We start from the raw sequence: 230,686 nt of genomic DNA on the forward strand, positions 1-230,686 counted from the left end.
TTTGATCTCCGTTCCTGAAAACACCCGCCATTATTTCACGCTTCAGGAAGACCGGAAAGTCGTGGCTGTCAGAATCTTTGTGACGACAGAGGGCTGGGTGCCGATTTATGAGAAAGAGAGTGTGAACCGGCCATAAAGAAAGCGTCCACTTGGACGCTTTCTTTATTTGTTTCTGTCATAAAGGGCCTTGATGTGGCCTTCATGAAATGAGAGATGCGGTTTTTCATTTTGATAGTATTGAAGACGGTCAAATACAGAGCCGGTGTGAAGCTCGAACTTATGGCCGTCTGGATCTGAGAAATAAATTGAATCTTTGTCGCCTTCATGCCGTTTTCTGCCCTTTAGCACGTTTACACCTAAATCGTGTAATTTCTTTTCCCAGAACGGCAAATCTTCCTGTTGAATCGAAAACGCGATATGGGTGTAAGAGTCGTGAATTTCCTGTCTCTTAATGTCTTTCTCTTCGTTTAATGCGAGCCAGATGCCGTTCAGGTCAAAATAAGCGGTTTTCTCGGCTTTTACGAGCCACTTGGCATCAAACACCTTTTCATAGAATGAAATAGAGACGGACAGGTCAGAGACCGAAAACAAGAGATGATTGATGCCGAGAATTTTATTGTTTGCCATTGCCGTTTATTCCTCCCATTAGATGTGTTTCAAATCCGTCCAGCTCTTTGGTTATCTGTCTGAACAGAAAAGCGAGTACAGCCGCATCATCAAGCCAGCCGATGCCTGCGAGAACATCGGGAATCAAATCGATCGGAGACAGCACATAAATAAATGCCAGCGCGGCCAGTAAAATCGTTTTTTTCGGGAATAAGGGGTAGTCTCCCTTTCTCCAGGCTCTAAATGCTCTGAAAAACAATAAGAGGCCTGAATACGCTTCTTTCACGGCAAAGACGGTTCGGAGCCTTGAAACTGGTTTTTTCATCATTTGGCGCATCATAAAACCTCCTTCTATCCGCATGAACTCTTGTAAAGATGTTTACCATATTTCATCGATGGGTATTACACCTTTAATTCCACAAATCTATTATACTCGATTTCAAAATATTTTTTTGGAAAATAGGTTTACAAAATAAGTATAATCTGTAATAATGCTCAAGTACGCAAAATCTGGATGGTTCTAAGAAACGATATGTCGGTAAGGGGTGAAGCGTATGCAAAGGTATGTTGAAAAAGAAGCATTGCTCGTTTCCATCAGCAAGAAGCGGCAAATGATGGTTGAAGCCGCTGAAATCTATGGATATACAGGGGATGAAACGATCAGACGGAGCCAGGAGCTGGATCAATTAATCTATGAATATCAAAAATTGTCTATGAATGAAAACGCGCCGGACAATCTGCTGCAAGATTTTTTAGGCTGCATCGACTGTCTGAGCGTTGAAAAATATACGGCATAGTGGATGAACGAAAAAGAGCTGCCGTAAGGAAGGCAGGCTCTTTACAGGAAACGGGGAAGCCTCAGTCATCCTGTTCCTTTGAAGTCGGCAGCATTATCGTCACAGTCGTTCCTTTATGCCGTTCGCTTTCGATTTGAATGGTTCCCCCGTACATGGAAATGATGCGCTTGCACACGACAAGGCCGAGTCCTGTTCCTTTTTCCTTTGACGTGACAAAAGGCTGGAAAATACTCTCCATCATTTCTTTTGGAATACCTTCTCCGATATCCTTCACAATGATTTGCGCCTTCTCTTGATCATGTTCGATTTGAATGAGCAGCTTTCCGCCGTTTTTCATCGATTCAAGAGCATTTTTGGCGACGTTCAAGACAACCTGCTTAATATGATCCTTTTTACAATATACATAAGCCGGATCTTCTCCGCAGTCTTGAACTTCCACTTCCACATTATATAAATTTGCCTCAGAATGAATAATCGGCATGATCTCGTCAATCATTTCATTCATGGCGTTGAGCTGCCACTGCTCTGCCGTCGGCTTTCCGAGCACGAGAAACTCGCTGACAATCTGGTTGATCCTCCGGATTTCCTGGTCGATGATAGAGAAATACATTTGATCTTCTTTTGATTGATATTTTTTTTGAAGGAGCTGGATAAAGCCGCTGATACCTGTCAGCGGGTTTCTGATTTCATGGGCGGTGCTCGCCGCCAGGGTGCCGATTAATTCGAGCTTCTGCGCTTCATTTTGGGCGCGCTCCTGCTTTGTCCGCCGCTTCAGCAGCACATACTGGAGCAGGAGGAACATAATATTCAGCAGAATGAAAATACTTAAAAATGACAGCAGAAGACTGTGAACAATTTCATCAAGCTGGACCGGTTCCGGATAAACTTCAAGCTTCCAGTCGATCTGGTCCAAAAAAGCGTCGACGGTACCGCCGTCCGGCTTCTCAGGAGGAGAATGGCCTGCCGTAAAGACAATCTGATTCTTCTGATTGAGAATTTTGATGTAAAGCTCAGGGCTTAAGACGTTCATGATATTTTTCAGATAATCGACGCGGATCGAAGCCAGCAGAAAATTTGTCGTTCTGCCTTCGCTGTCAAAGACAGGAGTAAATATATTCAGCTCCAGCCTGTCCGACACTGTATGTATATCGTCTGTGATCACGGATTTCTTTGATTTTTCCGCTTTTTGCAGAATATTCTTGTACGAAAGCGCCTTTTTTTCTTTGACGGGAGACGTGCTCACCATAACATCGCCGTCTTTATTTAAAAGGTATAAAGCTGAAAAACGCGGTTCTTTTTTATACGTTTCCGTCAGGATTCGTTTGATATGCTGCTCATTAACAGGGTGGTTGAGGGCCGTGGCAAGGGAGCTGAGCCTTGCTTCAGTTTCGCCGATCAGGTAGTTGATTTGGTTGCGGTGAATATTGAGCATGAGAGTCGCAGTCTGACGGTGCTTTTCAGTGATATTTTCTCGTTCTTGTTCGTATACAAAAAAGCTTATAATGAAGGCGGGGATCATCACCAAGATCAAATAAAGCCTGATTTTCTTCCATATATTTTTAAAATTGCGCATGTTTTTACTCTCTCCCAATCGATACAGGAATAGAGGTATTATATCACTAGTCAGAGCCGATTTATAGAAAAGATAACCAATACCGTGAAAATAGGACACAATACCGGGGAATTTCCGGATATATCTATTTGATGTTCAATTCCTACTCATCATAACATGGTTTGAATGTTAACAGTTGACATTTTCCTCATAGTTTATTAATGTTTTCCTGTAGTTGTTTCTTTGGAGATGAGAGATATGAGTAATAGAGAACAGGAACAGTCCTTGAAATTATTTATTGTATTATCTCGAGCGTACAGATCCATTAATGATCATATGAATAAACATATTCATCATCATGGTCTGAACCCAACCGAGTTTGCCGTTTTAGAACTCCTCTATCATAAAGGGGATCAGCCCCTTCAGCAAATAGGGGATAAGATTCTTCTGGCGAGCGGGAGTATTACATATGTGGTTGACAAGCTTGAGCAAAAGCAGCTTATCGCGAGAAGAGCCTGTACGACCGACCGCAGGGTGACCTATGCGCAAATTACAGATAAAGGCACCGAGCTTTTGGAGAAGATTTTTCCAGGTCATGCAGAAGAGCTTCACCACATGATCAGCGTGTTGAGCGATGAGGAGAAAGAAGCCTGCATCGAAATGCTGAAAAAAGTCGGACTGAACGCAAGAAATATTTATAAGGGCAAAGACTAAGGAAGCTGCCAAAAGGCAGCTTCCTATTCTTTTTTATTCAGATTTTCCTGGCCGATCGGCAGGATGAGGATTTCAACACGTCTGTTTTTTCTTCTTCCTTCTTCGGTGTCATTTGAAGCGATCGGTTTAAATTCCCCGTAGCCTTTCGCGCTGAATATCTTGGCGTCAAGCTTTGGATTTTCGATTAAAAGCCCCATGAAATTGACAGCCCGCATGACGCTTAAATGCCAATTTGATTTAAATTGAGAATTTCGAATCGGCACATTGTCCGTATGTCCGCTGATTACGATATTGCGGGGCGGGTTCAATACGAGAAGGTCGGATACTTCCTTGGCGAGCGGAATGTCCTGCTGGCGGATCTCCGCTTTTCCGGAATCGAAAAAGATATTATCCTCGATGGAAAGGAGGAGGCCCTCGTCTGTCAGCTTCGTATTGACCTGTTTTTGAAGCTTCTTCTCTTTAATAAACCGGTTGACCTGCTCCTGAATTTTTTTCAGCGACTGCTTGTCTTTTTCTTTTTGATCTTGAGAGAGATCTTTTGCTTGGTCAGGGCTTTTTCCGTCTTCGGTTGTACTCGTTTTCGGCTCGGTGAAGCTGGAATAATCCATCATTCCTGTTCCCCCGGTAAATACGGCATTGAATGATTTTGACAGCATATCGAACTTCTTGGCGTCGATCGAGCTCATGGCAAACAGTACGATGAACAGGGCCAAAAGCAGTGTCAGCAAGTCGGCATATGGGATGAGCCAAGACTCATCCACGTGTTCTTCATGGTCTTTTTTGTGCTTCTTTTTTCTAGCCATTGCTGCTGTCTCCTTTGTCTCCTTCTGGGATGACGATGCTGGAGCGTTCGCTTGGAGAGACGTACATCAAAAGCTTTTGTTCAATGACTTTTGGCGCCTGGCCTTCCAAGATCGAAAGGATGCCTTCAATCATGACTTCGCGGACTTTGACTTCCTGTTTGGATTTCCGCTTTAATTTATTGGCAAAAGGATGCCATAGCACGTATCCGGTGAAGATCCCGAGAAGGGTGGCGACAAACGCGGCGCTGATCGCGTGTCCAAGCGCTTCAGTGTCGCTCATATCCGCAAGCGCGGCGATCAGTCCGACAACAGCGCCCAAAACGCCGAGTGTCGGCGCGTATGTGCCCGCCTGGGTAAAAATACCCGCTCCGACTTGATGTCTTTCTTCCATTGCTTCAACTTCTTCAGTTAAAACGTCCCTGATAAATTCGGCACTTTGGCCGTCTACCGCCATGCTCATGCCGTTTTTCAAAAATTCATCATCGATCTCATTCAAATTTGCTTCCAAAGCGAGAAGTCCTTCGCGTCTTGCGATTTGCGCCCACTCGGAAAACATCGGGATCAGTTCGTTGATTTCGATCATCTTCTTCTCTTTGAACAAGATGCCGAAGAGTTTGGGAACCTTTTTGATCTCGCGGATTGGAAAAGCGATCACAACTGCTGCGATTGTCCCGACAAGGATGATCAGCCATGCCGCGGGATTGACGAGAACGGAAGGGCTGACACCTTTCATGACCATGCCGACACCTACTCCGATGATAGCTAAGATGATTCCAATTAACGATGTTTTGTCCATTTTTTCACCAATTCCTTTAACTAACTTTTCTATCGTTATTATCGGTGTTGCGTGATAGGAACTTTAGGGTGTTTCTTAAATTGTTGCAAAATCATGGTGAAAAGGGACTTTAGGGTTATTTAATGTAAAAAAATAGAACTTTTGTGATTCTTACGTTGTATGTAAAGCGGCCTCCAATTGCGGAGGCCGTTGTGTTTGTGTTATGCGGTGGTTTTCACCAGGATTTCATCGTTTTCAACGATAACCGCAAAACCTTTGATGTGTTCTTCTTCAAGCAGCAGATCGGTCATTTGATCTTCGACTGCTGTTTGAATGGTTCTTCTTAATGGGCGGGCGCCAAAGGCCGGATGGTATCCGATTTCAGCAATTTTTTCTTTTGCTTCATCTGAAACCTCAAGCGTCATGTTTTGCTCTTTTAACGTTTCTTCAAGCTCTTGCAGCAAGAGGTCGACGATCTTGACCAAATCTTCTTTTTCGAGCGGCTGGAATTCGATGATGCTGTCAAATCTATTCAGGAATTCCGGTTTAAAGTAGCCGCTTAGGGAATCGATCATTGATTGTTCGCCCATTACTTGTTCTTCTCGGTTAAAACCGACGGTTGTCCGCTTTTCAGATACTCCGGCATTGCTAGTCATAATGATGACGGTATCTTTGAAGCTGACCGTCCGCCCCTGGCTGTCTGTCAGACGTCCGTCTTCCATGATTTGCAGGAACATGTGCTGGACATCAGGATGGGCTTTTTCGATTTCATCGAGTAAAACGATGCTGTACGGGTTCCTCCGGACTTTTTCAGTGAGCTGTCCGGCTTCTTCGTGGCCGACGTATCCAGGAGGTGAACCGATCAGCTTTGATACGGCATGTTTTTCCATGTATTCGCTCATATCGAGGCGGATGATGGCATCCTTCGTGCCAAACAGTTCTTCCGCAAGCCTTTTAGAAAGTTCTGTTTTTCCGACGCCGGTCGGGCCGACGAACAGGAATGAACCAACAGGCCTGTTTTTGGATTTTAGTCCGGCGCGGCTTCTTCTGACGGCTTTTGCAACTTTCTTCACCGCCTCTTGTTGACCGATCACGCGGCTTGAAAGGTTTGCTTCAAGCTCTTTCATTTTCTTCTGATCATCGTGCTGAAGCTTGCCGACCGGAATGCCGGTTTTTTGTTCGATGATTGCTTGAATGTCTTCAGCTTCAACAGTTGCCCGTTTTTCTTCCGCCTGGTTTTCCATTTTTTTGTGCAGCGCTTCTTCTTCGTCGCGGAGCTTTGCTGCAAGCTCGTAGTTTTCTTCCTGGAGCGCTTTGGCTTTTTCCGCTTCGATTTCATTCAGGCGTTGCGAAGCTTGTTCACCGCTGACCGTGTCGATTTTCAAGTTCGCTTTTGAACCGGCTTCATCCAAAAGGTCGATTGCCTTATCGGGAAGATGGCGGTCCTGAATATAGCGGCTTGACAGAACGACACAGGCTTTGATCGCTTCATCCGTGTAAGTCACATCGTGATATGCTTCGTATTTTTCTTTAAGCCCGTTTAAAATCGCTGTGGCCTGCTCAATTGTCGGTTCGTGCACCATGATCGGCTGGAAGCGGCGCTCTAACGCTGCATCTTTTTCAATTTGGCGATATTCTTTCAATGTTGTAGCGCCGATGACTTGCAGTTCGCCTCTGGCAAGCGCAGGTTTTAAAATGTTGCCCGCGTCCATCGAGCCTTCTGCAGAGCCGGCTCCGACAAGAAGATGAATTTCGTCAATAAACAAGATCGCGTTTTTGCGTTCTTTCAGCTCTTTCATCAGCTGTTTCATTCTTTCTTCAAACTGTCCTCTGATGCCGGTGTTTGCCACGAGGGAAGCGACATCAAGCAGGTAGAGCTCTTTGTTTTTCAATTTATTTGGAACATCGCCTTCGGCGATTTTGAGAGCGAGTCCTTCAGCGACGGCTGTTTTACCGACGCCCGGTTCACCGATTAAGACCGGATTGTTTTTATTTCTGCGGTTTAAGATCTCGATCACACGGGCCACTTCATCATCGCGGCCGATCACCGGATCGATTAAGCCTGTCTTTGCGGCATTCGTTAAATTGACGGCAAGTTCATCGAGCAAACCTTTTTTGGCAGCGGTTTGCGTCTGCGCTTGTGATGGTTGGCTGAAGAAAGAACCTCCGCCGCCAAAAAAGTGATTTCCTGAAAACATAGAAGGCTGAGTCAGCTCTTTATAGCAGTCTTCACATAAATCCATTTGTTTTTTTGTAAAGTTGATTTGCATGTTTAGGCGAATCGTCGCCTCATTTTTTTGACAATGTTGACAACGCATTTGCCAAAACCCCCTTTATTTAATTTGACCTTTTTTGACCAATTGACTTTGAAAAAATGGTCTGCAGTTTGACCATTTCTGACTATTAGTATACATTGACCTTCTTTGACTTTCAAGTTCTATGCTTTTTCCTTTTTGTTCCTTGATGAGAAGTTGTCCTTCTTTTTAAAGGACATGGCTCATATGGTGTAGAAAGGGAATTCGTTAACGGAGGAGTCGTATGAGTCAATCACAAGGATCAGCCTTTCAGCTGGCATTTGTTTATGTAGGAACGGTCGTCGGAGCCGGATTTGCAACTGGAAGAGAAATCGTCGAGTTTTTTTTAAGATTCGGCTGGCCGGGATTGGCCGGAATTTTGATCAGCGGACTGATGTTTACGTTTCTCGGTGCAAAAATGATGCTGATTGCAGTCAGAATCAATGCCAAATCTTATCAGGAGCTGAATAAATATTTATTCGGCAATACGTTTGGAAAATTTGTGAATGTCTTCATGCTTGTGATTTTGCTCGGGGTGACGTCTGTCATGCTGTCTGGAGCGGGGGCGATATTTGAGGAACAGCTCGGCTTTTCAAACCAAGCGGGGATGATTGCGACGATTGCCTTGAGTCTGTTTGTCATGATGAAGGGCGTCAAAGGGATATTCGGCGTCAATGTCATTGTCGTTCCGCTGCTGCTCCTGTTCACAGTCATCGTCCTGTTTGATTCGTTTATTTTCAGAGGGCCGGAGATACACAATTTGGCGGCATTTTCGGCAAACCCCGATTGGATTTTATCCGCCGTTTCGTACGGCGCTTTTAATTTGTCGCTCGCACAGGCTGTTCTCGTGCCGATCGCTTCTGAACTGAAATCTGAACGGCTGATTATAAAAGGAGCATTAATCGGTGGGTGTCTGCTTACCCTTGTGTTGATCGCGAGCTTTCTGTCTCTTTCAACATTGCCTGATGTCCTTTTATACGAAGTCCCGATGGCACAGGTCGTATTCATTGTCCAGCACTCTGTCCATATCATCTATCTGTTTATCATTTTCGGGGAAGTCTTCACATCAGTCATCGGCAATTTATACGGTCTTGAAAAGCAGATTAATGAATATATTCATATGAAAAGTCTTTATGTATTCATGTTCATCCTGCTGACAATCTACTTGACGGGGCAAATCGGCTACGGAAAGCTGATATCGACCATTTATCCTTTGTTCGGCCAGCTGAGCCTCATCTTTATTTTCTTTCTGATCGTCAAAAGGGTGCCTGCCCGTTGAATGGCAGGCATTGCACTTGGCGAAACGTGCGATTTGTGATAAGATGGCGAAGGAAAATTGAAACAAAATCCGCTTGAAACTGCGGGAGAGGTTCTAGCAAAACCCTCTATAAAAAACTAAGGAAAGCTGTATCCTTGGGGTATGGCCTTTTTTATTGTTTTTTTGCTAGAGCACCTTTCTCACAGAGAAAGGTGTTTTTTCGTTTAAATATCATTGAATCTCTTCTTTTATGAAATGTGACGAAAAGCGGAGAAGGAGGAATTATGAAACAGGAAAAAGCGATCGTCGTATTCAGCGGCGGTCAGGACAGTACGACTTGCCTTTTGTGGGCGCTTCGGCAATTTCAGGAGGTGGAGGCGGTCACCTTTCAATATAATCAGCGGCACAAGCAGGAAATCGAAGTCGCGAAAAAGATCGCTGAAAAGCTTGGCGTCAAGCATCACCTTCTTGATATGGAACTGTTAAATCAGCTCGCGCCGAATGCTTTGACAAGGGATGATATCGAGATTGAGGCGAAAGAAGGCGAGCTTCCGTCCACTTTTGTTCCAGGACGCAACCTCGTGTTTTTATCGTTTGCTTCGATCCTGGCCTACCAGGTCGGCGCGCGGCACATCATAACAGGCGTATGCGAGACGGATTTCAGCGGCTATCCGGATTGCCGGGATGAGTTCGTCAAATCCTGCAATGTCACTGTCAACTTGGCGATGGAGCGCCCGTTTGTCATCCACACGCCGCTGATGTGGCTGAACAAGGCGGAAACGTGGGAGCTCGCCGATGAGCTTGATGCGCTTGATTTCGTGAAAAACGAGACGCTGACGTGCTACAACGGAATCATTGCCGACGGCTGCGGCGAATGCCCGGCCTGCAAGCTTCGGGCGAACGGCTACAATGAATATATGAAAATGAAAAAGGAGCGAGCTTAACAGTGCTTACACAAATTTATCCGCAACCAAGCCATCCTTACTCTTTTGAATTAAATAAAGATATGCAGATGTCAGCCGCGCATTTTATTCCGAGAGAGGATGCAGGCGCATGCAGCAGAGTCCACGGCCATACGTATACAATCAATATCACGATTGCCGGGGATGAGTTGAATGAATCAGGCTTCCTTGTCAACTTCAGCACCATTAAAAAATTGATTCACGGAGAATACGATCATACGCTTTTAAATGATCATCAGGAATTTTCGGGTGAAAGTGCGGATCGGATCCCTTCGACAGAAGTGGTGGCGAAAACGATTTACGATAAAGTAGAGGCTTATTTGAAAGATCTCAAAAACCGTCCGCATTGCGTCCAGGTGTTTGTCAGGGAAACGCCGACAAGCTATGTTGTGTACCGTCCGAAACCGGGTGTTCAGCATGGCTAAGCCGATTCCCGTACTTGAAATTTTCGGTCCGACGGTTCAGGGAGAGGGGATGGTCATCGGGCAAAAGACGATGTTTGTCAGAACAGCCGGCTGTGACTATTCGTGCAGCTGGTGCGATTCAGCTTTTACCTGGGACGGTTCGGCGAAAAAAGACATCAAATGGATGACCGCGGAAGAAGTATATGATTCTCTTAAAGACATCGGCGGAAACGCCTTCTCGCACGTTACGATTTCAGGAGGCAACCCGGCGCTTTTAAAACAGCTGGACGGACTGATTTCCCTTTTAAAAGAAAACGGTATACGGACAGCGCTTGAGACGCAAGGGACGTTTTATCAAGACTGGTTTACCGGAATCGATGATTTAACAATTTCGCCAAAGCCGCCGAGCTCCAATATGAAAACCGATTTTAACAAGCTTGATCATATTGTTGAAAAACTGAAAGAACACGGCCGGGCGGCAGCGGCAAGTTTGAAGGTCGTCATTTTTACGGCGGACGACCTTCAATTTGCAAAGCAAGTTCACCAGCGTTATCCCGATATCCCGTTTTTTCTCCAGGTCGGAAATGATGACGTTCATACAGAAGACCAAGAGCGGCTCGTCGAACGGCTGCTTCAAAAATATGAACAGCTGGTAGAAGCGGTCACGCGCGACCCTGAATTGAACCGCGTCCGCGTTCTCCCGCAGCTCCACACCCTGATCTGGGGAAACAAACGGGGCGTTTGATTTAAGAAAGGAAGATGAATGATGACGACAAGAAAAGATTCAGAACTCGAAGGCGTGACCCTTCTTGGAAATCAAGGCACCAATTATTTGTTTGACTATTCTCCGGAAGTGCTTGAGTCTTTCCCGAATAAACACGAAAACAGGGACTACTTCGTGAAATTCAACTGTCCGGAATTCACATCGCTGTGCCCGAAAACCGGACAGCCCGATTTTGCCACGATCTATATCAGCTACATCCCTGATAAAAAAATGGTAGAAAGCAAGTCTTTGAAACTGTATCTCTTCAGTTTCCGAAACCACGGCGATTTTCACGAAGACTGCATGAACATCATCATGAACGATTTAATTGAGCTGATGGACCCGCGCTACATCGAAGTCTGGGGCAAATTCACGCCGAGAGGCGGAATCTCAATCGACCCGTACACCAACTACGGCAAGCCCGGCACAAAGTATGAAAAAATGGCCGAGTATCGGATGATGAATCATGATCTGTACCCGGAGACGATTGATAATCGGTAAGAGGTGCATCGATGTGTGACCGAGACGCGTACTGTTACGCGTCTTTTTTGTTCGAAATTTCCACGAACAATTACAGCGCATTGGTCGAATGCTAGTCCGGGTATATGAAATACGATTCGAATTGTTAATTGAAAGGTAAAGAGGAGGAAACTTCGTCGTCACTCGCCTCGTTAACGTCTCCGCTTGTCAGTTCGTCGTTAACTGCGAATGCTCTAGCGTTCGGTATTTATCTGTTTTTAGTCTTGTTTGTTCATTTATTCGTGAAAAAATATAGCTTTGTCCGCCTGTTAAAAAGGATGTTTTCTGTTTTTTTCTTTAAACATAAAAATTTAGTTATTCTGACTTTGAGGAGGGGATGGGAGGTATATACAGGAGAGACGAAGAGCGGCGATTAAAACATAGTGTCAAGAGCATGTCTCATTCTGACGTTTACACACAAATATGTAACGTGAAGATGTTAGAGGGCTTACGAAAGAAATAATCAATCGTTATAGACGGGAGGAGCGTTGAAGAATTTGTGGAGGTTTTTAAAGGAAGGTTGGCACTGAGTCGGAATGGTATACGTTAATCTTACCGTATTTTATCGACAGCTGATAAGAAGTTTATTACGATGTTTAACGTTAAGAAACTGTAGACATGAAAAAGCGCCCCAATGCGGGGCGTTTCTTACGTTTGCTTACGGGTAGCGATTTGATATACGCCGTCAGACTGGTCGGTTGCTGAAACAGCGCTAATACCCATCGTTAATATCGCGGCGGCTAAAATGGGAATAACGAGCTTTTTAATACTCATAGAGACACTCCCCTTTTTTAATTTGTGTTTGCGCATACATCATTTTTTGAAGGAACTCGATTGAGTTTCTGTGGTCTTTTCTTTCAAGGTATTGGTTGGAGACTTCAAGCGAAAGCTCTTCTATGTATGCAAATATTTTATTCTCTTCCAAGTATTTAAATACCTCTAAAATCTCTTCTTTATTCACAGAATAGATATATAACGCCTCGAGATATTCAAATAGTGAAGTGAATAGGGTATCATTGAATTTTTGAGCTGTTTGTCTACCAATACGAAATATCTCGATTGCGCGCCCGTAGTTTTTCTGTTTAAAAAGAAGTTGAGTAAAGTAATATAATGATTGTGGTAGGTTATTATATTCTTCTTTTAGGTTAATCTCTACGGCTTTTTCAGCATATTCAACTGCTGCATCAATGTCCCCCATACATTCATGACAGTCGGCTATATTAAAATAGGCAGAACTAATGAGCCTTTTATTGTCGATCTCTATCGCTAATTGAAGTGCGTTTTCCAAGTGAGGCAAGGCTTTGTCGTGGCACATTAAATCGTCATAGTTACCCGCGATAACAAATAAACATTGGATTTTACGGACTGTGTAGAGTTCATGATTATTGTATATTTTAAAGGCCCTCAATATATGATACATGGATACATGAGTCTGTTTCATGATGTAGTATGCTTCAGCCATTTTAAAGTGAAACTCGGCTTGTTCTATAACATCCGTAATGAGAGACAACTGTTTTTCTGCGTTTCGATAAAACTCTATCGCTTTGATGTACTGTTTTTTCTCAAATTCATACATGCCCCTAAAGAAAAATGAGTAGTAACTAAGGAGGTCATTTAAATCTCCTCGAGGCTCCTCGATTTGTTTCAACAATTCATGGATTGATCGTCCCTGTTTTCTTTTGTTAGTAGGTTCTAAATATTCTAACATTAATTGATGTCTAAAACACATCAACTGATAGTAAAGGAGTAAGTCCTGATCCTCTTCCATTTGATTAATTTCCTTCTCTACTTCTTCTTTTAACTCCTCTGCATCCGGTACACTAAACTCTCTTATCATTTTATACCATTCGTGGATTTTCACTCCGACTTTTGACGAGGGTATTAACTGTTTCACTTCCACCTCTCCCTTTTTATTTCCTTTTTGTAAATATATTACTATACTAGGGAGATAATAGGTTGAAAAATGAAAAAATTTTCGGCATACCGCAATTAAAGCAATACAAAAAGACGCCTGTTAAGGCGCCTGATATCTAAAGGAGTAATTCGATATGTGAATGATCAGCTTAAAGAAAATTTTTTATTGATGTCTGCAACAGGTCCCATAGCTCTTTGATACCCGTTAAAATAAGTTATAAAAATTGACCGGCATCCACTCTAGTGGAATCTTTCTCCTTAACCAGTTTTAACGTGGCTACGATTAGAAAGCTGACAATCACTAATAAGAGCCATGAACTCACCTTTCCTAGATGAACGAGATTCCACGCACTGGTTTGGTTTGGATATGTCCAGGCTCCAAAAAACGTTGCGATATTTTCGGCTATCCATATAAAAAATCCGATGAGCACAAAAGAAAGTGCGAGCGGCATACGGTAACGAATGCCATTAACCTCGTATGTGACCCATGATTTCCAAAAGACAATCATCACAAGCCCAGATAACCAATAGCGGACGTCAATCCAATAATGATGGAGGAAAAAATTCAAATAGATCGCAGCGGCAAGAGGTACAACGACCAAAAACGGCGGCCACTTAACCAGTTCAACCTTAAGCCTCCTCCACGCTTGGCAAAGATAACTGGCTACACTTGCGTACATAAAGCCGCTATACAAAGGCACTCCAAAGATTTTGGAGTAACCTTCCTCCGGATAAGACCAGGAACCCATTTGCACCTTGAAAAGTTCAAGAGCTAGTCCAATAAGGTGGAACAATGTGATCACCTTTAGTTCATCCCGTGTTTCTAGACCGGAACGCACCATCCACCATTGCATGAGAACACAGATGATGAGCAGCCAGTCATACCGCGGCAGGAAGGGAAGAGAGATGATTTGTGTAATAGCCAAAGAGGCAAAAATAACGACAGGAAATAAACATGACAGGGACTGCTCCCAACCAAAACGAACGAGTTGTTTTAGTGCTCTCATGATGTGTGCCTCCGAAGTTTTTTTCTGCATATATGCAAGGCCAGCTTAGTATAGCAGCTAAACAGACTTACGGGTATGCGCATAGGATCACCGCCGAATATCTTGTTTCTTTCCATATTAAATAATTTTTTAATCCTGGGTGTCTTCATCACTTCGGTATTCCAAAATATCTCCGGGTTGACATTCTAAAGCCTTACAAATCGCCTCTAAAGTTGATAATCGAATGGCCTTTGCCTTTCCATTTTTCAATATAGAAAGATTCGCCATTGTGATTCCAACCCTCTCAGATAGTTCTGTTACGCTCATTTTCCTTTTAGCCAGCATCACGTCAATATTGATGATAATTGCCATTGTTTTCACCTCAGACTGTTAAATCATTTTCTGATTTTATATCGATCGCTTCTTGCAATAGCCTTTGGAGAACAGCAGCAAAGACTGCGATAACCATTGAAGCAAAAATAAGGACCAATCCGATGAGTATGATGCCTGGCGCGTCGTCCATCTCCGCGATGAGATAGAAGAGTGGCATGCCTGCCGCAAATAAAATACTGATGGTGATTGCACAGTATTTTATATTCTTTAAAGCCCGGACAGATAATTCTGAGAAAGCTTTATTCTGGTCAATATAGCTTAAAAGTTTAAAGGCTTGATACAGAGCAAAGTAAAAAGGTATCGCCGCTGCATACAAATCGATATAAACGAGATATTTCAGATAAGAAATATCTGGATACAATTCGGCTGTAAAATTCGCTATTCCCGGCACAAAAAATATGCACAAAGCAAGAACTGGAATTCCAATAAGAATAACAGCTATCTTTAAAAATAGTGTTGATCCTCGTTTCATAAAAAAGCACCTCACTTATTTTTGTCGATTTGAATTTAACACACTATTTATCGTTTTACAATAAAAATATATTGAAATTGATGATTTTATTATTGTTATGAAATTTTAGACAAGATGGCGTTACTTGCGGAAACAAAGCCGTTTATAACAACACGTCAGCGGATTACACACACCTCTTGCCGGCCTTTACGGCTTCCGCCGAACCCAAACAATCAAGCTCAAATCGGTTTAGAACGATAACTTATATGCGCAGGTTCGGGATAAGTCAAAAATCACGATCGAATTACGCGGTTGTTAAGCCGGGACTCGGCAAAACCATTCCGCCTATTTGCAAATAAAAGCCCTAAATATGTTAAGCGCGTACTGAATCCTACAGATCGTCGAGGAGTGAAAAAGAATCGATTTTTCCCAAACATATTTTGAATTTATAATAGAATAGCTTTAAAGGAATATGTATCAACAAGTCGACTGGCATATGTTGTGTTATAAAATAAAACAGCTGGCGATTGGCGTGTCTTTCCTTTTAACGTGAAGAGTCGAGGAGTTATTTGAGGTGAAGTAGAAGACGCTGACGCATGATCGACGTCTTTTTATTGTGGTAAACACAGAGCAGAGAGTGTAGATTTAAATTAAAATAAGACGCCAATTAAGGCGCCTTCATCTTGTCTTGAATCCATTCACAAAACTTTCTCCGTCTTTCTCCGTATTAATAAGCTGCTGGGCGCTTTGGCTGATTCGCTGAGCGAGCGCCTGCTGCGCTTTTCCTTCGAAACTGTAGAGAAGTGCTGAATAGACGCTGTTCATTTCTTTTTGCATATCGTCTACTTTAAACTTCGGTCTTAGTGTAGTTTTAATGCCTTCAAGCTTAGTTGCGGCTGTTCCTCTCATGCCCGTTTTCAGCATTTGAAGCTGGTTGCGCCGTATGAGGAGCGAATCTTCTTGATCTCCGTTTAAGTTGTTGAGTGAAGCCAGTTTATTGAAATTTTCCATTGTTTCATCTCCTAAAGCTTAAGCCAATTTGCCAGCATTTTGTCTTTCGATTTAAAATCTTTTGCCATCTGTGCCAGGTATCCGCTGATGTCTTCTAAATCTGAAATCGTGTCCTTTAATGAAGCAATATACGCTTTTTCGGCATGAACATCGTAAAAGAGCGGATTGCCTTTTTTGTCAAAAGACTGCGCCAGGTTATTCAGCGTATTGTTTACATCGTCAAGCGTCAGCTTGTCGTATAAACCGTGACCGACTTGACGGTAGGTATCATGTTTCAGGTCGTTGATCTCGGCGTCGTGTTCCTGATAAGCGTTTTCGGCTTCCCGTTTCATCGTCCGCAGATCGTTGATAATCGCATTTACTTTTTGCGCGAGCTGTTTGGCGACTTCCGGGGTGATTTTAATCGTGCCGCTGGCGGAAGCAACTTCCGGTGGAAGCATCGCTTTTAAATTTTTGTCATAAACGAGTTCATCGCCCTCTATATTTTGAACGTTGCCGTTTTCGTCGAAAGAGAAATTCGACTTATTTATCCCATGTGTATCCGGATTTTGAAAGATTAGTGTATTAGCGAAATACAGAAGGTTTCTTCCGACCTGTTGAAGTTTATTGCCGTCAAGTCTTTCTTCGCGATTAGCTGTTGCAATAGAAGGGTCTTTTGTGTATATGGTAGTCCCGTTGTGGCGATCAAATTCGTCCCACCAACCGGCACCGACCATATCATCCGGATTAATGATCGATTTTACATAAGAGTTATAATCTCCGTTATTAATTTCCTTCTGTTTTTCATCAGAATGCAGGTGAACGATTGAAGGGCTGTTAAACGCGACGGCATAGATATCATTGTTGACCGCGCTATATTCAGCCTCTGCGCCGCCGAGAGAATGTCCGGTTGTTGAAATAACTGTCGAGGTGCCTTTATACTTTTGTTTAACTTCTTTAACTAGCCGATCGGCTTGATCGATTTGTGTAGTCTTAGTAATTACTTTATAGTTTCCAGACTCCATCATCTGAAGCTGTTGCATTGATCGAGTATACACACCAAGTGTTTTAGATGTATCTTTTGCGTCTTTTTCTACAATATATTCAGTCTCTTGTTTGGGATCTAGTCCAATGACCACATTTTCAATGTCTGCCTTTGCGCCATCTGCTTCAAAATCCTTTCCGAGATCAGTACCTGCAAAAGCTACAACGACGTTTTTCGGGTTATTGGATTTTACCCACTTGCCGTTTTTATTTTCGGCCTGGGATAGAACGGCCGCATCTAACCCGGTGTCTTCGTCTGTTTTAATTTTATCAACATACCAGTAGGTGGCTCCGGAAACAGATGAATTAATCCTTATGTACTCTTTGTTTTTTAATTTCTTTCTGAGATAATCATAGTTGTAAGATCGTTGGCTTATACGATAATAAGTCTCATCAGTAAGATTTGACTTTTTTATTTTGTTACTCACGATACACAACACCTTCCGTGTAATGTAAAATAATAATAGGAAAGGAATGAATTTCATTTGAAAAAATACATTATTATCCTACTATTGTTAATTATAGCAGGTGGAGGGTTGTTTATGAAGCACCAATATGATCTCAAAAAAGAAGAGGCTGCCCTTTTTGAGAAGGCGAAAACTAAGATGACTGAATATCTACATAATGAGTACAAAGGTATAGAAAAGATTACTTATTATGACGATTACTTTATTGATCCAACCGGAGCTATCACCGTTGAAGGATATTTGAACGGTGATAAATCTAAAGAGTTCGATGGTTTATATGATCCGACGAGTGATAAAATAGGAAGCTCGTCTGTAGACGCAGAAGAAAAATAGAAATAGCCCGCTCAACGGAGCCGGGCTATTTCTATTTTTCTTTATATACTCTTTTTCATGCCGCACCGCGACTATATTGGTCTTTAATCTCCTCAACATAAAATAAGTCCTCTACAGGTACGTTTAATCCCTCTACTAATAATAAATAATGTTGTGATGTCGTATCTGGTATTCATTTTAAATCTGCTTATCGTAGCCTCTGTAGTACCCACCAACTCAGCTAATTCCTTTTGACTTTGAATTCCCTTTTCTTTCAGAACTTCATTTAGCCTAGATCGAACTATTAGCTTTTTCTTTTATTGGGCTACAGACAGAAGCCGGTCATGATTGAGGCGAAGTTGTTTGAGATGGGGATGGAGAATGGATACGCATGTTATCCTTTGTTTTCCGATAAATTTCTCGGTTTCTTCCCGAAAAACGGTTATTTACCTAAAGCGAATAGAAGCCCTGCAATCAAGACGCTTGAAGGGTGGTACGAAGTCGAAGTTGTAAACATCGTTACAGGCGTAAAGGGTGAGCCGTACCCGGTGGAAAAAGAGATTTTCGAAGAGAGTTACGAGAAAGTTAGCGAATGACTGAGGTGCCAAATAAACGTCAAAAAATGAAAATAACAAATTTGATGGTATATACGATCCGTCTAATCATAAGATAATGAGTCATAGTGTTGATGCTGTTATGAAAAAAGAGTGTAGAGATAAAGATTGCGGATATTAAAGGCCCCGCTTAACAATGAGCAAACCCTTTTTTGCTTACTTCTATAACGTTCCCAAAAATTCCCGACCTTCAAACAATAAATAGCCGGAACGATTTAGTTCAACTCAATCTGTGGGAGGAAGGGTATACTTTAGAAAAAAGCTTATTATTTTGAGGTGGATATTGAAATTATGGATTCGACAATGAATAATTTAATCATCAGTTGTCATTACGCTTTATTGGGGGCAATCCCATACAAATTAAGGGGACTCGCAGTAAAGTTAGAAAATGAAACGTTATACTGGAAAGGTTATTTTAACGGGGAGCCTACAGACGATGAAAAAGAAATGCTGAGCGTAGCTTGTACAGAGGTACTTGCTGACTTTCCAGTCATTAAGGACTGCGAAGAAGAGTATATCAATCATCAGTTTCCATTAAAAATGGATAAATTGCAGTTTTGGGCATTTTTAAGATGGGAAGATAACTTGCATGCGGAAATAGGATAAGCTGTAAAACAACGAAAATTTGATTTATAATAATTTGTTTCATAGATATGGTGTGACGTGTAATAACCGAAAGGTGAATCCATTTTCTGATTATATGGCTTAAAGCTTTAATATGCATAGTTGGTTATCGGGAAACCACATTCAAAATCGTCCAAGTTCATAATAATAAAAAGATATTCGTGTTGAGTAGGCGTGCATCGTTGCACGCCTATTCCTTTTGAAAGGAATTTTTCCTCTAGAACTAAAGAACTTAATAATTCATATTTTATTAGTTCTATTATCCCGTTTTATATGTTTAACTCCAAAAATACACTTCATATGATTTATAATGAAACAGACCTAAGAATTAGCAAACATGGAATGGGATTCAATAAAATCGTATAGTAGGGATGCAGTATGAATTGGAGGATACATTTTTGAAATATAAAAAAGCAGCAGCACTTGGAATTGGTTTACTTTTGTTTATAGGCGGATGTCAGAACAGAGAGGATTCTGAAATTAGCGTCCAAGATTACACAGGACAAGACTTCCATATTCATAGTAATGGTTATCAAGCAGAAACCGCTGAGATTGCAGAAGCGCATCGAGATGAGGTTGAAAAAACTGTAAAAGATTATTTCTTGGATCAATATAGAACGAAGGTAAAAATCCATAACATTGTCGGAGGGCATGGATTTGTTACTGTGTATGCTGAATCAGTCGGAAAATTGCATTTCTATACAAGCGCAAAAATTAAAATTGATTTGGACAAGAAAGAGGTGCAGACTGACGCGATCAGCTCATCGGAGTTGGACGTGAAAGATTCGATTACAAGCGCGATATACGCACTGGCTTTTGAAGACGAATTTGCCGCGCTAGATTACTATTTAGAGAAGCTGACAGAAGATGAACCGGTTGTAGGTAAAACGCAGGCAGCCGTTGATAACACAAGCGGTAAGGGATATCAGACACCCTATTATGCTGTTTCCTTAAATACGGATTGGAAGGATGACCTTTATTCAGCATATTTAGAAAATCCGAAAAGAAGTAAACAAGATTGGCAAGAGAAATTAGAGGATGAAGAAATCACCCCAAAATCATGTGATATCATTATACAGTTATATATGAAAAAAGCACATACAAGGCCAAGCGAACGCATTTATAATCAAGTTGTGCAGGATATCGAAGACATGGAAGAGCTGGCCCCAGGGACTTACAGCATTTACTTGAATGACAATAGAATCGATAAAAACTTAGGATATAATCCAAGAAAAAGCACGCTTGGACGATAATGTCTTCCTAAACTGATAATTTGAAAAGGAGAACGATCAAATTTTCTGTATTGATATGGGCCGGAAAGATAAAGTCATCTATTTTAAAATAATGTTTAAGGGAGCCGGAAAGCGGTCGGGTATTCATTTCATTCCGCACGGTCGCCGGCTTTTTCAGTTGTTCAATCAAAAAGCGACATCCATTACGGCACTGCGCGATGCTTGAAATATCAAACTTCTTCGGGACGATGTGGGAACAGAGGAAAAAAACCGCCGGACCCGGGTGGCAGGCGGTTTTTCCTTTTGTAGAAAAACTTGTGGAAATAAAGCTGCGTGGAAATCGTGAATTTTTGCTGTAAAGGGCGGCTGATTAATGCAGGGAGTCTTTAATAATTTTATAGTTTTTATGATTGACGACGGTTAAGGAGTCCAGTTCCAAGTCTCTGTAGTTTTCCATAATCGTGACATCGACGATCACAGAGTTTTCGTTTACTTTCTCTACGATTCCGGTGAGTCCGTTTTTAAATTCGATGACGTTCCCGACTTTTGCAATTTTCAAGTGACTTCCTCTCCTTTAAAGTAAATTAACCTATTGAAAGTATTTTGCAATATTTTCTTGGAGAAGTAAAGCGATTTGGGAAGCGGCATCACTATTGTTGTACCCGGTGTGACTTAATGATATAGTTAATTAGTTAAAGATGATGAGAGAAAAGGGGAGAGAATAGGTGACAGAGCAAAATGCCATCGATCAGATCGAGCAATTAAGATCAGGGAGCATTCATGAGCTCCATGTGAAAAAAGAAGATTTTCTTTCTTTCAGGGCCATCTTAACAAAGCAGGAAGATTTTAAGCATTTTCGCGGCATTGCCCAGCATGGCGGAGATATTATATTTCAATATATGAAAGAGGCAAGAAGCTGAAAAAAGCTTTCTCAGACCGGCTGAGAAAGCTTTTTTTATTTGTGTGAAGGCATATGTTTCTGGAGATTTTGGTGTTTTCTGCATGAAACCGTCCGGCTGTCTGCAATAATGTGACAACCGGACGGTTTGATGGAAGTCATGCCAACATTTTGGCAATGAAATCAGCAATTCGTCTTGTTACTGTAAAACATATGTTTTTTTCGATGAAGATTTGACAAGGAGGAAGGAAATGAAATCGAAGTTTGCTGCGCTAGCTGCGTTTTTAATCTGCATGCTGCCGGCGGCAAGAATCGAGCATGCTCAAGCTGTCATGTTGTTCTCGAAAAAAGATAAACAGGAAATGGAACGGCTGATGGAAAGCCTTAAACAAGAAGAAAATCCTGCTTTTTCTCAATTGACAGATGAAAAAAGCTTCATTGAAGCTGCCTATCTGCCAGCTGAAGAGGAGGAGGAAATAGAAGAAGTTGAAGAAGAGACGACAGATCTTACACAAAAAGAAAAAGATCTTTTATCAAGGCTTGTACATGCCGAAGCAAAAGGCGAGTCATTTGAAGGAAAAGTGGCTGTCGCCAATGTCGTCCTGAATCGGGTGGAAGACGGCCGATTTCCTGACAGCGTAAAAAGCGTGATCTATCAAAGAAACGCTTTTGAGCCCGTTCTAAACGGCAGCATCGAGAAAAAAGCAGACCGCGAATCAGTTGAAGCTGTGGAAGAAGCGGTAGATCAAAATAAAAAAGAAACAGAGGCTTTATTTTTCTATAATCCCGACATCGCTTCTGATGACTGGATTAAAACGAGAAAAGTCGTGAAGCGCATCGGCAATCATGTCTTTGCGATCTAAACAGCAGTCAGGGCCATCCGCCTTGGCTGCTTTTTATGTGCGATTCTTTCTCACTATACAGCCCAAGAAAAAATTTGTTTTTGATACTTTATGAAAATCAATTTTCATTAAAAAGAAAATAATTTTTAGACTTGTCTCATATGATGGGATAAACCCGTGAGACAAGGAGAGACCTCATGAACCGTTTTGTAAAAGGAATCGTTCTTCTTTCGCTAGCTGCTTTTTTTGCAGAATGTCTTGAATTCGTCATCAACATGATTCTTGCACGGGAGCTTGGCGAGCATGGCATGGGGCTCTACATGAGTGTTTTGCCTTCCATTTTTTTAGTCGTGGTGATTGCGAGCCTTGAGCTGCCTGTATCGATATCGAAGTTTATCGCCGAGTCCAGCCCGAAGCTGCACGAAAGCATGCTGAAACATGCATTGCGGATGACTGCGGTCTGCACGGTTTTCTCCACGGCGGCTGCAGTGATCATACTTCCATTTATTCCGGTTTTTGATTCTTATCACCCTCTGATCAGAGGACTTGTGATCGGGATGATCCCTACGGTTGCATTCACATCGATCGCGAGAGGCTACTTCATGGGCGTTCAGCAAATGGGTAAAATCGCAACGGCGAATGCACTGAAAAAAATCTTTCAGCTCATCGGCTTGTTTTTATTTTTTCAATGGTATTCCTTTGATTTGGATACTTCTCTTCTGATCTCATTGTTTGTCCTCGTTGCAAGTGAAGTGGTCGTGTTTGTTTATTTGTTTTCGCAGTTTGTTTTGGTCAGGCGCGCCGCTCAAAAGGGGCAGCAGATCCACTTGCGGAGAAACGATGTTTTAAAGCGCCTGCTCACTGTTTCGATCCCGACGACGGGGCTGCGCGTATTTCACGCTGTGACAAATGCCGTTGAACCTTTTTTGGTGAAGGGGACGCTGCTTGCCGCTGGCGTATCGAGATCATCGGCCATCGACCAGTTCGGCATGCTTTCGGGTGTGGCGATGACAATCGGCTTTTTTCCGGCTTTTATCGCCCATTCACTGATGGTCGTCATGATCCCGAGCATTTCTGAAAGCTACGCTTACGGACAATACGAAAGAGTGATCAAACGGATTAAACAGGCGATCTTCATCACGCTGTTTTACGGCATACCGTCCGTCATGGTGATGTATCACTTTGCAGAGCCGCTGACCCATTTATTTTTCGATTCGGTCAAGGCGTCTTTTTACCTTAAAATGTTGTGGCCGTATTTTTTATTCCACTTTTTTGCCATGCCGTTTCAGGCCTGTTTAATCGGAATGGGGTTGGCCAAAGATGCCTTTTACCATAACGTTTGGGCCAGTGTCTTGTCGTTTTTGATGATGTATGTTCTCGGGTCCATGCAGACTTTGCAGATGACGGGGATCATTCTTGCGATGAATACCGGTATGATTTTGCTGACGGCGCTGCATTATGTGACGATTTGCAAAGAGCTGGGTGTCACACTTTTGTTAACAAACAAATCCCGCTCTCCGAGAATTGAAAGCCGTTAATTGACTCTCTTCATAGTTTTGGTTTTTGCGGGGAAGCTAATACTAAAAAGAAGGGGAGTTCACATGCGAAGAATCAGTCTTATTTATCCGCTCATTCTGCTGCTTTTTATCGGGGCATTCGTATTTCAGCCGCAGGCCTCTGCAAAACATGCTTCGCCGGCAGTCATGCAGATGAACACGGTGGAGGGGCAGCGCGTCGTCATTCCCGCCGAAGGCCAGAAGACGATCGTTCATTTTTGGACGACCTGGTGCCCGCCGTGCCGTGAAGAGCTTCCGCGATTCCAATCCTACTATGAAAGCAAGCAATCCGGCGTAAAGCTCGTGACCGTGAATTTATTGAATGCTGAAAAAAACGAACAGAAGGTGAAACAGTTTATTAAAGCAAACAAGCTGACATTTCCGATCGTTTTTGACAAAAAGGGCGAAATGATGAAAGCTTACAATGTCATGACGATTCCAACAACTTTTTTCTTTAATGAAAAAGGAGAGCTGGAGAAATCGGTTGTCGGACCCATTACTGTAGAACAGATGAAGGAATGGGCAGGGAAAAGCTGAGCCGGGAGTTCAGCTTTTTTTTGGAATGTAAATGATAATTAATATCATAAGGAAATTATAATAATTATTATTTGAAAACGTAGAATGCCGTGCTATAATGAGAAATAGAAAAGGGTGTGTTCAATGGACAAGAAGCAGTCATACCCTTATATAAATAAAATACTTAATGTTTATGCTGCCGATGAGGCGGCAATTTGTTTTTTAAGAAGGAAATTGACGATGAATTACATTCTCAATTAGGGAGGATATTGGAGATGCAATTAGAGATCGGGAAGCAATCGCAGCAAAACCGTCACACGTTTCACTTTGAAAATTGGAGGCAGCACGGGGAATTGATTGCTGCGCTTTTGTCGGGCTTGTTGATTCTTGCCGGCTGGCTGTTGTCCGGCAATGAAACATTGTCCGTTGTTCTGTTTATTTTAGCTTTTTGTATCGGCGGCTTTGCCAAAGCGAAAGAAGGTATACAAGAAACGCTGTCGGAAAAAACGCTGAATGTTGAACTCCTGATGATTTTTGCGGCAGTCGGGTCTGCGCTGATCGGCTACTGGGCTGAAGGGGCCGTCTTAATTTTTATCTTTTCTCTCAGCGGAGCGCTTGAAACGTATACATTAAATAAAAGCAAACGCGATTTGACATCGCTGATGAAATTGGAGCCGGAGGAAGCCGCTTTGCTTGAAGAAGAAGGGACAAGAACCGTGGCGGCAGCCGATCTTCAAGCGGGCGACCTCATTCTTGTTAAACCTGGAGAACGCATTGCGGCAGACGGGGAAATCGAAACCGGAAAAACGAGTATCGACGAATCGGCTCTAACTGGCGAATCAATCCCCGCGGAAAAAACACTCGGAGACGCGGTTTTTGCGGGGACTGTCAATTTAAGCGGATCACTCACGGTCCGTGTCACAAAGGCAAATGAAGATTCGTTGTTCAAAAAGATCATCCGGCTTGTTGAGTCTGCGCAAAACAGCGTTTCGCCGTCACAGGCGTTCATTGAGCGATTTGAAAATATTTACGTTAAAGGGGTTTTGCTTGCTGTCGGACTGCTGCTCTTTCTGCCGCATTTTTTGCTTGGCTGGAGCTGGAGCGAGACATTTTACAGAGCGATGGTGTTCATGGTCGTCGCTTCGCCGTGTGCCCTTGTCGCTTCGATCATGCCTGCCGCGCTGTCGCTGATCTCGAATGGCGCAAGAAACGGCCTGCTTGTCAAAGGCAGCGTCTTCCTTGAAAAGCTCGGCAACAGCAAAATTGTTGCATTGGATAAAACGGGAACGATTACGAACGGAAAGCCTGGCGTGGAAGACATGCTTCTAGCTGCTGATATCGGGGAGTGCGAATGCTTGGAGGCTGCTGCTGCAATTGAGAAGCAGTCAGGTCATCCGCTTGCCAAAGCCATTGTCGAGTATGCAGAAGCAAAAGGCATCGAGCCTGCCGCGAATGTGTCGATCGAGGAGACGTCAGGGTTTGGCGTTCAGGCTCAATACCGTGGAGAGACATGGCTGATCGGCAAAGCCGGATTTGTCGGGGAAGAGGCAGCCGGGCAGTTTCTCACGGCGGCTGTTCAGAAGCTTGCCAAGCAAGGAAAAACAATTGTGTTTATGAAAAAAGGCGAAAAAATCGCGGGGTGTTTTGCATTAAAAGACCAAATCAGACCGGAAGCAAAAGCGGTGATCGAAGAGCTGAACGCGCTTGGTGTTCAGACGGCGATGCTGACAGGGGATCAGCCTGAAACCGCAGCGGCTATCGCACGCGAAGCGGGCTTAAAAATCGTCGTTTCAGAATGTCTTCCTGACAGAAAAGTAGAGGAAGCGAAAAAGCTGAAAAAAACATACGGAACAATCGTTATGGTGGGAGACGGAATCAATGATGCACCGGCCCTAGCCGCCGCTGATGTGGGGATCGCAATGGGGGAAGGAACAGATGTTGCACTGGAAACAGCTGATGTCGTTTTAATGAAAAACGAATTGACAGGACTGACCAAAATGATTCGGCTCTCCCGGAAAATGAATACGATCATTAAACAAAACGTCATTTTCTCGCTTGCTGTGATCTGTCTTTTAATCTGCAGCAACTTCCTTCAAATTCTTGATCTGCCGCTCGGTGTCATCGGGCATGAAGGAAGCACACTGCTTGTTATTTTAAACGGCCTCAGGTTGTTGAAATCCTAAAAAAAACGGCTGCACGTTAACGGCAGCCGTTTTTCTTTTTGAGAAAGAGGCGACGCATACATAACCGGTGAGCAAGAGACGGGAAAAACTGATACAATGGATGTGATGCTTTTACATGTTAAATGTATGGTACGGAAACTGTCTCAAGGAGTGAACAGAGCATGGAAAGAATCGAACAAATCTCTTCCTGGCTGAAAGAAAAAAACATATCTTCGGCTTTTATTCATTCAAAAGAAAATGTATTTTATCTCACCGGCTTTTATACAGAACCGCACGAACGGCTGATGGGCGTTTTTATTTTTCAAGATGAAGAGCCGTTTTTTGTTTGTCCGCAAATGGAGGCCGGCCAGGCAAGAGCAGCCGGCTGGGCGTATGAAATCATCGGATACGGGGATCATGAAAACCCTTGGGAACTCATATCCTCAGGGCTTCAAAAGCGGAACGGCCAATATTCAAAAGTAGCGGTTGAAAAAGAAACGCTTGCTCTGTCGCGCGCCGAAATGCTGCAGGGAGTCACTAACGGTGCGGAACTTGTCTCTGCAGAGGAAAGGCTGAACCAAATCCGCGTCATCAAAGACGAAAAAGAAATCAGCATACTCCGCGAAGCGGCCAAGCTTGCCGATTACGGAGTTGAAGCAGGCGCCGCCGCATTAAAAGAGGGCATAGCGGAAATCGATGTCGTCGCTAAAATCGAATATGAACTGAAGAAAAAAGGAGTCCAGGGGATGTCGTTTTCCACAATGGTCCTTTTCGGAGAAAAGTCGGGACAGCCGCACGGAAACCCGGGCAGCCGCACCCTTAAGCCGGGCGATTTCGTCCTCTTTGATTTAGGCGTGATCATTGACGGATACTGCTCTGATATTACAAGAACGCTCGTCTATCAAAATGTGAGCGAAAAACAAAAAGAAATATATGATACGGTGCTTCAGGCCGAAACGGAGGCACTTAAGATGAGCAAACCCGGTGTCAGAATCGGCGATCTTGATTTGAAAGCGCGCGGCATCATCGAAAAAGCGGGCTATGGTGATTACTTTCCTCACCGTCTCGGGCACGGGCTCGGGATTTCACCTCATGAATACCCGTCCATGAGCCATAACAATGACGAGCTTTTAAAACAGGGCATGGTATACACGATTGAACCCGGCATTTATGTGCCGGAAATCGGAGGCGTTCGCATCGAGGATGATGTACTAGTCACAGCCGATGGAGCAGAAGCGCTGACAAAGTATCCAAAACAGCTGACTGTCATTTCATAAAAAATGGAACCCGCCTGCGCGGGTTCTTTTTTATTCCGGACGTGAATGGTTTGTCTTTTCATCTCGCCGTCAATCCTTTGAAATAAAAAAATCGTCAAAGGAACGGAATGGTTTGATCTCGTGTTTTTCTTTGAGCGGTTTCATCGCTGCTTTTGAAGACAGCACGATAACGATACATAAGAGGATCAGAATGAAGATACCCATTTTTCTTCTCCTTTCTGGAATGAAAACGTGTTCAGCACCGGTGCTGCCTTCATTCTAAATTATGAAATGCTTTCCATAGCAAGCCCTAAATCAATAAAGAAAACCCCCTGATGTCAGGGGGTTCAGGAATTCAGCTTCATATTATTGACACTGATGCTGCCAAAAAAGTCCTATGATGATCGTTTGATGAATGAATCGATGACGCTTACCTGCTTTCGTTTTGGTGATTTAGATTGATCAAAAGATAATCGGTTTGCATCATTATTCTCATGTGAAAAATTTGTATACTAAGCTCAGAAGGAAAGGGGGGATTAAACGGGAAAACCGCTGACAAATTAAATCTGTTTTAGGCAAAATCTTCTCATCTCGCATCCAGATATTTCAGTCTCCGCAACGATTGCGGATTCACCCCCACAACAAATAAGCATGAAGGATTTTTCTAATGATTTGAAGTTTATTACCTCTCTGAAAGGAAGCTAGCAAAGAGTGAAAAAATTAGGATATGTACTGTTTTTGTCGATGTTTGCTTTTTTCAGTATCGTACCGGCAGCTGACGCGAAAGTCATTGATCATGACAAAGTGCAAGGTTTCAGCGAAGTAACCCCTGTGACGCTTTCTCAAAAAGCGGCCAAACGTTTTCAGCCTTTTTTGAAGGTCGCGAGCGGCTGCGTCCCTTTTCCCGCAGTTGACGCGCAAGGCAACACAAGCGGAGGCCTGGAGCCTACAGGAGCGCCCGAAGGCCACTGCAGCAAAAGCGTGGGACAAGTTTACTCCCGTTCTGCATGGTATAATGGAGTTTGGGCGATTATGTATGCATGGTATTTTCCTAAAGATTCACCTCTGCCTTTAAAAGCATTCGGCCATCGACATGATTGGGAAGGAATCGTCGTATGGATCGATAATCCGGCAAATCAAAATCCAAAAATGCTTTCCATCGCTTATTCTCAACACGGTAAATTTCAAAAAACAGCTCCAAACAACAATATTATGGAAGGCGATCATCCAAAGATCCGCTATGATGCTCCGCAACCACCGATCAACCACAGCCTATATGTGGACAGTGCAAAGGGCGGCACCCAGCCTCTCATCGGATGGGAAGATTTGACGCCTGCCGCAAGAAACGCATTGAACACAACGGATTTCGGAAGCGCAAACGTTCCTTTCAATGATCACAATTTCACGAATAACCTAGGAAAAGCATGGTTTAGATAAAAAATATTTCGTGTATCCGGCTGATTGGTGAAATGTTTTCATATCAGCCGATTTTTTTTGCCGCCTGTACCTCCTCCAAACATCTTCTTCGCTTATCAATAGAACCCCGAAAAAAATTCCCGAAAAAGATCAAAATCTATGGCTACAAGCGATATAATTTCTTTATGATGATGAAATGATCCGGCACGTACGAAAAGATTTGAATGAAAGAAGGGAAACGAATGGCAAATATCAGGAAAATAGCTGAAGCCGCAGGGGTTTCCATCACGACTGTTTCAAGGGTTCTCAACGGCCACCCGTATGTCAAAGAAGAAAAGCGCCAAAAAGTTCTTGAGACGATTGAACGGCTCGAATATGCAAGGAATATGCATGCCGTTCATTTATCGAAAGGCTTTTCCAATATGATAGGGGTTGTGCTGCCGACCATCAGCCTTCCTTATTTCGGCGAGCTGCTGGAAGGAATCGCTGAAGAAGCTGCGAAGGAAGGCGTTCACTTTTCGCTTTATCAAACAAATTATCAATTGGAAAAAGAAGTTTTTGCATTGGAGCAGCTGAAACAAAGACAGGTGGACGGCCTGATTTTCTGTTCAAAAGCGATGTCTGATGAAGCGCTTTTGGACTGGCGTGAGACCGGTCCGTTCATCCTGTGCCAGGACTCAAGCGAGCAGCATTTTTCAACGGTCAGCATTCCGCATAAAGAAGCGTTCCAGCTTGGACTGGATTTTTTGATTGAAAAAGGGCACACAAAAATCGCGATTGGTTTGGCAAGGAAAAACGGTATGAACAGCCACTTTCGCCTCAAGGCATACAAGGAAGCTTTGGCCGCAATCGGGGAGCCTTACCGGGAAGAGTGGGTATTTGAGCGGTCGCTGACGATTACCGACGGGCAAAAACTGTTCTCCGAATGGAGAGGGATGGAGGAGAAGCCGACAGCTGTATTTGTCGCCAACGACCAAGTATCAGCCGGTATGTTTCTTGAAGCGCAGCGTCATCAGGTAGATATTCCCGGAAGCCTCGCCATTTTAAGCTGTGACAACCAGCCGATCAGCGAAGTGCTAGGCATTTCAACGATCAAAATCAATATAAAGGAAATGGGGAAGCATGCGTTTCGCCTTTTGCAAAAAAGAATCAGCGGTGCCGACCCGGAAAAACAAACCGTTCCTTACAAGCTGGTCAAAAGGGCGACTGTGTAATTAAAACATCAATCATTTTCCAGACAGTGATCAAAATTCGACATTTTTCATCAAAAACGTCAAAATAAATTGACGCGCTTTCATGAGTTTTGTACGATATGAGAGATTGATGACAAAAAGGAGCTGAGGATCGTGAACAGATCCTTTACCGTTGAAAAGGTACTCAACAACAACGTTTTAATCGCTCTCCATGATGATTACAGAGAAGTTGTCTTGATTGGCAAAGGAATCGGTTTTGGTAAAAAGCGCGGAGATCTTATCGAACATGAGAACTATGAAAAAATGTTTATCCTGGAAAATGATAAGGAACAATCGCAGTATAAGAAGCTCCTCACTTATGTCGATGAAAAAATGGTTGATATCGCCAATGATGTCATCTACCATATCGCGCAAAAAATCGGCCAGCCGCTGAACGAACACATTCATGTCGCCCTGACGGACCATATCGCATTTGCGGTTAAGCGCTTAGAAAAGGGATTTGATATGAAGAATCCGTTTTTGCTTGAGACGGAATCGCTTTATCCGAAGGAATACGAAGTCGCCAAAGAAGCCGTCGATATGATTAATGAACAATCCGACATTCAGCTGCCTGAAGGAGAAATCGGGTTTATCGCACTTCATATCCACAGTGCGATGACGAACCGCCCGCTTTCTGAAGTCAATCAGCATTCACAACTGATCTCCAGGCTTGTCCAGGTCATCGAAGATTCGTTCCAGATGCAAGTTAACAGGGAAAGCGTGAACTATTTGCGGTTGATCAGGCACTTGCGCTTTACGATTGACAGGATAAAACGGGACGAGCCGATTCAGGAACCGGAAAAATTAATGTTGTTGTTGAAAACGGAATATCCGCTGTGTTACAATACTGCTTGGAAGATGATCAAGATCTTGCAGCAAGCGCTCAAGAAACCAGTTCATGAGGCAGAAGCCGTTTATTTGACATTGCATTTGTACCGTTTAACTAATAAAATTTCATAACGCCTTTATAACGTGTTACTGATTCGATCAGGCATGAGTGAAAAAAGGGAAGAAATGAAGACGCTGTCTTTTGTTTCTTAGTGTACCCGCTTTCACCATGCCTTTTTTGTCGTTCTAAAGGCGAAATGTAAACGGTTTATTTGGATGAAAAAGCAGTCTTTTGAACGAAGTTGTCATGAATTTTTGCTGTAAGGTCAAACTATCCTTAGAGGGGGTTAAAAAATGTTTAAATCGCTATTTGGCGTTCTGCAAAAAATTGGACGAGCGCTGATGCTTCCTGTTGCCATCCTGCCGGCTGCAGGGATTCTGCTCGCGCTTGGTAATGCCATGCAAAATCCGCAGATGACAAAAGTCGCACCATTCTTAACGAACAGCACCGTTCAGCTTGTTGCGAAAGTGATGGAAAGTTCAGGTGACGTCGTGTTCACCAACTTGGCGCTCCTTTTCGCAGTCGGGGTTGCCATCGGTTTGGCTAACGGCGACGGTGTTGCCGGAATCGCCGCTATTATCGGATATCTTGTTATGAATGTCACGATGAGTGCAGTGCTTCTTCAAAACGGTTCGATTCCAAGCGACGCAGTTGAAAGAGCACAGTTCTTTACTCAAAACCATCCGGAATATACGACAATGCTCGGGATACCGACATTGGCAACAGGGGTATTCGGGGGTATTATTGTCGGTGTCCTGGCCGCTGCCATGTACAACCGTTTCTACACAATCGAGCTTCCGCAATATTTAGGATTCTTTGCAGGAAAGCGCTTTGTTCCGATCATTACATCTATTTGCGCATTGCTGCTGGGTCTCGTCATGCTGTTTATCTGGCCGCCGATCCAAGGGGCACTGAACAGCTTTTCGACGAACCTGCTTGCAGCCAATGAAGCGGTCGCAGCTCTCATCTTCGGAATGATTGAGCGGGCTCTGATTCCGTTCGGTCTTCACCACATTTTCTACTCGCCGTTCTGGTATGAGTTCTTCAGCTATACAAACCAGGCGGGAGAAATTGTCCGCGGTGACCAAAGAATTTTCATGGCGCAAATCAAAGACGGCGTCGAATTGACAGCGGGTACATTTATGACCGGTAAGTATCCGTTCATGATGTTCGGTCTTCCTGCGGCAGCGCTTGCCATTTATCATGAAGCAAAACCGCAGAACAAAAAGCTTATTGCCGGTATTATGGGGTCAGCAGCTTTAACAGCATTCTTAACAGGGATCACTGAGCCGATCGAATTCTCATTCCTGTTCGTCGCTCCGATTCTGTTTGCGATTCACTGTGTGTTTGCCGGCCTGTCATTCATGATGATGGACATTTTGAATGTTAAGATCGGGATGACGTTCTCCGGCGGTTTGATCGACTACTTCCTGTTCGGAATTCTGCCGAACCGTACTGCTTGGTGGCTTGTTATTCCTGTCGGTTTAGTCCTGGCTGTCATCTACTACTTCGGATTTAGATTTGCCATCCGCAAGTTCAACTTGAAAACGCCTGGACGCGAAGATGCAGCTGCAGAATCCGCTGATGAAGGCAAAGAAGCAGCAGGAGATCTTCCTTATCAAATTCTTGAAGCAATGGGTGACCAGGAAAACATCAAGCACCTTGACGCTTGTATCACAAGACTTCGCGTAACAGTCAACGATCAGAAAAAAGTTGACAAAGAGCGCTTGAAAAAACTCGGCGCATCAGGTGTACTGGAAGTCGGCAATAACATCCAAGCGATCTTTGGACCAAGATCCGACAATTTAAAATCGCAAATGCAAGACATTATGTCAGGCCGGACACCTCGCCCTGAAAAAGCGCCGAACGCTGCCGAGGAAGTGGAGCAGCAAATCGAAGAAGCTATGGTCGAGCCTCTTCAAAACGAATCCGGTGAAGAAGTATTCGTTTCACCGCTTGTGGGTGAACTTCATCCGATTACAGATGTTCCGGACCAAGTATTCTCCGGAAAAATGATGGGCGACGGATTCGCGATTCTTCCTGCAGAAGGCACAGTTGTCTCACCTGTAAGAGGTAAAGTGCTGAACGTATTCCCGACAAAGCATGCGATCGGTCTGCAGTCTGACGGCGGCAGAGAAATTCTGATCCACTTTGGAATCGATACGGTCAGCCTGAAAGGCGAAGGCTTCACTGCATTTGTTTCTGAAGGTGACCGTGTTGAGCCTGGCCAGAAACTGCTTGAAGTCGACATTGAAAAAGTGAAGGCCAACGTACCTTCTCTGATGACGCCGGTCGTGTTCACGAACCTTCAAGAAGGCGAAAGCGTGAGCTTGCAGGCAGAAGGCAATGTCAGTCTGACACAGGACGAGATCGTCCGCATCGAAAAATAAATTCACAAAATGGCCGTACTTGTCAGATGACATGTACGGCTGTATGATATAATATTGTGAATGTACTAAAAGCTTTAAATTAAAAGGAGATTGATAAAAAATGGCACAAAAAACGTTTAAAGTAACTGCAGATTCTGGAATCCACGCTCGTCCAGCGACTGTTCTTGTACAAACAGCAAGCAAATATGATGCAGATATCAATTTGGAATATAACGGAAAAACCGTTAACCTTAAATCAATTATGGGTGTTATGTCACTAGGTATTGCCAAAGGTGCTGAAATTACGATTTCTGCTTCCGGCGCTGATGAAAATGATGCTCTTTCCGCACTTGAAGAAACAATGAAAAGCGAAGGTTTAGGCGAATAATGCTTGAATTAAAAGGAATAGGCGCTTCAGCCGGTATTGCGATCGCAAAAGCATATCGGCTTGAGGAGCCTGATCTAACGGTTGAAAAGAAAAACATCTCTGATTCTGATGCGGAAGTAAATCGTTTTGAAGACGCCATCGAGCGTTCTAAGAAAGAGCTTGAAACTATTAAAAACCATGCTTTGAAAGAGCTTGGCGAAGATAAAGCGGAAATCTTTTCTGCACATTTGCTAGTATTAAGCGATCCGGAACTGTTGAACCCGATTAAAGACAAAATCAAATCGGACTCTGTCAACGCGGAATTCGCTTTAAAAGAAACGGCTGACATGTTCGTCACAATGTTCGAGTCGATGGATAACGAATATATGAAAGAACGCGCTGCAGACATCCGCGATGTCACCAAGCGTGTCACAGGGCATCTTCTCGGCGTGGAAATTCCGAACCCGAGCCTGATCTCTGAAGAGGTCATCATCGTAGCCGAAGACTTGACACCGTCTGATACTGCACAATTAAACCGCAACTTTGTTAAAGGGTTTACAACAGATATCGGCGGACGGACGTCTCACTCTGCCATCATGGCGCGCTCGCTTGAAATTCCGGCTGTTGTCGGCACAAAAGCGGCAACGAAAGGCATTCAAAACGGCGTAACGGTTATCGTTGACGGCATCAATGGCGATGTCATCGTTGATCCTTCCCAGGATATAATCAGCGAATACGAAGAAAAGCATCAAGCCTTCCTGGCGCAAAAAGCCGAATGGGCGAAGCTTGTCAACGAACCGACTGTAACGAGTGACGGCCATCACGTGGAACTTGCCGCAAATATCGGCACACCTGATGATGTAAAAGGCGTTCTGGAAAATGGAGGAGAAGCAGTCGGCCTTTACCGGACTGAATTCCTTTACATGGGCAGAGACCAGCTTCCGACAGAAGAGGAGCAATTTGATGCCTATAAAACCGTTCTTGAACGTATGGAAGGCAAATCCGTTGTCGTTCGTACTCTTGATATCGGCGGAGACAAAGAGCTTCCATATTTAGAACTGCCAAAAGAAATGAATCCTTTCTTAGGATACAGAGCGATCCGTCTTTGCCTTGATGAGCAAGAGATTTTCAGAACGCAGCTTCGTGCGCTGCTTCGGGCAAGTACATATGGAAACTTAAAAATTATGTTCCCTATGATCGCGACTGTAAACGAATTTAAAGAAGCGAAAGCGATTCTTTTAGAAGAAAAAGAAAAGCTGCAAGCTGAAGGCCAACAAGTTTCCGACGACATTGAAGTCGGTATGATGGTTGAAATCCCTTCAACAGCGGTGATCGCTGATCAATTCGCTAAAGAAGTCGATTTCTTCAGCATCGGAACGAATGACCTGATTCAATATACGATGGCTGCTGACCGGATGAATGAGCGGGTATCTTACCTTTACCAGCCATACAATCCTGCGATTCTCCGCCTGATCACGCTTGTCATTGAAGCGGCTCATAAAGAAGGAAAATGGGTCGGCATGTGCGGCGAAATGGCGGGAGATGAAATTGCGATCCCGATCCTGCTCGGTCTTGGACTGGACGAGTTCTCAATGAGTGCGACGTCAATCCTTCCGGCAAGAACGCAAATCAGCAAGCTTTCTAAAAAAGAAACAGAATCGTTCAAAGAGCAAATTCTGTCCATGAGCACAACAGAAGAGGTTGTACAATTCGTAAAAGAAACCTTCAATATGGCATAAGCAATTGAAAATCCGGACCGGCATAACCAATGCCCGTCCGGGTTTTTTTGGTTATCTGAATGATCCCGGCCGCGGAGGAGATAATACATGTGACCATTTGTTAGAAAGGGGGATTCTGATATGCCGAGGCAGCCATTCAAACCGGGAGATGAGGTCTATGTCATTTACCGGAACCCGCATGCCGTCAATGTGGCGCATATAAAGGAAGCTGAAGTCGTTGATCATCCGCTTCACGAAGGTGAACTGGCATTGTTTATGTATGATACATATCACGCCTTTGCCGAAGATGATGCCGTTTTTTCTTCATATGAAGAAGCGGAACAGCTTTACCGTGAATTATTTGATGTGACATGAAGACATTACCGGTATATCACATCCTCTAAATGCAAAAAGTAACGAAAATAAGCAAAGGATGTGTCTAATTCCAATGGTAAAACCGTTTGTTCCCCAGCTCGTCTATATTGAACCGAGAGCGCTCGAATATCCGCTTGGAAAAGAGCTGAGGGATAAGTTTTCAAGCATGGGGCTTGAGATCAGGGAAACGACTTCACACAACCAGGTGAGGAATATCCCGGGGGAAGGCCACCTGCAAAAATACAGAAATGCGAAATCCACTTTGGTGATCGGCGTCAGAAAAACATTGAAGTTCGATTCGTCAAAACCGTCCGCAGAATACGCGATTCCGTTTGCAACAGGGTGTATGGGTCACTGTCATTATTGCTATCTGCAGACGACAATGGGCAGCAAGCCGTACATCAGAACGTACGTCAATGTGGAGGAAATACTTGATCAGGCGGATCAATATATGAAAGAACGCGCTCCCGAAGATACGCGCTTTGAAGCTTCTTGTACATCTGATATCGTTGGAATTGACCATTTGACACACACATTAAAACGAGCAATTGAGCATTTTGGTCAATCCGACCACGGAAAACTGCGTTTCGTGACAAAATTCCATCATGTCGACCATTTGCTTGATGCCAAGCACAACGGAAAAACGCGATTCCGCTTTAGCGTGAATGCCGCCTATGTCATCAAAAGCTTTGAACCCGGCACATCTCCGTTGGATAAACGGATTGAAGCCGCTGTGAAAGTAGCGGAGGCGGGCTATCCGCTCGGTTTTATCATTGCTCCGATTTATATTCATGACGGCTGGCAGGAAGGCTACAGAGTGTTGCTCGAAAAGCTCGATCGTGCGCTGCCGCAGCATGCGAGGCGCGACATTACCTTTGAAATGATCCAGCATAGATTCACGAAGCCTGCAAAAAGAGTCATTGAAAAAAACTATCCAAAGACAAAGCTCGAACTGGATGAAGAAAAACGGCGCTATAAATGGGGCAGATACGGGATTGGCAAATATATCTACCAGAAGGATGAAGAAGCAGAGCTTCGCAGCGCCCTTGAATCGTATATCGACAACTATTTTCCCGAAGCAAAAATCGAATATTTCACATAACAGAGCTTTAGTTAGAAAAGCTCTGTTTTTTGTTTTGAAAACATTATCTTAAAAAAGGATTTTTCCACTCCATTAAGACCGCATAATCAAGCGATTCCTCATCTTCAATGTAGCCGGGAATCACGCAAACTGGCGAGCGTCCGCAATGAAGCAGGAATGAGAGCACGGGATCGCGCTTTTCCCCGTCCAATACAGCCTGAACATATTGTTCGGGCGTCATTTCTGCAGCCGACTTGTGATAATGGGGAATCCGCCCGCCGCCAATGAGCCGCTTGAGCCCTTTAAAAACCGTCAGTTCATACATGGATTGCATCAGCCGCTTTCCGATGCCGAGTTTTCGATAGTCCGGGGACACGGAAATATCGACGACATAAAGGGAATTTCCATCGTTTTGATGTGTGCCGATATACCCGTTGTCTGTCACTTCATCCCATCTGTGATGTGGATGATGCGGATCAAAATCAGTCATGAGCGCCGTCATCGAACCGATGATTCGGCCTTCGGAAGCCGCGCAAAGCGCTCCATCGGGAAATCGTTCAATATGGGAATAGAGCTGCTCTTCATTCCACAAAAGGTCTTCCGGAAACGGAGGCGGAAAGCATTCTCTTTGAAGAGCAATCAAATCGGGAATATCTTTTTTGCTGTAATTGCGGATGTCCACCTGCTGATAAGAAGTGCCGTTATCGACGTAGAACTGTTTATAGATCGCCCATCACTCCTTTTCATATTTCCTTCATTATATCGTTATTTTAGCAGGCTATCTTAATTTTGCGAAATTTTAGCCGATAAAAAGAATATGAAGGTGCATGTAAAGGAGGGTTTCATTTGTTTAAAAAACTGCATGTCAAAATTGCTGGATTTGTTGCCGTCCTGTTGGTTTTGACGGTTATCGTCCTACAGTTCTCGACAACATATTTGTTGAAATCGATGCTTGAAGATGAAGCGAAAGAATCGACGTCCAGCCTCCTCGGTTCAATTAAAAGAAATATTGAGCTTCAATTAGAAAACTACGAGATTTCTTTGAATCGTATAAGTGATGGAGAAATGGCTCACTCATTCTTAAAAGACGGGGATAAAAAAATTATAAAAATCGTCAATGATGAATTAAAACAATTAAAAGAAAAAAATGAGTATGTCAATTTAGCCTATATCGGCACAAAGAAAAAGGAAATGTTTACATTTCCGAAAACGACCTTTGATCATGATTATAATCCGGCTGAAAGGCCATGGTATACGTCAGCTGCAAAAACACCCGACAAAGTCGTTTGGACGGAACCTTACAAAGATGCGGTTTCCGGAGATATGACAGTTACTGCGGCAAAAGCCATCGTCGTCAATAATCAAGTTGAAGGCGTTGTCAGTATGGACTTGTCATTGAATTCATTGAACAAAATTATCGAAAATCAAAAGATGCCTTATGACGGCTACGCATTTATTTTGGACCAAAACGGGACAATGCTCGCCCACCCGTCAAAACAAGGTGACGATATATCGAAAGACAAAACATATCGGGACATCCCGTCATCTAAAGACGGAATCAAAGTGGGCAAAGATACGGTGATCGCTTATCAGACCGTCGGCGGTACGGGCTGGAAAGTCGGTACGCAATTCGACACGGCGAAGCTGATGTGGGTGGCACAGGAAATGAACAAAATAGTCATGATCGTTTCAATCATTGCGTTGGCAGCGGCGATCATTTTAAGCTATTTCCTTGCCAAAACGATCACAGGCCCGATTAAGCAGCTGATTGCCAAAACAAAGGCAGTTGCTGGCGGTGATTTGACGGTCCAAACAGCCTCTGCCTCAAAAGACGAAATCGGTATATTGACAAAAGACTTTAACAAGATGGTCGAACACATGAAAGAAATGATTGTGCAAGTCAGATCATCGTCCGGAAAGGTATCGGATACGACCGATCAATTAAGCGCTGTTTCAGAAGAAACGGTTTCTGCGAGCGATGAGATCGCCAAAGCGATCGAAGAAGTGGCAACAGGCGCGACAGAACAAGCGGCAGAGGTCGAAAATGTAAATGAACAATCCGAACGGCTGTCAGTCAAAATTAAGGAAATTGAACATCATGCCGACAGCATCAAACAGCTTTCGAGAACATCAGAAGAAGCAAGCTACACAGGAATCGATGCCCTCGGGCAGCTGCTTGCAAAGTCAAATGAAGCAAACTCGGAAACGAAGAAAGTGGAGCATATGCTTTTGCAGCTTGAAGAAAAAACAAAAAACATCGAAGACGTTGTTACAGCCATCTCGGCGATCTCTGATCAAACAAACCTGCTTGCTCTGAACGCCAGCATTGAAGCGGCCCGTGCCGGCGAAAGCGGACGCGGTTTTGCGGTAGTTGCAGAAGAGGTGAGAAAGCTGGCTGAACAATCGGCGGTTTCTTCGCAGCACATCAGCGAAACGGTCAAGCAAATACAGCTGGAAACGAAAGAAGCCGTTTCAGCGATGACGGAAGCAAGCAAGATGAATGAAGAGCAAAATGGAATGATTCACGAGACAGGAGAGGCGCTCAGCAAAATTACTGCAGAAATGCAGGCGCTCGTCAACTCAATTGACCACATTTATTCTGAAATCTCGGATATGAGCGGAGAGCAGCAAAAAATGACCGACTCGATTCAGAGCATTTCAGCCATTTCCCAGCAGTCCGCCGCGGCTGCGGAAGAAGTCAGCGCTTCGACAAACGAGCAGCTGACAGCGCTGGAAAGCATCGCAAAATCGGCTGAAGCGCTGAGCGAGGCCAACCAAGAATTATTAAATGCGATCAATAAGTTTAATGTGTAATAAAGAGGTCCCTCTTGTTGAAAGAGGGACTTCTCTTTTTTCAACGCTCACAATCCCAATTTTCAGAATATACGTGTTACACTATAAGAAGGAAGGGAGTGATGATTGTGGACTTAAAGATGAATGGCAAAACAGCGCTTGTGGCTGCAAGCAGCAAAGGACTCGGCAATGCGATCGCCAAAGCCATTGCGAAAGAAGGGGCAAATGTCATGCTGTCCGGGAGACACGAAGCGGACTTGAAAAAAGCTGCGGAAGAGCTGAACGGACTCGGCGGCGGCACCGTCTCTTATCAAGTATGCGATCTTGCAGACGCCGACGGGATCAAAGCGCTCGCTCAAAAGACAGCTGACACATTTGGAGCGATCGATATGCTTGTCAACAATGTCGGAGGACCGAAGGGCGGCAGCCTGCTGGATCTGACAGACGATGACTGGACCTCATCATTTGAATTGCATCTGCTCAGCTATGTCCGTTTAATCCGCGAAGCTTTTCCATATCTCAAAAAGGATGGAGGACGCATCGTTAATATCGCTTCATCATCAGTCAAACAACCGATTCCGGGATTGCTGCTTTCCAATACGTTTCGAATGGGAATCGTCGGTCTGACAAAATCGATTGCTGAAGAGTTGGCCGAATACCGCATTTTGATCAACACGCTCGCCCCGGGGAGAATCGCGACAGACCGCGTGGCAGAGCTTGACCGGCTGAAAGCCGAACAAACAGGCCTTTCCGAGCAGCAGGTGAAAGAAAGCTATGAGAAAGAGATTCCGCTCGGCTCCTACGGAAAACCTGACGACTTTGCACAGTATGCAAGCTTTCTTTTATCAGAGTGCAATACATATATGACTGGACAAACGCTGCTGATAGACGGCGGAATGGTAAAAGCAATTTAAGGGGGATGACACCATGAAAAAAACGGTCGGATTTATCGGACTCGGTGTAATGGGAAACAGCATGGCTTCGCATATTTTGGCTGCAGGCTATCCTGTCAACGCCTATACGAGAACGAAACAGAAAGCGGACAGCCTCGTGGAAAAAGGGGCGGAATGGAAATCGTCCGTCAAAGCACTGGCGCAGTCGTCTGATGTGATCATCACAATGGTCGGCTATCCAAAAGACGTTGAAGAGGTTTACTTTGGAAGCGAAGGCATTATTGAAAATGCCAAAAAAGGTTCTTACCTCATCGATATGACGACTTCCAAGCCTTCGCTCGCCAAACAAATCGAGGCTGGTGCAAAAGAGAGAGGACTTTACGCTTTGGATGCCCCGGTTTCAGGCGGGGACGTCGGCGCGAAGAACGGCACGCTCGCCATCATGGTTGGAGGAGAACGGAAAGCTTATGATGAATGTTACCCGATCTTTTCGATCATGGGTGAAAACATCCAATATCAGGGGCCGGCCGGAAGCGGCCAGCATACGAAAATGTGCAATCAGATTGCGATTGCTGCAGGTATGATCGGTGTCGCTGAAGCGATGGCCTACGCCAAAAAATCCGGACTCGATCCTGACAACGTGTTGAAAAGCATTACGACCGGAGCTGCGGGAAGCTGGTCGCTCTCAAATCTCGCGCCTAGAATGCTGAAAGGCGACTTTGAACCGGGCTTTTACGTCAAACATTTTGTTAAAGACATGGGCATCGCCCTTGAAGAAGCGGAGTTGATGGGCGAGAAAATGCCGGGGGTCGAGCTTGCTAAAAGCCTTTACGACACCCTTGTTGAAAAAGGTGAAGAAAACAGCGGCACCCAAAGTCTTTACAAGCTTTGGACAGAATACAAATAACGAAAAAACCACTTGCTGCATGCAAGTGGTTTTTTGTTGGTTCTTATTTTCCGATGAACTGCTGAGTCCAGTAGTTGCCGTCTTTCACATATCCAACACCGATATGCGTGAAGTTAGGGTTCATGATGTTTTTTCTGTGGCCTTCACTGTTCATCCAAGCTTTGACAACTTCCTGAGGCGTTTTTTGGCCTTTCGCGATGTTTTCTCCGGCAGTGCGGTATGTGATGCCGAATTTTTTCATCATGTCAAATGGAGAACCGTAGGTCGGGCTGTTGTGATCAAAATAATTGTTATCTTTCATATCTTGAGATTTTGTACGGGCAACCTTGCTCAGTTTTTCATCCAATGTAAGAGGTTTTAGCCCTTGTTTCTTTCTTTCTGCATTCGTCAGTTCAACAACTTCTTTTTCATACGCGCTTATAGAAGAAGATGCAGGCGCTGTATCTTGCTTTTGCTGTGAAGTTTGCTCTTTTGAAGCCGCAGGCTTTGAAGCTTCCTGTTTTTGAGTCTGCTTGCTTTCAGGCTTTGAAGCTTTAGGTGCAGAAGACTTCGGTGCAGAAGCTTTAGGCTGTTGAGTTGCTTGTTTCATATAAGAATGAAGCAGGGACTGAATTTTTTCCTGGTCAGCTTTTGAAAGCTGGTCCATGTTTTGGATATTCAGTTTGCCGGCGAGATCAGTTACATTTATGGAATGAACGGTTTTGACTTGTACTTGCTGCTGCTCCTTAGCGTCTGCGTGTTGAACGCCGCTGAATGTGAAGAGCGTTGCAGCAGCTGCTGCTGATAAAAGAAAAGCTTTTTTCATAAACAGTAATCCTCCTAAATGTTGTAGTTGTTGTTTCGTACACTAGAATCATAACACGGCTTTTTTGAAATAATAGATCCATATATTCCCTTCGAAAAGGCATTTTTGTTAATTTTGACATAAAAAAAGAAAAACCCTTTGCTGCCAATATGCAACCAGATCGCTCTTTTACACGTCTTGTTACAAACGTGGTAAAATTTAAATGTGTTAGTTAAATTTTAATATAAAAAGAGATTGACAGCTTTTTTAAGAACTTTAGATTGTAACAACCATTACAAAAGTGTTACAATATATCTCAGTTAATTAATGTAAAAATTGAATATTGTGAGAGGAGAGAGAGTTTCAGTGACAGAATCTCAACATGATCCGGCTGAAATCAAAAAGAGCAGGCGTTCGCGTATATGGCGGATCAACCTGTACTTCTTTGCGGTGTTCACTTTGTTCGCTGCGCTGATTGTCAAGCTGGGCCTCGTGCAAATCGTCAATGGAGAGGCGTATGAGCAGGAAGCCTCGAAAACAGAGGCGAAAATTGCGTCATACCCGGCACCGCGGGGTAAAATGTATGACAGATACGGGCGGGTGGTTGTCGACAACCAAAGCGTTCCCGCGATCACATATACGGTGATGACTAGCACAAAAACGGAGGAAAAAATCAGCACAGCCAAAAAACTCGCAGAATTAATCGATATCGATACATCGTTTCTGAAAGAGAGAGATTTGAAAGATTACTGGCTTGCAAGACATCCGAAAAAAGCTGCTGCACTTCTGAAAGACGGCGAGAAAACCCTCAAGTCTGATCAAACATACAAGCTGCAGGTAGACCGCGTTCCGGCGGAAGAGATCAAAGCGCTGGAAAAAGACAAAGACGAGCTTAAAGTCGCCGCGATTTTCAGAAGGTTTTCAGGCGGCTATGCGTATGAGCCGCAAATCGTCAAAGCGATGAGCCCGAAAACCGCGGGGAAAAACCATGCACAGCTCCTTGATGAGAAGGCTTCGAAACAGATGCCGGCCAATGATTTGACGTATGAGGAAGTCTCTCGCGTTTCCGAGCATCTTGAGGAACTGCCCGGCGTTGACGTCATCATGGACTGGACCCGCAAATATCCTTATGAAAAAACGCTCTACTCCATTTTCGGAGGCGTCACAACGCCTGAGCAAGGGCTTATCAAGGACCGGGAAGACTTCTACCTGACAAGGGGATATGCCCGGAATGACAGAGTGGGAAAAAGCTATCTCGAGTATCAATATGAAGAATATTTAAATCCGAAAAAAGCGAAAGTGCAATATACAGAAAACCGCTCAGGCAAGGTTATCAGCCAGGAAACGGTTGATGAAGGAAGGCGCGGCTACGATCTGCAGCTGACATTCGACATGGAGCTCCAAAAGAAAGTCGAAGAAGCTATCGAAGAGGAGCTTAATAAATTCCGCGGCTCAAACTACATGCTGGACAGAGCGTTCGTCGTCATGATGGACCCGAATAACGGAGACATTCTGTCCATGGCCGGAAAGCGAATCATCGACGGCAAAATCACCGACTATTCAATCGGCGCGTTTACGACCCAGTACGAAATGGGATCGGCGGTCAAAGGCGCGACCGTGCTGGCCGGCTATCAGGACGGCATGCCGCACGGGCAGAGTTATTTTGATAGTGGTAAACTGAAATTCGCAGGTCCTGTTGAAAAAGGCTCCTACACAACCTCTATCGGCTGGGCTGATGAGGTTAGAGCGCTGGAAAAAAGTTCAAACGTTTATATGTTTTATGTGGCAATGAGAATGGCAGGGATCACGTATAAACCGGGCGGCTCCCTTCCCGCAAACCTCGAAGACTTAAATAAAATGAGGTATTATTTCAATCAATTTGGCCTTGGGGTAAAAACAGGCATCGACTTGCCGCAGGAGTCGGCCGGGATGCAGACAAACCCAAAAATAGTCGGGGGTCTTCTTCTTGATGAAGCGATCGGCCAGTTTGACACGTATACGCCTTTGCAGCTCGCCCAATATGTTTCAACGATTGCCAACGGTGGATACAGGGTGCAGCCGAGAGTCGTGAAAAGCATTCACCAGCCTGAAAGCGAAAAACTCGGTCCGGTCATTGAAGAGCGCTCTGCCAATGTTCTGAATCGTATCAACAATTCCCAAAGCGACATCGCTATCGTTAAGCAAGGATTTAAAAGAGTAACCCAGACGGGAACTGCAGCCGGCGCATTCGGTTCGCTTGACGTATCAGGCAAAACCGGAACGGCAGAGACGCACTACTACGGCACAAACCGAAACTGGTGGGGAAAAGATACTTATAATATCACCTTTGCCGGCTATTACCCGTCAGAAAATCCGCAGGTCGCCTTCAGCGTTGTCGTCCCGTCTGTTGACGACAAAACGAAGATGAACAAAAACATCGCCGCCAAAATCGTCAAAGCCTATGTCGATCTACAAAAAAAATACAGCAAGGATTAGACAAAAAAGAACACGGATTTTTTTCCGGGTTCTTTTTTTGTTATCAAAATTTGACGAATGCTAGAAGTTTAGAAGGAGATTTCTCGTATTTTAGCGAATCCTTTTAAGCAAAATAGTTTTAAAGAATGCTGGTCATGAATAGGGTATAAAGGAGGGATATGATGGAACAAAAAACAAAACGTTTTGAGCAATATAAGCCTCATATGAATTTACAGGCAGTCCTGTCAGCTAACGGCCGTTTTATATACATATCAGCAAATTGCAAAGAGCTTTTAAGCTACGAGCAGAATGAACTGATCGGTACGTATTTGAAGGACTATTTACACGAAGACGATCTTTTTCTGGTAGAAAGCTATTTTTACAATGAGCATCATTTGCTGCCCTGCACCTTCAGATTTGTGAAAAAAGACTACACGATGGTCTGGATCGAAGCATCAATCGATTTCGTGACGACCCATGTTGGAGAAAAAGAACGCGAAATTGTACTCAAAATGAAAGTGTTTGAAGACCGTCCCTCTAAGAAAAAAAGCTCCATAAAAGAGGAAGACACTCCGGAAGAAGCCGCCAGGCTGCCGGCAAAAGAGGAATTCGAAGCGATGGTGGAAGGCTTGCCAAACCCTCTGTGCATCAGCGTTCAAGGGGAAATAGTCTACGTCAATGACGCCATGGTCAACCTGCTCGGCGCCGAGCATAAACGGCAAATTATCGGAAAGTATTCCTACGATTTTATCGAGAAAGAGTACCATGACATCGTTAAAAACCGTATCAAGCGGATGCAGCAGGGACTTGATGTCGGAATGATCGAGCAAACGTGGCATAAGCTCGACGGCACGCAGATTCACCTTGAAGTCAAGGCGGCGCCGACCATTTATCAAAACAAGAAAGCGGAGCTTCTCTTGCTCATTGACATTTCATCGAGGAAGAAATTTCAGACCATTCTACAAAAAAGCAGGGAGCGCTATCAGCTCTTGATTCAAAACTCAATCGATACGATAGCCGTTATTCATAAAGGAAGATGGGTCTTTATGAATGAATCGGGCATTCGTCTGTTTGAAGCAAAGACGTATGAGGATTTAATCGGCAAAGATATTTACGAGCATCTGCACCCATGCGATCATGAAGATGTCAAAGCGAGGCTGAAACGGATCACAGACCGCCAATCCGAATCTGAAATTATAAAGCAGACGTGGTATACATTTGAAAAAAGGCTCATCTATACAGAAATGGTTTGCATCCCTACGACATTTTTCGGGGAAACGGCCGTTCAGGTGATTTTAAGGGATATTTCTGAACGCAAGCAGACCGAAGAGCTGATGGTGCGTTCGGAAAAACTGTCGATCGCCGGACAGCTTGCAGCCGGGATCGCCCACGAAATCCGCAATCCGCTCACCGCGATCAAAGGATTTTTACAGCTGATGAAGCCCACGATGGAAGAAAATGAACATTATTTTAATATTATCTTTTCCGAATTAAGCAGAATCGAACTGATCTTGAGCGAGCTTCTTATGCTGGCAAAGCCGCAGCAAAACGCATTGAAAGAAAAACTTGATCTGATCAGGCTGATCCGCGAAGTGACGGCGCTTTTAGAGACGCAGGCCAACTTAAACGGGATTTTGATCAATCCGATCCTCACAGACGACAAAATCTATATAAAAGGGGATCAAAATCAATTAAAGCAAGTGTTTATCAACCTGATCAAAAACGCCGTCGAATCCATGCCAAACGGCGGGACAGTTCATTTGAGCGTCAGAGAAACCGACGATTCGGTCATCGTCGAGGTGGAGGACGAAGGAGAAGGGATACCTGAACATGTCCTGAAGCGAATCGGAGAGCCTTTCTTGACGACGAAGGAAAAAGGAACAGGCCTCGGTTTGATGGTTACATTCAATATCATCGAAAATCACAACGGAACAATCGAAGTCGACAGCAAAGCAGAAAAAGGCACGACATTTAAGATTTCATTTCCAAAATAAAAAACAACGGCGTAAAAGCCGTTGTTTACGTAGTCTGTATCGACTGCCTCTTATTGAAAACAAAGGACTCCAGCCGGTCAAGACCTTCCCTTAGCGTATCAGGAGAATATGCGTAAGAGATCCTCACATAGCCTTCCCCGTATTCAGAAAACGAGCTGCCCGGCACGATCGCAAGCCCCTCTTCCTCAAGAAGCGACATGCAGAAATCAAAGGAAGACATTCCAAACGATTTGATGGACGGGAAAATGTAGAATGCTCCCGACGGTTTAATCACATCGAGGCCCATTGTCACAAGTCTGTCGTACACGTAGTCAAGCCGTTTTTTATATTGCTCGCGCATAATCAGCGCGTCATCAAACCCGTTAGTGACGGCTTCCAGAGCCGCTTTTTGGGAGATCGATGAAGCGCATGATACGTTGTATTGATGGACTTTTAAAATATGCTTGGCGATTTCCTTCGGTGCAAATAAAAATCCGATTCTCCAGCCTGTCATGCTGTGGGATTTGGAAAGCCCGCCGATGACGATCGTCTGGTCCCTTAACACAGATGCGATGGAGTGGTGCGGTCTGTCAAAAGTGAGTTCGCTGTATATTTCATCTGAGAGCACAAAAACGTTCCGGCCTTTTAAAAGGGAGGCGATGTCTTTCAGCTCTTCTTCAGACAGCGTCATTCCCGTCGGATTTGACGGATAAGGAAGAACAACACATTTTGTCTTCGGCGTCAGCGCTTCCTCGATCAATTTTGCTGTCAGCTTAAAGCCGTGGGATGTGGTGTCAATAATCAATGGAGACGCTCCGCACATTTTGATGATCGGCTCATATCCGGGGTATACCGGCCCCGGAAGAATGACTTCATCGCCGGGTGATAAAATCGTGCGGAATGCCGAATCGATGGCCTGGCTGGCTCCCGTCGTCACAATGATCTCGCTTTCCGCTTCATAATTTAAATCGGCTTTCTTCTTCATATAAAGCTGTACAGCCTGCCTCAGCTCAGGATATCCGGCGTTGTGAGTGTAGGACGTTTGATTCTCATCTATCGCTTTTTTGGCGGCCTGTTTGACATGGTGGGGGGTGAAGAAATCAGGCTGGCCGATTGTTAAAGAGATTACGTTTTCGTACTGGGATACAAGGTTTGAGAACTTGCGGATCCCTGAGATTTCGATTTCTTTTACATTTGGATTAAGCAAATGTTCCATTTAGCATCACCTTAAAAATGTTATGGTTTATCTTATTTTACCATCATCAGACCAATTGTCATCTTTTAATCAATCAATTTTATAAAAACTCGTAACAAGTATATGCAAAACAATGCAAGGTATGCGGACATGCGGATGGCGGCAGATAGAAAAATAAGACAATCAAACGATTGCCTTACGTTATGTTCCGTTTAGTAGCCGTAATCGGAGTCAACATCTTCTTTCCACGAAATATATATTTGTTCTTCACTGTCTGAAGCATCCTTGAGCATTTCTGTGTAAACGGCCCGGCTGACCCCTTCTAAAATGGTCATTTCATGATTTTTAATCGTTACAATTGTTCCCATCATAAACACCTTTCCTGAAAAATCCTTGACCATTGTAACACGATAAATGTCAAAGTCAATGAAAAACTTGTGATCCGTACTTTAATTTAACTTTAAAAAAACGTAATACGTATTGATAATGTTCAGCGAGTCTTAGTAGTATATAGAAGTCAAGATGTTAGGAGGAAAAGCACATTGGAATTGGAATTAGACAAACACGAAACTGCTCCTGAAAGGAGCGAGTATGCCGGAATCGGCGCGCGTTTTGTAGCTTCCCTGCTCGACGGATTGATTCTCGGGATTCCCGCATATATTTTCACGTACGTTTTAACAGCGACGTTGATGTTGGGAAATTCGGATATCATGCTCATGATGGAGACTGATCCCGAGTATTTGAGCGATCAGGAAATCTTTACGTTTTTCGTCAGCATGTTCAAAACCATAGCGATCGTTGGGAGTATTACTTTTATTGTGTATTTTCTTTATTACACGCTGATGGAATCATCCAAATGGCAAGGGACGCTCGGCAAGAAAATCATGAACGTTCAGGTGGCGAAAGCAGAAGGCGGAAGAATCTCTTTTGGCCGTGCGGCCGGAAGGTTTCTAGCCAAAAGCTTTCTATCTCCGATTTTGATGATCGGCTACATTATGGCCTTTTTCACAGAAAGGCGCCAGGCGCTTCATGATATGTTGGCAGGAACCATTGTCGTAAAAAAATAACGGGCAAAAGACAGCACGCTTTCAGCTTGAATGCGTGCTGTCTTGTTCAGGAAAATGTTTCACGGCAGGAATAAAAATAAGGAGGCATCAATCCAGATGGATACTCAGCCGGAACGTGAACAAGCTGTAAAGCGGGCGCAAAGAACGGGAATCAAGCTCTTTTTGACGCTGCCGATTCTTTCTTGGGCGTTATACGATTTTGCAAACACGATTTTTTCATCAAATATTGTGACGATCTTTTTTCCTTTTTATTTGCAGGAGGCAGTCGGCGAAAATGCCAGCATGAATCAGGTGGCAAGCACTTTTATTTCCTATTCGAACGCAGCCGCAAGCTTTCTGCTCGTCATTTTCACGCCTTTATTCGGAGTGCTGATCGACCGAACGGGCAGAAAGAAAAAATACATCGGTCTGTTTACGATGATTTGTGTTTTGTGCACCATCTTGATGGGGGTTTTTGCCGGTGCTTCGTTTCAAAAGGACATATATGGTCTTCCGTTATCCTTGATCCTTGTCGTCATCATGTTTGTGACCGCAAAGTTTTTCTATCATTCAAGCTTGGTGTTCTATGATACGATTTTGGCTGACTTGGGGACAAAAGAAGAAATCCCGCTCTTATCAGGATTCGGGATTGCGATCGGGTATATCGGCACTTTAGCCGGCTTAACGGTATACCTTCTTGTCGGCAATCAGGATTTTCACCGCGCATTCATCCCGTCGGCTCTTTTGTTTCTGCTTTTTTCTCTTCCATATCTGCTCTTCACGAAAGAGAAAAGAAAACCGGAACCGAAAGAAAAGAAATCGTTTTTCAGCGGATACAGGGAAATCGTGCAGACGTTTAAGGACATTCGTCTGTACAAACCGGTCTTCTTATTCATGATCGCCTACTTTTTCCTGAATGATGCGCTTGCGACAGCAATAGCCATGATGGCGGTTTATTCAAAAACGGTCATCGGTTTTACGACCGGACAATTCGTTTTGCTTTACCTCGTTTCGACGGTATCAAGCATCATCGGTTCATTTCTGCTCGGCTTTGTGACGAAAAAAATCGGCGCCAAGCACGCGGTCAGCCTTGTCGCCGCCATTATGATCACCGCTTTGACGATCGGAGCATGCACAACGTCAACAGTCTTGTTCTGGATTGCGGGAAGCTTGTTCGGCATCTCGCTTGGAGGCACATGGGTCGCATCAAGGACACTGATTATCGAGCTGACACCCGAACATAAAAGAGGCGAATTTTTCGGATTGTTTGCTTTGTCGGGGAAAATCTCTTCCATTTTCGGTCCGGTCCTCTACGGATCGATTACTTTGCTGTTCAGAGATCTCGGGAACATGGCCAGCAGAATGGCTTTCGGATCTTTAGTGTTATTGGCAGCGATCGGCCTGATCATTCATCAAAATGTTAAGGCAAAAGCTTAATCTAGAGCATCAACTTTTAATAAAAGACGCCGATATAAAAAGTAAACACAAAGTAGGATAGAGAGGGATATCAGTGTCTTCAAACCAACAGGAAATTTTATTAAGTTCGGGAACCAATGAATTAGAAATCGTGAAGTTCGAAGTTGGTCTCAACATTTTCGGCATAAATGTCATGAAAGTCAGAGAAATCATTCAGCCGGTTGAAATTACGAAGGTGCCTCATTCGCACAAGCATATGGAGGGCATGATCACATTGCGCGGGGAAATTCTTCCCGTCATTGATTTATTCTCTTTCTTCGGCGTCGAGCACGGTGAAGACGAGCATCAAGAAAAATACATTGTGACGGAATTTAACAAGCGGAAAATCGTCTTTCACACAGGAGCGGTTTCGCAGATTCATCGAGTGTCATGGGAAGAAATTGAGAAGCCGACTGCTTTAAATCAAGGGATGGACCGTCACCTTACCGGCATCATTAAGCTCGACGGCACAATGATTTTCTTGCCTGATTACGAAAAAATCATTTTTGATCTTGAGTCTGAGTCAGGTATGGACCCTTATCAAATGAAAAATGAAAAATTTGATCAGAGACGGACTGATAAAAAGCTGATGATTGTTGAGGACTCTCCGCTCCTCTTGCGGCTTTTAGTGGAAAAGCTGAATGAAGCGGGATACAACAATATCGTGTCTTTTGAAAACGGAAAAGACGCTTACGAACATGCGCTTCAATTGATGGAAGACGGCACAGCTCTTCACGAAAAAGTCGATCTGATGATCACGGATATTGAAATGCCGCAGATGGATGGACACCGGCTCACAAAGCTGTTAAAAGATAACCCGCTGAGTACAGAGCTGCCGATCTTGATTTTCTCTTCTTTGATCACAGACGATCTTCGCCATAAAGGGGAACAAGTCGGAGCTGATGAACAAATCAGCAAGCCTGAGCTCAACGAACTGATCGAAAAGCTTGATAAATATATTTTCAAAAACTAAAAAAAGCCTCTTTTCGAGGCTTTTTTATATTAGAAATAGCTTTCGCCAAGCTTCTTGAAGACGGGTTTTGTGGCTGGGCGCTTCCGGTTTGTGACGAGCGGTTTTTCCTTTATTCCCGTGTAGTTTTGAAGAAGCTGTTTCGCTATATTCAAGGACATATGAGCTTTAGGGTTCCGATACGAATGATTTAATGTACCTAAGTGTGGAAGGTTTGCGAAGTCTTCTTTTGTTGGAGGCATGTGAAAAAAGTAGTCTCCGAGAGAAATCAGCACATCAGACTGCTGCTGGCTGAATCTTGGATTTTTCGAAAAGTGAAGGCCTACCTTTTTACCTTTTCCTTCATTGAGCAGCTTTTGCAAAGCTTTCTTTTTTAGAAGATACAGGTATTTGGGATTAGTCGCGGTTTTCGCATGGCGATTAACTGTATAAATCGCTTTTGAAAGGTTTTCAACTGTCGGTTTTAATTCTTTCGTATGATTATGGTCGTCCATTTTTTCTCTCCTATCCATTCGTTTCTAGATCACCTCCTAAAGATGCAAGGCTTATGTCTAAATTATACGAAATAGAACAGAAAATGCAAATATCTCATAGAAAAAACGCGCGATTTTTTAAGGAATCGCGCGTTTTCATCTTTATAAAACAGAGTTCATTTTTGCTTTTGTACTTTTTTGTCTCTTCAGCGCTGCTTGAACGTCGATTTCCGCACTCTCGGCGCTTAATTTAGGCAAGGCGATAAAGTAGTACAACGCCGCCAGCAGAATAATTCCTGCCAAACCGTAATATATATAATCCACATCGGCGATAATTCCCGGGAATAGGACAGCGATCATGCCAAGCGCTGAGGATTGCGCCAGCATTGTCAGCGGATCGGTCCACCCGCTGACCCTTCCCATCAGCCTTGGATGAACGATTTTAGGAATCCAGCCGCCAAGAGCTGTGTTGATCGGCCCGATGCATATTCCGGCAAGAAACGCAGCCGAGTAATATACGGGCAATTGATCTGTAAAGCCAAGCAGGATGATAAAGGCACCTGCGATAAAAATCGGGACTGACATCATGTATGCCGGCTTCACTTTTTTTTCAAGCAGAGCGGCGACGGCAATCCCTGTCAAAAGTCCGATACCGAGTACGATGGTAAAGAGGGAAGTATGCCACTCATAACTGTCAGGGGACAGCTCATACTTCATTTTAAACATCGGCAGAACCGAAAGTCCGCCGCTTACAAGCCCGAAGACAAAATATCCGAATACAAGAGAGGCAAGCAATTTGTTTTTTAATATATAAACGATGCCTTCCTTAAAATCGTGCATCGAATCTTTAATAGTCATATTTTTCCATCCTTTTTTTCCGTTCGGCTGCCGCGCTTCAAGCGGAATATCGCAGGAACGGATTAAAAAGCCGGATACGATAAAGCTCACAAAATCAAGAGCGATTGCTCCATGCAGGCCGATCGTCTTGTACATAAAAGCTCCAATTCCTACGCCGAACAATAGAAACAGGCTGAAAAGCATCTGGTTCAGTCCGGCTGCTTTTGCATACTGATCCTTTCTTAAAATGGCCTGGACCAAACTTGCTTCGGCCGGGTAGAAAAATTTTGTAACCGCGCTTCTGATAAATAGGACTAAAAACACAAGCGGTATCATCTGAAGATACAATACAAAGAAAAGAACGACAGTCAGTCCCGCTCTAATCCAATCACAGTTTTCCGCGACTTTCTTGCGGTCAAAACGGTCAGCGACCACCCCGACGATAAAGAATACGAAAACCGTCGGCAAGGAATACATCAGCTCGGCGATTGTCGTATAGGCCGGCTGGCTGCTGAACCGGTCGAGCAAGAAAAAAGCGAAAGCCATATTTCCGACTGTCGTTCCCATTTGAGAAGCGAAAGCTGCGAAAAAAAGTCGGACGAAATTACGATTTTTAAAAAGATCCATATATACGCTCCTTACCCTAAAGGTCCCATTATATCTTAATACAAGATGTTGGATTGTTCAAATTGCATTTGTCTGGAAATGTACTAGCCTAAGGTGTAATGGACACTCGGGTTCCGTTAGGTACGATAGAAGCAAGTTCCAGAACATCCCGATTGTGCATGCGGATACATCCCCTTGAAACAGCTTTGCCAATTGACGCAGGGTTATTCGTTCCATGGATGCCGTAGTGCTGTTTTGACAGGCTCAGCCAGTAGGCACCGAACGGGCCGCCCGGGTTTGGCTGCCGGTTGACGATGACAAATTCGCCTCTCGGCGTCTGTGTGAGGATTTTTCCGACGGCAATCGGATATGTTTTTACAAGTCTGGCTTGCTCATACAATCTGAGCGTTCTCCCTCGAAGAGACACGACAATCCGGTAAGGGATTGTGTCCGGGTTTCTAATGCCGGGAATGATAATCGATTGGCCTGCGGACACTTGGCCGCCGTTTAAGCCCGGATTCGCCTGCAGCAAAGCCTGCCGGGTCGTTCTAAAATCGGCGGCGATGCTTTCCAGGGTTTCTCCAGGTTTTACTTGGTACATCAGCAATAATCAGCACATCTCCTTTTCAAAAACGAAAAGAGAGCCTTTTCCGCTGCTAATATATAGACGGAAAGAGGCTGGGGAAGTTTCGTTTTTTTGATAAAGATTGGATGAAAGGAGCGGGAAGGTTTTTACTTAATGTATGCAGATGCCTTGCGTTTTGAGCCAAAGGGCCGGTCAAGATTAAATGGATTCAAGCTGGAACACGGTGATTTCAGGCTTTGACAGAAAGCGGAGCGGCAGCCTGGTCGTGCCGATTCCTCGATTGACATAAATTTCCATTCCGGCTGTTTCATACATCCCTTCCGTATAAATTTCTCCGTACGGAGGCGTGATTAAAGGACCGAATACGGGAATCTGAATTTGTCCGCCGTGGGTGTGTCCGGATATTTGCAAATTGACGGGGAATTGTTTTGCCGTTAAAGCAGCATCAGGCTCATGGACGAGCAAAATCGAGAAGGCTTTTTCGCTCAGCTTTGACAGGATGCCTTCATAGTCCGGGCTGCCGAGCATCAAATCATCGAGCGAAGCGATCTCAATCACGCTTCCGTCTATCAATTCAAGCTTCATCAAGTCGTTTCGCAGCACCCGAAAACCGGCCGATGTCATGAGCGTCTGATAGACTTTTGTTCCATAGCCTCCGTGATCATGGTTTCCGAATATTGCTAGCTTTCCATAGGGGGCTGAAAGCTTTTTTAAGGCATTTACAGCACGCTCGTGTTCCCGGTAGCGATGCGGTTTATCTATTAAATCCCCGCTGAATACGATAAGGTCCGGGGAGAGGGCGTTCACTTGGCTGACAACATTTGAAAGCTCGTCTGCTGTAAAGTATTCGCTTAAGTGGGTGTCGCTGAACTGAACGATCCGAAATTGATCAAACCCTTTAGGAATGAGCCGATGCCGAATGGGAATCAAGTTCGTTTCAAGCATGTGCGGTTCGAGATAGCGCGCATAGCCCAAGCCGCCGGCAGCGGTAAAGAGCCCTGCTGCGGCAAGGCCTAAGATGCCTTTTAAAAATTGTCTTCTGGACGGATTTTTCATAATCAACCAACCTTTAATAGAATCTCTACATTATATCATCCAGAAAAGACATTTTAGGACAGGCCGCATGTTTTGTTAATTTTTTTTAACTTATATGATAAACTATGAATTGAATGAATACTCATTCATAACGAGGGGGATGGATATGGACAGAAAAGTTGTAATCGTGACCGGCGGGTCGAACGGAATGGGAAAAGCGATCGCCAAAAAGCAGGCTGAAGAAGGCTGGAATGTAATGATTACGGGCAGAACACAAGAAACACTTGAAGCGGCCAAAGAAGAAATTGAAACATTTGCGGGACAGGTGGCCATATGCCGGATGGATGTCCGGTCTGTTGAAGATGTGGAACAGATGATCACAGAGACGGCAGGACGCTTTGGCACGATCGACGCTTTGGTTAACAATGCCGCAGGCAATTTTATCTGCCCGGCTGAAAAAATGTCGGTTAACGGCTGGAAGGCGGTCATCGATATCGTGCTGAACGGCACATTTTATTGCAGCCAGGCGGCCGGCCGCTACTGGATCAAGGAAAAGAAACGCGGCCAGATTTTAAATATGGTCGCGACATATGCATGGGGCGCTGGTGCCGGTGTCGTTCATTCCGCGGCGGCAAAAGCAGGTGTGCTGTCGCTGACAAGGACGCTTGCCGTTGAGTGGGGAAGTGCATACGGGATTAGGTGCAATGCCATCGCGCCCGGTCCGATCGAGAGGACGGGCGGAGCCGAAAAATTGTTTGAATCAGAAGAAGCCGCGCGCGCGACAATTAAAAGCGTTCCGCTCAAAAGGCTGGGCACCCCTGAAGAAATTGCGGGACTCGCCGCATTTTTGCTTTCTGAACAGGCGGGATATGTCAATGGGGAGTGTGTGACGATGGATGGCGGTCAGTGGCTGAATCCCCGTCCGTTTTAAGATTTCAAATTCAAAGGTGTGAGCCGGTATGGTATAATCAGACAAAGATTAGAAGCAGGTGATATGCCATGTTGGATCCACTCGATATTTTAACGAACATTGAAGATGTCATTCCTTACTATCAGCCGATCTTCAGTGCTGAAGAACAAAAGGTGATCGGCTATGAAGTGTTGGGGCGTATCAAGGTAGAATCTGAAGTGAAGAGTCTCGGGCCGTTTTTTTCTGATCCGACAATTCCGGAAGAATACAAGAAAGAGGTTGACCTCAAGGTGATCCACCAGGCACTTGATCATTTTCTGGACAGCGGGCGCGACCTGCTCATCTTCGTCAATCAAGATGCAAATGTGCTGATGATGGATCACGGTGAATCGTTCCTCGACCTGTTGATGGAATATCAGGATAAAGGGCTCGAGCTCAGCCGTTTCGTTATCGAAATCACGGAGCAAAAGTTTGAAGGGGATATTGAACAGCTGCATCATTTGCTGACCTATTACCGTACATACGGAATTAAAGTCGCTGTTGATAATATTGGAAAGGAAAGCAGCAATCTCGACAGAATCGCTCTTCTTTCCCCGGATTTGTTAAAGATTGACCTTCAGCCGCTCAAGCTGTCTTCTCCTTCGCCTTCCTATGAATATGTGCTGTACAGCATATCGCTCCTTGCCAGAAAAATTGGAGCCGCTTTGCTTTACGAAGATATTGAGGCGAGCTTTCAGCTGCAATACGCATGGAGAAACGGAGGCCGATATTTTCAGGGGCAGTATCTTGAGCTGCCTAAGGATGAATTTATCGAACGGGATGTAATAAAGGACCGGCTGCAGGCCGAGTTTCACCAGTTTATCACGCATGAGAAGAAGAAGCTAACCATTCTGTACGACCACTCTGAGCAGTTTTACAAACGGATTCATCAGCTTGTCACATCGCTAAAGAAAACAGCTCATTCAGACGATGAGTTTCTCTTCAATCTCGGAAAAGAACTGACAGATTGCAGCTTTAGAATTTACATGTGCGATGAAGACGGTATTCAGCTGACGAAAAACGTATTTAAACATGACGGAGCATGGATATTTCAGCCTGAATACATCGGGAAAAACTGGAGCTGGCGCCCTTATTTTCTCGAGAATATCATGAGGATGAGAACGATGAGAAAAGGGTTTTTCAGCGATTTGTACAGCGATATCGAAACGGGGGAAATGATCAGAACGTTTTCCTATCCGATGGATGAAGAATTGTATCTGTTCATTGACCTGTCCTATTCATATTTATACGAACAAGACGGATTAATTTAAGCGGCGGCCATTCGCCGCTTTTTCTTTTGGAAAAAATGAATCCCGAGAGGTTTGTTTCGCGTATATAAAGGAAAATGTGAAAATATATATGCTAAAAAGGGGCGGATCATATGAAGAACGTTCGGTCATCCTTACTGTGCACGGTTTTGACTGTGACTTTTGTATTCCTCTGTGCGGATTTTGCCGAAGCCGGAGAAAAACCGACAAGAGCGTCGTTATTTGAGACCCTTCAATCCGTATCAGACGTCCATCTTCAGCTGACCGAAAAGGAAAGAACAAAAACAGACATGATATCCCTCTTGGAGCCTTATATGGAACACGCCATGGCAGCGAAGTATGTAGAGGCGAACGCCTTTCCCGAACAAGCGGGGTGGATTTTTTACGGAACAGACGCGCCTGAAATTGCAATCCCTTTCTTCAGCTATGATGAAGACACAAAAGTGGCGGAAAAAGACGGGAGCTATACCGTATATGAATGTGTTGGAGATCAAAACGGCGGTCCTGTTTCATATCAAAAAAATTATCAGACGGTGACGCTGAAGAATATCGGAGGCAGCTTCAAAGTAACGGATATCGGTCAATCTGATACAAAACCGGCTGGAAAAGAAATGATGTTCGAACAACCGGATGAGAAAGAAACAAGCTCGAGTTTTGCGGATAACAAGGAAGCAGACCAGGCTGTATTCCCGCTTTTTGTCATCGATGTTAACTGGACATTGGCCGGATTTTTCAGCTAAAAAAAGAATTTAAAGAAAACCATTGACAATGATACTGATAATCATTATCATTTAATTATAGAGAGATGAACCTCTCTGTTCCCCAACCCCTCTATCAGATCAAGATTTTAAAAAACTTGGCGCTGCCCCCGCCAAGTTTTTTATTTGCATGGAATCCCGCACTTCAAATAGCCGCGGGATTTTTGGGCTTTAGGCACGGGAAAAGGAATAAGACAATCTTGTTGCTCCATAAATCTAAATTGGTGGTTAAAATAGGCTCCTCTGCAGTCAAAAAAATATTTTTCATGTATGACATGAAAAAAGAAAACTCAAACTATGAAAAAGCGGTTTTTCTTTTTCATGATCAAAAAGGAAAAATGTCATCGGCTGATACTTTGTGGTATGATGCATTGTAGAACTTGTATTATAATTAATACTTGTTGATCCTGAAGTTGTTTTTTTGAAAGGAGTCTTTTTTAGAATGTCACAATTAATGGGTATCATCACGAGACTGCAGAGCCTGCAAGAGACTGCGGAGGCTGCCGGAGAACCGACGCAGCGCAATTTTGAAGTAAACGGAGAAAAAATTTGCAGCGTAAAATATTTTGAAAAAAACCAAACATTTGAGCTGACAGTTTTTCAAAAAGGTGATAAGCCTACTACATTTCCGTTTGATAACATCGATATGATTTCAATCGAAATCTTTGAACTGCTTCAGCAATAGGAGGATATGGCATGAAAGCTTTTCCAAGCGTTATTTGTCCGCATTGCAAAACAACCGAGCATATGGATCAAGTTCTGACAGCCCAGTCCAATCAGAATGTAATTTACAGATGTGGGAGCTGCGGGTTCAGCTTGAAAAATATACCGACTAAAAAAGGATAGCAGACAGACGAATCGTTCCATCTTCGGTGCGGATCAAAAATGAAAAGGGGCATTCCAATGGCTGATTCTTTTCTTTTTTACAATCTTTCTGAAGATCAAATGACATTTCCTGAAGTGATCGGGAGACTGAAGGCGTTCATACGCCAAGATCCGCGGGCAAGCTACCTGCTGTCCGTCGGAACAGACTCGCAGATCCATCAGAACTGCACAAAGTTTATCACCGCTATCCATTTGCACCGCAAAGGCAAAGGAGCGTGGGGCTGTCTGAAAAACACGGTTGTCAACAGACCGATACATAGCCTCAGGGAGAAAATATCGCTTGAAACAGCTTACAGCCAAGAGATTGCCGCATATCTTTTAAATGATTATTTTAATGAAATCATGGATCTGCTTCTTCCGTTTACAGACGAGGGAGCAGATTTAACCCTTGAAGTTCACTTGGATATCGGAAAAAAAGGAATGACAAAGGATTTAATCCAGGAAATGACGGGCCGGATCACTTCGATGGGGATCTGCGCCAAAATTAAACCTGACTCCTATACAGCTTCAAGCTATGCAAACCGGTATACAAAATAATTGTTTGAAAGAAAATCGAACAGATGTCGAAATGTGCGGTTGACGTTTGATTTGCAATTTCATATTCTAGCCCTATAGAAACTAGAGAGAACATATCGTTTCTGACTCTAGCTAAATCAATTAGGGGGCTGGTTAAGAATGGAACGCTTTTCAGAAGAAGAGAGAAAACTGTTGCTGAACGTACTTTTGGACCATGAGTATGCCGTAGAGCTACTAAGCAGTGAGATCAATGATATAGAAACGGGTACAAAAAATGTGGATAGCCTGACATATAAGAAACTGGTTACCTTATACGACCGTGTCCGGTCTGAAAATTAGGTCAGATTATATCAATTGATACTCATTAGAGTATCTTTTTTGTTTCCTAAAAGGATATTGAATGATAAACTGACCTTGAAAGAAAGGAAAGTTTTCGACAAATATTGATACTGTTTATATTATTGTAGTATAGGGAAATTATGCGTTGATGGATTAAAGCTGAAAAGGAGTCGAAAAATCATGATTAGTTTGCAATCAGATGAACTTCTTGAAACGACAGTAGGTCAGTTTATGATCGATGCTGATAAAGTAGCTCATGTTCAAGTCGGAAACAATCTGGAACATGCCCTTCTCGTTTTGACAAAAACCGGATATACCGCGATCCCTGTACTTGACGCTTCTTTCCGTTTGCACGGATTAATCGGAACGAATATGATCATGGATAAAATCTTCGGCTTGGAACGAATCGAATTTGAGAAGCTTGACAAAATTCATGTTGAAGAAGTTATGTTGACAGACATCCCCCGCTTGAAAATTGACGACCCGATCTTGAAAGGGTTCGGACTGGTCATTAACAACGCATTTGTATGTGTCGAAAATGAAGAGCAGGTTTTCGAAGGCATTTTTACAAGGCGTGTCGTATTAAAACAGCTGAATAAGCATTTAAGGACGTTGAATAAATAGGCGCGGCAGCGGCCTATTTTTTATTTGCAGCGCTACATCCAACCCTCCGCACATACCCCGAAGCCTGACTTCCCGCTTGATTAAAAAACAGCCGTTTGATTAAATGTATGATAAGAAAAACTTATTGGAATGAGGAATGTCCATGCAGCTTCAAGAGCTTCACATGCTTGTCGTTCTGGCGGAAGAATTAAATATGCGGAAAGCGGCTGAACGCCTGTTTGTTTCCCAGCCGGCTTTGTCCCAGCGGCTGCAAACCATTGAGAAATCATGGGGAACGAAAATTTTTTTAAGATCGCAAAAAGGGCTGACTGTAACGTCTGCCGGAGAAAAAATCATCCAGTTTGCAAAAGATGTGACATTGGAACAGGAAAAAGTGAGAGAGAATATAGATGAGCTGGAGGGCGAGATTCACGGTACGCTCAAATTGGCGGCGGCTTCGATCATCGGGCAGCATTGGCTTCCGAACGTTTTGAAAACCTACGTCAAACAATATCCAAACGTGAAAATTTCCCTCATCACCGGCTGGAGCAGCGAAATGCTGAAAAGCCTCTACGAAGACCATGTTCATATCGGCATTATCAGAGGAAACCCGGAATGGAAAGGGCCGAAGCACTACTTGATGCGGGACGAATTGTACCTTGTCGATACAGAGATCCGAAACATTGAGGACATTGCCAAAACGGAACGGCCGTTCATCCAGTTCAAAAGCGACAGCACGTACTATCAGGAAATTCAGCACTGGTGGCACCAAAAGTTCAAAACATCGCCGAAACAAACCATTATTGTCGACCAAATTGAAACATGCAAACAGATGGCTTTCCACGGGATCGGTTATGCGATCCTTCCATCGGTAACGCTTCACGGAAGCGCGAGCCATGTTCATCAAATCCCTTTGCTTGACGCTAAAGGAAAAGCAATCGGCAGAGATACGTGGCTGCTTGGTTATGAGCCGGCTTTCCAGCTGAAGCAAGTACAGGCGTTTGTAGAGGTTGTGAAAGAATGTACGGCAATGGAATAAACACTAGAAAGGCAGGACTCCAAAAAGGAGACTGCTTTTTTTGTATGATTTATTGACATTGATAATCATTATCATTTAAAGTGTATCTATATAATAATGAAAATCATTATCAATTATAGAGGTGATTCTGTTGTCTAAAGCATTGATTGCATATGCCAGCATGTCAGGCAATACGGAGGATATCGCGATGATCATCAAAGATACATTGCGAGAGAACGGTTTTGATGTCGCAATTCAGGAAATGGATGATGTCGATACCGACTCATTGGCTGAATATGATCTTTTTTTAATCGGCACCTACACATGGGGGGACGGGGATCTTCCTTATGAAGCGGAATCGTTTTACGAAGAGGTCTCTTCAATTGACCTTAAAGGAAAGAAAGCGGCATGCTTCGGATCCGGCGATTATGCGTACCCCCGGTTTTGCGAAGCGGTCAACACGTTTTACAGCATGCTTGAACGAACCGGCGCTGATCTTTATCGAGAGACCCTGAAAATAGAGCTTGCCCCTGAAACGGATGAAGATGCCGAATGCTGCAAGGAATTTGCCGAAGGCTTTATAAGATGGGCAGAGCAGCAAAAACGGCAGGCTGAGACCCATGTTTCATAAAGGTGCAACGGCCGTTGCTTCGGCAAAGCATTCCGGTTACTTTGTCGCCATCAAGCGGGAAGGTATTTTTCACTATTCACTTGAGCAAGGCTGGAAAAAGCTCTTTCAATTAAAAAGCAAAATCTGTTCCATCACCTATATCGGCGATTATTTGTTCGGCGTAGGGGAGAGGGGAACGATTATCAGATCGTCAGACCAAGGTGCAACCTGGTCAATCTCAAGCTTTCCGACAAACGCCACGATTTGGTCGATCACAGGGAGAACGGACGGCTTCGTATGTGCACATGGGAAGCATTGCATTTACATATCGGAGGATTTCGGCGTTTCATGGAAAATCGTCAAGCCGTTTTCCGGTTTGAGTCATCCGCCCGTTATTCGCTCTCTGTGCCTCCATGAAGAGCGCCTTTACATCGGGACGCAGATTCATGAAGTGCACGGCGGTGTTTGGGCATACGATTATGCATCAGAGTCGGCTTTTATGATCAAAAAAGAAACCGGCCGCATGACCGCCTCGATGATCGCATTTGAAGGCGAATGGCTGGTATGTGCGATGGGGTCCAAAAAGGGAAATCACGGTGCCGTCGATTTGGTCAACATTCACACAAATGATGAAATACAAATCAGGCAGGGCCTTGTTGAGCATGAAGAATCTTTCCTGGATGTGTCCGAAGACAACGGAATCATCTATGTCACATCGGCGCAAGACCGAGACGGCTTTTCAAGAATTTATCAGCTTGATTTCTATGAAAGGGAGCTGAAATGGTTTGACACGATTAAAGGGCATGGGTTCAGAGTGGCCAATCAAAAGGAGAACTTCTTTTGCGCAGGTCTTTATGAATGCAAATTTGTCAGACCTTATGAACAGCCTGCTGCAGCCCACTGATTTTATAGCGTTTTATAGGAGGAATAACGATGGGGAAAGTTTTGCTGGTTTATGCAAGCATGTCTGGAAATACAGAGGCGATGGCCGATTTAATTGAGAAAGGCCTTCTTGAGGGCGGGGCTGAAGTGGACCGCCATGAAGCGATGGATGTAGATGCGGCGCTCTTTAACGATTATCAGCACATGATATTTGGCGCCTATACATGGGGCGACGGGGAACTTCCAGATGAGTTTTTAGATATTTACGATGATATGGAAGGGATGGATTTCACAGGCAAGACGTTTGCCGTTTTCGGATCCGGAGATACTTCTTACGAGCATTTTTGCGGTGCCGTCGACATTCTTGAGGACAAAATCACAGAGCTTGGCGGAGACGTGTTGCTTCCGTCCGTTAAAATCGAAATGAATCCGGAGGATGAAGAAGAAGATATGCTGCTTGCATTCGGCAGGGATTTTGCAAAGAAATGTGAAGTTCCGGCATGACATTTGATAAAAAAGGAAACGGGACGCCCCTTTCCTTTTTTTCTTGTTTTTAAATCTTTCCTTTGATACAGTAATGAGGAGAAAAAGAGAAGGAGGACTTACATAATGAAAATGATGGATGCAAATGAGATTATCTCATTTATTCAAAATAGTAAGAAATCAACACCTGTTAAAGTGTATGTGAAAGGCGACCTTGAAGGAATTGACTTCGGCGCTTCAGCCAAGCCTTTTATTACAGGCAATACAGGGGTTGTATTCGGAGAATGGGCGGAGATTCAAGCTGCGCTCGAAGCAAACAAAGGCAAAATTGAAGACTATGTCATCGAAAACGACCGCCGCAATTCGGCGATCCCAACGCTCGATTTGAAAAATATTAAAGCGCGCATCGAGCCGGGGGCGATCATCCGCGATCAAGTGGAAATCGGCGATAACGCCGTCATCATGATGGGAGCTTCCATCAACATCGGCTCTGTGATCGGAGAAGGAACGATGATCGATATGAATGTCGTGCTGGGCGGACGAGCTACCGTCGGCAAAAACTGCCACATCGGAGCCGGTTCCGTGCTTGCCGGTGTCATTGAGCCTCCTTCAGCAAAACCTGTCGTTATTGAAGACGATGTCGTTATCGGTGCAAACGCCGTCGTACTTGAAGGCGTGACTGTCGGAAAAGGAGCCGTTGTTGCTGCCGGCGCGATCGTTGTGGAAGATGTTGAGCCTTACACAGTAGTCGCGGGAACGCCTGCGAAAAAAATCAAAGACATCGATGAAAAAACAAAAGGCAAAACAGAAATCAAACAGGAATTGCGCCAGCTTTAAGAAGCGGCAGCGAAAAGTGCGTGGATGTGACAATCCACGCATTTTCATATCGCCGGGGAGGTTAGAAAGATGAAATTGGACGAATTAGCAGCGATTCGCAGAGAGCTGCACCAAATTCCTGAACTCGGTTTTCAGGAATATAAGACACAGGCTTATCTTTTGAACCACTTAGCAAAGCATCCGGAAGACCGGATTGAAATTGAAAAGTGGAGAACCGGACTGTTTGTAAAGGTTAAAGGGACAGCCCCTGAAAAGATTTTGGCGTACAGGGCAGATATGGACGGGCTCTCTATTCGGGAAGATACCGGATACCCTTTTTCTTCCGTTCATCAGGACAGGATGCATGCGTGCGGGCATGATTTCCACATGACGATCGCCCTCGGCATCATCGATCATTTCGTCAGCCACCCGGTTAAACAAGATCTGCTGTTTTTGTTCCAGCCGGCTGAAGAAGGACCGGGCGGCGCTGAGCCGATGCTTGAAAGTGACTTGTTTAAAAAGTGGGAGCCGAGCATGATCACAGCGCTGCACATCGCACCTGAGCTCCCGGTCGGAACGATCGGAACGAAAAGCGGGCTGCTCTTTGCCAATACGTCAGAGCTCGTAATCGAACTTGAAGGAAAGGGCGGGCATGCAGCATATCCCCACCTTGCAGAAGATATGGTGGTCGCCGCCAGTTCGCTCGTTACGCAAATGCAGTCGATCGTAGCCAGGAATGTCGATCCGCTGGACAGTGCTGTCATTACCATCGGGACGATTACAGGCGGATCGGCACAAAACATTATCGCTCAGGAAGCAAGGCTTGAAGGGACGATCAGGACGCTGTCCCCAGCGTCAATGGAACAGGTAAAGAAAAGGATCGAGGCCATGGTGAGAGGCCTGGAAACGGCTTATCAATGCAGCGGTAAAGTCAGCTATCCTGCAGCATATTATCAGGTCTACAATTCAAGCGGTTTAGTCGAAGACTTTATGCAGTTCGTTTCTGAAAACGGCCTTGCAGAGGTCGTCCGTTCAAAAGAAGCGATGACAGGGGAGGACTTCGGCTATATGCTGAAAAAGTATCCGGGCTTCATGTTTTGGCTTGGCGTCGATTCACCTTACGGACTTCACCATGCCAAACTGCAGCCGAAAGAGGAAGCGCTTGAGACGGCAGTCCGTGTCATGACCGCTTATTTTTCTTCCAAAGCCAATTAGATCAAGCGGCTGGTATAAAAAATCGGCAAAAGTGGCATCTTAATTGGTGGAGGTGTTTCTTCATGTCGAAAAAAATCGGAATCGAACAATCTCTTTCTGATGTCGAGGCTGCTTTGAAGGAAAAAGGGTATGAGGTTGTAACGATGAAAACCGAAGACGATGCAAAAGGATGCGACTGCTGCGTTGTCACCGGTCTGGACACTGACATGCTCGGTATTTCAGATACGATGACCGGAGCATCTGTCATCCAGGCGACTGGTTTAACTGCCGATGAAATCTGTCAGCAGGTTGAGCAAAAACTTCAGTAATAGACATAAAACCGAAGTTCCAGCTTCGGTTTTAACTTGTTTTTCCAAAAAAACGTCTACTGCGTGTTAAACGGTTGTTTCCTCATCCGACGGCATGTTACACTTTTTTAAAGGCTTATAAAAGAACAGCCGCTAATTTAAATTTATTATCAATTAATATTGACTAAAAATATGGTAAGTATTATAATGAATTATGTATGTGATGTTATTAACTAAATGAGAATTTAATATTTAAATTCTCATTTTGATATGGGTAACAGAACCCAAAAATCACAATTGGAGGGATACATAAAATGGCAGAACGCATGGTAGGTAAACAAGCGCCGCGCTTTGAAATGGAAGCGGTTCTTGCAAACAAAGAATTCGGAAAAGTAAGCCTTGAAGAAAACATGAAAAATGATAAATGGACAGTTCTATTCTTCTATCCAATGGACTTCACTTTCGTGTGTCCGACAGAAATTACAGCAATGTCTGACCGCTATGACGAGTTTGAAGACCTTGATGCAGAAGTTATCGGCGTTTCAACTGACACCATCCACACTCACTTGGCATGGATTAACACAGACCGCAAAGATAACGGTCTCGGCCAGCTGAAATACCCGCTTGCTGCCGACACAAACCATGAAGTATCCCGTGAATACGGCGTACTGATTGAAGAAGAAGGTGTTGCGCTTCGCGGATTGTTCATCATTAATCCAGAAGGCGAACTTCAATATCAAACAGTGTTCCATAACAACATCGGCCGTGATGTAGACGAAACATTGCGCGTGCTCCAAGCGCTGCAAACAGGCGGTCTTTGCCCTGCAAACTGGAAACCGGGACAAGCAACCCTTTAATTTTTATTCTTAGATAAGAAATCAGATTGGAAAGGTCTAACATTTGTTAGACCTTTTTAATCGACAAAAATGACAATGGAGGAAAAAACATGAAATTACGTCAGCCGATGCCGGAACTGACCGGCGCAAAAGAGTGGTTAAACGGAGAAGTGACAAAAGAGCAGCTTATCGGAGAAAAGCCGACATTAATTCATTTTTGGTCCATCAGCTGCCACTTGTGCAAAGAGGCGATGCCGCAAGTCAATGAATTCCGCGACCGCTACAGTGATAAACTAAACGTGGTGGCCGTGCATATGCCGCGTTCAGAAGACGATTTAGACCTGAACAAAATCAAAGAGGTTGCCGCTGAACATGATATCACTCAACCTATTTTTGTTGACAGCGACCATAAGCTGACTGACGCTTTCGAAAATGAATATGTCCCTGCTTATTACGTATTTGATAAAACAGGCCAGCTTCGCCATTTTCAAGCTGGAGGCAGCGGAATGAAAATGCTCGAAAAACGTGTGAACCGCGTTCTTGCCGAAACAGAACAGTCTGCTGACTAAAGATGAAAAGCCCCGTTTTCATGGGGTTTTTTATTTGTTCAGTCTCCCAATCACAAAAAAACAAAAAAAATTTCCTCTATCCGCCCCTTTTGACAAATAGATCATTTGACACTGTTTATTTCATTTGATGAGTCTTATAGCCTGTTTTTGTTTCAGGAGCATTTCTGGCTATCCCCGTGCATGAAAGATTGCAAATTCGACAAGTGAAATCTGGCAATTTTGAATATTCTGGATTTATAAGCCGGAATAATCATTGATATCTCACACTTTCCATCATGATTAAACAGTGGATTCTATTCCTAAATTATGTTTCAGTGAAAAGTAATTTTCTAGGTTCCTTCATTATTTACCATTTTTCGACAATGTCTTTAGAGTAGGCCGAAATGCTTCAAAAACTCCTCAGGCTTCAAGTTTTTCGGAAATTTAGTTCTATTTTCTTAACGGAAATCAACAGTAGAAAAACGAAAAAATAGTTGATAAAATTAGTTTGGTAATCTAATATTTTTATTGGAAGGTTTATTTATCTGATAGGAGGGTATAAACGGTATGTTTAACGAGAGGGAAGCATTGCGTTTAAGATTAGAGCAGCTGAATGAGGCTGAAGTTAAGGTGATTAGGGAGTATCAAATTGAGCGGGATAACATATATGCAAAGCTGCGTGAATTGGATCGTCCATCCAGCTTTAATGATACAAAAAAAGATTTTCGCCCAGAGCGTAAAACTGAATCTCTTCCTGTTTTAGCTGAATTAGCTGCGCAGGAGATGAAGAGCTACCAGCAGCAGCAACAGCAGCCGCAAGCATCTCAAAAAAACCAGCAGCAGACTTCTCCGCAAACCTCCTCACTGCCTGCCGGAATTCCAGATGGAACGACAAGGCGCAGAAGGGGTACAGCACGTCCAGGCTCAAAAGCTGCAAAACTGCGTGAAGCGGCGATTAAAACATTAAAACGCCATAATGCGGCCATTAAAAGCTCCGAACTTCAAAAGGAAATCGAAAAAGAGAGCGGACTTGAGATCCCTAATATGACAACCTTTATGCAAAGCCTGATTAAAATGTACCCGGAAGTCAAAAAACCATACCGCGGTCAATATATATTAGAGGGTGAGATTTCTACTGAGACAGAGCAGCAATAGGTCAAACCCTTGCTTTTCCAGATAGCGTTTCCATTTTGCGGAAACATAAAGGCGGCCGCTTTAAACGAGCCGCCCAATCAACTGCTTGAGACAATCGACTCAAGCGGTTTTTTATAAAATCCAAATTATTCCTTAAAGTGGTATTCAATTTAAAGGTTTTGTTTCTTTTTCTTTCCGTTTGATTTGATAGACCCATTTTTGTGGGGTTGTTTCTTCTTTCGTCTGTTTTTTCCACTCTGTTATTTTCTGATCCATTTTCGTATCATTTTGTTTGATGGCGCTCAATTGTTGTTGGAGCTGATCGACTTGCTCTGTAACAGTTTGAAGCACCGCTTCGATCTGTTCTGACCGTTCAAAGACCTCCTCGTTTTGTTCAAGCGTTTTCTCCGTCTGCTGAAATGTATCAATATCGGCAAAATGAGAAGCGATCCACTTATCACTTTCATCGAGTTGCCTTTTATAAGATAGAATCGTTTCGTAAAACAGCGCCTCTTTCGTTTTTTCAGCTTCTAAAAGGCGGCTTTTCGTTTCTGTCACCCGCTCTTTTAATACCGCGACATCTGTTTCGATTTGTTTGAGCTGAAGACTTTTAGCGTGAAGTTCGTCTTTCAGGCGGGCATTTTCATGGGCAGCGTTTTTGAGCTCCTGCTCCTTTTTTTCCCTCAGCGTTTTTTCTCTTTCTGCATGAAGCTTTTCGTATTCTATCTGGCTATGTAAGCTTTTCTTCTCCTCTTCGGCTTTTACATTTGTTAAATGAAGGCGGTGCTTTTCTTCTATCTCTTGTTTTCTTGCATAGGTTTCTTTTTGAAGGAGCTCCTGAAGGACAACGATTTTACCCAGCAGTTCGCTTTTTATCCGGTTGAGCGTTTCGGCCGACTCGTCTTCCTTGTTTGCCGAGACCCGCTCCAGTTCGATTGACAGCTGCTGAAGCTGCTGTTTCATGGTTGCGTTTTCCCGGCTGAGCTTATGATTTTTCTGATGAAAATAGCTTGCTTCAAGCTCGTGTATCAATTGATGTGATCTTGCCAGCTCCGCCTTTAAAAAAAGGTTTTCCTGTGATAAATCATGAAAATAAGGCAGCGAACCCGATGTTTTTTTCATGGTGACCAGCCCCCTATACATGTTACAACTACAATATGCATAAATGAAACCCGCCATGCCTCTTGAAAAAGAGATTTTACAGACTTGTTCGGATTTCTAAAGTTTTGCTATGATGTTCGCAGACAGGAACACGTGAAGGAAGGTTGAGCTGCATGAAAGAAATACATGTCATATTATCAGGGGGATTTTCGCGCCGTTTTGGGGAACCGAAGGCGTTTGCCCGCTGGAAAGGTAAGCCGCTTTATCAATGGTGCAAACAGGCGCTGGGAGACGACGTCCTGATATTGAGCCGTCCGGGCCTGACGGAGCGGTTTATAGAACTCGGGGAAAAAGCGGTGCTGGAAGATCTCGAACCGTTCAGAGGGAAAGGGCCGCTTGCCGGTATGTACACAGCCATGGAGCGGACGGAAGGGGAATGCTATATTTTTTCGGCTTGTGATACCCCGCTTGTCCGGAAGGAGACCATCTCGGCTTTAAAACGGCAGATGACACCGGCGGATGACGCCGTCGTGCCGGTTGCAGACGGAAGGACGCAGCCGCTTATTGCCGTCTACCACAGAAGGGTGAAATCCGTCCTCCTCGAACAGCTTCAGCAGAACGAACTGAAGATCAGCAGTTTTCTCGACCGCATTCGCGTCAAGTACATTGAAGCAGAAGCGGTCGGGGCAGAGCCGCGGGAATTTATAAATGTCAATAAAAAGTCGGATTTAGATAAAATAGAACCGTTCTTTCCGGGATGAAATATTTTATCATAGATTGCAAGGGTTTTTCGGAAGGTGTTTTTCAAAAGACAGCAGACTGAAAAATGGTATGATATAGAAAAGGAAGTAAAGGGGATCATCCTGATGCATGAACGGTATTCAAGACAAATCAGATATCAAAACATCGGAGAGGCGGGTCAGGACAGAATCAGGCAGAGCCATGTTTTGATCGTCGGAGCCGGGGCGCTTGGCACGTCAGCTGCTGAAGGGCTTGTGCGCGCAGGCATCGGTACACTGTCTATTATAGACCGCGATTATGTGGAATGGAGCAACTTGCAAAGGCAGCAGCTCTATACAGAGAAAGACGCGGAGGAAAGGCTTCCGAAAGCGGCAGCTGCAAAAGACCGTCTTTCCCAGATCAATCGCGATGTTGAGCTTCGTACATATGTTGCAGACGGCACCGTTGAAACACTCAGACCGCTAATCGAAGAGGCGGATGCTGTCATCGATGCAACGGATAACTTTGAGACCCGCATGATCATCAATGACCTTGCGCAGGAGACGGGCACTCCGTGGGTTTATGGCGCTTGTGTCAGCAGTCAGGGCATGTATATGACGATTATTCCTAAAAAAACGCCGTGCCTTGCCTGCCTGTTTGAAGATGTTCCGATTGGCGGGGCTACATGCGACACGTCGGGGATTATTTCGCCGGCCGTTCAAATGGTGTCGGCTTATCAGCAAGCTGAAATTTTAAAAATCTTAACGGGCCAGCAAGAAGCGCTGCAAACCGCTTTTGTCACCTTTGATTTATGGGCTAATACCCACTATCGAATGCAGATCGGCCGCAATGAGAAATGCCCTTCGTGCGGAGAAACGCCGGTTTATCCTTTTCTCAGCGACATGAGCCAAAAGAAAGCCGACGTGCTGTGCGGAAGAGAGACCGTCCAAATTCGCAGCGATATGTTAAAACGGCTGCCTAAAGAGGAGCTCATGAAAAAGCTTTCGGGCATCGGAAAAGTGGATGCCAATGATTATTTGCTGCATGTACAATATGAGACATTCAGAATCGTTATATTTAACGATGGAAGAGCCCTTGTACACGGCACAAATGATATAAAAGAAGCCAACTCCATATTGGCGAGAGTCATCGGAATGTAACAACAGGAGGTTTTTTTAATGATTGAAAAAAGAACGCCCATTCCAGTTTTTGAAGCCGCTGCGCGTGTTTCTCGGCACCAGAAGCAGGGAGATACAGAGTGGATTCATCTTGAGGAGAGTCTCCATAGATTTTTAGCCGAAGATGTCAAGGCTGATCATGATGTACCCGCTTTTGACCGTTCGCCCTACGACGGCTTTGCTGTCCGAGCCTGCGATACCGCCGGTGCTTCGCGGGAAAATCCGCTGCAATTTGAGGTGGTTGATCACATTGGAGCCGGAGCCGTATCGGGTAAAAAGCTCGGCCCTTTTCAAGCCGTCAGAATTATGACGGGAGCGCAGATTCCGGAGGGCGCTGATGCGGTAGTCATGCTTGAGCTGACAAAAACCTTCTCAGAAGACGGTAAAAACTATATGGTGTTGAAGCGCACACTGCAGCCGGGAGAAAATATATCAAAAACCGGAGAAGATGCGAGAAAAGGATCGGTTCTTGTGAAGAAAGGAACCCGGATAACGCCGGGTGTTGTCGCTTTGCTTGCAACATTCGGATATGCAGCGGTTCCTGCAGTCAAAAAGCCTGTGGTAGGCATCATTGCCACCGGGACGGAGCTTCTGAATGTCAGCGATCCTCTCGTTCCCGGAAAAATCCGCAACAGCAATGCAGGCATGGCGGCCGCTCAGGTTGAAGAGGCAGGCGGAAAACCCCTTTATTTAGGAAAGATTTCTGATCAATTTGACGAAAGCTTTGCAGCGGTGGAAAAAGCTTTGGACAAGGTGGATTTTCTGATTACGACCGGAGGGGTATCCGTAGGGGACTTTGATTTTCTGCCGGCAATTTACGAAAAGCTGGGTGCCGAGGTTCTGTTTAATAAAGTGGCGATGCGTCCGGGAAGTGTAACGACTGTCGCTCAATTAAACGGCAAATTGCTGTTTGGGCTGTCAGGGAACCCGTCAGCCTGCTTCGTTGGATTCGAGCTATTCGTCAAGCCGTCCCTGCGCACCTGGCTGCAACATCCGAAGCCGTATTCTTTATGTGCAGAAGCGGTTTTAACCAAGGATTTTCCAAAACCTAATCCGTTTACAAGGTTTGTCCGCTCGTTTGTATCGATTAAAGACGGCACGCTTCATGCGGAGCCTGTCGGTCTGGATAAATCGAGCGCCGTAACGTCTCTGGCAGATGCCAATGCCCTGATGGTTTTGCCGGGCGGAACGAGAGGCTATGAAGCCGGGGCAAGAGTGCATGTTCTTTTATACCGGGATGAGAACGGAAGTGAACAGCTGTGGCCGCACATTTTCCAATCCTCCAGATCGTAGGGTACCAAAACAGCGGCAAAACGACGTTCGTTGAAAAACTGGCGGAAAAGCTCGATCAGCTCGGCGTCAAGGTTGGCTGCCTGAAACATCACGGACATGGAGGAGAACCGGATGCTTTTGCCGAAGGAAAGGATTCCGACCGCTTTTTTCGGGCTGGGGCGGCTGCGTCCGGTGTCGAAGGAGCGGGCGTTTTTCAGCTGACGGCGCGCGGCGAGTGGACGCTTGACCAACTGATTGCCGCTTACGGTGTTTTAGCAGTTGAATGTCTTCTCATCGAAGGATTTAAACATGCGCCGTATCAAAAAGTTGTCATGATCAGAAACGAAGCGGACTGCCAGCTCTTAAAGGAATTGGATGGCATCATCGCCGTCATTTATCAGCAGAGCGAGCCGAAAACGGATGTTCCATCCTTTCATATTGAAGACCCGAGTGCCGTGGCTTTTATTCTGAAACATCTAAAGGAGGAAGGCATTTGTCTGAACGATTTGTCATAACAAAAGAGCCGATTGTCATCGAAGATGTCGTCAAAAAAGTTGAAAGAAGGGAAGCCGGTGCCATTACGACGTTTATCGGAACAGTGAGAGAATGGACCAATGGAAAAAAGACCCTCTATCTCGAATATGAAGCCTATGTTCCGATGGCGGTCAGCATGCTCGCTCAGATCGGGAAAGAAATCAATGAAAAATGGCCTGGTACAGCTGCAGCGATTACCCATCGCATCGGCAGGCTGGACATTTCTGATGCGGCCGTTGTCATCGCCGTGTCGTCGCCTCACCGGAAAGCGGCGTATGAAGCGAACGAATATGCGATCGAAAGGATAAAGCAAATCGTCCCGATTTGGAAAAAAGAACATTGGGAGGACGGCGAGACTTGGATCGGCGACCAGCTTGAGACAACTGAATACCCGGAAGGGAAACCAGATATGGAAGCAGCGGCTTCCGGCAGAAAAAGAGGTGCTGACCATTGATTAAAATTTTGCTGTTTGCCCAGCTTGCGGAACAAGCGGGGACGCAGAGCATCGATATAGATGAAGAAAAGACGACAACAGACGATATCAGACAGTTTTTAAAAGAAACTTACAATCTTCAGGGGACGGACCGGGCGATGATCGCTGTGAACGAAGTGTACAGAAGAGGAAACAGTGAGGTCAAGTCGGGAGATACGGTTGCTCTTATTCCCCCGGTCAGCGGAGGATGAGAACGGTCGGTCGGTTCAGGCATAGAGCCTGTCACCGACCGACGTTTTTTTTAGAACCGTTTTCAAGATAAAGAAAACAGCCGCGCCGTTCTTTCGAAATGTTTGGTTCTAATTTTTGAATCAGGTCATAAAGCTCACTAATACGGTGAACGTTAAAATTGGTTCTTTCTTTCAGTTTCATTTTCAGTTCTTTTGTCGTTACAATTTTTCCTTTTTGCTGTTTAATAATGTCTACGCAATGTGCTGCATAATACTCTTTATTGGAACGTCTATGTCGCTGGATTTGTCTGTCAAGTTCTCCTAACCTTGCATAAATCCCTTCGCGTTCTTTCCGGAAGTCCTTCCAGATTTTTTGTTCCAATTCACCTAAGAGGAGAAGCTGTTTTTTTAAAGCCTCTCTTTTCGACATTGCAATCAACTCCGTCATTCATAATTTGATAACATTTTCTATTATTTTACATCATCTTCCTTCATTCATCAAAAAATTTCCTTTGACATTGAAAAACTATTTTTTATCGGCTGTCACATTTTAAACAGGCTTTATTTCAAACGGAAGAAGGGGGAAAACTCCATAATAAGTCTGAATTTTTTAAAATCGGTGGAATTTTATTTCGTAAACCGATATATTAGATGATGTGTCCTTGTTTTACATGAATTGGAAAGGTGCTGGTGCAAATGGAGTCCCTTAAAAAACTAAAAGATTTTTATTGGCCTTATAAAAAAATGTTCTTGTGGTCGCTTGTGTCGATGCTTCTTATGACGGCGATCACCGTTGTTTACCCGATTATTCTGCAATTGACAATTGATGATGTGATTCTCGGCGGAAGGTACGGTATGGTCATATGGATCAGCCTTGGGTTCATCGCTGTCATGGCGGCGAAGGGTGCAGCCACTTTTTTTCATCAGTATCTTGGAGATATGTTCGGAATCCGCTCTGTCTACCGGTTAAGAAAAGAGCTGTATGCGAAATTGCAGCGTCTGCCGTTCAAGTATTATGACAGCGCTAAAACGGGAGATTTAATGTCGAGACTTACGGCTGACGTCGAAGGCATCAGATTCTTTTTATCTTTCGGTTTTGCTGAGGCGATTCGATTTATCCTGCTTGTCACCTTCAGTCTGTCTGTCATGTTTTCGTATTCTGTGCCGCTGACTCTAGTTACGATTGCTTCTCTGCCGTTTTTAGGAGCGGCTGTCTACAGGTTTGACAAAAAAGTGCATCCCGCTTTTCGGAGCATAAGAAAATCTTTCGCCCGTTTAAATACGAAAGTTCAGGAAAATATCAGCGGCATGAATACCGTTAAATCTTTATCAAAAGAAGAATTTGAGATTCAAAACTTTACTCATTCAAATGACCATTTTCGAACTAAAAATTTAAACGCTTCGTTTATCATGTCGAAATTCTTTCCGCTGATGGAGTTTATCGGCAATATCTGCCTCGTTGCCCTGCTGTCGTTCGGCGGCTGGCTCGTGATGCAGAACAGCTTAAAACCGGGTGAGCTTGTCGCTTTTTTCAGTCTCGTCAATTACTTGATGTGGCCGATCATGAACCTGGGTTATGTCATCAACCTGTTTTCACAGGCGAAAGCATCAGGAGAGAGGCTGCTGGAAATTCTTGATGCCGAGGAGGAAATCACCGACAGCGGACATGCGGTAAAAAACGGCAGGCTGAACGGTGATGTCGTATTCAGCGATGTTTCCCTTCAATATACAGAAGAAAATGCAGAAGCGCTGCATGGGGTGTCTTTTCAGGCCGAGCGCGGCAAAACGATTGGGTTAATCGGTGCTACGGGGTCAGGCAAGAGCAGCATCATTCAACTGCTGAGCCGCTTTTATGAGCCGACATCCGGCCGGATCACGATCGACGGCAAGCCGCTTGAACACTACTCATTAAAGATGCTGCGCTCCAATATCGGCGTTGTCCCGCAGGAATCGTTTTTATTTTCATCAACGATCAGGTCAAATATATCTTATGGAAAGCCTGATGCATCAATGGATGAGATCATCGAAAGCGCGAAAAGAGCCCAGGCGCACGATTTTATCATGGAGCTTCCGAACCAATACGATACGATGCTCGGCGAGAGGGGGCTCGGGCTTTCCGGTGGCCAAAAACAGCGGATTGCGATAGCGAGAGCAATTTGTCTGAACCCGGGCATTCTCATTCTGGATGATTCAACGAGTGCCGTTGACATGGAAACGGAGCACCGCATTCAGCTTGCATTGCGGGAAGTCATGCGGGATCGGACGACTTTCATCATCGCTCACAGAATCTCATCCTTAAAGCATGCTGACGAAATCCTTGTTCTCGATAAGGGTGTTGTTAAGGAAAGGGGAACACACGAACAATTAATGGAAGAAAACGGTTTATACAAACGGATTTTTGATTTGCAGTATAAAGATCAAAATGTGTTGAATGAGCCGCATTTTGCAGGATAGGAGGCTCTTGCTATGGAAAATCAGGCGAAAAAACAAACGTTGATGAACCGGTTTTTTTATACTTCAGACCAAATCATTGAAAAGCCTTTTAACTGGGCGCAGATGTGGAGGCTGCTCAAATATTTAAAGCCTTACCGAAAGAATTTGCTGCCGCTGTCGTTTTTAACGGTCATGATCTCGGCGGCGATCCGGCTGGCGGTGCCGATTTTGATCGGCGTCTATGCGCTCGACCAGGCAATCGCAGGCCGGGATATGAATCTTCTTGTGATTCTGATCTCCGTCATCAGCGGATTATATCTTGTCAATTATGTTAGCAATGTGCTAAGAATTCGCTGGATGAACAAGCTTGGCCAACATGTCATTTATGATCTTAGACAGCATTTGTTTACGCATGTTCAGCGGCTGTCACACCGCTTTTTCGACGAGCGTTCGGCAGGCTCCATCCTTGTCCGGATCATGAATGACATCAATTCCTTGCAGGAACTGTTTACGAGCGGAGTCATCAATCTATTGATGGATGTCCTGCTTCTCTTTGGAATTATCGTCATTCTGTTTTCGCTCAGTCCTGAGCTGACCATCGCCATCATGGTGACGCTGCCTGTTATGTTCTTCATTTCTACCAATCTCAGAAGGAAAATTCGGCGATCTTGGCAAAAGGTGCGCTTAAAGCAGTCCAAGCTGAATTCCCATTTGAACGAAAGCATTCAAGGCATCCGGGTCACTCAGGCATTTACGCAGGAGAAAGAGAATATGATGTATTTTGAAGGCGTCAACAGTGAGAACTTTGAAGCCTGGCGGGAAGCGACGAAAAAAAATGCGACATTCCGCCCGCTTGTAGAAATGACAAATGCTGTCGGGACGGCCATTTTAATCTGGTACGGCTCAAGCTTGATTATCAATGAAACGATTACGATCGGTGTATTTGTATCGTTCGCCTTCTATCTCGGAATGTTCTGGGAGCCGATTTCAAGGCTCGGCCAAGTATACAACCAGCTGTTGATGGGGATGGCTTCGTCGGAGAGGATATTTGAATTTCTGGATGAAAAGCCGAGTGTTGCAGACAAGGAAGATGCGGTCAAAATAAAAGAATTAAAAGGCCGGATCGAATTTGAACAGGTGGAATTTTCTTATGACGGAAATCGAAAGGCGCTGCACAGCATTTCATTTGAGATACCGGCGGGATCATCGCTCGCGCTTGTCGGACATACAGGATCAGGGAAGACGACGATCGCAAATCTGATCAGCAGGTTTTACGATGCAACAGGCGGGACTGTCAAAGTGGACGGAATACCGATTACCGATATCTCGCTTTCCGATCTTCGTTCGCAAATCAGCATCGTACTGCAGGATACGTTTATTTTTTCCGGAACGATTATGGATAATATTCGTTTTGGCCGTCCAAACGCCGCCGATGAAGAAGTGATCGAAGCGGCAAAAGCTGTCGGAGCCGATTCGTTTATTTCAGCGCTTCCGCATGCATATGCCACAGAAGTGGAAGAACGCGGCAATGTATTATCTGCAGGTGAGCGGCAGCTCATTTCATTTGCGAGGGCTCTTTTGGCAGATCCCCGGATTCTGATCCTTGATGAAGCAACCGCAAGCATTGACACAGAAACGGAAGTCAAGATACAGGCTGCATTGAAAACCCTGCTCAATGGCAGAACGGCTATTATGATCGCTCACAGGCTTTCAACGATAAGGGATGCGGATAAAATCCTGGTTCTTGACCACGGCCGGAAAATAGAAGAAGGAAATCACCAGGATTTGATCGAAAAACGTGGAATGTATTATGAGCTGGTGAAAGCGCAGTATCAAATGTTTCAGCGAAAATGAAACCGTCCGCGGCCGCACGTTTTGAGAATGCGGCCGGGGCGTTTTTTTGAGAACAGTTGTGAAACATTTTAGGCCATTCTGCGTATAAACTGGTAATTCATTTTTTAAGGGGGATACATATGGAAACGAATTTAGAAACTGAAAAAGTGAAAAATCCGTCATTGCTCGGAATGATTACCCGTCCCGGAGAACAATTCGAGAGAATGAGAGAAAAGCCAGCTTTCTGGTTTCCGCTTGTCATTGTTTTAATCTTGTCGGTTACCGGAGGGTATATGCTGAGCGAAAAAACGGTGTTATCTTCCGATTTGTCGGAAATGCCGGTGGATGCTGAAACATTTCAAGCAGCTATGAAGGGAATCGGCATCGTCGGCGGGATCTTCGGCTTTGTGATTGCCTTGCTGATCAGCGCTTTAATCTATTGGCTGATTGTCAAAATCGGAAGAGGAACAACCAATTTTGTTCACATGTTTTCGCTGTCTGTTTTTACATATTTTATTGCGGCTATCGGGCAATTCATAGGCGGGCTTGTGATCTATTATTCAAATATTGATCCCACGATCATCGTCACGTCTTTAAACGGCATCATCCCGGCAGACGAGCCGCTCAAATCGGTATTAGGTGTATTTGATATTTTCACCATCTGGTCGCTCGCATTAGTTGCCCTGGGTCTCCAAAAGGTTGGGGGCATATCCAAAAAAGCGGCTTGGACCGGTGTGATCATTTTATTTGTGATCTCCATTCTGCTCGCTTTAACAGCCGGAATGGCGATCAATTTCTTCGATTCATTTGAAGGAGCAATGTAAATGAAAAAAATATGGATCGGCATCGTCATTGTTGGGGCTGCTGTGCTTTTTATCGGACTCAACCTCTACCGCTCGGTTCAAACGAGCGGAGGGGCTGAAACAGCGGTCCAAACCGTGCAATTGGAAGAAAAAGAGATTTCTTCTGAAGTCATGGTTCCGGGTACCCTTAAGTTTGCAAACGAACAATACAATTATTTTGAACCTGAAAAAGGAGAAATTGCAGACATCAAAGTAAAAGAAGGCGACAAGGTGAAAAAAGGAGATGTGCTTTTCACCTATACGAATGAAGAAATTCGCCTGGAAAAAGAGCAGAACGCCTTATCCATTCAATCGAAGGAGCTTCAGCTTGAACAGGTTAAGCGAAAAATCAGCAGCCTAAAAAACAAGGAAGACGAGCTGAAGGCTGAGCTCGGAGCGGAAAAAGCCAAGAGGCAAATGGATGACGAACGGTCACAGCTTGAAATGGAAGAAAAATCGCTCCAGCTAGAACTGAAACAAGCCGATCTGCAAAAGGAAACGCTCGAGAAGAAATCGGCAGCTCTGCAAGTGAAAAGCGGCATTGACGGGACGGTTATCACCGTTGACAAACAAGCCGCCGCAAAGCAATCGGATATTCAAAAGCCGGTTATACATATAGGCAACGAGGACAAGCTTGTCGTTAAAGGGGTGCTATCAGAGTATGACACATTGAAAGTGAAAAAGGGACAGAACGTGACCATCACTTCGGATGTCATCCAAAATAAAGAGTGGCGGGGCAGGATCTCACAAGTCGGATTGGTTCCCGAAGAAGAGGCGTCTGCAGGTGCCGCAGGAGGAAAGGAACAAGCTGTTCAATACCCATTTGAAGTCAAAATAAAAGGGGAGCGTCCTAAAGCAAAGCCCGGCTTTAACATGATTCTCAAAATCCAGACGGACAAAAGAATCATTCAGGCTCTTCCTGAAGATGCCGTCAAGCAGGATGATGATCAATCATACGTGTATGTCGTCAGAGACGGCAAGGCAAAACGGATCAATGTCAAAACCGGTGAGAAAGCAGATGGCGTCGTTGAAATTACCGATGGTCTGACGAACAAGGACCGGGTTATCGCAAACCCGGCCGAGGACATGAAAAGCGGAACGGAAGTGAAGCTTCAATGATTGAGCTTTCCCAAGTGAAAAAAAGCTACCAAATCGGAGGGGAAACCATTGATGTTCTCAGAGAGATCAATATGAAAATTGAAACGGGAGAATATCTGTCCATCATGGGGCCTTCCGGTTCGGGAAAATCGACGATCATGAACATTATCGGCTGTCTTGACCGCCCGACATCGGGTATTTACAGGCTGGACGGCGAGGATATTTCATCATATGGGGAAAGGGAGCTTGCCGGCGTCAGAAACCGTTTAATCGGTTTTGTTTTTCAGCAGTTTCAGCTTCTGCCGCGCCTGAATGCCATAAAGAATGTGGAGCTTCCGATGATTTACTCCGGCATTCCAAGAAAAGAGCGGCGGGAGCGGGCTGAACGGGCGCTTGAAAAAGTCGGGCTCAAGGACAGAATGCGCCATATGCCGAACGAGCTTTCCGGCGGCCAAAAACAGCGTGTAGCCATCGCAAGAGCGATCGTCAATGAACCTAAGCTGATATTGGCTGATGAACCGACCGGAGCGCTCGATACGAAAACAAGCCGGGACATCATGGAGCAATTCACCGAATTGAATGAGGAAGGTACGACGGTGGTGCTCGTGACCCACGAACCGGAGATTGCAGATTATACAAGCCGGATCATCATGGTGAGGGACGGTGTGATCGTCTCGCCGGAAACAGAGCGGAGGGGGACGGTGCAATGAATCTCATCGAAAACTTGAGAATGGCGTTAAGTTCCATCCTTTCCCATAAGCTGCGATCGATTTTAACAATGCTCGGAATCATTATCGGTGTCGGCTCTGTTATTGTCGTTGTCGCAGCGGGGCAAGGAGGAGAGCAGATGCTCAAGCAGACGATCAGCGGACCCGGCAACACGGTCGAAATCTATTATCAGCCCAGCAATGAAGAATTAACGGCCAATCCCAACGCCTATTTAGACGCCGGCTTCACCGAAGAAGACATCAGAAGTTTAAAGTCACTCGAAGGCGTGAAACATGTCGTTGCGAAAACAACCGAGTCCATGAATGTCCGCTTCCGGGATGAAAAAACGGATGCCGCTGTAAACGGCATTAATGACGGATATATCGGCATCAATTCGATGGAAGTCGAAAAGGGAAGAGAATTTTCAGAAGAGGACTACCATGCTGGAAGCAGGGTCGCCATCGTCTCGCCGAAGCTTGCGGAAGAACTGTTTTCTCAGCAGTCCCCGCTCGGCCGTGTCGTATGGATAAATGGCCAGCCTGTTGAAATCATCGGCGTATTGAAAGAAGAAACCGGGCTGCTTGCGTTGGGGATGAATGAGATGTATGTTCCGTATTCAATGTTAAAATCGTCATTCGGCATCAGTGATTATGACTCTGTCTCCGTTCAAGCTGAGTCTGCCGACCATCTGCAAGCCGTCGGAAAGCAGGCTGCAGCGGCCGTCAACAAGAATCACGGCACTACGGACTCTTATGAAGTGATGAACATGGAGGCCATAGCGACCGGAATCAGCCAGATCACAACGATTATGACGATGTTCATCGGCTCAATTGCAGGCATTTCTTTACTCGTTGGCGGGATCGGTGTCATGAATATTATGCTGGTGTCGGTCACTGAACGGACGAGGGAAATCGGGATTCGAAAATCGCTTGGTGCAACAAGAGGCCAGATTCTGATGCAATTTTTAATAGAATCGTCTTTGATCACGCTGATCGGCGGGGTGTTTGGCATCGGCCTCGGATACGGCGGAGCAGCCCTCGTATCGATTTTTGCCGGTTGGCCGTCGCTCGTTTCCTGGCAGGTGGTCCTCGGAGGCGTCCTGTTCAGCATGGCGATCGGGATTATCTTTGGCCTCATCCCGGCCAATAAAGCGGCCCGCCTTCATCCGATTGATGCACTGAGGTATGAGTAAAGCGTTAAGGGGCTAGCGGCAGCAGAGAAATATCCAAATGAAAGAGTGACCACATGCCGGTGCGTCAGACTATCGCAAGATCGAAACCGCCTCCCAAGGCGGTTTCTTATATGGGAAAATGAACTTTTCACTTCATAATGATAGACTTGAAAGTGCTGTGAAATGATCTTTATATGAAAAGGTATGTCAGAGGAATTTTAAAGTGGATGCAAATGTAGAAACAACATCGCAAGTAAAAAAACCGTCACTGCTCGGCATCATGACGAGTCCTGTCCGGCAGTTTGAAAGAATGAGAGAGAGACCTGCGATTTGGCTGCCGATGTTCATCGTGCTGGCGTTATCCGCCTTTTCAGTTTACTTGGTCTACCGGGAATTGAGTCAATCTCTTGGTTTGAATATCAATCCTGGTATGGCAGCGACCAGCAAGGTTTTTCAAACGCTCATATTTTTTGTTCTCAGCGCTTTAGTATTATGGCTGATCTCTAAAATAGGAAATGGAGAAACCAGTTTCATCTGCATGGTGTCTCTGTCTGTATTTGCTACTTTTGTAACTGCAATCAGAGATGTTCATTACTAGTTTAGTTTTTTACTTTTCGAATTCTCCAGTCGTGTTTCCGTTTGCATCGCTTGCTGGGTATATTCCGGCCGAAGAGCTCCTCTTGAGTGTCCTTGGGATGTTTGATTTGTTTACAATCTGGTCGTATGCATTAGTAGCTGTCGGCCTGCAAAAAGCTGCCGGCGCTTCAAAACGGGCATCATGGATCGGCGTTTCCGTTTTATTTGTATTCATGTTGGTGTTGTCTTATTTATCTGGCCTGTATCAAGTATTTATAGAAAATATTCAGTAAACGGGAACAGAATGCAGATTGTAAAACCTCATGCGCTGAGCATGAGGTTTTATCGTTGGTATCTGAATGATGTTTGAAAGAATAGATAATAATAATGTCACATATTTTTGCGGATTTTTATAGTTTATACAGTTTACAAACGGTACATATCACGTTAATATGTTGAAATGTGAAAGATTTTGATGGTTATTGAATGAATTTGAAAGATTTTTGTTGAGTTATGTCGAAAAAGCGTTTACAATGAAATTGTAAGCTAAATGAAGGCGTTTCCAAAAGGGGTGATAATGTGTTGACTCCCGAACGGCATCAGCTGATTATTGACGAGATTGAAAAGCACGATGTCGTGAAAATCCAGTACTTAATGAATTTAACGAATGCATCTGAGTCAACGATCAGAAGAGATTTGTCGACGCTGGAAGCCCGCGGATATTTAAAGCGTGTTCATGGAGGGGCATCAAGGCTTTCCGATATTCGTACCGAGCCTGACATGCTAGAGAAATCATCCAAAAACCTTCATGAAAAGAGAAAAATCGCTCAAGAAGCGGCCTCACTTCTTGAAGAAGGCGATTGTATCTACCTTGATGCCGGAACGACCACATTGCAAATGATCGATTTTATCGATCCAGAGATGGATATTATCGTTGTTACAAATGGAGTCATGCACATTGAGGCATTGGGTAAAAAAGGCATTACTTTTTATTTATTAGGCGGGTATGTGAAGTATAAAACCGGAGCGATCGTAGGCGGTTCGGCTTTATCAGCCATCAGCCAATACCGGTTTGACAAAAGCTTCATCGGCGTCAACGGCATTCATAAGGAAGCGGGGTTTACGACTCCGGATCCTGAAGAAGCGCTTTTGAAAACAAAAGCTGTCAACCAGGCGAAAAAAGCATTTATTTTAGCTGACGTTTCCAAGTTTGGGGAAATTTCATTTTCTGCCTTTGCCGGTTTAGACGAAGCAACTATCATTACAGCAGGATCTACAAAACATTCATTTGATAACTATCAAGAAAAAACTGTCGTAAAGGTAGTGAAAACATGATATACACTGTAACTCTCAACCCATCGGTCGACTATATTGTTCACGTTGAAGAATTTTCTGTAGGCGGGCTGAATCGTTCAGTCTATGACACGAAATATCCCGGAGGCAAAGGAATCAATGTCTCACGCGTTCTGAACAGACACCATGTACCTTCTAAAGTTCTCGGTTTTATCGGCGGTTTTACCGGGGGATATATCAAATCATTTCTCGAAGAAGAGAAGCTTGAAACGGCTTTTCATGAGGTGAATGGAGACACGCGCATCAATGTCAAATTGAAGACCGGGGATGAGACGGAAATCAACGGGCAGGGGCCGGTCATCAGCGAAGAAGACTTCGCGGCCTTTTTAGACCAGTTTTCAGCGATGAAAGAAGGGGACATTGTCGTATTGGCAGGAAGCATTCCTTCTTCATTGCCGCAGGACACATATGAAAAGATTGCAGAAAAGTGCAAAGAGCAAAATGTCCGGGTTGTCGTTGATATTTCGGGTGAGGCGCTCTTAAAAGCAGCAGAAATGAAGCCGCTTTTAATGAAACCGAACCATCACGAGCTCGGTGAAATGTTTGGGACAACCATCACTTCAGCGGAAGAAGCGGTGCCTTACGGAAAGAAACTCGTTGAACGCGGTGCCGAAAACGCGATCGTTTCCATGGCTGGAGAAGGCGCCCTTTTATTTACAAAAGACGGCGTCTACCATGCCAACGTACCTAAAGGAAAGCTCGTGAATTCAGTCGGCGCAGGAGACTCAGTGGTTGCAGGCTTTCTTGCAGGCATTGAAAAACAGCTCGACATCAAAGAAGCTTTTCGCTTAGGTGTCGCGTCAGGAAGCGCAACTGCCTTTTCAGAGGAGCTGGGAACGGAAGAGCTCGTTCACAAGCTGCTTCCGGAAGTTCAAGTCAAAGCGATTTAAAGGAGGAAAGGTTATGAAAATAACTGAGCTACTAACAAAGCATACGATCAAGTTAAACCTTGAGAGCAGCCAGAAAGAAAACGTTATCGAAGAACTCGTCAGCGTTTTGGATCAGGCGGGCAAGTTGAATGATAAAGAAGGCTACAAAGAAGCCGTGATCAACCGCGAGAAACAAAGTTCTACCGGTATCGGCGAAGGCATCGCCATCCCTCATGCGAAAACGGCAAGCGTCAAAGAGCCTGCGATCGCGTTCGGCCGTTCAAAAGGCGGCGTCGATTATGAATCCCTTGACGGCCAGCCAAGCCATCTCGTTTTCATGATCGCCGCTACAGACGGTGCAAATAACACCCATCTCGAAGCATTGTCAAGACTGTCGACTTTGCTTATGAGGGAAGAGATTCGCAAACAGCTGCTTGAAGCTTCATCTGAAGACGAAATCATCGACATCATCAATCAGCATGATAAAGATGATGAAGAAGAAGAGCAGGCCGAAGAGGCTCCTGCACCATCAGCAAAAGGAAAAATCCTTGCAGTTACAGCATGCCCGACAGGGATCGCCCACACGTTCATGGCTGCGGATGCTTTGAAAGAAAAAGCGAAAGAGCTCGGCGTTGATATCAAAGTTGAAACGAACGGTTCAAGCGGTATTAAAAATGGTCTGACGGCACAGGAAATCGAAGATGCGGTTGCGATCATTGTCGCCGCCGACAAACAGGTTGAAATGGAACGCTTTCAAGGCAAGCATGTCATTGAAGTACCTGTAACAGCAGGTATCAGACGTCCGCAAGAGCTGATTGAGCAGGCGCTGAAACAAGACGCGCCTATCTATCAGGGTAAAGGCGGCGGTTCATCCGCTTCAGAAGACGGAGCTGCCAAAGGAAAAGGCGGCGGTTTCTACAAACACTTGATGAGCGGTGTCAGCAACATGCTGCCGTTCGTCGTCGGAGGCGGGATCTTAGTTGCGATTTCGTTCTTCTGGGGAATTAACGCGACCAAACCGGGTGATCCCACTTATAATGAGTTCGCTGCAGTATTAAATAATATTGGCGGAACGAATGCACTTGGATTAATTGTCGCCGTATTGGCCGGATTTATCGCGATGAGCATTGCAGATCGTCCGGGATTTGCGCCTGGTATGGTCGGCGGTTTCATGGCGACACAAGCTGGCGCCGGTTTCTTAGGCGGCCTGATTGCCGGTTTCTTAGCTGGTTATATTGTTGTACTGTTGAAAAAAGTGTTCGCTGGTCTGCCGCAAGTGCTTGACGGATTAAAACCTGTGCTACTTTACCCGCTGTTTGGAATATTCTTGACTGGAATCATCATGCATTATGTTGTCAATACGCCTGTCAAGTTCATTATGGATGGTATGACACATTGGCTTGAAGGTCTTGGAACAGGAAACCTTGTCGTAATGGGTATTGTTTTAGGCGGTATGATGGCGATTGATATGGGCGGTCCGATCAACAAAGCGGCCTTTACATTCGGTATTGCGATGATTGAAGCTGGAAACTTTGGGCCTCACGCAGCCATCATGGCAGGCGGTATGGTGCCTCCGCTTGGAATTGCCCTTGCAACGACTTTCTTTAAAAATAAATTCTCAAAACGGGATCGCGAAGCCGGAATTACCAACTACGTGATGGGCTTGTCATTTATTACTGAAGGTGCGATTCCTTTTGCGGCCGCAGATCCGGCACGCGTCATTCCTTCTTGTATCATCGGATCAGCAGTTGCCGGCGGTTTGTCTCAATTTTTCCATGTCACACTGCAAGCGCCGCATGGCGGAATATTCGTTCTCTTCTTTACGACGAATCATGCGCTGCTGTATCTTCTCAGTATCTTGATCGGCGCGGTTGTGACAGCTTTGATTCTCGGCATCTTGAAAAAGCCGGTTCCAACTGAAAAATAAAGTGCTGAAAGTGCCACAAGGCTTCCCGCGTGGCACTTTCTTTTTTACTGTTTTTGCCGGAGTGAGCGCGAGGATTATGTATTCCGCGGGAACTTGTGATAAAGTATAGGAAAGCTTTTATTTTTGCATGTATGCTGTGACAGACTGTTTTTAGGAGGAAGCGTTTTGACTGAAGAAAAATCCACCAAAAATAAAAACTCTCTCTTTGAATGGGTAAAAGCCATTATTATTGCAGTCGTTCTGGCGTTATTGATCAGGGCATTTTTATTCGAACCGTATTTAGTCGAAGGTACATCAATGGACCCGACGCTGCACGACGGAGAGCGGCTGTTCGTCTATAAAACGGTTAAATACGTAGGCGAATTTAAGCGGGGAGATATCGTCATTATCGACGGCGATGAAAAAAATGTCCATTATGTAAAGCGCTTGATCGGCCTGCCGGGAGATACTGTGCAAATGAAAGATGACACGCTGTACATAAACGGGAAAAAGGTGTCTGAGCCGTATCTTTCGGAAAACAGAAAAGAGGCTGAAGCAGTCGGCGTCAAGCTGACGGGCGACTTTGGCCCTGTGAAGGTTCCGGAAGGCAAGTATTTCGTGATGGGGGACAACCGTCAGAGGTCAATGGACAGCCGGAACGGACTCGGACTGATTGATAAAAAACGAGTGGCCGGGACTTCACAATTTGTGTTTTTCCCGTTCAACGAAATCCGAAAAACAGACTGAAAAATGCCTGATGTCCATTTGGACAATCAGGCATTTTTGCTTGATTTATGCGGATAGTGATGCCAGCACTGCGATAAACAGTACGGTAACGAACACAGAGGCCATAATCAGAAGAACGCTGTACAAGATTCTGATTTCCGCGGCTTCTTTTCCCCGCTTTGACAGCATTCGTTTCGCCGCGATATGAACGAACACGTAAATCATGGCAATCCCGATGTAAAGCCCCAGATCACGTGCTGTAAAGCCGGTTATGGCAAGATAAACCCCTGCGAAAAAAATAAACATGCAGTATTCCGTCAAAGTGATAAGCTTCATGTTTTCCTCCGTCTAACGATCCGAGTTTTCTTCAAATATCACCTTTTTATAATATATCTTTTGCAGCCATCCCACAAGGAGGCCGAAGCCGATCAGCAGACAGGAAAATATAAAAAAGTCCGACGTCCACATATCAAACCCTTTAAAAAGCCCGATAGACATTGTAGAAATCACCATGGCCACTGACACGAAAAGCGCTTGGCGCGGCCTTGAATTGATCCATCTGATGATATCAGGGTCATCTTTCAATTTCATTATTCCTTCCCCCATTCTTCAATAATTGTAACATATTGTCACAAGGAAAGGGGAAGTAGGCGTTTTTTTAATATATTTTTCTTTCAAACTTTATCGTAAAAAAGCAAAGCATTTCTCTTGCGGAATTTTCGTGTTATACTCTTTTTAATGAAGTATAGATGGAGGATATTAAATGATAGCTGTTCAAAATGTCAGCTTGCGGTTTGCGGACCGGAAGCTGTTTGAAGATGTAAATATTAAGTTTACGCCCGGAAACTGCTACGGATTGATCGGAGCAAACGGTGCCGGAAAGTCCACTTTTTTGAAAATATTGTCAGGTGAAATTGAGCCTCAGACGGGCGAGGTCCATATGAGCCCGGGCGAGCGCCTTGCCGTCCTGAAACAGAACCACTTTGAGTATGAAGAGCATGAAGTGCTGAAAGTCGTGATCATGGGGCATAAACGCCTTTATGAAGTCATGCAGGAAAAAGACGCGATTTACATGAAACCTGATTTTTCAGATGAAGATGGAATCCGCGCCGCAGAGCTTGAGGGTGAATTCGCCGAGCTGAACGGCTGGGAAGCCGAAGGGGAAGCCGCGATTTTGTTAAAAGGCCTCGGCATTGCTGAAGAACTTCATACGAAGAAAATGGCTGATCTCGGCGGTTCCGAAAAGGTGAAGGTCCTCCTTGCACAGGCCCTGTTCGGAAAACCTGACGTCCTTCTTCTTGATGAGCCGACCAACCACTTGGATATTCAGGCGATCCAGTGGCTTGAAGAGTTTTTAATCAATTTTGAGAATACGGTTATCGTCGTATCGCATGACCGCCACTTTTTGAATAAAGTATGTACGCATATCGCCGACCTGGATTTTAACAAAATTCAAATTTATGTCGGAAACTACGATTTCTGGTATGAATCAAGCCAGCTTGCGCTTAAAATGAATCAGGAAGCCAATAAGAAAAAAGAAGAGCAGATCAAACAGCTCCAGGAGTTCGTCGCCAGATTCAGCGCCAACGCCTCAAAATCAAAGCAGGCGACATCAAGAAAAAAACTGCTTGAAAAGATTACGCTTGACGATATTAAACCGTCATCGCGCAAGTATCCGTATGTACATTTCACACCTGAACGCGAAATTGGAAACGATGTGCTTGTTGTCAAAGACCTCTCGAAAACGATTGACGGTGTCAAGGTGCTTGACTCGGTCAGCTTTATGATGAATAAAGAGGATAAAATCGCCTTTACAGGCCGGAATGAGCTTGCCTCTACTACGCTCTTTAAAATCCTTGCCGGGGAAATGGAGCCTGACAGCGGATCGTTTAAATGGGGCGTCACAACATCCCAGGCGTTTTTCCCGAAAGACAACAGCGAGTATTTTGAAAACAGCGATTTAAACCTTGTCGACTGGCTCCGCCAATTTTCGCCGCATGACCAAAGCGAAAGCTTCCTGCGCGGATTTTTAGGCCGGATGCTGTTCTCCGGGGAAGAAGTGCTGAAAAAAGCAAGTGTTTTGTCAGGGGGAGAAAAAGTCCGCTGCATGCTGTCCAAAATGATGCTGTCCGGCGCCAATGTGCTGATGCTTGATGAGCCGACCAACCATTTGGATCTCGAATCCATTACAGCGCTGAATAACGGTTTAATCAGCTTTAAAGGCGCCATGCTGTTTACATCTCATGACCATCAGTTTGTCCAAACAATCGCCAACCGGATCATCGAGATCACGCCAAACGGAATCGTCGATAAACAAATGAGCTACGACGAATTTTTGGAAGACAAAACGGTTCAGGACAAGCTTGCTGAACTTTACGCATAATGATAGAAAACCCGCCTTAAAAAGCGGGTTTTTTTATAAAAAGGAGATGGTTGCCGTGTCATGCCGAAAGGCTCTTGAGCAATATATTCAAGCAACTAACACACATGAGTTTGAGAATGTCAAAGCGCTCCTTCATCCCGACGCTGTGTACTGGTTCTCGGATCAAACGTGCTCGGGCTCTGAGGAAATTCAGCGTTATTTTGAAAACGCCTGGAAACTGATCGAAAATGAAGTATACAGCGCCAGTCATGTCAGCTGGATCACGGAAACAGACAAACAGGCCGTCTGTCTTTATACATACGAATGGAAAGGATTTTATAGAGGTGAACCGGTTCAAGGGGAAGGCCGTGCGACAAACGTATTTGTAAAGGACGAGTCAGGAAGCTGGAAACTGAAGCATGAACATTTAAGCAGTTTGCCCAAACCATGAGGAGGCGGAGCTTTGGACCGGCTTTTCAGCTGTTGCAGCCGCCATCTATGTACGGGAGAAGTCAGGAAGTGCTGGCGGTATGCGGACACAATATAAAAGGACCTCAGAAGTTTTCTGAGGTCTCAGCGTGTCGACAAACCCTCGCATTCGTTGTCAGGCTTGCGCGTCAGTGCTCACGAATAGAGGAAGGATCGGCAGATAACCGCCTAGGCGTCCTGCCTGAACGCCGCCGTCATCACATCCTGTGAAAGTCCGCTCCGATGCTCAGCCTTCCTAGACTGCAAGGGTTGCGGGTCACGCTGAAAGGATGACAAAATCCCAAAACAAAAGGTCGTTTTGGGATTTTCTCAACAATCTGGGACTTCAGAAGTTTTCTGAGGTCTTTTTTTGTGGAAGGCTTTATATCGCCCAGTTGCCGTTTCTGAAAATCGGCTCTCTTTTTCCGTCTGCTGTGATTCCGTCTATATTCATTTCTCCTGAACCGATCATGAAGTCAACATGTGTGATGCTTTCGTTTAATCCTTCTTTCGCCAGCTCCTCGCGCGACATCTGTTTTCCGCCTTCGATGTTGAATGCATATGCACTGCCGATCGCGAGGTGGTTTGAGGCATTTTCATCGAACAGCGTGTTGTAAAACAGAATATTGGACTTGGAAATCGGCGAATCGTGGGCAACGAGCGCAATTTCGCCTAAGTAGTGTGAACCCTCATCGGTTTCGATCAGCTCTTTTAAAATTTCTTCACCTTGTTCAGCTTTGACATCTGTGATCCGTCCGTTTTCAAATGTCAGTGTAAAGCCGTCGATCAAATTGCCGCCGTAGCTTAACGGTTTCGTGCTTGAAACGGTGCCGTTCACCCCGTCTTTTTTCGGAGCGGTGAATACTTCCTCTGTCGGCATATTGGCCATGAACTCGACACCGTTTTCGTTAGTGCTTCCGGCGCCGACCCACAGGTGCTTCTCAGGAAGCTCGATCGTCAAATCTGTTCCCTTTGCTTGGTAATGAAGGGCATGATAATGCTTGTCATTTAAGACGCTTACTTTATCGCGCAAAGTCTGATCGTGGTCTTTCCACGCCTGAACAGGATCTTCACGGTCGACGCGGGTCGTTTTGAAAATCTCATTCCACAGCTTTTGCACCGCTGTCTCTTCATCTGCGTCAGGGAATACTTTTTTCGCCCAGGCCGGCGAAGGTGCTGCGACGACAGTCCAGCTGACTTTATCCGACTGAATCATTTGCCTGTATGTATGCATCGCCTTTCCGGCCGCTTTTTGCTGGGCTGCGATTTTTTTGGAATCGATGCCTTTCAAAAGATCAGGACTTGAAGAGACAATGGAAATAAAAGCGGCGCCTTCCTTGGCGAGCGTCTCCAGACCTTTCGCTTCCCATTCAGGGAACTCTTCAAAGGCTTCCGCAGGGGCCAGCTCATATTTCAGCCTTGTCACCTCATCATCCTGCCAGCGGACCGTCACGTTTTTTGCCCCTCTCTCATAGACGCTTTTGACGAGAAGCCGGGCAAAATCGCGTACTTCTGTTGACGCGTTGATGACGACTTGCTGTCCTTTTTGAACGTTTACACCGACTTCGGCCACAAGCTTCGCATATTTGCTCAGTTTATCAGTAAACGAATTCATTGGCAAAACCTCCTTTATTGTCCATAACATCATATCAAATATTTGATTGAAAAGAAAAAAAGACGCAGCCCCGTTCAGGCTGCATCTTTTTTAACGGTTGATTTTGGCCGTTTGGCCGGGGGGCGAGCTTGGCATGTTGGCAAGGGAGATGCTCATCCCCCCGAGAATAATACCGCTTAAAATAACGGTGATGGCCAGGCGTCTTCCCATATCTCTAAGCATGTTCTTCCTCCTTATCGTTTCTCCATTCCTCACGATATGAAAGAAGTCGGGAAAAAAGACGCGAAAATAAAAATTATTTAGCCGCTTTTTGCAATTTATCGATCACTTCGAGAGAACGACCCGTTCCAATGGCGACAGATTCAAGCGGATTTGCAGCAACATGCACGGGCACAACGATTTCCTGTGACAGCCATTCTTTGATGCCGTTCAAAAGCGCGCCTCCTCCGGTTAAAATCACACCCCGGTCGACAATGTCTCCGCTCAGCTCCGGAGGACAGTCTTCAAGCGTCGCTCTGATGGCTTCGATAATATGAAGGAGCGATTCGCGCATCGCTTTCTGAATCTCTTTTGATTCCAGGGTAATCGTTTTCGGCAGGCCTGTGACAAGGTCGCGCCCTCTGACTTCCATCGTTTTCGTCTCATGGTCAATCAATGCGTAGCCGATCTCAATCTTGACTTCTTCGGCCGTCCGTTCACCGATCAGCAGGTTGTATTTTTTTCTGACGAATGACACGATGTCTTCATCAAGCTGATCGCCGCCAATCCGGATCGAATGGCACGAGACAACGCCTCCGAATGAAATGATTGCCACTTCTGTCGTGCCGCCGCCGATATCGACAACAACGTTTGCGACAGGTTCATCGACAGGCAGATCTGCGCCGATGGCGGCGGCGACAGGCTCCTCTATCAAATGGACTTGTTTGGCTCCGCAGTTTTTGACAGCATCGCTGATCGCACGCCTTTCAACGGCTGTTGAGCCGGACGGCGTGCAGACGACGACGCTCGGCTTTCTGAACGTAAAGCCGATGTTCTTTCCGGCTTTTTTCATAATCTGCTTCAAGAGGTCTGTCGTCATGTCATAATCGGCGATGACTCCGTCTTTCATCGGCCTGACCGCGACGATTTTTCCCGGTGTTTTCCCGATCATGTTTTTGGCCTCTGTGCCGACCGCCAATACGCTCTTTGTTTCCGTATCCACGGCGACAACGGAAGGCTCATTTAAAATGATTCCTTTGTTTTTGCTGTAAACCAATATGTTAGCTGTGCCTAGATCAATTCCGATCTCGGTTGTTTGAAACATGTTTTCACCCAATCTCTATTTAAAATTTTTCCGAAAAACGAAATTTTCTTTGTGCTGAAAAAATGAATTTCATTTAAATTTTCTCAAATGATCGGCGGTTTGTGGGGGTTTGTGACGATTTTGAAACCAATCTGTAAAATGCTGTCCTCATATTTACATGATGAGAAAATTATTTCATTTTTATGACCGAATTTTTGTCGAAGAAACGCTTGATAAGGGAAACCTTTTTCATTCTTCGTTCGTCTATCGTTATGCTAAGACAATATCTTAGAAAAATAGAAACAATAGAGGAAGTAGGCGAAAGTTGTGAAAGCAATAGGAGTTGTGAGAAAAGTAGACGAACTCGGCCGGATCGTGATGCCGATTGAATTGAGAAGAGCTTTGGATATCTCGATCAAGGACAGCATCGAATTCTTTGTCGACCAAGATAAAATTGTCCTGAAAAAATATAAACCCCACGGTGTGTGCCTGATGACCGGTGAAATCACTTCTGAAAACCGCGAGTATGGAAATGGAAAAATTACGCTGAGTCCTGAAGGAGCCGAATTGCTTTTGGAAGAAATCAATGCTGCCTTAAACGTAGTGAAAGCATAAGATTCTACGCTCTTCATCAGAAGGGCTTTTTCTTGCACCAGCAGCAGATAAAACCGCCGTCACTGAAAAATTCAGCCATAGAGACGATAAATACTTCGAACAATCCTCTCAAATGTGGTGTAAAGAATGTTACAATTGACTGAGAAATACAAGTGGCAGGTGGGGGTATGAAAAGATATCAAGGACGAATCATTGCAACCGTGCTGGCAATGACTTTTATCATGTTTTGGAATTTTTTATTCTATGGGGTGTTGGGAAATAAAATCAATTGGACGGTTGATCTGCTGTTTACGCTGGTGACATTAATCAGCGTTTGGTGGCTCACGCTTTATATCGATGAGTCAAATCAGCTTGTCTATAAATTGAAGGAAAGCGAAAAGAAATATAAAGAGCTTTCCTCAGAAACCAACCGCATCATGGATAACCTTCAGGAAATCGTCTTTCAGACGGACCGAATAGGATATATAACATTTTTGAATCAGGCGTGGACATCCTTGACCGGATACAGTGTTGAACAGAGCCTTGGAACGATGTACAACGATTATTTCGATCATGAAGATCGGATTTCGAATCACCTGATCGCCCAGCTGAAGAACAAGGAGCCGGAAGGAAGGATCGAGGTGCTCTACCATCGTAAAGACGGGAGCAAGTTCTGGGGCGAAGTTCACTATAAACTTTATTATAAAAACGGTCAATTTACGGGCAGCTTGGGAACGCTGACTGATGTGACAGAACGGAAAAAAGCGGAGATGGAACTGTTCAAGTCGAATCAGCGGCTGGCCATGCAGTCTCAGAAGCTGGCGATGGCCGGGCAGCTCGCCGCGGGAATCGCTCACGAAGTCAGGAACCCGCTGACATCTGTAAACGGATTTTTGCAGCTGATGAAAGCGGAATATCCTGACCGGAAAGATTACTTTGACATTATTTTCTCTGAGATTAAACGAATCGATTCTGTGCTCGGAGAACTGCTTGTACTGGCTAAACCGCACCAGGTTCAATTTAAAAAGATCAAAATCAATTCGGTTCTTCAGCAGGTAGCAACGCTTCTTGAGACCAACGCCGTGCTTTCCCACATTAAGATCGAAAAAGCGTTTCAGCACGGGGAGGAGTGGGAAATAAACGGTGATGAAAATCAAATCAAACAGGTATTCATCAATTTAATTAAAAACGGAATAGAAGCGATGCCTGACGGCGGGAAAATCACGATTTCCTCGGAGGCAGAAGGGGACTATGTGAAAATCAGCATCAAAGACGAAGGCGGCGGGATTTCCCAAGCCGATTTGGCAAAGCTCGGGGAGCCTTTCTTCTCAACAAAAGAAGAAGGTACAGGTCTTGGGCTGACGATTTGCCTGAATATCATCGGCGCTCACAACGGTGAAATGAAAATCGACAGCGAATTGGGCGAGGGAAGCACATTCCACATTTTGCTTCCGATCGACAAAGGTGCGGCATCCGAAGAGAACGACATACAGCAAGGATGCTGCAGCCGCGCAACGATAAAATAAAGAGGAAAAATTCCACTTCATATGATAGAATTTGTTCAAGATTGACCCATGGAGGAATTACCGATGAAAAAAGAATTTGCAGTAATTGGACTCGGCCGGTTCGGCGGCAGCATTTGCAAAGCATTGAGTGAAGAAGGGCTTGAGGTAATGGCGATCGACAGAGATGAAGATCGCGTAAACGAATACGCCAAAATTGCTTCACACGCTGTGATAGGAGACACAACAGACGAATCTGTGCTGAAAAACCTTGGACTGCGCAATTTTGACCACGTCATTGTAGCGATCGGAGAGAACATTCAAGCGAGCATTTTGACAACGCTGATCTTGAAAGAGCTTGGTGTGAAAATGATTACCGTAAAAGCTCAAAACGATTATCATGAAAAAGTATTATCCAAAATCGGAGCGGACCGGATTGTTCATCCGGAGCGTGAAATGGGAAAAAGAATCGCCCACAACATCGTCTCCAACAATGTGCTTGATTATCTTGAACTTTCTGATGAACACAGCCTTGTCGAAATCGCAGCGAACGGCAAACTAGCCGGAAATACGCTGCTTGACCTTGATATCCGGGCCAGATACGGAATTAATATTGTCGCGATCAAGCGGGGGAAAGAAGTCATCGTATCTCCGCTTGCCACTGAAGAGATTCAGAAGGACGATATTTTAATCGTCATCGGCTCAAATCCTGACATTGAGAGATTTGAAAAGAAAGTCTTTCAACATTAAAATGCCATCGATCAGCCGCGGGAACCCCACAGCCCGCGGTTTTTTTTATCTTTTCATTGACTGTTCCAAGCGATTCGGCTACGATATTGAACCATATACATATAAAAAAGAGAGGGGACATATACCTTTGGACAAAGAGATGTTCATTCGCCGGCTTGGCGCCGCCAGTCATCGCAAAAAAGCGGATACTGTAATTAAAAACGGAAAGGTCATGGATGTTTTTAATCAGGAATGGTTAGAGACGGACATAGCCATCACAGACGGGGCCATCGTCGGTTTGGGCGATTATGAGGGGGAGAATACGATTGACGCTGAGGGACAAATGATCGTTCCCGGCTTTATCGACGGTCATGTCCATATTGAGTCTTCAATGGTGACGCCGCCCGAATTTGCCAAAGCGGTGATTCCCCACGGTGTGACAACCGTTGTCACCGATCCTCACGAGATCGCGAATGTCTCAGGTGTGAAGGGTCTTGAGTTCATGCTGGAGCAGGCTGAAATGACCAGGCTGAACATTCATTTTATGCTCCCTTCTTGTGTACCCGCGGCACCATTTGAAAAATCGGGTGCAGTTTTGAACGCTGCGGATTTACATCCTTTTTACAGCCGCGAAGAGGTGCTCGGGCTTGCGGAAGTAATGGACTATGTGGCCGTTGAAGCCGGAGAGCCGGATATGGTGCAAAAGCTCATTGATGCCCATAAAGCTGGCAAGCGGATCGACGGACATCTGGCCGGCTTGTCAGCCGGGTTTGTCAATGTCTACAGAGCGGCGGGCGTGCTTACAGACCATGAGGTCACAACACCTGAAGAGGCGCTTGAACGGGTCAGAAGAGGAATGTACGTCATGCTGAGAGAAGGGTCTGCGGCAAAGAATACGCGTCGTGTTTTGCCAGCGGTCAACGAGAAAAATGCGAGACGCTTCTTTTTCTGTACGGATGATAAGCATTTGGATGAACTGGTCGATGAAGGTAGCATTAACCACCAGGTCAAGCTTGCCATTCAAGAGGGACTTGACCCGTTTCTTGCATATCAAATGGGCAGCATGAATGCAGCAGAATGCTTCGGGTTAAAGACGAAGGGAGCGGTTGCCCCGGGTTATGATGCGGACCTTCTTTTCATCAGCGATTTTGAGAACGTCAGCATTTCAAAGACGATGATTAACGGCGTGATCTGGAGCGGGACAGAACAAAGCGAATGGACGGGCAGCAAAGCGGCAGCCGTTCTGCTCCGATCTGTGCATCTTTCTGAGTTACATGAGGATGATCTGCAAATTCCGATCGTTCAAGGTAATGAAATCAGGGTCATTGACATTATCCCCAATCAGCTTGAAACAAAGCTGTCCTTAGCCAAGCCGAAAAGCGGGGCTTTTTTTCAGCCGGATCTGGAAAGCGATCTGTTGAAAATTGCAGTGATTGAGCGCCATCGCGGCGTTAAAGGAATCGGACTCGGCGTTGTCAGGGGCTTCGGTTTAAAAGAAGGCGCCATCGCGACAACGATTTCTCATGATTCCCACAATTTAATCGCCGTCGGTACAAATGATCAAGACATTTTAAAAGCGATTGAACGTCTCGGAGAAATCGGAGGAGGCCTCACCATTGCAAAAGGAGGGAAGGAGCTTCAATCCGTCGCCTTGCCGATCGCCGGCCTCTTGTCGGACAAACCGCTTGAGGCGGTAAACGAAAGCTTGAAATCTCTCCATGCTGCATTAACAGAGACAGGATTTTCAGGAATGTTTAATCCTTTTCTGACGCTTTCTTTTTTAGCGCTACCGGTTATTCCCGACATTAAAATGACGACGGAAGGATTGTTTGATGTTAAAGCGTTCAGGCATATCCCGGTTCAACCATAAAAAAACGGATGCCCCTTCGGGGTGCATCCGTTTTTTGCTGAATCCGCGATCAGACTTCCATAATAATCGGAAGGATCATCGGCCGGCGTTTTGTTTTTTCATAGAGGAAAGGAGCGAGCGTGTCTGTGATCTCGTTCTTAATTTCAGACCACTGTGTCGTTTTGCGCTCCATCACTTTTTTAAGGTGTCCTGAAATCAGTTCCTGGGCATCATTGATTAAATCACCGGATTCTCTCATATAGACAAATCCTCTGGAAATTAAGTCAGGCCCTGCGGACACTTTGAATTCTTTCATGTTGATGCTGACAACGACAATGACAAGCCCTTCTTCGGAAAGAATCCGGCGGTCGCGAAGCACAATATTGCCGATGTCGCCGATGCCGCTTCCGTCAATATAAACATTGCCTGACGGGATTTTACCGGCGACTGAGGCTTCTTCGCTTGTCAAAGCAAGCACTTCGCCGTTGTCCATAATAAAGCAGTTTTCCTCAGGGATTCCGCAGTCTGTCGCCAGTTTAACATGCATTTTCTGCATTCTGTATTCACCGTGAATCGGCATGAAAAACTTTGGCTTGATGAGGCGGAGCATCAGCTTTTGCTCTTCCTGTCCGCCGTGTCCTGATGTATGAATGTTAGTCACAGCTCCGTGGATGACATCGGCACCCGCCCGGTAAAGCTGGTTGATCGTGCGGCTGACGCTGATCGTATTGCCCGGGATCGGAGATGATGAAAATACGACCGTATCCCCGGGAATGATTGAGATTTGCCGGTGTGTGCCGTTTGCAATTCGAGATAGTGCAGCCATCGGTTCGCCTTGGCTTCCGGTACAGAGAATCGTCACTTTGCCGGCAGGCAGCCTGTTGATTTCATTCGCTTCAACAAAAGTATTTTTCGGACACTTAATATACCCGAGCGTTTGACCGATTTCAATCGCCGACTCCATGCTTCGTCCAAATACGGCAACTTTCCGTCCGTTTGCAACAGCTGCTTCGATCACCTGCTGCAGGCGGTGGATGTTTGACGCGAAGGTTGCGAAGATGATCCGGCCTTCGACTTTTCGGAAAATATCATCAATGCTTTCTCCGACTTTGCGCTCTGACATCGTGAAATCAGGGATTTCACTGTTTGTGCTGTCTGAAAGCAGGCAGAGCACGCCTTCTTTTCCGATTTCGGCCATCTTGGTCAAGTTGGCGGGTTCGCCTACCGGTGTAAAATCGAATTTAAAGTCACCGGTATGTACGATGTTTCCTTGCGGTGTTTTTACGACAATCCCGTATGAGTCCGGAATGCTGTGGGTCGTCCTAAAAAAAGAAACCGACGTTTTTCTGAATTTGACGATATCGTCTTCTTCAATGATATGAAGCTTTGTTTGGCGCAGCAGACCGTGCTCTTCAAGCTTCTTCCTGAGAAGGCCGATGGCGAGCTGTCCGCCGTAAACTGGAATGTTCACCTGTTTGAGCAGGTACGGAATTCCGCCGATGTGGTCTTCGTGTCCGTGCGTAATAAAAAGACCTTTAATTTTTTCTTCGTTTTTGACTAAATAAGTGTAGTCGGGGATGACATAGTCGATTCCGAGAAGCTCGTCTTCCGGAAACTTAATCCCCGCATCGATGAGCACGATCTCGTCCTGGAACTGGACCCCGTACGTGTTTTTGCCGATTTCCCCAAGTCCTCCAAGGGCAAATACAGCCGTTTGATCATTTTTAACAAATTTCATTCATTCATAACTCCAATACTTTAAAATTTTCGCTTTGCTTTTCATATTCTAAAAAAGCGCCTTCAACTTGCTGTATAAACTCAATATTGTAGTTGTTTTGTTTTAATTTAGATCTGACTTCACGTTCAGATTGAGCTTCCACAAAAATTGAATCTGTTTTTTCACGAACAGGTACTTCGTCATTGCTTGCTTGATAAAATACCTTATAGATCATCCAAATCTCTCCTTAACTGCCGATTGTTAGACTCATCTTTCTATTATATTCGAAATTGCCTCATAAGAAAAGCGCCTGAGAAAAAAAGGACCCTTCCACACGAGTGAAGGTCCTTTTAGGCAATCGACTTTCTGCGCATCATGCCATTCAGCTGTTTTTTTAATTTTTTCCGCAGACGGCGAAGCATACGGATTCCTCCTTTCTCTGACTTGTCTGAGTAACTTCCGTATCTCTTTAGTTCTATTATATGATGAATCTGTCTATTGTTACATGGATATTATTGGCATGTTGATTTTGTTTTGATTTTGGAGTGAAAAGGTTTTCTCGCGTACACAGTTTTTGTATGATGGTACAGGAGAACCATCAATCATACTAGCTAAGGGAGAAGGATTCACTGCCATGGATAAAAAGCTGATTTTCTTTGATATTGACGGAACGATTTATGATCATGATAAACGTATTCCCGCCACCGCGAAACAGGCCGTCTCCGATTTGAAAGCGCACGGCCATCATGTTTTCATCGCATCAGGCCGGGCGCCGTTTATGGTCAGGCCTGTTCTTGAAGAACTGGGCATCAATTCTTTTGTCTCTTATAACGGACAATATGTCGTTTTTGAAGGAGAGGTCATTTATAAAAATCCGATTGCCGAGCAGTCACTGGAAGCGCTGCTTGCGCATTCAGACAGCTGCGGCCACCCCCTCGTGTTCATGGGGGAAGAGGGGATGCGCACGACAACTGCCGGCCATCCGTTCGTCCATGAAGGGATCGGCAGCTTAAAAGTCAATCCGCCGGAAGAGGATCGCGCTTATTTTAAAGGCAGGGACATTTTCCAGGTCCTCTTGTTCTGTACGCAAGACGAGGAAGAGCGGTACAGTCGGTTTAAGGAGTTTGATCTTGTCCGCTGGCACGAGCGCTCTACAGATGTGCTGCCTTCCGGCGGTTCGAAAGCGGAAGGAATTAAAAAAGTCATTGAAAAGCTTCCGTTCGACAGAGAGGATACTTACGCGTTCGGCGACGGTCTGAACGACCTGCAGATGATCGAATTTGCGGGAACCGGAGTGGCGATGGGCAACGCTGTGCCCGAGCTGAAAAAAATAGCCGACTTTGTCACAAAGCCCGTCGATGAAGACGGCATTCAATACGCGGTAGAAGCGCTCGGACTTTTGAGATCATAAAAAAACGGATCAAACATGATCCGTTTTTTTTATGACATTACCTGCCGACAGGTGTTGCATTTTCAGGTTGTTTCAGCGGGTTTTCTTTGTCGATATGGTCGTAAAACATAATGCCGTTTAAATGATCAATTTCATGCTGGAATACGATTGCCGGATATCCTTTTAAGCGGATGTCGATGTTTTCGCCTTCAAGTGTCGTACCTTTGACTCGGACCCGTTCATAGCGCGGAACATATCCGGGAATCGGTTCGTCGACAGACAGGCAGCCCTCGCCGCTTGTCAAGTAGCATTTTTGCACAGAGTGGCTGACGATCTTCGGATTGAAAAGCGCATAGCTGTATAGTGTCCCGTCTTCACTTTCGGCATGAACGGCGATCATTCGTTTATTGATATTAATTTGCGGAGCGGCTAGACCGACACCGGGACGAAGGTTGTATTTTTTAGCGATTTCAGGGTCCTGGCTGTTTTTGACAAACTCGATCATTTCGCTCAGCTGTTTGATTTCTTCTTCGCTTGCTGGCAATTGAACTTCTTCGGCGACGGTTCTCAAAGCGGGGTGGCCGTCGCGGACAATGTTTTCCATTGTGATCAACATCTTCACTCCCAACGATTCATTATGTAAAGTATAGCGGATCTTGCTCTTTTCGCGCAATCTCTGTGCACGATAAAATGACCAGCCTAAAGGAGGCTGGTCATGACGGATTCATCGGGGCTAGCAGCCTAAATAAGCGGCCCCTACAATAATCAGCAAAATAAAGAGAACGACGATCAAAGCGAATGTGCGGCCGTAGCCGTATCCATGGCCGCCGCCGTACCCGTATCCAGGGCAGCAATAACCGTACATATGAAGACCTCCTCCGTTATTTTACGCACAGCCTTTTCTTTTTGGTAGGCATGGCGTCTAATATAAATTATGTAAAAGTCCAAAGGTTGTATAGTCGAATGCCCAACTTCAAGGAATTTTCCCTAAATGTTTTGGTCTAAAAGCGAAGGCGAGGGCATACCGATCTGATATCGGCTTGTCCATATGCTCTAGACTTCTGTTGTCAAACAAACGAATTCATTTTATAGTGGAATTTGTCGAGATTGGGGGAAATTCAGAGTGAAATTTTCAAACATGCGGGTGCCCGCAGGCATCGTCGTTTTTTGCACGGCTGCATTTGTATTAACGGGCTGTCTCTGGAAGGATCCTGTCGAGTCGTTTCACGGCTCGTTGGAGAAGATCGTGGAATTGGAAGAGCCTTTTAAACAAGAGCAGGGTTCTCTTAAAAGTCTGGAAAAAGCCGAATCAAAGCTTTACGAGGAGATGATCAGGCTCAATATGGACGATTTTGACCGGATCGCTGCGCTCTCCGATAAAGCGCTGAAGACAGCCGGCAAACGCGAGGAGCACTTGAATGCTGAGAAAGAAAGCATAGACGAGGCAAAGCGGGAGTTTGAAGCAAATAAAGCGTCGGCAGAAAAAATCGATGATCAGAAGGTCAGGAAGAAGGCTGAGAACGCTGCGTCTTATATGGAAAAGCGCTACAAAGCATACGACTCTCTTTATGACGCCTATCAGAACGCGATCGGCCTTGACAAAGAGCTGTACAAGCTGCTCAAAAATAAAGGTCTTGAACTGGATGACCTTGAGGCGCAGCTGAAAAAAATCAATCAATCGTATGACAAAGTGCTGAAAGAAAGCAAGCATTTCAATGAGTATACAAAGGACTACAACAAAGCCAGAAAAGATTTTTACAAGGCTGCGGGGGTTGAGATGAAAGAGGGCTGAATGTTCAGCCCTCTTTTTTTCGACAGAATCTGTATTGCTATTGTAATACAGATTGTCATCTATACTAGAACAGTTTGTAACAGTCTGGACAACGCTGAAACAGAAATCCGGTAAAGCGAATACATTTATTGAATTTCAGGAATGAAATCGATTGACGAGCATGATCGACTGGTGTAAACTTAGCCTTGGTGGAACTTGTTGTATTAGTTTGTCATAAACTATAAATGATACAGTTTTAGAACGCGTTGTGCTGTCCTTACATAAAAGTTTCGACAACCATCAAAGCGGCTAATAAGAAATAAATATGAGTTGCGCCCGTCAATTTAGGACACCCTAATTCTGTATGTATAAGGGATACACGTCTATGACTGTCAAAAGAAAGGAAGAGGTGACTTTAATATGGCTGCAAAAACGAAAAAAGCAATCGTTGATAGCAAAAAGCAATTCGATGCCATTAAAAAGCAGTTCGAAACGTTTCAAATTTTGAATGAAGAAGGCGAAGTCGTTAATGAAGCGGCAATGCCGGATCTATCTGATGATCAATTAAAAGAATTAATGCGCCGCATGGTGTATACACGCATTTTGGATCAGCGTTCTATTTCTTTGAACAGACAAGGCCGCCTTGGCTTCTACGCGCCGACTGCCGGTCAGGAAGCTTCTCAAATTGCTACGCATTTCGCGCTTGAAAAAGAAGACTTCGTTCTTCCGGGCTACCGTGATGTTCCGCAGTTGATCTGGCACGGACTTCCGCTTTATCAAGCATTCTTGTTCTCTCGCGGACACTTCCGCGGCAACCAAATGCCGGATGATGTTAATGCGCTTTCACCGCAAATTATTATCGGTGCGCAATACATCCAAACGGCTGGCGTTGCACTCGGCTTGAAAAAACGCGGCAAACAGGCTGTGGCGATCACTTATACTGGAGACGGCGGTGCTTCCCAAGGTGACTTCTACGAAGGAATCAACTTTGCCGGTGCGTATAAAGCTCCAGCTATTTTCGTTGTTCAAAACAACCGCTATGCGATTTCTACACCTGTTGAAAAGCAATCAGCAGCTCAAACAATCGCCCAAAAAGCTGCGGCTGCAGGTATCGTCGGCGTTCAAGTTGACGGCATGGATGCCCTTGCTGTATACGCTGCGACACGTGAAGCACGCGAGCGCGCTGTAAACGGCGAAGGCCCTACCCTGATCGAAACGCTTTGCTTCCGTTACGGTCCTCATACTATGGCCGGTGACGATCCGACAAAATACCGTACGAAAGAAATCGAGAATGAGTGGGAGCAGAAAGATCCGCTTGTCCGTTTCCGCAAGTTCTTGGAAAACAAAGGCCTTTGGTCTGAAGAAGAAGAAAACAAGGTAATTGAAGAAGCGAAAGAAGAAATCAAGCAGGCGATCAAAAAAGCTGACGAAGAGCCGAAGCAAAAAGTGACCGACCTGATCGACATCATGTATGAAGAGCTTCCTTACAACCTTGTAGAACAAAAGGAAATTTATAAAGAGAAGGAGTCGAAGTAAGCCATGGCGCAAATGACAATGATTCAAGCAATCACTGATGCGTTACGCACAGAACTGAAAAATGACGAAAATGTCTTAGTTTTCGGAGAAGACGTCGGTGTTAACGGCGGCGTGTTCCGTGCGACTGAAGGATTGCAAAAAGAGTTTGGTGAGGATCGCGTATTTGACACTCCTCTTGCTGAATCTGGTATCGGCGGCCTTGCACTCGGCTTAGGCTTACAAGGCTTCCGTCCTGTAATGGAAATTCAATTTTTCGGCTTTGTATACGAAGTGATGGACTCAGTTTCCGGACAAATGGCACGGATGCGCTACCGTTCCGGCGGCCGCTGGACTTCTCCAGTGACAATCCGTTCTCCGTTCGGCGGCGGTGTTCACACGCCTGAACTTCACGCGGACAGCTTGGAAGGACTCGTTGCACAGCAGCCTGGACTTAAAGTCGTCATTCCTTCAACTCCGTACGATGCTAAAGGACTTTTAATCTCTGCGATCCGCGATAATGATCCGGTTGTTTTCCTTGAGCACATGAAACTTTACCGTTCATTCCGTCAGGAAGTTCCTGAAGAGGAATACACAATTGAAATCGGCAAAGCCGATGTGAAACGCGAAGGAACAGACCTTTCCATCATCACATACGGAGCGATGGTTCACGAGTCATTAAAAGCGGCGGAAGAGCTTGAAAAAGAAGGCGTATCTGCTGAGGTTGTCGACCTTCGCACAGTCAGCCCGCTTGACATTGACACGATCATCGCATCTGTAGAAAAAACAGGCCGCGCGATCGTCGTTCAAGAGGCGCAAAAACAAGCTGGAGTGGCTGCAAACGTTGTTGCTGAAATCAACGACCGCGCGATTTTGAGCCTCGAAGCTCCAGTGCTTCGCGTCACTGCTCCTGATACTGTATTCGCATTCTCTCAAGCTGAAAGCGTATGGCTTCCAAACCATAAAGACGTGCTTGAAACTGCGAAAAAAGTATTGGAATTTTAATTAGATCTGAACAATTCAAAAGGGAAAAGCTGATATCAGCCTTTTTCCCTTCATGCATTTCCACAGTCAGTCGGAGAAACTGTAGCCGTATACTGACAGTCGGCCTCAAACAAGAGGCTGACCACTATATCAACTACGTAATAATCTTAGGAGGTCGAGAACTGTGGCATTTGAATTTAAACTTCCGGATATCGGGGAAGGAATCCACGAAGGCGAAATCGTGAAATGGTTCGTCAAGCCAAACGACGAGGTAAACGAAGACGACGTTTTGGCAGAGGTGCAAAACGATAAAGCAGTTGTAGAAATCCCTTCACCTGTTAAAGGAAAAGTATTAGAATTAAAAGTTGAAGAGGGAACAGTCGCAACCGTTGGGCAGACAATCATCACATTTGATGCACCAGGTTACGAAGATCTTCAATTCAAAGGCGACGAATCAGGTGAAGCGAAAGCGGAAGAAGCTGAAAAACAAGAAACTGATGCACCTGCAGAAGCAGCGAAAGCAAACGAGCAAGCGGATGCAGATCCGAATAAGCGCGTCATTGCAATGCCATCTGTACGCAAGTATGCCCGCGAAAAAGGCGTTGATATCGTGAATGTTTCAGGCTCCGGCAAAAACGGCCGCGTTCTGAAAGAGGATATCGACAGCTTCTTAAACGGAGGAACTGCCGGAGACGCTCAGGCTGCTCAAGCTGAAGAAAAAGCAGAGCCTGCTGCACAAAAACCTGCAGCGGCGGTTCAAGTGCCTGAAGGCGAATTCCCTGAAACACGCGAGAAAATGAGCGGAATCCGCAAAGCCATCGCAAAAGCTATGGTCAACTCAAAACATACCGCTCCACACGTTACACTAATGGACGAAGTCGATGTGACAAACCTTGTCGCTCACCGCAAGCAGTTTAAACAAGTTGCGGCTGATCAAGGAATTAAGCTGACTTACCTGCCTTACGTGGTAAAAGCTTTAACATCAGCTCTGAAAAAATATCCAGTACTGAATACATCAATTGACGACAATACAGATGAAATCATTCAGAAGCACTACTACAACATCGGTATTGCGGCAGACACTGAAAAAGGCCTGCTTGTGCCAGTCGTTAAAAATGCGGACCGCAAAGCTGTTTTTGAGATTTCAAACGAAATCAACGAGCTTGCGACAAAAGCACGCGAAGGCAAACTTGCTCCTGCTGAAATGAAAGGCGCTTCTTGCACAATTACGAATATCGGCTCTGCCGGCGGTCAATGGTTCACACCGGTTATCAACCATCCGGAAGTTGCGATCCTTGGAATCGGCCGCATCGCTGAGAAAGCTGTCGTTCGTGACGGCGAAATCGTCGCTGCACCTGTTCTGGCTCTTTCTCTAAGCTTTGACCACCGTATGATCGACGGCGCAACTGCACAAAACGCATTAAATCACATCAAGCGTTTGCTGAACGATCCACAATTAATTTTAATGGAGGCGTAATGTAATGGTAGTAGGAGATTTCCCTATTGAAACAGATACTCTTGTCATTGGTGCGGGACCTGGCGGCTATGTAGCTGCCATCCGCGCTGCTCAGCTTGGACAAAAAGTAACAATCGTTGAAAAAGGCAATCTTGGAGGCGTATGTCTGAATGTCGGATGTATCCCTTCAAAAGCGCTGATCAATGCAGGCCACCGCTATGAGAATGCGAAGCATTCTGAAGAGATGGGGATCACTGCTGAAAACGTAAAAGTTGACTTTACAAAAGTTCAAGAATGGAAAGCCTCTGTCGTTAATAAGCTTACCGGCGGTGTTGAAGGCCTTCTGAAAGGCAACAAAGTCGACATCGTAAAAGGCGAAGCGTACTTTGTAGACAGCAATTCTGTACGCGTGATGGATGAGAACTCAGCTCAGACTTACACGTTCAAAAATGCGATCATCGCAACAGGTTCTCGCCCTATCGAATTGCCAAACTTCAAATATAGCGACCGCGTACTGAATTCAACAGGCGCGCTTGCACTGAAAGAAATTCCTAAGAAGCTCGTTGTCATCGGCGGCGGCTACATCGGAACAGAGCTCGGTACTGCATATGCAAACTTCGGTACTGAAGTTGTCATTCTTGAAGGCGGAGAAGAAATCCTTCCAGGCTTTGAGAAGCAAATGAGCTCTCTTGTCAAACGCAACCTGAAGAAAAAAGGCAACGTCGAAATCCATACAAAAGCAATGGCTAAAGGCGTGGAAGAAAAAGCTGACGGCGTAACTGTTACGTTCGAAGTGAAAGGCGAAGAGCAAACGATCGATGCGGACTACGTACTTGTCACTGTCGGCCGCGTTGCAAACACGGACGAGCTCGGACTTGAACAAGTCGGCGTCGAAATGACGGACCGCGGCATCATCAAAACGGACAAACAATGCCGTACAAACATTCCGAACATCTATGCGATCGGTGACATCATCGAAGGTCCTCCGCTTGCACATAAAGCTTCTTATGAAGGTAAAATTGCTGCTGAAGCGATTGCCGGAGAAGCAGCGGAAATCGACTATCTCGGAATTCCTGCGGTCGTCTTCTCTGAGCCTGAACTTGCATCTGTGGGCTACACTGAAGCACAGGCTAAAGAAGAAGGTTTATCAGTGACTGCAGCCAAATTCCCGTTTGCAGCAAACGGACGTGCGCTGTCATTAAACGAAACTGACGGTTTCCTTAAACTTGTAACACGCAAAGAAGACGGCTTAGTCATCGGTGCACAAATCGCCGGAGCAAGCGCTTCTGACATGATTTCTGAGCTGAGCTTGGCAATCGAAGCAGGAATGACTGCTGAAGATATCGCAATGACAATCCATGCTCACCCTACATTGGGAGAAATCACAATGGAAGCTGCAGAAGTTGCCATCGGCATGCCGATTCACGTTGTAAAATAATTTAAAGAAAAACCCCCTGCAAAGGGGGTTTTTATGTTTTCTAGCCTTGCATGACTATTGCCCGAGATATTTGTGAAGCTAAAAATCCCCTTGCACATGTGCAGGGGATTTTTAATGCTTCAATTCCTTTTGAAGAAGCTTTACAATTTTATCTTTATCTTTTATTTTTCCTTCAATTTTAACTAGTACTTTCTTATCATTAACAAGCAGCAAGCTTGGAAAGATTTTAACCTCTTTTTTCCACTGGCCTTTATCATGTGAAATTTCCATATTTGAAACCTGTTCGGGAAATTCTTTTTTTAAATCCAAAAGCGCATCATAATAAGCCACTTCCTGCTCCATATGCTCGTCATCGGAAAAAAAGAGGAGCTTGAGGTGGCGTTGGTTGGCGCTTTGGTGATGCTGGTCAGGCATGATGTGAGATAAAGAACATCCACTCGTCAAAAAAAGGAAACAAATTGCGGCGGTGAATATTGCTCGAAACCACATGACGTCTCTTCACCTCTCTATATAATGCAAGCCGATTTTCCTGTTCGATTAGTAAACAATTCCTATTTTATCATGATAATTGAAATAATCTTTCGTTGTTACCCATTTGTTACACAATTGATAACTGCTGTTTTATTTATGAGATGTTGTAGGGTGAACGTATTTGCTAGGTACATAGTCGGGATCAGCGGGGAAGCGTTCTGCTTAAGCTTTAAGCAGGAATACATATATAACATGAATGGACTTTTTAAAAAAAGAGCAAAAATGATTTAAATGTGTTATACAATTTACCGTTGACAATATCAATGTGACATAATATTATAGAGGTAACAAATTTAAACGCTTCCATTTTGAAAAGAAAAGGGGAATGTAAGATGGGCACGATCGTTTGTCAAGACTGCAATGAAACCATTCAGCATTTTGAAGATGAAAAAGTGACGATTCTTTACGGAACGTGCGGACAGTGCAACTGCCATCTTAGAGAGGAAGAATAGAAAAAAGCATGCGGCTATTTAAGGGCCGCATGCTTTTATGTTTTTACAGGATGGCTTGCTGTTCTTTAATCACTCGGATCATATGGAGAGTGTCATCTTCCGGTCCCTGAACAGGCAGCCCTGCTTCCAGGTTCTTTTCAATGTAAGTGATATTATCCTCGGTAATGATCTCGCCTGGAATGAAGATCGGTATCCCTGGCGGATAAACCATAACAAATTCGGCAATGATTCTGCCAGCTGCTTTTTTGAAGGGGATGATTTCCGTGTTTGCATAAAAAGCGTCACGCGGTGTCATCGCAAGCGCCGGAATGTTTGGCAGAAGCACTTCAGGCTTGCGTCTGTTTTCCGCAGCTGAAGCGGCCTGTTGAGCGATGTCGGTTAAGCCTTTGACCAACGCATCCGCATCCTCTTTCCGGTCTCCCGGTGTAAAAATGCACAGGATGTTGTACAAGTCAGAAAGCTCCACTTCGATTTGGCATGACTCGCGCAGCCATTTTTCCACATCATGGCCGGTCAGGCCGAGATCTTTCACTGAAATGATCAATTTGGTCGGATCATAATCAAAAGCCGCTTTGGAGCCGAGAATTTCCCTTCCGACGCATGAAATACCATTGATATCATTGATGCGCTTCCTTGTTTCATCAGCGAGCTTAATCGTTTGTTCGATCAGTTCGTGTCCCTCTGTGGCTAAGCGTTTTCTTGCGACATCAAGTGAAGCGAGCAATAGATAGGAGGTCGATGTGGTCGTCAGCATGCTTAAAATCGATTGAACCCTTTCCTTTGAAACAAGACCTTCTTTCATATTGAGAATCGAGCTCTGGGTAAGGGAGCCTCCGAGCTTATGAACGCTCGTCGCCGCCATATCCGCTCCGGCCTGCATGGCCGAAAGAGGCAGATCTTCATGGAAGTGGATGTGAACGCCATGCGCTTCGTCAACAAGCACAGGGACATGAAATGAATGAGCCAGTTCCACGATGCTTCTTAAGTCAGCAGCTATGCCGAAATAAGTCGGGTTGATAACGAGGAGCCCTTTTGCGTCAGGATGCTCAAGCAGCGCTTTTTTCGCTGATTCAGGGGTGATTCCGTGTGAAATCCCCAGCTCATCGTCGATTTCCGGATGGATGAAGATCGGGATTGCGCCTGAGAAGACGATCGCTGACATCACCGATTTATGAACATTTCTCGGAACGATGATTTTGTCTCCAGGGCCGCATACGGCCATGACCATCGTCATGATGGCGCCGCTCGTTCCTTGGACGGAAAAAAACGTGTAGTCGGCTCCGAATGCTTCAGCCGCCAGATCCTGCGCCTGTTTGATAATTCCTTTCGGTGCGTGCAGATCGTCGAGAGGTTCGATATTGATTAAATCTATGCTTAATGCGTTTTCTCCGATAAACTCCCTGAATTCAGGGTCCATCCCAGAGCCTTTTTTGTGCCCCGGTATATGGAACTGGATCGGGTTTTTGCCGGCGTGTTTTTTTAATCCGGTATATAGGGGTGTTTCGTGCTGCAACAATTGTTTTCCCACCTTCATGATAAACCTGCTATTTCTTTAAAGACTATTCTTTATCAAAAATCGTTGAGTTATTTTGCGTTTTTGCTTGATGGCATAAAACAAATGAATTATATTATGTTCTTGAAAGAATGTAAAGATCATTTTATCATCTTTCCTGTAAGGGCTTCTAGGTCCCTTTGGATAGTCGCAAAAAAGAAAACCAATACTATAGCTAAACAAGCCGTCAGGCCGAACTGCACAAGGAGATGAACCAAATGGAAGAAGGGTACCAATATCCGATGAATGAAGACTGGAGCACAGAGGAAGCGATAGACGTCATATCGTTTTTTCAGACGGTTGAGCTCGCTTACGAAAAAGGCGTAGAACGCGACGTGCTGATGAGTGCTTACCGCCGCTTTAAAGAAATCGTTCCGGGAAAAGCGGAGGAAAAAAAGCTGTGCAGCCAGTTTGAAGAGGCGAGCGATTACTCTCCGTATCAGGCAGTCAAAAAAGCAAAGGAACAAACGGAAGATACGAAAATTAAAATGTAATGAGAAAATCCAAAACAAAAGGGGATGGCACAACAGGCCATCCCTTTTTGATTAAACCGATACTTTCTGCGTCAGGCGGTAAAGGAAGGCGAGCTTTTCAAAAGCCGCTTCGATTTCGGATAGAAACGCCTCTTCGCTCATTTGCAGCACTTCGTCTTTTGAAAGCTGAATACCGCAAAGCGCTTCTGCTTTTTTCACATTGACGAGCCGTTCAAACAGGTTTTCCAGATCTTTATCGTTCATCTCAGACTGTCTCTTGGCATCAGGTTTTGTATGATCGGCCGACCAGAAAAAGCGACTAGGAATGTTGCCCTCAATGTCCTGCAGATGCTTCTTAAACAGCTGGCCGTATTCCTGCTTGAGAGGAGACTCATAGATCAATGCAAACCATACGAAAACATGGGTTTCCCATAAACCAATTTGGAAATGAGGCAGCTTTTTATAGCCGCGCTTATTGTTTGCGAAAGCAACCCAGCTGTCGTTCGGCGGATTGACTGAGCGGCGCGCGTGCTTTGCGACGTGGACAAACATTTCGTCTCCTGTCAAAGCGGACAGAACAGGCGCAAAATGATCGCCGAGCCCTTGAAGTTTCGGGCGCACTGTTTCTTTCAGAACGCTCATCCGCGCATCTAAACCTTCTATTGTAAATGTACGAAAATCTTCTTCAGTAAAACGCAGACTGCTCATTGTTTTCCTCCTTGTCCAATCAGTAAAGATATTGTATCACAGTCGGCTTTTCAAACAAAAAATTACGTTTCGTCTTGCGGATTTTGGGGAATCGTTAGGTAAACACACAATTTTTAGAATAACGTTGCGAATGCTTGAGCACTTCATACGATATGAATAAGAAATTAATATAAATCACGCTTAGGACTATAACCAGAAGGATTCTTTTTGAAATCAACTTTCTCTGGAGGGGGCGTAGGGCACATGAAACCAATTGTAAAACAAGGATTGAAAGAGGAAAAAGACAATCGGGCCGCTGTTTGGAGGCTTGAGGTCGATTATGAACTTGCAACGCTTTTTGAAGCCATGGAAAAAAAGGATGAAACCCAAATCGAGTTGAGCAAGCGCAAACTGGAACGACTCAGAAAAGAATGGATCAGATTACATGGTTGAAACCATAATAAAAACGAACCGTTTGAGAGGTTCGTTTTTATCTGGGCTGCCTGATCATTTGTCATTTTTCTTGATTTTTCCCGGTTAATATCAGTATGCTATGAATAAATCAACAGGTATACATAGAAAAGAGGTAGTGTGATGACAAACTGGAAGGAAATCGACCGTCTGGCGAAAAGCTGGGTGAAAGAAGCTGGTCAGAGAATTAAGCAATCAATGAAAGAAAAGATGACGATTGAAACGAAATCGAATCCAAATGACCTTGTTACAAACATTGACAAGGAAACAGAGCGTTTTTTCATTGAGAAAATCCAATCGGTTTTTCCGGATCATCATATTCTTGGCGAAGAAGGCCAAGGGGACAAGCTCACATCTTTGGACGGCATCGTTTGGATCATCGATCCGATCGATGGTACGATGAACTTTATTCATCAAAAACGCAATTTTGCGATTTCAATCGGCATTTTTGAAAACGGTAAAGGCAAAATCGGCTTGATTTATGATGTGACTCATGATGAGCTTTATCATGCTTTTCAAGGCGAAGGTGCTTACATGAACGATACAAAGCTCGGCAAGATGAAAGAAGTGCCACTTGAAGAATCGATTCTGGCCATCAATGCGACATGGATCACCGAGAACAGACGGATCGATCCAAACGTATTATCCCCGCTTGTCAAGCGTGTCAGAGGGACCCGTTCATACGGTTCAGCGGCTTTGGAACTTGCTTATGTAGCGGCCGGCAGAATGGATGTGTATGTGACGATGAGGCTGGCTCCTTGGGATTACGCAGCCGGTTGCATCCTGCTTGACGAGGTCGGCGGAACATATACGACCATTGACGGGAAGCCGCTCAATTTTCTTGAAAACCACAGCATCGTAGCCGGCAATCCGGCAGCTCACCGGGCGATTTTCGACGAATATTTGCCGCATGAATAGCAGGTCTTTCTCTTCTTCTGATCTCGCCTTTTTTGAGGAGCTGGCCGAAGCGAGCCCGGGATGGGCGAAGGAAGAGCTTGACGGAATCAGCCTGGAACGGTATATGAATGCTTATGCGATGTATAACGGTGAATGGCTCGTGTGGGAAGACAGGGGCCTGCCGGCGGCTCTCAGCTTTCATCTCGAATGGGCGCCTTCTAATGGCAAGCCTTGGCTTGGAACCCTTCTTGTCCATCCCGATTTCCGCAAAAAAGGCCGGGCAAAAGAAGTGATGAAAACGATCGGAAAACGCTTGAGAGAAAAGGGGCATAAAGCGTTGTTTGCGGCAGTGCCTTATGAAAAGGACGAGTGGCTGAACATGCTTGCCCGTTCAGGATTTGAACAGCTGAAGACGGAAAAAGATGAAGAGGGAAAACGATATTTGATTATGGTTTTGCCCCTTGCTTGATGCGGCAATGAGACTTGTTTGACAACAGGTCTCATTTTTTTATGATTTTATGAAACAATATGCAGCGTCGTTTGTCTATGAAGATGAGGCCTTAATTTGATGTAAAGGAATTGTGAAAATTGATCGAACTATTTAGTAATTATGTGCTCCATTTTGAACGTTATTTTATTTTAAGCAGACAAAGCATGCTTGTCATTCAGTGGTGTTTGACAGGCCTTGCCCTTCTGTATGCCGTGTCATTTCATCCGAAAGTGAGCAGGCGGCGCCTCTTTTTTTATGCAGGCATCGTTCTCAGGCTGATACTGGTTGGCGCTCTTTCGTTTGAATTGGCTCACCAAATGAAAACCGCTGAGTTTTCAAACCTGTACATAGAGGAACAAGATGCGCTTCTGCCTTTTATGCAGTTTTTGCTGTTCGGCTATATTTTGCTTGTCTCTTTTCATTATATGATGACACTCACGGAAAAAGGGGGCAAGGGGCTGTTTTTTGCATTTGACATCGCGGTGATGACGATGCCGTTTTTCCAATCGCTGTTCGGCTCTGCTGTCTATTTAAAGGAAAACGGGGCTGATCTCGAACAATTGCTGCTTGTATTGGTGCTGCTCATCGGGATTCCGGGGCTGATGATCTGCTTGTTTTTTCAGCTTTATTGGAAAAGAAACCGTTATGTTCTTCTTTTGATTTTTTATATTGTGACGATCGGCGGTTTCTTCATCAAAAAGCTCGGCTACGAATTTTTTCCGCTGAACGTATTTCTGACAATGCTCGGTTTTCTTATGACATATCACTTGCTGAATGGCTCGAGAAAGCCTTTTTTGATGGTGAAGCACGCTTTAGCCGCGGGCACCGCCGTATTTTTTACACTACTTCTTAACCCTTTTTACAATTTGGCAGATGCCGCTTTTACAATCTCACACCCGGAGGTTTCAGACGTGGTTGATGTCAATTTTCAACCTGTTTCCGTTAAAGAAGCGAAGCAGACTGTCAGCTCGTTTTTTCCGACGGAGAGCTTTATCTATTTGTCAGCTACCAACCAGGATTTTCACAACGTTTATCATTTTAATACGAAGGATTACGAGGTGGATGTCGACGGCTGGACGGGGATAATCACCAATTATCAAAATCAAAAGAAGCCTAGCGGGAATACGCTGTCCGATCAGGCATATATCAAGCGGTCGAAGCAATTTCTGCGGGAACACGGCCGCGAACTTGACAACCAAATCAAGGCAAAGGTAAGCCGTGATGACGGCGAAGTTGCTGTCGAATTTTACCGAGAGGGACAGGACCCAGAATTAAGCACAATGCGGTTTACGTGGCGGAAGGAGACTCTGATGGGATTCCATGAGGACGCGTCTGTTTACAGCTTAGAAAGTGTGAACCAAGCCCGCGTTTCTGGTCAGAATATCGAGCGGAGAGTTGAAGCGATCTATCGGAAACTGGATATGCCTGTTCAACCTTATCAGCTGACAGACTTCAATTTATCATTATTATTCAACCTCAACTCGGCATCCATTAACATGAAGACAAGTGACGGAACGGAGATGGAGTTCCATCCTGTAACAGGTGCATTAACGGCTATTTCGTTCAAATCCGAAAGCGCCTTGCCTTATCGCGGACAAGAGCTCGAAAAACGCTTGCTTTCATTATTTGATCAAGACTTTTCCAAGCTGAAAAGGGTGGAGTTAGAAAAGGATCTGATAGAATTTCAGAAAAAAGAAAGCGATGCTTTGTTAAATACGGGCTGGACCATGACGAAACATGAAGAGGGAGCTTATCTGACGGTGAGAAAGAACTTTCAAAAAGCAGATGAAAAACCCCCTTACACGTATGCAGACGGGGAAAAAGCTTTTCAGAAAGTGTCCGAACGCTATCAAAAAGGGCTGGTCTATCATAAACGGACGAAGCTTGTAATCGTTTCAGACGGGGATCAAAAGAGCCGGTATGCGTGGCTTGTCATCATCCAGCCGTTCGGCTCAAATGAACATGACGTATACTTGGTTGATGCCGTGACATATGAGGTGAAACATTTTGATGATAAATGAAGAAAAAAAAGCGGTGTTTATCGATTTGTATGAGCTCTATCAAGAAAGTGAACTAGAAGAGGAAACCATGATCTGGATGAAAGAGCATGAGCATTTTTTTCAGGATCAGGCTGAAGCGGCAGCAGTCGAGAATAAAGAGCTCCCCGGCATTCAAAAAACAGATGATTATCAGCAGCTCCGTCATATCAAGATTTTTGTTTACTCGTTATATGGTGCTTTCCTGCTCCTTTCGATTTGGATGACGGTGTGGTTTTTTTTCTAAATGGCTTCCAATAAAAAACAGACGATTGAAGAACTATACAGGGAATATTATCATGACATCATGTACTATTTGTACAGGCGAACCCATCAGCTTGAGACGGCGAAAGACCTGGCACAGGATACGTTTCTGAAAGCTTTTGCGGGCCTGGAGTCTTTCAGGGGCCATTCCTCGATCAAAACATGGCTGTATACGATCGCGCATCATACGTTTATCAACTGGTACAGAAAAGATAAAAAAATCCAGTTTTCCGATGTGGCGGCTTGCGGCGACATGGAACAGCACACGTTTGAAATGCCTGAGCGCCATTTGGCAAACGCCATAAGGCAGGAGGAGCTGAAACAGCATATTGACCGGCTGAAAGAACACTACCAGACCGTGCTCATTTTAAGAGAGTTTCAGGAGCTGTCATACGAAGAAATAGCGGAAGTGCTGAATTGGAAACTGTCAAAGGTAAAAACCAATCTTCACCGGGCCCGCCTGGAGCTGAAAAAAAGCTTGGAAGGCAGGGAGGTTTAACGATATGAAATGTCATCTTGTGAGAGATTTACTGCCTCTATACATAGAAGGTGATTGCAGCCGCAATACGGAACGTTTGGTTACCGTACACCTCAAAACGTGCGCAGATTGCCGGGAAATGTACGACATGATGCGGGAACCTGTCAATTTTCATGATGACGGAGGATTGCCAAAGGAAGCAGGGGAAGCGGAAGAACAAAAATTCAGGAAAGCGTACTATCAAAGGCTGATTCTCAAAGGGGCAGCACTGTTTGGCGGGGGCTACTTGCTGATGCTTTTGATTTATTTATTCTTTTTATAAGAACTGGCGGCTGGTTGCCGCCAGTTTTTTTTCGGATTTATTTCAGACCGCAGAGGGATGAACATGGTGCAAGACTATGATTTACGCGGGGGTGCGTGTTTGACAATCAAAAGCCCCTTCAGCGCGGAAGGGGCTCCTTTCCTATTCGAGCAGGCCTTTTTCGCGCATTCTTTTTTTGAGTGTAAAACCGCTCCCCATAATCACGATCAGAATCGCGATGGCGATTGCGACGCCGGCTGCGCTTTTTTGGGCGATTGCAACTCCGATCATCATAATGCTGATGACTGCAGCAAGTGCAAATAATAAGAAAATCCACTTGATTTGTTTCACTGTTTTTCCATCCCCTTAGTATGAAGTCTACTGTTAGTTTACAGAAAATCACGCTGAATAGAAAGGGTCAAACGAAGCTGGAAATTTGAAACAAATTGAAATAACTTCGTTCGTCAGTTATAATATGAAAGATTATCTAAATTTTTTAGGAGATGAAAATGTGAAACTTCGAGAAGATCTTCGCAATATCGCTATTATCGCCCACGTTGACCATGGAAAAACGACGCTTGTGGATCAGCTCCTCCATCAGGCCGGCACATTCCGTGCAAATGAAAACGTGGCTGAGCGCGCAATGGATTCCAATGATTTGGAAAGAGAGCGCGGTATTACGATTTTAGCGAAAAATACAGCGATTAATTATAAAGATACACGCATTAATATTTTGGATACTCCAGGACACGCAGACTTCGGCGGAGAAGTTGAGCGGATCATGAAAATGGTCGACGGTGTTCTGCTTGTTGTGGACGCTTATGAAGGCTGCATGCCGCAAACCCGCTTTGTGCTGAAAAAAGCACTTGAGCAAAACTTGACGCCGATCGTTGTTGTCAATAAGATTGACCGTGATTTTGCCCGTCCTGAAGAGGTCGTAGATGAAGTGCTCGATTTGTTTATCGAGCTTGATGCCAATGAAGAACAGCTTGAATTCCCGGTTGTTTACGCTTCTGCGATCAACGGCACCGCATCAGCAGATCCGAAGCAGCAGGATGAAAACATGGAAGCTTTATTCGAAGCGATTGTCAACCATATTCCTTGTCCTGTCGATAACCATGAGGATCCTTTACAGTTCCAGGTGGCTCTGCTTGACTACAATGATTATGTCGGCCGTATCGGAATCGGACGCGTGTTCAGAGGAACGATGAAAGTCGGACAGCAAGTTGCTTTAATGAAGCTTGACGGTTCTGCCAAACCGTTCCGTGTCACGAAAATCTTCGGTTTCCAGGGATTGAAGAGAGTCGAGATTGAGGAAGCGAAAGCCGGCGACCTTGTCGCGGTATCAGGAATGGAAGACATCAATGTCGGAGAAACTGTCTGCCCGATTGAGCATCAGGAGGCGCTTCCGGTTCTTCGCATTGACGAGCCAACGCTTCAAATGACGTTTGCGGTTAACAACAGTCCTTTTGCCGGTCGCGAAGGAAAATATGTCACGGCCAGGAAGATTGAAGAGCGTCTTGAACAGCAGCTTCAGACAGATGTCAGCCTTCGAGTCGATCCGACGCCATCACCTGATGCCTGGATTGTATCAGGACGCGGTGAGCTGCATTTGTCGATTTTAATCGAAAACATGCGCCGTGAAGGCTTTGAACTGCAAGTATCGAAGCCGGAAGTCATCATTAAAGAAATCGACGGCGTTCGCTGTGAGCCTGTTGAACGCGTGCAAATCGATGTGCCTGAAGAGCACACTGGATCTGTAATGGAATCAATGGGTGCGCGCAAAGGTGAAATGATCGACATGATCAATAACGGAAACGGTCAGGTCCGTCTGATTTTCAATGTCCCTTCACGCGGATTAATCGGCTACTCAACCGAATTTCTTTCCCTTACGCGCGGTTTCGGGATTTTAAATCACACGTTTGACAGCTATCAGCCAGTTGAGCCAGGGCAAGTCGGCGGGCGCCGTCAAGGCGTGCTTGTCTCAATGGATACCGGGAAAGCTTCAGCCTACGGCATTCAAGGCGTTGAAGAACGCGGTGTAATTTTTGTCGAGCCGGGCACAGAAGTATATGAAGGCATGATCGTTGGCGAGCACAACCGTGAAAACGACCTTGTCGTCAACATCAACAAAATGAAGCAGCAGACAAACGTGCGCTCAGCGACGAAAGATCAGACGGTCAGCATGAAAAAACCGCGTATCATGTCGCTTGAAGAGTCGCTTGAATACTTGAACGAGGATGAGTACTGCGAAGTCACACCTGAATCCATCAGATTGAGAAAGAAAATTCTCGACAAAAACGAACGCGAAAAAGCAGCGAAAAAGAAAAAGCTGGCAGGATTGTCGTAACATTTGCAGAACCTAAAAAAAGAGCAACCCAACTAAGCAAAGGGGAGGGGAATCTTTTTGACTGATGTAAGTGAACGGCTGTCGTTTTTTGCCGCTCTCTATAAAGTGGACCAGAATCCTGAGGCGGGAATGTGGTGGCTTTATGCCACCATCTTCGTTCTGTCTGCGGTCGTCTTTAAACTGGGTTTCGCCAAACGGCTGCCGCTGTTGAAAACGGCCATCATTTACTTTTTTCTGGCATTAGGCTGTACGTTTTTAACTTTCTTCGGCGTTTTTTTGCCGGTTGGAGAAGGGCTGATCGTAGCCGTTTTAATCCTTTCGATTTACAAAATCCGTCTGCACCGTTCGAAAAAAGAGCAGACGGGGGCGAATACGTAGAAAAAGACATAGCCAAAGAAGGCTATGTCTTTTCTGTATCCGCCCAAAAATCTGCCGTTAATAAGTCCCGAAACAAAGCTCTGGCAAAAAGGATCTCGTCAGATGAATACCTGCTTAAAAATTGTTTAAAGCTTTGTTCGATTTTTTCGTGTTCCCGCTGGTGAAGGTGATAGATGCTTCTCCCTTTCTGGCTTAAACGGAAGTAGATTTCTTTTTTATTGTCGCTGAGCTGAGTTTTATTGACGAGGCCTTTTTCGGTTAGCTTTGCGGTGATCCTTGAGACCGTCGCTTTTGAAAATGCCATCTTCTCGGAAATCGAGGTGACGTTGATCGGTTCATGGTCGCCAATGCAGCTGATCGTATGGACGTCAGACATGTTGAGTTTCAGTTCGGCTCGGAATTCGCGCTCCATCTTTTTCATTTCTGCGGAGATGCGCTCTTTCATGATGGTTTCATGCTGTTCCTGCTGATGAATGAGCCTGATGTACAGGTCAAATATGTCTTGTTTGGCGTGTGTTAAATGCTCCATGCAGAAAACCGGCTCCTTTAATCGATTTTTCTGCTTTGATTATACCATTTAGTTGCGCATGAAACAAAATGGTTAAACAGACTGAAGGTGAGAGTTTCCGCACCAGCGGCGGATACCGTCAGCAATCAATTGCTCCGTATTTTCCATGGATTCGTCGACAGCCCAGGCTACGTGGCCGTCAGGACGGATCAGCGCTGCCTTTACGCCATTCCATTCAGGCCTGCCGTCAATTGCTTTCACTTGCATGAGCCGGACATGAGGAAGTCCGGAAAATTCCTTCAGTTCTTTCCCGAATGCTGCCAATAAAAAGCGTCCATCGCGGAGAAAAGTGTAAAGTCGTTTGACAGTACCGTCTGAAAGGGTCAGGTCAATATCTGGCAGTCGTTTTCCGTTCAGCTCATGTTTAGGCATCTCTTCATCTGCTTCGTATTGCACGTTGAGCGCTGCAATTTGTTCTGCCAGATAACGATTGACGTCTGAAAATTCGAGAATGCCGGATAATAATTCGCGGAGGTACAGCCCTTCACGCGTAAAATCAAACAGCTTTGTTTGGATTTGTGTATTGACGAGCAGCGCTTCCCCGATAGGGTGTCTTTCATTATGGTAACTGTCAAGCAGCCAGTCGGGACACCGTCCGTTGATCTTTGCTGCGAGCTTCCAGCCAAGGTTCATCGCGTCCTGTAGCCCGACATTTAAACCTTGCCCTCCTGCGGGAAAATGAATATGCGCGGCATCTCCAGCCAAGAAAATTCTGCCGGAACGGTAATGCTCCGCCAACTTGCTGGCATTTCCGAAGCGGGACATCCAAACCGGGTTGTCCATTCCAAGGTCCGTGCCGCAGATGCGCTTGAGTTCTTTTTTTAATTCTTCCAGTGTGACGGGCTCGTGAAGTAAAGCTTGAGGCATGTGCGGCGCCGTTATGAGGACGCGGAAAATGCCGCCGTCTAAAGGCACGATCACAACGGCACCTTCACGGTTCTCGCAAGTATAGAAATGAGATTCCGGCGGATTTTCAAGCGACACATCACCAAGCATTGCAGTAATATTTGCATCAGTTCCGGAAAAAGCGATGCGCGCCTGCTTGCGAATGATACTTCCGGCTCCGTCAGCACCGACGATATAGGAAGCAGTTAGTAAGGACAGGCCATCCGGACCCTGGACAACAAGCTCGGCGGTTTCCTCATGCTCGCGGACAGCGAGAACTTCATGACCGCGAAGGATGGAGACGCCGAGATTTCGCGCATGTTCCTCAAGCACCTTCTCAGTTTCGTACTGAGGGATGAACAATGTAAAATTGGTTTGCGTGTCAAGCGCAGAAAAGTCCAATCCAGTCTTCAGACCGGCAAAATGCCCCGAAGGGATCGGCTTGCCAATTTGCTTAAACCGTTCTCCAAGCCCTCTCATTTCAAGTATTTCGATTGAGCGCGGATGCAGTGTGAGCGCTTTTGAGAATGGAGAAGGCTCTTTCAGCCGTTCGACAATACAGGTCCGGACGCCGGCTAAAGCCAGCTCGGAAGCCGTCAGCAGACCGACGGGGCCGCCGCCTGCAATCAGTACATCAAAATCCATGATCAACCACTCCTTTTTTGTTACGTATGAAACAATTTAAAGATACTATAAATGAAAATGTTTATCAACTATATTCTTTTGTTTTGTTACTTGTGTAACAAAAATATAATGAAAAAGCATGGAGCTTGTCCATGCTTTTATGACTTGATCTGCTCTTTATCTTTTCTGTGCGGATATAACTTAAAACGGCCGGTTTTCATCCGGTTTTCGGTTTTGATTTTAATTCGTTCGCTGCATTCATGGCACATATAGGTATGTATCGGCCGGTTTCGGAGACGTTTGGCAATGAGTGTGTCATCATCGATTTTTTCGATTTTGTCACACAATGAACACTTTACCCTCACTTGATTCACCTCGCTTACGATTCATTATACCTTAATCAATCGGACAAATAAATTTTCTCCTTTAGAAAAAAGGAAAAAGCCTGTGCCGTCAAGAAAACAGTGGCACAGGCTTTTTTAAAGTTATTGCTGCCGATTTTTCATATGCTTGTTCGATTGGTTATTCTGCTTCTTTTCGAGCTGATTCTGGTTTCTTTCATTCAGCTGGTCGTTGTTGGATTTTGTAGGATTTGTTTGCTGGTTGTCTGTTGCGTCGTTGGGCACTTCAGGAAGGACGCGCCCGACGATGGCTGCCAGCTCGTCGAGAATCCCTTTGACAGGACGTCCCGCTTGAATTTCTCTGCCCATTGCCCGCAGGCGGTTTACAGTGTCGGGATCAGCGACAACGGCGGCATTTGCTCCGTAAGGGTCATTCTGCAGAGCTTCAGCGACCGAATACTTAATGGATTCTACTTTGCTGCGTTCCAAATTGTCTTTCACATCAATTCCGACGACGGCGAGCCTGCCGAGCACGACAGCGGTCGCATCATTGACACCCGGAACGCTTTCTGTGATCTTCACAAGGCGCCGTGAGATGGCTTGTCCGTCTTCACGGTTTACCGGCTCCTGGGCGCTGTTTTTTACATGAATCGGTCTGTTGCCGGGAAGCTCATTCGCTTCATTTCGGGCATTATTTTGAATGCCGCAGGCTGAAAGCAGCATAACGGTTTGAATTAGGATCAAAAAAAAGATTCGCACTTGAGGTTGCCTCCTTAAAAATGCTTTCATTATTTTTTATTGTTGAATTAACCTTCTATCTTTATTCACAAAAACATATATTTTAGCGGGCGCTCCATCAGCTTTTAACCCAAATGAAAAGAAAAGGCTAAAAATCCTGATCAGGAGGCGGAAGATTGAGTAAAATTTATGTGCTAGATACGAATGTGTTATTGCAGGATCCGAATTCAATCTTTTCTTTTGAAGATAACGAGGTTGTCATCCCGGCTGTCGTATTGGAAGAAGTCGATTCAAAGAAACGCTACATGGATGAAATCGGGAGGAATGCAAGGCGCGTATCTAAATTGATAGATGATTTGCGTTTAAAAGGAAGGCTGTATGAAAATGTTCCCCTCCCAAACGGAGGAAGCTTGAGAATCGAGCTTAATCATCGCTCTTTTCAGCAGCTTCAGGAAATCTTTATCGAAAAAACTAGCGACAACCGCATTTTAGCCGTAGCGAAAAACCTCAGCCTAGAAGAAGAAACGAAAGAAGGCGGCAGGCCGGTTATCCTTGTCAGCAAAGATATGCTGATCCGCGTCAAAGCCGATGCCATCGGCTTGATGTCAGAGGATTTTTTGCACGACAGGGTTGTCGACAATGATGATATATACAGCGGTTATACGGATCTGTACATTCGCTCGGATCAGATGAATTCATTTTTTGAACATCACTGTTTGCCGCTTGACGAAATCAGCAGAGAGACGCTGTGTCCGAACCAGTTTGTCGTCATGAAGGACGCGCTCGGCGGATCATCCTCTGCGGTTGGAATCGTTGATCAAAGCGGAAAAACCGTGAAAAAGCTTGTTTTTGATCAGGAGCAGGTTTGGGGCATCCGTTCGCGAAATGTTCAGCAGACGATGGCGCTGGAACTTCTTTTAAGACAAGATATTCCGCTTGTCACCCTGATCGGAAAAGCCGGCACAGGGAAAACTCTGCTTGCGCTGGCAGCGGGGCTGCTGCAGACAGAGGATCTGGGGAATTTTAAAAAGCTTGTTGTCACAAGGCCGATCGTTCCTGTCGGAAAAGATCTCGGCTATCTTCCGGGTGAAAAAGAAGAAAAACTTCGCCCGTGGGTCCAGCCTATTTTTGATAACCTGGAATACTTGTTCAATGCAAAAAAGCCGGGGGAACTTGATGATATTTTAGCGGGGATGGGCTCCATTCAAGTCGAAGCCCTCACATATATAAGGGGCAGAAGCATTCCCGACCAATTCATCATCATTGATGAGGCCCAAAATCTGACCAAGCATGAAGTCAAAACGCTTCTGACTCGCGTCGGGGAAGGCAGCAAAATCGTATTGATGGGAGACACCGAACAGATCGACCATCCTTATCTGGATGCGATGAACAACGGCCTGGCCTATGTTGTAGAGCGTTTTAAGGATCAAAAAATTTCCGGAAACGTAAAGCTTTTAAAAGGAGAGCGCTCCCGGCTTGCAAGGCTTGCTGCTGATCTGCTGTAATTAAAAAACCCGGGCTTTTAACCCAGGTTTCAACTTGCACAGCACGCGGGCCGGGTCGCCGGCAAGAGCCGAAAACCCGGCCGGGAAAAGGGGAGGCGGAGTGTTTCATCGCCTCCGGCGCACCAGTTGCTGCTTTAAACAATGTGAATTTCTTTTACTTGTTTCACAGGAGTCATCCTGTTTGAACCGTCGGGAAAATAAACGTGTACAGGCCCGTCTTCGCCAAGCGGCTTGCCTTTGTTGCTGAAGCAGAGAATCATGCCGCCCGCTTCTTCGATCGGAATGGAGACGTCTTCACCTTCCGTTTTGAAGAGGCATTTGACGGCGGAGCCTGACACCTCCGCATTTTTCAAAAAAGGCTCAAGCTTGATCCCGAAAGTGCTGTCAAGCAATTTTTCCTTTTCATACTTTTTCTCTGATTTCAGCGTCGGCGGTGATACAGCACCTTCTCTGATTTGCCGTTCCCTGTCAATCACAAGGTCGTCATCTTCATCTTTTACCTCTCCGAAATGTGAAAAGAACTGATCGAGATCGAATTTTCGGTCATCAAAAATCCAGACGCTCGGATCGAGCGTAATCGGATACTTTACATTTCCTGTGATCGTTACAATGCTCATGTCTCTACCACTCCCTCACAAAAATTATAAGCGCTTTCTTTCGAATTGTCACTTCTCATAACAAAAGCCCTCTCCGGGAAAGATAACAGCAATGAAGATCGGATGGAGGGAAAAAACTTGAATTGCCGGGATAATGAGGAGCTCGAATATTTTGTCACAGAAGCGAAAAAAGTGACGGACAAAGGAAAGGTTGCATCTTACATACCGGCTTTGGCCGAATTATCGGAGGACGATTTGTCGGCGGCGGTCTACTTTACAGACGGGACGTGTATATCAGCGGGGGATGTGGAAAAAGCCTTCACTCTGCAAAGCATATCAAAAGTATTGTCGCTTGCCCTCGTCTTGATCGATCACGGCCCGGAAAAAGTGTTTCATTATGTAGGACAAGAGCCGACTGGTGATCCGTTTAACTCCATCATCAAACTTGAAACCGTCAACCCGGGGAAGCCGCTGAATCCGATGATAAACGCCGGAGCGTTGGTGGTCACAAGCATGATTAAGGGAGAGACGAACACCGATAAGATCGGCAGACTGCTTGATTTTATTAAAAAACTGGCAAATAACCGGAACATTACCATATGTGAGAAGGTCGCCGAATCTGAATTTGAAACCTCAATGGTCAACAGGGCGATGTGCTATTACATGAAAGAGCACGGCATTTTTCAGGCTGAGGTTGAAGATGTCATGGATGTATATACAAAACAGTGCGCCATTGAAATGAACAGCCTAGACCTGGCGAAAATCGGCTCTGTTTTTGCTTTGAACGGCAAACATCCCGAAACGGGAGAGCAAATCATACCGAAGGATATCGCGAGAATTTGCAAGACATTTATGGTCACATGCGGAATGTATAATGCCAGCGGCGAATTCGCAATCAAAATCGGCATTCCCGCCAAAAGCGGGGTTTCTGGGGGGATCATGGGGCTGTCCCCATACCGTTTCGGCATCGGCATCTTCGGGCCCTCGCTCGATGAAAAGGGAAACAGCATCGCCGGAATCCGGCTTTTAGAGCTATTATCTGCGAATTACAGTTTAAGCATTTTTTAAAATGTGAGCGGAAGCTTAAAACACGAGTCTTTGAAATATGGCGAAAGGACAGAAATAGCTTGCTTTTTTTCGGCTGAGGCTTTATCATAAATAGAAGAATTAGGTACTCGCCTGGGGAACGGAGGGATACTTTTGGCGTCTGAGATTGTAGTCGACCATCGTGAAAAAGCACTTGCCTTGTTAAAACGTGATGCTGATAAAATCTTAAAGCTGATTCAAGTGCAAATGGACAACTTAACGATGCCTCAATGTCCTCTTTATGAAGAGGTTTTAGATACACAAATGTTCGGACTCTCTAGGGAAATTGATTTTGCTGTCCGCCTTGGATTAGTGGATGAAGAAGAGGGTAAAGAACTGCTTTACAGGCTGGAACGTGAATTGTCTGCATTACATGATGCATTTACAAAAAAATAAATGAACACCTCAGAAGAATCTTTCTGTCTGAGTCAGCTTGTCGACGACGTTTCGATAGAAACAAACTGCCGGCAGGCTTTTTTGTTATGGAATGAGAAAGAAAACGCCCATTGATGAAGGAATGGCCGCTGTTCGTGCCGAATAAACGAAGACGCACGGTATGCCGATAAAAAAATAGAATGGCAGTCTTGGAATAGACGGACTTTTCTTTCTGACGAGATTCGAAGTCTTATGAAAAAGGTATCTTTCGTGCTTTTTAAGAAAGTGTAGTAAAATAACGAAGGAGTTACCACAAACACATTTTGAAGGCAAGTAAGGAAGAGGATAATATGATAAAAAGAATGCTTAAATCCTATGATTATTCATTAATCTTTGCTGTATTTCTGCTGTGCGGGTTCGGGCTCGTCATGGTGTACAGTTCAAGCATGATCACAGCCGTGACAAGGTACGGACAAGACAGCAGCTACTTTTTTGACAGGCAGCTGATATTTTTAGCGCTTGGAACCGTCATATTTTTAGGCGCGGCGCTTTTTCCGTATAAGGCTTTTGCCAATCAAAAATTCCAAAAGTTTTTGCTGCTCATTTCCGTCGTCGCTTTGTTCGCGCTGTTTGTTGTCGGACATGTGGCCGGGAATGCCCAAAGCTGGTTCAGGGTTTCGAATTACGGCATCCAGCCGGGGGAGTTTGTCAAGCTGACCGTCATCTTGTATCTTTCTTCCGTCTATGCCAAAAAGCAAAGCTATATTGACAACTTGGGAGCCGGAATCGCACCTCCTGCGATCATCACGCTTTTCATTTGCGCGCTGGTCGCTGCTCAGCCGGATGTGGGAACAGCTTTTATCATCGCTTTAATCGCATTGTGCATCATTTTGTGCTCTGGATTCAGCGGCAAAACGCTGTTAAAGCTCGTGCTTTTGGCCGGGGCTGTCCTTGTGCTCGTCAGCCCGCTCATTTATTTCAACTGGGACAGCATTTTAACAGAGGGACGGATGAAGCGGTTTGAAAGCTACCAAAACCCGTTTAAAGACGCGGGAGATTCAGGCTTTCAAGTCGTCAATTCCTACTTGGCGATCGGTTCGGGGGGGCTGTTCGGCCTAGGCCTCGGCGAGAGCGTACAGAAGTATGGGTATCTGCCTGAAACGCACACCGATTTTATTATGGCGGTCATCGCTGAGGAGCTCGGTATTTTCGGTGTCCTTTTTGTCATACTGCTGCTCGCTTTTATCGTTTTAAAAGGGTTTTATATTGCGAGAAAATGCGACGATCCGTTTGGAAGCTTGCTTGCGATCGGGATATCGAGCATGATCGCCATCCAGTCTTTCGTGAACCTGGGCGGCATATCCGGCTTGATTCCTTTGACAGGTGTGACGCTTCCGTTTATCAGCTATGGAGGGTCATCGCTCATTCTGCTGATGGCAAGCGCGGGGATATTGGTGAACATCAGCATGTTTAATGAATACTTTGATCGGTTCAAACGAAAACAACCTGTTAATACTACAAAAACCAAAGAAAATCAATATAAAAAAAGTATAAATTTTTAAAAAACTAAGCGTGTACAATGCCCATCCGATTCATTTAGAATAGATACATACTTAAAACAGCGGATGAGGGGGAACGACATGTCACAACAGTCTATTCAAAAAGTTCTTGTTGCAAACAGAGGGGAAATCGCTATCCGCGTATTTCGCGCCTGCACAGAACTGAATATCCGTACGGTAGCGATCTATTCTAAAGAAGACAGCGGATCTTACCACAGATACAAAGCCGATGAAGCATACCTGGTCGGCGAAGGGAAAAAGCCGATTGACGCTTATCTTGATATTGAAGGTATCATCGAGATTGCAAAACGCAACCATGTGGATGCCATCCATCCAGGCTATGGCTTCCTGTCAGAAAACATTCAGTTTGCTAAGCGGTGTGAAGAGGAAGGCATCATCTTTATCGGGCCGACCTCCAAGCACCTCGATATGTTTGGAGATAAAGTAAAAGCCCGTGAACAAGCTGAAAAAGCAGGAATTCCCGTCATACCGGGGAGCGACGGACCAGTGGCTGATATAGCGGAGGTCAAACAATTTGCGGAGGAGTTCGGATATCCGTTTATTATTAAAGCGTCGCTTGGCGGCGGCGGCCGCGGCATGCGGATCGTCAGAGACGAATCGGAGCTGGAGGAATCCTATAACAGGGCGAAATCAGAGGCGAAAGCGGCTTTTGGCAATGATGAAGTGTATGTCGAAAAGCTGATCGAAAAGCCGAAGCACATTGAAGTTCAAGTCATTGGAGATAAAGAAGGGAACGTTGTTCACCTTTACGACCGCGACTGCTCTGTGCAAAGGCGTCATCAAAAGGTCATCGAAGTGGCGCCGAGCGTTTCGCTTTCAGAATCCCTCCGGGAAGAGATTTGCGAAGCCGCCGTTAAGCTTGCGAAGAATGTTGACTATGTCAATGCCGGTACGGTCGAATTTTTAGTTGCGAACGATGAGTTTTTCTTTATTGAAGTCAACCCGCGTGTTCAGGTGGAGCACACCATTACGGAAATGGTGACGGGTGTCGATATCGTACAGACGCAAATCCTGATTGCTGCCGGATTCAGTCTGGACAGCAGCGAAATCAGCATTCCGAACCAGGATGCCATCACGCTGCACGGATATGCGATCCAGTCAAGGGTTACGACTGAAGACCCGTCAAACAATTTCATGCCTGACACAGGCAAAATCATGGCATATCGCTCAGGCGGCGGTTTCGGGGTGAGGCTTGATACCGGAAACAGTTTTCAAGGCGCTGTCATTACGCCTTATTACGACTCGCTGCTTGTTAAGCTTTCAACCTGGGCGCTGACGTTTGAACAGGCGGCAGCCAAAATGGTCCGCAACCTTCAGGAATTCAGGATCAGGGGAATCAAAACGAACATTCCTTTCCTTGAAAATGTGGCGAAGCACGAAAAGTTTCTCACAGGACAATACGATACGTCTTTTATCGATACAACGCCAGAACTCTTTGTCTTTCCTAAGCAGAAAGACCGCGGAACAAAAATGCTGACATACATCGGGAACGTAACGGTTAACGGCTTCCCGGGCATCGATAAAAAGAAGAAGCCTGAGTTCGATAAGCCGCAGATCGTCAAAACAGATGTCGATCAGCCAATCGCAAGCGGAACAAAACAGATTCTTGATGAACGCGGAGCCGAAGGGCTCGTCAAATGGGTGAAAGATCAAGAGGAAGTGCTCCTCACTGATACGACGTTCCGCGATGCCCATCAGTCACTGCTTGCGACAAGATTCAGAACGCATGACCTGAAAAAAATCGCCAATCCGACGGCTGCACTCTGGCCAGAGCTTTTCAGCCTTGAAATGTGGGGCGGCGCCACATTTGATGTCGCTTACCGTTTCTTGAAAGAAGACCCGTGGAAAAGGCTCGAGGAGCTGCGGAAGGAAATTCCGAATACGATGTTTCAAATGCTGTTGAGATCTTCGAATGCCGTCGGGTATACAAACTACCCTGACAACCTGATTAAAAAGTTTGTCAGCGAATCTGCTGCGGCTGGAATCGATGTATTCCGCATTTTTGACAGCTTGAACTGGGTTAAAGGGATGACGCTCGCCATTGATGCAGTGCGCGAGTCAGGCAAGCTTGCCGAAGCGGCGATCTGCTATACCGGGGACATTCTCGATCCGAACAGAACCAAATATAACCTTGAATATTATACGTCAATGGCAAAAGAGCTTGAAGCAGCGGGGGCGCATATTCTCGGCATTAAAGATATGGCCGGCCTGCTGAGACCTCAAGCGGCATACGAACTGGTGTCAGCTTTGAAAGAGACGATCGACATTCCGATCCACTTGCATACGCACGATACGAGCGGCAACGGTATTTTTATGTACGCGAAGGCGATAGAAGCAGGCGTCGACATCGTCGACGTAGCGGTCAGCTCTATGGCGGGTCTGACATCACAGCCAAGCGCAAGCTCGCTTTACCATGCGCTTGAAGGCGATAAGCGCCGTCCGCAGTTCAATGTCGATGCGGTAGAGTCGTTGTCTCAATATTGGGAGTCTGTCAGAAAATATTACAGTGAGTTTGAGAGCGGCATGAATGCGCCTCATACCGAAATTTACAAGCATGAAATGCCTGGCGGCCAATACAGCAACCTTCAGCAGCAGGCTAAGGGAGTCGGCCTCGGCGAACGCTGGAATGAAGTGAAAGAAATGTACAGCCGGGTTAACCACCTGTTCGGGGACATCGTAAAGGTTACGCCGTCATCTAAAGTCGTCGGGGATATGGCGCTTTACATGGTGCAAAATAACCTGACGGAAGATGATATTTACGAAAGGGGAGAATCTCTCGACTTTCCTGACTCGGTTGTTGAGCTTTTTAAAGGGTATATCGGCCAGCCTCACGGCGGATTCCCTGAAAAATTGCAAAAGCTGATTTTAAAAGGGCAGGAGCCGATTACAGTACGCCCTGGAGAACTGCTTGAACCGGTTTCGTTTGACGATATAAAAGCGGAGTTTAAGGAAACGCATGATCTGGAGCTTTCCGACCAGGATGCTGTCGCATATGCGCTTTATCCGAAAGTTTTTACCGAGTATGTGAAGACAGCGGAACTGTACGGGGACATCTCTGTGCTTGATACACCGACCTTCTTCTACGGCATGACGCTCGGCGAAGAAATCGAGGTCGAGATTGAAAGAGGGAAAACGCTGATCGTTAAACTTGTCTCTATCGGGGAACCGCGTCCTGATGCGACGAGAGTCGTTTATTTTGAACTGAACGGCCAGCCTCGCGAAGTGGTCATTAAAGACGAAAGCATCAAATCGTCCGTTCATCAAAAGGTGAAAGCCGACCGTTCAAACCCGAATCATATCGCGGCATCCATGCCGGGAACGGTGATTAAGCTTCTTGTAAGCAAAGGGGACCAAGTGAAGAAGGGCGATCATTTAATGATCAATGAAGCGATGAAAATGGAAACGACCGTCCAGGCTCCGTTTTCAGGAACTGTTGAAAACATTCACGTAACAAACGGAGAAGCCATTCAAACCGGCGACCTCCTTATTGAGCTGAAAAAATAAAAGTGCGGCCGCTGACTTTTGTCGGCGGCCTCTTTTTAATGAAAAAATCCCCCGCAACAGGCGGAGGATCAACCGTTTATTTTTATTTTTGCACCTGCCTGCGATAGCGCACAACAAGCAGCAGGAAGTAGCAAAGGATTCCAAACACGCAGGAAATGAAGAAAGCGTGGGCGAGAGCAAATCCCAAATCCAGTCTGCTGTAGACAACCGCAATTCCTGAGGCAGCCTGAAGGATGATCAGGATCAGGGAAATCATCCAGCCCCAATAAATGCGTTTTTGATTTTTATACTGTCTGGCTGCATGTACAGCTGCCGCGATGATCCAGGCGAACAGAAGAAGCGCCGCAGCCCTGTGTCCCATCTGCACCCATTCGTGAAACTTCCCGGGAAGCCAGCCGTTTTGCGTGCTGCACATCGGAAAATCAAGGCACGCAAGGCTTGACTTCGTATGCCGGACATATGCGCCTGTATAAACGACGATATATGTGTATATAATGATTCCTATCATATGAAACTGCATGGTTTTTCCTATATAAAACGATTCGGCTTTCTGCTTGCTGTCAGCTTCAAACACCAGGAGCGTCAACAGCAGGACAGAAGCAAAGGAAATAAGCGAGATTCCGAAGTGCAAAGCCATGATCAGGGACGATGACCCGAAGACAACCGCCGCAGCACCCAAGAGCGCTTGAAGAATGAGAAAGACGACCGACATTACCGCGAGAAATTTCGTTTCTCTGATATGGCCGATTTTTTTCCAAGACCAAATGGCGAGAGCCAGCACAAGGATGCCGGATGTGCCGCTGACAAACCTGTGGCTCCATTCGATAATCGATTCAAGGGTTAGAGCCGGGAATATGCTTCCGTTGCAAAGCGGCCAAGATCTGCCGCAGCCCATTCCTGAACCCGTCTTTGTGACGAGGGCGCCGCCGATCAGCACGAAAAGCATGGCGATAGTTGTGATAATTCCCAAGCCTTTTAATGCTTTATTCATAAATTCAATTCTCCTTTTTTAATGCAAACTGACTAATAAAAAGATATTTACCACCTTCAAGTGTAAGCGAATTGATGTTCTGCTGCAATTCATAATGATTATTGTTCACAAAAATGCAATAGAAGGCGTTCACATTTTTATTGGTTTTGAAGACTTGATAATTCTGGCTTCGTTTGATAGAACTATATTAGAATGACAGTGGTTTTCCGCTCTTGTTCACAACTTTTCCTTCATCTGTAAAGAAAGTCATAAAAAGTTCACAAATATAAACCGGTTTGTCGATTAATATTTAATAGGCTGTTTTTTTCCAACCGGTAATCTTGTATGATAGAGTTGTAGGTTTTTTATGAATATACCGCTTCTCTTGACGTGATGAAGGTTTGAGTAAGGGGGGTTAGTATTATGGCTGAAACAAGAATTACAGCTGATACAGCAATGAATGGACAAATAGAAGAGACGACAGCATGGAAAGATTTCCTCGCCCTGATCAAAGTCGGGATTGTTTACTCGAACCTGATAACAACTTTTACGGGCATGTGGCTCGCTTTTTACTTTTCAAATCTGAGCTTTCTAGGAAACCTTGATATCGTGCTGTTCACTTTAGCGGGGTCCTCGCTTATTATTGCAGGATCATGCGTCATCAACAACTACTATGACCGTGATATTGACCAGCTCATGCAGCGGACGAAAACAAGGCCGACGGTGACTGGAAAAATCCAGCCTTCACAGGCATTGTGGTTCGGCATTCTGCTGACTGCGCTCGGTTTTATCATGCTGCTGATGACCAATCTGACAGCTGCCGCAGTAGGGTTTGTCGGCGTCTTTACGTATGTGTTTCTTTACACGATGTGGTCAAAGCGCCGCTATACCGTTAATACGATCATCGGAAGTGTATCAGGGGCTGTTCCTCCTTTGATCGGATGGACCGCTGTCCAAGGTTCCATCGGAGTTGAGGCGTGGGTGCTGTTTTTAATTATGTTTATTTGGCAGATTCCCCACTTTCTGGCGCTTGCGATTAAGAAAACGGAGGAATACAGAGCCGCAAATATTCCGATGCTGCCTGTTGTACACGGTTTTGAAGTGACGAAAAGGCAAATCATCATTTGGATTGCCTGCTTAATGCCGCTGCCGTTTTTCCTCGGCGGACTCGGACTGCCGATCGTCATTTTAGGGACGGTACTCAATATCGGCTGGCTCGTTTGCGGTCTGGTCGGTTACAGAAGCAAAAATATCATGAAGTGGGCAACGCTCATGTTTGTATATTCATTAAATTACTTGACCATATTTTTCGTTGCCATGGTCGTATTTACACTTTTTAAAATTGGATAGAACTCTATAATTCATCACATTGAAGGCTGTCACTTAACACTTCAAGCAGACAACAATCATGTAAAAGCCGCCTTATCGATTTTTTCGATTATGTTTAACAAGGCGGCTTTACGTTCATACATAGATGGTATTTTGAGTAAAAAACCTCATTATTTAAGAAATGAGGAAATGTAAGTGCTTTAATTGGAGTGGGGAGTCAGATGAATGAATAGGTGTCCTATAAACGTTTGAACAGTGAAAGTTTCAAAAGGATTGATTGAAAAGGGGTTGGGAAGAAATGTTAAAGAAATGGCGTCTGATGTCGCTGTTCACTATTTTGGCGCTCGTTTTAGCAGGGTGCGGAGAACCGTTCATATCAACGCTGCAGCCGGCGGGCGAGGTGGCTGATCAGCAGTATTTCCTAATGATTCTCAGCACGTTGATCATGGTTGTTGTTGTAGTAGTGGTAAGTTTCATTTTCGTATTTGTCATCGTCAAGTACAGAAGATCTAAGCTCGGTGATGACCACATCCCGAAACAGGTTGAAGGAAACCGCAATTTAGAAATTTTATGGACTGTTATTCCGATTATTCTCCTTCTTATCCTGGTTGTTCCTGTTGTTGCACAGACCTTTGATCTTGCTGATACAAAACCGATGGATAAGAAAAACAGGGATCCGGAGAAGACGCTGGTCGTCAACGTCCGGGCAAACCTTTACTGGTGGGAATTCGAATATCCTGACTACGGCGTGGTGACGAGCCAGGAGCTGGTCGTGCCGACCGATGAACGCGTTTACTTCAAGCTGAAAGCTTCCGATGTCAAACATTCATTCTGGGTTCCTTCTATCGGGGGTAAGATTGATACGAACACAGACAATGAAAACAAATTCTTCTTAACGTTCGATTCAAAACGCGCGGAAAAAGCCGGAGATTATTTCTACGGGAAATGCGCCGAGCTCTGCGGACCTTCCCACGCTTTAATGGACTTTAAAGTTAAAGCGGTTTCGAAGGATGAGTTCAAGAAATGGATGAGCGATATGGAAAACTATAAAGCGGGGGCGAAAACCGATCTCGCTGTTGAAGGAGAAAAAGTTTTCAAAGAGAAAAACTGCCTGAGCTGTCATGCAACCGATTCAAAAGACCAAAGGGCGGAAGCGGCCAGAACGGCTCCGAACCTCGCGACTTTTGGAGACAGGTCGACGATCGCCGGTGTGAAGGAATTCAACGATGAAAACTTGAAAGCGTGGCTCAAGGATCCTGAAAGCATAAAACCGGGCAACAAAATGACCGGCACATACCCTGATTTGAGCGACAAGGAACTTGATGCACTGACTGAATATTTAAAGGGGTTAAAAACGGAAGACTAACGCTTCAAAGGGAGAATGAGGGAGGTTACATTGTGAGTACGCTTAAGAAAAAGCAAGGTTTTGGGGCTGTATTATGGGACTATTTAACGACTGTCGATCATAAAAAGATTGCCATCCTTTATTTGCTGGGCGGCGGGTTCTTCTTTGTGCTCGGTGGAATCGAAGCGATGCTGATCAGGCTTCAGCTGATGATACCCAACAATGACATCATGAGTGGCGGAGTCTACAATGAGATCATGACGATGCACGGCACAACGATGATTTTCCTGGCAGCGATGCCGCTTTTGTTTGCATTGATGAACGCCGTCGTCCCGCTGCAGATAGGCGCGCGGGATGTCGCGTTTCCATTCTTGAACTCGCTCGGCTTTTGGCTGTTTCTTTTCGGCGGCATCTTTCTGAATTTAAGCTGGTTTTTGGGAGGGGCACCCGATGCCGGCTGGACGTCATATGCGTCGCTTTCCCTTCACTCCGAAGGGCACGGGATCGATTTCTATGTTCTCGGTCTGCAAATTGCAGGGATCGGTACGCTGATTGCCGGGATTAACTTTCTTGCGACGATTATCAACATGAGGGCGCCGGGCATGACATACATGAGGCTGCCGCTTTTCACATGGACGACATTTGTCGCTTCGGCTTTGATTTTGTTCGCGTTCCCGCCGCTGACCGTAGGCATCGCGCTCTTGATGCTGGACCGGTTGTTCGGAACGAGCTTTTTCAATCCGGAATTAGGCGGTAATACGATCATTTGGGAGCATCTGTTCTGGATTTTCGGGCACCCTGAAGTTTATATTCTCGTACTCCCGGCGTTCGGAATTTTTTCGGAAATCATTCCGGTTTTTGCGAGAAAAAGGCTGTTCGGCTATTCTTCAATGGTATTTGCGACCGTACTGATCGGCTTTTTAGGCTTCATGGTTTGGGCACACCATATGTTTACAACGGGTCTCGGGCCTGTGGCGAACGCCATTTTTGCGGTGGCGACGATGGCCATTGCCGTCCCGACCGGAATTAAAATCTTCAACTGGTTGCTCACGGCTTGGGGCGGGAGCATTAAGTTTACAACGCCGATGCTTTACGCGATATCTTTTATCCCGTCGTTTGTCATGGGCGGGGTGACAGGTGTAATGCTTGCTGCTGCACCGGCTGACTATCAGTTCCATGACACGTACTTTGTCGTGGCCCACTTCCATTACGTCATCATCGGCGGAGTGGTGTTCGCCATCCTCGCGGGGGCTCATTACTGGTGGCCTAAAATGTTCGGGAAAATGCTGAGTGAAGCGTTGGGTAAAATAACATTTGTGCTCTTTTTCATCGGGTTCCATCTCACTTTCTTCATCCAGCATTGGCTCGGGTTGTGGGGAATGCCGAGACGCGTGTTCACTTACTTGCCGAATCAGGGATTTGACATGGCAAACTTGATCAGTTCAATCGGAGCTGTGTTTATGGCGGCTGCGGTCATCATACTCGTGATCAATATTATCGTGACGACTGCCAAAGGGGAAAAAGTCGGCAGCGATCCTTGGCATGACGGAAGAACGCTCGAGTGGGCCGTTTCTTCGCCGCCTCCTGAATACAACTTTAAACAGTTGCCTTTGGTCAGAGGCCTTGATGCTTTATGGATCGAAAAAAGAGCCGGCAAGCAGTCAATGACCGCCGCGGAGCCGCTTCAGGACATCCATATGCCAAACGGATCGATTCTTCCGTTCATCATGTCACTCGGGCTGTTTATATCCGCCTTCGGCTTTATGTACCGGACGGAATTTGCCTGGGGGCTGCCTGTCATTCTGATCGGATTAGGGATCACGTTATTTATGATGCTACTCCGGTCTGTAATTGATGACCACGGGTACCATATTCATAAAGAAGAGCTGATGGATGATGACGACAAAGGGGTGAAGGCATAATGCATACAGAAGAGAAATTGACGGCTGAAACCTTCCCGGCTTCTCCTGAAAAAGCTACGTTAGAAGGAAAAAATAAGTTTATCGGCTTTTGGCTATTTCTCGGGGGAGAGACGGTTCTTTTCGCGTCTCTCTTCGCAACATACCTTGCGCTGAAGAATTCGAATGCAGGGGGACCGAAAACGACCGAGATGTTTGACATGGGGCTGGTTTTTCTGGCGACAATGCTCCTTTTGACGAGTAGTTTAACGAGCGTGTATGCCATGTATCATATGAAGAACTTCGCTTTTAAAAAGATGCAGGTTTGGCTCGGAATTACCGTTCTGCTCGGTGCAGGCTTCCTGGCGCTTGAAATATATGAGTTTACGCATTACATTCACGAATATGGGTTCACCATTCAGAGCTCGGCTCTCGGCTCCGCTTTTTATACGCTAGTCGGCACGCACGGAGCACACGTTACCTTCGGGCTTCTCTGGATTCTTTCTTTGATGATCAGAAATGCGCGCCGCGGATTAAGCCTTTACAATGCGCCGAAGTTTTTTGTCGCAAGTCTCTACTGGCATTTTATCGACGTTGTCTGGGTGTTTATCTTTACCGTTGTATACTTGATGGGGATGGTGGGATAAAAATGGTGAATAACGAAAACAGAGGGAATCCCAAAACAGATCTTGCCTACCGCAAAAAGAAAAACGCGGAGGACATGAGATATCAGGTTATTTCATTCGGTTTGATGATCGGCCTGACCATTGTCGCTTTTTTAACGGTCGCCTCAGATGCCGGAGTATGGTTTACTGTCCCGTTCATTCTGCTGCTGGCCGTCATTCAGGTTGCGTTTCAGCTGTATTACTTTATGCATATGAGTCAGCGGGGGCATGAAGCGCCGACTTTGTTCCTTTATTCGGGCGTTTTGGTCGCTTTTATTACCGTTTTGGCTTTTGTGACGCTTATTTGGTGGTAATCGAACCGACATACAGAAAGGAGGATGCTCATGTTGGGCAGCCTTGAAATATTCGGTTTTCGCGCCCTTTGGAGCCCCTATTTCCTAGGGGCTGTCGTTTTCATAACCGCCCTTTACTTTTTTCTGATGAAACGTTTAGGATCAGAAGAAGAGCGGGTATCCAGGAAAGAAATCGGTTTATTCCTGACGGCGATGATTCTTTTATACGTGTCCAAAGGCAGTCCGATTGATTTGCTGGGACATATTATGTTCAGCGCGCATATGGCGCAAATGGCGGTTTTGTATTTGATCGTGCCGCCTCTGATCATCCTTGGCATACCGACTTGGTTTTGGAAAAAGGTCATTTTTCTGCCGATCGTCAAGCCGCTGTTCCGGTTTTTTTCCAAACCATTGATCGCGATTATCGTATTTAACGGTTTATTTTCGATGTATCACATTCCTTTGGTGTTTGATTTTATTAAGACAGATGCCGTTTATCATGCCGTTATTACGGTGCTGATCTTTATTGCAGCGTTTTTCATGTGGTGGCCGCTCGTTCACAAGGTCGAGGAGCTTCCGCAGATGAACGGACTTTTGAAACTCGGCTACATTATGGCTGATGGCATTTTGCTGACACCGGCATGCGCGTTAATCATGTTCAGCGATACGGCTCTGTATTCGACATATTCAGATCCGTCCGCATGGGCGGAGGCCATGAAACTGTGCGTTCCTCTCGATACGCTGAGCGGAATGACGCTTACAGGTCCGGAAATGTTCAGCAGCATGCCTGTTCTGGAAGATCAGCAGCTTGGCGCGATCGTCATGAAAATTTTACAGGAAATCGTGTACGGGACATTTTTGGCGATTATCTTTTTCGGCTGGGCGAAGAAGGAAAGAGCCAAAGACGAAAAGGAACTGGAAGAAGAACGATACTCTCCGTCTACGGTTCATTAAGATGAAAAAAGGGTACAGCCTCACCCGAGGGGCTGTACCCTTTTTATGTACGCCTTCTACACTTCAAGCGCTGAAACTTTTTCTTTGATCGAATTCAACACCGTTTTGCTTGTTTTGAGGAGCTGCGGCGGAAAGTGTTCGTCTTCACCGTATTCCACTCCATGGGGATAATAATATTTGCCCAAAAGCGGTGTCATCAGTTTAATTACCGCGCGCCGGGCGCCCACATCACCTTCGACGGCATATCCGAACACGCGGAGGTAGTACCTGCCTTCCACCATATCGAATTTGCGGTCATATGTGACGCGTTCATAATCCCATTGTCCAGCTCTTACGAACCCTTCATTTTCCATGATGTCGTCTAACCGGTTAAGGTCAGCAGTCAATCCTTCAATACCGGATTCTTCAAATTTCATCCCGTAAAACCCCCTTAAAAAAATTACCTTTACTGACAATCATAGTATGAAAGCGTTAAACTTTCAATCCTGGCTGAGCCGATATATAAATATTTTTGTGAACAGTATGAATCCCGGGCGGCTTGACGACAATATGAACAAACGAAAGACAAGAGGAGGTCTTCTGATTGACACGTGTGAAAGATATCATGACAAAGGAAATATTATACTGTACGGTTCTTGATAATGTGTACGAGGCTGCCGTGAAAATGAAAGACGGGAATGTCGGAGCGATTCCGGTTGTGCTTGATGACGGCTTGGAACTGGTTGGGATCGTCACTGACCGGGATTTGGTGCTGCGGGGAATCGCAGCTAAAAAACCGAATTCGCAAAAGATTACAAATCTCATGACGACGGATCTCATTACGGTAAGTGAAGACGATTCAATTGAAAAAGCGGTTGATCTCATGGGAGATTATCAGATCAGAAGGGTCCCGGTTACACGGGAAAAAAAGCTTGCCGGCATCATTACGCTCGGCGATATTTCAACTCATCAAAAATCAAACCGTCAGGCTGGTGACGCGCTGACATTTATATCAGAAAACGAAGAGAGGCCTGAAGATTTTCTTCATTAAAACATATTTTGTCTCAAATCTTAATAGGCTGTATTATCATTGAAAATTCATGTCAGTTCTGTTTAAATGACACTAAAGGCAAGTTTTTGATGCGGTGCGCCGTTTTATGGATAGATTGATCCGTCAGTCGGAGGTGAAAGTTTGAAAAATATATTAAGAGCGGTCGTGATCCTTCTCATCGTTGCGGCTTCATACACGCTGTTTATTCAATACGGTTCAACGCCTGAGAAAATTGCGAAGGAAGACAAGCCGCAAGTCTCAAACGAAGATGCGAAAAAAGAGAAGTCCTTGAACATTCCCGATTCCGGCCTGCTTTCTTTTATCGGAGAATCGGCTGAGACGATCGAAAAGAAACTGGGGAAACCGGACAGAGTCGATCCGTCAGCATATGATTATGAATGGTGGGTCTATAACAAAGGGGAAAAACAGTACGTTCAAATCGGCTTGCTTGGCGGCAAGGCCGTGACATTGTTTGCGACAGGCGACGGGCTGAACACCGCTCCGTTTAAAATTGGAAGGCCGTCAAGGGATGTTTTCAAAACCACCCAGATTGCCCCGTATGTCAATGTTCAATATAAAGGCAATTCATACCGTTTTGAGTTTTCCGAAGAAGACATGAATACAAGGCCGACAGTGAAAGTCGGAGACATCTATGTTCAGCTGTACATGGATAAATTCGAGGGGACACTTTCAAGCATCAGGGCATTTGATGCGCCGACTTTAATCAAGCAAAGGCCGTATGAAGTTGTCTACAGAGGCACCCTGATCGAACCTAAAGCATTGACAGAATCAGATTGGAAGAAAATTGAAAAAGCAAATGAGAAGCAGATTTTTGATATAACGAACGTCATCCGCGCAAGACACGACCTGTCTCAGCTCTCTTGGGATGAAGGCATATCAAAAGTTGCTTACGGCCACAGCAGCGACATGAAAGAGCACCATTATTTCTCCCATGTGTCAAAAACGGAAGGCACCCTCAAAGACAGGCTTGAAAAAGGAAAAGTCAACTTTGAGCAGGCGGGGGAAAATATCGCGCTCAACTATGTCGACGGGCCTGCGGCGGTTGAAGGCTGGTTAAACAGCGAAGGACACAGAAAAGCGCTGTTAAATGCCGACTATACCCATCTCGGAGTCGGGGTGGACGAGAAATATTATACGCAAAACTTTATTAAAGAATGGCAATAGAGCCCGGGACAATATCCGGGCTTTTCGTTTTTTGAGAAATCCTGAAATGCCGGCGAAAAAGAGGAATTTTAGGCGAACACATTTTGCCGGGGCGGATTACACTATAGTAGGCATATGTTTTCGGAGGGGGTGTAGACGTTGGCAAATCAAAATGCGCAATCATCCATTGATGAATTTAAGCAATTTATCAAACGGCATCCTAAGTTGATTTCCGAAGTGCGGAAACAAGAAAAAAGCTGGCAGGAAGTATATGAAAACTGGGTTTTGCTCGGGGAAGACGATTCGATTTGGGATCCGTACAGGGATAAAGAAGCTTCGGCAGAAAAGGAGCCGGACGCTGGCGACAGAAATGATTTCATTTCTAAAGTGGTGACTGCCGTCCGAAAGATGGATGCCAATCAAATGAATGAGCAGATCAATAAAATGAGCCAGTCTATTTCTTCGCTGCAAAGCTTGCTCAGCCAGTTTTCGGGCGGAAGCCAAAAACAGCAGAATCAAAGCGGCGGCGAGCATCCGTTTTCTTTCCGAAAAGATTAGGGAAGGAGTCAGACATGCGTAAAGAAGTGCAGGAGTATGTGTTCGCCGATGCAGAGCGCCGCCGGTTCATCCGTGAGCAGCCGGTCTGGTACCGCAAGCTTTCGCGGAATCCGAATGACCTGTCAGCCTTTCATCTCGATATGATGAATTTTTATGAAAAAACGATTCCTCACAGGGTCAACCAGTTATCAGGCAGCATTCAGATGGCCCAGATGATGCTTCAAATGTTTCATGCGATGCGCACTCAGGATTAATTTAATGCCTGAGTGTTTTTTTATGATGATAAATCGCGCCATTCTGGTAAAGCTAGGTGTGAAGGAGTTGATCTGTGATGAAGAAGTGCTGGCTTGTGATGCTGCTGTGCCTCTTGCTGGCCGGCTGCGCCACCCATAAACCAAAGCCCAAGGGCTTATCAGATTGGCGCGAAGCTGCTTGCGAAAGCGAAGTTTTTGGAAAATTATAGTTCGGAGGCGGCATAGACATTTTTGAAAACGGCTGATTTGTGATACACTATAGCTGGAGGTGCATGTCTATGTTTGCCACAATGGAATCGTTGCGGCTTCAAAATGAAGCATATGATTTGGCCAACATGATTCTTCAATCTGAGGCAGCTGAACATTACAGAAAATGCTACAAGCGTCTCCGCGAAGATGAAGAGGCCGGACGCATTATCGCTTCGTTTACGAAAATAAAAGAACAGTATGAGGATGTACAGCGCTTTGGCAAGTATCATCCTGATTATAAAGAGATATCCAAGAAAATGAGGGAAATCAAACGGGAGCTTGACCTTCACGATACAGTAGCCGAATTTAAAAAGGCGGAAACCGAGCTGCAATCCATACTTGATGAAGTCAGCGTGGAAATCGGTCATGCTGTGTCAAAACATATCAAAGTACCGACTGGAAACCCTTATTTTGATAATCTTTCATCTTGCGGCGGCGGCTGCGGGTCAGGCGGAAGCTGCGGCTGTAAAGTTTCCTGATGAGGCTCGGTCGTCCCGAGTCTCGTTTTTTTATAGAACTTCATGCACAGAGCGACAGGCAGGTGAACAATTTGGAAATCAGGCGTCAAGGCTTAATCGTTTGGCTGCACTCCTTGAAGCAGGCGAAAATGCTCAGGAAATTCGGAAATGTTCATTACGTTTCAAAGCGGCTGAAATATGTAGTGGTGTATTGCAATATGGAAGATGCCGAAAGAATCATCGCTAAAATACGTTCGTACTCTTTTGTCAAACAGGTGGATCTTTCATACAAACCGTTCTTGAAAATGGAGTTTGAATCCAAGCAGGATAAAGCGAAAGAATACGACTATAAAGCCGGGCTCTGACTTGGTTTATGTTAAAAAAATCCCCGCAGAAATACCTCTGCGGGGTCCTTCTATTCCTTAAAAAATTAAGGAGAAGGCAAAGGGAGAGGAGAAACCGGAGGAAGAACTTATGGGGAAACGTAAGTCTTCTCCGCGGTTGGCAACAACATCAATCGATGCTGTTGCTATTATTATCACCACTGACCCTTTTTGCTATACATATGAATTTGCACTTTGGGTGTTTGTGCCAGAAAACACTTTATGATAAGATAGGAATGATTTTTTTCGAGTTTTAAGAAAAAGTGGTGGAAGTATGAGAGTGATTTCTGGGACGTATAAGGGACGTGTCTTAAAAGCGGTTCCCGGCACGTCGACAAGGCCGACGACCGATAAAGTAAAGGAATCCATCTTTAATATGGTCGGCCCGTATTTTGAAGGCGGCACCGGCCTTGATCTGTACGCGGGAAGCGGCGGATTGGGCATTGAAGCGCTGTCGCGGGGGTTTGACCGCTTCATTTTTGTCGACCGTGATTTTAAAGCGATTCAAACCGTAAAAGGGAATTTGAAAACGCTGGGTTTGGAAAAACGAGCCGAGGTCTACAGGAATGACGCGGAACGGGCCCTGCATGCACTGGTGAGAAGGGGCGCAAGCTTTGATGCCGTCTTTTTGGACCCGCCATATCGAGAGCAAAAGCTGGAAGCGCTTTTATCGATGATTGATGAAGCGGATATGCTGACTGACAGAGGGTTTATTGTGGCTGAGCATGCGAAGGAAGTCATGCTGCCGGATGCGGTGGGCGGACTTCAGCTTGCCCGGCAGGAAATATACGGCTTAACAGGCGTGACCATATACAGAAAGAGAGGGAATGGGGATGGCTAGCATTGCCGTTTGTCCCGGAAGTTTTGATCCGGTGACTTTTGGACATTTGGATATCATCAGGCGCGGGGCGAAAGTGTTTGACAAAGTGTATGTATGCGTCTTGAACAATTCTTCGAAAAAGCCGCTGTTTACGGTGGAAGAACGCTGTGGGCTGCTTCGTGAAGTGACGCAGGATATCCCGAATGTGCAAGTGGAATCTTTTCAGGGGCTTTTGATTGATTATGCAAAGAGCAAGCAGGCGAACGTCATCCTGCGGGGGCTTAGAGCGGTATCTGACTTTGAATACGAGATGCAGGGAACTTCGATGAACAAAGTGCTTGATGAAAATATTGAAACGTTTTTTATGATGACGAATAACCAATACTCATTCCTCAGTTCAAGCATTGTCAAAGAAGTGGCAAAATATAAAGGTTCAGTCGCAGAACTCGTGCCGGAAGCGGTCGAGGCTGCACTTGAAAAAAAGTTTGCAAAAAATGAGCGGCCGTAACCGGCTGCTCATTTTTTAGCAGGAGCGTAGGTTTTGGCATAAAGAATGATGTAGATGAGAAGGGTGCCGATCGTAAGGAGCGGACCGATCTCTGCTAAAGTGTTCCACATCTGCAGAAAGAAAGATTCCGTTTTCCCGGCCGTCAGAAAGGAGAAGGCCGGCTCCGTCGGGGAATAGAACGATGTGTAAAGAGGCTTCCAAAGAATAAGAACAAAGATCGCTGCATAAATTCCCTGGAGGATGCGGGCGATAAAAAACGGCTTAAAGCGAATATCCGTTTCAGCAAGAATGCCTGCAACCTGCGCCTGAACACAGAAGCCGCTGAAACCCAAAATAAAGCTGACGATCACCGCTTGCTGGAGAAGCGCTGCATCCGTTGCGCTGACCAGTTTGCTGCCGAGCGTAATCTCAAACAACCCCGATAGTAAAGGTTTATCAAAATCACCGGGGAATTGAAGGGCCGTCAAAATCATTCGTGTGGCGTGCGAAAGAATGTCGGTGATATGCATCACAGAAAGAATGTTATTAAAAACCGAAAAAAGAATAATGAAGCCGCCTACCATTAACAGCGTTTGGACGGAAGAGATGACAGCATCGCTCAAAAGTTTGCCGAGCGGCCGCTTTTCTTCAAGTCTTGCTTGATGGAGCGCTTTTAAGGCTTCTTTAATTGAAGGCACAGGAAGCTTCTTTCGCACGGCGGTGCGGTTTTCTTCTTTTCTTCCGTAAGTACGCATCGTCAGTCCGACTGCGAAATTGCCCAAATAATGGGCCGCCGCAAGCACGACGCCAAGAGAAGGATTATGGAAAAAGCCGACCGCAACGGCTCCGAAAATAAACAGCGGGTTAGATGAGTTGGTGAATGAAGCGAGCCGCTCTGCTTCGACCCGGGAAATCTGCCGCTCCTGTCTCAGCCTTGAAGTCAGTTTTGCGCCGGCCGGGTTTCCCGATGCCATTCCCATCGCGAGCACGAACCCTCCGACGCCGGGGACGCGGAATACCGGTCTCATGAAAGGCTCGAGCAACAGCCCGACAAACCTGACGACACCAAACCCGATCAAGAGCTCTGATAAAATAAAAAAAGGCAAAAGGGAAGGGAATACGACCTCCCACCACATGGCAAGTCCACTTTTAGAAGCGTCAAATGATTCTTGCGGATGGGTAATGACGGCGGCTGTAAAAGAAAGCAGCAAAACGGCAATCATGAGTGTCTTTACCTTTGACATGTCCATTTCTAACCCCCTTTGCGGCTGTGAATACACATTGGAAACAGGATCATGATAAAATAAACGAAAAGCTTGCCCGATTTGTGCGGAAGCCTTCTCCGTGAAACTTCTTTATCATTATACGAAGGCTGGTCCTCATTTTAGACCACCAGATTGCAGATCGGTGATGAAACAAATGAACCGGAAGCTGCTTTATACTCGCGGAAACCCTTCTCCTTGATAAGCATCAATAGAAGGTATTTCATACATCTGTGAATTCATGCAGGCTGAAAATTTGGAGCCGGCCCTAGAGGTGAGCCGGTGAAAATAAAGATGGAGGGTTACATTTTCATGCTGAAAAAAAGAATTATACGCATCGCATTATTGATCGTTATTATCATGGCTGCGCTGTCATTTGTGAAGCTGCCTTATTACATCACCGAACCTGGCGAAGCGACCGAGCTGAACCCTTTAATTAAAGTTGATAACGGCTATTCTGAAAAAGGGAGCTTTTCTTTAATGACAGTTAAAGTCGGCCCTGCCAATCCGCTAACATACATATGGGCAAAAGTGCGACCTTATCACGAAATTCTTCCGGAAGAAAATTTCAAACAAGAAGGCGAATCTGATCAGGAATATATGAAGCGCCAGCTGCAAATGATGAGAGATTCCCAAGAGAATGCGATGATCGCCGCTTATAAACGGGCCGGAAAAGAAGTCAGCTACACGTTTAACGGCGTATATGCCATGTCGGTCGTCAGCGGCATGCCTGCAGAAGGAAAAATACAAGTCGGGGACAAAATTAAAAAAGCGGACGGAAAAACGTTCCGGTCAGCGGAGAGCTTCGTCCGCTACATCGAATCAAAAAAAGCCGGAGACCGCGTGAAAATCATAGTTGAACGGGATAAAGAAGAAAAAACATATGAGATGAAGCTGAAAACATTTAAAGAAGATCCGAAGAGAGCTGGGCTCGGCGTATCCCTCATCACAGACCGCAATGTCAAGGTGAAGCCGGAGGTCGATATGGACATCGAAAACATCGGCGGCCCTTCGGCAGGGCTGATGATGTCAATGGAGATCTATAACCAGCTGACAAAAGAAGACGAGACAAAAGGACACCATATTGCGGGAACCGGAACGATCGATGACGAAGGTAAAGTCGGTCCGATCGGCGGCATCAGCCAGAAAATCGTTGCTGCAGACAAGGCAGGAGCCGACATCTTCTTTGCCCCGAACGAAGGCGGAAAAAAAGGATCAAACTATGAAGAAGCGGTCAAAACGGCAAAAGATATTAAAACCGATATGAAAATCGTCCCTGTCGACACGATGGATGATGCGATTCATTATTTGGAAGATAAAGTGAAAAACACCTGATGATGTCCATCAGGTGTTTTTATTTGCGCAAAAATATCCGGCTGTCTTCATCATACCTGATCGGCGAAAGGGAATATTCCTGCTCTGTCAGCATCGTCCGCTCCGGCTCTTTGAGGGGGGCGCTGTATACTTGGCCCGCTTTTATGTCAAGCTGAAGGGAAGGGTGGGAAAAAGATCCCGTCTTTGTAATAAGGGGTACGCTCAAGCTTTTTTTCTTTTCAGCCAAATAGGCCTGCCCTTTTTTTGTCATTCCGAGAAGTCTGATATATGCCGGATGCGTTTCGCTTAACATGTGCTTAACGTCGGCTTTCTTCGTTTTTGTGAGGATGTGGGTGTTCATCCGCTGCAGCCTTGTCCACGTATAGCGCTTCGTTTTCAAAAGCTCCATGTATTCCTTAAAAGAGCCTGCTTTCCGGATCGCTTTTTTGACGCGGTGCTCAAGGCCTTCTTCCACTTCATAAATCCCTTTCAGGTCTTCTGTATCCATAGTATGGAGGCTGTATTTCAAAAAGGGGAAATAATCTTCAGGTGAGTGCCACATACCGAAAGTCCGGGCGTATTCCTCAAGCTCATCGACCGATGATTTTGGAAGGTAAAAGCGGCTGTCCGCAAGGCTTCCCGTTTCAAAGATCGACTTGCGTATGCTTGTGGCGCTTGCGATTCGGTCCGCTTCCGGGAAAGCTGAATCGTGATAGCCTGAGGATCGGCGCTTGACGGTTGCGGGCTTCATGCTTAATTGCTTTTGCATGATGGCTTTCACATAATGAAATCCGAGAATGTTGTTCGGCTTTGAAAGGTCAACAATGTTTCTGCTGTCTCCGGTTACAGCCCGGAACGCTTTTGCCATCGCTTGCGGGTAGCTCAGCCCAAATGCTATCTGTTTTTTTGCTTCTTCATTGAGCCCGTCTTCTTGCTCTATCGTGTGTACGGCTGTATTGAGAAACGCCTCAATATCGCCGTGCTCGCTTCCGAAAAACAGAGAAGCACACCCTAATTCATTTAAAATTGAGACGGCGCCTTCAGCAAATGTTTCCGCTTTTTGGACGGCGAATATGTAAGGGAGTTCAACGACGACATCGGCATAAGATGCAAGCGCCATCTTCGTTCGCGCCCACTTTGAGACGATGGCGGGTTCACCGCGCTGCAAAAAGGAGCCGCTCATAACGGCAACCGCCACCTCGCTCCGGGTTTCTGATTTTGCTTCCTTTATATGATATAAATGTCCGTTATGAAATGGGTTGTATTCCACAACAAGGCCGACCGCTTTCATTTTTTCACCTCTCTTGCATCTCTTGAAATAGTTATGATACATTTACACATGGAATGTCCAGACGCCTCGCGAAAACAGCGTTTTTTCTAAGTGTATGAATTGTTCTTCACAATGTCAACGAATGAAAAGCGCAGGCGCATATCTGTAAAGAAAAAATATTGACAAAAAACATGATGAAAGCTATAATCATGTTTGTTGCTCACTTAGAGGTGATACAATGAAATGGACGATACATCAGCTGAATCAAATGCCGAAGAAAGACTTTGAATTTGATGAAACAGTTGATTTAAGCGAACTCTCTCAAAGCTCGGAAATACGCAGCATTTCACCGGTGCGGGTGAAAGGGCGCGCGGAAATCCGCTCAAAGCAGGCTGCATTTGATTTTACCATTTCAGGCGAGATGATCTTGCCTTGCTCAAGAACGCTTGTTGATGTTCGTTATCCATTCAGTATTTCTACAAAAGAACTGTTTATATTTCATAAGACCGAGGAATTGGAAGATGAAGACGTCCATATTGTTGAAGATGACCTCATCGACTTGACTCCGGTCGTGAAAGAAGAAATCCTTCTTGAGATCCCTATGCAAATCTTTTGTGAGTCTGTTCAAAAAGAAGAAGGTGCTCCGCAGGAGGGCAAGGATTGGCAGGTCATTACAGAAGATGACCGGAAAGACCGGATCGATCCGAGACTTGCCGGACTCGGGAAGCTCTTAAAACAAGAAGATGAATCTTAACGCTCTTTAAGGAGGTGGGAATAATGGCTGTACCTTTTAGAAGAACTTCTAAAACGAAAAAAAGACTTCGTCGTACACACTTTAAATTGCAAGTGCCTGGTATGGTAGAATGCCCAAACTGCGGTGAGATGAAACTTTCACACCGCGTCTGCAAAGCATGTGGATCATACAAAGGAAAAGACGTAAAAAGCAACTAATCGTCAACAGTGAAAACACAAGACTTCAGGGTCTTGTGTTTTTTTATACCCGTTTTCCCTTCATCCTTTTATTTCCTGTAAAGAAAATAGTCTATCTACTCTATCAGCCGCATATGTATGAGGTAAATTCATAAAGTCATGGAGGGGGATAACATTTGACGATTACAAGACAGGATGCATGGACACAGGATGAAGATATATTGCTGGCTGAGGTCGTTTTAAGGCACATTCGGGAAGGCGGCACACAGCTTTCAGCCTTTGAAGAAGTGGGCAAGGCTTTAAGCAGAACCGCCGCTGCCTGCGGATTCCGCTGGAATTCCTTTGTCAGAAAGCAATACCAATCAGGCATTGAGCTGGCAAAGAAGCAGCGCAAAGAGCTGCGCAAAAAAATCGGCATCCATTCCGCAAACTTACCTGGATCTGTCAAAACGGTTTCCGGAAACAATGCGGAAAACCTGACGCTCGATGATGTCATTCAATACTTGGAAAAGCTGAAAGAAGCCCCGGTTCAAAAAGACTTTATAGATGAGAAGAAAAAGCTCGCTGAAGAAATCAATGAGCTGAAACAGGAAGTTGAAAAGCTGCGAAGCGAAAATCAATCGCTGAAAAAACGGCTTGAATTGACGGAAGAGGATTATAAAGCCTTGATTGAAATCATGGAGAGAGCCCGAAAAATGGTCGTTCTTCAGGAAGACGAACGAAATAAAAAGGCGAAGCTTCAGCCGGAGCCGAATGAAAATCTAGAGAAGCTTGAAAAATAGAAAACCGGCCATCCGCTTTCGGCCGGCTTTTTTCATTTATGCTGATTCAGAACTTTGATTAGGTTCGCTCACAGGATGCCAAACGAGCGGATTTTCCCCTTTATCCCGGGCCATATCGTATTTAACCGGTGTAAAGCCCATCTTGCTCCAAAAATCGGATGATTTGACGCGCGGGCTTGTGCGAATCGGGAGTCCGAAAGATTTGGCGAACTCCACCAGCAACGTTCCGTAGCCGTTGCGCTGATACCCCGGCAAAACTTCAAGCTTCCAGAGCTCAAGGTAATCTTGGCCTTCTTCAAAGTATTGGTTTGATTTTCCATCCGCTTTATACAGGCTCATTCTTGCGACGAGCCGATTTCCGTAATAGATGCCGTAAAACGGTGAGTTGCTGTCGTTTTCAATCATGTTGCTTTCAAGGTCCTCCAGCATGGAAAGCTCTTGAATCCCGTACTCCCTGAACTTTTTAAATTCTTCAAGCGTTTTGTAGTTGATCAGCAAACGTTCAACTTTGACCATTGTGTTACCCCCTTGTTTGTGGTCTACTTCTATTGTAAACGCTTTTTTCAAAAAATCCAAATGATAAAAATTTTCTAATATAATGAAGCGAAGCGGCTCTGAATATTTGAAACAACTGACAAGTCAACGGCGAAAATTTCTGCTATGATATACAGTATATGAAAAAATCAGGGTGTGAGAATGTGAGAATCGGAGTCATCGGAGGAGGCTCGGTCGGCCTCCTTTTTGCATACTATTTTTCGTTCGGCCACGAAGTGACGGTGATCGCACGGAGAAAGGAACAGGCGGAAGCGATTGAAGAAAAGGGAATCCGCCTTCTTGAAGACGGGAAAGAGATGACCGTGAACGTCAGGGGCAGGACTGAACTTGATCCGGACTGCGACCTTCTTTTTGTTGCCGTAAAGGAGCATCAGCTCGGAGCCGTTTTGTCCGAACTGGAGCAGGCGGCTCCTCTTGATATCATGTTCCTGCAAAATGGAATGGCTCATATTCCCGTGCTTGAAAAATGGCAGACGGGCCATCGCATCTATACGGGATCTGTAGAACACGGAGCTGTCAGGGTGGATGACCGCACATTCCGGCACACGGGAAAAGGGGCCGTGAAATGGAGCGCGTTCCGAAGCCAATCTACCGCCCGGTTGAAAAAAGAGCTCGGTTCGGTGCATGAAGCATTCCCTTTTATTTGGTGTGAAGACTGGTATAAGACCCTCGCCGGAAAATTGATTGTCAATGCGTGCATCAATCCGCTGACGGCTCTTTTGCGGGTGAAAAACGGCGCGCTGCTTGAAGAGCCGATGTATGCGGCCTATATGAAGCTTGTCTTTGAAGAAGCGAGCCGGATTTTGGAACTTGAAGACCGCCAAGCAGCGTGGGACCATGTTCTTTCCGTCTGCCGCCGGACAAAAAACAACACGTCTTCGATGCTTGCCGATGTGCTGGCAGAAAGAAAAACAGAAGCCGATGCGATCATGGGCTATCTGCTGAAGCGTGCAAAAGAGTCAGGGGAGTCTGCCCCGCATCTTACCTTTTTGCATCGCAGCATCAAGGCGCTTGAACACGAATGAAGCTAAATCTTTTGACCGAATCGCGGAACGTGCTATACTCGTTTCGGAAAGCTAACTATTTACTGGAGAAAGGAAGTTCTAAAGATGCAGCTTACTGAACTTTCCATACAAAGTCAAAACCCTTTTGTGCGAGACTATATAAATGGAAAAAAGGAGATGGAGCCGTTTTTTGATTACGGCCTGAGCAATGAAAGTTGGAGTGTCCGTTTGGATGACCTTTCCTCCCGGACGTATGACCGCGATTCTTTAGCCGACTATTTGCTCGACTATCACAGCAAATTTCAATCGGCGAGCATGAATGAAACAATCGAACGCCTTCGCGATCCGAAAAGCGTTGTCGTTGTCGGAGGGCAGCAGGCCGGCCTTTTAACGGGTCCTCTTTACACTATACATAAAATCGTATCAATCCTTGTATTTGCAAAGCAAAAAGAACAAGAGCTGAACGTTCCGGTCATTCCGGTATTCTGGATTGCGGGGGAAGACCACGATCTGGAAGAAATCAATCACGTCCACATTTCTGACGGCGGCAAGGTGAAAAAGCACAAGCTCCCGCAGTCCCACTGGAAAAAAAGCCAGGCGGCAAAAACGGCGCTCGATGCCGAGAAAGCTGAAAAGTGGCTGGACGGGATTTTTGCTTCATTTGAGGAAACGGAGTATACGAAAGATCTACTCGGCCATTTGCGCCGATGTTTAAGGCAGTCTCTATCCTTCACCGATTTTTTCGAATGGCTTGTTGCCGACATGTTTGCACAAGACGGCCTGATCCTTCTGAATTCCGGCGACCCGGGCATCAGAGCCCTTGAAGCGCGTTTTTTCCGGCAGTTGCTGAACAAAAACGATGAGCTGACCGATTCTGTCAAACGGCAGCAGGAATTCATGAAACAACTGGGCTACACACCGATCATCGAAGGTGCCGCACAACATGCGAACCTTTTTTATGAGCACGACGGCGAGCGGTTTTTAATCGAAAAAGAAAACGGCGCGTTTTTTATAAAAGAGCTTCATCTTCAGTGGTCTGAAGCAGAGCTTTGTGATTTGATCTGCCAAAAGCCGGAAGTGTTCAGCAATAATGTTGTAACAAGGCCGCTTATGCAGGAATATCTTCTTCCGACATTGGCGTTCATCGCCGGTCCCGGAGAGATCAATTATTGGGGCGAGCTGAAAGGCGCTTTTCAGGTCATGGGCTATAAAATGCCGCCTGTCGTACCGAGGCTCCAGGTTACTTTCCTTGAACGGCACATCGAAAAAAAGCTGGGTGAACGGGGAATCGAACTCCGCGAATCGATTGAAAAGGGAGCGCGCGCTAAAAAAGAGCAGTATTTTGAAGATAAGGTTCCGAGTGGATTTACCGATTCGGTTAAACAGGCAAAAGAAAAAATCGAAAACGTCCATTCCGCGGTGCGCGCAGAAGCCCTCGAAATCGACGGGAGCCTCGGCCCCCTTTTAGAAAAGAACGCGGGCTTCATTCAAGATCAGCTCGAATTTTTAGAGAAAACGGTCATCAGAAGGATTGAAGAAAAAGAAAACTATATTTTGCGTGATTTTGACAAAATTCAAACAAGCATCAAGCCTTTAGACGCTCCGCAGGAGAGAATTTGGAACATCGTGTATTATTTGAACAAATACGGTCCGAATTTCTTGGAAAAATACAAGGATTTGCCATATTCATTTCAAAACATGCATCAAGTTGTCAAACTTTGAAATAATTTTTTAAAAAACCCTGAGTAGTTCAGGGTTTTTTTTTGTTCTAAAACAGTGTAAAATAAATTTGTGGAGAGAAGTGGTGGATAGTGGTGAGTTGAGGAACGAAAGTGGGGGCCGAGATCATGTTTATGGGTGAATACCAGCATACGATTGATTCAAAAGGCCGCATGATCGTTCCGGCGAAATTCAGAGAAGGCCTCGGCGAGCAGTTCGTTTTGACGCGCGGGCTTGATCAGTGCCTGTTTGGCTACCCGATGTCCGAATGGAAACTCATCGAAGAAAAACTGAAGGCCCTTCCTCTTACGAAGAAAGATGCACGCGCTTTTACCCGCTTTTTTTTCTCCGGAGCCACCGAATGTGAATTGGACAAGCAGGGCCGGATCAACATTGCATCGCCGCTTTTAAATTATGCAAAGCTTGAGAAGGAATGCGTGGTCATCGGAGTTTCAAATCGAATTGAATTGTGGAGCAAAGAGATTTGGGAACAATACGTAGAAGAGCAGGAAGATTCATTTGCCGAAATAGCTGAAAACATGATCGGATTTGATATATAATGAATCTTTGCGCATGCGGCGCTTCTGCAATCAGTTCATTTGAAAAAGGTGGGACTAGTAAAGAAATGTTTCAGCATACAACAGTATTATTAAAAGAAACAGTTGACGGTTTAAATGTAAAAGAAGACGGTACATATGTAGACTGTACATTAGGCGGTGCCGGTCACAGCGAATATTTGCTTTCGCAGCTGTCTGAAAAAGGAAAGCTGGTCGCTTTTGACCAGGATGAAACCGCACTCCGCCATGCGAAGGAAAAACTGGCGGATTATGAAGGACAAGTCGTTTTCATAAAAAGCAATTTTCGGTATTTAAAAGACCGTCTAAACGAAATCGGCATCACGAAAGTGGACGGTGTTTTATTTGATTTAGGCGTCTCATCTCCTCAGCTGGATACACCTGAAAGGGGCTTCAGCTATCATCATGATGCACCTCTTGATATGCGAATGGACCAGTCGGCGGGCCTTTCGGCAAAGGTAGTCGTCAATGAATGGCCTTATGAGGATCTCGTGAAAATCTTCTTTAAATACGGAGAAGAGAAATTCAGCAAGCAAATTGCCAGGAAAATCGAAAAAGCAAGAGAACAATCGCCTATTGAAACAACGGGCCAGCTTGTCGATATCATCAAAGAGGCAATTCCCGCACCGGCAAGAAGAAGCGGCGGGCATCCGGCTAAACGGATTTTTCAGGCGATTCGAATTGCGGTAAACGATGAATTGAGAGTATTTGAAGAAGCGCTTTTGCAGGCGATTGAGGTGCTGAAGCCGGGCGGAAGGGTATCGGTCATCACGTTCCACTCGCTGGAAGACCGGATCTGCAAATCGACATTTAAAGAGATGTCGTCGCCTCCTGAACTGCCTCACGGACTGCCCGTGATCCCCAAGGAGTTTGAACCGAAATTAAAGTTAGTCAACAGAAAGCCGATCACAGCTTCCGAAGAGGAGCTTGAACACAATAACCGTGCGCGCTCAGCGAAGCTGCGCATCGCGGAAAAAGCACGAGAGTGAGCTGTACGAATAAAAAGGAGGTCATCAGTCTATGAGCAATTTGGCTTATAAAGTAGAAAAACAGCAAAGACAGACAAACAATGCAGAACAATCCGTTATCATCCGGAGAAGAGCATCGATCACGCTGGGAGAAAAAGTACTGATTGTGCTTTTCGCCTTGGCTGTACTCAGCGCTTCACTTTTTATGATTTCAAAGGCTTTTGCCGCGTATCAGACCAATATTGAAATTCAAAAGCTCGAAAAGAAGGTTGAAACGGAAAGCAGTAGAGTTGGTGACCTCGAAAAAGAAGCCGATATGCTGAAAGAGCCTGACCGTATCATGGACATCGCCCGGAAAAAAGGCCTTAAATTGGGAGATAAAAAAGTGAAAGACATACAGGAATGATGTACAATGCCGAAAAAAAATAAATTCATGAACAGAGGAGCGGCAATTCTCAGTATTTGTTTTGCCCTCTTTTTCTTTGTCATCGTAGGACGATTTGCGTTTATTCAAGCGACGGGAAAAGTGAACGGCGAAGTGCTTGCACAGAAGGCGAACGAACAGTATGAGAAAAAGCGGACGATCGAAGCCCACCGGGGATCGATCCTTGACCGGAACGGAAAAGTGCTTGCCGAAGACACTACGACATATAAGCTTGTCGCGATTTTGAGCGAAAAGATGGAGCCTCAATACGTTAAAGACAAGCAGCTGACAGCTGAGAAGCTTGCGCCGATCCTCGGCATGGATGAGGGGAAAGTGCTCGATATTCTCAATAAAAAAGGACCGTTTCAGGTCGAATTCGGATCGGCGGGACGGGATTTGACATACGCCCAAAAAGAGAAAATCGAAAAGCTGAAGCTGCCGGGCATCGTGTTTACCCGCGATACGAAGCGCTACTATCCAAACGGAATCTTTGCTTCCAATCTCATCGGCTATTCGCAGATCAACGAAAAAACAGGTGAAATGCAAGGCATGATGGGCCTTGAAAAAACGCTGAACGATTATTTGAAAGAAACGGACGGATACATGACGTACGATACCGACAGAACGGGCTGGCGTCTGCCGAACAGCAATGAAAAGATCAAAGCGCCTAACAACGGAGACAACGTGTATTTGACGATCGATCAAAAAATCCAGGCGTTTTTGGAAGACAGCATGACGACCGTTCAAAAAGAGTACAAGCCGAAGAAGATCATGGCGGCGGTCGTTGATCCGAAAACGGGCAAAGTGCTCGCGATGGGGCAAAGGCCGAGCTTCAACCCGAACGTGCGCGATGTCACGAACTATTACAACGACCTTGTCTCCTACAGCTTTGAGCCGGGCTCGACGATGAAGATTTTCACATTGGCGGCGGCCATCCAAGAAGGCGTATATAATGGAGGAGAACAATACAAATCTGGATCATATTCGGTTTCTAAAAAAGATAAGCCGATCAAAGACCATAACGGTGGAAACGGCTGGGGTCCGATCACATTTAATGAAGGTGTTGAACGCTCCTCAAATGTCGCGTTTGCGATCCTTGCCAATGATAAACTCGGCACGGATCGCTTCAATCAATATTTGCGGAAGTTCCATTTTTACGACAAAACGGGCATCGACCTGCCTGGGGAAGCGAACAGCAAAATCAATTTTGAATATTTGCGCGATAAAGTATCAACTGCCTTTGGTCAAAGTTCAGCGGTAACGCCGATCCAGCAGCTTCAGGCCGCGACGGCGATCGCCAATAACGGAAAAATGATGAAGCCTTATGTCATCGATCATGTCGTTGATTCTGACAAAAACAAAACGATTTATCAAAATAAACCGGAACAAGTCGGCCAGCCGATCTCTGCCAAAACGGCAAAAGAAGTGCGCGACCTGTTGGGAAAAGTCGTCACATCTGAAAAAGGAACGGGGAAACCGTACAAGATCGAAGGATTTGATGTCGCCGGAAAAACCGGTACGGCGCAAATTGCCGGAGAAGACGGCAGATATTTGACCGGCCGCGAAAACTACGTGTTCTCCTTCATGGGCATGGCCCCGAAGGACGATCCGCAGCTTCTCGTTTATGTGGCCGTGCAGCAGCCGCAATTAAAGGCTACGGAAACAGGCTCTGCTCCGGTATCAAAAATTTTCAATCCGGTGATGAAAAACAGTCTTCACTATTTAAATATCACACCGAAAGAAACCAAAAAAGAAGAAAAGCAGGAAGAAAAACAGCTTGAAATGCCTGATTTCACCGGCAAACGAGCTAAATCTGCCGAAAAAGAGGCACAAGACAGCAGCCTTGTTCCTGTTACAATCGGCGACGGCTTGGCTGTGAAAGAACAGTACCCGAAAGCAGGCGAAGCCGTCCTGCCGAATCAACGGGTCTTCCTGAAGGCCGACGGGAAAATTACACTGCCTGATATGACGGGCTGGTCAAAGCGGGACGCCCTCCGTTTCGGCGCCATGGCAGGCATTCATATCGAAACGAGCGGCCAGGGTTATGTGAAGAGTCAAAATGTAAAAGCAGGCAAACAATTAAAAGCAAACTCGGTCGTAAAAGTCAGATTGAAAAACGAATAGATCCCGTCTAAAAGGCTATCGGCTCAGAGTCGATAGCCTTCCGTTTGGGCGCGGCGCCTTGAACATATGAAAAATCGGGCCGTTCTATCAAAACGCTCCAAGGCATAAAATGAAACAAGCCTAAATAAGGAGTGAACGGTCTCTTGCGCGTTTCCAATGTAACGGTCAGAAAACGTTTAATATTCGTTCTGCTTTTTGGTGTGATCATCTTTTTGATTATTGATACAAGGCTAGGATACGTTCAGTTCGTTCTGGGGGATAAACTGACGACTTTAGCAAAAGATTCGTGGAGCCGGAACCTTCCTTTTGAGCCGGAAAGGGGCGAAATATTGGACAGGAACGGTGTTAAGCTGGCGACAAACCAAAGCGCGCCATCGGTTTTGGTTGTTCCGAAGCAGGTTGAAAATCCGATCAAAACGAGCAAACTGCTGGCCAGCGTTTTGAATATGTCGGAAGAAAAAGCGTACAAACATGTCACAAAAAAAACATCGATTGAAAGGATCAATCCCGAGGGCCGGAAAATTTCCCATGAGAAAGCAAAAGAAGTCAGAGATCTCAACTTGAAAGGCGTGTATATTGCAGAAGACTCCGTTCGCCATTATCCCTTCGGCAGCTATTTGTCCCACGTGCTCGGATTCGCGGGCATTGACAACCAGGGTCTGCTCGGCCTCGAAGCCTTTTATGACAAAGAGCTGAAAGGTGAAAAAGGTTATGTGAAATTTTATTCTGACGCAAAAGGCAAGAGGATGCCGGGTGAGGCGGATGACTATACCCCGCCGAAAGACGGGCTTGATATGAAGCTGACGATCGATTCAAAGGTGCAGACGATCATGGAGCGGGAGTTTGATATTGCAGAAGCGAAGTATAATCCGGACGGAATGGTCGGTGTGGCGATGAACCCGAAAAACGGAGAGATATTGGCGATGGTCAGCCGGCCGGACTTTGATCCTGCAAACTACAAATCAATCGATCCTAAAGTCTATAATCGGAACTTGCCTGTATGGAGCACATATGAGCCCGGTTCTACTTTTAAAATTATCACGCTTGCCGCAGCTTTGGAGGAGAACAAAGTCAACCTCCAAAAAGATCACTTCTATGATAAAGGTTCAGTTGAAGTTGACGGTGCAAGACTGAAGTGCTGGAAGCGCGGCGGACACGGCGCACAATCGTTTCTTGAAGTCGTCCAAAATTCGTGCAACCCAGGATTTGTTGAGCTTGGTCAGCGGCTTGGCAAAGAACAACTGTTCAGCTACATTAAAAATTTCGGCTTCGGACAAAAAACCGGAATCGATCTGCAAGGCGAAGGAACGGGAATCTTATTCCCTCTTGACCGCGTCGGTCCTGTAGAGCAGGCGACAACCGCTTTCGGCCAGGGGGTATCGGTGACACCGATCCAGCAGGTCGCAGCTGTTTCTGCAGCTGTCAACGGCGGAACTCTGTATACGCCGTATATTGCCAAAGAGTGGATTGATCCCGTGACAAAACAAACAGTAAAAAAACAGACGCCGATCGCCAAAAGAAAAGTGATTTCTGAAGAGACGTCCAAACAGATCCGTTACGCACTGGAGAGCGTTGTCGCCCAAGGGACGGGGCGGAACGCTTTCGTCGACGGCTACCGGGTGGGTGGCAAAACGGGTACGGCGCAAAAAGTCAAAGACGGGAAATATTTAAAAAACAACCATATCGTTTCATTTATCGGAACGGCTCCTTCAGATGATCCAAGCCTCGTCGTCTACGTCGCCGTCGACAACCCGAAAGGCACGATTCAATTCGGGGGTACGGTTGCAGCGCCGATCGTCGGAAACATCATGAGAGACAGCCTTCCGCAGCTCGGTGTTGAGAAGCGGAAAGATCAGATTGAACGCGAATATCAGTGGCTGGACAAAAAGCTGATCGAGGTCCCGAACCTTATAGGGCTTTCCGTGACAGAGCTTGAACCGTTGCTGATCAACCTCAGGCTGAAAGCTTCCGGAGAAGGCAATGTCGTCGTTCAGCAGTCCCCTAAGCCGGGCGAAAAAGTAAAAGAAGGATCAACCGTTCGCATTTACCTTGACAGCGAAGACGGAGCCTCTGATTAATTAGGATCATGATAAGGAGCGGCAACCGGCTGGATGTCCGAGGCCGTTCCTCCTAAAAAATATATAGATTTTAAAGGATTAGCTGGATGTATCCTCTTTTTTACGCTAAAATATGAACTGTATGTCTGCACGAAGCTCGTGCGGCGAATCAACGCAGGAAAATATGACAACGAATGAAGAATGATTAGACTTGAGAGGTTTGATACGATGAAATTAACAAAGCTTCTTACATATTTAAAAAATGCACCTTCCTATGCCGGCCAAGAAGACCCTGATATAACTTCAATTGAGATGGACTCCAGGGAAGTCAAGACAGGGAGTCTTTTTGTTTGTATAAAAGGCTATACAGTCGACGGGCATGACTACGCCCGGCAAGCCGCTGAAAAAGGGGCTGCCGCCATCGTGGCGGAAAGGGAAGTCGACGCTGATGTGCCGGTGATTATCGTCCGTCATACGAAGAGAGCGCTTGCCGTGCTGTCGGACGCTTTTTACGGCCAGCCGACGAAACAGCTGAAGCTGATCGGCATTACAGGCACAAACGGCAAGACATCGACTTCTCACATGGTGGAGGAGATCTTCAGAAAAGCCGGGAGCCGTACAGGACTGATCGGCACGATGTACACGAAAATCCATGACGAAACGTTCGATGCGAAAAATACGACGCCGGAAAGTGTCACACTTCAAAAAACGTTTAGAAAAATGGTTGATCAGGATGTGGATACAGCCGTCATGGAAGTATCTTCACACGCTCTCCACATGGGCCGGGTACACGGGTGTGATTACGATATCGCCGCATTTACGAACCTGACCCAGGACCACCTTGACTACCACCAGACAATGGAAGAATATAAACATGCGAAAAGTCTGCTTTTCTCGCAGCTCGGCGGTTCTTTTAACCACGAAAAACCGAAGTGGGCCGTGCTGAATGCGGATGACCCTGCATCAGCCTATTTCGCCCAAGTGACGTCAGCACACCTTTTGACATACGGAATTCAAAATGATGCCGATGTCAAGGCTGAAAATATCAAAATGGCTCCGAAGGGGACAACCTTTGACATGGTGACGCCCAAAGGTTCTGCCCAAGTGACGATCCCGCTTGTCGGCCTGTTTAACGTCTACAATGTTTTAACGGCCGCCGCGATCGCGATCGCAGCGGATATCCCGTTTGCTACGATTACGGAAGGAATTGAAGGGCTGAAAGGCGTCAGAGGTAGATTTGAGCTTGTGGATGCAGGCCAGGACTTTTCGGTGATCGTCGACTATGCCCATACCCCTGACAGCCTCGAAAATGTCTTGAATACGTGCAGAGGCTTAACGGAAGGAAAGCTGTTTGTCGTCGTCGGCTGCGGTGGAGACCGTGATAAGACGAAGCGTCCGAAAATGGCGAAAATCGCCGTTGACCTTGCTGATGAACCGGTCTTTACAGCCGATAACCCGAGAAGCGAAAACCCGCTCGCCATTTTAAACGATATGGAAGAAGGCGTAAAAGGGGCTTACTATCACAGCATCGTCAACCGCGAGCAAGCGATCTTTTTTGCCATTGCAAACGCCAAAAAAGGCGATGTCGTCCTGATCGCAGGCAAAGGTCATGAAACTTACCAGCAGATCGGCGGTCAAACTTTTGACTTTGATGACGCTGAAGTGGCCAAAAGAGCCATTCTTGAGCTGAAATAATCGAAAAAGAACTACAGGAAAGAGTTGTTGAAATTGATGGATGAAATAAATCAACATATGAAAAAAAACAGTGAATATGATAAATGCGTATGCTGCTTCTTATATCAAGCGGAAAGGGGAGAAGAACGATGCTCGAACAAGTAATTCTATTTACCATTATCATGGGCTTTTTAATCAGCGTTCTTTTATCTCCGATTTTCATTCCGTTTTTAAGAAGGCTGAAATTCGGGCAGAGCATCCGTGAGGAAGGTCCGAAATCCCATCAGAAAAAATCGGGAACGCCGACGATGGGCGGCGTCATGATCATATTGTCGATTATCGCGACGACCATTGCTATGACGATGAAATTTTCCGAAGTGAGCATGAACATGATCCTCCTCTTGTTTGTTACGGTTGGATACGGTCTGCTCGGCTTTCTTGATGATTATATTAAAGTCGTGATGAAGCGTAACCTTGGACTCACATCCAAACAAAAACTGATCGGCCAAATCGTGATTGCTCTGGTATTCTATGCCGTCTACCACTTCCAAGGGCTGCCGACTGACATCCGCATTCCGGGAACAGAGCTGTCGTTTGATTTCGGTTGGATTTATCCGGTGCTCGTCATCTTTATGCTTGTCGGCGGTTCAAATGCCGTTAACCTGACTGACGGGCTTGACGGTCTGTTGTCGGGTACCGCCGCCATCGCGTTCGGTGCGTTTGCGATTTTAGCGTGGAACCAGTCGCAATACGATGTCGCCATTTTCGCGGTTGCCGTTGTCGGAGCGGTGTTAGGATTTCTTGTGTTTAACGCGCACCCCGCGAAAGTCTTTATGGGAGATACAGGGTCGCTTGCCCTCGGCGGCGCGATTGTGACGATTGCGATTTTAACGAAACTGGAAATCCTGCTTGTCATCATCGGCGGAGTATTCGTCATTGAAACGCTGTCTGTCATTTTGCAGGTTATTTCATTTAAAACGACCGGCAAACGAATTTTCAAAATGAGCCCTCTTCACCATCATTACGAGCTTGTCGGATGGTCTGAGTGGAGAGTTGTCGTCACTTTTTGGACAGCGGGGCTTCTGCTAGCCGTCTTAGGAATTTACATCGAGGTGTGGTTATAAGTGGATACTCAAGATTTATTGCAAAATCAAAATGTGCTCGTACTCGGGCTGGCGAAAAGCGGATATGCTGCCGCTTCGATCCTTCATGAGAAAGGCGTAAAGGTTGTCGTGAATGACCAGCTGCCTTTTGAGGAAAATGAACCTGCGCGGATTCTCGCGGAAAAAGGGGTGGAAGTCGTCTGCGGCTCTCATCCGACGGAACTGTTTGATCTTCATTCGATCGACATTCTGATTAAAAACCCGGGCATCCGCTATGAAAACGTGATGGTCGAAGAAGCGCTGAAGCGGGGTATACCGGTCTGGACGGAGGTTGAACTTGCCTACCATCTGACAGATGCCCCGTTCATCGGCATTACCGGTTCAAACGGTAAGACGACAACGACAACGCTTGTTTATGAAATGCTGAAAGCCGATTCGAAAAAAGCGCTCGTTGCTGGGAATATCGGCACGGCGGCAAGCGAAATGGCCAATCAGGCCAGGGGAGACGAATGGATTGTGACAGAGCTGTCAAGTTTTCAGCTCATGGGGACTTATCAATTCAGACCGAAAATCGGATTATTATTAAACGTATTTGATGCCCATCTCGATTATCACCATTCGCGCCAAAATTATGAGCTTGCCAAACAGCAGGTCTATCGAAATCAATCGGAAACAGACGTTGCCGTTGTCAATTTGGACGATGAGACAGTCGTCCGGCTCGCCGAATGTTCAAAAGCGGAGAAGGTGTATTTTTCTGTCCGCCGGACACTTGAGCGCGGAGCGTGCGTGAAAGACGGCGTGATCATGTTTAACGGCGAACCGGTCATGCCAGTGGAAGACGTCGTTTTGCCGGGAGAGCACAATTTGGAGAACATTTTGGCCGCCCTTTGCATCGTTAAAACCGCAGGCGTCTCCGATGAGGCCGTCCGTAAGGTGCTGACGAGCTTTACCGGTGTAAAGCACAGGATGCAATACGTCGCGACGATCAAAAACAGACTGTTTTACAATGACAGCAAAGCGACAAACATTCTTGCGACGAAAAAAGCGCTGTCCGCCTTTCAAAAGCCGGTCATTTTGCTGGCAGGGGGGCTTGACCGCGGAAATGAATTTGATGAACTAAAGCCGCATATGTCTTTTGTCAAAGCGGTGATCACATTCGGCGAGACCGCGCCGAAGTTTGAGAAGCTGGCCGAAGAAATGGGAATACAACAGGTTAAACGTGTCGATAATGTTGAACAAGCAGCAACTGCGGCGTTCAGCCTGTCAGACGAAGGAGATGTCATTCTTCTGTCCCCGGCCTGTGCGAGCTGGGATCAGTACAAAACATTTGAAGAACGTGGTGACATGTTTGTAAACGCCGTGCATATGCTTAAATAAGGGCTTGTCTCGTAAAGATAGCCCTAAGAATTAGAGCTTGGGGTGTTCGGCTTTGCAAACAAAAAAAACGTCACCGGATTTTTTGCTGGTTATCATTACGCTATTGCTTTTAACAATTGGACTGATTATGGTATACAGCGCCAGTGCGGTATGGGCGACTTACAAATACGACGACTCCTTTTTCTTTGCGAAACGGCAGCTTTTGTTTGCCGGCGTCGGAGTCATCGCCATGTTTTTCATCATGAACGTCGACTACTGGACGTGGAGGACTTATGCGAAAATACTGATCATTGTATGTTTCTTTCTGCTCATCATCGTCCTGATTCCCGGGATCGGCATGGAACGGAACGGGTCGAGGAGCTGGATCGGAGTCGGCGCTTTCAGCATTCAGCCGTCCGAGTTTATGAAGCTCGCGATGATCGCATTTTTGGCCAAGTTTTTATCTGAAAAGCAAAAGAAGATTACATCGTTTAGAAAAGGCTTTGTGCCGGCGCTGGGCATTGTCTTTTCAGCTTTTCTGATCATCATGATGCAGCCTGACCTCGGAACAGGAACCGTGATGGTCGGCACATGCATCATTATGATCTTTGTCGCGGGGGCGAGAATTTCGCACTTCGTTTTTCTTGGTCTTCTAGGCCTGAGCGGCTTTGTCGGCCTTGTGCTGTCGGCGCCGTACCGGATCAAAAGGATCACTTCATACTTGAATCCTTGGGAAGATCCTTTAGGAAGCGGCTTTCAAATCATTCAGTCTCTTTATGCGGTGGGGCCCGGCGGGCTGTTCGGCCTCGGCCTCGGCCAGAGCAGGCAAAAGTTTTTTTATCTGCCTGAGCCGCAGACAGATTTTATTTTTGCGATTTTATCAGAGGAGCTCGGCTTTATCGGCGGATCGCTGATTCTTTTGCTCTTCAGCGTTCTACTGTGGAGAGGCATCAGAATCGCGCTCGGTGCGCCCGATTTATACGGCAGTTTTGTCGCCATCGGCGTCATTTCGATGATAGCGATTCAGGTTATGATCAATATCGGCGTCGTGACCGGCCTGATTCCTGTTACAGGCATTACGCTTCCGTTTTTAAGCTATGGCGGTTCATCACTGACCTTGATGCTCATGGCGGTCGGCGTGCTGCTGAATGTCAGCAGGTATTCTAGATACTAGATTTCGGCGATAACCCTGTTGCGAGATAGCAGGGTTATCGGCATGTACATAAGGAATAAGGGGGAGAACAGATGCGGATTGTTGTTAGCGGAGGCGGAACGGGCGGCCATATTTACCCCGCCCTTGCGTTTATTAAAGAAGTGAAAAGGCATCACGAAGATGTTGAGTTTTTATATATCGGAACCGAAAAAGGCCTGGAGAAAAATATCGTCGAGCGGGAAGGGATCCCTTTTAAAGCGATTGAAATTACGGGTTTTAAAAGAAAACTGTCATTTAAAAACGTCAAAACCGTCATGCGTTTTTTAAAGGGCGTAAAAGAATGCAAAAAAGAATTAAAACGGTTTAAGCCCGACGCAGTGATCGGCACGGGCGGCTACGTGTGCGGACCCGTGGTGTACGCGGCTTCAAAACTGGGGATCCCGACGATTATCCACGAACAAAACAGCCTTCCCGGACTCACCAATAAGTTTTTATCCAAATATGTTGATAAGGTAGCGATTTGTTTTGATGAAGCGAAAACACATTTTCCTGCTGAAAAAGTTGTTTTTACAGGAAACCCGAGGGCGTCTGAAGTCGTCTCTATAAAAGGGGGCCGTTCCCTGACCGCTTTAGGTCTTTCAGAGGGCAAAAAAACGGTCCTTATTTTCGGAGGCAGCCGCGGTGCCGCTCCGATCAATGAAGCGGTCATCGCGATGCAAAACGAATTAAAAAAGCGGGATTACCAGGTTCTTTATGTCACAGGGGAAGTTCACTATGATAAAGTCACAGCTGCGCTTGACAAAGAAGGCGCCGCTCAGAATATGGTCGTTCAGCCGTTTCTCCATCAAATGCCCGAGTACTTAAAAGAGTTCGATGTCGTCGTGGCGCGCGCAGGTGCGACGACAATAGCGGAAATTACCGCGCTCGGGATTCCAAGCGTTCTGATTCCGAGTCCGTATGTTACGGCCAACCACCAGGAAGTGAACGCACGCTCACTAGGGGAGCAGAACGCCGCAGTCGTTTTAAAAGAATCAGAGCTTAATGGAGACCGCTTAATTCAGGCGATCGATCATATTTTACAAGACGAAAAGACGTTGAAAGAGATGAGCAGCCGTACGAAATCGCTAGGCGTGCCGGACGCCGCGGAACGCTTGTACAATGTGCTGAAAGAACTGAAACATCATGCAAAATGATAAGTCAGAAGGATTTTGGAGGTTTTCGATGGATAAGGTGATACAAGAATTAAAAGAACTTGAAGTCGGCAAAGTTCTGGAAAACGAGCCGCTCAGCAACCATACAACGATTAAAATCGGAGGACCGGCTGATGTGCTGGTGGTTCCGAAAAACATTCAAGCTGTCAAAGATACGATGAAGGTGATCAAGAAGCACGGCGTCAAGTGGACGGCCATCGGCAGAGGCTCGAATCTGCTTGTCCTCGATGAAGGGATAAGAGGCGTCGTCATCAAGCTCGGCCAAGGACTTGACCATATGGAAATCGACGGCGAGCAAGTGACGGTCGGCGGCGGCTACTCTGTCGTAAGGCTTGCGACAGGCATCAGCAAAAAAGGGCTTTCCGGCCTTGAATTTGCCGCAGGCATTCCGGGTTCGGTCGGCGGAGCGGTTTACATGAATGCCGGCGCCCACGGCTCTGATATCAGCAGGGTATTGGTGAAAGCATTGATCCTTTTTGAAGACGGAACGATCGAATGGCTGACGAATGAAGAGATGGCATACAGCTACCGCACGTCCATTCTTCAAAACGAGCGGCTGGGCATTTGTCTTGAAGCCGTTCTCCAATTGGAGCAAAAAGAACGCGATGAGATCGTCGCACAGATGCAGAAAAACAAAGACTACCGAAAAGAAACGCAGCCTGTGTCCAACCCTTGCGCAGGCAGTATCTTCAGAAACCCGCTGCCTGAACATGCGGGCCGGCTAGTTGAAGAGGCAGGTTTGAAAGGTCATCAGATCGGCGGGGCAAAGGTTTCAGAGATGCACGGCAATTTCATTGTCAATGCAGGCGGTGCAACAGCGAAAGACGTCCTTGATTTGATTGCATTCATTCAAAAAACGATTAAAGAAAAATACGATATCGACATGCACACTGAGGTCGAAATTATCGGAGAAAAACGGTAAACCGCCTCTCTACTTCAGATCGCCTTATGATATAATGTATGAAACAAACAAGCAAACGGCATCCTAGTATGTCGTTTGTTTCGCTAAACGGAAGCTTTTTAGCTTGCCCCGTGCTTTCATATGTCGGGAAGCGCGTCTTTTTTCGAACAAAAATAAGCAAATAAAAATCTTTTTGTCTGCTTTATTAACCTGAGGTGAGCCTACGTGAAACCCGGTATTGATAAAGAAAAAGTAGTGAATATAGAAGAACGGATTCCCAAAATTAAAGAACAGCGAAAGCAAAAGGCAAACCGCCGGCTGATCACGTTTATTCTGCTCTTTTTCACGATGATGCTGATCATCATCTACCTGCAGACGCCGATCAGCAAGGTCTCGACGGTAGAGATTAAAGGAAACAAAAACGTTTCAAAAGACCAGATCATTTCCCTCTCTTCGATCCATAAAGGACAGACGGAATTCTGGAGTCTGAGCAAGCAAAAAGCCGCAGAAAAGATCGAGCAGAATAAACTGATCAAAAAAGCCGAAATTTCTAAACAACTGCCCAACAAAATCGCCATCTCCATCGAAGAGTATAAAAGCATTGCATTTTTGCAAAAACACAATGTGTACTACTCCGTGCTTGAAAACGGCACGGTGCTTCCTGAAGAGGTGACGCCGACTGACATCGGACCGACCCTTAATAACTGGGAGGAAGACGAAAAGCTCGTTCAAATGGCAAAACAGCTGAACAAGCTTTCCGATTCCGTGAAAAAATCGATTTCCGAGATCAACTATACGCCTCAAAAATCAAACCCTTGGCTGATCAGGCTGTATATGAATGACGGTTATATCGTGACGGCTTCGCTGAAAACGTTCGGACAGAAAATGAACAGCTATCCGGCGATCGTAAAAGAGCTGCCGAAAGGGGAAAAAGGCATTATCCATATGGAAGTCGCGACTTATTTTGAACCTCTGAAAAAAACGGATGAAAGCAAAAAGGGAGACGGAAATTGAAGAGACACACAGTCAATCTTTCACTCGCCATGCTTGTCCTCGGGTTCCTGCTGTCTTTCTCCTATCAATTCGCCAGGGAAAACAAAGACCATGAAGAAACCGCCGAAAATTGGAAAGAGGAATATTCCTTGCGCGACCGGCTGATTTCCCAGGAAAAGCAAAATAAGAAGCTGGAACAGGAGCTTTACAAAAAACAGCAGAAAGTACAGAAAACAGAGACGGCTTTGAAAAAGGAAAAAAAAGAGTATTACAATATTGTGGAAGATGTTGAGAGGTACAGAATGTTCGTCGGGGAAATCGGCGTTCAGGGCGAAGGGATCAAAGTGACGCTGAAAGACGCTTCTTACATACCGGAAGGTGAGAATGTCAACAACTATATCGTCCATGAAAGCCACATTTTCCGCCTGCTCAATGAGCTGTGGATTTCCGGGGCGGCCGCGGTGTCGATCAACGGGCAGCGCGTGACACATCATTCCTATATATCGTGCAACGGCCCTGTCATTACGGTTGACGGTAACCAGTATCCGGCGCCGTTTGTCATTTCTGCCATCGGGGATGCGGATGTGCTGATGCCGGCGCTGAACATTGCAGGGGGGCTTGTGGACCAGCTGAGCCGCGATCATATTTCAGTCAGCATCGAAAAACAAGATAAAATCGAGATGGAGCCCCTTTTAAAGCAGGGGGAATGAACGTTGAAAAGTTGGTGGGCGGACGTTGAAGAAAAATAATCGTTTCATCAGTTTGAGCATCCTGATGCTCATTTTCGGAATTATGCTGTCCGTGCAGTTCAATTCGCTGAAAGCGCCGAAGGTCCGCGATACGCGGGACATTTGGGACCTCAGGGAAGACCTGAAGGAAGAACAGAAAAAACAGCTTGATCTGATCAGCGAAATTGACAAGTATGAAAAAATGCTGAACACATACAGTCATCAAGAAGAAACCTCGCGGACAAAAGCGTTGAATGAAACGCTTCAAAACTTAAAAAAACAGGCCGGTTTCACAGATGTTACAGGGAACGGAATCATCATCACTATTTCTCAGCTGTTCTCGGAAGAACTGACGGGAGAATCCATTCAAAATCCCCCTCCCGACCTTCTGAAAAAGCTGATTAATGAACTGAATATGTATGAAGCGGAAGAAATATCCATCAATGACAGAAGGGTTGTCAACACGACGGTGATCCGTGATATCAACGGAACGACCAAAATAGACGGATATCCTTTGGACAACTATCCGATAACGGTAAAAGTCATCGGCAAAAACGCCGATAAACTATATAGCCGAATGAATGCTTCATCCCTGCAGGATCTGTTCGCGGGAGAAAATCTGGATTTGCAAATCAAAAGGCCTGAAAAACAAATCAAAATCAAAGCTTACGAAGGTTCAATGCAAGTTGCGCCATTGAAACCGCTCGAAAAATCAAAAGGAGAGAATTCCTAATGTGGCTTCCGGTTTTAGGGCTTTTGCTCGGAATTACAATCGGGTTCAGCACGAACTTCACCATTCCGGATGAGTACTCAAATTATTTGTCCCTGGCGATTCTGGCATCGCTCGATACTTTGATCGGGGGAATAAGGGCCCATTTGGAAAGTGTATATGATGAACTAGTTTTTGTGACAGGCTTTTTCTTCAATATTATTCTCGCCATAAGTTTGGCTTTTCTGGGCGTTCATCTTGGTGTAGACTTGTATTTAGTCGGTATGTTTGCATTTGGCGTGAGGCTTTTTCAAAACATCGCGGTCATCAGAAGAATACTGCTCGCCAAATGGACGGCCTCGAGGAGAAAAAATTAAAAAAAAACTCGGTTTTAAAAGAGGATATACATAGGATATCACGAATATTCACAGTAATCCTAAAACTAAAAACGAAGCGTATTGGTTTGTATTGATTGTTACACACTTGTAAAACCAGATTCATTGTATTGTTGTTCGGCAAATAATAGAATAGAATTGACTGAAATGTGAGGAGGTGCCATAGAATGAACAACAATGAACTTTACGTCAGTCTAGACATCGGTACGTCCAATATTAAAGTGATCGTCGGTGAAATGTCAGACGATTCTCTTAACATTATCGGAGTCGGAAATGTTCCCTCAGAGGGGCTGAAAAAAGGATCAATCGTTGATATAGATGAAACGGTTCATTCTATAAAAAAAGCGTTTGAACAAGCAGAAAGAATGATAGGTTTTCCGCTGACCCACGCGATCGTCGGGGTTAATGGGAACTACATCCATATTCAAGAAACGAACGGTGTTGTGGCTGTCTCAAGCGAGAATAAAGAAATCCACGTTGAAGACGTGCGCCGGGTGATGGAGGCCGCTCAAGTCGTTTCCATCCCGCCTGAACAGCTGATCGTCGATGTGATTCCGAGACAGTTTATCGTTGACGGAAGAGGCGATATCACAGATCCGAAAAAGATGCTCGGCGTCCGCCTTGAAGTGGAAGGATCGCTGATCACGGGCTCAAAAACGATTTTACATAACCTGCTCCGCTGTGTGGAAAGAGCGGGAATTGAAATAACGGATATTTGCCTTCAGCCGCTGGCCGCCGGATCTGTCGCTTTATCAAAGGACGAAAAAAACCTCGGAGTGGCTTTAATCGACATCGGGGGAGGATCGACAACGGTTGCCGTATTTGAGGACGGACATCTTCTTGCGACCCGCGTCATACCCCTGGGAGGAGAAAACATCACCAAGGATATTTCAATCGGATTGCGCACTTCCACAGACGAAGCTGAGCGGGTGAAGAAGCAGTTTGGACATGCTTTCTATGAAGAAGCGTCGGAAGAGGAAACATTTGAAGTCGCCGTGATCGGGACAGACCAAAAGCAAACCTTTTCTCAGCGGGAAGTGGCAGACATTATAGAAGCCAGGCTCGAAGAAATCTTTTTATTCGTGGCAGAAGAACTGCGGAACATGGGAATAAAAGAATTGCCGGGAGGGTTTGTGCTTACAGGGGGACAGGCTGGAATGCCGGGGGTCCTCAGCCTCGCACAGGATGTTCTTCAAAATAACGTCAGAGTGGCTAGCCCGAATTATATCGGTGTAAGAGAACCTCAATACATGACAGGAGTCGGCCTCATCCAATTCGCTTACCGCAACGCAAAAATCCAAGGCAGAAAAGTAGGTTTTAAGATGCCGGAACAAGCGGTTCAGGAAGTCGCGGCAACACATCAAAAAGAAGTGCAGCAGCGGCCGAAGCCAAAATCCAAGCAGCAGGCTCAAGCTGAGAAAAAGCCGAGCAAAATGAAGAAAATATTTAACTTCTTTTGGGAATAGAGATTAGTCATTCGACGGATTAGGAGGATTTAGCATGTTAGAGTTTGAAACAAATATAGACGGCTTAGCATCGATTAAAGTAATAGGAGTAGGTGGCGGCGGTAACAATGCCGTCAATCGGATGATCGAAAATGACGTTCAGGGAGTCGAGTTTATCGCAGTCAACACGGATGCCCAGGCTCTCAACCTGTCAAAAGCGGAAACGAAAATGCAGATTGGTGCGAAGCTGACACGCGGGCTCGGCGCCGGAGCCAATCCGGAAGTCGGCAAAAAAGCCGCAGAGGAAAGCAAAGAACAAATTGAAGAAGCGCTGAAAGGTGCAGACATGGTGTTCGTCACAGCCGGAATGGGCGGCGGAACAGGAACGGGCGCGGCACCTGTCATCGCACAAATCGCAAAAGATCTGGGCGCATTGACTGTCGGCGTTGTCACAAGGCCGTTTACCTTTGAAGGAAGAAAAAGACAGCTTCAGGCGGCAGGCGGTATTTCAGCAATGAAGGAAGCCGTCGACACCCTGATCGTCATTCCGAATGACCGTCTTCTTGAAATCGTCGATAAAAACACACCGATGCTTGAAGCGTTCCGCGAAGCGGACAACGTTCTCCGCCAAGGTGTTCAGGGCATTTCAGACTTGATCGCAACACCTGGACTGATCAACCTTGACTTTGCCGACGTCAAAACAATCATGTCCAACAAAGGTTCTGCACTGATGGGTATCGGTGTAGCGACAGGTGAGAACCGCGCTGCAGAAGCCGCTAAAAAAGCTGTTTCCAGCCCGTTGCTTGAAACGGCGATTGACGGCGCCCAAGGCGTGCTGATGAACATCACAGGCGGAACCAACTTAAGCCTTTACGAAGTTCAGGAAGCAGCAGACATTGTTGCAGCTGCATCTGACCAGGACGTCAACATGATCTTCGGATCTGTCATCAATGAAAACTTAAAAGACGAGATCGTCGTTACGGTCATCGCGACCGGCTTTATCGAACAGGATCAAGATGCATCTAAGCCGCAGAGACCTTTAAACCAAGGCTTAAAACAGCATCATCAGCCTGCTCCGAAACGGGAGCCGAAGCGCGAGGAGCCAAGCATGCCGCATCGCAGCCCATCACAGCCTGCCGAGGATACGCTTGACATCCCGACTTTCTTAAGAAACCGCAATAAACGTTAAAACGTCTACAATACATTGAAAGCTGCCGACAATAAGTCGGCGGCTTTTTTTATGCACTGGAACTAGCCGAAGATCCTCCCCCTCTCAAAGCATCAATTGTCATCCTGCTCGAAGCATCTCCCTCAAAAGACTTGCATCTAACCCCTCTCTTTTCTCCTGGATGCACGGATTTTCCTTTCGTCTTGTCATCTGACCGAACTATGAACGGTGAACAAGTCATATGTAAAAAGAACGAATTTACAAACCGATAGAGGAAAAATGACAAAATACGACAATATCTACAAGTCTTTTCTTTTACCATTATTAATAGTTTCTGTTTCTAGACAAAGAAACGCAAGAAACGACTATATTTGCTATTGCTAAAAGGAGGATGTCATGTGAAGAAAAAGCCATTATTCCGCACATTCATGTGCGCTGCACTCGTCGGTTCACTTCTCGCTCCGGTGACCGTGCAGGCTGAAACAGGCACTGCAGCGAAGGCCAAGGAAGAAAGTAAAATATCAAGCGCTCTTTACAAACGTTTTGAGAAAGAAGATAAAGTGACTTTCTTAATTAAAATGAAAAACCAGGCGAATCTTCAGCAAGCGGCAACAGCGGCTGAAAAGCGGGCGAAAGCAAGCGTTATGACAGTGAAAAAAGTAAAAGAAATCAAACGTTCAGCCGTGCTGACTTCCCTGCGTACAAAAGCTGAGCGAACTCAAAAAGACTTGAAATCGTTTTTGGAAAAAGAAGAGAAAAAAGGAACAGCAAAGCAAGTGGAATCTTTCTATATTGTAAACGGCATCGCCGTGACGGCGACAAAGGATGTGATGGAAAAAGCGGCTTCATTTCCTGAGGTTGAAAAAGTGCTGCCCAATCAAAAAATTAAGCTGGGCAACACCGAAAAACCTACGGTAGAATCAAAAACATCCGCGGATCGCACCCCTGCTTCCAACATTCAGCAGGTTCATGCGCAGGATGTCTGGAAAAAGCGCTATAAAGGCAAAGGCGCCGTCGTCGCTTCAATTGACACCGGCGTTGAGTGGGATCATCCGGCGTTGAAAACAAAGTACAGGGGCTACAACCCTTCTAAACCGAACAGTCCCGACAATGAGTTCAACTGGTTTGATGCGACAAGCAATAAGAAAACCCCATATGACGACTTGGGCCACGGCACACATGTGACAGGCACGATGGTCGGCTCAGAAGCCGGCGGTAAAAACCAGATCGGTATCGCGCCGACGGCGAAATGGATCGCTGTCAAGGCCTTTTCAGAGGACGGAGGAGATGAAAAATCCCTTTTGGCTGCAGGGGAATGGATTTTGGCCCCGAAAGATGCGAAAGGAAAAGCGCACCCTGAAAAGGCTCCCGATGTCGTCAACAATTCATGGGCAGGGGAACGCGGACTCAATGAATGGTATTTGGATATCGTCAAAGCTTGGCGGGCAGCAGATATCTTTCCTGCATTCGCAGCAGGCAATGTCAGCGAATTTGAACCGGGCGGACCGGGTTCAGTTGAGAACCCGTCCAACTATCCGCAATCTTTTGCGGTAGGCGCAGTTGACAGCGCAAACGCGCTAGCCGACTTTTCATTGCAAGGGCCTTCACCATATGACGAAATCAAGCCCGATATTTCCGCACCGGGCGTCAGCATCCGCTCTGCTTATCCGGGACACAAGTATGCTGCAATGAGCGGAACATCGATGGCGACCCCGCATGTATCCGGCATCGTCGCTTTAATGAGGGAAGCCAATCCGGACCTCACAGTCGATGAAATCGAGCGCATCCTGCTGAATACGGCGATGCCTCTGACTGACAAAACGTTTAAAAAATCGCCGAACAACGGCTACGGATACGGCTTAGTCAACGCTTTAAAAGCTTTTGACGCAGCTAAAAAAACAAAATGATAAAAAGGACAAAACCGCTTTAAGGTTTTGTCCTTTTTTTATCTAATTTTAAACATGGCCTTGACAAATACCGACAAAAAAATTAACCATTTTTTACTATATTTAAGTTACATCAAAGTCAGACAAGGCATCCACAAGGAGGGGAGGACGGACAAATCCAGCCAATTTTCATAAAAAAGGGGGATGTTCATTTGAAAAGAAAACTGAGAAAAAAGGCGTTTTCCACCATTTTAAGCGGTTTGTTAATCGGCTCGCTGTTCATGCCCGCCGTTTCAGATGCCGCGGCAAAGCCTGCGCTTACTTCCATGAAAGAACAAGCAGCTGCAAGTAAGGAAAAAATTTCGAAATCTCTTGTCAAACAGTTCAAAAAAGAAGATCAAGTCACATTTTTGATTAAACTGAAAGATCAAGTCGATACACCAAAAGTGGCCAAGCAGGCGGAAAAGAACGCGAAGAAAAAGTCGCTGAGCGCGGCTAAAACAGAATATCAAAAGCGCTCCGCTGTTGTCTCCGCTTTAAGAGTCAAAGCGGATGAGACGCAAAGTGATCTGAAACGTTATTTGAAAAAGCAGGAAAAACAGGGGAACGTAAAAAAAATCCGATCCTATTATATTGTTAACGGCATGGCTGTCCATGCGACGAAAGAGGTCATGGAACAAGTAGCGGCTTTTCCGGAAGTAGAGAAGGTGCTCCCGAACGAAAAAAGGCAGCTGATCAAACCGGCTAAACAGTCTGTAAAAAAATCAGCAGCTAAGGATGAAAAAGAAATCGAATGGAATATCAATCGAGTCGACGCACCAAAAGCCTGGAAAATGGGATATGACGGAACAGGCACGGTTGTCGCGTCAATTGATACGGGTGTGCAGTGGGATCACCCGGCCTTGAAAGAAAAATACCGCGGATATGACCCGCAGCATCCTGATCAGCCTGATCACGAATTCAGCTGGTATGATGCGGTTTCAGGCGCTTCTGAACCGTTTGACGATCTGGAGCACGGCACGCATGTGACCGGGACGATGGTCGGTTCAGAGCCTGACGGTCAAAACCAAATCGGTGTGGCGCCTGGTGCAAAGTGGATTGCCGTGAAAGCTTTTGGAGATGAAGGCGGTACGGACGAAGATCTTCTTGCAGCGGGTGAATGGATATTGGCGCCGAAAGATAAAGACGGCAACCCGCACCCTGAAATGGCTCCGGATGTTGTCAATAACTCGTGGTCAGGGGGAGCCGGGATTGATGAGTTTTACAGGGATATCGTAAAAGCGTGGCGGGCTGCAGGCATCTTCCCTGAATTCTCTGCGGGGAACGTTGATTTCGCCAATCCGGGAGGACCTGCTTCGATTGCCAATCCGGCAAACTACCCCGAAGCGTTCGCGACTGGAGCGACAGACATCGATAATCGCTTAGGCGACTTTTCACTTCAAGGTCCTTCCCCGTATGATGAGACCAAGCCTGAAATATCGGCGCCTGGCGTCAATATTCGCTCATCTGTACCTGGAAGCGGCTATCAAGACGGCTGGGACGGCACTTCAATGGCTGGCCCGCATGTCGCCGCCGCCGCCGCTCTTATCAAGCAAGCCGATTCATCGATCACCGTTGATGAGACTGAAAAGATTTTGATGGAAACTGCAACACCGCTCACAGACAGCAAATTTACCGAATCGCCGAACAACGGATACGGCCACGGGCTCGTGAACGTGTTTGACGCGGTGTCCGCCGTCACAGACGGGTTGGGCAGAGCGGAAGGACAAGTCGGAAAAGAAGGCGAAGACAAAAATCCGCCGGTCTTACACCATCAAGAGATCAATGAAATTTACTCAGGCTCGGAAACGCCTCTTACAGTTGATGTGGAAGATGATGTCAGCATCATATCGGTCAAATTGAGCTATAAAACGGATACTTCAGATTGGGAGACGATCGCTGCCAAACAAACTTCCGGCGATTATAAAAAAGGAACGTACAAGGCAGCCGTATCCGTTTCTGAAGGGAAAGTCCTTTCCTACAAGTGGATTGTCACCGACTTCGGAGGAAACAAAACGGAATCCAAAGTGTACGAAATCCCGATTTCCCCGGCTGTGACAACAGGGTATAAACAAGATTTCGAGAATTCCGCCAGCGGCTGGCTCACATCAGGCGTGAAGAATTCATGGGAGCGCGGAGTTCCTCAGTCAGGCCCGAACGCCGCAGCATCGGGAAAAAACGTATTCGCAACAAATCTGACAGGGCCGTATGAAAGTTCGGCCAATATGAATCTTCTCATGCCTCCTGTCAGCGTTCCAAAAAATCAAAAGCTTTATCTCACATACAAATATTGGCACGATATTGAAGAGGACTTTGATTACGGCTTCGTTTACGTACAGCCTGAAGGAAAAGATGAATGGATCCCGGCTGCCGAGTACAGCGGCAGGACATCAGAATGGAAAGACGGACAGATCGATTTGTCGGAATACGGGGGACAGACGATTAAGATCATGTTCAACCTTCAATCTGACGACAGCATTGAGGGTGACGGGCTGTATATCGATGATGTAGCGCTTGTCAAGGAAGTGAAGAGCACTGGTACGAAAAAACGACTGGGCGTTGAAAAACAGCCGGCCAAAATGAAGGATAAGAATACGAAGAAACAAACGATTGATCCGAAAAAAGCAAAACCGGCAGAAGCCGTTCAAGAACATCCTGAGACGAAAAAAGCAGCTCCTGCGGTTCTTCCGGTGCGCGCTCAGGTCAGTGTGCTGGAGACGGGCAAATCGACATATTCCAACCAGGCAACAGGCGCATACAGTTTGGCTCATGCACCTGGAACCTATACGCTGAAAGCAGAAGCGTACGGATATGAATCAAATACCCAAACCGTAAAAATCGAGACCGACAAGACAACGACGGCAGACTTTGTCTTAAAAGAACTGAAGAAAGGGACGCTCACCGGATCGATAAAAAACAAAAAAACGGGCGAACCCGTCCGACATGCAAAGCTGTATATCGTTGAAGATGCAGCTGTAAAACCAGTCCAGACGGACGGCGACGGAAGCTATTCATTAACGGCCTATGAAGGCTCGTATACGGTAAAGGTCTCTGCAAACGGATATTACAGCAGCGAGTTTGCCGTTGATTTAAAAGGAGATGTCTCGAAAGATATCGAGCTCGATCCTTTCATCGGCTATCCGGGGGAAATAGGCTATGACGACGGAACCGGGGAAAACGCCTGGGCTTTCTATGAATCCGGCAACGGGCTGGCCGTTAAAATGACGCTCGAAAACGGGCAGGAAAAAGCCATGCTGAAAGGCGGTTTGTTTAAATTCTGGGATACAGAATTCCCTGATCCGGGCGGCACTGATTTTGCAGTCGAAGTCTACGATGCTTCGGGTGAAAAAGGCTCTCCGGGCAAAAAAATCGCCGGCCCGTTCAAGGCTGAAGCGCTCCGCACAGGCGAATGGACGACCGTTGATTTGGGTGACGAAGGCATCATCGTCGAAAAAGACTTTTACCTCGTGTACATCCAGACAGAAGATCTGGCCAACTCACCTGGACTTGCTACAGACGAAGACGGGGAATATTCCGGCCGCAACTGGCAGTATACGGACGGCTCATGGTCAAAAGCGCCATCAGACCAAGGCAACTTTATGATCCGCGCTTTGGTCGACTATGAATTGGCGGTGCCTGTGATCACGTCTCCTAAAGACGGATTCATCACCAATAAAAAGAACGCTGTCATCGAAGGGACATCGTCTCCGAACACGACCGTTCATCTCTTTAACGGAGATGAAGAAGCCGGAACGGCGGAAACTGGGGCAGACGGCACTTTCTCAAAAGAGATTCCGTTGAATAAAGGAGAAAATGTGATCACCGCCAAATCGTCATCGGCTTCCGGCACGACGGATGCTTCAGAACCGGTCCGCATCGTCCTTGATCAGAAAAAGCCGAAGCTTACGATCGATACGCCGAAAAGCGGCTCAAAACTCAATAAAGAGACTGTCACCGTGAAAGGAACTGTATCAGACGACCACTTGGAATCTGTTCATGTAAACGGCAAAAAAGCGGCTGTTGACAATGGCGAATATTCTGCGAGGATTATGCTTGACAACGGCAAAAATGAAATCAACGTAACGGCAGCAGATGCGGCAGGCAACAAAACGACCAAAAAAGTCACGGTAGATGTCAACTTTGAAGCGCCGCAAATCACCGGTTTGAAACCGGCCGAAGATCTCGAGCTCAAAACGGGAGAAACCGTGAAAATCGAGTTTGAAAGCGCCGCTGATTTGGATGCTGTCTTTGTGATCAGAATGCCGCTTACCAATTTCAAAACCGCCGCCCAAAACGTAACGGAGCTGCCGATCAGAGAAGTCTCAAAAGGCAAGTATGAAGGATATTGGACTGCGACTTCAACCGCAAAAGCAAAAGGAGCGGAAATCGAGGTCATTGTCCGGGATGATTACGGCAATGAAACGAGACAAACGGCAAAAGGCAAATTGTATATCAATGAAAAGCTAAAATAAAGGTGAAAAGACGCTGTCTTCAATGGCAGCGTTTTTTTCGTTTTATGATCGACAAATTCAGTACGAAAACTTCAAAAAATGTACGATTTGCGCAACATTAATTGACAGACTTTACCTTTGGGCTTGATTTATACTTAGGAAAACACACTAAGGTCATCGAGCCGCAGAAAGGGGAAGGATGTGGAAATCTATTTAGATGCGATATGGCTGTTAAACTTTTGTTTTGACTTGCTTCTTTTAATGATGACCGCATTTATTTTAAAGCGAAGGGTTAAAAAGCGGAGGCTGATCTTAGGGGCGTTTGTCGCGTCAAGCATCGTTCTGTTTATGTTTACACCTTTTTCGCCGTACGTCCTTCATCCTGCAGGCAAACTGTCGTTTTCGGTTGTGATTGTTCTTGTGACATTTGGTTTTAAGCGGTTCCGCTTTTTTTTGCAGAATTTGTTTTCTTTTTATTTTGCCACTTTTTTAATGGGAGGGGGGATTATCGGAGCGCATTCTTTGCTTGAAACGGATTCGATCATGGAAAACGGCGTCTTTATGACGAGTTGGTCCGGTTTTGGAGACCCCGTCAGCTGGCTGTTTGTCGGTGTGGGTTTTCCGGCTGTATGGCTGTTTTCAAAAAAGCGTTTTGAAGATGCCGAAACGAAGAAAATTCAATACGAAGAACGCGTCCGCCTAGAGGCCTGCATTGATGAACATACGCTTCATTTCACCGGATTGATTGACTCCGGAAACCAGCTCTACGACCCAATCACAAAAACGCCCGTCATGATCGTCAATATTGAAAAATTGAAAGGTGTATTGGGAGAAGAGGCGAGTGTGATCATCAAGGAAATGAGCCCGCTTGATGCCGTCGGGAAACTTGATGAAACACTGCCTTATATCGGGCGAATCCGCCTGATTCCGTACCGCGGGGTCGGCCATCAGCATCAGTTTCTGCTCTGCTTAAGGCCGGATCATGTGCTCATTTGTACGGAAAGAGAGGTGATTGAAGCGCCGAAATGCCTGATTGGCATCAGCACATCACCGCTTTCCACTGACGGCGAATTTGACGCCATCGTCCATCCGAAAATGCTGGCCGGAAACCCGGTCAAACACGTTTCTTAAACTTGAAGGCTGTTACATTATCATACTCCTGAAAACGTTTATTTAGAAGGGGGAGGAAGATGAAAAAACTAAAATTAAGGTTAACCTATCTATGGTACAAACTTTTAATCAAACTGGGGCTGAAAAGCGACGAAATTTATTATATCGGCGGAAGTGAAGCGCTGCCCCCGCCATTGTCAAAAGATGAAGAGCAGGTGCTTCTCCATAAGCTGCCTGACGGTGATCAGGCGGCACGAGCGATTTTGATTGAACGAAATCTCAGGCTGGTCGTCTACATCGCAAGAAAATTTGAAAATACCGGCATCAATATCGAGGATTTAATCTCCATCGGCACGATTGGCCTCATCAAAGCGGTGAATACCTTTAATCCCGAGAAAAAAATCAAACTGGCTACATATGCTTCCAGATGCATTGAAAATGAAATTTTGATGTATTTAAGAAGAAACAATAAAATTCGCTCAGAGGTATCATTCGACGAACCGCTGAACATCGATTGGGACGGAAATGAACTGCTTCTCTCAGATGTGCTCGGAACAGAAAACGACATTATTACAAAAGATATCGAAGCAAACGTTGATAAGAAACTGCTGAAAAAAGCGCTTGAACAGCTCAATGACAGAGAAAAACAGATCATGGAGCTCCGCTTCGGACTTGTCGGAGGAGAAGAAAAAACGCAAAAAGACGTTGCCGATATGCTCGGGATCTCCCAGTCATATATTTCCCGGCTTGAAAAAAGAATTATTAAAAGGCTGCGAAAAGAATTCAATAAAATGGTTTAATTTTTTTATGAAATTTGAAGCGTTGACAGTCAAGGGTTTTTGACTCGATCTTCTTATTTTTGGAAATTAACGATGCATATTTTTCCCACCCGAGGAGATACTGAACTTTGTACAGCAGCTCCTGTAGGGAGGGAAAAAAGTGTCGAGGAATAAAGTTGAAATCTGCGGGGTTGATACATCAAAACTGCCCGTACTGAAGAACGAAGAGATGAGAAAGTTGTTCAAGCAAATGCAGGATGAAGGAGACACAACAGCAAGAGAAAAGCTTGTTAACGGCAATTTGCGCCTTGTCTTAAGCGTCATTCAAAGGTTTAACAACAGAGGAGAATATGTTGATGACTTATTCCAAGTCGGCTGCATCGGACTAATGAAATCAATTGATAATTTTGATCTGAGCCACAATGTTAAGTTTTCAACATATGCTGTACCAATGATCATCGGAGAAATCCGCAGATATTTGCGCGATAACAACCCGATCCGCGTCTCACGGTCACTCAGGGATATCGCGTACAAGGCGCTGCAAGTGAGAGAACGGCTGATCAGTGAGACAAGCAGGGAGCCGACGGCTCAGGAGATTGCTAAAGAGCTTGAAGTGTCCCATGAAGAAATTGTTTTTGCGCTTGACGCCATTCAAGATCCTGTATCTTTGTTTGAGCCGATTTACAATGACGGAGGAGATCCGATTTATGTCATGGATCAAATCAGCGATGAGCGCAACAAGGATTCGCAATGGATCGAAGAGCTCGCCTTAAAAGAAGGCATGAGACGGCTGAATGAACGGGAAAAAATGATTCTCAGAAAACGCTTCTTCCAAGGCAAGACGCAAATGGAAGTCGCCGATGAGATCGGAATCTCCCAAGCCCAGGTCTCAAGGCTGGAAAAAGCCGCCATTAAACAAATGAATAAGAACATTCACTAAAGCCGCAGATTGACTGCGGCTTTTCACATGCTAAAAATGGAAAATCTCTCATTCACTTTGTTAAATAAATAAGCTATAATAAAAGAATTATATTTTAATTTATCAGAATATTTACATAAAAAAGGAGGATTTCGGATGGTTCTGCAGCTTGAGCGTGCTTCACTAAAACGAAACGGAGAGTGGATATTAAAGGATATTGATTGGACGGTGAAGAAAGGGGAGCACTGGGCGTTATACGGATTAAACGGAGCCGGCAAAACCGCTCTGTTGAACATGCTGTGCGCTTATTATTTTCCGACAACAGGAAAAGTCACCGTGTTAGGCCGTGAATTTGGAAAAATGGAGCTGGGCGAAAAGCTTCGGCGAAAAATCGGCCTCATTTCAGCGGCCCTGCAGCAGAAGCTTTATCCTGAAGACAGCGCATTTGAAATTGTCTTAAGCGGCGCTTTCGCATCGATCGGCCTTTATGAATCGCCTTCACAGTCTGTCAGGGAGAAAGCGATCGCCCTCTTGGAGGAATTCGGCTCCATCCGCTATGCGGACAGGAGATATGAAACGCTCTCCCAGGGGGAAAAACAAAAGGTGCTGATCTCAAGGGCCTTGATGGCCGATCCTGAGCTGCTGATTCTCGACGAGCCTGTAACAGGTCTTGATTTCATCGCGAGGGAGCAGGTGCTGGAGACGGTTGAACAAATTGCCAAAAAAGACAGTGCACCGTCCATGCTTTACGTTACTCACCATGCAGAAGAAATTCTCCCTGCTTTCAGCCAAACGCTGCTGTTGAAAAAAGGGGAAGTGTTTTCATTGGGAAAGACAAGAGAGATGATGTCCGGCGAGGTTCTCTCCAAATTTTTCGATATGCCGGTCCAGGCCGTATGGACGGACGGCAGACCGTATTTGTCCAAGAAAAAGCTTGCAAACCTCAACGTTTAAACCAGCTGATGTCTTTGGCAGCCTCCTTGCATGGAGGCTCTTTTTCAGCTTTCCTCATCTTAAAGAAGCTGGTAAGATAATAGAGAACGTCATGATAAAGAGGGGTTCATCATTATGATCATTCAATTCATTCGCTACAGATAATGAAAGGTATAGACAAACACTTAAACCATCCACACCTTCGTCTTTAAAAAATGCCGAAGGAGCGGGGTTTATTTGTCTATGCCTTTTTCATTGATCTAAATGTGAATGAATGAGGTGTAACAATGATGAATAAAAAATTAAAAAGAGCATCGCTCATGAAGAGGCATGAAACGATGTTTCAGTGCCCGATATGCACAGCGAACATGGCGGTCACTGATTTAAAAAGCCTGATCTGTGCAAGCGGACATACGTTTGATATCGCAAGGGGAGGATATGTCAATGTCACGACGCATTCTCCATCTGTTAAATATGATAAAGATTTATTTGAAGCCAGAGGAATGTTAGCAGGCGCCGGCTTTTTTGAACCGCTGAGCAGCGCGTTGACAGACCGGCTCGAACAAGCTGGCCTCCCGTTTTGCAACTTTGTCAGCATCCTCGATGCCGGCTGCGGGGAAGGTTCGCATTTGGCGCGGATCGCTGAAATGATTCAATCGCGTTCCGGAAGGCCTGTCCTTGGAGTCGGACTGGATTTGGCGAAAGCCGGGATTGTGTCGGCGGCTAAGCAAGAAAGGGAGGCGATCTGGTGTGTCGCTGATCTGGCTGCCGCGCCGTTTCGGAATCGTTCATTCGACGCGATCCTCAATATATTGTCGCCTTCTAATTACGCGGAATTCGAGCGGCTGTTATCGGATGACGGCATCGTTTTGAAAGTGATTCCGAAAAGCGGCTATCTGAAAGAACTGAGGGGATTTTTGTACGACGGCTTGGACAAACAAGCCTATACGAGTGAGGATACGGCTGAGCGGTTCTCGTCTCATTTTGATCTGATCGACAGAACGGAGATCGCCTACAGCAAACGTTTAGACCAAAACCTCCTCCCGCCGCTCATCAAGATGACGCCATTATCATGGCGCGCGGAAAAGGAGCGGATCAATGCCTTTTTAAAGAAGGAATCCGCTGTTATGACCGTCCATCTCGACATTTTAGCCGGCAGGAAAAAAACGAAATAAACCATTGAAAAGGCAGTCTAAATAAAGGACTGCCTTTCATATAATCTTAAAAGGAGATTTGATCAGAGGAGGCGTGCGGTGAACATGATGAATATTTCTGATTTTCAAATAAAGGATGTCGTCAACGTATCAAACGGAAAAAAGCTCGGCAGCATCGGCGATATTGATATTAATGTAACGACAGGCAAAATACAGGCGATCGTCATCGGAGGGACGGGGAAAGTTTTCGGATTTTTCGGAAAAGAAGAGGAAATCGTCATTCCGTGGCGAAATATTGTTAAAATTGGAGAAGATGTGATTCTTGTGCGACTTAGCTGATCAAGAACATGAGATGATGCCTGATCAATCGGCTGGCCCTTATCCGCCTGCTTTTTTCAAAATGTTGTGAACGGTGAGACCGTCTGTAAAAGCAGGGATAAATGTTGCAAACAATACATTTCGTTTAGTTTTTTGAAACGAAACTAAACGAATGCATCAAGATGTGTTAAAATAGGAGCGATATGATGAAAGACTACGATGTTTGTCGAAAGGCTGATCACCATGAATACATATAACCCCTTTCGTCTTGATGCTCCGTCAATGCTTTTGATTGAGGAATGGAATCAGACGGCGGAAACCGGCGGAGCCGTCACAGCCGGATTTACGACAAAAAACGGCGGAGAAAGCGAACCGCCTTTTCACTCATTGAATACAGGGCTGCACGTTCAGGATCATGAACAGCATGTCATCAATAACAGAAAAAAGGTTGCCGACATCCTAAAAACTGATCTGCACGACTGGGTATTTGCCGATCAGACGCATGAAGACCGGATTCAAAAAGTGACGGATGGCGATCGCGCCAGCGGCGCTTTCCGATACGATACGGCGCTGAAGGCTACGGACGGACTTTATACAGACAGGCCAAACCTGTTTTTGGCGCTGTGCTTTGCCGACTGCGTTCCCGTTTATTTTTACGATCCGGTCCGCTCGCTGGCCGGAATCGCTCACGCGGGCTGGAAAGGCACCGCACTCGGGATCGCCGCCAGCATGGTTGACACGTGGGTCAGCCGGGAAGGATCAAATCCCGCAGACATCCGAGCCGTGATCGGGCCTGCGATCGGCGCGTGCTGCTACACTGTCGACGATCATGTAATAGACAAAATCAGAAATCTTCCTCTTCAACAAGAAGACAAAGCCTTTTTGACGATAAAAGAAGGGGAGTACCGTCTCGAATTAAAAGAAGTGAACAGGCAGCTGCTTGTACACGCCGGAATTCCAAACGGCCAGATCAAGGTGAGTTCCCTTTGTACGAGCTGCGAACGTTCACTGTTTTTCTCCCATCGGAGAGACCGGGGAAAAACCGGACGGATGATGTCCTTCATCGGATTAAAGGAGGTATAGCTTACAGGTGGATGTAAAAAGCAATTTACGACATATAAATGACAGGATCAACGAAGCGTGTATCAAAACGGGCAGAAGGCCCGACGAAATATCCGTCATCGCTGTCACGAAATATGTTTCCCCGGAACGGGCGCAGGCAGCGCTTGATGCAGGAATCAGACATTTGGGTGAAAACCGTGATACCGGGCTGCTTCACAAGCTCGACGCTCTGAAAGACAGCGAGCCGGTATGGCATTTTATCGGAACCCTGCAGACGAGAAAGGTAAAAGCAATCATTGATCATGTCTCATATATCCATTCTTTAGACAGGCTTTCCCTTGCCGATGAGATTCAGAAGAGGGCAAAAAAACCGATTGACTGTTTTGTTCAGGTCAACACATCCCTTGAATCTTCAAAACACGGCATGGCAAAAGAAGAAGTTCTTCCTTTTGTAAAAAAGCTGTCTGCATACGAAAACATTCGGATTGCGGGATTAATGACGATGGCTCCTTTTACGGATGATGAGACGGCAATCAGAAGCTGTTTTCGCTTACTGAGAGAGCTGCGCGACGAGGTTCGCGGGCTTGATCAATGGAACGCCCCGTGCAGCGAGCTTTCGATGGGTATGTCTAATGACTATACGATCGCAGTCGAGGAAGGCGCGACATTCGTCAGAATCGGATCTTCCTTAGTCGGAAATGAAACTGGAGGTGGACAATCATGAGTTTGAAAAACAAATTTAAAAACTTTTTTTCCTTGGATGATGAGGAATATGAATACGAGTACATTGAAACAGACAGGGAGGAAATCCCTGAAGAGCATGAATCGAAAGACAGAACCGCCTACCAGTCTAAAGCGGCTGGGAAGCAGAATGTCGTAAGTTTGCAAAGCGTTCAGAAATCTTCTAAAGTAGTGTTAAGTGAGCCTCGGGTGTACGCGGAAGCCCAGGAAATCGCAGACCATATCAAAAACCGCCGCGCCGTCGTCGTGAACCTGCAGCGCATTCAGCACGATCAGGCGAAAAGAATCGTTGATTTCTTGAGCGGAACTGTATATGCTCTCGGCGGCGACATTCAGCGGATCGGAGCGGACATCTTTTTATGCACGCCTGAAAACGTCGATGTCTCCGGCACGATTTCCGAGCTCATAGAAGAAGAACATCAGAGGTGGTAAATCACAGATGATCCTATTTTATATTTATAGAGTTTTAAGTATTCTTCTAACCGTTTATTCGTTTGCGCTCATTATTTACATTTTTATGTCTTGGGTGCCTAATGCAAGGGAGTCTTCATTCGGCCGGGTGCTTGCTTCACTTTGTGAGCCTTATCTCGAACCGTTCAGAAGGATCATTCCTCCGCTCGGGATGATTGATATTTCTCCGCTCGTGGCGATTTTCATACTGCGGTTCGCAGATGCAGGGCTTCTGGCGGTTTTCAGAATGCTCGGCGCTTTTTAAAGACATCATTGCCGATTATCCCGTAAGGACTTGCCGGCGGCAGCGGCGCCGTTTTTCAGGAGCGTGCCTTCAATCTTTGCGGGCCGAGTATCGGGCTTGGCTGTAGGCCAGGCCTCTTTACATAGAAAGGAAAGACAATGAGCGATATTTACCAGCATTTCAGAAAAGACGAAGAGCCGTTTATCGACCAGGCTCTTGAGTGGAAAAGAATCGTGGCGGAACAGTACCGGATGAAGCTGACCGATTTTTTGGACCCGCGGGAACAGGTGATCCTGCAATCTGTCATCGGTCATTCAGACGACGTGAGGCTTGAATTTTTCGGAGGCTTCCCTGAGGCCGAACGAAAGAGGGCTGTGCTGTTCCCCGAATATACCGAGCCGTCTGCCGAAGATTTTCAGCTTCAAGGCTGGGAAGTCATCTATCCGCAAAAATTTGCCTCCATCGAGCATCGCGAGCTTCTCGGCTCATTGATGGGCATCGGATTGAAGCGTCAAAAGTTCGGCGACCTGATCTTTTCGGACGGGACATGGCAGTTTATCTGTTCGGAAGAAGTCGCTGATTTTGTTTTTACCCAGCTGACACAAATCGGGAAGGTGAAAGTTTCCCTTGAAAAAATTCCGCTTTCAAAGCTTAAAGTACCGGAGCAGGATGTCGAAATAAGGGATGATACGGTTTCATCTTTGAGGCTTGATGCGATTTGCTCGTCAATGAGCAGGCAATCCCGACAGAAAGCACAGGTTCTCGTGAAAAACGGCCTCGTGAAAGTGAACTGGAAAGTCATCGAAGACCCTTCATATGCACTGGCGGAAGGGGATATGGTTTCGATCCGGGGGTTTGGCCGCTTCAGGATGAAAAACATTGACGGCAAAACGAAAAAGGGCAAATGGAGATTGACGTTTGAAAAACAAAAATGACGAGTTTTAACAGTTTTTTCTCCGCCCGGTCGAATTTTGCTTTATAATGTTGACTAGGACAAGTGTACATAAAGAAAAATAATGGAGGTGGGCAGCATGCCTTTGACGCCAAATGACATTCATAATAAAACATTTACGAAAGCGTTCCGCGGCTATGATGAAGATGAAGTGAACGAGTTCCTGGCCCAGGTGAGAAAGGATTATGAGATCATTCTGCGCAAAAAAAATGAGCTTGAAACAAAAGTGAACGAGCTTGACGAGCGTCTCGGCCATTTTTCGACGATCGAAGAGACGTTGAATAAATCGATCCTTGTCGCACAGGAAGCAGCAGAAGACGTAAAGCGCAATTCCGAGAAAGAAGCGAAGCTCATCGTCCGTGAAGCTGAGAAAAACGCTGACCGGATCATTAATGAGTCCCTTTCAAAATCGAGAAAAATCGCGATGGAAATCGAAGAGCTGAAAAAGCAGTCAAAAGTGTTCAGAACCCGTTTCCAAATGCTGATCGAAGCGCAGCTTGACCTGTTGAAAAACGATGACTGGGATCATTTGCTTGAATACGAAGTAGACGCAGTAATGGATGAAAAGGAATAGAATTTCGTTTGCAATCTTGACATATCGTCATCCGTTCGCATATAATACGTTCATAAATTGAGTGAAAAACGTTTGAGAGGGACAGACATTGATTCCTGAAAACAATGAAAGCGACCCGGGGGTGGTGTAAGCCCGGGATTGTTGGAATCGTTGTGTATCAGCCCTCAAGTTTCCTTTCTGAACCGTCCAGTAGGAAAGGACGTCCCATCACGTTACGATGTTTGAGCGGATAAGCCGAATCGGCTTGTCTAAAAGGGTGGTACCGCGAGATCAAAGCCTTCTCGTCCCTTATGGGATGAAAAGGCTTTTTTTGTTTTAGAAAAGATGTTTTGGAGGAATGGTAATGGATTATAAAGACACGCTCTTAATGCCGAAAACAGATTTTCCGATGAGAGGAAACTTGCCGAACCGTGAACCTGAAATCCAGGGGAAATGGGAAGATATGGACATTTACAGCCTCGTTCAGAAACGAACCGAAGGCCGGCCGATGTTCGTGCTTCATGATGGACCTCCGTATGCGAACGGCGATATTCATATGGGCCATGCGCTTAACAAAGTACTGAAGGACTTCATCGTCCGTTCGAGATCGATGAGCGGCTATCATGCACCGTACGTTCCGGGCTGGGACACACACGGCTTGCCGATTGAAACGGCGCTCACGAAAAACAAAAAAGTGAAGCGTAAAGAAATGACAGTAGCCGAATTCCGCAAGCTTTGCGAAGAATATGCATGGCAGCAAATCGAAGGTCAAAAGACGCAATTTAAGCGTCTCGGTGTCAGAGGAGATTGGGAAAACCCATACGTGACGCTAAAGCCTGAGTTTGAAGCGCAGCAAATTAAAGTATTCGGCGAAATGGCGAAAAAAGGTTATATTTACAAAGGGAAGAAGCCGGTTTACTGGTCCCCTTCAAGCGAATCAGCTCTGGCTGAAGCTGAAATCGAGTACCATGATAAACGCTCGCCGTCTATCTATGTTGCATTTGATGTAAAAGATGGAAAAGGTGTATTGACAAACGGCGAAAAAATCATCATCTGGACGACAACGCCATGGACGATCCCGGCCAACCTCGGCATCGCCGTACACCCTGAATTGGAATACAGCGTCGTTGCTGCCGGAGGCGGGCGCTACGTGATGGCAAGCGCATTGATTGAAAGCGTGGCAAAAGCGATCGGCTTTGAAGATCATGAAGTTGTTCAGACCGTTAAAGGAAAAGACCTGGAACATATTGTCGCGGTTCATCCTTTATATGGAAGAGATTCGCTTGTCATGCTCGGTGAACACGTAACAACAGATGCCGGTACAGGCTGCGTTCATACCGCTCCGGGACACGGAGAAGACGACTTTATCATCGGTCAGAAATACGGACTTGACGTGCTTTGCCCAGTTGATGAAAAAGGACATATGACGAGCGAAGCCCCTGGTTTTGAAGGACTGTTTTACGATCAGGCCAACAAGCCGATTACAGAACAGCTCGAAGAAAAAGGCGCTTTGCTGAAGCTCGATTTCATCACACACTCCTATCCGCACGACTGGAGAACGAAAAAACCGACCATTTTCCGTGCGACCGCCCAATGGTTCGCTTCTATCAAAGACTTTAGAGACGAGCTTCTTGACGCGGTAAAAGAAACAAAATGGGTGCCTGAATGGGGCGAAACGCGCCTCTACAATATGATCCGCGACCGCGGTGACTGGTGTATTTCAAGACAGCGCGCATGGGGCGTGCCGATTCCGGTATTTTATGCCGAAAACGGGGAGCCGATCATCACGGATGAAACGATCGACCACGTTTCTGAACTATTCAGGAAGCACGGTTCGAACATTTGGTTTGAAAAAGAAGCGAATGAACTGCTTCCGGAAGGCTTTACACACCCGGGAAGCCCGAACGGCAAGTTCACAAAAGAACAGGACATCATGGACGTCTGGTTTGATTCAGGATCGTCACATCAGGCCGTACTGGAAGAACGTGATGATCTTGTAAGACCTGCGGACTTGTATCTTGAAGGATCTGACCAATACCGCGGCTGGTTTAACTCATCGATTTCGACAGCGGTTGCCGTAACGGGTAAAGCACCTTATAAAGGCGTGCTGTCACACGGTTTTGCCCTTGACGGAGAAGGCCGCAAAATGAGTAAATCGCTCGGCAATGTCGTTGTACCGGCAAAAATCATGAACCAGTTTGGGGCCGATATTTTAAGGCTGTGGGTTGCGTCTGTCGACTATCAAGCAGATGTCCGCGTGTCTGACGCGATCTTAAAACAAGTCGCAGAAGTGTACCGGAAGATTCGCAACACGTTCCGTTTCCTTCACGGAAACATTGCCGATTTTGACCCGGCGAATGATGCAATCGCTGTGGAAGATCTTCGCGAAGTCGATCAGTACATTTTGATCAAGCTGAACAGCCTCATTGAAAAAGTCAAAAAAGCGTATGAAGAATACGATTTTGCGGTCATTTACCATGCTGTCCACAACTTCTGTGCGATCGAGCTCAGCTCATTCTATATGGATTTTGCTAAAGACGTCGTTTATATTGAACACGCCGATCATAAAGACCGCCGCAGCATGCAGACCGTTTTTTACGAAACGCTGCTTGCGCTTGTCAAGCTGATTGCGCCGATCCTGCCGCATACTGCTGACGAAATGTGGAACCACTTCACATTCGTATCGGAAAAAAGCGTGCAGCTTACCGATATGCCGGAAACAAGAGACATTCCGAATGCAAAAGAGACGGAAGCGAAGTTCGACAGCTTCATGAAGCTTCGCGACGATGTTCTTAAAGCGCTTGAAACTGCGCGGAATGAAAAGATCATCGGAAAATCTTCGGTTGCCAGCTTGACGCTGTATCCGAATGAAGAAGCAAAAGCGCTGCTTTCTTCAATCAAGGAAGACGTCAAACAGCTGTTCATCGTGTCAGAGCTTGCCATCGGCGGAACGGAAGCCGATGCGCCTGAAGAAGCGCAGACGTTTGAAACAGGAAAAATCGTCGTTGCTCAGGCAGAAGGCGAGACTTGTGAGCGGTGCCGCATGGTTTCTAAAGAAATCGGCCAGGATGCCGATCATCCGGAACTTTGCCCTCGCTGTGCTGGAATTGTGAAGACGTATTATCAAAATTAACCACGAAGCGGTTCGGAGTTTTTCCGAACCGCTTTTAGCATTCCGCCAAACCCTATCACTCGTTGTCAGGCCTCCCCGGCGTTCCTGCCTGAACGCTGCCGCCATCACATCCTGTGAAAGTCCTCAGAAAGGATGCCATTGCTGTCATCGTTTTGTACGTCAGGAAAAATCTTTTGGGCTTGGATACCGGCATTGTCGGTAACACTAAGGTCACAAACGATAAGAGCAGGAGTTGATGTAGGCGTGAACGATCAGCTGGCGGCAATTCATACCGAACTTCTTCAAATGAAGGAAGAACTGGAAGCAAGGCTTTTTGAATACTCCTTTTTTCAGCAGGATTCTCAAGGCATCAATTCGTATCAGCAGGCAACACTTATGTATCATGTCAAAGAAGAGCTTCAGGACGTGCTTTTGGCCCTTTCAAAAATCGAAAACGGAACATACGGCATTTGCGAAGAAACGAATCAGGCAATTCCGCTGGTAAAAATGGCTATTCTGCCGACGGCGCGCACTGCGAACGATTTTTTATATCATGCCCAGTTTGAAAAAAAGACGCTTCCTATTTGGGCTGAGACGGATGAGACGTTCAACCGGGCGCTCTACTCATAACATTCTGCAAGAGGGGAGGGCTTTTGCCCTCTTGCAGGATGTCAATGAATATTCCTTTACTCCTTTTCTTTTTCTTGTTAAAATGCTTAAATGAAGAGAAACAGAAACTGGAGGAACGGTTTGTGCCTTATTACATAATTGCACTGCTCATTATCGGTATCGATCAATTTACAAAATGGCTGGTCGTCAGCAAAATGGAGTACGGTGAAAGCATCCCCGTCATCGATGGTTTCTTTCAAATTACGTCGCACAGGAATACGGGTGCGGCATGGGGCATTTTGGCCGGACAGATGTGGTTTTTTTACATCATTACGATAGCGGTTGTCATCGGCATTGTTTACTACATTCAAAAACATGCAAAAGGACAAATTCTGCTCGGAACCGCTCTTGGCTTGATGCTTGGCGGTGCAGTCGGCAATTTCATCGACCGCGTGTTCAGACAAGAAGTTGTCGATTTTATACACGTGACGATCGTCAATTATCATTATCCGATTTTCAACATTGCCGATTCATCTTTATGCGTCGGTGTCCTGCTCTTATTTATACAAATGCTGTTAGACGGAAAGAAGAAGAAGGAGCTGTAACATGGAGCATTATGAAATGACCGTTCATGAAGAATATAAAGGTGAACGGATTGACAAGTACTTGACCGCAGTTGAAGCGGATTGGTCGCGGACTCAAGTGCAGCAGTGGATTAAAGAAGACCGCGTGCTAGTTAACGGAAATGCGGTCAAAGCCAACTATAAAGTTCAGGAAGGGGATGCGGTGTCAGTACATGTTCCCGAGCCGGAACCGCTAGATGTCACGGCTGAACCAATGGATCTTGATATTTATTACGAGGATCAGGACGTCCTTGTCGTCAACAAGCCGCGCGGAATGGTCGTTCACCCGGCTCCCGGCCATTTGACAGGGACGCTTGTCAACGGTTTGATGGCGCATTGTGACGATCTGTCAGGCATCAACGGCGTGATGAGGCCGGGTATCGTCCACCGGATTGACAAGGACACTTCAGGCCTGTTGATGGTTGCCAAAAACGATATGGCGCATGAGTCGCTCGTGAACCAGCTTGTCAACAAAACGGTGACGAGAAAATACACTGCGCTTGTCCACGGCGTCATCCCGCATGACCACGGGACGATCGACGCGCCGATCGGCAGGGATAAAAAAGACAGGCAGAGTATGACGGTCACAAGGGAAAACGGAAAGCATGCCGTCACTCATTTTGAAGTAATCGAACGGTTCGATGATTTCACTGTCGTAGAATGCCAGCTTGAAACGGGGCGAACCCATCAAATTCGCGTGCATATGAAATATATCGGCTTTCCTCTCGCGGGAGATCCGAAATACGGCCCGAAAAAGACGGTCGATTTCAACGGCCAGGTGCTGCATGCGGGCGTATTGGGGTTTGACCATCCGCGTACTGGAGAATATGTTGAATTTGAGGCGCCTCTGCCTGACGACATGAAAAATCTCCTCGACAAAATTCGAAATAAACGTTGACAGACGTTTTCTTTTTTGAAATAATAAATGCAGTTAAATCAGATTCTTTAACACAGTCCAGAGAGGCTGAGAAGGATACCGGACAAGCGAATCAATGAATTCGTTTAAAGACCCCTCTCTGCCTTTATGCAGAAGGGGTTTTTGTTTTATCCTTTAAAAGATACGGGGTGCTGGCCATGCAAGAACAGGAAAAGGCTGTTGTGCTTGACGAACAGGCGATCAGAAGGGCGCTGACAAGAATCGCCCACGAAATGATTGAACGAAACAAAGGAATGAACAACTGTATCCTTGTCGGAATCAAAACGAGAGGCATCTATCTGGCCAAACGGCTTGCCGAACGGATTGAGCAAATCGAAGGAAACAAAGTCACCGTAGGAGAGCTTGACATCACCCTTTACAGGGATGATCTTTCCAAAAAAACGTCCAATGAAGAGCCGCTTGTCAAAGGAGCGGACATTCCGGCGGACATCACCGATCAAAAGGTGATCGTCGTCGATGACGTGCTTTACACGGGACGGACGGTCAGAGCGGCCATGGATGCGCTCGTCGATGTCGGGCGGCCTTCATCCATCCAGCTTGCGGTGCTGGTCGACCGCGGCCATAGAGAGCTGCCGATCAGAGCCGACTATATCGGGAAAAACATCCCGACATCGAAAGCCGAGAAGGTCATGGTTCAATTAGAGGAAGTTGACGGACGCGACCTTGCGGCGATTTATAAAAAGTGAATGATAATCCTTTTTTAAATGCATTCCAGTGAGTTTGCAAAGAGGGATAGAACGAAAGGTAGCCGCCTCACCATGCGGCGGTCTTTGTCTGCCTCTTTGCGCAATTTAAGCAAAGAGGCTTTTTTAATGGACATAAATCATTTCAGGATATGAAGACATCATAGACAGTGAGTCGATCATCAGGAGGAAAAAATATGAGTCAGAAAAAAGTGAACCTTGGTGTCAGAGAAGTACCAAAACCTTTGAATTGGATATCTTTCAGCCTGCAGCATCTGTTTGCCATGTTCGGAGCGACGATCCTTGTGCCGAAGCTTGTAGGCTTGAGCCCGGGCGTGGCCCTCATTACGAGCGGACTTGGAACGCTTGCATATCTCTTGATTACAAAAGGACAGATCCCGGCTTACTTAGGTTCATCCTTTGCATTTATTGCCCCGATTATCGCGGCAAAAGCCGCTGGAGGCCCTGGTGCGGCCATGATCGGCGCATTTATGGCAGGCATTGCCTACGGGCTGATCGCCCTTCTCATCCAGCAGCTTGGAACGGACTGGCTGATGAGGCTCCTGCCGCCTGTTGTCGTCGGTCCGGTTATTATCGTCATCGGACTCGGGCTGGCAAGCACGGCTGTCAATATGGCCATGTATGAAGATCCGGGAGCCAAAGTGCTCGTCTACAGCGCCAAACATTTTGGCGTCGCAGGATTTACACTTGCGCTCACCGTGATCTGCGCGATTTTTTTAAGAGGATTTTTCAGCCTGATTCCTGTCTTGATCGGAATTATCGGCGGATACTTGTTCGCCCTGACCCAGGGAATCGTCGACTTCCAGATGGTTCTTGACGCCAAATGGTTTGCTGTTCCGGATTTCGTGCTTCCGTTTGTCGACTATACGCCGAGCGCGGCGGCTGTCGGAATCGGAATCGCCATGGTGCCCGTTGCTTTCGTGACGATGTCAGAACATATCGGCCACCAAATGGTATTAAGCAAGGTCGTCGGCCAGGATTTCATTAAGAAGCCCGGGCTTCACCGCTCGATTTTCGGCGACAGCGTCGCAACGATGCTGGCATCATGCATCGGCGGACCGCCGACAACGACTTACGGAGAAAACATCGGCGTACTCGCCATTACAAGAGTATTCAGCGTATTTGTCATCGGCGGAGCGGCTGTCATTGCACTGTGCTTCGGGTTTATCGGCAAAATTTCGGCCCTGATCAGCTCTGTCCCTTCCGCAGTCATGGGAGGCGTTTCCTTCCTGCTGTTCGGTATCATCGCATCAAGCGGACTGCGCATGTTGATCGATAACAAAATTGACTTGGAAAACAAGCGAAACCTGATCATCTCATCCGTCATTCTCGTCATCGGAGTGGGCGGCGCATTTATCAAAATCTCAGGATTTGAGCTGTCAAGCATGGCGCTTGCGGCGATCGTCGGAGTGGTTTTAAACCTTGTCCTGCCTGAATCAAAGGGAGATCAGGACGGGATTGAAATAGAAGAGCATATTTAAAAACCTTTTAAATGAAGTCCAGAGAGGCTTGAAAGGGTTGCGGAGAGAGAAGTGCAAAGAAGCGCATTCTCTGATTCACTGTACCCCAAGCCGTTATAGCTTGGGGTTTTTTTACGGGAAATTAAAGCCTGAGGGGGAGAAAAAATGAAACACTTGACCGCAATGAATGAGCTTAGTCTTGAGGATATTCACGAGCTGATTGAAGAGGCGAGAGAGCTGAAAAAAGGCAAGTCCGATTCCGTCCTCTCCGGAAAGTTTGCTGCCAATCTGTTTTTTGAACCGAGTACAAGAACGCGCTTCAGCTTCGAAGTGGCTGAAAAGAAACTTGGCATGAATGTGTTAAACCTGGACGGTGTTTCAACGAGCGTACAAAAAGGAGAATCGTTGTACGATACCGTCAAGACCCTCGAATCCATCGGCGCTGATGTATGTGTGATCAGACACTCTCAGGATCATTATTACAATGAACTCATCGGACACGTCGGCATTCCGGTGATCAATGCCGGAGACGGCTGCGGTCAGCATCCCACTCAATCTTTGCTAGACTTGATGACGATTCACGAGGAATGGGGCAGATTTGCCGGACTGACGGTATCTATACACGGAGATATCAAACACAGCAGAGTGGCAAGGTCGAATGCCGAAGTACTGACAAGGCTCGGAGCAAAGGTTCTGTTCTCAGGTCCAGACGAATGGCGGGATGAAGACAATCCATACGGGACATATGTGTCGCCTGACGAAGCGGTTGCTAATTCGGATGTCGTGATGCTTCTCCGGATTCAGCACGAACGTCATGAGAAAAAGGCGGCAGAACGAGACTATCTTGAAACTTTCGGATTGTCGCTGAAGCGGGCGGAGCTCTTGAAAAAAGACGCGGTCATTATGCACCCTGCGCCAGTCAACCGAGGTGTCGAGATTGACAGTGCACTGGTCGAATCCGCTCAGTCGAGAATTTTTAAACAAATGGAAAACGGTGTATATATCAGAATGGCGGTTTTAAAAAGAGCGCTTCTAAACGGCGAAAACAGAAAAAGGGGAGATCAGGCTTATGTCTTATTTAATTAAAAACGGCTTCATACTCGACGAAAAAGGTGAAAAAGTACAGCGTGATATCAGGATTGAAGGCGATACAATCAGCGAAATCGGAAGCCTTGAGGCCGCTTTGGGAGAAACGGTTATCGATGCCGATGGACTTTTCGTCTCGCCAGGGCTTGTTGACCTTCACGTTCACTTCAGAGAGCCGGGCGGCGAGAAGAAAGAAACGATCGAAACAGGCGCAAAAGCCGCAGCTAGAGGCGGATTTACAACTGTCGCCGCAATGCCGAATACGCGGCCTGTCCCCGATACGAAAGAGCAGATGGAGTGGCTCGTCAACCGCATTGACGAAACGGCATCTGTCAGAGTGCTCCCGTATGCTTCCATCACCATCAGACAAACAGGCCAGGAAATGACCGATTTCGAAGGGCTGAAAGACGCAGGTGCGTTCGCGTTTACCGATGACGGCGTCGGCGTTCAAACGGCGGGGATGATGTATGAAGCGATGAAAAAAGCGGCTTCGATCGATAAAGCGATCGTCGCTCACTGTGAAGACAATTCACTGATCTACGGCGGCAGTGTACACGATGGGGAATTTGCCAAAGCCAACGGTTTAAACGGGATTCCTTCAGTGTGCGAAGCGGTTCACATCGCAAGGGACGTTCTTCTGGCCGAAGCGGCAGGCTGCCATTACCACGTCTGTCATATCAGCACGAAGGAATCGGTCAGGGTCGTCCGCGATGCCAAAAAAGCGGGGATCCGCGTGACGGCGGAAGTGACGCCGCACCATCTGCTCCTTTCAGACAGTGACATTCCCGGTCTTGATACAAATTATAAAATGAATCCGCCGCTCAGAAGTCCGGAAGACAGAGAAGCGCTCCTTGAGGGGCTTAGAGACGGAACAATCGATTTTATCGCAACGGATCATGCCCCTCACACAGAAGAAGAAAAACAACAGACAATGAGCCTGGCGCCATTTGGAATTGTCGGCTTGGAGACGGCTTTTCCGCTCCTTTACACGCACTTTGTCAAAACAGGCAAATGGACGCTGAAACAGCTGCACGATTATATGACGGTCAAACCTTGCGAGGCGTTCGGACTTCCTTACGGGAAGCTTGAAGCCGGTCGGTCCGCGGATATTACGCTCATTGATCTTGAACGCGAAGAAAAAATTGACAAAAGCATCTTTCTTTCTAAAGGGAAAAACACGCCGTTTGACGGCATCAGCTGCTTCGGCTGGCCGGTTATGACAATGGCAAAGGGAAAACTCGTTTACCAAGAGGGGAGACTTGTAAAATGAAAAGACGTCTTGTACTAGAAAACGGAACGATTTTTGAAGGGGAAGCATTCGGCAGCTTGGAAAACACCATGGGAGAAGTCGTGTTCAACACGGGGATGACAGGCTATCAGGAAATCCTCTCAGATCCTTCATACTGCGGACAAATTGTCACCCTGACATACCCGCTGATCGGAAACTACGGGATCAACAGAGACGACTTTGAATCCATCACCCCTTATGTGAAAGGGTTTATCGTAAAAGAGTTATGTCAACATCCGTCAAACTGGCGCTCTGCTTATACACTTGATGAATATTTAAAAATGAAGAACATCCCGGGACTCTCAGGGATTGACACGAGAAAGCTGACAAGAATGATCAGAACAGCAGGTACGCTGAAAGGAGTTTTTGCCAGCCCGGAAGAAGATGCTGAGGCTTTGGTTCATAAGCTGAAAGAAACGAACCTTCCGACCGATCAGGTCAGCCAAGTTTCAACAAAAACGGCATATCCGAGCCCTGGGAGAGGGAAGCGAATCGTGCTCGTCGATTTCGGAATGAAGCACGGCATCTTAAGGGAGCTGAACAAGCGCAAATGCGATGTGATCGTCGTTCCTCACAATGTAACGGCAGAAGAAGTGATGCAGCTAAAGCCTGACGGCGTAATGCTGTCAAACGGACCCGGAGATCCAACGGACGTACCGGAAGCGATTGCCATGATTCAAAACATTCTCGGCAAGGTTCCATTGTTCGGCATCTGTCTCGGCCATCAGCTGTTTGCCCTCGCCTGCGGAGCAAAGACGGCGAAAATGAAGTTCGGACACCGCGGTTCCAACCATCCGGTTAAAGAGCTTGCAACCGGGAGAGTATCGATTACGGCTCAAAACCACGGCTATACTGTATCGTCCGTTGAAAACACGCCGCTTGAGGTGACGCATGTAGCGATTAATGATGCGACAATCGAAGGGCTTAAACATAAACACGAACCGGCTTTCACGGTTCAATACCATCCGGAAGCTTCACCTGGGCCGGAAGACGCAAACCATTTATTTGATCAATTTTTAGACATGATTGAAACCACAGAGAAAGAAGGGGAAGCGGTATGCCTAAACGCGTAGATATCAAGAAGATTTTGGTGATCGGATCGGGGCCGATTATTATCGGGCAGGCGGCGGAATTTGATTATGCGGGCACACAGGCCTGCCTCGCTTTAAAAGAAGAAGGCTATGAAGTCATTCTCGTCAACTCAAATCCGGCGACGATCATGACTGATACGGAAATGGCTGACCGCGTATATATCGAACCGCTGACGCTTGAATTCTTAACACGGATCATCCGCAAAGAGCGGCCGGACGCCATTTTGCCGACATTGGGCGGGCAGACGGGCCTCAACTTGGCGGTCGAACTGTCCGAGCACGGCATCTTGGCTGAGTGCGGCGTTGAAGTGCTCGGCACGAAATTGTCGGCGATCCAGAAAGCGGAGGACCGCGACTTGTTCAGAAGCTTGATGAATGAGTTGAATGAGCCGGTTCCGGAAAGCGAGATCATCCACTCGCTCGGCGAAGCGCGCGAGTTTGTCGAGCGTATCGGCTTCCCTGTCATCGTCAGACCGGCATACACGCTTGGCGGAACAGGCGGAGGCATCTGCTCAAACGAAGACGAGCTGAAAGAAATCGTTGAAAACGGCTTAAAAATGAGCCCGGTTCATCAATGTCTGCTTGAAAAGAGCATCGCCGGCTACAAAGAAATCGAGTATGAAGTCATGAGAGACTCGAGCGATCATGCGATCGTCGTCTGCAATATGGAAAACATCGATCCGGTCGGGATTCATACCGGGGACAGCATCGTTGTAGCGCCGAGCCAGACGCTGAGCGACCGCGAATACCAAATGCTTCGCAATGTATCGCTGAAAATCATCCGCGCGCTTGAAATCGAAGGCGGCTGTAACGTTCAGCTGGCGCTTGACCCGGACAGCTTTCAGTACTACATCATTGAGGTAAACCCGCGGGTCAGCCGTTCATCAGCGCTTGCCTCAAAAGCGACGGGCTATCCGATCGCAAAGCTTGCCGCCAAAATCGCCGTCGGTTTGTCTCTTGACGAAATGATGAATCCTGTTACAGGAAAAACGTACGCATCTTTCGAACCTGCACTCGACTATGTCGTTTCAAAAATACCGCGCTGGCCGTTTGATAAATTCGAATCGGCAAACCGCAGGCTCGGCACGCAGATGAAAGCGACGGGCGAAGTGATGGCGATTGGAAGAACGTGGGAGGAATCTCTTCTTAAAGCGGTCCGTTCTCTTGAAGCGGATGTCTACCACCTGGAACTGAAAGATGCCGGTGATATCTCGAATGAAGTGCTTGAAAAACGGATTAAAAAAGCGGGAGACGAACGGCTCTTTTACTTGGCCGAAGCGTTCAGAAGAGGATACACAGTCAGCGATCTCCATGAATTTTCGGCAATTGACCTGTTCTTCCTGCACAAGCTTGAGGGAATCATTCGCTTTGAAGAGAAGCTGAAAGCCGGGCGCGGCGACCTTGGCCTTTTAAAAGAAGCGAAAGAGCTCGGTTTTTCAGACCGCTTCATTAGCCTTCTCTGGGAGATGTCTGAACGAAAGCTTTATGATCTTAGAAAAGAAGCAGGCATTACGCCTGTTTATAAAATGGTTGATACATGCGCGGCTGAATTTGAATCAGAGACACCGTATTTCTACAGCACGTATGAAGAAGAAAACGAATCGGTCAGAACGGACAAAAACAGCGTCATCGTTCTTGGCTCGGGTCCGATCCGGATCGGCCAGGGGGTTGAATTCGACTATGCGACCGTGCATTCGGTCTGGGCGATTAAAGAAGCCGGCTATGAAGCAATCATAATCAACAACAATCCTGAGACGGTTTCAACGGACTTCAGCATTTCCGACAAGCTCTACTTTGAGCCGCTTACTGTTGAAGATGTCATGCATATCATCGATTTGGAGCAGCCGAAAGGTGTCGTCGTTCAGTTTGGCGGACAGACTGCGATCAACCTAGCCGACGAGCTCGCAGAGCGGGGCGTCGCCATTCTCGGAACATCTTTGGAAGATTTGGACCGCGCCGAGGACCGCGACAAGTTCGAACAGACGCTTGAAACGCTGCATGTACCTCAGCCGCTCGGAAAAACGGCGACATCTGTGGAAGGCGCCGTTGAAATCGCAGCTAACATCGGCTATCCGGTGCTTGTCCGTCCATCGTATGTACTTGGGGGACGTGCGATGGAGATCGTCTACCAGGAAGCAGAGCTTCTCCATTATATGGAGAATGCAGTGAAAATCAATCCGCAGCACCCTGTCCTGATCGATAAATATTTGACCGGAAAAGAAATTGAAGTGGATGCAATTTCTGACGGTGAAACGGTCGTCATTCCGGGGATTATGGAGCACATCGAACGGGCGGGCGTCCACTCGGGGGATTCGATTGCCGTTTACCCGCCGCAATCCCTTTCAGAGGACATCAAGAAAAAGATTGAAGCATACACGATTAAGCTTGCAAAAGGCTTAAACATCGTCGGCCTGCTCAACATTCAATTTGTCCTTTCAAAAGATGAGGTTTACGTCCTTGAAGTCAACCCGAGATCGAGCCGCACGGTGCCGTTTCTCAGCAAAATCACCGGCATACCGATGGCCAATCTCGCAACAAAAGTGATTCTCGGCGGGAAGCTGGCCGATTTGGGCTATACAGCAGGCCTCCAAAAAGAGCAGGAAGGCGTATATGTGAAAGTGCCGGTCTTCTCGTTTGCAAAGCTGAGAAGAGTGGATATCACGCTCGGACCGGAAATGAAATCGACTGGGGAAGTCATGGGCAAAGACAGCACATTGGAAAAAGCGCTATACAAAGGACTGATCGCTTCAGGCATCCAAATTCCGAACTACGGCTCTGTTCTCCTGACAGTTGCTGATAAAGATAAAGAGGAAGGACTATTGATCGCCAAGCGGTTCCATGCGATCGGCTATAACATATTGGCTACGGAAGGAACGGCAGGCTATTTAAGAGATGCATCCGTACCTGTTAAAACCGTCGGGAAAATCGGCGAAGAAGGAACAAATCTCCTTGATGTCATTCGAAACGGAGAAGCGCAGTTCGTCGTCAATACGCTGACAAAAGGGAAGCAACCGGCAAGGGACGGCTTCAGAATCAGACGCGAATCCGTTGAAAACGGCGTTGCCTGCCTGACATCCCTTGATACGGCGGAAGCGATTTTACGGGTGCTTGAAAGCATGAGCTTCCGCGCCGATCATATGCCGGAGATTAAAATCGAGCAAAAGGCGGCTGTCAGATGAGAAAAGGGTATATGACAGTCCGTTCAAACAAGTGTATCGCGGATCATATTTATGCAATGGTGCTGGAAGGGGAGATTGCCGAAGTTTGCGGCGCTCCCGGCCAGTTCCTTCACATCAAGGTCTCAGACTCCCTCACACCGCTTTTGAGGCGGCCGATCAGCATCGCTGATATCAACAGAGCCGCCCGGCAGGTGACCATCATCTTTCGCAAGGATGGGGAGGGCACGAGCCTCCTTTCTTTAAAAAAGGAAGGAGATCAGATCGATGTCCTCGGTCCGCTCGGCAACGGTTTTCCGGCTGAATCGCTTGAACCGGGGAAAACGGCTCTTCTCGTCGGAGGGGGGATCGGTGTTCCACCGCTTTACGAGCTGAGCAAACAGCTGACAAACAGAGGGGTGCACGCGATCCATGTGTTAGGATTTGCTTCTGCAAAAGATGTCTTTTACGAACAGGAATTCAGCCGCTTCGGCCGGGTGTATGTGGCAACCGCAGACGGCACCCGCGGTTCAAAGGGATTTGTTACAGATGTCATTGAAAACGAGGGGCTTCAGTTTGACTGCATAATGGCTTGCGGACCGACGCCGATGCTGAAAGCTTTAAAACAGCGCTATCCGGATAAAGAGGTTTATCTGTCGATGGAAGAGCGCATGGGATGCGGGATCGGTGCTTGCTTTGCCTGTGTCTGCCATACGGAAGAAAGCGAAACGTCTTATGTGAAGGTATGCCTTGACGGCCCTGTTTTCAAAGCTGAGGAGGTGCTGTTATGAGGCTTGAAGTCAATTTGCCGGGCCTTCAATTGAAAAATCCGATCATGCCGGCCTCAGGCTGCTTTGGATTCGGGAGAGAATTTGCGAACTTTTACGATCTATCACGTCTCGGTGCGATTATGATTAAAGCGACGACGAGCGAGCCGCGCTTCGGGAATCCGACGCCGCGCGTCGCCGAGACACAAGCCGGCATGCTCAATGCCATCGGCCTGCAAAATCCGGGTTTAGAGGCTGTCATGGAACGCGAATTGCCTTGGCTCGAACAGTTCGATACACCGATTATCGCCAATGTCGCCGGCTCGCAGATCGACGATTATGTGGAAGTGGCTGAAGAAATCAGCAAAGCGCCGAACGTTCATGCGCTCGAGCTGAATATTTCTTGTCCCAACGTGAAAACGGGAGGCATCGCCTTCGGCACACAGCCGGAAATGGCCGGCGAGCTGACGAAAGCGGTAAAAGAGGTTGCAAGCGTCCCCGTCTATGTGAAGCTGTCGCCGAATGTTGCGAACATAACCGACATCGCTCTTGCCATAGAAGAAGCGGGAGCGGACGGTCTGACGATGATCAACACGCTGATCGGGATGCGACTCGACTTAAAAACGGGAAAGCCGATCTTGGCGAATAAAACCGGCGGATTATCAGGCCCTGCCGTTAAACCGGTGGCCATCAGAATGGTGCATGAAGTCAGCCAAAAGGTGAGCATTCCGATCATCGGCATGGGAGGCGTCCAGTCAGCCGAAGATGTGCTTGAGTTTTTGCTGGCGGGTGCGAGCGCAGTCGCCGTCGGCACGGCAAACTTCGTTAATCCGTTTGCTTGTCCCGAAATCATCGACGATTTGCCGCGCGTTTTAGAAAAATACGGATACGATTCGTTGAACGAGTGTGTCGGAAGGAGCTGGAAGGATGAAACATACGCCGCCCATCATCGCGCTTGATTTTGCATCAGCACAGGAAACATATGCGTTTTTGGACCGGTTTCAAGAGGAAGAGCTATTCGTTAAGGTGGGCATGGAGCTTTTTTATCAAGAAGGACCTGCCATCCTTGAAAAGTTGCAGGAGCGCGGCTGCCGCATTTTCCTCGATCTAAAGTGCCACGACATTCCAACGACCGTATATAAGGCGATGAAAAGGCTGGCGGGATTTGGCGTCAGTCTTGTCAATGTGCACGCAGCAGGAGGAAAACAAATGATGGAGTCGGCGCTTGAAGGCCTTGAAGCAGGGACTCCGGCAGGCCAAAAACGCCCTTCATTAATTGCCGTGACCCAGCTGACAAGCACGTCTTCAGAAATGCTTCAGCGTGAACTGCTGATTGAAACACCGCTTCTCGATGCAGTTGTTCACTACAGCAAGTTGGCTGAAGAAAGCGGACTTGACGGCGTCGTCTGCTCCGTTCATGAAGCCGAACACATTTACCGGGCTGTGTCTTTAGGTTTTCTGACCGTGACACCCGGAATTCGCATGGCAGATGACAAAAACAACGACCAGGTCCGGGTGGCGACGCCGTCATACGCACGGGAAAAAGGCGTATCGGCGATCGTTGTCGGCCGTTCGATTACACAGGCGGAAGATCCTGTGTCAGCCTACAGAAGAATAGGACATGAGTGGGAGGGAACCAAGGCATGAAAACAGACATTGCAAACCATTTATTAAAAATCAAAGCAGTTTTCCTGCGCCCGAATGAGCCGTTTACATGGGCGAGCGGCATCCTGTCGCCCATCTACTGCGACAACCGTTTGACGCTTTCATATCCGGAAGTAAGGCATGATATAGCTTCAGGGCTTGCCGGACTGATTCAAGACAAATTTCCCGAAGCCGAAATGATCGCCGGTACGGCAACCGCGGGAATCCCCCATGCCGCGCTTGCCGCTGACAGACTGAGCCTGCCGATGTGCTACGTCAGAAGCAAACCGAAGGCGCACGGCAAAGGAAACCAAATTGAAGGAGCCGTTGTAAAAGGACAGAAAGTCGTTGTGATCGAAGATTTAATTTCAACGGGCGGAAGCGTCCTTGAAGCAGCCGCCGCCCTTACAGAGGCGGGATGTGAAGTGCTCGGCGTCGCCGCCATTTTCACTTACGGGCTTCCAAAAGCCGCCGCCGCCTTCAGCGAAGCGGGCGTTGAATATTCCACGCTAACTGATTATGATACGTTGACAGAGGCTGCGCTTGCCGGTGGATATATCAGCGAACAGGATGCCGCCAAACTGAAAGAATGGAAGGCGAATCCTGAAAGCAAGTCTTGGATGGACTGATGATCAAAGCCGTATTCTCCTAATGGGAGAACGGCTTTTTTTTGCGCCTTTTTGCAGATTTCAAAATAGTAAAATCGGATTATTTTTATTTTTTATTAATCCTATAAAAAAAGTCGGGTTGACTTTTATTCGAATTGTGCTAAAATTTTAAAATAACAAAAGCAAACTTATCAAGAGCGGTGGAGGGACTGGTCCGATGAAACCCGGCAACCTGCGTGTGATGCGTAAGGTGCTACTTCCAGCAAAATGCCCTCATTTTGAGAGATAAGGAATAGCGGAGTTCCTCGTCTTTCTTTCAAAATTGGAAGAAAGATTTTAATTTTTAAGGGGCAGAGGAGGAGCTAGAAGTGAAGACAGATGAACAGCTTGAAAAGGTGATCATCAAAATGAAAGACATGCTGAAAGACATGAATTACGGATCGATCACATTCGTTGTTCAGGACGGCAAAGTCATTCAAATCGAAAAAAATGAAAAAATAAGATTGAAATAGCTGACTAGACAAACTAGAGGCGGTTTTCACAGTTTTTTTCTGCTGGAAGCCGTTTTTTTGTTGGCAAAAAAAAGGGGGAACCGAAAATTTTTACTTACAGCACATGGGAGGAACCAAACATCTCTTTTCAGGAAGATGACTCTTATAAAGGAGCGCTGTCCGTCCTGAAATGGGCGTACGGACATTACGGGGATCAGCTCGTATATGCGTGCAGCTTCGGAATTGAGGGGATCGTCCTGATCGATTTGATTTATAAGGTTAAAAAAGATGCAGTCATCGTTTTCCTTGATACAGGGCTTCATTTTAAAGAAACATATGAAACGATCGACGCTGTCAAAGAACGATATCCAGGCCTTCAGATTATCATGAAAAAACCGGAGCTTACCGTCGAAGAGCAGGCGAAAGAATATGGGGACGAACTATGGAAGACCGCTCCGAATTCCTGCTGTGAAATGAGGAAGGTCATTCCTCTCCGCGAGACGCTATCAGGCTACCCGGCGTGGCTGTCAGGCCTGCGCCGCGAGCAATCGCCCGGGCGGAGCAAAACGAACTTTTTGAACAAAGATGAAAAATTCAAGTCCATCAAAGTTTGTCCGCTCATTCATTGGACGTGGAAGGATATTTGGAGATATGTGACAAAACACGATCTCCCATACAACCCGCTTCATGATCAAGGCTATCCGAGCATCGGCTGCGCTCCGTGCACCTCTCCGGCCTTTACGATGGATGATCTTCGATCAGGCCGCTGGAACGGATCGGCTAAAACAGAATGCGGATTACACGAGTAAGGAGATGAGTCATGGAACTTGCCGCCATTTTATTTAGCATGTTTTTTGCGATGAATATCGGAGCGAGCGGTGCAGCTGCTTCAATGGGAATCGCCTACGGATCTGAAGCCGTCAAAAAGAAGTTTCATGCCCTTCTGATCTGTGCAGCCGGCGTTCTCTCGGGCGCCGTCATCGGCGGCGGAAACGTCGTGAAAACGATCAGCTCAGGCATCATTCCTGAACGGGTGATTTCGCTCGAAATCGTCTGCATTATTATCGGATCGGCGGCGCTGTCGCTCTTTATCGCAAATGTACTTGGCATTCCGCTTTCGACAAGTGAAGTGACAGTCGGATCTGTTGTCGGAGTAGGTGTCGCTTACCAGGTTTTGTATGTGAAATCTTTGCTTGTCATCGTCTCATTTTGGGTCATTGTACCAATCGTCGCTTTTATGTTTACATTTGCGATGGCAAAAATCATGAAAAAAACGATCAAACGTCCAGCCTCGGGAAAAAAAGCAAAGGTTTTGGCGGTCATTCTGTTGATCACCGGGTTTTTTGAAGCCTTCTCAGCAGGCATGAACAATGTCGCAAACGCTGTCGGACCTCTGGTGGCGGCGCATGTTTTGACAGTCGGGGAAGGAACGCTCTACGGCGGACTGTTTGTCGCGCTAGGCGCCCTTTTACTGGGCAGGCGCGTTCTTGAAACAAACGGCAAAAAGATAACGAGATTTTCAAAAGGAGAGGGGATCATCCTTTCCGGAACAGGGGCCGGGCTTGTCATCATCAGTTCAATTTTCGGTTTGCCGGTTCCGCTTGCGCAAGTCACATCATCTTCTATTATAGGGATGGGAATGGCAAAAAACGGCGGCAACGTCTTTCATAAACAAGTGGTCAAAACAATGCTGAAAGTATGGGTCGTCTCGCCGTTCCTTTCATTAAGCCTATCTTATATGCTGGTCAGCCTTTTATTAAAAGGAGACTATTATGCTCTCATCGTCATCACAAGCGTCCTTCTGGCATCTGTCGGAACGCTCAGCCTGATGAGAGCGGTCAAAAAAGAACACAGCTCCGTCCATGAGCAAGGCGGAGGAATTTAAACACAAAGTAGGGGGAAACAAGTTTATGAGTTTAGCACCACACGGCGGTGTATTGGTTAACCGCGTCAATGAAGCATACGATTTTCAACATATCGCACAAGAAATTGAGCTTGATTTAATGGCTTTTTCAGATTTGGAGCTGATCGGAATCGGTGCGTACAGCCCGATCCAAGGATTTATGACAGAGAAAGACTATCTGTCCGTTGTCGAAAATATGAGACTATCAAGCGGCGAAGTATGGACGCTTCCGATCACTCTGCCTGTTGACGGGGAAAAAGCTTCAAGCTTAAAAGCGGGTGACACCGTCCGCCTCACCTATAATGGGGATACCTGCGGCGTCATTGAGATCGAAGACATCTATACGCCGGACAAGAAAACGGAAGCCGTCAATATCTATAAAACCGACGAACTCGAACATCCGGGTGTCAAAAAATTGTTTGACCGCGGCAGCGTTTATGTGGGCGGGCCGATCACGCTCATTAAACGGAGCGTCAAGCAATTCCCGGCGCACACATTCGAACCTCTGGAAACAAGAAAAAAATTCGCAGAACTCGGCTGGAAAACGATCGTCGGATTCCAGACGAGAAATCCGGTTCACAGAGCGCACGAATACATTCAAAAAACGGCGCTGGAGACTGTAGACGGCCTTTTCCTCAATCCGCTCGTCGGGGAAACAAAATCAGACGATATTCCGGCTGATGTCCGCATGGAAAGCTATCAGGTGCTGCTAGACGGCTACTACCCGAAAGACCGCGTCTTCCTCGGCGTTTTTCCGGCGGCGATGCGCTATGCGGGGCCGAAGGAAGCGATCTTCCATGCGCTTGTCAGAAAGAACTACGGATGCACGCATTTTATCGTCGGAAGAGACCATGCCGGTGTCGGCGATTACTACGGCACATATGAAGCGCAGGAGCTGTTCGATCAGTTCGCGCCGGAAGAGATCGGCATTACGCCGCTGAAATTCGAACACAGCTTCTACTGCAATGTCTGCGGGTCAATGGCTACGGCGAAGACGTGCCCTCACGGCAAAGAACATCATGTCATTTTGTCCGGCACAAAGGTGAGGGCCATGCTGAGAAACGGCGAGTTCCCGCCGAGCACATTCAGCCGTCCTGAAGTCATTCAAACATTAATCAAAGGCTTAACGGCCGGGGTTTCTTAAGGGGGAGCATCTCTTGGTAAATAAAGATATTGTCTGGCATGAAGCGTCCATTACAAAACGGGAATATCATGAGAAAAATAAACATAAAAGCTCAATCATTTGGCTGACGGGCTTGAGCGGTTCAGGAAAATCAACGATTGCCAACGCCGCAGCGCGTGAGTTGTTTGAACAAGGCTACCAGGTCACGGTGCTTGACGGCGACAACGTCAGGCACGGGCTGAACAAGGACCTCGGGTTTTCCGATGAAGACCGGAAGGAAAACATCCGCCGGATCGGCGAGGTCGCGAAGCTCTTTGTCGAACAGGGGACGATCGTCATTACGGCGTTCATTTCCCCTTTTCAAGAAGACCGCGGGCTTGTCAGACAGCTTGTCGAGGAAGATGAGTTTCACGAAGTCTATGTGAAATGCGATTTGGCGACGTGTGAGGAGCGCGACCCGAAAGGCTTGTACAAAAAAGCGAGAAACGGGGAAATTCCATTTTTCACGGGGATCGATTCGCCTTATGAAGAGCCTGAAACACCTGAGCTTGTGCTTGATACAGGCACACATAACCGGGAGGAGTGCAAAAATCAGCTCGTCCAATACGTAAAAGATCAAACGAAATAAAATGCGGGTGAATAGGAAAGTGCGGCACATGCACTTTCCTATTCCATAAAGAAAACGTTTGGTTTTTGTGATATTTTCAGGCACCAAACGCTTTCTTTATGATTTATAATGAATTGAAGAAGACGTTGATCAGATCGGGGGGAGATCTAAGATGGGGAAAGTATATATCGTTGGGGCAGGTCCTGGAGACCCCGATTTACTGACGATCAAAGCTTTAAAAGCCATCCAGACAGCCGATGTCATTTTGTATGACAGGCTTGTGAATAAACAGATTTTACAGCATGCCAAGGAGGGAGCGGATCTCATCTACTGCGGAAAGCTTCCGGACTACCACATGATGAAGCAGGAAACGATCAATCATTTTCTCGTCAAGTATGCGAAAAAAGGGAAAACCGTTGTCAGACTGAAAGGCGGCGATCCTTTCGTATTCGGCAGAGGCGGCGAGGAAGCGCAAACCCTCGCTGAACACGGGGTTGCTTTTGAAATCGTGCCGGGAATCACCTCAGGAATTGCCGCTGCTGCTTATGCAGGCATTCCGGTGACACACCGGGAAGCGAGTTCAAACGTCGCTTTCGTGACAGGCCATTATCAAAAAGAAGAAAGTATTGAAGAGAAGTGGAAAGCGTTAGCCACTGGGATCGATACGCTTGTCATTTATATGGGGATTAAAAACGTGAAGCAAATTGAAAGGCTTCTGATCGAAAACGGCAGAGATCCGTCAACGCCTGCCGCTTTCATCCATTGGGGAACGACGGACAAACAAAAAACAGTGCTTTGCACGGTTGAAACGCTTGCCGGTACAGTCGAAAGCGAAAAGATTGAAAACCCGAGCCTGATTGTCATCGGGGATGTCGTTCAATTCAGCTCACAGTTAAGCTGGTTTGAACCCGAGATGAAAGATCCGGCATTAAGCGAGGCACTTTAATATGAAACAAGCGATTTTATATATCGGCCACGGAAGCCGTCTGAAAAGAGCCCAAACAGAAGCAGCCGCTTTTTTGGAGAGCTGCAAAGAAAACATGTCCGCCCCCATTCAGGAAATTTCTTTTTTGGAACTTGTAGCACCGGATATCGAAACCGGCTTTAAAGCGTGTGTGGAAAAAGGGGCGACGCATATCGCGGCCGTGCCGCTTCTTCTATTGACAGCCGCACATGCCAAAAGGGACATCCCTGAAGAGCTTGCCCGTGCTTCCTCGCAATATCCTTCCGTCAGCGTCACTTACGGAAAGCCGATCGGCGTCGATCAGGAAGTCGTCAAAGCGGTTTTTACAAGGATCGAAGAAACGGGGACGCCATATGAACATGCAAGAGTCGTCTTGATCGGAAGGGGAAGCTCTGATCCGGATGTCAAACGGGATGTCTATGACATTTGCGAGCGGCTGAGAGAGCTCACACCCGTTGACGAGGTCATTCCCTGCTTTATGACAGCCTGTGAACCGCACTACCTTGATGTGTTTAAACAGCTTAAAGAACGGGACGGAAAAACGGCATTCATCGTGCCGTATCTGCTGTTTACCGGTATGCTGATGAACGAGATTGAAAGGGAAACCGCAAAGCTGAAAGAAACCAATCCGGATGTCGTGCTGACGGATTACCTCGGCTTCCACCCCCATGTGAAAAACGCCTTTTTGCACCGCGTTGAGGAAGCGGTTGTCAACAAAGCCGGCCGCTTTGATTTTAGAGGAGCATCAGATGCTGCCGCTTCACATTAACATGAAAGGCAAAGCCGCGGTCATTGCAGGCGGGGGGAAGATTGCAGCACGGCGGCTGAAAACGGTGCTGGCAGAAGGGGCATCCGCAACCGTCATCAGTCCTGAAGCATCAGAAGAGATGCTCGGATTGATCGAAGAGCACGGCATCGAATGGAAGAAGAAAAAAGCGGAACCCGGTGATTTCAAAGATGCATTTCTAATCATTCTCGCGACCGATGACCACGAGGCGAACAGGCGAATCGCCGCATCAGCCGCTCCTGATCAGCTCGTCAATGTTGCGAGTGAAGCAGAGCTTGGAAATGTATATGTTCCGAAAATAATCAACAGAGGAAACATAACCATATCCGTCTCGACAAACGGAGCAAGCCCGCGTCACACGATCAAGCTGGCCGGACAGATCGATGATTTGATCGATGATGAGCTCGTCCAAGAGATCGACGAGCTTCTCCGTAAAAGAAGAGGCCTGAACCCTTGAGGTTCAGGCCTTTTGGCATTATTTTTTCAGCTTGATGACCAAGTCTTCATCAGGTGTTACAAAAACGGTTTGCTGGCTGTCGTAGGTGACAAACCCGGGTTTGGCGCCATTCGGTTTTTTGACGTGGCGTATTTTTGTATAGTCGACAGGAACCGAAGCGGAGTTTTTCGCTTTGCTGTAATATGCAGCGATCTGCGCCGCTTCAAGAATGGTTTGCTCGTCCGGATCGCTCGATTGGATGACGACGTGCGATCCCGGAATATCTTTCGTGTGAAGCCAGATGTGGTCGCGGGCGGCAAGCTTCATCGTCAAATATTCGTTCTGCTTGTTGTTTTTGCCGACGAGAATCGTTTCTCCTGCGCTGGATTCGTATGCTTCGAGCGTCGGCGCCTGTTTTTTCTGTTTTTTCTGGCCCCCTTGCTGTTTGGCACGCAAATACTTTCCTTCGGCGAGCTCTTCGCGGATTTCGGTTATATCTTTCGGAGAGGCAGACGAAAGCTGCTGAATCAGCTGGTCGAAATAAGCGATTTCCTCTTCTGCCAATCTGATCTGCTCCTTCACGACGTCCACCGAATTTTTTGCTTTTTGATATTTTGTAAAATAGCTTTGTGCGTTTTCAGAAGGCGTTTTATTCGGATTGAGCGGAATCGTGATTTCTCTGCCGTTTTCATCATAGTAGTTGATGACTTTCGCTTCTTTGTCTCCTTTTTTCAGCTGGTACAGGTTCGCGGTCAACAGCTCTCCGTACAGTTGATAATCTTTCGCGTGTTCGGACTGCTCAAGCGTTTTTTGCAGCTTTTTGATTTTGTTTTCGTTTTTTTTCTTTTCGTTTGCCGCGAAACGCTCTAAATCATGAGCCTGCTGTTTGACGCGGTCCCGCTCTGCTTTTCCGAAATAGTAGCGGTCAAGAAGTTCGCTCAGCGTATGAAAGGGTCTGTTATCGCCTTTTATATGGGTCAGCTCAAGAAGGTAAAAATATTCTTTTCCATCTTCTGTCGTGACAAGCTGGGGCTGAAAACGCCGGTTTTTGATTTCGCTGAACATCCCCGTCAAGACGCTTGGCAGTGTCGCCCTGTTGGCAAGGCCCGCACGAAAGACGGCTTCTTTCGCAAACAGAGGCGAGACGCCGGAAAAGGTATCGACGATCTGCCTGTCCAGTTTGCCTTCCTGGAAATTAAGATGGCGAAGAATATCTTCAGTCTCCGCTTCCAGCGGGGACAATTTGTTCTGTGCGGGAGGGAGAATGTAATCGTATCCCGGGAGCACGGTGCGGTAGCTGTTCACCGAAGGTGACAGATGTTTCAAACTGTCGATGATGACGTCTTTTTCTCCGTCGGTTAACACGATGTTGCTGTGCCTTCCCATGATTTCGACCATCAGCTTTCTTGTCAGCGTGTCGCCGATTTCGTTCCGGCTCCTGATATGAAAGACCATCATTCTGTCCATGCCGATTTGCTCGACTTGGTCGATAAAGCCGCCTTCCAGATGTTTGCGGAGGAGCATGCAGAACATCGGAGGGGTGCTCGGGTTGCCATAGGTTTCGTTTGTCAGGTGAACCCGCGCATAACTCGGGTGGGCAGAGAGCAGCAATTTGCGGTTCTGCCCGTTCGCTCTGATATGAAACACGAGCTCGTGCTTAAACGGCTGGTGGATTTTTGCGATCCGTCCGCCTCGAATCGTCTCATTTAATTCATCGATCATTCCGTATGTAAAAATGCCGTCAAAAGACATATGAAAAACTCCCTTTTCTCGTTAATCCTCTTCGTAAAGCGTCCATTCAATAATTATAGCATGATTTGGGACGAGTCTGAATAAATTGACTTATAGAGATGGATATACAAAAAGCAACCTTTAGGGCAGGAGGAGTGGACGATTCAATGAAATGGCACGAGATGGGACAAACCGAATTGTTAAATATAACAAAAACGTCCATCGACAAAGGTTTAACAGAAAAAGAGGCCGAAAAGCGGCTGGAAAGACACGGAACAAACGAACTTCAGGAAGGGGAAAAAACATCGGCGGTCGCATTGTTTTTTTCTCAATTCAAGGATTTCATGGTTCTTGTTTTGCTTGCGGCCACGTTGATTTCGGGTTTTCTCGGCGAATATATTGACGCCATCGCGATCATCGCGATCATCTTTGTAAACGGCATTCTCGGATTCTTTCAGGAGAGGCGGGCGGAAAGATCGCTCGAGGCTTTGAAAGAACTGTCAGCTCCTCAAGTGGCTGTGCTCCGGGAGGGAGACTGGGTGAAGCTCCCTTCCAAAGAGCTTGTTCCGGGAGATGTTGTCCGTTTTGCAAGCGGAGACAGAATCGGCGCCGATCTCAGGCTTATCGAGACAAAGAGCCTTGAAATAGAAGAATCGGCCCTTACGGGTGAATCGCTCCCCGTGTCTAAACAGGCAGAAGCTTTTCAGGCGTCCGATGTATCGCTGGGTGATCTGAAGAATATGGCTTTCATGGGAACGCTTGTCACAAGGGGGAGCGGCACCGGTGTCGTCATCGGCACGGGAATGAACTCTGCGATGGGGAAAATTGCCGATATGCTTGAATCTGCCGGGAATACGGCGACCCCGCTGCAAAGAAGGCTTGAAGAGCTCGGCAAAATTTTGATTGTCGCCGCTTTGTTCCTGACGCTGCTTGTCGTTGCTGCCGGCGTCATCCAGGGACATGATCTATACAGCATGTTTTTAGCGGGAGTTTCCCTTGCCGTCGCTGCCATACCTGAAGGGCTGCCGGCCATTGTCACGGTCGCTCTGTCTCTCGGCGTACAGCGGATGATCAGGCAAAAGTCGATCGTCAGAAAGCTCCCCGCGGTTGAGACACTTGGCTGCGCGTCCATTATTTGCTCTGATAAAACCGGGACGATGACGCAGAACAAAATGACGGTCACCCATGTCTGGTCAGGCGGGAAAACGTGGAACGTGTCAGGGATCGGCTACGAACCCGAAGGCTCTTTCAGCATGAACGGGCGCGACGTCCAAGCCAAGCACCATAAACCGCTCCAACAGGTACTATTGTTCGGCGCATTATGCAACTCATCTTCGATTATCGAAAAAGACGGGGAGTTTCGTCTTGACGGCGATCCTACTGAAGGCGCTTTGCTGACGGCGGCTCGAAAAGCAGGTTTTACGGACAGATATGTTGACGAACATTTTAAAATCATCGAGGAGTTTCCGTTTGATTCGACGCGGAAAATGATGTCTGTCATTGTGGAAGACAAGAGCGGCAAGCGCTTTGTCATTACAAAGGGCGCGCCGGATGTATTGATGAAGCGTTCGTCGCATACGCTGACAGAAGAAAAGCGCGAAATCTTCACAAAGGAAAGGCTCGCCGAAACAAGCGCGGCGCTGGAAACACTTGCGTCCCAAGCGCTGAGAACGATTGCTGTCGCGTATAAACCGATCAAAGAAACAGAAAATCCCTCGTTTGAAAAAGCGGAGTCAGGCTTAACTTTTATTGGGCTGTTAGGGATGATCGATCCGCCGCGGCCCGAAGTGAAAACAGCGATTAAAGAATGCCGGGAAGCGGGGATCAAAACGGTCATGATCACCGGCGACCATGTGATAACGGCAACGGCGATCGCAAAAGATCTCGGATTATTGCCTCCGCGCGGAAAGGTCATGGACGGCCAGATGCTGAACGAACTCTCGCAGGAAGAATTGGTGGAAGTTGTTGACGATGTTTACGTGTTTGCAAGGGTGTCGCCCGAACATAAGCTGAAGATCGTGACCGCCTACCAGGAAAACGGCCACATCGTCGCCATGACAGGAGACGGAGTCAATGATGCCCCTGCGATTAAACAGGCGGATATCGGCATATCGATGGGGATTACGGGAACGGATGTCGCCAAGGAGGCGTCGTCGCTCATCCTTGTCGATGATAATTTTGCAACGATTAAATCGGCCATCAAGGAAGGGCGCAATATCTATGAAAATATTAGAAAGTTCATCAGATACTTGCTCGCATCCAATGTCGGCGAAATTTTGGTCATGCTGTTTGCAATGCTGCTCGCTCTGCCGCTGCCGCTTGTCCCGATACAGATTCTTTGGGTCAACCTTGTGACAGACGGCCTGCCTGCCATGGCGCTCGGCATGGATCAGCCTGAAGACGATGTGATGCAGAGGAAGCCACGGAGTCCGAAAGAAGGCGTGTTTGCAAGGGGGCTCGGCTGGAAGGTCGTATCGCGCGGCTTTTTAATCGGAATCGCCACACTCGGGGCGTTTATGTTCATTTACAATCGCAATCCAGAAGCGCTTGAGTATGCACAGACGGTCGCTTTTGCAACGCTTGTCCTTGCGCAGTTGATCCACGTGTTCGACTGCCGGAGCGAGCGGTCCATCTTTGACCGCAATCCGTTTGAAAACATATATTTGCTCGGCGCAGTATTGTCTTCGATTCTTTTGATGCTTGTCGTTATTTATTATCCGCCGCTGCAGCCGATTTTCCATACGGTTCCGATTTTAATGGCAGACTGGCTCCTGATTGTCGGAATGTCGGCGATTCCAACTTTTTTATTGGCCGGGTCACTTTTGACAAGAAAAAAATAGGCTTGTATGATATAATCTTAAAGGTAATAGAGGTTTCTATTGCCTTTTCATCTTGCGTAAATTTAAATCAAAGAAAGTCTTTTTCACTTATACGGAATTGGGTGTGTTTTATGATACGGAGTATGACCGGTTTCGGCAGCGCGAGCAAAACGAAGGATGGGCTGACAGCAGCTGTTGAGCTGAAATCTGTCAACTATCGGTTTAAAGAAGTAAATGCACGCATGCCAAGACCTTTGCTCTATTTAGAAGACAAAATAAAGCAAACGATTTTTAACCATATACAAAGGGGGCGCCTCGAGCTGTTCGTGTCCGTTGACGACGAGGCTTTGGTCACCCGGAAAATCCAGGTTGACTGGCCGCTGCTTGAAGAGTACCAGAAAGCGGCGCGCGAAATGAAAGACCGCTGCCGGCTTTCTGGAGAGATCACGCTTCAAGACGCCTTTCAGTTTGAGCATGTCATCCAAGTCGAAGAAGAGCCGATTCAAAATGACAAGCTTGAAGAGGTCCTTCTTGATGCGGTTGAGGCTGCCGTTATTGAATTGTGCAGCATGCGTGAAGCAGAAGGGCTGAGACTGAAGGATGACTGCCTTCAGCATATTGAAAGGCTTGAAAAGTTGACAGACGACATCGCAGAGCTTGCTCCCAAGGTCGTCGAGCACTATCGGGAACGCCTTGAGGCACGGCTTGAAGAATGGTCAACAGACGGTCTCGATGAAAGCCGTCTGTTGACGGAAGTCGCACTGTTTGCAGACCGTTCGGATATCACGGAAGAAGTGACGAGGCTGAAAAGCCATTTCCGCCAGTTCCGCGATATATGCGAAGCGGGCGGGGCCGCGGGGAGAAAGCTCGATTTCCTCGTCCAGGAGCTCAACCGTGAAGCGAACACGATCGGTTCAAAAGCGAATGATCACCAGATCACAAAACATGTGGTCGAAATGAAAAGCTCTATTGAAAAAATAAAAGAACAAGTGCAAAATATAGAATAGCGATTGTGCGTATTGTTTACGGATGTTCTCTGCAGGTTAAACTAGAGACGTCCAAGTACAGGGGGAACGTATAGGATGACGATTAAACTGATCAATATCGGCTTTGGAAATATCATATCCGCCAATCGGCTGATCTCGATTGTGAGTCCGGAGTCCGCGCCTATTAAGCGGATGATCCAGGATGCCAGAGACCGCGGCATGCTTATAGATGCTACATATGGAAGAAGAACCCGTGCGGTTGTCATTATGGACAGTGACCATATCATCTTATCTGCCGTCCAGCCTGAGACAGTAGCACAAAGGCTTTCCGTTAAAGAAGAAATTATGGATGAAGGGCAGGGATAAGAGCTTTATGAAAGAAAGAGGTTTATTAATCGTTCTCTCCGGCCCTTCAGGCGTCGGAAAAGGGACAGTCAGGCAGGCGCTGTTTGCTCAGGAGGACACAAAATTTGAATATTCAATTTCGGTGACGACAAGAAAACCGCGGCAAGGCGAAAGAGACGGCGTCGACTACTTTTTTAAGACGCGCGAAGAGTTCGAAGAGATGATCGAGAACAACAAGCTGCTCGAATGGGCCGAATATGTCGGCAACTATTACGGAACACCCGTTGACTACGTCGAACAGACCCTTGAAAGTGGAAGAGACGTTTTTCTCGAAATCGAAGTCCAGGGTGCGCTGCAAGTCAGAAAGGCATTTCCAGAAGGCTTGTTTATCTTTTTGGCGCCTCCGAGCCTTGCCGAATTGAAAAACCGGATTGTCACAAGAGGGACAGAAACAGAAGCCCTGATCGAGAACCGGATGAAAGCGGCGAAGGAAGAAATCGAACTGATGGACGCGTATGACTATGTTGTCGAAAATGACAGCATTGAGCTTGCATGCGAAAGAATCAAAGCAATCGTTCTCGCCGAACATTTACGGCGCGACCGCGTTGCTCCAAGATATAAGAAAATGCTGGAGGTTGAATAATTATGCTAGATCCGTCAATTGACTCTTTAATGAATAAACTGGATTCAAAATACACGCTCGTTACCGTATCGGCACGACGTGCGCGCGAAATGCAGATTAACAAAGATCAGCAGATCGAAAATCCGAAGTCGCATAAATATGTTGGCAAAGCACTGGAAGAAATCGATGCCGGACTGCTTACATTCGAAAAGGAAAATCGCTAATAGCCTTAAAAATAGCAACCTATACACTAGGTTGTTATTTTTTTCAGGGCCGGCGAACAGAACATAAGGGGGAGAAAAACGATGCTGAAAAATCGCAACATCCTGCTGGGAGTAAGCGGAGGAATCGCGGTATACAAAGCGGCCGCCTTGACGAGCAAGCTCGTACAGGCAGGAGCCAATGTGAAAGTCATCATGACAAAATCCGCCTGTGAATTTGTATCTCCGCTCACCTTTCAAGCGCTTTCGCGCAATGAAGTATATACCAATACGTTCGAAGAACCGAATCCCCGTGTCATCGCCCATATCGATGCCGCAGATTGGGCGGATTTGGTGATCGTTGCTCCGGCAACGGCCAATGTGATCGGAAAACTTGCTTCAGGCATTGCCGACGACATGCTGACGACGACGCTTTTGGCGACAACAGCCCCCGTATGGATCGCTCCGGCGATGAATGTCCATATGTACGACCACCCGGCTGTTCAGCGGAACATTAGCGTTCTTTACAAAGACGGCTACCGGTTTATCGAGCCGAGTGAAGGCTACCTTGCGTGCGGCTATATCGGCAAAGGCAGACTTGAAGAGCCTGAGCGGATCGTCCAGTTGGCCGAGTCGTATTTTTCAAACGAAAAAAGCGGTTTGCTTGAAGGAAAGCGTGTCTTAATTACAGCGGGCCCGACAAGAGAACAAATCGATCCCGTCCGCTTTTTCTCCAACCGTTCGACAGGGAAAATGGGCTATGCTTTTGCTGAGGAAGCAGCAAGAATGGGAGCGCGCGTGACGCTGATTGCCGGCCCGACAGCGCTTGATGATCCCGCAGGAGTTGACGTTATTCATGTTCAGTCTGCAGAAGATATGTATCAAGCGGCACTATCCGTTTTCGATAAGAGCGACATCGTCATTAAAACAGCAGCTGTCGCTGATTACAGGCCAAAGCATGTTCACGATCAAAAAATGAAGAAAAAGGACGGCGGCCTCGTCATTGAGCTTGAGCGCACGAAGGATATTTTAAAAGCCCTGGGAGAGCGGAAAACAAAGCAAATCTTGGTCGGCTTTGCTGCCGAAACGCAGCACGTCGAAGACTATGCCAAACAAAAGCTGGAGACAAAAAATCTTGATATGATTGTCGCCAACAATATCACAGCTGAAGGCGCCGGTTTTGGAACGGAAACCAACATCGTAACGGTGTTTCATCGAGACGGCAAAAAGACGGCACACCCTCTGATGTCAAAACGGGAGGTTGCCGCCGAAGTCTTGAAGGAAGCCGCTGAGCTTGCCGGACGGAGCGGGACGTCCTCATGAATTTTGCTGAAGTGATCGTCGATGTTACAACAAAAAATATCGACAGACCTTTTGACTACCGCATTCCCGACAAATTCAAAGGTATGATTAAAAAAGGAATGCGCGTGATTGTTCCGTTCGGCGCCCGCAAAATCCAGGGATTTGTCACCGGTGTGAAAGAATCGTCGGAGCTCGCCGGCCGTTCGGTTAAGGATGTCGAGGATATCCTTGATCTGACGCCCGTTTTGACGGAGGAGCTGCTCGAGCTGTCAGACTGGCTGACAGAAAAAACACTTTCTTTTAAAATTACGGCTTTGCAGGCGATGCTCCCCGCGGCTATGAAAGCAAAATACGGCAAAGAAATCAAGGTGATCGGCGATAAGCCGCTTCCCGAACCGCTTAAAACTCTGTTCTCACAAAAAGAAACGCTTTCTTATTCCGATATAAATGACCACGGGACATTAAAGCTGATTCAGCGCCAGGTTCAAGAGGGCAACCTTGAAGTGGCGTATAAAGTAAAGCAGAAAACAAATAAAAAAATGCGGAGAATGATCGCCCCTCTTCGCGCGAAAGAACATTTAAAAGAAGCGCTTGACGGCCTCTCCCCGCAAGCTGTCAAACAAAAAGCGGTCCTTCAGTTTTTCATCGATCGCAAAGAAGCCGATGCTGTTCCGGCAAAGGATCTGATCGACAAAACGGGAGGCTCGTCCGCGTCCTTAAAAGCGCTGATCGATAAGGGTCTGTTAAAGGAGAGCGAAGAGGAGGTTTACAGGGATCCTTATCAGGACAGAATGTTCAAAAAAACCGAACCGCTTCCGTTGACTGAAGAGCAGGCGCAGGCCTACGAGGCGATAGCAGATGCGATTGAAGACAAGCGGCACGATGTGTTTCTTCTTCACGGAGTGACCGGAAGCGGAAAAACGGAAGTCTATCTGCAATCGATCGAAAAGGTGCTGGAAGCCGGCAAAGAAGCGATCGTCCTCGTTCCGGAAATTTCGCTGACGCCGCAGATGGTCAACCGCTTTAAAGGGCGCTTTGGCTCACAGGTAGCCGTACTGCACAGCGGGCTTTCAACAGGAGAAAAATATGATGAATGGCGGAAGATCCACCGCAAAGAAGTCCGTCTCGTCGTCGGGGCGCGCTCGGCGATTTTCGCGCCGTTTGAAAATCTCGGCATGATTATTATTGATGAAGAGCACGAAACATCGTACAAGCAGGAGGAGATGCCGAGATACCATGCGAAAGAAGCGGCGATTCAAAGGGCCAAATACCACCGGTGTCCGGTCGTGCTCGGCAGTGCGACGCCAACGCTCGAATCGTTCGCAAGGGCGAAAAAAGGCGTGTACAAACTTCTTTCTCTCAAGCACCGCGTCAATCACCAAGTCATGCCTGACGTGTCTCTCGTCGATATGAGAGAGGAACTGCGCAGCGGAAACCGTTCGATGTTTTCCAAAGACTTAATGGCCGGACTTGAGGAAACCCTTGAAAAAGGAGAGCAAGCCGTTCTGTTTTTAAACAAAAGGGGATATTCCTCATTTGTCATGTGCAGAGACTGCGGATATGTCATCCAGTGTCCTCATTGCGAAATTTCATTGACGTACCACAGGTATGGACAGCGTCTGAAGTGTCATTACTGCGGCTATGAAACCGGTATGCCGTCAAGCTGCCCCGAATGCGGAAGCGAGCATATCCGCTACTTTGGTACAGGCACGCAGCGGGTCGAAGAAGAATTGACAAAGGTTCTGCCGGCTGCAAGGGTGATCCGCATGGATGTCGATACAACCTCAAGAAAAGGAGCGCATGAAAAGCTGCTCACATCCTTTGGCAGAGGCGAAGCCGATATCCTGCTTGGAACACAGATGATCGCCAAAGGGCTCGATTTCGAAAACGTCACGCTCGTCGGTGTTTTGAGCGCGGATACGATGCTTCACATCCCCGATTTCAGAGCCGCTGAAAAAACGTTCCAGCTGATGACGCAGGTGAGCGGAAGAGCTGGGCGCCACGAAAAGCCGGGCAAGGTGATCATTCAGACGTACACACCGTCCCATTACAGCATTCAGCTCACGAAAACACACGATTATGAAACATTCTTCCGGCAGGAGATGCTGCACAGAAGGGAACAGGCCTACCCTCCTTATTATTATTTGGCGCTGGTCGGCGTATCGCACGAAGAAGTGACGAAGGCGGCACTCGTGACTGAAAAAATCGCCAACTATTTAAAACAGAACATTTCAAGTGAGGCGAAGATTCTCGGCCCTGTCGCATCGCCGATCGCCAGGATCAAAGATAGATATCGCTATCAATGCGTGATAAAATACAAACAGGAAAACCAGCTTACATCGTTGCTTAAAAACATTATGGATCATTACAAACGCGACATTGAACAAAAGCAATTGACGATTTCGATCGACATGAATCCATATATGATGATGTAAAAATAACAGTGTGATGGAGGGCTTCTAGATTGGCAGTAAAACCGATCGTAACGTATCCGGCGGAGGTTCTTGAAACCCCTGCCGAACCCGTTGCGTCTTTTGATAAATCATTAAAGAAATTACTCGATAATATGTATGATACGATGCTTGAGCTGGACGGAGTCGGACTGGCTGCCCCGCAAATCGGCGTTTCTAAAAGAGCGGCAGTCGTCGATATCGGCGATGACACGGGAAGAATTGAACTGGTCAACCCGGAGGTCATCGAAGAGAGCGGTGAACAAACGGGTCCTGAAGGCTGTTTGAGCTTTCCCGATCTATACGGTGAAGTGAAGCGTTCGGATTATGTAAAGGTCAAGGCGTTCGACCGCCGCGGGAAACCGTTTACGATTGAAGCTGAGGGCTTTTTGGCGCGGGCGCTGCTGCACGAAATCGACCACTTGGACGGTATTTTATTCACATCAAAAGTAACGCGCTATTATGATGCGGAAGAACTTGAGGAAATGGAAGGATGATAGGATGACAAGGATCGTTTTTATGGGAACGCCGGATTTTTCCGTCCCGGTGCTCAGCACATTGATTGATGACGGCTATGAGGTGGTGGGTGTCGTCACCCAGCCTGACCGCCCGAAAGGCAGAAAAAAGGTGATGACTCCGCCGCCTGTCAAGGAGGAAGCGCTGCGCCGCGGCATTCCCGTGCTCCAGCCTGAGAAAGTGAGGGAAGAAGCGGAAACGGACAAGATTTTGGCGCTTGAACCCGATCTAATTGTAACGGCGGCATTCGGACAGATCCTGCCGAAAAAGCTCCTCGATTATCCGAAATACGGCTGTATCAATGTCCATGCCTCTCTTCTGCCGGAGCTTCGCGGAGGAGCCCCGATCCATTACGCCATTCTGGAAGGCAAAGAGAAAACGGGCGTGACGATCATGTACATGGTCGAAAAATTGGATGCAGGCGATATGCTCGCCAAAGTTGAAGTTGACATCGAAGAAACCGATAATGTCGGCACGCTCCATGATAAGCTGAGCAAGGCCGGAGCGGCGCTTCTTTCCGAAACGGTTCCGAAAGTCATTGACGGTTCGGTAATCCCGGAAAAACAGGATGAACGGGAAGCGACATACGCGCCGAACATTAAGCGTGAACAGGAACTAATCGACTGGTCGAAGCCCGGCGAAGTCCTGTACAACCAAGTCAGGGGCTTGAATCCTTGGCCTGTCGCATACACTGTTTTAAGCGGCCAGACGCTAAAAGTATGGGCTGCGAAAAAATGCGAAACCTTAAAACAGGCAGAGCCGGGAGAGATCGTCAGCGTTGATAAAGACGGCATTGTTGTCGCTACCGGAAATGACACCGCGTTAAAATTAACGGAAGTGCAGCCTGCCGGCAAAAAAAGAATGAAGGCTGAAGATTTTGTCAGGGGATCGGGTCTTCAAGCCGGAATGAAATTGGGTCATGACGATGAAAAATAATGTGAGAGAAGTCGCGCTTGATGCACTGGTTAAGCTTGACCAGAATCAGGCATACAGCAATCTTTTGCTTCAGTCTGTCATGAAAGCGAACGATTTAAGCGACAAAGACAGAGGCCTTTTGACAGAACTCGTTTACGGCACCCTTCAGAACAAGCTGGCGCTAGATTATATGCTGAAGCCGTTTATTAAAAAACCGGAAAAGGTGAAAAACTGGGTCATTCATCTGTTGAGAATGTCGCTGTACCAGATGGAATACCTAGAGAAAATCCCTGACCGGGCCGCTCTTTTTGAAGCTGTTGAAATTGCTAAAAAACGCGGGCATAAAGGAATTTCTTCATTTGTTAACGGAGTTCTGCGCTCCGTTCAAAGGGAAGGCGTACCTTCTTTTGCCGATATTGCCGACCCCATTGAACGCCTAGCAGTTGAGACAAGCCATCCGGAATGGCTTGTCAGAGAATGGACGGATGCCTACGGGTTCGAAGCGGCAGAACAAATCTGCCGGATTCATATGATCCCGCCGAAGCAGACGATCCGCGTCAACAGGCTGAAACACGACCGGGATACGCTTCTTTCCCACCTGAATGAAGCTGGGATTGAGGCGGAAGAAGGCGACTTGTCCCAAGACGCTGTCAAACTGCTAAAAGGAACGATTGCGTCCACTTCTTTTTTCAAAGAAGGCGAAGTCACCATACAAGATGAAAGCTCGATGCTGGTAGCGAGAGCCCTCGGTCCTGAACGGGGAGAAACGGTGCTGGATGCATGCGCAGCTCCGGGAGGAAAATCCACTCATATCGGCGAACTGCTCGAAGATACGGGAAAGGTCGTCTCCCTGGACCTTCATCAGCATAAAGTAAAGCTGATCAAAGAAGCGGCAGGACGGATCGGACTTTCCAACATTGAAGCAAGGGCGCTGGATGCCAGAAAAGCCGGCGAAGCCTTCGAGCTGGAGCAGTTTGACCGGATTCTCGTCGATGCCCCGTGCTCGGGCTTCGGTGTCATCCGCAGAAAACCGGATCTCAAATACAGCAAAACGCCCGAAGACAGCGCGCGTCTCGCCGGGATTCAGCTTGCGATTTTAAACGAGATCGCACCTTTATTGAAAACAGGCGGGACATTGGTCTACAGCACATGCACAATGGACCCGACCGAAAATGAACAAGTCATGCATGCTTTTTTGGAAGAACACGACGAATTTGAAGCGGACCCCACCCTCGCCGAGCGGCTGCCCGAAAAAGCGGCGCCGTATGTCAAGGATGGAAGCATTCAAATCCTTCCCCACTACTTTGGAACGGACGGCTTCTTTATTTGCAGCATGAGAAAGAAGGGATCACAATAATGGAATCGAAACAAAAAGTGAGAAAAGAATTGCGGGCAGAAAGACCGTCCATCTATTCTTTTGAAATAGAAGAACTGAAAAGCTGGCTTTCGGAAAACGGCGAAAAGCCTTTCCGCGCCGCGCAAATATTCGAATGGCTTTACGAAAAAAGAGTCACGTCATTTGAAAAGATGACAAACCTTTCAAAAGAGCTGCGGACAAAGCTGAACGAGCATTTCGTATTAACGACGCTGAAAACGGCCGTCAAGCAGACTTCACAAGATGGAACGATGAAGTTTTTATTCGAGCTTCATGACGGCTATACAATCGAAACCGTATTAATGCGGCACGAATATGGCAATTCTGTTTGTGTAACGACACAGGTGGGCTGCCGGATCGGCTGTACATTTTGCGCGTCGACCCTCGGCGGCTTAAAGCGGAACCTGGAAGCCGGAGAGATTGTCGCCCAGGTTGTCAAAGTGCAGCAGGCGCTTGATGAAACAGATGAACGCGTCAGCTCAATCGTCATTATGGGAATCGGCGAGCCGTTCGATAATTTTCAAGAAATGCTTGCGTTCCTGAAAATCGTCAACCATGATAAAGGGCTGAATATCGGAGCGCGCCATATTACCGTATCAACGAGCGGAATCATTCCGAAAATCTATGAGTTTGCAGACGAAAAGCTGCAGATCAACTTTGCGATTTCTCTGCACGCGCCGAACACTGAGATCAGAAGCCGGCTGATGCCGATCAACAGAGCCTACAAGCTGCCGGATCTGATGAAAGCTGTCGATTACTACATTAAGAAAACCGGCAGAAGGGTTACGTTTGAATACGGGCTTTTCGGCGGTGTCAACGATCAGGTTGAACACGCGGAAGAGCTGGCTGAATTGCTAAAAGGAATCAAATGCCACGTCAACTTGATTCCGGTCAACTATGTACCTGAACGAGACTATGTCAGAACACCGAAAGAACAGATTTTCGCCTTTGAAAAAACATTAAAGTCTCATGGAGTAAATGTCACGATCAGAAGAGAGCAAGGCCATGATATTGACGCTGCCTGCGGACAGCTTCGTGCAAAGGAGCGCCAGGAAGAGACGAGGTGAATCAAGGTTGAAAACAGCCTTAAAAACGGACAGGGGAAAAATACGCCAGCACAATGAAGACGATGCCGGCATTTTTACGGAAAAAAACGGACTGGTTTTAGCTGTTGTCTGCGATGGAATGGGAGGTCATCTGGCCGGCGATGTCGCCAGCAGGATGGCCGTCTCAGCCCTTCGGGATATCTGGGAGGAAACCGAAGAAGTCCCGGCTTCGCCGGCTGAAAGCGAAGCATGGCTGAAAGAGCAGATTTCAGCGATCAATCAAAAACTTTTCGACCATTCGAGGGCGCATGAAGAGTGCCAGGGAATGGGGACAACGGTCGTCTGCGCTTTATACACGGGAAAAACGCTGACGGTCGCCCATATCGGAGACAGCCGCTGCTATCTCCTGCAAGGCGGCAATTTCATACAACTGACGGAAGATCACTCGCTTGTCAATGAACTCGTGCGGACAGGGGGGATTTCGAAGGAGGATGCCGAACACCATCCGCGGAAAAACGTGCTGACAAAAGCGCTCGGCACAGATCCGGAAGTGAAGGTTGAAGCCCATACTTTTGAAATCGAACCGGGCGATCAAGTTCTACTATGCTCTGACGGGCTCACGAATAAAGTGGAAGATGAGACACTGAAGGAGATGCTCACGGCTCTTTCTTCTGCGGAGGAAAAAGCGGAACAGCTCGTTCAGCTGGCCAATGACAACGGCGGCGAAGACAATATCACCGTCGCGCTATTGGAACTTCCTTCTCAAATTGAAGAAGGTGAAGACAAGTGTTAATCGGCAGACGGATCAGCGGACGTTACGAAATCCTGCGCGCCATCGGCGGCGGGGGGATGGCGAACGTTTATTTAGCGCTGGACATCATCCTTGACCGTGAAGTCGCAATTAAAGTGCTGCGGTTTGACTTCGTTCACGATGCCGATTTTATCAGGCGGTTCAGAAGGGAAGCGCAGTCCGCTGCAAGCCTCGACCACCCGAATATCGTCAGCATTTATGATGTCGGAGAAGAAGATGACATCTATTATATCGTGATGGAGTACGTCGAGGGGATGACCCTGAAAGAATACATAAACCGAACAGGCCCACTTCATCCGAAAGAAGCGGTCCAAATTATGGAGCAGATTGTATCCGCCATCGCACATGCCCATGATAACCAGATTGTCCACCGGGATATTAAGCCCCACAACATTTTAATCGATCATATGGGCCACATTAAAGTGACCGATTTCGGCATCGCCATGGCACTCAGCTCGACGACCATCACGCACACCAACTCGGTTTTGGGCTCTGTCCATTATTTGTCGCCTGAACAGGCGAGAGGCGGATTGTCTACGAAAAAATCCGATATCTACTCGCTCGGCATCGTGCTTTTTGAGCTGCTGACGGCGCGAACGCCGTTTGAAGGAGAATCAGCGGTCAGCATCGCGCTGAAGCATCTCCAATCAGAAACGCCGTCGGTAAAAAGGTGGAATCCGGCCGTGCCGCAAAGCATAGAAAACGTCGTCCTGAAAGCGATGGCAAAAGATCCATTCCACCGCTATGAAGCGGCCGAAGAGATGGAAAACGATTTGAAAACGGCTTTCGACCCGGACAGGCTCAACGAAAAGCGATTCACGATTGAATCCGATGATGAGATGACGAAAGCTGTTCCGATCATCAAGAACCTGCCGGAAGATGAGAGCAGCCCGCAATCCGGCGACGGACAAGAGGAAGCGGCTCCATTGTCAAAAAAAGAAAAGAAGAAGCAGGCAAAAGCAAACAAGAAGAAAAAAAGAAAGAAATGGCCGCTTATATTGCTGACGGTGTTTTTCGTTCTCGCTGTGTCAGCCGTCTTGGCCTTGACGGTGTTTCCATCGCTCTTTATTCCAAAAGACGTTGCCGTTCCCGACGTTGCCGGCCTTGAGTATGAAGAAGCCGTCATCAAGCTTGAAGACGAAGGGTTTGAAGTGGATCCGAATGCTGAAGACATTGCCGACGATAAAATTGAAGAAGGGCTGATCGTGAAAACGGACCCTGCAGCCGGCGATATCGTAAAGGAAGGCTCAACTGTCAAGCTTTATAAAAGCTCAGGCAAAGAGAAAACAGAAGTGGATGATGTGGTCGGCCAGAAAGTCGACGCCGCCAAGAAGCATCTCGAGCAAAAAGGCTTTAAAAACATCAAAACAGAAGAAGTGCACCATGAAGAAGAAGCGGGCACCGTCATCGAACAGGACCCTGCAGCCGGAACCGAAATCGTTGCCGCCGACGACGAGATCAAATTAACGGTCAGCCTCGGTCCGGAAGCCATTACTTTGAGGGATTTAAAAACATACAGCAAACAGGCGGCTTCGGGCTATTTGGATGACCATCAGCTTGTCCTAGTCGAAAAGGAGGCGCATTCCGAAGACGTGCCGGAAGGTCAGGTCATCAAACAAAAGCCTGAGGCGGGGGCATCCGTTAAGCCGGGAGACAAAGTCGAGGTCACGTTTTCACTCGGACCTGAAAAAAAGCCCGTCAAAACGGTGACCGAGAAAATTGATATCCCTTATGAACCGGGAGCGGAGGGCGAAGAACAAAACGTCCAAATTTCGATCGATGATGAAGAACACAGCATTTCCGACGTCTACGAAAATTTTAAAATCACGGCGCCGGCGGAGCGGACGATCAAATTCAGGATTGCGCCCGGCCAAAAAGGGTATTATCAAGTAACGATCAACGATAAAGTGGTCAGGTCAAAAACGATTGAATATCCTGAGGATGAATAAGGGAGGTGCGATATGCCTGAGGGCAAAATCATTAAAGCATTAAGCGGATTTTACTATGTATTAGATGGCGATCAGGTCATTCAGTGCAGGGGAAGAGGGGTTTTTAGAAAAAATAAAGTAACCCCTCTCGTCGGCGACGATGTCGTCTACCAGGCCGATAACGATAAGGAAGGCTACATTCTCGAAATTAAAGACAGATTCAATGAATTGGTCAGACCTCCGATCAGCAACGTGGATCAGGCGGTTCTCGTGTTTTCGGCAAAGGAGCCGACATTCAGCACGTCGCTATTGGATCGTTTTTTAGTGCTGGTTGAAGCGGCGGATATTAGTCCGATCATATGCATCACGAAAATGGATCTCGTGGATGATGACGCGCTGAAAGAGCGGATTCACCAATATGCCGAAGACTACCGGAACATCGGGTACAGCGTCTATTTGACATCGATGGAAAACGGAAGCGGCATCGAAGACATCATCCCCCATTTTCAAGATAAAATCACTGTATTCGCCGGCCAGTCCGGCGTGGGCAAATCTTCGCTTTTAAATGCGATCAGCCCTGACCTTGAACTGAAAACCGCCGGGATTTCCACCCACTTGGGAAGGGGAAAGCATACAACTCGCCATGTGGAGCTGATCGATATAAACGGCGGGCTCGTCGCGGACACCCCGGGCTTCAGCTCGCTTGAGTTTGCCGGTATTGAAGCTGAAGATTTAGGGTCTACATTTTTGGAAATCGGTGAAAAAAGTGCCGAATGCAAGTTCCGTGGGTGCCTGCATATGAAAGAGCCGAACTGCGCGGTCAAACGCGCCGTGGAAAACGGTGAAATCGCCCAGTATCGCTACGACCATTATGTTGAATTTTTAACAGAGATCAAAGATAGAAAGCCGAGGTATTAAGATATGGTATATGTTGCTCCTTCGATTCTTTCAGCTGATTTTGCCCGTCTAGGGGAAGAAATTCGAGATGTGGAACAAGGCGGCGCCGATTTCATCCACATCGATGTGATGGACGGCCATTTCGTTCCCAACCTGACCATCGGGCCGCTTGTAGTGGAAGCCGTCCGCCCGATCACTGAACTTCCGCTCGACGTTCATTTAATGATCGAAGCGCCTGACCGCTATATACCTGCTTTTGCAAAAGCGGGCGCCGATATTTTGTCCGTCCATGTTGAAGCGTGCCCGCACCTTCACAGGACGATCCAGCTCATTAAAGAACAAGGGGTCAAAGCGGGTGTCGTCTTGAATCCGCATACCCCTGTGCAGCAGATCCAGCATGTGCTTGAAGACCTTGATCTCGTATTATTGATGACGGTGAATCCGGGCTTCGGCGGACAGTCGTTTATTTCCTCAGTCCTGCCGAAAATCAGGCAGGTCAAGGAGATGGCTGAGCAAAAAGGACTTGACGACCTGCTGATTGAAGTGGACGGGGGCGTCAACAAAAATACGGCAAGACAGTGTATCGAAGCGGGAGCGAACCTGCTTGTTGCAGGATCTGCCGTTTATAACGAAAAAGACCGCAAAAAAGCCATTTTCGATATAAAAGGTGCGCTTGGGTAGGTTTACCGATGAAAGAGAGCCGGCTTTCTGCAGCTGCGCTCTTTTTTTAGGGCGTTCACAGAAAGGACAATGCGATGAAAACGATCAATATTGTAGCGGGAGGCCCTGATCATCTGATTCCCGACTTGCTGCAGTATCAGGACGGGGATGCGATTTGGGTCGGGGTTGACAGAGGCGCTGTAACCCTTTTGGAAGCGGGGATCGTGCCTGATGAAGCATTCGGGGATTTTGACAGCATCACAGAAGAACAAAAAAAAGCCATTGAAAAGGCTGCTCCTCGCCTCCATATTTATCAGGCGGAAAAAGATCAGACGGATTTGGATCTTGCGTTGAGCTGGGCCGTTGGACAGCGGCCTTCATTCATTAGAATGTTCGGCATTTCGGGAGGCAGAGCAGACCATTTTCTCGGGAATCTGCACCTTCTTTATACCGCAATGAAGCAAAACGTCAAGACCGTCATGATCGACCGTCAAAATACGATCAGCATGCATCCCCCAGGCTCCTACACCGTCATGCATGATCAAACAAAACCGTATATTTCATTCCTGCCGTTTACGGAGACGGTAAAAAACCTTTCTCTCGAAGGATTTAAGTATTCTTTAAATAAGTGTCATATTGCTCTCGGTTCGACACTATGTATTAGTAACGAACTCATCCATTCACAAGGTGCTTTTTCGTTTTCTGAAGGCATATTAATAATGATAAGAAGCACTGATTAAATATCCTGGCGCTTCCGCTCGCTTTGTGTTTGGGATTCGATGTTGAAGGTGGATGCGGTTGCGGACTCTTTGAGGAGGGAAGGGAATGAAATTTTACACCATCAAATTACCGAAGTTTTTAGGGGGAATCGTCCGGGCGATGCTTGGCTCGTTTCGCAAAGACTAAGAAGCGCCGGGTGCGCTTTTTTTGCGGAGCGGGTCAAAGGGCTCTCCCCGGAAAGCAGAGGAACGAAAAAACGCCTGCCTAAAGCGTACAGTCGCTCTTGGCAGGCGTTTATTTTTTCTTATACACGCTCAACTTTTCCAGATTTCAAAGCTCGAGCAGATACATATACTTTTTTAGGCTTGCCGTTCACAAGGATGCGCACTTTTTGAACGTTAGCGCCCCATGTGCGTTTAGAAGCGTTCATCGCGTGAGAACGAGAGTTGCCAGAACGTGATTTTCTGCCTGTAATAACGCATTTACGTGCCATTTGTTTCCCTCCTAACTATCAAAAAAAACATCATCATTCTTTATCAGTTGATCACCTGTGATGCTTCAGATACTTTAATAATTTACCA

Annotated in this window: 240 protein-coding genes, 2 riboswitches and 1 other annotated feature (1 of these 243 cut by a window edge); of the genes, 189 read left to right on the top strand and 51 right to left on the bottom strand. The window is 46.3% G+C overall.

The genetic code is table 11. The features are described from left to right. On the top strand, window positions 1-136 hold the 3' portion of the coding sequence (locus tag MKX80_RS07650) for a cupin domain-containing protein (protein ID WP_182070773.1). Its footprint begins 404 nt before the window's first position; the window shows 136 of its 540 coding nt (coding positions 405-540); the start codon falls outside the window, past its left edge; it ends in the stop codon at window positions 134-136. A 26-nt stretch (window positions 137-162) separates the two neighbouring features. On the opposite strand, the gene fosB is transcribed toward MKX80_RS07650, so the two are convergent. Both fosB and MKX80_RS07660 read right to left on the bottom strand, forming a co-directional pair. After that, window positions 163-627: a metallothiol transferase FosB gene (gene fosB / locus MKX80_RS07655; RefSeq protein ID WP_154996032.1), complete on the bottom strand. Its 465-nt coding sequence runs from the start codon at window positions 625-627 to the stop codon at window positions 163-165. Continuing rightward, window positions 614-946, bottom strand: a complete 333-nt coding sequence (locus MKX80_RS07660; protein WP_234112954.1) for a YkvA family protein — start codon at window positions 944-946, stop codon at window positions 614-616. Before MKX80_RS07660 ends, fosB begins: the two co-directional genes overlap by 14 nt. Window positions 947-1,160: 214 nt before the next feature. Between MKX80_RS07660 and MKX80_RS07665 the strand changes: the two genes are divergently transcribed. Beyond that, window positions 1,161-1,403, top strand: a complete 243-nt coding sequence (locus tag MKX80_RS07665; protein WP_154996030.1) for an aspartyl-phosphate phosphatase Spo0E family protein — start codon at window positions 1,161-1,163, stop codon at window positions 1,401-1,403. A 61-nt stretch (window positions 1,404-1,464) separates the two neighbouring features. Here MKX80_RS07665 and MKX80_RS07670 read toward each other — a convergent pair whose 3' ends face one another. Next, window positions 1,465-2,976 carry a PAS domain-containing sensor histidine kinase gene (locus MKX80_RS07670; protein WP_268316003.1) on the bottom strand — a complete coding sequence of 504 codons (1,512 nt, stop codon included), beginning with the start codon at window positions 2,974-2,976 and terminating at the stop codon, window positions 1,465-1,467. 237 nt (window positions 2,977-3,213) lie between these two features. On the opposite strand from MKX80_RS07670, the gene MKX80_RS07675 reads away from it, so the two are divergent. Further along, the gene (locus MKX80_RS07675; protein WP_154996027.1) at window positions 3,214-3,669 is read left to right on the top strand and encodes a MarR family transcriptional regulator; all 456 of its coding nucleotides are present in this window, start codon (window positions 3,214-3,216) and stop codon (window positions 3,667-3,669) included. Window positions 3,670-3,692: 23 nt separating this feature from the next. Here MKX80_RS07675 and motB read toward each other — a convergent pair whose 3' ends face one another. The 3 genes from motB to clpE all read right to left on the bottom strand — a co-directional run bounded on the left by motB (window position 3,693) and on the right by clpE (window position 7,565). Beyond that, window positions 3,693-4,472 carry a flagellar motor protein MotB gene (gene motB / locus MKX80_RS07680; protein WP_154996025.1) on the bottom strand — a complete coding sequence of 260 codons (780 nt, stop codon included), beginning with the start codon at window positions 4,470-4,472 and terminating at the stop codon, window positions 3,693-3,695. After that, complete coding sequence (motA, locus tag MKX80_RS07685; RefSeq protein ID WP_020451149.1) at window positions 4,465-5,268, bottom strand: flagellar motor stator protein MotA; 804 nt, start codon at window positions 5,266-5,268, stop codon at window positions 4,465-4,467. Before motA ends, motB begins: the two co-directional genes overlap by 8 nt. Window positions 5,269-5,468: 200 nt before the next feature. Further along, window positions 5,469-7,565 carry an ATP-dependent protease ATP-binding subunit ClpE gene (gene clpE, locus MKX80_RS07690; RefSeq protein WP_268293335.1) on the bottom strand — a complete coding sequence of 699 codons (2,097 nt, stop codon included), beginning with the start codon at window positions 7,563-7,565 and terminating at the stop codon, window positions 5,469-5,471. A 220-nt stretch (window positions 7,566-7,785) separates the two neighbouring features. On the opposite strand from clpE, the gene MKX80_RS07695 reads away from it, so the two are divergent. The 5 genes from MKX80_RS07695 (at window position 7,786) to queF (ending at window position 11,429) form a co-directional block, all read left to right on the top strand. Beyond that, a complete protein-coding gene (locus tag MKX80_RS07695; protein ID WP_154996021.1) occupies window positions 7,786-8,820 on the top strand; it encodes a hypothetical protein in 1,035 nt (344 codons plus the stop codon). A gap of 81 nt (window positions 8,821-8,901) precedes the next feature. Then, window positions 8,902-8,946, top strand: a riboswitch (PreQ1 riboswitch). 137 nt (window positions 8,947-9,083) lie between these two features. Next, the gene (gene queC / locus MKX80_RS07700) at window positions 9,084-9,743 is read left to right on the top strand and encodes a 7-cyano-7-deazaguanine synthase QueC (protein ID WP_043927469.1); all 660 of its coding nucleotides are present in this window, start codon (window positions 9,084-9,086) and stop codon (window positions 9,741-9,743) included. 2 nt (window positions 9,744-9,745) lie between these two features. Beyond that, window positions 9,746-10,186, top strand: coding sequence for a 6-carboxytetrahydropterin synthase QueD (gene queD / locus MKX80_RS07705; RefSeq protein WP_154996019.1), 441 nt, complete (start codon window positions 9,746-9,748; stop codon window positions 10,184-10,186). Then, window positions 10,179-10,910 (top strand): 7-carboxy-7-deazaguanine synthase QueE, encoded by a 732-nt coding sequence (gene queE, locus MKX80_RS07710; protein ID WP_154996017.1) that lies wholly within the window; start codon window positions 10,179-10,181, stop codon window positions 10,908-10,910. Before queD ends, queE begins: the two co-directional genes overlap by 8 nt. Window positions 10,911-10,931: 21 nt before the next feature. Next, complete coding sequence (gene queF / locus MKX80_RS07715) at window positions 10,932-11,429, top strand: preQ(1) synthase (protein ID WP_009328607.1); 498 nt, start codon at window positions 10,932-10,934, stop codon at window positions 11,427-11,429. A 666-nt stretch (window positions 11,430-12,095) separates the two neighbouring features. Here the strand turns inward: queF and MKX80_RS07720 are convergent. The 7 genes from MKX80_RS07720 to MKX80_RS07750 form a co-directional block, all read right to left on the bottom strand. Further along, window positions 12,096-12,221, bottom strand: coding sequence for a hypothetical protein (locus tag MKX80_RS07720; RefSeq protein ID WP_261763398.1), 126 nt, complete (start codon window positions 12,219-12,221; stop codon window positions 12,096-12,098). Continuing rightward, window positions 12,211-13,341: a Rap family tetratricopeptide repeat protein gene (locus tag MKX80_RS07725; protein WP_154996015.1), complete on the bottom strand. Its 1,131-nt coding sequence runs from the start codon at window positions 13,339-13,341 to the stop codon at window positions 12,211-12,213. The genes MKX80_RS07720 and MKX80_RS07725 overlap by 11 nt, the downstream gene beginning before the upstream one ends. Before the next feature lie 235 nt (window positions 13,342-13,576). Next, on the bottom strand, window positions 13,577-14,368 hold the full coding sequence (locus tag MKX80_RS07730) for a DUF817 domain-containing protein (protein WP_182070769.1): 792 nt from the start codon (window positions 14,366-14,368) through the stop codon (window positions 13,577-13,579). Window positions 14,369-14,497: 129 nt separating this feature from the next. Beyond that, a complete protein-coding gene (locus tag MKX80_RS07735; RefSeq protein WP_057775318.1) occupies window positions 14,498-14,719 on the bottom strand; it encodes a helix-turn-helix transcriptional regulator in 222 nt (73 codons plus the stop codon). 10 nt (window positions 14,720-14,729) lie between these two features. Continuing rightward, on the bottom strand, window positions 14,730-15,212 hold the full coding sequence (locus tag MKX80_RS07740; RefSeq protein ID WP_154996011.1) for a DUF2975 domain-containing protein: 483 nt from the start codon (window positions 15,210-15,212) through the stop codon (window positions 14,730-14,732). A 657-nt stretch (window positions 15,213-15,869) separates the two neighbouring features. Continuing rightward, on the bottom strand, window positions 15,870-16,202 hold the full coding sequence (locus MKX80_RS07745; RefSeq protein WP_268342768.1) for a hypothetical protein: 333 nt from the start codon (window positions 16,200-16,202) through the stop codon (window positions 15,870-15,872). Window positions 16,203-16,213: 11 nt separating this feature from the next. After that, window positions 16,214-17,653 (bottom strand): lipase, encoded by a 1,440-nt coding sequence (locus MKX80_RS07750; protein ID WP_268324066.1) that lies wholly within the window; start codon window positions 17,651-17,653, stop codon window positions 16,214-16,216. Window positions 17,654-17,710: 57 nt separating this feature from the next. Here MKX80_RS07750 and MKX80_RS07755 point away from each other — a divergent pair, with 57 nt between their 5' ends. Next, the gene (locus MKX80_RS07755) at window positions 17,711-18,025 is read left to right on the top strand and encodes a DUF1433 domain-containing protein (protein ID WP_176275806.1); all 315 of its coding nucleotides are present in this window, start codon (window positions 17,711-17,713) and stop codon (window positions 18,023-18,025) included. A gap of 92 nt (window positions 18,026-18,117) precedes the next feature. Here MKX80_RS07755 and MKX80_RS07760 read toward each other — a convergent pair whose 3' ends face one another. Then, window positions 18,118-18,237 (bottom strand): hypothetical protein, encoded by a 120-nt coding sequence (locus MKX80_RS07760; protein ID WP_234112959.1) that lies wholly within the window; start codon window positions 18,235-18,237, stop codon window positions 18,118-18,120. A gap of 111 nt (window positions 18,238-18,348) precedes the next feature. Between MKX80_RS07760 and MKX80_RS07765 the strand changes: the two genes are divergently transcribed. The 3 genes from MKX80_RS07765 (at window position 18,349) to MKX80_RS07775 (ending at window position 20,495) form a co-directional block, all read left to right on the top strand. Further along, window positions 18,349-18,600, top strand: coding sequence for a hypothetical protein (locus tag MKX80_RS07765; protein ID WP_268324067.1), 252 nt, complete (start codon window positions 18,349-18,351; stop codon window positions 18,598-18,600). A gap of 309 nt (window positions 18,601-18,909) precedes the next feature. Then, window positions 18,910-19,224, top strand: coding sequence for a hypothetical protein (locus tag MKX80_RS07770; protein WP_154996005.1), 315 nt, complete (start codon window positions 18,910-18,912; stop codon window positions 19,222-19,224). 416 nt (window positions 19,225-19,640) lie between these two features. Beyond that, entirely contained in the window at window positions 19,641-20,495 is an 855-nt protein-coding gene (locus MKX80_RS07775) for a DUF1672 family protein (protein WP_154996003.1), read from the top strand. A 349-nt stretch (window positions 20,496-20,844) separates the two neighbouring features. On the opposite strand, the gene MKX80_RS07780 is transcribed toward MKX80_RS07775, so the two are convergent. After that, window positions 20,845-21,033 (bottom strand): DUF2187 family protein, encoded by a 189-nt coding sequence (locus MKX80_RS07780; RefSeq protein WP_003181225.1) that lies wholly within the window; start codon window positions 21,031-21,033, stop codon window positions 20,845-20,847. Window positions 21,034-21,199: 166 nt separating this feature from the next. Between MKX80_RS07780 and MKX80_RS07785 the strand changes: the two genes are divergently transcribed. From MKX80_RS07785 to MKX80_RS07810, 6 genes are all read left to right on the top strand, one after another. Continuing rightward, window positions 21,200-21,394 carry a hypothetical protein gene (locus MKX80_RS07785; protein ID WP_020451168.1) on the top strand — a complete coding sequence of 65 codons (195 nt, stop codon included), beginning with the start codon at window positions 21,200-21,202 and terminating at the stop codon, window positions 21,392-21,394. A 229-nt stretch (window positions 21,395-21,623) separates the two neighbouring features. Continuing rightward, window positions 21,624-22,235, top strand: a complete 612-nt coding sequence (locus MKX80_RS07790) for a cell wall hydrolase (protein WP_268299858.1) — start codon at window positions 21,624-21,626, stop codon at window positions 22,233-22,235. Between the two features lie 176 nt (window positions 22,236-22,411). After that, entirely contained in the window at window positions 22,412-23,752 is a 1,341-nt protein-coding gene (locus MKX80_RS07795; RefSeq protein ID WP_268324068.1) for a polysaccharide biosynthesis protein, read from the top strand. 63 nt (window positions 23,753-23,815) lie between these two features. After that, complete coding sequence (gene stoA, locus MKX80_RS07800; protein WP_154995997.1) at window positions 23,816-24,307, top strand: endospore biogenesis thiol-disulfide oxidoreductase StoA; 492 nt, start codon at window positions 23,816-23,818, stop codon at window positions 24,305-24,307. Window positions 24,308-24,561: 254 nt separating this feature from the next. Next, window positions 24,562-26,469, top strand: coding sequence for a heavy metal translocating P-type ATPase (locus tag MKX80_RS07805; RefSeq protein WP_182070761.1), 1,908 nt, complete (start codon window positions 24,562-24,564; stop codon window positions 26,467-26,469). A gap of 161 nt (window positions 26,470-26,630) precedes the next feature. Next, window positions 26,631-27,725 (top strand): Xaa-Pro peptidase family protein, encoded by a 1,095-nt coding sequence (locus tag MKX80_RS07810; protein WP_182070760.1) that lies wholly within the window; start codon window positions 26,631-26,633, stop codon window positions 27,723-27,725. Window positions 27,726-27,794: 69 nt separating this feature from the next. Here the strand turns inward: MKX80_RS07810 and MKX80_RS07815 are convergent, their stop codons facing one another. Then, on the bottom strand, window positions 27,795-27,929 hold the full coding sequence (locus MKX80_RS07815) for a hypothetical protein (RefSeq protein ID WP_003181237.1): 135 nt from the start codon (window positions 27,927-27,929) through the stop codon (window positions 27,795-27,797). A gap of 486 nt (window positions 27,930-28,415) precedes the next feature. Here MKX80_RS07815 and MKX80_RS07820 point away from each other — a divergent pair, with 486 nt between their 5' ends. The 8 genes from MKX80_RS07820 (at window position 28,416) to splB (ending at window position 37,172) form a co-directional block, all read left to right on the top strand. Next, complete coding sequence (locus MKX80_RS07820) at window positions 28,416-29,141, top strand: NPP1 family protein (RefSeq protein ID WP_182070759.1); 726 nt, start codon at window positions 28,416-28,418, stop codon at window positions 29,139-29,141. 221 nt (window positions 29,142-29,362) lie between these two features. Further along, entirely contained in the window at window positions 29,363-30,334 is a 972-nt protein-coding gene (locus MKX80_RS07825; RefSeq protein WP_182070758.1) for a LacI family DNA-binding transcriptional regulator, read from the top strand. A gap of 132 nt (window positions 30,335-30,466) precedes the next feature. Beyond that, entirely contained in the window at window positions 30,467-31,312 is an 846-nt protein-coding gene (locus MKX80_RS07830; RefSeq protein WP_154995987.1) for a transcription antiterminator, read from the top strand. A gap of 222 nt (window positions 31,313-31,534) precedes the next feature. Then, window positions 31,535-33,631, top strand: coding sequence for a glucose-specific PTS transporter subunit IIBC (gene ptsG, locus MKX80_RS07835; protein WP_339228298.1), 2,097 nt, complete (start codon window positions 31,535-31,537; stop codon window positions 33,629-33,631). Between the two features lie 100 nt (window positions 33,632-33,731). Then, window positions 33,732-33,998 (top strand): phosphocarrier protein HPr, encoded by a 267-nt coding sequence (locus tag MKX80_RS07840; protein ID WP_003181247.1) that lies wholly within the window; start codon window positions 33,732-33,734, stop codon window positions 33,996-33,998. Next, entirely contained in the window at window positions 33,998-35,716 is a 1,719-nt protein-coding gene (gene ptsP / locus MKX80_RS07845; protein WP_076793876.1) for a phosphoenolpyruvate--protein phosphotransferase, read from the top strand. The genes MKX80_RS07840 and ptsP overlap by 1 nt, the downstream gene beginning before the upstream one ends. A gap of 120 nt (window positions 35,717-35,836) precedes the next feature. Then, on the top strand, window positions 35,837-36,070 hold the full coding sequence (locus tag MKX80_RS07850; RefSeq protein WP_234112965.1) for a transcriptional regulator SplA domain-containing protein: 234 nt from the start codon (window positions 35,837-35,839) through the stop codon (window positions 36,068-36,070). A 73-nt stretch (window positions 36,071-36,143) separates the two neighbouring features. Further along, window positions 36,144-37,172, top strand: a complete 1,029-nt coding sequence (gene splB / locus MKX80_RS07855; protein WP_234112966.1) for a spore photoproduct lyase — start codon at window positions 36,144-36,146, stop codon at window positions 37,170-37,172. A 43-nt stretch (window positions 37,173-37,215) separates the two neighbouring features. Here splB and MKX80_RS07860 read toward each other — a convergent pair whose 3' ends face one another. Beyond that, complete coding sequence (locus tag MKX80_RS07860; protein WP_182071039.1) at window positions 37,216-37,878, bottom strand: GNAT family N-acetyltransferase; 663 nt, start codon at window positions 37,876-37,878, stop codon at window positions 37,216-37,218. Window positions 37,879-37,997: 119 nt separating this feature from the next. Here MKX80_RS07860 and MKX80_RS07865 point away from each other — a divergent pair, with 119 nt between their 5' ends. From MKX80_RS07865 to MKX80_RS07875, 3 genes are all read left to right on the top strand, one after another. Next, on the top strand, window positions 37,998-39,965 hold the full coding sequence (locus MKX80_RS07865) for a methyl-accepting chemotaxis protein (RefSeq protein WP_154995975.1): 1,968 nt from the start codon (window positions 37,998-38,000) through the stop codon (window positions 39,963-39,965). A gap of 107 nt (window positions 39,966-40,072) precedes the next feature. Continuing rightward, window positions 40,073-40,858, top strand: coding sequence for an SDR family oxidoreductase (locus tag MKX80_RS07870; protein ID WP_268335241.1), 786 nt, complete (start codon window positions 40,073-40,075; stop codon window positions 40,856-40,858). Window positions 40,859-40,871: 13 nt separating this feature from the next. Next, the gene (locus MKX80_RS07875; protein WP_268316014.1) at window positions 40,872-41,744 is read left to right on the top strand and encodes an NAD(P)-dependent oxidoreductase; all 873 of its coding nucleotides are present in this window, start codon (window positions 40,872-40,874) and stop codon (window positions 41,742-41,744) included. A 43-nt stretch (window positions 41,745-41,787) separates the two neighbouring features. Here MKX80_RS07875 and MKX80_RS07880 read toward each other — a convergent pair whose 3' ends face one another. Next, window positions 41,788-42,549, bottom strand: coding sequence for a CAP domain-containing protein (locus tag MKX80_RS07880; protein ID WP_339228303.1), 762 nt, complete (start codon window positions 42,547-42,549; stop codon window positions 41,788-41,790). Between the two features lie 345 nt (window positions 42,550-42,894). Between MKX80_RS07880 and MKX80_RS07885 the strand changes: the two genes are divergently transcribed. Continuing rightward, window positions 42,895-45,003, top strand: coding sequence for a penicillin-binding protein 2 (locus MKX80_RS07885; protein ID WP_268343393.1), 2,109 nt, complete (start codon window positions 42,895-42,897; stop codon window positions 45,001-45,003). Window positions 45,004-45,164: 161 nt separating this feature from the next. After that, window positions 45,165-46,976, top strand: coding sequence for a PAS domain-containing protein (locus tag MKX80_RS07890; RefSeq protein WP_154995965.1), 1,812 nt, complete (start codon window positions 45,165-45,167; stop codon window positions 46,974-46,976). A 25-nt stretch (window positions 46,977-47,001) separates the two neighbouring features. Here MKX80_RS07890 and MKX80_RS07895 read toward each other — a convergent pair whose 3' ends face one another. Both MKX80_RS07895 and MKX80_RS07900 read right to left on the bottom strand, forming a co-directional pair. Beyond that, window positions 47,002-48,171, bottom strand: coding sequence for an aminotransferase A (locus tag MKX80_RS07895; protein WP_020451186.1), 1,170 nt, complete (start codon window positions 48,169-48,171; stop codon window positions 47,002-47,004). Between the two features lie 191 nt (window positions 48,172-48,362). Beyond that, on the bottom strand, window positions 48,363-48,521 hold the full coding sequence (locus tag MKX80_RS07900; protein ID WP_176275789.1) for a hypothetical protein: 159 nt from the start codon (window positions 48,519-48,521) through the stop codon (window positions 48,363-48,365). Between the two features lie 171 nt (window positions 48,522-48,692). Between MKX80_RS07900 and MKX80_RS07905 the strand changes: the two genes are divergently transcribed. From MKX80_RS07905 to MKX80_RS07915, 3 genes are all read left to right on the top strand, one after another. Next, complete coding sequence (locus tag MKX80_RS07905; protein WP_154995960.1) at window positions 48,693-49,217, top strand: RDD family protein; 525 nt, start codon at window positions 48,693-48,695, stop codon at window positions 49,215-49,217. Window positions 49,218-49,313: 96 nt separating this feature from the next. Then, window positions 49,314-50,633, top strand: coding sequence for an MFS transporter (locus MKX80_RS07910; RefSeq protein WP_154995958.1), 1,320 nt, complete (start codon window positions 49,314-49,316; stop codon window positions 50,631-50,633). 73 nt (window positions 50,634-50,706) lie between these two features. Beyond that, window positions 50,707-51,624 carry a chemotaxis protein gene (locus MKX80_RS07915; RefSeq protein WP_154995956.1) on the top strand — a complete coding sequence of 306 codons (918 nt, stop codon included), beginning with the start codon at window positions 50,707-50,709 and terminating at the stop codon, window positions 51,622-51,624. A gap of 29 nt (window positions 51,625-51,653) precedes the next feature. Here MKX80_RS07915 and MKX80_RS07920 read toward each other — a convergent pair whose 3' ends face one another. The 4 genes from MKX80_RS07920 to MKX80_RS07935 all read right to left on the bottom strand — a co-directional run bounded on the left by MKX80_RS07920 (window position 51,654) and on the right by MKX80_RS07935 (window position 55,179). After that, window positions 51,654-52,115 (bottom strand): YkyB family protein, encoded by a 462-nt coding sequence (locus tag MKX80_RS07920; RefSeq protein WP_076794238.1) that lies wholly within the window; start codon window positions 52,113-52,115, stop codon window positions 51,654-51,656. 141 nt (window positions 52,116-52,256) lie between these two features. Next, a complete protein-coding gene (locus MKX80_RS07925; protein WP_154995954.1) occupies window positions 52,257-53,558 on the bottom strand; it encodes an MFS transporter in 1,302 nt (433 codons plus the stop codon). 88 nt (window positions 53,559-53,646) lie between these two features. Further along, the gene (locus tag MKX80_RS07930) at window positions 53,647-54,144 is read right to left on the bottom strand and encodes a L,D-transpeptidase family protein (protein WP_154995952.1); all 498 of its coding nucleotides are present in this window, start codon (window positions 54,142-54,144) and stop codon (window positions 53,647-53,649) included. Between the two features lie 177 nt (window positions 54,145-54,321). Next, window positions 54,322-55,179, bottom strand: a complete 858-nt coding sequence (locus MKX80_RS07935; RefSeq protein ID WP_154995950.1) for a metallophosphoesterase — start codon at window positions 55,177-55,179, stop codon at window positions 54,322-54,324. A gap of 145 nt (window positions 55,180-55,324) precedes the next feature. Here MKX80_RS07935 and fadH point away from each other — a divergent pair, with 145 nt between their 5' ends. The 17 genes from fadH to rok all read left to right on the top strand — a co-directional run bounded on the left by fadH (window position 55,325) and on the right by rok (window position 68,326). Beyond that, entirely contained in the window at window positions 55,325-56,089 is a 765-nt protein-coding gene (gene fadH, locus MKX80_RS07940; protein ID WP_268343391.1) for a 2,4-dienoyl-CoA reductase, read from the top strand. A gap of 68 nt (window positions 56,090-56,157) precedes the next feature. Continuing rightward, entirely contained in the window at window positions 56,158-57,378 is a 1,221-nt protein-coding gene (locus MKX80_RS07945; RefSeq protein WP_339228312.1) for an EAL-associated domain-containing protein, read from the top strand. Window positions 57,379-57,488: 110 nt separating this feature from the next. Continuing rightward, on the top strand, window positions 57,489-58,115 hold the full coding sequence (locus tag MKX80_RS07950) for a DUF3993 domain-containing protein (protein ID WP_182070753.1): 627 nt from the start codon (window positions 57,489-57,491) through the stop codon (window positions 58,113-58,115). A gap of 460 nt (window positions 58,116-58,575) precedes the next feature. Next, on the top strand, window positions 58,576-58,818 hold the full coding sequence (locus tag MKX80_RS07955) for a DUF1797 family protein (protein ID WP_043927448.1): 243 nt from the start codon (window positions 58,576-58,578) through the stop codon (window positions 58,816-58,818). A 218-nt stretch (window positions 58,819-59,036) separates the two neighbouring features. Continuing rightward, window positions 59,037-59,555, top strand: coding sequence for a ribonuclease H-like YkuK family protein (locus MKX80_RS07960; RefSeq protein WP_020451199.1), 519 nt, complete (start codon window positions 59,037-59,039; stop codon window positions 59,553-59,555). A 138-nt stretch (window positions 59,556-59,693) separates the two neighbouring features. After that, window positions 59,694-59,873 carry an antirepressor AbbA gene (gene abbA / locus MKX80_RS07965; protein WP_003181305.1) on the top strand — a complete coding sequence of 60 codons (180 nt, stop codon included), beginning with the start codon at window positions 59,694-59,696 and terminating at the stop codon, window positions 59,871-59,873. 180 nt (window positions 59,874-60,053) lie between these two features. After that, the gene (gene cbpB, locus MKX80_RS07970) at window positions 60,054-60,497 is read left to right on the top strand and encodes a cyclic-di-AMP-binding protein CbpB (RefSeq protein ID WP_003181307.1); all 444 of its coding nucleotides are present in this window, start codon (window positions 60,054-60,056) and stop codon (window positions 60,495-60,497) included. A gap of 142 nt (window positions 60,498-60,639) precedes the next feature. Next, on the top strand, window positions 60,640-61,515 hold the full coding sequence (locus tag MKX80_RS07975; RefSeq protein ID WP_154995940.1) for a LysR family transcriptional regulator: 876 nt from the start codon (window positions 60,640-60,642) through the stop codon (window positions 61,513-61,515). 130 nt (window positions 61,516-61,645) lie between these two features. Beyond that, window positions 61,646-62,125 (top strand): flavodoxin, encoded by a 480-nt coding sequence (locus MKX80_RS07980; protein WP_154995938.1) that lies wholly within the window; start codon window positions 61,646-61,648, stop codon window positions 62,123-62,125. Then, entirely contained in the window at window positions 62,115-63,008 is an 894-nt protein-coding gene (locus tag MKX80_RS07985; protein ID WP_154995936.1) for an exo-alpha-sialidase, read from the top strand. Before MKX80_RS07980 ends, MKX80_RS07985 begins: the two co-directional genes overlap by 11 nt. A gap of 29 nt (window positions 63,009-63,037) precedes the next feature. Then, the gene (locus MKX80_RS07990; protein WP_154995934.1) at window positions 63,038-63,490 is read left to right on the top strand and encodes a flavodoxin; all 453 of its coding nucleotides are present in this window, start codon (window positions 63,038-63,040) and stop codon (window positions 63,488-63,490) included. A 105-nt stretch (window positions 63,491-63,595) separates the two neighbouring features. Continuing rightward, window positions 63,596-64,306: a 2,3,4,5-tetrahydropyridine-2,6-dicarboxylate N-acetyltransferase gene (gene dapD / locus MKX80_RS07995; RefSeq protein ID WP_003181319.1), complete on the top strand. Its 711-nt coding sequence runs from the start codon at window positions 63,596-63,598 to the stop codon at window positions 64,304-64,306. A gap of 69 nt (window positions 64,307-64,375) precedes the next feature. Beyond that, window positions 64,376-65,500: an N-acetyldiaminopimelate deacetylase gene (locus MKX80_RS08000; protein ID WP_154995932.1), complete on the top strand. Its 1,125-nt coding sequence runs from the start codon at window positions 64,376-64,378 to the stop codon at window positions 65,498-65,500. A gap of 62 nt (window positions 65,501-65,562) precedes the next feature. After that, window positions 65,563-65,808, top strand: coding sequence for a YkuS family protein (locus MKX80_RS08005; protein ID WP_003181323.1), 246 nt, complete (start codon window positions 65,563-65,565; stop codon window positions 65,806-65,808). Window positions 65,809-66,101: 293 nt separating this feature from the next. Beyond that, window positions 66,102-66,644, top strand: coding sequence for a biofilm-specific peroxidase AhpA (gene ahpA, locus MKX80_RS08010; RefSeq protein ID WP_003181325.1), 543 nt, complete (start codon window positions 66,102-66,104; stop codon window positions 66,642-66,644). A gap of 89 nt (window positions 66,645-66,733) precedes the next feature. Further along, complete coding sequence (locus MKX80_RS08015; protein WP_154995930.1) at window positions 66,734-67,192, top strand: redoxin domain-containing protein; 459 nt, start codon at window positions 66,734-66,736, stop codon at window positions 67,190-67,192. A 546-nt stretch (window positions 67,193-67,738) separates the two neighbouring features. Beyond that, the gene (rok, locus tag MKX80_RS08020; protein WP_020451209.1) at window positions 67,739-68,326 is read left to right on the top strand and encodes a transcriptional regulator Rok; all 588 of its coding nucleotides are present in this window, start codon (window positions 67,739-67,741) and stop codon (window positions 68,324-68,326) included. Between the two features lie 144 nt (window positions 68,327-68,470). Here rok and MKX80_RS08025 read toward each other — a convergent pair whose 3' ends face one another. Continuing rightward, window positions 68,471-69,427: a sporulation protein gene (locus MKX80_RS08025; protein WP_154995928.1), complete on the bottom strand. Its 957-nt coding sequence runs from the start codon at window positions 69,425-69,427 to the stop codon at window positions 68,471-68,473. A 152-nt stretch (window positions 69,428-69,579) separates the two neighbouring features. Here MKX80_RS08025 and MKX80_RS08030 point away from each other — a divergent pair, with 152 nt between their 5' ends. The 6 genes from MKX80_RS08030 to moaD all read left to right on the top strand — a co-directional run bounded on the left by MKX80_RS08030 (window position 69,580) and on the right by moaD (window position 73,794). Continuing rightward, a complete protein-coding gene (locus tag MKX80_RS08030; RefSeq protein WP_154995926.1) occupies window positions 69,580-70,167 on the top strand; it encodes a molybdenum cofactor guanylyltransferase in 588 nt (195 codons plus the stop codon). A gap of 105 nt (window positions 70,168-70,272) precedes the next feature. Continuing rightward, the gene (locus MKX80_RS08035; RefSeq protein ID WP_222592108.1) at window positions 70,273-71,286 is read left to right on the top strand and encodes a molybdopterin-synthase adenylyltransferase MoeB; all 1,014 of its coding nucleotides are present in this window, start codon (window positions 70,273-70,275) and stop codon (window positions 71,284-71,286) included. 18 nt (window positions 71,287-71,304) lie between these two features. Continuing rightward, window positions 71,305-72,597: a gephyrin-like molybdotransferase Glp gene (glp, locus tag MKX80_RS08040; protein ID WP_154995922.1), complete on the top strand. Its 1,293-nt coding sequence runs from the start codon at window positions 71,305-71,307 to the stop codon at window positions 72,595-72,597. After that, the gene (gene mobB, locus MKX80_RS08045; protein ID WP_154995919.1) at window positions 72,564-73,091 is read left to right on the top strand and encodes a molybdopterin-guanine dinucleotide biosynthesis protein B; all 528 of its coding nucleotides are present in this window, start codon (window positions 72,564-72,566) and stop codon (window positions 73,089-73,091) included. Before glp ends, mobB begins: the two co-directional genes overlap by 34 nt. Then, window positions 73,070-73,564 carry a molybdenum cofactor biosynthesis protein MoaE gene (locus MKX80_RS08050; RefSeq protein WP_182070745.1) on the top strand — a complete coding sequence of 165 codons (495 nt, stop codon included), beginning with the start codon at window positions 73,070-73,072 and terminating at the stop codon, window positions 73,562-73,564. The genes mobB and MKX80_RS08050 overlap by 22 nt, the downstream gene beginning before the upstream one ends. Next, window positions 73,561-73,794 carry a molybdopterin converting factor subunit 1 gene (gene moaD, locus MKX80_RS08055; RefSeq protein WP_154995915.1) on the top strand — a complete coding sequence of 78 codons (234 nt, stop codon included), beginning with the start codon at window positions 73,561-73,563 and terminating at the stop codon, window positions 73,792-73,794. Before MKX80_RS08050 ends, moaD begins: the two co-directional genes overlap by 4 nt. Before the next feature lie 31 nt (window positions 73,795-73,825). Here the strand turns inward: moaD and MKX80_RS08060 are convergent, their stop codons facing one another. After that, entirely contained in the window at window positions 73,826-74,203 is a 378-nt protein-coding gene (locus tag MKX80_RS08060) for a hypothetical protein (RefSeq protein ID WP_154995913.1), read from the bottom strand. Between the two features lie 266 nt (window positions 74,204-74,469). Between MKX80_RS08060 and MKX80_RS08065 the strand changes: the two genes are divergently transcribed. From MKX80_RS08065 to lepB, 12 genes are all read left to right on the top strand, one after another. Continuing rightward, window positions 74,470-76,227, top strand: a complete 1,758-nt coding sequence (locus MKX80_RS08065; protein ID WP_268310322.1) for an ABC transporter ATP-binding protein — start codon at window positions 74,470-74,472, stop codon at window positions 76,225-76,227. A gap of 12 nt (window positions 76,228-76,239) precedes the next feature. Continuing rightward, entirely contained in the window at window positions 76,240-78,060 is a 1,821-nt protein-coding gene (locus MKX80_RS08070) for an ABC transporter ATP-binding protein (protein ID WP_268316476.1), read from the top strand. A gap of 119 nt (window positions 78,061-78,179) precedes the next feature. Then, window positions 78,180-78,863 carry a Yip1 family protein gene (locus MKX80_RS08075; RefSeq protein ID WP_154995909.1) on the top strand — a complete coding sequence of 228 codons (684 nt, stop codon included), beginning with the start codon at window positions 78,180-78,182 and terminating at the stop codon, window positions 78,861-78,863. Further along, complete coding sequence (locus MKX80_RS08080; RefSeq protein ID WP_154995907.1) at window positions 78,864-80,000, top strand: efflux RND transporter periplasmic adaptor subunit; 1,137 nt, start codon at window positions 78,864-78,866, stop codon at window positions 79,998-80,000. After that, window positions 79,997-80,689 carry an ABC transporter ATP-binding protein gene (locus tag MKX80_RS08085; protein ID WP_182070742.1) on the top strand — a complete coding sequence of 231 codons (693 nt, stop codon included), beginning with the start codon at window positions 79,997-79,999 and terminating at the stop codon, window positions 80,687-80,689. Before MKX80_RS08080 ends, MKX80_RS08085 begins: the two co-directional genes overlap by 4 nt. After that, window positions 80,686-81,879 (top strand): ABC transporter permease, encoded by a 1,194-nt coding sequence (locus MKX80_RS08090; RefSeq protein ID WP_182070741.1) that lies wholly within the window; start codon window positions 80,686-80,688, stop codon window positions 81,877-81,879. Before MKX80_RS08085 ends, MKX80_RS08090 begins: the two co-directional genes overlap by 4 nt. A 202-nt stretch (window positions 81,880-82,081) precedes the next feature. Then, the gene (locus MKX80_RS08095; RefSeq protein ID WP_261763637.1) at window positions 82,082-82,456 is read left to right on the top strand and encodes a Yip1 family protein; all 375 of its coding nucleotides are present in this window, start codon (window positions 82,082-82,084) and stop codon (window positions 82,454-82,456) included. A gap of 106 nt (window positions 82,457-82,562) precedes the next feature. Then, a complete protein-coding gene (locus MKX80_RS08100) occupies window positions 82,563-82,727 on the top strand; it encodes a hypothetical protein (RefSeq protein ID WP_244958294.1) in 165 nt (54 codons plus the stop codon). A 286-nt stretch (window positions 82,728-83,013) separates the two neighbouring features. Next, window positions 83,014-83,769 (top strand): DeoR/GlpR family DNA-binding transcription regulator, encoded by a 756-nt coding sequence (locus tag MKX80_RS08105; RefSeq protein ID WP_154999107.1) that lies wholly within the window; start codon window positions 83,014-83,016, stop codon window positions 83,767-83,769. Continuing rightward, the gene (gene pfkB / locus MKX80_RS08110; RefSeq protein ID WP_075753044.1) at window positions 83,766-84,677 is read left to right on the top strand and encodes a 1-phosphofructokinase; all 912 of its coding nucleotides are present in this window, start codon (window positions 83,766-83,768) and stop codon (window positions 84,675-84,677) included. The genes MKX80_RS08105 and pfkB overlap by 4 nt, the downstream gene beginning before the upstream one ends. 13 nt (window positions 84,678-84,690) lie before the next feature. Continuing rightward, window positions 84,691-86,583, top strand: coding sequence for a PTS fructose transporter subunit IIABC (locus MKX80_RS08115; RefSeq protein ID WP_154999108.1), 1,893 nt, complete (start codon window positions 84,691-84,693; stop codon window positions 86,581-86,583). A gap of 165 nt (window positions 86,584-86,748) precedes the next feature. Next, complete coding sequence (gene lepB, locus MKX80_RS08120; RefSeq protein WP_043928613.1) at window positions 86,749-87,309, top strand: signal peptidase I; 561 nt, start codon at window positions 86,749-86,751, stop codon at window positions 87,307-87,309. A 45-nt stretch (window positions 87,310-87,354) separates the two neighbouring features. On the opposite strand, the gene MKX80_RS08125 is transcribed toward lepB, so the two are convergent. Together MKX80_RS08125 and MKX80_RS08130 are read right to left on the bottom strand one after the other, a co-directional pair. After that, window positions 87,355-87,624 (bottom strand): hypothetical protein, encoded by a 270-nt coding sequence (locus MKX80_RS08125; RefSeq protein WP_003181365.1) that lies wholly within the window; start codon window positions 87,622-87,624, stop codon window positions 87,355-87,357. A 12-nt stretch (window positions 87,625-87,636) separates the two neighbouring features. Further along, window positions 87,637-87,879: a hypothetical protein gene (locus MKX80_RS08130; protein ID WP_075753038.1), complete on the bottom strand. Its 243-nt coding sequence runs from the start codon at window positions 87,877-87,879 to the stop codon at window positions 87,637-87,639. A gap of 172 nt (window positions 87,880-88,051) precedes the next feature. On the opposite strand from MKX80_RS08130, the gene MKX80_RS08135 reads away from it, so the two are divergent. Both MKX80_RS08135 and MKX80_RS08140 read left to right on the top strand, forming a co-directional pair. Further along, entirely contained in the window at window positions 88,052-89,671 is a 1,620-nt protein-coding gene (locus MKX80_RS08135; protein ID WP_339228324.1) for an ATP-binding cassette domain-containing protein, read from the top strand. A 55-nt stretch (window positions 89,672-89,726) separates the two neighbouring features. Then, window positions 89,727-90,101, top strand: coding sequence for a nuclear transport factor 2 family protein (locus tag MKX80_RS08140; RefSeq protein WP_154999110.1), 375 nt, complete (start codon window positions 89,727-89,729; stop codon window positions 90,099-90,101). Between the two features lie 399 nt (window positions 90,102-90,500). On the opposite strand, the gene MKX80_RS08145 is transcribed toward MKX80_RS08140, so the two are convergent. The 3 genes from MKX80_RS08145 to mreBH all read right to left on the bottom strand — a co-directional run bounded on the left by MKX80_RS08145 (window position 90,501) and on the right by mreBH (window position 93,036). Then, entirely contained in the window at window positions 90,501-91,733 is a 1,233-nt protein-coding gene (locus tag MKX80_RS08145) for an aminopeptidase (RefSeq protein WP_182070738.1), read from the bottom strand. 90 nt (window positions 91,734-91,823) lie between these two features. Further along, window positions 91,824-91,955, bottom strand: coding sequence for a protein YkpC (locus tag MKX80_RS08150; RefSeq protein WP_003181378.1), 132 nt, complete (start codon window positions 91,953-91,955; stop codon window positions 91,824-91,826). 73 nt (window positions 91,956-92,028) lie between these two features. After that, on the bottom strand, window positions 92,029-93,036 hold the full coding sequence (mreBH, locus tag MKX80_RS08155; RefSeq protein WP_003181381.1) for a rod-share determining protein MreBH: 1,008 nt from the start codon (window positions 93,034-93,036) through the stop codon (window positions 92,029-92,031). Window positions 93,037-93,342: 306 nt separating this feature from the next. Here mreBH and MKX80_RS08160 point away from each other — a divergent pair, with 306 nt between their 5' ends. From MKX80_RS08160 to ade, 4 genes are all read left to right on the top strand, one after another. Further along, entirely contained in the window at window positions 93,343-93,630 is a 288-nt protein-coding gene (locus tag MKX80_RS08160) for an AbrB/MazE/SpoVT family DNA-binding domain-containing protein (RefSeq protein WP_154999112.1), read from the top strand. Between the two features lie 167 nt (window positions 93,631-93,797). Continuing rightward, window positions 93,798-95,135, top strand: a complete 1,338-nt coding sequence (locus MKX80_RS08165) for an ATP-binding protein (RefSeq protein ID WP_154999113.1) — start codon at window positions 93,798-93,800, stop codon at window positions 95,133-95,135. A 63-nt stretch (window positions 95,136-95,198) separates the two neighbouring features. Beyond that, window positions 95,199-95,861: a TrkA family potassium uptake protein gene (locus tag MKX80_RS08170; protein ID WP_020451237.1), complete on the top strand. Its 663-nt coding sequence runs from the start codon at window positions 95,199-95,201 to the stop codon at window positions 95,859-95,861. Window positions 95,862-95,988: 127 nt separating this feature from the next. Further along, window positions 95,989-97,710 (top strand): adenine deaminase, encoded by a 1,722-nt coding sequence (ade, locus tag MKX80_RS08175; RefSeq protein ID WP_154999114.1) that lies wholly within the window; start codon window positions 95,989-95,991, stop codon window positions 97,708-97,710. A gap of 49 nt (window positions 97,711-97,759) precedes the next feature. Here ade and rnjA read toward each other — a convergent pair whose 3' ends face one another. Both rnjA and MKX80_RS08185 read right to left on the bottom strand, forming a co-directional pair. After that, entirely contained in the window at window positions 97,760-99,427 is a 1,668-nt protein-coding gene (rnjA, locus tag MKX80_RS08180) for a ribonuclease J1 (protein WP_154999115.1), read from the bottom strand. A gap of 4 nt (window positions 99,428-99,431) precedes the next feature. Next, window positions 99,432-99,641 carry a DNA-dependent RNA polymerase subunit epsilon gene (locus MKX80_RS08185; RefSeq protein WP_154999116.1) on the bottom strand — a complete coding sequence of 70 codons (210 nt, stop codon included), beginning with the start codon at window positions 99,639-99,641 and terminating at the stop codon, window positions 99,432-99,434. 399 nt (window positions 99,642-100,040) lie between these two features. On the opposite strand from MKX80_RS08185, the gene MKX80_RS08190 reads away from it, so the two are divergent. After that, on the top strand, window positions 100,041-100,817 hold the full coding sequence (locus tag MKX80_RS08190; RefSeq protein WP_154999117.1) for a Cof-type HAD-IIB family hydrolase: 777 nt from the start codon (window positions 100,041-100,043) through the stop codon (window positions 100,815-100,817). A 37-nt stretch (window positions 100,818-100,854) separates the two neighbouring features. Here the strand turns inward: MKX80_RS08190 and def (MKX80_RS08195) are convergent, their stop codons facing one another. Beyond that, window positions 100,855-101,409: a peptide deformylase gene (gene def, locus MKX80_RS08195; RefSeq protein WP_154999121.1), complete on the bottom strand. Its 555-nt coding sequence runs from the start codon at window positions 101,407-101,409 to the stop codon at window positions 100,855-100,857. 120 nt (window positions 101,410-101,529) lie between these two features. Continuing rightward, window positions 101,530-101,661: a YjcZ family sporulation protein gene (locus MKX80_RS08200; RefSeq protein ID WP_043928431.1), complete on the bottom strand. Its 132-nt coding sequence runs from the start codon at window positions 101,659-101,661 to the stop codon at window positions 101,530-101,532. Window positions 101,662-101,919: 258 nt separating this feature from the next. On the opposite strand from MKX80_RS08200, the gene MKX80_RS08205 reads away from it, so the two are divergent. The 5 genes from MKX80_RS08205 (at window position 101,920) to lpdA (ending at window position 107,957) form a co-directional block, all read left to right on the top strand. Further along, complete coding sequence (locus MKX80_RS08205) at window positions 101,920-102,588, top strand: YkyA family protein (RefSeq protein ID WP_154999118.1); 669 nt, start codon at window positions 101,920-101,922, stop codon at window positions 102,586-102,588. 399 nt (window positions 102,589-102,987) lie between these two features. Beyond that, a complete protein-coding gene (gene pdhA, locus MKX80_RS08210; RefSeq protein ID WP_003181403.1) occupies window positions 102,988-104,103 on the top strand; it encodes a pyruvate dehydrogenase (acetyl-transferring) E1 component subunit alpha in 1,116 nt (371 codons plus the stop codon). A gap of 3 nt (window positions 104,104-104,106) precedes the next feature. Then, window positions 104,107-105,084, top strand: a complete 978-nt coding sequence (gene pdhB / locus MKX80_RS08215; RefSeq protein ID WP_020451245.1) for a pyruvate dehydrogenase complex E1 component subunit beta — start codon at window positions 104,107-104,109, stop codon at window positions 105,082-105,084. 163 nt (window positions 105,085-105,247) lie between these two features. Further along, window positions 105,248-106,540, top strand: coding sequence for a dihydrolipoamide acetyltransferase family protein (locus MKX80_RS08220; protein WP_154999119.1), 1,293 nt, complete (start codon window positions 105,248-105,250; stop codon window positions 106,538-106,540). A gap of 4 nt (window positions 106,541-106,544) precedes the next feature. Next, the gene (lpdA, locus tag MKX80_RS08225) at window positions 106,545-107,957 is read left to right on the top strand and encodes a dihydrolipoyl dehydrogenase (protein ID WP_003181410.1); all 1,413 of its coding nucleotides are present in this window, start codon (window positions 106,545-106,547) and stop codon (window positions 107,955-107,957) included. Between the two features lie 111 nt (window positions 107,958-108,068). On the opposite strand, the gene MKX80_RS08230 is transcribed toward lpdA, so the two are convergent. Next, window positions 108,069-108,299 carry a hypothetical protein gene (locus MKX80_RS08230; RefSeq protein ID WP_234112978.1) on the bottom strand — a complete coding sequence of 77 codons (231 nt, stop codon included), beginning with the start codon at window positions 108,297-108,299 and terminating at the stop codon, window positions 108,069-108,071. 521 nt (window positions 108,300-108,820) lie between these two features. On the opposite strand from MKX80_RS08230, the gene MKX80_RS08235 reads away from it, so the two are divergent. Beyond that, a complete protein-coding gene (locus tag MKX80_RS08235) occupies window positions 108,821-108,940 on the top strand; it encodes a GapA-binding peptide SR1P (protein WP_020451249.1) in 120 nt (39 codons plus the stop codon). 43 nt (window positions 108,941-108,983) lie between these two features. Here the strand turns inward: MKX80_RS08235 and MKX80_RS08240 are convergent, their stop codons facing one another. Continuing rightward, on the bottom strand, window positions 108,984-110,456 hold the full coding sequence (locus MKX80_RS08240) for an aminotransferase class I/II-fold pyridoxal phosphate-dependent enzyme (RefSeq protein WP_216929462.1): 1,473 nt from the start codon (window positions 110,454-110,456) through the stop codon (window positions 108,984-108,986). A 254-nt stretch (window positions 110,457-110,710) separates the two neighbouring features. On the opposite strand from MKX80_RS08240, the gene MKX80_RS08245 reads away from it, so the two are divergent. Then, on the top strand, window positions 110,711-110,986 hold the full coding sequence (locus MKX80_RS08245; RefSeq protein WP_043928437.1) for a UPF0223 family protein: 276 nt from the start codon (window positions 110,711-110,713) through the stop codon (window positions 110,984-110,986). A gap of 51 nt (window positions 110,987-111,037) precedes the next feature. On the opposite strand, the gene MKX80_RS08250 is transcribed toward MKX80_RS08245, so the two are convergent. Continuing rightward, a complete protein-coding gene (locus MKX80_RS08250; RefSeq protein ID WP_154996657.1) occupies window positions 111,038-111,673 on the bottom strand; it encodes a DUF1054 domain-containing protein in 636 nt (211 codons plus the stop codon). A 243-nt stretch (window positions 111,674-111,916) separates the two neighbouring features. Here MKX80_RS08250 and MKX80_RS08255 point away from each other — a divergent pair, with 243 nt between their 5' ends. The 7 genes from MKX80_RS08255 to MKX80_RS08285 all read left to right on the top strand — a co-directional run bounded on the left by MKX80_RS08255 (window position 111,917) and on the right by MKX80_RS08285 (window position 116,610). Beyond that, entirely contained in the window at window positions 111,917-112,105 is a 189-nt protein-coding gene (locus MKX80_RS08255) for a hypothetical protein (RefSeq protein WP_003181425.1), read from the top strand. Window positions 112,106-112,246: 141 nt separating this feature from the next. Further along, a complete protein-coding gene (locus MKX80_RS08260) occupies window positions 112,247-113,041 on the top strand; it encodes an inositol monophosphatase family protein (protein ID WP_154996655.1) in 795 nt (264 codons plus the stop codon). Continuing rightward, window positions 113,034-113,489, top strand: a complete 456-nt coding sequence (locus MKX80_RS08265) for a GNAT family N-acetyltransferase (protein WP_154996653.1) — start codon at window positions 113,034-113,036, stop codon at window positions 113,487-113,489. The genes MKX80_RS08260 and MKX80_RS08265 overlap by 8 nt, the downstream gene beginning before the upstream one ends. A 119-nt stretch (window positions 113,490-113,608) precedes the next feature. Then, window positions 113,609-115,531, top strand: a complete 1,923-nt coding sequence (locus tag MKX80_RS08270) for a hypothetical protein (protein ID WP_268343064.1) — start codon at window positions 113,609-113,611, stop codon at window positions 115,529-115,531. Beyond that, entirely contained in the window at window positions 115,521-115,793 is a 273-nt protein-coding gene (locus tag MKX80_RS08275) for a hypothetical protein (RefSeq protein ID WP_234112981.1), read from the top strand. The genes MKX80_RS08270 and MKX80_RS08275 overlap by 11 nt, the downstream gene beginning before the upstream one ends. Then, window positions 115,794-116,309, top strand: coding sequence for a sigma-70 family RNA polymerase sigma factor (locus MKX80_RS08280; protein WP_216928978.1), 516 nt, complete (start codon window positions 115,794-115,796; stop codon window positions 116,307-116,309). A gap of 4 nt (window positions 116,310-116,313) precedes the next feature. After that, on the top strand, window positions 116,314-116,610 hold the full coding sequence (locus tag MKX80_RS08285) for a zf-HC2 domain-containing protein (protein ID WP_216928976.1): 297 nt from the start codon (window positions 116,314-116,316) through the stop codon (window positions 116,608-116,610). Between the two features lie 141 nt (window positions 116,611-116,751). On the opposite strand, the gene MKX80_RS08290 is transcribed toward MKX80_RS08285, so the two are convergent. Then, window positions 116,752-116,940, bottom strand: a complete 189-nt coding sequence (locus tag MKX80_RS08290; RefSeq protein WP_043927517.1) for a YlaF family protein — start codon at window positions 116,938-116,940, stop codon at window positions 116,752-116,754. Window positions 116,941-117,100: 160 nt separating this feature from the next. Here MKX80_RS08290 and typA point away from each other — a divergent pair, with 160 nt between their 5' ends. Beyond that, window positions 117,101-118,939 carry a translational GTPase TypA gene (typA, locus tag MKX80_RS08295; protein WP_154996651.1) on the top strand — a complete coding sequence of 613 codons (1,839 nt, stop codon included), beginning with the start codon at window positions 117,101-117,103 and terminating at the stop codon, window positions 118,937-118,939. A 57-nt stretch (window positions 118,940-118,996) separates the two neighbouring features. Then, window positions 118,997-119,317, top strand: coding sequence for a YlaH-like family protein (locus MKX80_RS08300; RefSeq protein WP_003181448.1), 321 nt, complete (start codon window positions 118,997-118,999; stop codon window positions 119,315-119,317). A 22-nt stretch (window positions 119,318-119,339) separates the two neighbouring features. Here MKX80_RS08300 and MKX80_RS08305 read toward each other — a convergent pair whose 3' ends face one another. The 4 genes from MKX80_RS08305 to MKX80_RS08320 all read right to left on the bottom strand — a co-directional run bounded on the left by MKX80_RS08305 (window position 119,340) and on the right by MKX80_RS08320 (window position 122,494). Continuing rightward, a complete protein-coding gene (locus tag MKX80_RS08305) occupies window positions 119,340-119,846 on the bottom strand; it encodes a MarR family transcriptional regulator (RefSeq protein ID WP_154996649.1) in 507 nt (168 codons plus the stop codon). Between the two features lie 72 nt (window positions 119,847-119,918). After that, window positions 119,919-121,415: a monooxygenase gene (locus MKX80_RS08310; RefSeq protein ID WP_268310947.1), complete on the bottom strand. Its 1,497-nt coding sequence runs from the start codon at window positions 121,413-121,415 to the stop codon at window positions 119,919-119,921. A 137-nt stretch (window positions 121,416-121,552) separates the two neighbouring features. Then, window positions 121,553-121,759, bottom strand: a complete 207-nt coding sequence (locus tag MKX80_RS08315; RefSeq protein WP_003181456.1) for a YlaI family protein — start codon at window positions 121,757-121,759, stop codon at window positions 121,553-121,555. 120 nt (window positions 121,760-121,879) lie between these two features. After that, the gene (locus tag MKX80_RS08320; protein WP_043927522.1) at window positions 121,880-122,494 is read right to left on the bottom strand and encodes a YhcN/YlaJ family sporulation lipoprotein; all 615 of its coding nucleotides are present in this window, start codon (window positions 122,492-122,494) and stop codon (window positions 121,880-121,882) included. 155 nt (window positions 122,495-122,649) lie between these two features. Between MKX80_RS08320 and MKX80_RS08325 the strand changes: the two genes are divergently transcribed. Further along, window positions 122,650-123,978, top strand: coding sequence for a PhoH family protein (locus MKX80_RS08325; protein ID WP_154996643.1), 1,329 nt, complete (start codon window positions 122,650-122,652; stop codon window positions 123,976-123,978). Between the two features lie 134 nt (window positions 123,979-124,112). On the opposite strand, the gene MKX80_RS08330 is transcribed toward MKX80_RS08325, so the two are convergent. Beyond that, a complete protein-coding gene (locus MKX80_RS08330) occupies window positions 124,113-124,595 on the bottom strand; it encodes a peptidyl-prolyl cis-trans isomerase (protein WP_154996641.1) in 483 nt (160 codons plus the stop codon). 117 nt (window positions 124,596-124,712) lie between these two features. Here MKX80_RS08330 and glsA point away from each other — a divergent pair, with 117 nt between their 5' ends. The 4 genes from glsA to pyc all read left to right on the top strand — a co-directional run bounded on the left by glsA (window position 124,713) and on the right by pyc (window position 131,119). Beyond that, window positions 124,713-125,642, top strand: coding sequence for a glutaminase A (gene glsA, locus MKX80_RS08335; RefSeq protein ID WP_154996639.1), 930 nt, complete (start codon window positions 124,713-124,715; stop codon window positions 125,640-125,642). Window positions 125,643-125,774: 132 nt separating this feature from the next. Next, on the top strand, window positions 125,775-126,056 hold the full coding sequence (locus tag MKX80_RS08340; protein WP_003181465.1) for a YlaN family protein: 282 nt from the start codon (window positions 125,775-125,777) through the stop codon (window positions 126,054-126,056). Between the two features lie 329 nt (window positions 126,057-126,385). Continuing rightward, window positions 126,386-127,597 carry a putative lipid II flippase FtsW gene (gene ftsW, locus MKX80_RS08345; protein ID WP_154996637.1) on the top strand — a complete coding sequence of 404 codons (1,212 nt, stop codon included), beginning with the start codon at window positions 126,386-126,388 and terminating at the stop codon, window positions 127,595-127,597. A 78-nt stretch (window positions 127,598-127,675) separates the two neighbouring features. Next, entirely contained in the window at window positions 127,676-131,119 is a 3,444-nt protein-coding gene (pyc, locus tag MKX80_RS08350) for a pyruvate carboxylase (protein ID WP_154996635.1), read from the top strand. Between the two features lie 82 nt (window positions 131,120-131,201). On the opposite strand, the gene MKX80_RS08355 is transcribed toward pyc, so the two are convergent. Further along, entirely contained in the window at window positions 131,202-132,110 is a 909-nt protein-coding gene (locus MKX80_RS08355; protein WP_154996633.1) for a heme A synthase, read from the bottom strand. A gap of 402 nt (window positions 132,111-132,512) precedes the next feature. Between MKX80_RS08355 and cyoE the strand changes: the two genes are divergently transcribed. From cyoE to ctaG, 6 genes are all read left to right on the top strand, one after another. Continuing rightward, the gene (gene cyoE, locus MKX80_RS08360; RefSeq protein ID WP_043927531.1) at window positions 132,513-133,439 is read left to right on the top strand and encodes a heme o synthase; all 927 of its coding nucleotides are present in this window, start codon (window positions 132,513-132,515) and stop codon (window positions 133,437-133,439) included. A gap of 277 nt (window positions 133,440-133,716) precedes the next feature. Continuing rightward, window positions 133,717-134,784: a cytochrome c oxidase subunit II gene (gene coxB, locus MKX80_RS08365; RefSeq protein ID WP_154996631.1), complete on the top strand. Its 1,068-nt coding sequence runs from the start codon at window positions 133,717-133,719 to the stop codon at window positions 134,782-134,784. 29 nt (window positions 134,785-134,813) lie between these two features. Then, window positions 134,814-136,685 carry a cytochrome c oxidase subunit I gene (gene ctaD / locus MKX80_RS08370; RefSeq protein ID WP_154996629.1) on the top strand — a complete coding sequence of 624 codons (1,872 nt, stop codon included), beginning with the start codon at window positions 134,814-134,816 and terminating at the stop codon, window positions 136,683-136,685. Beyond that, window positions 136,685-137,308, top strand: a complete 624-nt coding sequence (ctaE, locus tag MKX80_RS08375; protein ID WP_020451275.1) for a cytochrome c oxidase subunit III — start codon at window positions 136,685-136,687, stop codon at window positions 137,306-137,308. The genes ctaD and ctaE overlap by 1 nt, the downstream gene beginning before the upstream one ends. Window positions 137,309-137,310: 2 nt before the next feature. Next, entirely contained in the window at window positions 137,311-137,640 is a 330-nt protein-coding gene (gene ctaF, locus MKX80_RS08380; RefSeq protein WP_154996627.1) for a cytochrome c oxidase subunit IVB, read from the top strand. 33 nt (window positions 137,641-137,673) lie between these two features. Next, window positions 137,674-138,573, top strand: a complete 900-nt coding sequence (gene ctaG / locus MKX80_RS08385; protein ID WP_244958320.1) for a cytochrome c oxidase assembly factor CtaG — start codon at window positions 137,674-137,676, stop codon at window positions 138,571-138,573. A gap of 56 nt (window positions 138,574-138,629) precedes the next feature. On the opposite strand, the gene MKX80_RS08390 is transcribed toward ctaG, so the two are convergent. Further along, entirely contained in the window at window positions 138,630-138,989 is a 360-nt protein-coding gene (locus tag MKX80_RS08390; RefSeq protein ID WP_176275729.1) for a YugN family protein, read from the bottom strand. Window positions 138,990-139,156: 167 nt separating this feature from the next. Here MKX80_RS08390 and MKX80_RS08395 point away from each other — a divergent pair, with 167 nt between their 5' ends. The 10 genes from MKX80_RS08395 (at window position 139,157) to coaD (ending at window position 143,997) form a co-directional block, all read left to right on the top strand. Continuing rightward, entirely contained in the window at window positions 139,157-139,603 is a 447-nt protein-coding gene (locus MKX80_RS08395) for a CBS domain-containing protein (RefSeq protein ID WP_154997846.1), read from the top strand. Window positions 139,604-139,744: 141 nt separating this feature from the next. Further along, complete coding sequence (locus tag MKX80_RS08400; RefSeq protein ID WP_339228338.1) at window positions 139,745-140,788, top strand: CAP domain-containing protein; 1,044 nt, start codon at window positions 139,745-139,747, stop codon at window positions 140,786-140,788. Window positions 140,789-140,926: 138 nt separating this feature from the next. After that, window positions 140,927-141,325: a YlbD family protein gene (locus MKX80_RS08405; protein ID WP_154997842.1), complete on the top strand. Its 399-nt coding sequence runs from the start codon at window positions 140,927-140,929 to the stop codon at window positions 141,323-141,325. 14 nt (window positions 141,326-141,339) lie between these two features. Further along, a complete protein-coding gene (locus MKX80_RS08410; RefSeq protein WP_154997840.1) occupies window positions 141,340-141,579 on the top strand; it encodes a YlbE-like family protein in 240 nt (79 codons plus the stop codon). 77 nt (window positions 141,580-141,656) lie between these two features. Further along, a complete protein-coding gene (locus MKX80_RS08415; RefSeq protein WP_261763599.1) occupies window positions 141,657-141,788 on the top strand; it encodes a hypothetical protein in 132 nt (43 codons plus the stop codon). 69 nt (window positions 141,789-141,857) lie between these two features. Next, window positions 141,858-142,307, top strand: a complete 450-nt coding sequence (locus MKX80_RS08420) for a YlbF family regulator (RefSeq protein ID WP_003181503.1) — start codon at window positions 141,858-141,860, stop codon at window positions 142,305-142,307. A gap of 71 nt (window positions 142,308-142,378) precedes the next feature. Further along, window positions 142,379-142,651, top strand: coding sequence for a YlbG family protein (locus MKX80_RS08425; protein WP_009328559.1), 273 nt, complete (start codon window positions 142,379-142,381; stop codon window positions 142,649-142,651). 109 nt (window positions 142,652-142,760) lie between these two features. After that, on the top strand, window positions 142,761-142,895 hold the full coding sequence (locus tag MKX80_RS08430) for a hypothetical protein (protein ID WP_261763598.1): 135 nt from the start codon (window positions 142,761-142,763) through the stop codon (window positions 142,893-142,895). 48 nt (window positions 142,896-142,943) lie between these two features. After that, on the top strand, window positions 142,944-143,510 hold the full coding sequence (gene rsmD / locus MKX80_RS08435) for a 16S rRNA (guanine(966)-N(2))-methyltransferase RsmD (RefSeq protein WP_154997835.1): 567 nt from the start codon (window positions 142,944-142,946) through the stop codon (window positions 143,508-143,510). Further along, window positions 143,503-143,997, top strand: a complete 495-nt coding sequence (coaD, locus tag MKX80_RS08440; protein ID WP_003181508.1) for a pantetheine-phosphate adenylyltransferase — start codon at window positions 143,503-143,505, stop codon at window positions 143,995-143,997. The genes rsmD and coaD overlap by 8 nt, the downstream gene beginning before the upstream one ends. Before the next feature lie 8 nt (window positions 143,998-144,005). Here the strand turns inward: coaD and ylbJ are convergent, their stop codons facing one another. After that, window positions 144,006-145,226 (bottom strand): sporulation integral membrane protein YlbJ, encoded by a 1,221-nt coding sequence (gene ylbJ / locus MKX80_RS08445; protein ID WP_154997833.1) that lies wholly within the window; start codon window positions 145,224-145,226, stop codon window positions 144,006-144,008. A gap of 324 nt (window positions 145,227-145,550) precedes the next feature. Between ylbJ and MKX80_RS08450 the strand changes: the two genes are divergently transcribed. Beyond that, a complete protein-coding gene (locus MKX80_RS08450; RefSeq protein ID WP_154997831.1) occupies window positions 145,551-146,573 on the top strand; it encodes a SepM family pheromone-processing serine protease in 1,023 nt (340 codons plus the stop codon). A gap of 19 nt (window positions 146,574-146,592) precedes the next feature. Here the strand turns inward: MKX80_RS08450 and MKX80_RS08455 are convergent, their stop codons facing one another. Further along, window positions 146,593-147,843, bottom strand: coding sequence for a nucleotidyltransferase (locus tag MKX80_RS08455; protein ID WP_154997829.1), 1,251 nt, complete (start codon window positions 147,841-147,843; stop codon window positions 146,593-146,595). Between the two features lie 217 nt (window positions 147,844-148,060). Here MKX80_RS08455 and MKX80_RS08460 point away from each other — a divergent pair, with 217 nt between their 5' ends. The 3 genes from MKX80_RS08460 to gerR all read left to right on the top strand — a co-directional run bounded on the left by MKX80_RS08460 (window position 148,061) and on the right by gerR (window position 149,534). Continuing rightward, window positions 148,061-148,576, top strand: a complete 516-nt coding sequence (locus tag MKX80_RS08460; protein WP_043927555.1) for a DUF177 domain-containing protein — start codon at window positions 148,061-148,063, stop codon at window positions 148,574-148,576. A 23-nt stretch (window positions 148,577-148,599) separates the two neighbouring features. Further along, the gene (gene rpmF, locus MKX80_RS08465; protein WP_003181522.1) at window positions 148,600-148,773 is read left to right on the top strand and encodes a 50S ribosomal protein L32; all 174 of its coding nucleotides are present in this window, start codon (window positions 148,600-148,602) and stop codon (window positions 148,771-148,773) included. Between the two features lie 155 nt (window positions 148,774-148,928). After that, window positions 148,929-149,534 (top strand): sporulation-specific transcriptional regulator GerR, encoded by a 606-nt coding sequence (gerR, locus tag MKX80_RS08470; protein ID WP_154997827.1) that lies wholly within the window; start codon window positions 148,929-148,931, stop codon window positions 149,532-149,534. A gap of 36 nt (window positions 149,535-149,570) precedes the next feature. On the opposite strand, the gene MKX80_RS08475 is transcribed toward gerR, so the two are convergent. After that, window positions 149,571-150,050, bottom strand: a complete 480-nt coding sequence (locus MKX80_RS08475) for an N-acetyltransferase (RefSeq protein WP_154997825.1) — start codon at window positions 150,048-150,050, stop codon at window positions 149,571-149,573. Window positions 150,051-150,232: 182 nt separating this feature from the next. Between MKX80_RS08475 and MKX80_RS08480 the strand changes: the two genes are divergently transcribed. The 55 genes from MKX80_RS08480 (at window position 150,233) to MKX80_RS08750 (ending at window position 210,803) form a co-directional block, all read left to right on the top strand. After that, window positions 150,233-151,114, top strand: a complete 882-nt coding sequence (locus tag MKX80_RS08480) for a 2-dehydropantoate 2-reductase (RefSeq protein ID WP_154997823.1) — start codon at window positions 150,233-150,235, stop codon at window positions 151,112-151,114. Between the two features lie 84 nt (window positions 151,115-151,198). Continuing rightward, window positions 151,199-152,815 carry a bacillithiol biosynthesis cysteine-adding enzyme BshC gene (gene bshC, locus MKX80_RS08485; RefSeq protein ID WP_154997821.1) on the top strand — a complete coding sequence of 539 codons (1,617 nt, stop codon included), beginning with the start codon at window positions 151,199-151,201 and terminating at the stop codon, window positions 152,813-152,815. 125 nt (window positions 152,816-152,940) lie between these two features. Then, on the top strand, window positions 152,941-153,372 hold the full coding sequence (mraZ, locus tag MKX80_RS08490) for a division/cell wall cluster transcriptional repressor MraZ (protein ID WP_009328555.1): 432 nt from the start codon (window positions 152,941-152,943) through the stop codon (window positions 153,370-153,372). 65 nt (window positions 153,373-153,437) lie between these two features. After that, complete coding sequence (gene rsmH, locus MKX80_RS08495; RefSeq protein WP_154997819.1) at window positions 153,438-154,376, top strand: 16S rRNA (cytosine(1402)-N(4))-methyltransferase RsmH; 939 nt, start codon at window positions 153,438-153,440, stop codon at window positions 154,374-154,376. Window positions 154,377-154,407: 31 nt separating this feature from the next. Beyond that, on the top strand, window positions 154,408-154,761 hold the full coding sequence (ftsL, locus tag MKX80_RS08500) for a cell division protein FtsL (RefSeq protein WP_154997817.1): 354 nt from the start codon (window positions 154,408-154,410) through the stop codon (window positions 154,759-154,761). Between the two features lie 6 nt (window positions 154,762-154,767). Next, a complete protein-coding gene (locus MKX80_RS08505) occupies window positions 154,768-156,903 on the top strand; it encodes a penicillin-binding protein (RefSeq protein ID WP_154997815.1) in 2,136 nt (711 codons plus the stop codon). Between the two features lie 143 nt (window positions 156,904-157,046). Next, window positions 157,047-158,981 carry a stage V sporulation protein D gene (locus MKX80_RS08510; protein WP_154997813.1) on the top strand — a complete coding sequence of 645 codons (1,935 nt, stop codon included), beginning with the start codon at window positions 157,047-157,049 and terminating at the stop codon, window positions 158,979-158,981. Between the two features lie 207 nt (window positions 158,982-159,188). Beyond that, a complete protein-coding gene (locus MKX80_RS08515; RefSeq protein ID WP_154997811.1) occupies window positions 159,189-160,655 on the top strand; it encodes a UDP-N-acetylmuramoyl-L-alanyl-D-glutamate--2,6-diaminopimelate ligase in 1,467 nt (488 codons plus the stop codon). 128 nt (window positions 160,656-160,783) lie between these two features. Further along, window positions 160,784-161,758 (top strand): phospho-N-acetylmuramoyl-pentapeptide-transferase, encoded by a 975-nt coding sequence (gene mraY, locus MKX80_RS08520; RefSeq protein WP_154997809.1) that lies wholly within the window; start codon window positions 160,784-160,786, stop codon window positions 161,756-161,758. After that, window positions 161,759-163,114, top strand: coding sequence for a UDP-N-acetylmuramoyl-L-alanine--D-glutamate ligase (gene murD, locus MKX80_RS08525; protein ID WP_154997806.1), 1,356 nt, complete (start codon window positions 161,759-161,761; stop codon window positions 163,112-163,114). A 52-nt stretch (window positions 163,115-163,166) separates the two neighbouring features. Then, a complete protein-coding gene (spoVE, locus tag MKX80_RS08530) occupies window positions 163,167-164,267 on the top strand; it encodes a stage V sporulation protein E (protein WP_339228347.1) in 1,101 nt (366 codons plus the stop codon). A gap of 71 nt (window positions 164,268-164,338) precedes the next feature. Further along, window positions 164,339-165,439, top strand: a complete 1,101-nt coding sequence (murG, locus tag MKX80_RS08535) for an undecaprenyldiphospho-muramoylpentapeptide beta-N-acetylglucosaminyltransferase (protein WP_268342846.1) — start codon at window positions 164,339-164,341, stop codon at window positions 165,437-165,439. Between the two features lie 28 nt (window positions 165,440-165,467). Next, window positions 165,468-166,379: a UDP-N-acetylmuramate dehydrogenase gene (gene murB / locus MKX80_RS08540; protein WP_268342845.1), complete on the top strand. Its 912-nt coding sequence runs from the start codon at window positions 165,468-165,470 to the stop codon at window positions 166,377-166,379. 204 nt (window positions 166,380-166,583) lie between these two features. Then, window positions 166,584-167,372, top strand: coding sequence for a cell division protein FtsQ/DivIB (locus MKX80_RS08545; protein WP_020451304.1), 789 nt, complete (start codon window positions 166,584-166,586; stop codon window positions 167,370-167,372). Then, window positions 167,369-168,061: a DUF881 domain-containing protein gene (locus MKX80_RS08550; protein WP_154997798.1), complete on the top strand. Its 693-nt coding sequence runs from the start codon at window positions 167,369-167,371 to the stop codon at window positions 168,059-168,061. Before MKX80_RS08545 ends, MKX80_RS08550 begins: the two co-directional genes overlap by 4 nt. Before the next feature lie 64 nt (window positions 168,062-168,125). Further along, the gene (locus MKX80_RS08555; RefSeq protein ID WP_223307114.1) at window positions 168,126-168,812 is read left to right on the top strand and encodes a DUF881 domain-containing protein; all 687 of its coding nucleotides are present in this window, start codon (window positions 168,126-168,128) and stop codon (window positions 168,810-168,812) included. Beyond that, complete coding sequence (locus tag MKX80_RS08560) at window positions 168,812-169,165, top strand: small basic family protein (RefSeq protein ID WP_003181559.1); 354 nt, start codon at window positions 168,812-168,814, stop codon at window positions 169,163-169,165. Before MKX80_RS08555 ends, MKX80_RS08560 begins: the two co-directional genes overlap by 1 nt. A 185-nt stretch (window positions 169,166-169,350) precedes the next feature. Beyond that, window positions 169,351-170,649, top strand: coding sequence for a cell division protein FtsA (ftsA, locus tag MKX80_RS08565; RefSeq protein WP_154997796.1), 1,299 nt, complete (start codon window positions 169,351-169,353; stop codon window positions 170,647-170,649). 34 nt (window positions 170,650-170,683) lie between these two features. Then, a complete protein-coding gene (ftsZ, locus tag MKX80_RS08570) occupies window positions 170,684-171,817 on the top strand; it encodes a cell division protein FtsZ (protein ID WP_075752944.1) in 1,134 nt (377 codons plus the stop codon). A 377-nt stretch (window positions 171,818-172,194) separates the two neighbouring features. Further along, window positions 172,195-173,703: a S8 family serine peptidase gene (locus MKX80_RS08575; RefSeq protein ID WP_154997793.1), complete on the top strand. Its 1,509-nt coding sequence runs from the start codon at window positions 172,195-172,197 to the stop codon at window positions 173,701-173,703. Between the two features lie 191 nt (window positions 173,704-173,894). Next, window positions 173,895-178,193 carry a S8 family serine peptidase gene (locus MKX80_RS08580; RefSeq protein WP_268342844.1) on the top strand — a complete coding sequence of 1,433 codons (4,299 nt, stop codon included), beginning with the start codon at window positions 173,895-173,897 and terminating at the stop codon, window positions 178,191-178,193. 180 nt (window positions 178,194-178,373) lie between these two features. After that, a complete protein-coding gene (gene spoIIGA / locus MKX80_RS08585; protein WP_268342843.1) occupies window positions 178,374-179,303 on the top strand; it encodes a sigma-E processing peptidase SpoIIGA in 930 nt (309 codons plus the stop codon). Between the two features lie 59 nt (window positions 179,304-179,362). Continuing rightward, window positions 179,363-180,082 carry an RNA polymerase sporulation sigma factor SigE gene (gene sigE, locus MKX80_RS08590; protein WP_006638262.1) on the top strand — a complete coding sequence of 240 codons (720 nt, stop codon included), beginning with the start codon at window positions 179,363-179,365 and terminating at the stop codon, window positions 180,080-180,082. A gap of 139 nt (window positions 180,083-180,221) precedes the next feature. After that, complete coding sequence (sigG, locus tag MKX80_RS08595; RefSeq protein ID WP_003181576.1) at window positions 180,222-181,001, top strand: RNA polymerase sporulation sigma factor SigG; 780 nt, start codon at window positions 180,222-180,224, stop codon at window positions 180,999-181,001. A 135-nt stretch (window positions 181,002-181,136) separates the two neighbouring features. Beyond that, on the top strand, window positions 181,137-181,934 hold the full coding sequence (locus tag MKX80_RS08600) for an ABC transporter ATP-binding protein (RefSeq protein ID WP_154997787.1): 798 nt from the start codon (window positions 181,137-181,139) through the stop codon (window positions 181,932-181,934). Window positions 181,935-182,200: 266 nt separating this feature from the next. Further along, a complete protein-coding gene (locus MKX80_RS08605) occupies window positions 182,201-183,088 on the top strand; it encodes a putative RNA methyltransferase (RefSeq protein WP_154997785.1) in 888 nt (295 codons plus the stop codon). An 84-nt stretch (window positions 183,089-183,172) separates the two neighbouring features. Then, complete coding sequence (locus MKX80_RS08610) at window positions 183,173-183,406, top strand: YlmC/YmxH family sporulation protein (RefSeq protein ID WP_011197962.1); 234 nt, start codon at window positions 183,173-183,175, stop codon at window positions 183,404-183,406. 222 nt (window positions 183,407-183,628) lie between these two features. Then, a complete protein-coding gene (gene pgeF, locus MKX80_RS08615; protein WP_234112994.1) occupies window positions 183,629-184,468 on the top strand; it encodes a peptidoglycan editing factor PgeF in 840 nt (279 codons plus the stop codon). A 7-nt stretch (window positions 184,469-184,475) separates the two neighbouring features. Further along, complete coding sequence (locus MKX80_RS08620) at window positions 184,476-185,171, top strand: YggS family pyridoxal phosphate-dependent enzyme (protein WP_268315748.1); 696 nt, start codon at window positions 184,476-184,478, stop codon at window positions 185,169-185,171. Beyond that, complete coding sequence (sepF, locus tag MKX80_RS08625) at window positions 185,168-185,620, top strand: cell division protein SepF (protein WP_003181594.1); 453 nt, start codon at window positions 185,168-185,170, stop codon at window positions 185,618-185,620. The genes MKX80_RS08620 and sepF overlap by 4 nt, the downstream gene beginning before the upstream one ends. Before the next feature lie 7 nt (window positions 185,621-185,627). Beyond that, complete coding sequence (locus MKX80_RS08630; protein WP_154997779.1) at window positions 185,628-185,903, top strand: YggT family protein; 276 nt, start codon at window positions 185,628-185,630, stop codon at window positions 185,901-185,903. A 137-nt stretch (window positions 185,904-186,040) separates the two neighbouring features. Then, window positions 186,041-186,817, top strand: coding sequence for an RNA-binding protein (locus tag MKX80_RS08635; protein WP_182070714.1), 777 nt, complete (start codon window positions 186,041-186,043; stop codon window positions 186,815-186,817). Window positions 186,818-186,913: 96 nt separating this feature from the next. Continuing rightward, window positions 186,914-187,408, top strand: coding sequence for a DivIVA domain-containing protein (locus tag MKX80_RS08640; protein WP_043928148.1), 495 nt, complete (start codon window positions 186,914-186,916; stop codon window positions 187,406-187,408). A gap of 62 nt (window positions 187,409-187,470) precedes the next feature. Then, window positions 187,471-187,700 (top strand) — a binding site (T-box leader). Window positions 187,701-187,751: 51 nt separating this feature from the next. Continuing rightward, complete coding sequence (gene ileS / locus MKX80_RS08645; RefSeq protein ID WP_268336400.1) at window positions 187,752-190,520, top strand: isoleucine--tRNA ligase; 2,769 nt, start codon at window positions 187,752-187,754, stop codon at window positions 190,518-190,520. 243 nt (window positions 190,521-190,763) lie between these two features. Beyond that, window positions 190,764-191,129 (top strand): hypothetical protein, encoded by a 366-nt coding sequence (locus MKX80_RS08650; protein ID WP_154997773.1) that lies wholly within the window; start codon window positions 190,764-190,766, stop codon window positions 191,127-191,129. A gap of 44 nt (window positions 191,130-191,173) precedes the next feature. Further along, the gene (gene lspA / locus MKX80_RS08655; RefSeq protein WP_254115408.1) at window positions 191,174-191,713 is read left to right on the top strand and encodes a signal peptidase II; all 540 of its coding nucleotides are present in this window, start codon (window positions 191,174-191,176) and stop codon (window positions 191,711-191,713) included. A 1-nt stretch (window position 191,714) separates the two neighbouring features. Continuing rightward, on the top strand, window positions 191,715-192,629 hold the full coding sequence (locus MKX80_RS08660; protein WP_154997771.1) for an RluA family pseudouridine synthase: 915 nt from the start codon (window positions 191,715-191,717) through the stop codon (window positions 192,627-192,629). Between the two features lie 176 nt (window positions 192,630-192,805). Continuing rightward, the gene (gene pyrR / locus MKX80_RS08665; protein ID WP_043928159.1) at window positions 192,806-193,354 is read left to right on the top strand and encodes a bifunctional pyr operon transcriptional regulator/uracil phosphoribosyltransferase PyrR; all 549 of its coding nucleotides are present in this window, start codon (window positions 192,806-192,808) and stop codon (window positions 193,352-193,354) included. Window positions 193,355-193,548: 194 nt separating this feature from the next. Then, a complete protein-coding gene (gene pyrP / locus MKX80_RS08670; RefSeq protein ID WP_154997769.1) occupies window positions 193,549-194,853 on the top strand; it encodes a uracil permease PyrP in 1,305 nt (434 codons plus the stop codon). A 144-nt stretch (window positions 194,854-194,997) separates the two neighbouring features. Further along, a complete protein-coding gene (locus MKX80_RS08675; protein WP_154997767.1) occupies window positions 194,998-195,918 on the top strand; it encodes an aspartate carbamoyltransferase catalytic subunit in 921 nt (306 codons plus the stop codon). Further along, window positions 195,902-197,188: a dihydroorotase gene (locus MKX80_RS08680; protein WP_154997765.1), complete on the top strand. Its 1,287-nt coding sequence runs from the start codon at window positions 195,902-195,904 to the stop codon at window positions 197,186-197,188. Before MKX80_RS08675 ends, MKX80_RS08680 begins: the two co-directional genes overlap by 17 nt. Beyond that, window positions 197,185-198,279: a carbamoyl phosphate synthase small subunit gene (locus tag MKX80_RS08685; protein ID WP_268325700.1), complete on the top strand. Its 1,095-nt coding sequence runs from the start codon at window positions 197,185-197,187 to the stop codon at window positions 198,277-198,279. The genes MKX80_RS08680 and MKX80_RS08685 overlap by 4 nt, the downstream gene beginning before the upstream one ends. Continuing rightward, window positions 198,264-201,476: a carbamoyl-phosphate synthase large subunit gene (gene carB / locus MKX80_RS08690; RefSeq protein WP_182070711.1), complete on the top strand. Its 3,213-nt coding sequence runs from the start codon at window positions 198,264-198,266 to the stop codon at window positions 201,474-201,476. Before MKX80_RS08685 ends, carB begins: the two co-directional genes overlap by 16 nt. After that, window positions 201,473-202,243: a dihydroorotate dehydrogenase electron transfer subunit gene (locus MKX80_RS08695; RefSeq protein WP_154997760.1), complete on the top strand. Its 771-nt coding sequence runs from the start codon at window positions 201,473-201,475 to the stop codon at window positions 202,241-202,243. The genes carB and MKX80_RS08695 overlap by 4 nt, the downstream gene beginning before the upstream one ends. Continuing rightward, complete coding sequence (locus MKX80_RS08700; protein ID WP_154997758.1) at window positions 202,240-203,178, top strand: dihydroorotate dehydrogenase; 939 nt, start codon at window positions 202,240-202,242, stop codon at window positions 203,176-203,178. The genes MKX80_RS08695 and MKX80_RS08700 overlap by 4 nt, the downstream gene beginning before the upstream one ends. After that, on the top strand, window positions 203,147-203,866 hold the full coding sequence (pyrF, locus tag MKX80_RS08705) for an orotidine-5'-phosphate decarboxylase (RefSeq protein WP_154997756.1): 720 nt from the start codon (window positions 203,147-203,149) through the stop codon (window positions 203,864-203,866). The genes MKX80_RS08700 and pyrF overlap by 32 nt, the downstream gene beginning before the upstream one ends. Then, entirely contained in the window at window positions 203,863-204,492 is a 630-nt protein-coding gene (pyrE, locus tag MKX80_RS08710) for an orotate phosphoribosyltransferase (protein ID WP_326849725.1), read from the top strand. The genes pyrF and pyrE overlap by 4 nt, the downstream gene beginning before the upstream one ends. Before the next feature lie 164 nt (window positions 204,493-204,656). Continuing rightward, window positions 204,657-204,763: riboswitch (SAM riboswitch) on the top strand. Between the two features lie 76 nt (window positions 204,764-204,839). Beyond that, the gene (locus tag MKX80_RS08715) at window positions 204,840-204,983 is read left to right on the top strand and encodes a YezD family protein (RefSeq protein ID WP_003181635.1); all 144 of its coding nucleotides are present in this window, start codon (window positions 204,840-204,842) and stop codon (window positions 204,981-204,983) included. Between the two features lie 86 nt (window positions 204,984-205,069). After that, a complete protein-coding gene (locus tag MKX80_RS08720; RefSeq protein WP_011197966.1) occupies window positions 205,070-205,771 on the top strand; it encodes a phosphoadenylyl-sulfate reductase in 702 nt (233 codons plus the stop codon). 11 nt (window positions 205,772-205,782) lie between these two features. Continuing rightward, complete coding sequence (locus tag MKX80_RS08725) at window positions 205,783-206,847, top strand: inorganic phosphate transporter (RefSeq protein WP_154997749.1); 1,065 nt, start codon at window positions 205,783-205,785, stop codon at window positions 206,845-206,847. 25 nt (window positions 206,848-206,872) lie between these two features. Beyond that, entirely contained in the window at window positions 206,873-208,009 is a 1,137-nt protein-coding gene (gene sat, locus MKX80_RS08730; RefSeq protein ID WP_182070707.1) for a sulfate adenylyltransferase, read from the top strand. 13 nt (window positions 208,010-208,022) lie between these two features. Further along, window positions 208,023-208,616, top strand: a complete 594-nt coding sequence (cysC, locus tag MKX80_RS08735; protein ID WP_154997745.1) for an adenylyl-sulfate kinase — start codon at window positions 208,023-208,025, stop codon at window positions 208,614-208,616. Window positions 208,617-208,767: 151 nt separating this feature from the next. Beyond that, entirely contained in the window at window positions 208,768-209,541 is a 774-nt protein-coding gene (cobA, locus tag MKX80_RS08740; protein WP_268315742.1) for a uroporphyrinogen-III C-methyltransferase, read from the top strand. A 1-nt stretch (window position 209,542) separates the two neighbouring features. Next, the gene (locus tag MKX80_RS08745) at window positions 209,543-210,328 is read left to right on the top strand and encodes a sirohydrochlorin chelatase (protein ID WP_154997741.1); all 786 of its coding nucleotides are present in this window, start codon (window positions 209,543-209,545) and stop codon (window positions 210,326-210,328) included. Then, complete coding sequence (locus tag MKX80_RS08750) at window positions 210,309-210,803, top strand: NAD(P)-dependent oxidoreductase (protein WP_154997854.1); 495 nt, start codon at window positions 210,309-210,311, stop codon at window positions 210,801-210,803. Before MKX80_RS08745 ends, MKX80_RS08750 begins: the two co-directional genes overlap by 20 nt. An 18-nt stretch (window positions 210,804-210,821) precedes the next feature. On the opposite strand, the gene MKX80_RS08755 is transcribed toward MKX80_RS08750, so the two are convergent. Then, window positions 210,822-212,534 carry an NFACT RNA binding domain-containing protein gene (locus tag MKX80_RS08755; protein ID WP_154997739.1) on the bottom strand — a complete coding sequence of 571 codons (1,713 nt, stop codon included), beginning with the start codon at window positions 212,532-212,534 and terminating at the stop codon, window positions 210,822-210,824. A gap of 146 nt (window positions 212,535-212,680) precedes the next feature. On the opposite strand from MKX80_RS08755, the gene MKX80_RS08760 reads away from it, so the two are divergent. The 17 genes from MKX80_RS08760 to spoVM all read left to right on the top strand — a co-directional run bounded on the left by MKX80_RS08760 (window position 212,681) and on the right by spoVM (window position 230,291). After that, on the top strand, window positions 212,681-215,353 hold the full coding sequence (locus MKX80_RS08760; protein ID WP_154997737.1) for a calcium-translocating P-type ATPase, SERCA-type: 2,673 nt from the start codon (window positions 212,681-212,683) through the stop codon (window positions 215,351-215,353). 110 nt (window positions 215,354-215,463) lie between these two features. After that, window positions 215,464-216,339 (top strand): YicC/YloC family endoribonuclease, encoded by an 876-nt coding sequence (locus MKX80_RS08765; RefSeq protein WP_154997735.1) that lies wholly within the window; start codon window positions 215,464-215,466, stop codon window positions 216,337-216,339. A 75-nt stretch (window positions 216,340-216,414) separates the two neighbouring features. Beyond that, window positions 216,415-216,684, top strand: a complete 270-nt coding sequence (remA, locus tag MKX80_RS08770; RefSeq protein WP_003181657.1) for an extracellular matrix/biofilm regulator RemA — start codon at window positions 216,415-216,417, stop codon at window positions 216,682-216,684. Between the two features lie 7 nt (window positions 216,685-216,691). Next, window positions 216,692-217,306 (top strand): guanylate kinase, encoded by a 615-nt coding sequence (gene gmk, locus MKX80_RS08775; protein WP_003181659.1) that lies wholly within the window; start codon window positions 216,692-216,694, stop codon window positions 217,304-217,306. A gap of 2 nt (window positions 217,307-217,308) precedes the next feature. Then, window positions 217,309-217,509, top strand: a complete 201-nt coding sequence (gene rpoZ / locus MKX80_RS08780; RefSeq protein ID WP_154997733.1) for a DNA-directed RNA polymerase subunit omega — start codon at window positions 217,309-217,311, stop codon at window positions 217,507-217,509. Window positions 217,510-217,590: 81 nt separating this feature from the next. Beyond that, entirely contained in the window at window positions 217,591-218,808 is a 1,218-nt protein-coding gene (coaBC, locus tag MKX80_RS08785; protein WP_154997731.1) for a bifunctional phosphopantothenoylcysteine decarboxylase/phosphopantothenate--cysteine ligase CoaBC, read from the top strand. Next, window positions 218,805-221,222: a primosomal protein N' gene (gene priA, locus MKX80_RS08790; protein WP_154997729.1), complete on the top strand. Its 2,418-nt coding sequence runs from the start codon at window positions 218,805-218,807 to the stop codon at window positions 221,220-221,222. Before coaBC ends, priA begins: the two co-directional genes overlap by 4 nt. A 29-nt stretch (window positions 221,223-221,251) precedes the next feature. Next, the gene (def, locus tag MKX80_RS08795) at window positions 221,252-221,734 is read left to right on the top strand and encodes a peptide deformylase (protein ID WP_009328532.1); all 483 of its coding nucleotides are present in this window, start codon (window positions 221,252-221,254) and stop codon (window positions 221,732-221,734) included. A 4-nt stretch (window positions 221,735-221,738) separates the two neighbouring features. Then, complete coding sequence (fmt, locus tag MKX80_RS08800; RefSeq protein ID WP_182070700.1) at window positions 221,739-222,689, top strand: methionyl-tRNA formyltransferase; 951 nt, start codon at window positions 221,739-221,741, stop codon at window positions 222,687-222,689. Next, window positions 222,679-224,025 (top strand): 16S rRNA (cytosine(967)-C(5))-methyltransferase RsmB, encoded by a 1,347-nt coding sequence (gene rsmB, locus MKX80_RS08805; protein WP_182070699.1) that lies wholly within the window; start codon window positions 222,679-222,681, stop codon window positions 224,023-224,025. Before fmt ends, rsmB begins: the two co-directional genes overlap by 11 nt. After that, window positions 224,022-225,110, top strand: a complete 1,089-nt coding sequence (gene rlmN / locus MKX80_RS08810; protein WP_154997852.1) for a 23S rRNA (adenine(2503)-C(2))-methyltransferase RlmN — start codon at window positions 224,022-224,024, stop codon at window positions 225,108-225,110. The genes rsmB and rlmN overlap by 4 nt, the downstream gene beginning before the upstream one ends. A 7-nt stretch (window positions 225,111-225,117) precedes the next feature. Beyond that, entirely contained in the window at window positions 225,118-225,882 is a 765-nt protein-coding gene (locus MKX80_RS08815) for a Stp1/IreP family PP2C-type Ser/Thr phosphatase (protein ID WP_154997725.1), read from the top strand. Continuing rightward, the gene (pknB, locus tag MKX80_RS08820; protein ID WP_154997723.1) at window positions 225,876-227,849 is read left to right on the top strand and encodes a Stk1 family PASTA domain-containing Ser/Thr kinase; all 1,974 of its coding nucleotides are present in this window, start codon (window positions 225,876-225,878) and stop codon (window positions 227,847-227,849) included. The genes MKX80_RS08815 and pknB overlap by 7 nt, the downstream gene beginning before the upstream one ends. 12 nt (window positions 227,850-227,861) lie before the next feature. Next, complete coding sequence (rsgA, locus tag MKX80_RS08825; protein ID WP_154997721.1) at window positions 227,862-228,746, top strand: ribosome small subunit-dependent GTPase A; 885 nt, start codon at window positions 227,862-227,864, stop codon at window positions 228,744-228,746. Window positions 228,747-228,749: 3 nt separating this feature from the next. Then, window positions 228,750-229,406, top strand: a complete 657-nt coding sequence (gene rpe / locus MKX80_RS08830; RefSeq protein ID WP_268325745.1) for a ribulose-phosphate 3-epimerase — start codon at window positions 228,750-228,752, stop codon at window positions 229,404-229,406. 74 nt (window positions 229,407-229,480) lie between these two features. Then, a complete protein-coding gene (locus MKX80_RS08835) occupies window positions 229,481-230,125 on the top strand; it encodes a thiamine diphosphokinase (protein ID WP_154997717.1) in 645 nt (214 codons plus the stop codon). Window positions 230,126-230,210: 85 nt separating this feature from the next. Continuing rightward, window positions 230,211-230,291, top strand: coding sequence for a stage V sporulation protein SpoVM (gene spoVM, locus MKX80_RS08840; RefSeq protein WP_003221545.1), 81 nt, complete (start codon window positions 230,211-230,213; stop codon window positions 230,289-230,291). Between the two features lie 118 nt (window positions 230,292-230,409). On the opposite strand, the gene rpmB is transcribed toward spoVM, so the two are convergent. After that, entirely contained in the window at window positions 230,410-230,598 is a 189-nt protein-coding gene (gene rpmB / locus MKX80_RS08845; RefSeq protein ID WP_003181685.1) for a 50S ribosomal protein L28, read from the bottom strand. Between the last annotated feature and the right edge of the window lie 88 nt (window positions 230,599-230,686).

It is taken from the genome of Bacillus sp. FSL K6-0972, assembly GCF_037976035.1.
GTDB classification, from domain to species: Bacteria; Bacillota; Bacilli; order Bacillales; family Bacillaceae; genus Bacillus; species Bacillus haynesii.

Bases quoted from the DNA above. Each gene is read 5' to 3' on its own strand.
- fosB (WP_154996032.1), bottom strand. From the start codon at position 627: ATGGCAAACAATAAAATTCTCGGCATCAATCATCTCTTGTTTTCGGTC.
- MKX80_RS07660 (WP_234112954.1), bottom strand. From the start codon at position 946: ATGATGCGCCAAATGATGAAAAAACCAGTTTCAAGGCTCCGAACCGTC.
- MKX80_RS07665 (WP_154996030.1), top strand. From the start codon at position 1,161: ATGCAAAGGTATGTTGAAAAAGAAGCATTGCTCGTTTCCATCAGCAAG.
- MKX80_RS07670 (WP_268316003.1), bottom strand. From the start codon at position 2,976: ATGCGCAATTTTAAAAATATATGGAAGAAAATCAGGCTTTATTTGATC.
- MKX80_RS07675 (WP_154996027.1), top strand. From the start codon at position 3,214: ATGAGTAATAGAGAACAGGAACAGTCCTTGAAATTATTTATTGTATTA.
- motB (WP_154996025.1), bottom strand. From the start codon at position 4,472: ATGGCTAGAAAAAAGAAGCACAAAAAAGACCATGAAGAACACGTGGAT.
- motA (WP_020451149.1), bottom strand. From the start codon at position 5,268: ATGGACAAAACATCGTTAATTGGAATCATCTTAGCTATCATCGGAGTA.
- clpE (WP_268293335.1), bottom strand. From the start codon at position 7,565: ATGCGTTGTCAACATTGTCAAAAAAATGAGGCGACGATTCGCCTAAAC.
- MKX80_RS07695 (WP_154996021.1), top strand. From the start codon at position 7,786: ATGAGTCAATCACAAGGATCAGCCTTTCAGCTGGCATTTGTTTATGTA.
- queC (WP_043927469.1), top strand. From the start codon at position 9,084: ATGAAACAGGAAAAAGCGATCGTCGTATTCAGCGGCGGTCAGGACAGT.
- queE (WP_154996017.1), top strand. From the start codon at position 10,179: ATGGCTAAGCCGATTCCCGTACTTGAAATTTTCGGTCCGACGGTTCAG.
- queF (WP_009328607.1), top strand. From the start codon at position 10,932: ATGACGACAAGAAAAGATTCAGAACTCGAAGGCGTGACCCTTCTTGGA.
- MKX80_RS07720 (WP_261763398.1), bottom strand. From the start codon at position 12,221: ATGAGTATTAAAAAGCTCGTTATTCCCATTTTAGCCGCCGCGATATTA.
- MKX80_RS07730 (WP_182070769.1), bottom strand. From the start codon at position 14,368: ATGAGAGCACTAAAACAACTCGTTCGTTTTGGTTGGGAGCAGTCCCTG.
- MKX80_RS07735 (WP_057775318.1), bottom strand. From the start codon at position 14,719: ATGGCAATTATCATCAATATTGACGTGATGCTGGCTAAAAGGAAAATG.
- MKX80_RS07740 (WP_154996011.1), bottom strand. From the start codon at position 15,212: ATGAAACGAGGATCAACACTATTTTTAAAGATAGCTGTTATTCTTATT.
- MKX80_RS07745 (WP_268342768.1), bottom strand. From the start codon at position 16,202: ATGGAAAATTTCAATAAACTGGCTTCACTCAACAACTTAAACGGAGAT.
- MKX80_RS07765 (WP_268324067.1), top strand. From the start codon at position 18,349: ATGATTGAGGCGAAGTTGTTTGAGATGGGGATGGAGAATGGATACGCA.
- MKX80_RS07770 (WP_154996005.1), top strand. From the start codon at position 18,910: ATGGATTCGACAATGAATAATTTAATCATCAGTTGTCATTACGCTTTA.
- MKX80_RS07790 (WP_268299858.1), top strand. From the start codon at position 21,624: ATGAAATCGAAGTTTGCTGCGCTAGCTGCGTTTTTAATCTGCATGCTG.
- MKX80_RS07795 (WP_268324068.1), top strand. From the start codon at position 22,412: ATGAACCGTTTTGTAAAAGGAATCGTTCTTCTTTCGCTAGCTGCTTTT.
- stoA (WP_154995997.1), top strand. From the start codon at position 23,816: ATGCGAAGAATCAGTCTTATTTATCCGCTCATTCTGCTGCTTTTTATC.
- MKX80_RS07805 (WP_182070761.1), top strand. From the start codon at position 24,562: ATGCAATTAGAGATCGGGAAGCAATCGCAGCAAAACCGTCACACGTTT.
- MKX80_RS07810 (WP_182070760.1), top strand. From the start codon at position 26,631: ATGGAAAGAATCGAACAAATCTCTTCCTGGCTGAAAGAAAAAAACATA.
- MKX80_RS07815 (WP_003181237.1), bottom strand. From the start codon at position 27,929: ATGGGTATCTTCATTCTGATCCTCTTATGTATCGTTATCGTGCTGTCT.
- MKX80_RS07825 (WP_182070758.1), top strand. From the start codon at position 29,363: ATGGCAAATATCAGGAAAATAGCTGAAGCCGCAGGGGTTTCCATCACG.
- ptsG (WP_339228298.1), top strand. From the start codon at position 31,535: ATGTTTAAATCGCTATTTGGCGTTCTGCAAAAAATTGGACGAGCGCTG.
- MKX80_RS07840 (WP_003181247.1), top strand. From the start codon at position 33,732: ATGGCACAAAAAACGTTTAAAGTAACTGCAGATTCTGGAATCCACGCT.
- ptsP (WP_076793876.1), top strand. From the start codon at position 33,998: ATGCTTGAATTAAAAGGAATAGGCGCTTCAGCCGGTATTGCGATCGCA.
- MKX80_RS07850 (WP_234112965.1), top strand. From the start codon at position 35,837: ATGCCGAGGCAGCCATTCAAACCGGGAGATGAGGTCTATGTCATTTAC.
- splB (WP_234112966.1), top strand. From the start codon at position 36,144: ATGGTAAAACCGTTTGTTCCCCAGCTCGTCTATATTGAACCGAGAGCG.
- MKX80_RS07875 (WP_268316014.1), top strand. From the start codon at position 40,872: ATGAAAAAAACGGTCGGATTTATCGGACTCGGTGTAATGGGAAACAGC.
- MKX80_RS07880 (WP_339228303.1), bottom strand. From the start codon at position 42,549: ATGAAAAAAGCTTTTCTTTTATCAGCAGCAGCTGCTGCAACGCTCTTC.
- MKX80_RS07890 (WP_154995965.1), top strand. From the start codon at position 45,165: ATGGAACAAAAAACAAAACGTTTTGAGCAATATAAGCCTCATATGAAT.
- MKX80_RS07895 (WP_020451186.1), bottom strand. From the start codon at position 48,171: ATGGAACATTTGCTTAATCCAAATGTAAAAGAAATCGAAATCTCAGGG.
- MKX80_RS07900 (WP_176275789.1), bottom strand. From the start codon at position 48,521: ATGATGGGAACAATTGTAACGATTAAAAATCATGAAATGACCATTTTA.
- MKX80_RS07910 (WP_154995958.1), top strand. From the start codon at position 49,314: ATGGATACTCAGCCGGAACGTGAACAAGCTGTAAAGCGGGCGCAAAGA.
- MKX80_RS07920 (WP_076794238.1), bottom strand. From the start codon at position 52,115: ATGGACGACCATAATCATACGAAAGAATTAAAACCGACAGTTGAAAAC.
- MKX80_RS07925 (WP_154995954.1), bottom strand. From the start codon at position 53,558: ATGGATCTTTTTAAAAATCGTAATTTCGTCCGACTTTTTTTCGCAGCT.
- MKX80_RS07935 (WP_154995950.1), bottom strand. From the start codon at position 55,179: ATGAAAAATCCGTCCAGAAGACAATTTTTAAAAGGCATCTTAGGCCTT.
- fadH (WP_268343391.1), top strand. From the start codon at position 55,325: ATGGACAGAAAAGTTGTAATCGTGACCGGCGGGTCGAACGGAATGGGA.
- MKX80_RS07945 (WP_339228312.1), top strand. From the start codon at position 56,158: ATGTTGGATCCACTCGATATTTTAACGAACATTGAAGATGTCATTCCT.
- MKX80_RS07950 (WP_182070753.1), top strand. From the start codon at position 57,489: ATGAAGAACGTTCGGTCATCCTTACTGTGCACGGTTTTGACTGTGACT.
- MKX80_RS07955 (WP_043927448.1), top strand. From the start codon at position 58,576: ATGTCACAATTAATGGGTATCATCACGAGACTGCAGAGCCTGCAAGAG.
- MKX80_RS07960 (WP_020451199.1), top strand. From the start codon at position 59,037: ATGGCTGATTCTTTTCTTTTTTACAATCTTTCTGAAGATCAAATGACA.
- abbA (WP_003181305.1), top strand. From the start codon at position 59,694: ATGGAACGCTTTTCAGAAGAAGAGAGAAAACTGTTGCTGAACGTACTT.
- cbpB (WP_003181307.1), top strand. From the start codon at position 60,054: ATGATTAGTTTGCAATCAGATGAACTTCTTGAAACGACAGTAGGTCAG.
- MKX80_RS07975 (WP_154995940.1), top strand. From the start codon at position 60,640: ATGCAGCTTCAAGAGCTTCACATGCTTGTCGTTCTGGCGGAAGAATTA.
- MKX80_RS07985 (WP_154995936.1), top strand. From the start codon at position 62,115: ATGTTTCATAAAGGTGCAACGGCCGTTGCTTCGGCAAAGCATTCCGGT.
- MKX80_RS07990 (WP_154995934.1), top strand. From the start codon at position 63,038: ATGGGGAAAGTTTTGCTGGTTTATGCAAGCATGTCTGGAAATACAGAG.
- dapD (WP_003181319.1), top strand. From the start codon at position 63,596: ATGAAAATGATGGATGCAAATGAGATTATCTCATTTATTCAAAATAGT.
- MKX80_RS08000 (WP_154995932.1), top strand. From the start codon at position 64,376: ATGAAATTGGACGAATTAGCAGCGATTCGCAGAGAGCTGCACCAAATT.
- MKX80_RS08005 (WP_003181323.1), top strand. From the start codon at position 65,563: ATGTCGAAAAAAATCGGAATCGAACAATCTCTTTCTGATGTCGAGGCT.
- ahpA (WP_003181325.1), top strand. From the start codon at position 66,102: ATGGCAGAACGCATGGTAGGTAAACAAGCGCCGCGCTTTGAAATGGAA.
- MKX80_RS08015 (WP_154995930.1), top strand. From the start codon at position 66,734: ATGAAATTACGTCAGCCGATGCCGGAACTGACCGGCGCAAAAGAGTGG.
- rok (WP_020451209.1), top strand. From the start codon at position 67,739: ATGTTTAACGAGAGGGAAGCATTGCGTTTAAGATTAGAGCAGCTGAAT.
- MKX80_RS08025 (WP_154995928.1), bottom strand. From the start codon at position 69,427: ATGAAAAAAACATCGGGTTCGCTGCCTTATTTTCATGATTTATCACAG.
- MKX80_RS08030 (WP_154995926.1), top strand. From the start codon at position 69,580: ATGAAAGAAATACATGTCATATTATCAGGGGGATTTTCGCGCCGTTTT.
- MKX80_RS08035 (WP_222592108.1), top strand. From the start codon at position 70,273: ATGCATGAACGGTATTCAAGACAAATCAGATATCAAAACATCGGAGAG.
- glp (WP_154995922.1), top strand. From the start codon at position 71,305: ATGATTGAAAAAAGAACGCCCATTCCAGTTTTTGAAGCCGCTGCGCGT.
- MKX80_RS08060 (WP_154995913.1), bottom strand. From the start codon at position 74,203: ATGTCGAAAAGAGAGGCTTTAAAAAAACAGCTTCTCCTCTTAGGTGAA.
- MKX80_RS08065 (WP_268310322.1), top strand. From the start codon at position 74,470: ATGGAGTCCCTTAAAAAACTAAAAGATTTTTATTGGCCTTATAAAAAA.
- MKX80_RS08070 (WP_268316476.1), top strand. From the start codon at position 76,240: ATGGAAAATCAGGCGAAAAAACAAACGTTGATGAACCGGTTTTTTTAT.
- MKX80_RS08075 (WP_154995909.1), top strand. From the start codon at position 78,180: ATGGAAACGAATTTAGAAACTGAAAAAGTGAAAAATCCGTCATTGCTC.
- MKX80_RS08080 (WP_154995907.1), top strand. From the start codon at position 78,864: ATGAAAAAAATATGGATCGGCATCGTCATTGTTGGGGCTGCTGTGCTT.
- MKX80_RS08085 (WP_182070742.1), top strand. From the start codon at position 79,997: ATGATTGAGCTTTCCCAAGTGAAAAAAAGCTACCAAATCGGAGGGGAA.
- MKX80_RS08090 (WP_182070741.1), top strand. From the start codon at position 80,686: ATGAATCTCATCGAAAACTTGAGAATGGCGTTAAGTTCCATCCTTTCC.
- pfkB (WP_075753044.1), top strand. From the start codon at position 83,766: ATGATATACACTGTAACTCTCAACCCATCGGTCGACTATATTGTTCAC.
- MKX80_RS08115 (WP_154999108.1), top strand. From the start codon at position 84,691: ATGAAAATAACTGAGCTACTAACAAAGCATACGATCAAGTTAAACCTT.
- MKX80_RS08125 (WP_003181365.1), bottom strand. From the start codon at position 87,624: ATGAAGCTTATCACTTTGACGGAATACTGCATGTTTATTTTTTTCGCA.
- MKX80_RS08130 (WP_075753038.1), bottom strand. From the start codon at position 87,879: ATGAAATTGAAAGATGACCCTGATATCATCAGATGGATCAATTCAAGG.
- MKX80_RS08135 (WP_339228324.1), top strand. From the start codon at position 88,052: ATGATAGCTGTTCAAAATGTCAGCTTGCGGTTTGCGGACCGGAAGCTG.
- MKX80_RS08145 (WP_182070738.1), bottom strand. From the start codon at position 91,733: ATGAATTCGTTTACTGATAAACTGAGCAAATATGCGAAGCTTGTGGCC.
- MKX80_RS08150 (WP_003181378.1), bottom strand. From the start codon at position 91,955: ATGCTTAGAGATATGGGAAGACGCCTGGCCATCACCGTTATTTTAAGC.
- mreBH (WP_003181381.1), bottom strand. From the start codon at position 93,036: ATGTTTCAAACAACCGAGATCGGAATTGATCTAGGCACAGCTAACATA.
- MKX80_RS08165 (WP_154999113.1), top strand. From the start codon at position 93,798: ATGAAAAGATATCAAGGACGAATCATTGCAACCGTGCTGGCAATGACT.
- MKX80_RS08170 (WP_020451237.1), top strand. From the start codon at position 95,199: ATGAAAAAAGAATTTGCAGTAATTGGACTCGGCCGGTTCGGCGGCAGC.
- rnjA (WP_154999115.1), bottom strand. From the start codon at position 99,427: ATGAAATTTGTTAAAAATGATCAAACGGCTGTATTTGCCCTTGGAGGA.
- MKX80_RS08185 (WP_154999116.1), bottom strand. From the start codon at position 99,641: ATGATCTATAAGGTATTTTATCAAGCAAGCAATGACGAAGTACCTGTT.
- MKX80_RS08190 (WP_154999117.1), top strand. From the start codon at position 100,041: ATGGATAAAAAGCTGATTTTCTTTGATATTGACGGAACGATTTATGAT.
- MKX80_RS08200 (WP_043928431.1), bottom strand. From the start codon at position 101,661: ATGTACGGTTATTGCTGCCCTGGATACGGGTACGGCGGCGGCCATGGA.
- pdhA (WP_003181403.1), top strand. From the start codon at position 102,988: ATGGCTGCAAAAACGAAAAAAGCAATCGTTGATAGCAAAAAGCAATTC.
- pdhB (WP_020451245.1), top strand. From the start codon at position 104,107: ATGGCGCAAATGACAATGATTCAAGCAATCACTGATGCGTTACGCACA.
- lpdA (WP_003181410.1), top strand. From the start codon at position 106,545: ATGGTAGTAGGAGATTTCCCTATTGAAACAGATACTCTTGTCATTGGT.
- MKX80_RS08230 (WP_234112978.1), bottom strand. From the start codon at position 108,299: ATGGAGCAGGAAGTGGCTTATTATGATGCGCTTTTGGATTTAAAAAAA.
- MKX80_RS08235 (WP_020451249.1), top strand. From the start codon at position 108,821: ATGGGCACGATCGTTTGTCAAGACTGCAATGAAACCATTCAGCATTTT.
- MKX80_RS08245 (WP_043928437.1), top strand. From the start codon at position 110,711: ATGGAAGAAGGGTACCAATATCCGATGAATGAAGACTGGAGCACAGAG.
- MKX80_RS08250 (WP_154996657.1), bottom strand. From the start codon at position 111,673: ATGAGCAGTCTGCGTTTTACTGAAGAAGATTTTCGTACATTTACAATA.
- MKX80_RS08255 (WP_003181425.1), top strand. From the start codon at position 111,917: ATGAAACCAATTGTAAAACAAGGATTGAAAGAGGAAAAAGACAATCGG.
- MKX80_RS08260 (WP_154996655.1), top strand. From the start codon at position 112,247: ATGACAAACTGGAAGGAAATCGACCGTCTGGCGAAAAGCTGGGTGAAA.
- MKX80_RS08265 (WP_154996653.1), top strand. From the start codon at position 113,034: ATGAATAGCAGGTCTTTCTCTTCTTCTGATCTCGCCTTTTTTGAGGAG.
- MKX80_RS08275 (WP_234112981.1), top strand. From the start codon at position 115,521: ATGATAAATGAAGAAAAAAAAGCGGTGTTTATCGATTTGTATGAGCTC.
- MKX80_RS08280 (WP_216928978.1), top strand. From the start codon at position 115,794: ATGGCTTCCAATAAAAAACAGACGATTGAAGAACTATACAGGGAATAT.
- MKX80_RS08285 (WP_216928976.1), top strand. From the start codon at position 116,314: ATGAAATGTCATCTTGTGAGAGATTTACTGCCTCTATACATAGAAGGT.
- MKX80_RS08305 (WP_154996649.1), bottom strand. From the start codon at position 119,846: ATGGAGCATTTAACACACGCCAAACAAGACATATTTGACCTGTACATC.
- MKX80_RS08310 (WP_268310947.1), bottom strand. From the start codon at position 121,415: ATGGATTTTGATGTACTGATTGCAGGCGGCGGCCCCGTCGGTCTGCTG.
- MKX80_RS08330 (WP_154996641.1), bottom strand. From the start codon at position 124,595: ATGAGCATTGTAACGATCACAGGAAATGTAAAGTATCCGATTACGCTC.
- ftsW (WP_154996637.1), top strand. From the start codon at position 126,386: ATGATAAAAAGAATGCTTAAATCCTATGATTATTCATTAATCTTTGCT.
- pyc (WP_154996635.1), top strand. From the start codon at position 127,676: ATGTCACAACAGTCTATTCAAAAAGTTCTTGTTGCAAACAGAGGGGAA.
- MKX80_RS08355 (WP_154996633.1), bottom strand. From the start codon at position 132,110: ATGAATAAAGCATTAAAAGGCTTGGGAATTATCACAACTATCGCCATG.
- cyoE (WP_043927531.1), top strand. From the start codon at position 132,513: ATGGCTGAAACAAGAATTACAGCTGATACAGCAATGAATGGACAAATA.
- coxB (WP_154996631.1), top strand. From the start codon at position 133,717: ATGTTAAAGAAATGGCGTCTGATGTCGCTGTTCACTATTTTGGCGCTC.
- ctaE (WP_020451275.1), top strand. From the start codon at position 136,685: ATGCATACAGAAGAGAAATTGACGGCTGAAACCTTCCCGGCTTCTCCT.
- ctaF (WP_154996627.1), top strand. From the start codon at position 137,311: ATGGTGAATAACGAAAACAGAGGGAATCCCAAAACAGATCTTGCCTAC.
- MKX80_RS08390 (WP_176275729.1), bottom strand. From the start codon at position 138,989: ATGAAATTTGAAGAATCCGGTATTGAAGGATTGACTGCTGACCTTAAC.
- MKX80_RS08410 (WP_154997840.1), top strand. From the start codon at position 141,340: ATGCGTAAAGAAGTGCAGGAGTATGTGTTCGCCGATGCAGAGCGCCGC.
- MKX80_RS08415 (WP_261763599.1), top strand. From the start codon at position 141,657: ATGAAGAAGTGCTGGCTTGTGATGCTGCTGTGCCTCTTGCTGGCCGGC.
- MKX80_RS08420 (WP_003181503.1), top strand. From the start codon at position 141,858: ATGTTTGCCACAATGGAATCGTTGCGGCTTCAAAATGAAGCATATGAT.
- MKX80_RS08430 (WP_261763598.1), top strand. From the start codon at position 142,761: ATGGGGAAACGTAAGTCTTCTCCGCGGTTGGCAACAACATCAATCGAT.
- rsmD (WP_154997835.1), top strand. From the start codon at position 142,944: ATGAGAGTGATTTCTGGGACGTATAAGGGACGTGTCTTAAAAGCGGTT.
- coaD (WP_003181508.1), top strand. From the start codon at position 143,503: ATGGCTAGCATTGCCGTTTGTCCCGGAAGTTTTGATCCGGTGACTTTT.
- ylbJ (WP_154997833.1), bottom strand. From the start codon at position 145,226: ATGGACATGTCAAAGGTAAAGACACTCATGATTGCCGTTTTGCTGCTT.
- MKX80_RS08450 (WP_154997831.1), top strand. From the start codon at position 145,551: ATGCTGAAAAAAAGAATTATACGCATCGCATTATTGATCGTTATTATC.
- MKX80_RS08455 (WP_154997829.1), bottom strand. From the start codon at position 147,843: ATGAAAGCGGTCGGCCTTGTTGTGGAATACAACCCATTTCATAACGGA.
- MKX80_RS08460 (WP_043927555.1), top strand. From the start codon at position 148,061: ATGAAATGGACGATACATCAGCTGAATCAAATGCCGAAGAAAGACTTT.
- rpmF (WP_003181522.1), top strand. From the start codon at position 148,600: ATGGCTGTACCTTTTAGAAGAACTTCTAAAACGAAAAAAAGACTTCGT.
- MKX80_RS08475 (WP_154997825.1), bottom strand. From the start codon at position 150,050: ATGGTCAAAGTTGAACGTTTGCTGATCAACTACAAAACGCTTGAAGAA.
- bshC (WP_154997821.1), top strand. From the start codon at position 151,199: ATGCAGCTTACTGAACTTTCCATACAAAGTCAAAACCCTTTTGTGCGA.
- mraZ (WP_009328555.1), top strand. From the start codon at position 152,941: ATGTTTATGGGTGAATACCAGCATACGATTGATTCAAAAGGCCGCATG.
- rsmH (WP_154997819.1), top strand. From the start codon at position 153,438: ATGTTTCAGCATACAACAGTATTATTAAAAGAAACAGTTGACGGTTTA.
- ftsL (WP_154997817.1), top strand. From the start codon at position 154,408: ATGAGCAATTTGGCTTATAAAGTAGAAAAACAGCAAAGACAGACAAAC.
- MKX80_RS08505 (WP_154997815.1), top strand. From the start codon at position 154,768: ATGCCGAAAAAAAATAAATTCATGAACAGAGGAGCGGCAATTCTCAGT.
- MKX80_RS08515 (WP_154997811.1), top strand. From the start codon at position 159,189: ATGAAATTAACAAAGCTTCTTACATATTTAAAAAATGCACCTTCCTAT.
- mraY (WP_154997809.1), top strand. From the start codon at position 160,784: ATGCTCGAACAAGTAATTCTATTTACCATTATCATGGGCTTTTTAATC.
- murG (WP_268342846.1), top strand. From the start codon at position 164,339: ATGCGGATTGTTGTTAGCGGAGGCGGAACGGGCGGCCATATTTACCCC.
- murB (WP_268342845.1), top strand. From the start codon at position 165,468: ATGGATAAGGTGATACAAGAATTAAAAGAACTTGAAGTCGGCAAAGTT.
- MKX80_RS08555 (WP_223307114.1), top strand. From the start codon at position 168,126: ATGCTCATTTTCGGAATTATGCTGTCCGTGCAGTTCAATTCGCTGAAA.
- MKX80_RS08560 (WP_003181559.1), top strand. From the start codon at position 168,812: ATGTGGCTTCCGGTTTTAGGGCTTTTGCTCGGAATTACAATCGGGTTC.
- ftsA (WP_154997796.1), top strand. From the start codon at position 169,351: ATGAACAACAATGAACTTTACGTCAGTCTAGACATCGGTACGTCCAAT.
- ftsZ (WP_075752944.1), top strand. From the start codon at position 170,684: ATGTTAGAGTTTGAAACAAATATAGACGGCTTAGCATCGATTAAAGTA.
- sigE (WP_006638262.1), top strand. From the start codon at position 179,363: ATGAAAAAACTAAAATTAAGGTTAACCTATCTATGGTACAAACTTTTA.
- MKX80_RS08600 (WP_154997787.1), top strand. From the start codon at position 181,137: ATGGTTCTGCAGCTTGAGCGTGCTTCACTAAAACGAAACGGAGAGTGG.
- MKX80_RS08605 (WP_154997785.1), top strand. From the start codon at position 182,201: ATGATGAATAAAAAATTAAAAAGAGCATCGCTCATGAAGAGGCATGAA.
- MKX80_RS08610 (WP_011197962.1), top strand. From the start codon at position 183,173: ATGATGAATATTTCTGATTTTCAAATAAAGGATGTCGTCAACGTATCA.
- pgeF (WP_234112994.1), top strand. From the start codon at position 183,629: ATGAATACATATAACCCCTTTCGTCTTGATGCTCCGTCAATGCTTTTG.
- sepF (WP_003181594.1), top strand. From the start codon at position 185,168: ATGAGTTTGAAAAACAAATTTAAAAACTTTTTTTCCTTGGATGATGAG.
- MKX80_RS08630 (WP_154997779.1), top strand. From the start codon at position 185,628: ATGATCCTATTTTATATTTATAGAGTTTTAAGTATTCTTCTAACCGTT.
- MKX80_RS08635 (WP_182070714.1), top strand. From the start codon at position 186,041: ATGAGCGATATTTACCAGCATTTCAGAAAAGACGAAGAGCCGTTTATC.
- MKX80_RS08640 (WP_043928148.1), top strand. From the start codon at position 186,914: ATGCCTTTGACGCCAAATGACATTCATAATAAAACATTTACGAAAGCG.
- ileS (WP_268336400.1), top strand. From the start codon at position 187,752: ATGGATTATAAAGACACGCTCTTAATGCCGAAAACAGATTTTCCGATG.
- lspA (WP_254115408.1), top strand. From the start codon at position 191,174: ATGAATATTCCTTTACTCCTTTTCTTTTTCTTGTTAAAATGCTTAAAT.
- MKX80_RS08660 (WP_154997771.1), top strand. From the start codon at position 191,715: ATGGAGCATTATGAAATGACCGTTCATGAAGAATATAAAGGTGAACGG.
- pyrR (WP_043928159.1), top strand. From the start codon at position 192,806: ATGCAAGAACAGGAAAAGGCTGTTGTGCTTGACGAACAGGCGATCAGA.
- pyrP (WP_154997769.1), top strand. From the start codon at position 193,549: ATGAGTCAGAAAAAAGTGAACCTTGGTGTCAGAGAAGTACCAAAACCT.
- MKX80_RS08675 (WP_154997767.1), top strand. From the start codon at position 194,998: ATGAAACACTTGACCGCAATGAATGAGCTTAGTCTTGAGGATATTCAC.
- MKX80_RS08680 (WP_154997765.1), top strand. From the start codon at position 195,902: ATGTCTTATTTAATTAAAAACGGCTTCATACTCGACGAAAAAGGTGAA.
- MKX80_RS08685 (WP_268325700.1), top strand. From the start codon at position 197,185: ATGAAAAGACGTCTTGTACTAGAAAACGGAACGATTTTTGAAGGGGAA.
- carB (WP_182070711.1), top strand. From the start codon at position 198,264: ATGCCTAAACGCGTAGATATCAAGAAGATTTTGGTGATCGGATCGGGG.
- MKX80_RS08695 (WP_154997760.1), top strand. From the start codon at position 201,473: ATGAGAAAAGGGTATATGACAGTCCGTTCAAACAAGTGTATCGCGGAT.
- MKX80_RS08700 (WP_154997758.1), top strand. From the start codon at position 202,240: ATGAGGCTTGAAGTCAATTTGCCGGGCCTTCAATTGAAAAATCCGATC.
- pyrF (WP_154997756.1), top strand. From the start codon at position 203,147: ATGAAACATACGCCGCCCATCATCGCGCTTGATTTTGCATCAGCACAG.
- pyrE (WP_326849725.1), top strand. From the start codon at position 203,863: ATGAAAACAGACATTGCAAACCATTTATTAAAAATCAAAGCAGTTTTC.
- MKX80_RS08725 (WP_154997749.1), top strand. From the start codon at position 205,783: ATGGAACTTGCCGCCATTTTATTTAGCATGTTTTTTGCGATGAATATC.
- sat (WP_182070707.1), top strand. From the start codon at position 206,873: ATGAGTTTAGCACCACACGGCGGTGTATTGGTTAACCGCGTCAATGAA.
- cobA (WP_268315742.1), top strand. From the start codon at position 208,768: ATGGGGAAAGTATATATCGTTGGGGCAGGTCCTGGAGACCCCGATTTA.
- MKX80_RS08745 (WP_154997741.1), top strand. From the start codon at position 209,543: ATGAAACAAGCGATTTTATATATCGGCCACGGAAGCCGTCTGAAAAGA.
- MKX80_RS08750 (WP_154997854.1), top strand. From the start codon at position 210,309: ATGCTGCCGCTTCACATTAACATGAAAGGCAAAGCCGCGGTCATTGCA.
- MKX80_RS08755 (WP_154997739.1), bottom strand. From the start codon at position 212,534: ATGTCTTTTGACGGCATTTTTACATACGGAATGATCGATGAATTAAAT.
- MKX80_RS08760 (WP_154997737.1), top strand. From the start codon at position 212,681: ATGAAATGGCACGAGATGGGACAAACCGAATTGTTAAATATAACAAAA.
- MKX80_RS08765 (WP_154997735.1), top strand. From the start codon at position 215,464: ATGATACGGAGTATGACCGGTTTCGGCAGCGCGAGCAAAACGAAGGAT.
- remA (WP_003181657.1), top strand. From the start codon at position 216,415: ATGACGATTAAACTGATCAATATCGGCTTTGGAAATATCATATCCGCC.
- gmk (WP_003181659.1), top strand. From the start codon at position 216,692: ATGAAAGAAAGAGGTTTATTAATCGTTCTCTCCGGCCCTTCAGGCGTC.
- rpoZ (WP_154997733.1), top strand. From the start codon at position 217,309: ATGCTAGATCCGTCAATTGACTCTTTAATGAATAAACTGGATTCAAAA.
- coaBC (WP_154997731.1), top strand. From the start codon at position 217,591: ATGCTGAAAAATCGCAACATCCTGCTGGGAGTAAGCGGAGGAATCGCG.
- priA (WP_154997729.1), top strand. From the start codon at position 218,805: ATGAATTTTGCTGAAGTGATCGTCGATGTTACAACAAAAAATATCGAC.
- fmt (WP_182070700.1), top strand. From the start codon at position 221,739: ATGACAAGGATCGTTTTTATGGGAACGCCGGATTTTTCCGTCCCGGTG.
- rsmB (WP_182070699.1), top strand. From the start codon at position 222,679: ATGAAAAATAATGTGAGAGAAGTCGCGCTTGATGCACTGGTTAAGCTT.
- rsgA (WP_154997721.1), top strand. From the start codon at position 227,862: ATGCCTGAGGGCAAAATCATTAAAGCATTAAGCGGATTTTACTATGTA.
- rpe (WP_268325745.1), top strand. From the start codon at position 228,750: ATGGTATATGTTGCTCCTTCGATTCTTTCAGCTGATTTTGCCCGTCTA.
- MKX80_RS08835 (WP_154997717.1), top strand. From the start codon at position 229,481: ATGAAAACGATCAATATTGTAGCGGGAGGCCCTGATCATCTGATTCCC.
- spoVM (WP_003221545.1), top strand. From the start codon at position 230,211: ATGAAATTTTACACCATCAAATTACCGAAGTTTTTAGGGGGAATCGTC.
- rpmB (WP_003181685.1), bottom strand. From the start codon at position 230,598: ATGGCACGTAAATGCGTTATTACAGGCAGAAAATCACGTTCTGGCAAC.